Source organism: Klebsiella sp. F11 (assembly GCF_056712265.1).
This window is the reverse complement of sequence record NZ_CM160060.1, coordinates 2,102,569-2,328,885: the sequence shown is the minus strand read 5'-3', so window position 1 is coordinate 2,328,885 and position 226,317 is coordinate 2,102,569. Positions and strand designations below refer to the sequence as shown.

Sequence of the window (226,317 nt, the reverse complement as noted above, 5' to 3'; positions counted from 1 at the left end):
CGCCGGCCGCCATACCGCCAGCGACGGCCGGGCGATATGGCTCAGCGCGCCGCGCGTCGACAACCGCACGGCGCCGCCAGGGCCGCCGCCCCCCGGAGGCGTCTCTGGCCATAAAGGCAGCGTTTCTTCAGCGCTGTCGCCGGCTTGCGTACGGTGGGTTATCAGCAGCGCCGCCGCGCTGAACAGCAGAAAATGACGTCGATTCACCGGCAGCTCCGGTCAGTTTGAGTTGCGCTTATTGCAGCACATTATTGTGGCCCAAATGTGGCGACTGGCGTTTTATTTCTTACCCGCGCCGCCGAATAATGCAGGTAAATTATCTGTTTTCAGCCAAAATGTTAGCTGCGACACGCGTAGCGGCGGATATTCGTCTAAGGTTTTCTGATAGTAATCGCAGTGGCAAAATCGTCTGTAATGATAAGGAGAACACCCATGACGAGATCCGTTTCACGTCGCCCGGCAGCGCTGCCCTACGCGTTGCGTCTGGCGCTGGGAGGCGCCTTCTTCGCGCTGTCGGCGCTGGCGGCCCAGGCCGATGAGACAAAACCCGCCCCGCCGCAGTCGCCGGATATTCTGTTAGGCCCGCTGTTCAACGATGTGCAAAGCGCCAAACTCTTCCCCGACCAGAAAACCTTCGCCGACGCGGTGCCGAACGGCGATCCGCTGATGATCCTCGCCGATTATCGGATGCAGAAAAATCAGGCCAGCTTCGACCTGCGCCACTTCGTCGAGCTCAACTTCGCGCTACCGAAAGATAACGACGCGTACGTGCCGCCCAAGGGCCAGACCCTGCGCCAGCATATCGACGGCCTGTGGCCGGTACTGACCCGCAGCACCGTCGAGGTCGAGAAGTGGGATTCGCTGCTGCCGCTGCCGAAGCCTTACGTCGTCCCGGGCGGCCGTTTTCGCGAGGTTTACTACTGGGATAGCTACTTCACCATGCTGGGCCTCGCCGAGAGCGGGCACTGGGACAAAGTGGCCGATATGGTGGCCAACTTCGGCCATGAAATCGACACCTGGGGACATATCCCCAACGGCAACCGCAGCTACTATCTGAGCCGCTCGCAGCCGCCGTTCTTCCCGTTTATGGTGGAGCTGCTGGCGACCCACGACGGCGACCAGGCGCTGAAAGCCTGGCTGCCGCAGATGGAAAAAGAGTACCAATACTGGATGGAGGGCGCCGACGCGCTGTCGCCGGGTAAAGCCAACAAGCGTGCGGTGCGCATGGAGGACGGCGCGCTGCTGAACCGCTACTGGGACGACAGCGACACGCCGCGACCGGAGTCCTGGCTCGATGATGTGACCACCGCCAAAAACAACCCCAACCGTCCGGCGACCGAGATCTACCGCGATCTGCGCTCCGCCGCGGCCTCCGGCTGGGACTTCAGCTCCCGCTGGATGGATAACCCGCAGCAGCTGGGCACCATTCGCACCACCAGCATCATTCCGGTCGATCTTAACTCGCTGATGTTCCGCATGGAGAAAACCCTCGCCCGCGCCAGCAAGGCCGCCGGCGATAGCGCGAAGGCGGCGCAGTACGACGCGCTGGCTAACGCCCGCCAGAAGGCGCTGGAGAAATACCTGTGGAATGATAAAGAGGGCTGGTACGCCGATTACGATCTCAAAAGCCACAAGGTGCGCAATCAGCTCACCGCCGCGGCCCTGTTCCCGCTGTACGTCAACGCCGCCTCCAGCGAACGGGCGGCTAAAGTTGCCGCCGCGACGCAGTCTCGCCTGCTGAAACCGGGCGGTTTAACCACCACCACCGTCAACAGCGGCCAGCAGTGGGATGCGCCGAACGGCTGGGCGCCGCTGCAGTGGGTAGCCGCCGAAGGGCTGCAGAACTACGGCCAGCAGAAAATCGCGATGGAGGTGAGCTGGCGCTTCCTCAGCAACGTCCAGCACACCTATGACAGCCAGCAGAAGCTGGTGGAAAAGTATGACGTCAGCTCAACCGGCACCGGCGGCGGCGGCGGCGAGTACCCGCTGCAGGACGGCTTCGGCTGGACCAACGGCGTGACCCTGAAAATGCTTGATTTGCTGTGCCCGAAAGAGAAACCCTGCGATTCGCTCCCGGCCGCGCGCCCGGCGGCGAACGACAGGACTGGCGGCACGGATAACGCGGCGCCAGCCGCTAAGCCGGCGGCAAATGATAGTACCGGCGACACGGATAACGTGGCGCCTGCCGCTAAGCCGGCGGCAAATGATAGTACCGGCGGCACGGATAACGCGGCGCCCGCCGCCGCGCATTAACCGCTCACCGCCCCTGCCTACGCCCGGCGGCTCAGCCACGCCGGGCGTTTTCCTTCCTCAATAACCGGCACAATGACTCTCCGACGCCACCTCACCCTTACGGGGTAAGCCGGGAACTAATCTGTCGATTTTTGATCTCCGGCAATTTCATCAACGTTATATATGTAAATATATAGCGATTTCTTCATCACTTTGTTTCAGGATCGAAACATATGCCTTTTTCGCGCCGTACGTTCCTGCAGGCTTTAGGCCTCATGCTGTGCTTTCCCGGCCAGCAGAGTCGCGCCGCCACGTCTTTGGCTCTGAGCATTGGCGAACGCCCTGCGCCCGCCGCTATCCGGCGAATCGTCAGCGCGGGCGGGCCCGCCGACATGCTGCTGCTCGCCGCCGCGCCGGAAAAGCTGCTGGGATTTTCCTCGTTTGATTTTGCCCGCTTCCCGGACGCGCCGCTGCCCGAGCGCATCGCCCGGCTGCCGAAAACGGGCCGCCTCGCCGGACGCGCCAGCACCCTGTCGCTGGAGGGGCTGCTGGCGCTGGATCCCGATCTGGTGGTGGACTGCGGGAATGCGGACGACACCTGGATCTCGCAGGCGCGCCGGGTCCACGCCCGCAGCCATATTCCGTGGGTGCTGATTACCGGCACCCTGGCCTCCTCGGCGCAGCAGCTGCTAACGATCGGCGACATCGTCGGCAGCGTTGAACGCACCCGCCGGCAGGCGGCGCTGGCTCAAACCTTTATCGCCGAGGCGCTGGCCTTCTCCTCCGGCGCCGGGGCGCGCACGCGGTTTTACGCCGCGCGGGGCGCCAGAGGGCTGGAAACGGGCCTCGCCGGCTCGCTGCACACTGAAGCGGCGGAGCTGCTGGGATTAGACAACGTCGCCCGGGTGAGCGGGCGCAGCGGGCTGGCCCAGGTCTCGCTGGAAAACCTGCTGGAGTGGCAGCCGGACATCATCCTCACCCAGCAGGCCACGACGCGAAACGCGATTTTACAGGACCCCGCCTGGCAGGGGGTTGCCGCCGTGGCGAACGGGCGGGTTCTGCTGCTCGACGGCCTGCCGTTTGGCTGGCTGGACGCGCCGCCGGGGATCAACCGCCTCGCCGGGATGCGTCGCCTGCACGCCTGGCTCGATCCGCGAATCCGCGCCACGCTGCAGCGGGATCTGACCCGCTACAGCGCGCTGTTCTGGCACGCGGCGTTAGCCCCCGACCGCTATACGAGGCTGATGACGCGCCCATGAAGCCTGCAACCCTGAGCGCCGCCCTGCTGCTTGCCGCCCTGCTGGTCCTCTCGGCAGCCCTGCTAACCGGCCCGTGGAACCTGACCCTCGGGCGGCTGCTGGATTTGCTGTTCGATCCGCACAGCGCCTCCCTTCCGCCGCAGGCCGGCATCGTCTTCTGGCAAATACGCCTGCCGCGCATCGGCGCCGCGCTGGCCATCGGCGCATCGCTCTCCGCCGCGGGAGCCGCCTACCAGGGAATGTTTCGCAACCCGCTGGTCTCGCCGGATATCCTTGGCGTCGCCGGCGGCGCCGGTCTCGGCGCCTGCCTGGCGCTGGTATGCGGAATGTCGACGCTTTATATTCAGCTGTTTGCCTTTTGCGGCGGCCTGCTGGTGGTGGCCGGCGTCGGCGTCGTCTCCCGCGCCATCGTCCGCCACGATCCGGCGCTGACGCTGGTGCTGGTGGGGATCTGCCTCGGCACGCTGTGCGGGGCGGGGATTTCGCTGATCAAAATCCTCGCTGACCCTTATACCCAACTGCCCTCGATTACCTTCTGGCTGATGGGTGGGCTCTCCGACGTTACCCCCGGCGATCTGGCCCTCGCCGCTCCGCTGATGCTCGCCGGGTGCCTGCCGCTGTGGCTGCTGCGCTGGCGCATCAATCTGCTGACCCTGTCCGATGATGAAGCGCAATCGCTGGGGATCAACGTCGCCCGCCTGCGGCTAATTGTGGTGGTTTGCGCGACCCTCGCCACCGCCAGCGCGGTCGCTATTGCCGGCATTATCGGCTGGGTCGGGCTGATCGTCCCCCATATCGGCCGCCTGCTCACCGGCAGCAATCATCAGCGCCTTCTGCCCGTCGCCATGGGTCTTGGCGCCGTGCTGCTGCTGTTTACCGACACCCTGGCGCGCGGGCTGAGCGCCAGCGAAATCCCGCTCGGGATCCTGACCTCCTTCATCGGCGCGCCCTTCTTTCTGGCGCTGCTGCTGCGCAGGAGCCGCCCATGACGCTGCTGACGGTTCGCCACGCCGATATCGGCTATCGCCAACGCGCCGTGCTGCGCGACGTGTCGTTTTCGCTGCGGCCGGGCACGCTGTGCTGCCTGCTCGGCGCCAACGGCAGCGGGAAAACCACCCTGATGCGCAGCATACTCGGCCTCCTGCCTTTGCAAGCCGGCCAGATTCTGATTGACGGCCTGCCGGTAAGCCAGCTCAGCTCCCGGGACCGCGCCCGGGCGATTGCCTGGGTGCCGCAGGCGCACGACGGCGCCTTCGCCTTCAGCGTCCTCGATATGGTGCTGATGGGCCTCAGCCCATACCTCGGCACCTTTGCCCGGCCCGCCAGAAGCGAGCGCAGCAGCGCGCTGACCCAGCTGGAGGCGCTGGGGATCGGGCATCTTGCCGAGCGGAAATGGGCCACGCTGAGCGGCGGCGAACGCCAGCTGACCTTAATTGCCCGCGCGCTGGTCCAGCGCCCGCGCCTGCTGCTGCTGGATGAGCCGGCCTCAAGCCTCGACTTCGGCCACCAGATCCGCCTGCTCGATACCCTGCGCCAGCTGCGACACACCGGGATGACGCTGCTTATGGCCACCCACCACCCGCTGCACGCTCTCGCCGTCGCCGACAGCGTGATCGCGGTCGAGCCGAACGGCGGCGTCACCCAGGGAACGCCGGACGCGCAGCTCGCCGCAGGCAATCTCGCCGCCCTGTACGGCGTGACGCCGTCACAAATCCGCCACCATCTGGGTCACCCCAACCTTCAGGAATAATGATGCTTATTGATAACATTGATTTTGCCGAGCTTTACCAACAGCAGTTGAGGCTCGCCGGCCGCAGCGAGAAATCCCCCGCCCACTGGGACGCGCGGGCGGAGAAAATGGCCGACAGCTGCGCCCGGCCCACGGATGACTACCTCCTGCAGCTGCTGGCGAAAATAGACTTAACCGATGCGCAAAGCCTGTTTGATATGGGCTGCGGGCCGGGAACCGTCGCCCTGGCGCTGGCGGATAGGCTCGATACGGTGCACGGGGTGGATTACAGCCGGGGCATGCTGGAGGTCGCCGAAAAGCGCGCGGCGCAAATGCGCATCGCCAACGCCCGCTGGCATTGCCGGGCGTGGGAGGAGTCGTGGCACGATATTCCGCGCTGCGATATTGCCGTGGCCTCGCGCTCAACGCTGGTCGGCAATATGCGCCAGGCGATGGATAAGCTCAACCGCCAGGCGCGGCTGCGCGTCTATACCACCCACCTCGTCCAGCCAACGTTTATGCCGCCGGCCATCCAGCGCGCGCTGGGGCGCGAAGTGGTCGAACTGCCGAACTACATCTACGCGCTGAACGTGCTGTATCAAATGGGCATTCACGCGCGGGTCGATTTTATCCGCGGCCCCAGCTGCCAGCGGGATAACACCACCTTTGAGCGTTTTGAAGAAAACGTTAAATGGACCCTTGGCGTCCTCAGCGAAGAGGACCGCGCGCGGCTGCGCCACTGGTACCAGCGGCAGGATCCGCAGGCCATCGCGCCGCCCAGCCGCGACTGGGCGCTGCTCTCCTGGGAGTGTGGGGAAAACGTATGATTTATTTTCCCCAGGCGCTCACCGACGCGTGGCTGATGGAAGATATTCAGGGCGGCGATCTGACCACCCGGGCGCTGGCAATCGGCGCCCGCCCCGGCGTCATGACCTTCAGCCACCGCCAGGGCGGCTGCGTCAGCGGCATCTCCCCGGCGGGACAGATGCTGCGCAGCCTGGGATTATCCGTCACCGCGCTGAAGGAGGACGGCGCCCGCGCGGCGCCGGGCGAGCCGCTGCTGCGCGCGACCGGCAGCGCTGAAGCCCTGCATCAGGGCTGGAAGGCGGCGCAGAACGTGCTGGAGTGGAGCTGCGGCGTATCGGCCTACGTCGCGGAGATGCTGGCGCTGCTGCGCGCCCGCCTCCCGGCGGCCCATATCGCCTGCACCCGCAAAGCCATTCCCGGCACCCGGCTGCTCGGAACCCAGGCCATCGTCGCCGCCGGGGGGCTGATCCACCGCGCCGGCTGCGCGGAAACCCTGCTGCTGTTCGCCAACCACCGCCGGTTCCTCGCCGGCGACGGCGACTGGCGGCACGCCGTTCAGCTTCTGCGCCAGGCAGCGCCGGAGAAAAAGGTTGCCGTTGAGGCCGACACGCTCGAAGAAGCGCTGGCCTCGCTGCGGGCGGAACCCGACGTCCTGCAGCTGGATAAATTCACCCCGCCGCAGGCGCGCCAGGTTGCCGACCAGGCGCAGCGCATTGCCCCGCGCTGCACGCTGGCGCTGACGGGCGGAATTACCTTAACCACCTTAACCAACTACCTCGATTGTGGGATTGAACTGTTTATTACTTCGGCGCCGTGGTATGCGCCGCCGGCGGATATTCAGGTGCGCCTGGAGCCGGACGGTTCAAAATAAAAAAACGAAAACGGGAACAATAAAAATGAGAATCAGGAAACGTCATCTTTGCACCTTAATTAGCCTTAGCTTAGGTCAGGCCGCCTGGGCGGAGCCGGCGGAGGAGTCAATGACCGTCTGGTCAAGCCCCGTTCCCGCCGCAACCACCAATATCCTCGGCCAGGAGACCATCAGGCGTCTGGATAAGCAGGACGTCGCGCACGCGCTCTCGGCGGTGCCCGGCGTGGTGTTACAAAAATCAGGTAGCCGCAACGAGCTGCAGGTAAAGGTCCGCGGCTTCGATGGCCGTCAGGTGCCGGTCTTTTTTGACGGCGTACCGATCTACGTCCCCTACGACGGCAACCTCGACCTGGGGCGGTTTCTCACTGCGGATATCGCCTCGGTGGAGGTCTCAAAAGGCTACTCTTCCCTGCTGCAGGGCCCCAACCAAATGGGCGGCGCGATCAATATCACCACCCCGCGCCCCACTAAACCGCTGGAAGCCAGCATCGGCTATCGTCAAGGCTGGAGCCGCAGCGAAACGAACGCCTATGATACCCATGCCTCCCTTGGGGCAAGCGGCGATCTGGGCTACATCCAGCTCAGCGGCAGCCGCCTGAAGCAGGATTTCCTCGGCCTGCCTCACGGCACGAATAACCCCGTCGCCGGGGAAGACGGCAAGCTGGTGAACTCGGCAAGCGATGATAAGCGCGGCATGATTAAGCTCGGCTTCACGCCGCGCGCTAACGACGAGTACGCGCTGACCTATATCAAGCAGGATGGCGAGAAGCAGAACCCGCCTTACGCCGGCACCAGCAGCCAGAAATCCCGCTACTGGCAGTGGCCGGAGTACGATAAGGAGAGCTATTACTATCAGGGAACGACGCACCTCGGCGACAGCCTCACCCTGAAAAGCCGCCTCTATCACGACACCTTCAAAAATACCCTGCTGATGTATAACTCGCTGGCGGACCTGCACAGCAAGAACGGCAGCTACAGCCACTATAGCGACTACAGCACCGGCGCGGGGCTGCAGCTCGCCGCCGACGTCCGCCAGAACGACCAGCTCTCTTTTGCCGTCAACTGGAAAGATGACGTCCATCGCGAGAAGAGCGCCGTCAACGGTCCCTACGATCGCTATAAGGATCGCACCTGGTCCCTCGCCAGCGAATACCAGTGGGCGGCGGCGGATAATCTCGATCTCGTCGCCGGGATGAGCTACGACTGGCGCAACAGCCTTGAGGGAATGAAGCACGAGAAGAACGGCAGCGTGACCCGCTACGACGCCAACCGGCAGAACGCCTTTAACTGGCAAACGATGGCTCGTTACCACTTTAGCAACGAAGACACGCTGTCGCTCTCCTGGTCCGACCGCACCCGTTTCCCGACGCTCAAAGAGCGCTATACCACCTCGAAGCCGGCGAAAGACCAGATTGCGCTGGTTAATCCGCAGCTCAAGCCCGAGCGTGCCCGCGGCGTCGACCTGACCTGGAATGGACACCTCAACGAGCGCTGGGCCTACGAAATAAGCACCTACTATAACCGGGTCAGCGACGCCATTCTGGCGATCAATATCGATGCTGATACGGTGCAGAACCAAAACAGCGGCCGGGTTGACTATACCGGCCTGGATGTGGGGATCAAAGGCTCGCCGTTCGACCTGCTCGACGTCGGGATGAGCTACGGCCTGATTCATGCAGATGCCAAACGCGAAGAGGCCGGCAAGGTCACCGACCTGCCGGTGCAGACGCTGACCGCCTGGCTAACGCTCAAGCCCGTCGAGCCGCTGCAAATCACGCTCTCTGAGGAAGCGCGATCCTCCAGCTACAGCAATAGCGACGGTTCGCAAAAGGCGCCGGGATTTGCCATCACCCATCTGCGGGCGGATTACGCCATCGGCCGCGGTTTTAGCGTCAACGCCTCGGTGAATAACCTCTTCGATACCCGGTATTACTACGGCGAAGGATTTATCGAGGAAGGGCGTAACTTCTGGGCCGGCGTGGAGTATAAATTCTGAGACCTTCTCCACCGCGGCGGAGAACAAGGAAAACATCATGATCGCAAATTTTCCGGTAATGCTGCGCAGCATTCTCGGCAACCGGCGCCAGGCGGACGGTTCCCTGTGTAAAACGGCGCTTAGCGGACGCGTGTTTCTCAACACCCACGGTCTGCAGGCAGAAAACGGTATTGAGGAGCATTTTGCCGATCCCGACTGCGCCTTGATGCACTACGCCCAGGAGCATTACGACTACTGGCGGGAACGCTACCCGGCGCTGGGGGGCCAGCAGCTGTATACCGGCCTGTTCGGTGAGAACTTTTCCACCCGCGGAATGACCGAAGCCTGCGTCTGCCCGGGGGATGTTTTCCGCCTCGGCGGCGCTGAAATCCAGATCTCCTGGGGACGCGTCGCCTGCCAGACGATGGCCGCGCGGCTGCAGGCCCCTCATGCGCCGGAACTGATGCACCAGCAGTCGCGCAACGGCTGGTTTTACCGGGTACTCACCCCCGGCGAGACCGGCTGCGGCGACGGCTTTGTGCTGCTCGATCGGCCGGCGGAGGGCTGGCCGCTGAGCCGGGTGCAGGCCATCGTCTTTAGCGACGGCGGTACGTCTGAAGAGCTGCTGGCGCTCTCGGCCATGCCGTTCCTTGCCGACCGCTGGAGAGCGCTGGCGCTGCTGCGTCTGCAAAGCCGCGCTTAGCCCCCGCAGTTCCTTAGCGCCGGGCTACTAAATCTGGTAGCCCGGCGCGGCGGCGTACAGGAGTACCAGGCTGCGTCACTTCAGTGATTATGCCATGATCGCTCGCGTCACCTGCAAACGCTCCGCCTTACTGTGCACCCTCGCCGGCGCTTTCCCTCTCGCCGGTCTTGCGGAGGAGACTGTCGTCATCACCGCCCAGCCCGTCGACTCTGCCAGCGCGCCAACCGTGGGCTATCAAGCAAAGACCTCCGCCGGGGCCAGCAAAACCGACCGCTGATTACGACCGTCCAGTCGGTGTCTCCGACGGCGTTCCTCCGCCAGTCGGGGGAACGCCGCGATGATTACATCGCGTCCAGCGCTTTCTGCAGCTTCCAGATATAGCGCGGCGCCTGCGGGGCCGGATGCTTTTTCGCGACGTGCTCGAAGAAGTCGTCGGCATCCATATCATTGATCTCGTCAATCGCGTCCTGCCGGTTCGATGAGAAGGTGCGCAGCAGCGCGCCGGCGCCGTTGGCGTAGGAGACCACCACCGCGTAGCGCATCACCTGCGGGTCCTTAATCCCGGCCAGCGGGCCGTTCTCAAGAATGCTCAGGTAGGCCGCGCCCATCGAAATATTGCGCTCAGGATTTTTCAGCTCGCTAATCGACGGTTCGCCGCGCCAGCCCATGCGCTGATAGACATCGCGCCCGGAGGTCGAGGGCTTCAGCTGCATCAGTCCGACCGCGCCGGATTTACTCACCACCGAGGGATTACCGCCGGACTCAATGGCGATAATCGCCGTCACCAGCTGCGGGTCAACGCCCCACGCCGCGCCGGCTTTTTCACTGATCGGCATCCACTGCATCGCCCGTTTCACCGGAACCTCGGCGTTCCACGGCGGATTGCGGTAATCGTGTTTTGAGCTACAGCCGGCCAGGAACACAAATAAAAAAACGCACCATCTCAATTTCACACATCTATCCTTATTGGCTGAAGTTTGCCGCCTGGAGATGACAATAATCGCTCCAGGCGGCATGATAACCCTTTCATTCTTAGCAAGGAATTGTCATGTCTCAGTTTTATCTGGTGGCCCCCTCAGGCTACTGCACCAATCAGCAGGCGGCGGCCCGCGGCGTTAGCCGTCTGCAGGAGGCCGGACACCATGTGATGCACCAGCAGGTGATTACCCGCCGGGAGCAGCGCTTTGCCGGGACTGAACAACAGCGCCTGAACGATATCAACGAGCTCGCGACCCTCAGCGGCGCCAACCGCATCGTGATGCCGGTGCGCGGCGGCTACGGCGCCAGCCGCCTGCTGCCGCACGTCGACTGGCAGGGCTTAGCCGCGCGCCAGCGGCACGACCCGCTGCTGATCTGCGGCCACAGCGATTTCACGGCGATCCAGCTGGGTCTGCTGGCAAAGGGTAGCATAATCACCTTCAGCGGGCCGATGCTGGCCGGTAACTTTGGTGCAGAAACGCTGGACCCGTTCACGGAATTTCACTTCTGGCAGGCGCTGAGCAGCCCACAGTTTACCCTCGAATGGGACGGCGACGGCCCGGAATGCCGCGCCCAGGGCACGCTATGGGGCGGCAACCTGGCGATGCTCACCTCGCTTATCGGCACGCCGTGGCTGCCGCAGATTACCGACGGCATACTGGTGCTGGAAGATATCAACGAGCATCCGTTCCGCGTCGAGCGCATGCTGCTGCAGCTGCTGCATAGCGGCATTCTTGCGCGCCAGCGGGCGATTATCCTCGGCAGCTTCAGCGGGGCCGCGCCCAACGATTACGACGCCGGGTACGATTTAGCGGCGGTCTACGCGTACCTGCGCGCGCAGCTCACCATTCCGCTGATCGACGGTCTGGATTTCGGCCACGAGCAGCGTACCGTCACCCTGCCGCTTGGCGCGAAGGCGCTGCTGGTGAACAATGCGGCCACCACAACCCTAACGCTGAGCGGCCATCCGGTGCTGACGGAATAAAATTTTCCGTGACACATTTCCGGACCCCCCGCAGATGGTTAATATGATGTAAATTTCTCAAAATCTTCATACGCGTAAGGAGTGCATGAACATTGGATGCCGGGGCAGTTATTAGTCTGTTTATTCTGGGTTCTGTATTAGTAACCTGTAGTATTTTATTGAGTTCTTTTTCCTCACGTCTCGGCATTCCGATTCTGGTCATCTTCCTGGCGATCGGCATGCTGGCGGGCGTTGACGGTATCGGCGGCATCCCTTTTGACAACTACCCTTTCGCCTATATGGTGAGTAACCTGGCGCTGGCGGTGATCCTGCTGGACGGCGGGATGCGCACCCAGGCCAGCTCCTTTCGCGTGGCGCTGTGGCCGGCGCTTTCGCTGGCCACCGTCGGGGTGCTGATCACCTCCTGCCTGACCGGGCTGATGGCGGCGTGGCTGTTTCACCTCAACCTGATTGAAGGGCTGCTGATCGGCGCGATTGTCGGCTCAACCGACGCCGCGGCGGTGTTCTCCCTGCTCGGCGGCAAGGGGCTCAACGAGCGCGTCGGCTCGACGCTGGAGATTGAATCCGGCAGCAACGATCCGATGGCGGTCTTTCTGACCATCACCCTTATCGAGATGATTCAGCAGCACGAATCCGGCCTGAGCTGGCTGTTTGCCGTGCACATCATCCAGCAGTTCGGCCTGGGCATTGCCATCGGCCTCGGCGGCGGCTATCTGCTGCTGCAGATGATTAACCGCATCGTGCTGCCCGCCGGCCTCTATCCGCTGCTGGCGCTGAGCGGCGGGATTATGATTTTCGCCGTCACCACCTCGCTGGACGGCAGCGGCATTCTGGCGGTTTATCTGTGCGGCTTTCTGCTCGGCAACCGGCCGATCCGCAACCGTCACGGTATTCTGCAAAACTTCGACGGCCTGGCGTGGCTGGCGCAAATCGCCATGTTCCTGGTGCTCGGCCTGCTGGTGACGCCGTCGGATCTATGGGCGATCGCCATCCCGGCGCTGCTGCTGTCCATGTGGATGATTTTTGTGGCTCGCCCGCTGTCGGTCTTCGCCGGCCTGCTGCCGTTTCGCGGGTTTAACCTGCGCGAGCGGATCTTCATCAGCTGGGTGGGACTACGCGGCGCGGTGCCGATTATTCTCGCCGTATTCCCGATGATGGCCGGCCTTGAGAACGCGCGTCTGTTCTTCAACGTCGCCTTCTTCGTGGTGCTGGTCTCGCTGCTGCTGCAGGGCACCTCCCTGTCGTGGGCGGCGAAAAAGGCCAAAGTGGTGGTCCCGCCGGTGGGCTGGCCCATTTCCCGGGTCGGGCTGGATATTCATCCGGAGAATCCGTGGGAGCAGTTCGTCTATCAGCTTAGCGCGGACAAATGGTGCGTCGGCGCGGCGCTGCGCGATCTACATATGCCGCCGGAAACGCGCATTGCCGCCCTGTTTCGCGATAACGCGCTGCTGCACCCCACCGGCAGCACCCGCCTGCTGGAGGGCGATATCCTCTGCGTTATCGGCCGCGAGCGCGACCTGCCGGCGCTGGGTAAAATGTTCAGCCAGTCGCCGCCGGTGGCGCTCGATCAGCGCTTCTTCGGCGACTTTATTCTTGACGCCAGCGCTAAGTTTGCCGACATCGCGCAAATTTACGGCCTCGAGGGCGGGGAAGAGTATCGCGATCGTCAGCAGTCGCTGGGCGACGTGGTGCAGCACCAGCTCGGGGCGGCGCCGGTAGTGGGCGACTACGTCGAGTTTGCCGGTATGATATGGACCGTTGCGGAAAAAGAAGAGGACCACGTTCTGAAGGTCGGGGTGCGCGTGGCGGAAGATGAGGCGGAGTGATCCGCCTCACTAAAAGTTACACGGTCACAACAGGCACGCGCGGCGCCAGGGCGCACATCAGCTCATAGCCAACGGTACCGCTGGCGGCGGCAACGTCGTCGATTTTAACCTCTTTGCCCCACAGTTCGACCGGCGCGCCGATCCCGGCCTGCGGGCAGGGCGTTAAGTCTACCGCCAGCATATCCATCGAGACGCGCCCCACCAGCGTGGTGCGCACGCCGTCAACCAGCACCGGCGTTCCCGCCGGCGCGATGCGCGGATAGCCGTCGGCGTAGCCGCAGGCCACGATGCCAATCCGCTGCTCTTCTGACGCCCGATAGAGGCCGCCGTAGCCCACCGCCTCGCCCGGCTTGAGGTTCTGCACGGCGATAATCTCGCTGCTGAGGGTCATAACCGGCTTGAGGCCGCTGTTGGCGATATCCTGCCACTGGCCGGACGGCGACGCGCCGTACAGCACGATCCCCGGCCTTACCCAGTCAAAATGCGCTTCCGGGTGCCAGAGGGTCGCCGCCGAGTTCGCCAGCGAGCGCGAGCACGCCAGCCCTTCTGCCGCCTGCTCGATGCGGCGCATCGGCTCAACGATCCCCTGCGGGTTTTCCGCGTCGGCGAAGTGCGACATCAGCGTCATCTCGCTGACGTTGCCCAGCGCCCGCAGCTGCTGCCAGACGGTATGGACGCGCTCCGGCATAAAGCCCAGCCGGTTCATTCCGCTGTTGACCTTAACGTAGATATCCAGCGGCGCGTGCAGCTTCGCCTGCTGCAGCGCCTTGATTTGCCAGTTGCTGTGCACGCTGGTGGTCAGGCGATACTTATCAAACAGCGCCAGCTCGTCGGCGTGGAAAAAACCCTCAAGCAGCAGAATCGGCCCTTTCCAGCCCTGCTCGCGCAGGAGGATCGCCTCTTCAAGATTCAGCAGCGCAAAACCGTCTGCGCCGCTCAGCGCGTTCCAGACCCGCGCCAGGCCGTGACCGTAGGCGTTGGCTTTCACCACCGCCCACAGCCGCGAGCCCGGAGCCGCGCGCCGGACAATCTGTAAATTTTGCCGCAGGGCCGACAAATCGATGCTGGCCAGTACCGGACGGGACATGAAGACTCCTTAGTTGTGAACGCCGTGCAGGTGCTGAGCACGCGCCGGAGTGAAGCCCGGGCTATAGCGGGCGACGGCAAGATCGTCGTACGGAATAGCCGGAGTGCGACCCGAAATTAAATCGCTCAAAAGCTGCCCCGAGCCGCAGGCCATGGTCCAGCCGAGGGTGCCGTGCCCGGTGTTCAGCCACAGGTTTTTATACGGCGTGCGGCCGACAACCGGCGTGCCGTCCGGGGTCATCGGACGTAGGCCGGTCCAGAAGGTGGCCTGCTCGACGTGGCCGCCGCGCGGGAACAGATCGCGCACCACCATCTCCAGCGTTTCGCGACGCGGCTGCAGCAGCTCTTTATTAAAGCCGACGATCTCCGCCATCCCCCCGACGCGGATCCGCTGGTCAAAGCGGGTAATCGCAATTTTGTATGTCTCATCAAGGATAGTCGATACCGGCGCCCCGTCCTCCTCGGCGATCGGAATCGTCAGCGAGTAGCCCTTCAGCGGGTAGACCGGGATGTCCACCAGCCCTTTCAGCATCGCCGTCGAGTAGGAGCCGAAGGCCATGACGTAGGCATCGGCTTTGACAATTTCATCGCCGCACTTCACGCCGGCGATCTGCTCGCCTTCGTACAGCAGGGCGTCAACCGAGGTATTAAAGCGGAAGGTGACGCCCGCCTGCTCCGCCATCGCCGCCAGGCGTGTGGTAAACAGCTGGCAGTCGCCGGTTTCATCGTTCGGCAAACGCAGGCCGCCGGTCAGCTTGTGGCTCACCTCGGCTAATGCCGGTTCGACTTCCAGCAGGCGCTTTGCCTCCAGCAGCTGATAGGGCACGCCGGCATCCTGCAGCACCGCGATATCGCGGGTGGCGTTCTCATACTGTTTTTCGGTACGGAAGAGCTGCAGCGTCCCGCCCTGGCGTCCCTCATACTGGATGCCGGTGCTTTCGCGCAGCGCCTTCAGGCAGTCGCGGCTGTACTCCGCCAGACGCACCATGCGGCCTTTGTTTTCCATATAGTGGCGGGTGTCGCAGTTGCGCAGCATCTGCCACATCCATTTGAGCTGGAACTGCGTGCCGTCAAGACCGATCGCCAGCGGCGCGTGGCGCTGGAACATCCACTTGATGGCCTTCAGCGGCACGCCGGGCGCGGCCCAGGGGGCGGCATAGCCCGGAGAAATTTGTCCGGCGTTGGCGGCGCTGGTCTCTTCCGCTGGCCCCGGCTGACGATCGATAACCGTCACCTCATGCCCTGCCTGACTCAAATACCACGCACTAGCTACCCCAACCACCCCACTTCCCAGTATGACGACTCGCATAGCGACTCCGTAATAGTTAAAGAACAATCATCTGATTACAAATTGATAACTCAGTTGAAAATATTATTCAACATACGCTTTATTTATGGTGACTTATCTCACAGCAAACCGTACCAGCACTGACCCGGTAGATTTACTATCTCCTGCTGCGCTTCATTTTTCCTCAGAATAAAATTCCACAATAAAGGACAAATCAGGCCTTTAAGATTGCTAAATCGCGAAGAAAAGAAATTGTCCGCAGGCGCAGTTTGCGAGGTCGTGTTCTATGCTTATTGGGAGGCTCTCCGTATAGAGAGAGTCACCGACAATGAGGGCGCGCTAATGGCTACGATTGATTCCATGAACAGGGACACGACTCGTTTAAGCGATGGACCCGACTGGACTTTTGAACTGCTGGAAACCTACCTCGCCGAGGTTGACCGGGTAGCTAAGCTGTATCGTCTCGACACCTATCCGCATCAGATCGAAGTCATTACTTCCGAGCAGATGATGGATGCCTACTCCAGCGTCGGTATGCCTATCAACTACCCGCACTGGTCGTTTGGTAAGAAATTTATCGAGACCGAACAGGCGTATAAGCACGGCCAGCAGGGACTGGCCTATGAAATTGTTATCAACTCGAACCCCTGCATCGCCTATCTGATGGAGGAGAATACCATTACCATGCAGGCGCTGGTGATGGCCCACGCCTGCTACGGGCACAACTCCTTTTTCAAGAATAACTACCTGTTCCGCAGCTGGACCGATGCCAGCTCGATCATCGACTACCTGATCTTCGCCCGCAAATACATCACCGAGTGCGAGGAACGCTACGGCGTTGATGAGGTGGAGAAGCTGCTCGACTCCTGTCACGCGCTGATGAATTACGGCGTCGACCGCTATAAGCGTCCGCAGAAAATTTCCCTGCAGGAGGAGAAGGCGCGGCAGAAAAGCCGGGAAGAGTATCTGCAAAGCCAGGTGAATATGCTGTGGCGCACCCTGCCCAAGCGGGAAGAGGAGAAAGCGATCGAAACCGCGCGCCGCTACCCTTCTGAGCCGCAGGAGAACCTGCTCTACTTTATGGAGAAGAATGCCCCGTTGCTGGAGCCATGGCAGCGCGAAATCCTGCGCATCGTGCGTAAGGTGAGCCAGTATTTCTATCCGCAGAAGCAGACCCAGGTAATGAACGAGGGCTGGGCGACGTTCTGGCACTATACGATCCTCAACCACCTGTACGATGAAGGGAAAGTGACGGAACGCTTTATGCTGGAGTTTCTGCACAGCCACACCAACGTCATCTACCAGCCGCCCTACAACAGCCAGTGGTACAACGGGATCAACCCCTACGCGCTGGGCTTTGCCATGTTCCAGGATATTAAGCGCATTTGTCAGTCGCCGACCGAAGAGGACAAATACTGGTTCCCGGACATCGCCGGCTCTGACTGGCTGGAGACGCTGCATTTTGCCATGCGCGACTTCAAGGATGAGAGCTTTATCAGCCAGTTCCTGTCGCCGAAAATTATGCGTGATTTCCGCTTCTTTACGGTGCTCGATGACGACCATCATAACTACCTGGAGATTTCCGCCATCCATAACGAAGAGGGGTATCGGGAGATTCGCGCCAGGCTTTCCGCCCAGTACAACCTGAGCAACCTGGAGCCGAATATTCAGGTGTGGAACGTCGACCTGCGCGGCGACCGCTCGCTGACGCTGCGCTACGTGCCGCATAACCGCGTGCCGCTGGATAAGGGGCGTCGCGAGGTGCTTAAGCACGTGCACCGCCTGTGGGGATTCGACATCCTGCTCGAGCAGCAGAACGCCGATGGCAGCATCGAACTGCTGGAGCGCAGCCCGCCGCGGCAAAACGCGCTGTAAATCGCGCGACGGTGAAGTGTACAAAGCAAAACGCCCGGCACGATAGCCGGGCGTTTTTGATCTTAGCGCGGGACTTAGCGCATACCGATGACTAAATCACCCGGCAGGGTTTTCTGCATACGATGCCAGATTTCACCGCTCTCATGCCCGTAGCGGCGGACGATCTCATAAACCTGCTCGTGCTGCCCCTCTTCACAGACTTTGGCCAGCTGGTGATAGAAGCCCAGCGCCAGGCTGCGCGCTTCCGGATTGGCAAAATAGTGGCGGCCGATGCGGGTATAGAGGCCCTTCATGCCGTTGAGGATCAGGCCGTAGATCGGGTTGCCGGAGGCAAACGCCAGGCCGCGGAAAATACCGTAGTCGAGATCGGCGAACGCATCGGCGTGATCTTCCACCTCGCGCGCCGCGGCGAGAACCTGCAGGGCGTTTTCAGGATGCTGGCGAAAGGCCGTGCGGATAAAGATCGTGGAGATATTGGTGCGCACCGACAGCAGGTTATCGATCAGCTGCGGGACGCTGTCGTGATCGAGGCGCGCCAGCGTTTCGAGAATATTCAGACCCGACGTTTCCCAGAAGTTGTTCACCTTCGTCGGTTTGCCGTGCTGTATGGTTAACCAGCCGTCACGGGCCAGACGCTGCAGAACTTCGCGTAAGGTCGTACGGGTCACACCAATAAGTTCAGAAAGCTCACGTTCGGCGGGGAGAATAGTGCCTGGGGGAAAGCGGCTATTCCATATACTTTCAATAATGTACTCTTCCGCGAAACCCGCAGGGCTCTGCGCCTTAATGACCATAGTAAGATTTCCATTACACAGCGTTGCAAATTCTACTCATCATACCAGAGCCGCCATAGGGCAGATAGCGCCAGGAGGCAATTAAAAGGGGATCGCCGTTTCATTTTCTGATTTTGCTCATCCTGCTTCAGGCTGCCGGGCGGGCGCGAAGTCGGTTGCTTCCCTTTTTACTCAACTGGTAGGCTTGCCCATCGTTATACGTAAAATCATATCAATATTTGACGGGGAAGGTTGTCTGTCGTGGAAATCTCTTATGCCCGCGCCCTGTGGCGCAATTTTCTTGGCCAGTCTGCGGACTGGTATAAGCTCACCTTAATCGCCTTCTTAATCATTAACCCGCTGGTATTTTTCCTCAATCCGTTTATCGCCGGCTGGCTGCTGGTTGTTGAGTTTATTTTTACCCTGGGGATGGCGCTCAAATGCTATCCGCTGCTGCCCGGCGGCCTGCTGGCCATGGAGGCGGTATTTATCGGCATGACCAGCGCGGAGCATATTCGCGATGAGATCGCCGGCAACCTCGAAGTGCTCCTGCTGCTGATATTTATGGTGGCCGGGATCTCCTTTATGAAGCAGCTGCTGCTGTTTATCTTTACCCGCCTGCTGCTGGGTATCCGCAGCAAAACGCTGCTGTCGCTGGCCTTCTGCCTGGCGGCGGGGTTCCTCTCCGCCTTCCTCGATGCGCTTACCGTGGTGGCCGTAGTGATTAGCGTCGCGGTAGGATTCTACGGTATTTATCATCGCGCGGCCTCCGCGCGCCCCGAGGATGCCGATCTGCTGGACGATAGCCGTATCGACCAGCATTATCGCGACGTGCTGGAGCAGTTCCGCAGCTTTTTGCGTAGCCTGATGATGCATGCGGGCGTGGGTACCGCGCTGGGCGGGGTGATGACCATGGTCGGCGAACCGCAAAACCTGATTATCGCCAAAGCCGCCGGATGGCACTTTGGCGAGTTCTTCTTGCGCATGGCGCCGGTAACGCTGCCGGTTATCGTTTGCGGCCTGCTCACCTGCCTGCTGGTGGAGAAGTTCAGGCTGTTCGGCTTTGGCGCCCCGCTGCCGCCCGAGGTGCGTAAGGTTTTACAGGATTATGACGATCGCAGCCGGCAGCAGCGCAGCCGTCAGGATCGCCTGCGGCTTATCGCGCAGGGGATTATCGGCATCTGGCTGATTACCGCGCTGGCGCTGCATCTTGCGGAAGTCGGCCTGATCGGTTTATCGGTGATCGTCCTGGCGACAACCTTCTCCGGCGTGACCGACGAACACGCGATTGGTAAAGCCTTTACCGAGGCGCTGCCGTTCGCCGCCCTGCTGACGGTCTTTTTCGCCGTGGTCGCGGTAATTATCGACCAGCACCTGTTCTCCCCGCTGATCCGGTTCGTGCTGCAGTCGTCGCCGCACGCCCAGCTGTCGCTGTTCTATTTGTTTAACGGCCTGCTGTCATCCATTTCCGATAACGTCTTCGTCGGTACGGTCTATATCAACGAGGCCAAAACGGCGCTCCAGCAGGGCACCATCAGCCTGCCGCAGTTTGAGCTGCTGGCGGTCGCAATCAATACTGGCACCAACCTGCCTTCGGTCGCCACGCCTAACGGGCAGGCGGCGTTCCTGTTCCTGCTGACCTCCGCGCTGGCGCCGCTGATTCGCCTCTCCTACGGCCGGATGGTGTGGATGGCGCTGCCTTACACCATCGTGATGACCCTCGTCGGGCTGCTGTGCGTTGAGTTCACGCTGATACCGGCGACGCAGTGGATGCTCGAACACGGCTGGCTTGTGACGCCGCAGCTTCCCTCATCCTGACGCATCCGGGATCCGCCGCCGAATGTGCAATATTTTTACGTAATATTTTCGGACTAGCTGCTGGCGTCAGTTCGGTTTTCGTTTACACTGCCATGATTTAGCATATTTCAGGGAAAAGACTATGTTGCGATATTTAAACCAGTGCTCGAGAGGACGCGGAGCCTGGCTCCTGATGGCCTTCACCGCTTTCGCTCTTGAGCTGGTTGCGCTGTGGTTCCAGCACGTTATGTTGCTGCAGCCCTGCGTCATGTGTATTTACGAACGCTGCGCGCTCCTGGGCATTATGGCGGCCGGTATTGTCGGCGCCATCGCCCCGAAAACGCCGCTGCGCTACGTGGCGCTGGTTATCTGGCTCTACAGCGCGCTGCGGGGGCTACAGCTGGCATGGGAACATACCATGATTCAGCTTCACCCTTCTCCGTTCCAGACCTGCGATTTTGCCGCCCGTTTTCCAACGTGGCTGCCGCTGGATAAGTGGTTGCCGCAGATGTTCGTGGCCAGCGGCGACTGTTCCGTGCGCCAGTGGGAGTTCCTGACGCTGGAGATGCCGCAGTGGCTGGTGGGGATCTTTGCCGCCTATCTGGTTGTGGCGCTGCTGGTTCTGATTGCGCAGCCGTTCAAACCGAAAAAACGCGATCTGTTCGGCCGCTAAGCCCGTCGCGCTAAACCCGCGGCGCTAGAGTAAAACCTGTCAGAGAAACCGCTGGCAGGTTTTTTTTGCCTCATCTCCTATCGTTCTCCACGATGCCGAAGATTCGGCGATGAAAAGGTCCGGCGAGGCCGCTGCTTCTGCCCGACGTTCGGTGAGCGCAGCGGTCGCCGGTACAGCGCCTTTGGGGCGTTTTTTCTCTCCCGCGAGTTGACGTCAGACCCCATAAGTTTCATATTAAATACATCTTATTTTTGTCCGCTAAGGAGCTCAAGATGTCCCACCTGCGTATTCCGGCTAACTGGAAAGTTAAGCGCTCCACCCCCTTCTTCACCAAAGAGAACGTCCCTGCCGCCCTGCTCACCCACCACAACACCGCCGCCGCCGTTTTCGGCCAGCTCTGCGTGATGGAAGGTACCGTGACTTATTACGGCTTTGCCGACGAGCAGGCGACGGAGCCGGAGGTCAAAGTGGTGATTAACGCCGGGCAGTTTGCAACCAGCCCGCCTCAGTACTGGCATCGCATCGAATTGAGCGACGATGCCCAGTTCAATATCAACTTCTGGGTTGAGGATGACGCCGACGGCGAAAATGGGCTATTCCACAGCAAAAAGTCGTAATCCCGCCTACCGATGGCCGATAACAGAAAACCCGCCGATGGCGGGTTTTCTGTTTTAGCGGTTGTGCTTAGCTCCGCGGGCCGGGAGCGCTACTGCGCCCAGTCAGGCTTGTTGAGGATATGGTCCTGCCAGTCGTTAACGGTGGACTCTTTCACCGCAATATGACGTACGGAAATACGCTCCCCGTGCATCGCCGCCTTCGACCCGGTCAGCAGCGGATGCCAGTGCGGCAGCGGCTTGCCCTCCGCCAGCAGACGATAGGCGCAGGTTGGCGGCAGCCACTCAAAGGTCGGCAGGTTGTCTCGCGTCAGCTTAATGCAGTCCGGCTCATACTCGAAGCGCCGTTCATAGTTGCGACACTGGCAGGTTTTAATATTTAACTGACGGCAGGCGACGTTAGTAAAATAGATTTCGTCAGTATCCTCATCCATCAGCTTATGCAGGCAGCACTGTCCGCAGCCGTCGCACAGTGATTCCCACTCCGCATCGGCCATTTGCTCCAGCGTTTTGTGTTGCCAGAAGGGTTGTTCGCTCATAGGGATGTCCGTCATTGCAATTCAGGGTGCACCTTATAACCAGTCTGGCACGCCGATGCAAGTTTTGCCGCCTCTGAAGGCGGCAATAGGACGTTACAGCACGCGGGTCGACAGGGAGAAACCGTTAAAGCCAACTTCCAGCTCGTCGCCGCTGTTCAGCGGGCCGACGCCTTCCGGAGTGCCGGTCAGCACTACGTCGCCGGCCTTCAGGGTAAAGAAGCGCGACATATAGGCAATCAGCGGCACGATTTTATGGATCATATCGGCGGTGGTGCCCTGCTGGCGGACGGCGCCGTTCACCTTCAGGCTCAGCGCGGTGTTCTGCGGGTCGCCGTGGAACTCGGCTGCGGGGATAAAACCGGAGATCGGGCAGGAGTTGTCGAACCCCTTAGCTTTCTCCCACGGCTGGCCGGCTTTTTTCATTTTGCCCTGCAGGTCGCGCAGGGTCAGATCCAGCGCCACGCCGTAGCCCGCGATCGCCTTAAGCACGTGCTCTTCGGTCGCCTGGCGCAGCGTGCTGCCAATCAGCACCGCCAGTTCCACTTCGTGATGCACCGATCCCAGCCCCTCGGGAAACACCAACGGCTGACGGATATCGCATAACGCCGTCTCAGGTTTAATAAACAGCACCGGTTCTTCCGGCGTCGCACTGCCCATTTCCTTGATGTGGTTTGCATAGTTGCTGCCCACGCAAACGACCTTGCTTACCGGAAAATCCAGTAATGCTCCCTGCCAGTTATGATGTTGGTACATTATTTCCCCTTAGTGGGTGAATCACAGTGATACCCTTTTCCTTCAGGCCGCCCCGGCGCGAACGACGTTCCCCTGCCGGCAGTCTGAATTTTTTAAGGATTATTCCCCTGTTCCGCCAGGTGTTTCTTGAGTAAATTCTCAGACGGTGGCGGAAGCTGCAGATAATAGCCCTGATCGCTCAATGCCTGTTTGACTTTTTCCAGGTCAGCGCCGACCAGTTTTTTACGCCCGTCGAGCGGCAGCAGCATGGTCATTTTCGGCGTGCCGAAGCTGCTCATTAATTCAGGGGGCACGCGTGAGAAATCGTCCTTTTTTTCGACATATAAATAGGTTTGCTCACGTTTAGTACTTCGATAGATCACACAAAACATAGTTTTACCCGGAATTAAACTCGTGGTCACTTGCCTCAATATATGAGTGACTATAACATGCCTTTTAGTCTTCGGAATATCACCGCACTTCGGCGGGTGATAAACAGCAAATTGAGTAAGGCCAGGATGTCAAATACGCCAATCGAACTTAAGGGCAGTAGCTTCACCTTATCTGTCGTTCATTTGCACGACGCAAATCCCGAGGTTATTCGTCAGGCGTTAGAAGACAAAATCGCCCAGGCTCCCGCTTTTTTACGTCACGCTCCGGTGGTTGTGAATATTAGCAGCATCGAGAACGTCGTCGACTGGCGCGCCATGCAGGAGGCTATCGCCGCCACCGGTTTACGCGTTATCGGCGTAAGCGGCTGCAAAGCCCCGCGGCTGAAAACGGAAATCGACCGCACCGGGATCCCTTTACTGACGGAAGGGAAAGAAAAAATGCCCCGTCAGGCGCCGCCGGAACCGGTCGTCGCCCCGCCAGTTGTTAATCAGATCACAAAAACGCGTTTGATTGACCAGCCGGTACGTTCCGGTCAGCGCATTTATGCGCCAAACTGTGATCTAATTGTTACAAATCATGTGAGTGCCGGCGCGGAACTTATCGCCGACGGTAATATCCATGTATATGGCATGATGCGCGGTCGCGCACTCGCGGGCGCAGGCGGCGACAGGGAAGCGCAAATATTTTGTTCGCACCTCACGGCGGAGCTGGTGTCCATCGCTGGGGAATACTGGCTGAGTGATAATATCCCGGCCGAATTTTATGGCAAAGCGGCGCGTCTGCGTCTGGGCGATAACGCTTTGACTATTCAACCGTTGAGTTAGTCCCTTTTTAACAAGGAATTTCTATGGCACGCATTATTGTTGTGACTTCGGGTAAAGGGGGCGTTGGCAAGACCACCTCCAGCGCGGCCATCGCTACTGGCTTGGCCCAGAAGGGGAAGAAGACCGTCGTTATCGACTTCGACATTGGCCTGCGTAACCTCGATCTGATCATGGGCTGCGAGCGCCGGGTGGTTTATGACTTCGTTAACGTTATTCAGGGTGACGCCACGCTGAATCAGGCGCTAATCAAAGATAAGCGCACCGAAAACCTCTACATCCTCCCCGCTTCCCAGACGCGTGATAAAGACGCGCTGACCCGCGAAGGCGTAGACAAGGTTCTTGAAGAACTGAAAAAAATGGATTTCGATTTTGTTGTCTGCGATTCACCTGCGGGCATCGAAACCGGTGCGCTGATGGCGCTGTACTTCGCTGACGAAGCCATCATCACCACTAACCCGGAAGTCTCCTCCGTTCGTGACTCCGACCGCATCCTCGGTATTCTTGCGTCCAAATCCCGCCGCGCGGAAAATGGCGAAGAGCCGATTAAAGAGCATCTGCTGCTGACCCGCTACAACCCAGGTCGCGTCAATAAAGGCGACATGCTGAGTATGGAAGACGTGCTGGAAATCCTGCGTATCAATCTGGTAGGCGTGATCCCGGAAGATCAGTCCGTGCTGCGCGCGTCGAACCAGGGTGAACCGGTTATTCTGGATGACTCATCGGACGCCGGTAAGGCCTATGCCGATACCGTCGAACGTCTGCTCGGAGAAGAACGTCCTTTCCGCTTCATTGAAGAAGAGAAGAAAGGTTTCCTCAAACGCCTGTTCGGAGGATAAATTATGGCATTACTCGACTTTTTTCTCTCGCGGAAAAAGAACACGGCCAACATTGCGAAAGAGCGCCTGCAAATCATCGTTGCGGAGCGACGTCGCGGCGATGCTGAACCGCATTACCTGCCGCAGCTACGAAAAGATATTCTGGAAGTGATCTGTAAGTATGTGCAGATCGACCCGGAAATGGTCAGCGTGCAGCTGGAGCAGCGAGACGGTGATATTTCGATTCTGGAGTTGAACGTGACTTTACCAGAAACGGAAGAGTCGAAATCCTGACGCAGCCTCCTCCCGATAGCCTTGCGCTATCGGGCCAGTTTGCGGCATAGCCCGGAGATGCCCTCCGGGCTATTTGCCGTTGCCTAGCGCGGATATTCGCTTAACAGCGCCCGCAGGCGATCGGCCATCAGCTCGCTACGCCAGCCGGAAATCAGCTCCGGCAGCGCATTTCCGCTCTTCAGCTGCCAGTGCCAGTTCAGCAGCTGGTTAATCTGCCTTCTCGACGCCAGCAGCTCGGCGCTCAGCCCCGTTTCGCTGCTCACCTCCTGCACCAGCGCTTTAATCTCTTTAAACACCTTGCGGTATCCCGGCATATCGATCAGGTTTTGCAGCGGTTCAGGCAACGCCTCTTCCGGCAGCTCCTGCGCTTTCGCCACCAGGCTTATCAGCGTCTTGCCGTGGAAGCGAATTTCGCTGCCCGACAGCCCGAGGCTATCGAGCTCGCCGAGGCTGCCGGGCATATAGCGCGCCACGCTCCACAGATGCTCTTCACGCACGACAAAATTGACCGCCATGTCGCGATCGCGCGCTTTGCGCAGGCGCCACTCCGCCAGCAGCTGCAGGCAGCCGAGCTGGCGGGTACGCAGTTGCCAGGCGTTGCCGATATCGCGCCACGCCTGCGCAGGATCCTGCACCTCCTGGCGGCGCTGCTGCATCAGGCGGCACTCGTCCAGCGCCGCGGGCAGCCAGCCGGCCGCCTCCGTTTCGGCCATCAGCCTGCTGGCGATGGGCAGCAGATACCAGACGTCCGCCGCGGCGTAGTCGCACTGACGCTCGGTCAGCGGACGGGCCAGCCAGTCGGTACGCGATTCGCTCTTATCCAGCGCCACTCCGGAGTACTCCTCGACCATCGAGGCAAAGCCCCATGACATCGGGCGACCGCAGAAGGCCGCCAGAATTTGGGTATCAATCAGCGGCTGCGGCATCAGGCTAAAGGTGTTGAGGAACACTTCCAGATCTTCGCTGCCGGCATGCAGGTATTTGGTGACGCTGTGATTCAGCAGCAGTTCACGCATCGGTGCCCAATCGGTGATTTCCAGCGGATCGATGAGCGAAACCTGCTCGCCGTCAAACAGCTGCAGCAGTCCCAGCTGCGGATAATAGGTGCGGGTGCGGACAAATTCCGTATCCAGCGCAACCGCCGCTGCCGCGCTTGCCGCTTCACAGACGGCGCGAAGACCGTCGTTGGTGGTAATCATCTGATAGTTCAAATCATGCTCTCTTAACTGGCGCCCATAAAAAACGCCGGCTTGGCCGGCGTCTGGCGATTCACTCTTAGCTCAGGCTTTATTGTCTACTTTAGCACGAGCTTCGTCACGAAGTTCTCGCCGTAAAATTTTTCCGACGTTCGATTTTGGCAGCTCATCACGAAACTCAACCAGCTTGGGAACCTTATAGCCCGTCAGCTGGCGACGGCAGAAGGCGATCAGCGCCTCTTCGGTCAGCGAGGCCTCTTTCTTGACGACAAAAATCTTCACCGCTTCGCCGCTGCTGCCGGACGGTACGCCGACCGCCGCTACTTCCTGAACCCCGGAGTGCTGCATCACCACGTCTTCAATTTCGTTGGGGTAGACGTTAAACCCGGAGACCAGAATCATATCTTTTTTACGATCGACAATCCGCAGGAAGCCATCGTCGTCCATCACCGCAATATCGCCGGTGTGCAGCCAGCCGTCTTTGATGATCTCCGCGGTGGCGTCCGGGCGCTGCCAGTAGCCGAGCATCACCTGCGGGCCTTTCACGCACAGCTCGCCCGGTTGGCCCGGCGCGACTTCGTTATCATCATCGTCCACCAGCTTCGCCTCGGTCGACGGCACGGGCAGCCCGATGCTTCCGCTGTGGTAGTCAATATCGTGGGGGTTAACGCTAACCAGCGGCGCGCACTCGGTCAGGCCGTAGCCCTCCAGCAGATACTGTCCGGTGAGCTTCACCCAGCGCTCGGCCACAACCTGCTGGACCGGCATCCCGCCGCCGGCAGAGAGGTGCAGCGTGGAGAAGTCGAGCTGCTGAAACTCTTTGTTATTTAGCAGCGCGTTAAACAGGGTATTGACCCCGGTCATCGCGGTAAACGGATATTTAGCCAGCTCCTTCACCAGCCCCGGAATATCCCGCGGATTAGTAATCAGCAGGTTCTGTCCGCCAAGTTCAATAAACAGCAGGCAGTTCATGGTCAGCGCAAAAATGTGGTACAGCGGTAAAGCCGTCACCACCAGCTCTTTGCCCCGGTGCAGCAGCGGCCCGTAGGTAGCGTTGACCTGTTCAAGGTTGGCCAGCATATTGCGATGGGTCAGCATGGCCCCTTTCGCCACGCCGGTGGTACCGCCGGTGTACTGCAGGAACGCCAGATCTTCACAGACGATTTCCGGCTTGACGTACTGCATCCGGTAGCCTTGCTGCAGCGCGCTGCGAAACGAGAGGGCGTCGGGCAGATGATATTTTGGCACCAGCCGCTTGATATATTTGACGACGAAGTTAACCAGGGTGCCTTTCGCCGTCGACAGCTGATCGCCCATGCGCGTCAGGATAACGTGACGGACCTGGGTTTTATCGACCACCTTCTCCAGGGTATGGGCAAAGTTTGAGACGATCACAATCGCCGCGGCGCCGCTGTCGTTGAGCTGATGCTCGAGCTCGCGCGGCGTATACAGCGGGTTGACGTTAACGACGATCATCCCGGCGCGCAGAATCCCGAACAGCGCAATGGGGTACTGCAGCAGGTTGGGCATCATCAGCGCCACGCGGTCGCCCTTTTGCAGCCCCAGGCCCTGCTGAAGGTAAGCGGCAAAGGCGCGGCTGCGCTCCTCCAGCTTACGGTAGGTCATCACCTCGCCCATGTTGATAAACGCCGGCTGGTCGGCATAGCGCGCGGCGGCGTGTTCAAACAGTTCCACCAGGGATTGATAGCGGTCAGGGTTTATCTCCGCAGGAACATCGGCGGGATAACGGTTTAGCCAAACCTTTTTCACTGCATCACCTCTGAAATAGTTATTCGTCGTCATCACAGCCCCTGATCAACAAACATTTTGTTAACATTATATTAACTCAGCGTACCAGTTTATTAATTAGGCGTTTTGCAGGTTGCGAAGCGCGTCACTATTTATTTTTCTTATCAGACCAAAAATGAAGAAACAGCGGACTGGCCGCTGTTTCTTTTAGCTTACAAATAGCTTATAAAAACCGCAAAATCATTCGGTTACCACGCTCCTGACTTCCGCCGGGCCCGGGTTATACCAACCCCAGCCGCCGTAGCCCCACGGGGATGGGCCATAGCCCCAGCGACGCGGGCCGTAAATCCACGGGTCAATCGGCTGCGGCGGCATAACCACCTGCTGCACAACGTTCCAGCGCTTGTAGCCGATGACGTTCATCTGCATAAACTTGTACGGCGTGCCGCCGACCTTACCGTCGACGGTGCCGGTAATCGGGCCAACCACCGTCACCAGCTGGCCGCGGAAGTCGACCGGTTCGAGGAAGCCGTTAACGTCGGCGAAGATACGCCCGCGCGAGGGCTCGCCCAGTTCCGGCCGGGCGGCGCTATCCAGCGGCACCGTGGCGATTTCTAAGCGGGTTTTGCCCTGCTGATTCATGATGTTGACTACTTTGCCGCCAAAGCGAGCTTCCTGGCCAACGTACAGCTGCGGTGCGGCCATCACCTGCACTAAATCCTGCTGCGGCGTCGGGGTTGAGCCCTTGATGGCATCCGGCACCGAAACACAGCCGCTTAACGCGGCGGCAACGGCCCCCGCCAACAGCCAACGCACTACTTTTTTAGTTTGACCCGCCATGATGCGACTCCTTCTCTCAGTCTTATGCTTACTGAGATTCATCCTCGGCCAGGAAGTTTCTTCCAGGCCACTTCGTTACGCAAATAAACCGGCTCGGCGTGCTCTACGGCCACGGTTTTACCAGCTGCAAGCAGGTGACAGGCCAGCGGCAGCATATCTTCCGCCGTCGGCAGCGCAATTTCGCCGTCGCTTAAGGTCAGCGCGGAATCCTTCGCCAGATCGGGCCACGCCGCCCAGCCGGTACCCACGGTTGCCCAGCTTCCCGCCAGCTGCTGCAGGCGTTCGCTGACGGCCTCCGGCTTGAGGACCGCTTCGCTCTCTTCGCCGTGCCACACGCCCTGCTCGTCGCGCTGATACTCCGCCCAGTAAACCTCGCCCATGCGGGCGTCAATGGCGGCCAGCACGCGGGTGGCGCCGGTTTTACGCCATGCGCCCTGCGCCATAGCGGCCAGCGTAGAAACGCCGATCATCGGCAGTTCGGCGCCGAGCGCCAGGCCCTGGGCAATGCCGATGCCGATGCGCACGCCGGTAAAGCTGCCCGGCCCGCGGCCGAACACCAGCGCATCCAGGTCGGTCAGCAGGACGTTGCTTTCGTTAAGGACATCCTGCACCAGGGGCAGAATACGTTGCGTATGTTCGCGGGGGCAGATTTCGAAATGTGCACAAAGGGTGCCATCATTCCACAGCGCCGCGGAGCAGGCCTCCGTGGCGGTATCGATAGCCAAAATTCGCATGAGTTGTCGCGCTCTCGCTCTAGCAGATTGACAAAATGGCGCGCAGTTTATCACATTTTACGCCGGATCACCGCCCCGGCGGCACGGCGAGGAAGCGCACCGCCCGGCGGATATCGCGGGTTCGCGGCGCCGGGGGCAGGCTGGCGAGAAATACCGCGCCGTAGGGGCGCATCACTAGCCGGTTATCGCAAATGACCAGCACGCCGCGGTCGTCAATATCGCGGATCAGGCGCCCCACACCCTGCTTGAGGGTAATCACCGCATCCGGCAGCTGCACCTCGTCGAACGGATCGCCGCCGCGCAGCCGGCAGTCTTCCATGCGCGCCTTCAGCAGCGGATCGTCGGGAGAGGTAAAGGGAAGCTTATCGATAATCACCAGCGATAGCGCATCGCCGCGCACGTCAACCCCTTCCCAGAAGCTGCTGGTCGCCACCAGCAGCGCGTTGCCGGCGCTGACGAACTGCTGCAGCAGCTGCCCTTTGCTGGTCTCTCCCTGCAGGAGAACCGGCAGCGTCATAGTGGCGCGGAACTGCTCCGCCAGATCGCGCATCATGGCGTGGGAGGTGCACAGCATAAAGCAGCGCCCGTCGTTAGCCTCAATCAACGGCTTGAGCATCGCCGCCAGATGGCGCGCCGCGCCGGGCTGATTCGGCAGCGGCAGATTGCGCGGCACGCAGAGCAGCGCCTGGTGAGCGTAGTCGAACGGGCTGGGCAGCAGCAGCGCCTCGGCCTCTTCAATACCAAGACGAGAGGTAAAGTGGCGCAGATCGTCATTAACCGACAGCGTTGCGGAGGTGAAAATCCAGCTGCCGGGCTTCTGCGCCATCACTTCTTTAAACTTTTCGGCGACGGTGAGCGGAGTCAGGGCCAGCGTAAAGTGGCGCGAGGTGCACTCATACCAGTAGCTGAAGCCCGGCTGGTTAATCTCCTTCAGCCGCTTGAGCCGCGCGCGGTAGACCGTCGCCCGCTCAAAGGCGGCATCCAGCAGCGCGGAGCGGCCAAGCGAGAGCTTCGCCACGTCGTAACAGAGTTCCAGGGCGTCATCGAGCAACAGCAGCGCGCGCTGGATATGGCTCTCGGCCAGCAGGTCGCGCAGGTTGCCGCGGTAGCCCGGCTCCCCGAGCTGCAGGCGAAAATCCTGCGCGCTCTGGGCCAGACGGTCGGCGCACTTTTGCAGCTGCTGGGTATCTTTCAGTTCGGTGCGATAGGCAATGGTGATGTCTTTCGCCAGGTCCTGCAGCTGGCGGCTGGAGAGCGACTGGCCAAAATACTGGCTGGCGATATCCGGCAGCTGGTGCGCTTCATCGAAGATCATCACCTCCGCTTCGGGAATGAGCTCCGCAAAGCCGCTCTCTTTCACCACCATATCGGCGAGGAACAGGTGATGGTTGACCACCACCACGTCGGCATCCATCGCCTTTTTGCGCGCCTTGACCACGAAACAGTCTTTATACAGCGGGCAGTCGCTGCCAAGGCAGTTGTCGTTGGTGCTGGTGACCAGCGGCCAGGCCTGGGAGTCCTCCGCCACGCTGACGCAGGTGCTGACGTCGCCGTCGATGGTTTGATTCGACCACGATCGCAGCAGGATAACGTCGCTCAGAATCTGCACCGGCAGATCGCCCCCGGCCAGCGCCTGCTGCTCGAGGCGTTCCAGGCACAGGTAGTTCGATCGCCCCTTCAGCAGCGCCAGCTTGCCGCTAAATTTCAGCGCTTTGGCGACGGTGGGCAGGTCGCGGCTGTAGAGCTGATCCTGCAGCGCCTTCGAGCCGGTGGAGATAATCACCTTTTTGTTGGCCCGCAGCGCGGGCGCCAGGTAGGCGTAGGTTTTACCGGTTCCGGTCCCTGCTTCAACCACCAGAGGCCGCGTTTCCTCAATAGCCTGCGTCACAGCCAGCGCCATCTGGCGCTGCGGCTCGCGCGGTTTGAATCCCGGAATCGCGTTGGCCAACTGGCCGTCTGCTGCAAAATCGTCGATCACAATGCCCCCTGGTTATTTGGACAGTGATTATGTCAGGGAGGCGCTCTTTTCACCAGCCCGGGTAGTGACGCGGGCGGAACATTATGGCAGTCTTGCCCCGTCAAATGGATATACCCGTCGTCTTTCGGGCGCTTTCCGCGCCGGTTCCGCCGGCAAAGCCGCCTGAAATTCATTGGATAGAGAGGAAACTGAAATGACTATTACGCGTATCGATGCCGAAGCCCGCTGGTCTGATGTGGTGATCCACAACCAGACGCTTTACTACACCGGCGTGCCGGCAAATCTCGACGCGGGCGCTGAAGAGCAAACCGCCAATACTCTGGCGCAGATTGATGCGGTGCTTGAGAAACAGGGTAGCAACAAATCGCGTATTCTCGACGCCACCATTTTCCTTGCGGACAAAAGCGATTTTGCCGCGATGAACAGAGCCTGGGACGCCTGGGTTATTGCCGGTCACGCGCCGGTTCGCTGCACCGTGCAGGCCGCGCTGATGAAAGCAGAATACAAGGTCGAAATTAAAATTATCGCCGCCGTCTGATTACGCGTCTTCGCTTTCGTCTTCGTCGTCATCATCTTCAAAGCGCGCTACGATCCGGTCGCCGGTATGCGTGGCGCGCAGTTCGTTGGCCACCAGGCTAATTGCCTCGCCGCTGCTCATCCCCTGCGACATCAGCTCCTGGATACGCTCAACCGCTTTTTGCTGCTGCTCGTGGCTCAGCGAAGGTAAACCTGCAAACATAACTTACTCCTGCTACATTGTGGGGCGTAATTATTTCACGCCGTCCCCTTATTAGCCAGCGGGCGGTAACGATCAGGATCGAGGTAGATGTTGTCCCCCGCTATTATTACCCTGCCCTGGCATCCGGATGCCGCCGAGCGCTACTTTGCGCCGCTAAGCGCAGCGCCCTGGGCGATGCTGCTGCATTCAGGCTTTGCCGATCATCCGCATAACCGTTTTGATATTATGGTGGCCGAGCCGCTTGCAACGCTGACTACCCGCGGCGGCATCACCACGGTGAGCGACGGCCACGCGCTGACGACCTCCGCCGACGACCCGCTAAAAATAGTGGCGCAGCGGCTGGCGCAGTGCGGATTAGCGCCGCAGGCCCATCCGCACCTGCCGTTCCTTGGCGGCGCGCTGGGGCTGTTCGGCTACGATCTGGGGCGCCGCTTCGAAAACCTGCCGTCGCAGGCCGAGGCGGATATTGCGCTGCCGGATATGGCGATCGGCATTTACGACTGGGCGCTGATCGTCGATCACCAGCGTTGTGAAGTCTCGCTGCTGAGCTACGGCGATCCCCATGCGCGGCTGCAGTGGCTGACGGCACAATCGGCCCCAGCGGCGGCCCCTTTTAGCCTGACCTCGGCCTGGCGCTCGAATATGAGCCGCGAGCAGTACGGCGAGAAATTTCGCCAGGTGCAGGCGTGGCTGCAGAGCGGCGATTGCTACCAGGTCAATCTGGCCCAGCGCTTCCAGGCCCGCTATCAGGGCGACGAGTGGCAGGCATTTTGCCAGCTTAATCGCGCCAACAGGGCCCCGTTTAGCGCCTTTATCCGCCTCGAGGAGGGCGCGGTGCTGAGCCTCTCTCCGGAGCGTTTTATCCAGCTTCATCAGGGTGAAATCCAGACCCGGCCGATTAAAGGCACCCTGCCGCGGCTGGCCGATCCGCAGCAGGACGCCCGCCAGGCGGAAAAGCTGGCTCACTCGCCGAAGGATCGCGCTGAAAACTTGATGATCGTCGACCTGATGCGCAACGATATAGGCCGGGTTGCCGAGCCCGGCAGCGTACGCGTGCCGGAGCTCTTCGTCGTCGAACCCTTCCCGGCGGTCCATCACCTGGTAAGTACCATTACCGCAAGGCTACCGTCCCATCTTCACGCCAGCGACCTGCTGCGCGCGGCGTTTCCCGGCGGTTCCATTACCGGCGCCCCCAAGGTTCGCGCGATGCAAATTATCGACCAGCTGGAGCCGCAGCGGCGCAACGCGTGGTGCGGCAGCATCGGCTATCTCAGCCTGTGCGGCAATATGGACACCAGCATTACGATCCGCACCCTGACGGCATGGCAGGGACAGCTATACTGCTCTGCGGGCGGCGGGATTGTCGCGGATAGCGAAGAAGACGCCGAATACCAGGAAACGTTTGATAAAGTTAACCGTATTCTGCAACAACTGGAGAGCTAGGATATGGCGGATAGCGCCCTTGAGCTGGACGACTTTCTTTCACGCTTTCAATTACTGCGCCCGCAGCCTTCGCAAAGCGCCCTGAATCAGCGCCAGGCCGCGGTGCTGGTGCCGATCGTCCGTCGCCCGCAGCCGGGGCTGCTGCTCACCCAGCGCTCGCCGCGACTGCGCAAGCACGCCGGCCAGGTGGCCTTCCCGGGCGGCGCGGTCGATAACAGCGACGCGACGCTGATTGCCGCCGCGCTCCGGGAGGCGCAGGAAGAGGTGGCTATTCCTCCTGAACAGGTGGAGATCATCGGCGTCCTGCCGCCGGTGGATAGCGTGACCGGCTTTCAGGTGACCCCGGTAGTGGGGATTATTCCGCCAAATCTGCGCTATCACGCCAGCCAGGATGAAGTGGCGGCGGTCTTTGAAATGCCGCTGGCCGAAGCGCTGCGCCTGGGCCGCTATCATCCGCTGGACGTCCATCGCCGCGGGAACTCACATCGGGTCTGGCTTTCGTGGTACCAGCATTATTTTGTCTGGGGAATGACCGCGGGGATTATCCGCGAGCTGGCCCTGCAAATCGGCGTCAAACCCTGACGCCTTAGCCAACTTTGCGCAGCCGCCCTGCGAGCTGCGCTGCCCCGTCAGACTCCCCCGCGACGCGCTTTACCTGCCTTCTCCTGACGACCTCATCGGCCGCATTATTTCGGGTATATACTTAACTATGACGGCGCTCGCAGCATTAGTAAATTCATGGTTATCCATTAGTTTAATTCATGTGAATAGTTAAGCTGATGCTACGGTTCCCTCTTACACTATGCGCAGTTATCACATCGTTGCCGCAGCCGCGGCAACCCTGTACTGGAGTGTTATGGTGATTAGTATATTCGACATGTTCAAGGTGGGGATTGGTCCCTCATCTTCCCATACTGTAGGGCCGATGAAGGCCGGTAAACAGTTCGTCGATGACCTGGTCGAAAAGGGACTACTTAATGACGTAACGCGCGTGGCGGTTGACGTCTACGGCTCGCTGTCATTAACCGGCAAAGGCCACCACACGGACATCGCCATTATCATGGGGCTGGCGGGCAATCAGCCCGATACGGTCGACATTGACGCGATTCCGGCATTTATTCGCGACGTAGAAGCGCGCGGACGCCTGCTGCTGGCGCAAGGGCAGCAGGAAGTCGACTTCCCGCAGGATGACGGCATGCGTTTTCGCAGCGACAACCTGCCGCTGCACGAAAACGGGATGACGATCCATGCCTGGGCCGGTGACAAAGAGATCTACAGCAAAACCTACTACTCCATCGGCGGCGGTTTTATCGTCGACGAAGAGCATTTCGGCAAAGAGAATGCGGGCGAGCTCAGCGTTCCCTACCCGTTTAAATCGGCGCAGGAGATGCTCGGCTACTGCAAAGAGAGCGGGCTGTCGATCTCCGGGATGGTGATGCAGAACGAACTGGCCCTGCACGACAAAAAAGAGATCGAAGACTATTTCGCCAACGTCTGGCAGACCATGCGCGCCTGTATCGACCGCGGTATGAATACCGAAGGCGTACTCCCCGGGCGGCTGCGCGTACCGCGCCGCGCCTCCGCGCTGCGCCGCCTGCTGGTGGCCAGCGATAAGCTCTCCAGCGACCCGATGAACGTCATTGATTGGGTGAACATGTTTGCCCTCGCCGTCAACGAAGAGAACGCCGCCGGCGGCCGCGTCGTCACCGCCCCGACCAACGGCGCCTGCGGGATTGTGCCCGCAGTGCTGGCCTACTATGACCACTTTATTGAATCGGTCAGTCCTGATATCTATATCCGCTACTTTATGGCGTCTGGCGCCGTGGGTGCGCTGTACAAGATGAACGCCTCTATTTCCGGCGCTGAAGTGGGCTGCCAGGGCGAGGTTGGCGTGGCGTGCTCGATGGCCGCCGCCGGTCTTGCAGAGCTGCTCGGCGCCAGCCCGGAGCAGGTGTGCGTGGCGGCCGAGATCGGCATGGAGCACAACCTTGGCCTTACCTGCGATCCGGTCGCCGGCCAGGTTCAGGTGCCGTGCATCGAACGCAACGCTATCGCGTCGGTTAAAGCGATTAACTCCGCGCGCATGGCGATGCGCCGCACCAGCGAACCGCGCGTCTCCCTCGATAAAGTTATCGAGACGATGTACGAAACCGGCAAGGATATGAACGCCAAGTATCGCGAGACCTCCCGCGGCGGTCTGGCCATTAAAGTACAGTGTGACTAAACCATCGCAAACGAAATGCGCCCTGACCGGCGCATTTTTCTTCTGCAATTCATTTACATCCACTACACTTACCCTCTGACGATTGATATTCTGAAGGTTACTCAGAGTCGACAGGGTGTCGCGCATGCAGACTGCACATAAAGTCATCACGACATACCGCCGCAAACGTATTGCCGTATGTTTAATTGTTGCGTTGTTAACGCTAACCACCACGCTGGTTATCCGATTTATTTCACAGCGTAGCCTAAATCAGCAGCGGATCCAGACGGTCACCGACCAGATGGTGACGGCCATGGATAAAATTCTTCTCCCGCTGGAAAACCAGCACCAGCCGATGCTCAATTTCGTCGGCCAGCCGTGCCGGGATGTTCACCTGCCCTTACGCAAACTCGTGGCCACGCTACAAACGGTGCGGACCATCGCGCTGGTGAAGTCCGGTATTCTTTACTGCTCCAGTATTTATGGCGAACGTAATATTAACCTTCATCAGCGCCAGCCGATGCTGCCGAGCAATCGTCCTCTTCTGGCATTCTCCACCGATGGTTCGCTTCTGGTCGGCTCGCCGGTACTAATTCGCTGGTATCCTGCCTCCCTTCGCGGCGCCGACGGCGTGATGTTGATGATTAATATTGAGCTGCTGGGGGAGTTAATTCTCAACGCGAAATCACCGCTGATTACCGGTATTGGGCTGCAGGTGGGAGATAAAAGCTTTATTTACGGCCTTGGACTGGTGGACCGCGACGCCATTCCGGGCGAGCGTATCATTTATCGCCAGAGCTCTTCTCAGTTCCCCTTTACCATCAACGTCAGCGGTCCAGGAGCCACGGCTATCACCCTCAACGACCTGCCCGCCGAGCTGCCGCTGGCGCTGATCCTCAGCCTGTTGATGACCGGCATTGCCTGGCTAACCACCGCCGGCAGGCTCAGCTTCTCCCGGGAAATCAGCTTCGGCATCGCTTCACGTGAGTTCGAGCTTTGGTGCCAGCCGCTGGAGGATCTGCGCAGCCAAAGATGCTGCGGAGTCGAGATACTGCTGCGCTGGAACAATCCGCGTCGGGGCAACATTTCCCCCGATGTCTTTATTCCCATCGCCGAGGGCTACAACCTTATTGTTCCCCTCACCCGCTACGTGATCTCGGAAACCGCGCGCCAGCTCAACCTCTTCCCACAGGAAAAAAACTTCCATATTTCGATCAACGTCGCGGCCCGCCATTTTGCCAACGGCGAGCTGCTGCGCGATCTGCATCACTACTGGTTTAGCGCCCATCCCGTTCAGCAGCTGGTGGTGGAGCTGACGGAACGCGACGTGCTGCAGGATGGCGATAGTCATATGTCCGAACATCTGCATTTCAAAGGCGTCCAGCTGGCGATCGACGATTTCGGTACCGGCAACAGCTCGCTGTCCTGGCTGAAAAAACTGCGCCCCGATATCTTAAAAATTGATAAGTCCTTCACCAGCGCTATCGGCATCGACAGCGTCAATTCGACGGTAACGGATATGATTATTGCCCTCGCGCGTCGCCTGGACATCGTTACCATCGCGGAAGGGGTTGAGACCGAGGAGCAGGCGGAGTATCTGCGCAGCCACGGCGTCGATATCCTGCAGGGGTTTCGCTACGCCCGGCCGATGCCGGTAAACGAATTCCCGCAGTGGCTGGCGGCGCAGGATCGCACGGCAGGTGCGCGGAAGGAATAGCCAGTAGCCTGCCGGCCCCTTGCGGAGGCCGGCAGGTGGCGGGATTACTCTTCTTCTTCGTCGTGCTCGTGGCGCGTTTTGACGACGCGGACCAGATCGACGCGGTAGCTGTTGGCCTCAACGATTGTGAACCGCAGCGGCTCCAGTTCAACCACGTCGCCGGTGCGCGGGATATGGCCGTTGACGGCAATCACCAGCCCGGCCACCGTCGCAATATCCTCTTCTTCGTTGACGATATCATCCAGCCCCAGCGTCTGCTGCAGCGCGTGGAGATCGGTCGAGCCTTTGATCAGCCAGCCATCGCCATCAGCAACGATCTCTGGCGTCTCATCGGCGTCCGGGAACTCGCCGGCAATCGCCTCCAGCACGTCCAGAGGCGTCACCAGTCCCTGCACCACGCCGAACTCGTTGGTCACCATGACGAAGCTGCCGCGGGCCCTGCGCAGGACGCCCAGCAGATTGATCGGATCCAGGGTTTCCGGAACCACAATCGCCGGCGACGCCGAGGCGAGCGCCGCCACGTTCTCACCGGCCTCCAGGGCCACCAGCATCTCTTTGGCGCGCACGATACCGATGATCTCATCCAGCTCGCCCCGGCACACCGGGAACAGGCTATGCGGGGAGGAGAGCAGCTGGCGGCGAATCTCATCTTCGCTCTGCTCGGCGTCCACCCAGCTGATTTCACCGCGCGGCGTCATGATGCCGCGCAGCGAGCGCTGCGCGAGGGTCAGCACGCCGTTAATCATATAGCGCTCTTCTTCGGCAAACGCGCCTTCCGGCACCGGTACCGCAGAAGGCATGTCGCCATCGTGGGTCGCCGGATTTTGCTTACGGCTTCCCATCAGGCGCAGGATCGCATCGGCGGTACGCGCGCGCAGCGGCAGCGTCGACTGATGGCGGATAAAGTTGCGCCGCGCCACCTGGTTGAAGAACTCAATGATGATGGAGAAACCGATCGCGGCGTACAGGTAGCCTTTCGGGATATGGAAACCAAAGCCTTCAGCCACCAGGCTCAGGCCAATCATCAGCAGGAAGCTCAGGCACAGCACCACCACCGTGGGATGTTGGTTAACGAAGTGGGTCAGCGGCTTCGACGCCAGCAGCATCATCATCATCGCAATCACCACCGCAGCCATCATCACCGGGAGGTGATTCACCATCCCCACGGCGGTAATCACGGCATCCAGCGAGAACACGGCATCCAGCACGACGATCTGCAGCACCACCACCCAGAAGCTGGCGTACCCTTTACCATGACCGGCATCGTGCTGGCGGTTTTCCAGCCGCTCGTGCAGTTCGGTCGTCGCCTTGAACAGCAGGAATATCCCTCCCAGCAGCATAATAAGATCGCGCCCGGAGAAGGAGAAATCAGCGATGCTGAACAGCGGTTTGGTTAGGGTCACCATCCATGAAATAACCGACAGTAGCCCCAGACGCATGAACAGTGCCAGCGACAGGCCAATCAGACGCGCTTTATCACGCTGCTTTGGCGGCAGCTTATCCGCAAGGATGGCGATAAATACCAGGTTGTCGATACCGAGCACGATCTCAAGAACGACCAGCGTCAACAGGCCGATCCAAATAGAGGGATCCATTAAGAATTCCATGAGTTGCTCCAGTTAACGACGGGCGCAGTCATCGCGATGTCATGCACAGGCGAGACTATTATTGTTGGTAAAAAAGCGTAGCAGGTAGCGGTGGCAGCGAGGTGCCCAAAGGTGAAAAGACGTCGATGAGGGTCCATACGGCGGGCTATGCCCTATACTCCAGAGTAGTTAAATGGAAGCTAAACATAGCAAAAAATGGAGCCAGATTGGAAAAAAATTTACCTGTTTTTGCAATAGCTAAGGCTATTTTTTGCGCCGCGAATTTATTATTCGTCGATGCGTGATTTACGGATCTTCATCACATTAATTATTTTTTCACTATCTAAAATAATTCGCTGTAGTGATTATTTTAGATCTTACACCCTAACTGAATCGATTTTGTCCGCAAGAGTGATTCAGGATGTATCACAACAGATGATGCATTCACCATAATAAAGGAGGTAGCAAGTGACGATTGCTATTGTAATAGGCACACATGGTTGGGCTGCAGAACAGCTGCTGAAGACGGCGGAAATGCTGTTGGGCGAGCAGGAAAACGTTGGCTGGATTGATTTCGTTCCCGGTGAAAACGCCGAAACGCTGATCGAGAAGTACAACGCACAGCTGGCGAAGCTGGACACGACTAAAGGCGTGTTGTTTCTCGTCGATACATGGGGAGGCAGCCCGTTCAACGCAGCGAGCCGCATTGTCGTCGATAAAGAGCGCTACGAAGTCATCGCCGGCGTTAACATTCCCATGCTGGTTGAAACGCTGATGGCCCGTGACGACGATCCGTCGTTCGACGAGCTGGTGGCGTTAGCGGTGGAAACCGGTCGCGAAGGCGTCAAGGCGCTGAAAGCGAAAGCGGTTGAAAAAGCGGCTCCGGCTCCCGTTCAGGCGGCAGCGCCGCGCGCGGCAACCCCAGCTAAACCAATGGGTCCAAACGATTACATGGTTATCGGCCTGGCGCGTATCGACGATCGTCTGATTCACGGTCAGGTAGCGACCCGCTGGACCAAAGAAACCAACGTCACCCGTATTATTGTCGTCAGCGATGAAGTCGCCGCCGACACCGTACGTAAAACGTTGCTCACCCAGGTTGCACCTCCGGGCGTCACCGCCCACGTCGTTGATGTGGCTAAAATGATCCGCGTCTACAACAACCCAAAATACGCCGGCGAGCGCATTATGCTGCTGTTCACTAACCCAACTGACGTTGAGCGCGTTGTTGACGGTGGCGTGAAGATCACCACCGTTAACATCGGCGGCATGGCTTTCCGCCAGGGTAAAACGCAGGTGAACAACGCGATTTCGGTCGATGAGAAAGATATTGAAGCGTTCAACAAGCTGAACGCCCGCGGTATCGAACTGGAAGCACGCAAAGTGTCCACCGACCAGAAACTGAAAATGATGGACCTGATCGCTAAGGTTAATAAATAACCCTGCGCTCACGCCTGACTTTTCAACTTAAGACTTAATCAACAGGAGAAGTACAATGGAGATTACCCTTCTTCAGATTGTGCTGGTGTTCATCGTCGCGTGTATTGCGGGTATGGAGTCGGTACTTGATGAATTTCAGTTTCACCGTCCTCTGGTGGCCTGTACGCTGATTGGCGCCGTTCTCGGGGATATGAAAACCGGTATTATCATCGGTGGTACCCTGGAAATGATCGCCCTGGGCTGGATGAACATCGGCGCCGCCGTTGCGCCGGATGCCGCCCTCGCGTCCATCATCTCGACCGTGCTGGTTATCGCGGGCCACCAGAGCATTGGTGCCGGTATCGCGCTGGCTATCCCGCTGGCAGCAGCAGGCCAGGTTCTGACCATTATCGTTCGTACGATCACCGTTGCCTTCCAGCACGCTGCGGATAAAGCGGCGGAGAGCGGTAACCTGACGGCCATTTCCTGGCTCCACGTTTCGTCTCTGTTCCTGCAGGCGATGCGTATCGCTATCCCGGCGGTAATCGTCGCTATCTCCGTCGGTACCAGTGAAGTCCAGGGCCTGCTGAACGCCATTCCGGAAGTGGTAACCGGCGGTCTGAACATCGCGGGCGGCATGATCGTGGTCGTTGGTTACGCGATGGTCATCAACATGATGCGCGCAGGCTATCTGATGCCGTTCTTCTACCTCGGCTTCGTTACCGCTGCGTTCACCAACTTCAACCTGGTTGCTCTGGGCGTAATTGGTACCGTAATGGCAATCCTCTACATCCAGCTGAGCCCGAAATACAACCGCGTAGCGGGTGCGCCAGCGCAGGCTGCTGGTAATAACGATCTCGATAACGAACTGGACTAACAGGTGAGCGAAATGGTTGATATGACTAAAAATACCACCGAGAAAAAACTCACTCAGAGTGATATTCGTGGCGTGTTCATTCGTTCTAACCTGTTCCAGGGTTCATGGAACTTCGAACGTATGCAGGCGCTGGGCTTCTGCTTCTCTATGGTGCCGGCAATTCGTCGCCTGTACCCGGAGAATAACGATGCGCGTAAACAGGCGATTAAGCGTCACCTTGAGTTCTTTAACACTCACCCTTACGTTGCGGCGCCGGTTCTCGGCGTAACGCTGGCGATGGAAGAGCAGCGTGCTAACGGCGCGGAGATCGACGATGGTGCCATCAACGGTATCAAAGTCGGCCTGATGGGTCCGCTGGCAGGCGTCGGCGACCCGATCTTCTGGGGCACCGTGCGTCCGGTATTCGCGGCGCTGGGCGCCGGTATCGCGATGAGCGGCAGCCTGCTTGGTCCTCTGCTGTTCTTTATCCTCTTTAACGCGGTACGCTTGCTGACCCGTTACTACGGCGTCGCGTACGGTTACCGTAAAGGTATCGACATTGTTAAAGATATGGGCGGCGGCTTCCTGCAGAAACTGACCGAGGGGGCATCGATTCTCGGCCTGTTCGTCATGGGGGCGTTGGTTAACAAGTGGACGCACGTCAACATCCCGCTGGTGGTGTCCACCATCACCGGTCAGGATGGCCAGACTCGCGTGACCACCGTGCAGACGATCCTCGACCAGCTGATGCCGGGTCTGGTGCCTCTGCTGCTGACCTTCGCCTGTATGTGGCTGCTGCGTAAGAAAGTTAACGCCCTGTGGATCATCGTTGGCTTCTTCATCATCGGTATCGTTGGCTACGCCATCGGCCTGCTGGGACTGTAATTATCCTGCTGTACGCCGGGGGCTTGCCCCCGGCTTTTTTTTAGCTTTTGTTCGGAGGATCGATGACACTCACGGATCTGGTGCTGGTGCTGTTTATTTTGCTTCTGCTGGCATTTGCGATTTATGACCAGTTTATTATGCCGCGCCGTAACGGCCCGCAGCTGCTTATCGTTTCCCTGCTCCGTCGCAGCCGCGTGGATGGGATTATCTTCGTCGGTCTCATCGCCATACTGATTTATAACAACATTATCAGCCACGGCACGCCTATCACCACCTGGTTATTATCTGCTCTGGCGTTAATGGGGTTCTACCTGTTCTGGATCCGCACGCCGAAGATCATCTTCAAAGAGTCTGGTTTTTTCTTCGCCAATATCTGGATTGAATATAACCGTATTAAAGAGATGAATTTATCGGAAGACGCCGTGCTGGTGATGCAATTAGAGCAACGGCGCCTGCTTGTTCGCGTACGAAATATCGACGATCTGGAGAAGATATACAAACTTCTTGTTTCTACTCAATAAGTTAAAAATATAGCCTGCGCTATATTTCAGCCCATTATGGCAGCGGGATATATAGCCCTTGCTATATTCCATCTGCCAGTTCACCTCATATTTATTAACCAATTCTTGACACCTAAAATCAAATGAAAATCGTTATCATTTGGTTATGGAAATATCTAAATGGTGTTATTGTTTTATATTCTAAAAATATGTTAAGGTTGCGCCCGTCGTTGGGGAGTAGCCAATCTTCTGTCCGCCAGGCCAGAAGGTGTACGTGTCAACATACTCGTTGCAAAACGTGGCACGTACGGGTTGAAGAACGCATTCAATCAGGCGAGACCATAGACATATCGCTGCGGTACGCAATATATAATCATTAGTCTTATTGCGTATATTTACTGGGGGCAGCGATGTGTCATATGGAATATCCCCGGTCAGGACGCACTGATGAACTTATCCGCAATGATTCTTCTGGCTTTTGGCATGTCCATGGATGCCTTCGCCGCCTCTATCGGTAAGGGTGCAACTCTTCACAAACCTAAATTTTCCGAAGCGTTACGCACCGGGCTTATCTTCGGCGCGATTGAAACGCTGACCCCGCTTGTCGGCTGGGGGATGGGGATGCTTGCCAGCCAGTTCGTCCTCGAGTGGAATCACTGGATTGCCTTTGTGCTGCTGGTCTTCCTCGGAGGCCGAATGGTAATTGAAGGCCTTCGCGGCGGCGCCGACGATGAGTGTGAAACGCCCCATCGCCACGGCTTTTGGCTGCTGGTCACCACCGCGGTTGCCACCAGCCTTGACGCGATGGCGGTTGGCGTCGGTCTGGCATTCCTGCAGGTGAACATCATCGCTACCGCGCTGGCGATTGGCTGCGCGACGCTGGTGATGTCAACGCTGGGTATCATGCTGGGACGCTTTATCGGCCCGCTGCTCGGCAAACGGGCTGAAATTCTCGGGGGGATTGTGCTGATCGGTATCGGTGCCGAAATTCTCTGGAGCCACTTCGCCGGTTAGCGGTCAGGCATCACGCTGCCAGCAGTGGATCATAAAGTCGGTCTGGCAGCTGAATAACGCCTGCTCGCGCAGAGCCTCCCGAACCGGCGGCTTCGCCCGCCATGCAAACGGCGTCATCTGCAGCAGCGCCTCGGCCTCACTTCCGCTTAGCGTCATTGGATAAGCCAGCTGCTGCTCATGGCGCAGGGTGAAGCCGGCCATCTCTTCCATATTCTGCTCGTGCAGATGCACCTCGTCGTAAATCAGGCCTTTCAGTTCAAGCAGATGCTTCGGCCCCGGCGTCGCGGTAATCACCCAGCCGCCGGCCCTGACAACCCGCGCCAGCTCGCGAGCGTTACAGGGAGCATAGATCCGCACTACCGCATCAAAGCTGGCATCAGCAAACGGCAGACGCTGGCTGGAAGCGACGCAGAAATTAACCTGCGGATAGCGTTTGGCCGCCGCGCGTACCGCGGATTTCGATACGTCGAGCCCCCAGCAGTTGGCTGAAATAGCGGCAAATGCGTGAGTGTAGTAGCCTTCGCCGCAGCCGATATCCAGCAGGTCGGCTGGCGCATGGCTGTGCAGAAACTCGCCGATCGCATCGCGCAGAGGCCGGTAGTGGCCGGCATCAAGAAAGGCGCGTCGCGCCTGCATCATCTCGGCACTATCGCCCGGATCGCGCGAACGTTTGAACTGCACCGGCAGCAGGTTAACGTACCCCTCCTTCGCTAAATCAAACTGATGCCGCTGCGGGCAGATATAGCTATTTTCACGGCGCTCAAGCGGCGCGTGGCAAAGGGGGCAACTGTAAGACATGACAACTCCGGTGTCGCTGAAAGAGCGAAAGTGTAGCGTTATTCGCTCTTTCAGACCACTGTTACAGCGCCGGCGGCGCGGCATCGCCATTATGCATCACGATCAGATTTTCCGAACCCTGCGGCATCCCGTCCGGCATCACATTTTCGAGGCGTAAAACATCGCCCATGATCTGGCTAAACACCGGCGCCGATATGGCCCCGCCGTAGTAGGCCCCGTTGCTGGGATCGTTAATCATCACCACCAGCGCAAACTGCGGGTTGCTGGCCGGCGCCACGCCTGCGGTATACGCAACATATTTATCGATATACTTGCCATCCGGACCGATTTTTTTCGCGGTCCCGGTTTTCACCGCAATACGGTAATCGCGCACGGCGGCTTTCGTTCCGCCGCCGCCCGGCAGCGCCACGCTCTCCATCATATGTTCCACCTCATGAACAATCGGCTCCGGCATCACCCGGGTACCAATCACCGGCGGGTCGATGCGGGTAATGGATAGCGGGCGCTCAATACCAAAACCGCCGATAGTGGCATAGACATGCGCCAGCTGCAGCGGGGTAACCATCAGACCGTAGCCGAAGGCAAAGGTCGCGCGATCCAGCTGGCCCCAGTAGCGGCGCTGGGGCATCAGCCCCGCACTTTCGCCGGTGAGCCCCAGCCCGGTGGGATCGCCGAAACCGAAGGCTTTATAGGTATCGATAAGATGCTGTACCGGCATGGCCAGCGACAGATGCGAAACCCCGGTATCGCTGGATTTTTGCAGGATCCCGGTCAAGGTCAGCTCCGGGTAGTAGCCAACATCGCGAATACGGTGACCATCCAGCACAAAGGGATGGGTATCCACCACGCTGTCCGGCTGCACAATCCCCTGCTGCAGCGCCGTCATCACCACCAGCGGTTTGACCGTGGAGCCTGGCTCAAAGATATCGCTGATGGCGCGATTACGGAAATCATCCAGTTTAGCGTCATCCCGGTTATTGGGGTTGAAATCCGGATAGCTGGCCATCGACAGAATTTCACCGGTGTCGATCTTAATCAACACCGCTGCGCCCGACTCCGCTTTATTCCAGTTTACGGCGTTATCCAGCGCATCTTCGGTGACCGTCTGCAGGCGTTCATCGATACTCAGCTGAATATTGTGTGCCGGAACCGACGCCTCCTCGGTAATATTCTCAATCACCTGGCCATGACGGTCTTTGCGCACCAGCCGGCGCCCCGGTTTGCCGGTAAGCTGGGCATTAAAGCTTTTCTCAATCCCTTCAATGCCGTGGTTATCGATATTGGTAAATCCCAGCAGGTTAGCCGCCACGTGCCCCGCGGGATAAAAGCGGCGCGACTCATCGCGCAGGTTGATTCCCGGCAGATGCAGTTTGTCGATCCATTCAGCCTGCTCCGGGTTAACCTGGCGAGCCAGGTAGATAAAGCGCATATGCGGATGGCTCGCCACCCGTTTGGCCAGCTCGCTCAGGTTGAGGTGCAGCGCCTCGGCCATCGCCTGCCAGCGCGGGCCGTAGCCGACGCCCCCTTTTTCCACTATCGTTTGCGGGTCGGCCCAGATGGCGCTAACCGGTACGCTGACCGCCAGCGGGCGGTTCTCGCGGTCGCTTATCATTCCGCGCTGAACGTCGATAGGCTCTTCGCGCAGAGAACGCATATCCTCTTGTTTCACCAGATTATCGGGGGAGACAATCTGCAGCCACCCTACCCGGCCCAATAACAGCCCAAGGCAGCTGAGGATCGCCGCACACAGTAGCCCAAAGCGAATCGGGGTGAAATTCGCGCCTGACTTAGATTTGTTCTTTTGCACCGTAGCTCCAGCATTATTTTGCAACCCTCTGATTTAACAGTAAATCGACAAAACAGGATGCGAAACAGTGCTAATAAAGGTGTTGTTTTGCAACAAAGCGCAACGAAGGGGGGGGGAATCGGAAATGTCTTGCAATAAATGCTAAAAAGCCCCGCGAAGGCGAGGCTTTCTTTACAAGATGAGTGGTCTTGAATCAGATAGCAGTTACGTTAACTGCTGCCGGACCTTTCTGGCCGTCCTGAATTTCGAACTCAACGTTCTGGCCTTCAGCCAGAGTTTTGAAGCCATTACCCTGGATAGCGGAGAAGTGTACGAACACGTCTTTGCTGCCATCAGCCGGAGTAATAAAGCCAAAACCTTTAGACTCGTTGAACCACTTAACTTGACCTTTAATCTTTGCCATTTGCAAAATTCCTTAGACTGTTTTCTTCGCCCGCAGGCGCTTACATAGATAAAACTGACACACTACTGCATGAGGCACTAATATAAGGTTCGGCAGAGAAGCGGTATTCAACGACAACGTGTTTACTCAGGACTTCTTTACTGAAAATGCCACACATAAACAGAACTGTACCTCGTTTAACCCGAAAGGTGTTATCACATACAACGTTAATAATGGCAAGCCATTTTTAAACGGCTCTCGATCCTTCGCACAAAATATAAGAGGATCATTTGACCAACTGCACGTTTATGCGCCTTTTGCGACCCACGGTTAATCTCTGCCGGTGCGGAAAACATCCGATTACGCATGGATGATATCGGCAACATTTTCACCGTAGCTCAACAACTTCGCGGCGTCCAGCCCGCGGGGCATGCGCCCCGCCAATTTTAAGGGGTTCGCGGCAGAGTACCTGCATAACGATGCGCGCAAACGCGCATATTGATAGCTAAAAATTCGCTTAGACCGAAAATATGCAGGGTTAATTAAACGTCGTTCACCACACGATAAATAGTGTTTACATTACGCATTAATAATGAAATTTCGATGACACTTTCTTTCATCATGCAATTAAATCACGAGGTTATTATTTTATTTGATTAGCTCAAAAATCCATAGCTTATTGGATAAAAGTGCGATCGCTAACACATTAAGTAGTATAAGAAATGTGGCAACAGGAGATGAAAGATAAGGATACGTTATTGCGCAAGGCGATAAGGCAGGCGTACACCAGCGCGGTGTACACCCGTTTATCAGTTAGCGTTCAGCGACGAGACGGATAAAGTCGTCGTCATCCTTGCCCTTCTCAACGGCTGAAGGTTCGGCAACCTCTTCCTTCTCCGGCTTATTGGCTTCGCAGAGACGACGCAGCAGCGCGTTTTGGCGCTTTTGCTGATCCAGCAGAGCCTGCAGCAGCGCAATCTGCTCGTTGGCGCGCGAACTTGCGCGGTTAACAAAAAACCATAACAACAGGCCGACAAGCAACAGCGCAATGGAAAGCGCCAGCGATGCCAGATTTACGATCCCAGGACTTAGTAACTCACTCATTTCACCACCTCAAAGAGAAGGCGTTTATTCTACCACCCGCGCAGCAGAAGAAAATCAGTCGTAATAAAAATCTCTTACCAGGGGATAAATTTGTTGATGGTGCAGATGCCGCTGAAAAACTGCACGTCCTGATCGCACATTACGTTAAGCATCTGCGTCCATAGCAATAAACATCCCGCTATGACAACAATCAGCAAAACCCAGCGTAATTTTTTCACTCCACACTCCGCATCAATACCAGATGTTACCAGGATAGCACGCTCATCTTAAACCGCGGCTAACTGTAATACGAAAGGCAAGTTTAAGAATCATAGACTTGTTTCAACTCGTGTACCTGTCAGAATAAACGCCGAGGATAATACAAATTATGAGGCAACAATGCGATTGATCATTCGTACGATTGTAGTACTGGCCATCTTATGGATTGGCGTATTATTAAGCGGCTACGGCATGTTGATTGGTAGCAATGAGAACGCGGCGGGGCTGGGCCTCCAGTGTAAATATCTGACCGCCCGCGGTACCAGCACCGTGCAGTACGTTCACTCTGATAGCGGCATTATTGGTCTGACCGACTGTCCGGTTCTGCGTAAAAGCGAAACCGTAATCGACAAAGGTTAATCCGGCCCGGGCTACGGCAGGAAGCCTCTTCCCGCCGTAGCCGACGCGGCTGCGCCCGTTGCAATCAGAACGGATAGTCGTTATAGCCCATCTGTTCAGAAATTTTACGCGCCGCGGTGTGCAGCATGGCAACGTATTCGTGCAGCCTCTCCTCAGAGAAGCGCAGCGTTGGGAAAGAGATACTCAGACCGGCAATCACTACGCCAAAGCGGTCGAAGACCGGTACCCCAATGCAGCGAAGCCCCTCTTCCTGTTCTTCGTTATCTTCGCCATATCCCTGCTGACGAACGCTATCCAGAACCGCCAGCAGCTCTTCGGTGCTGGCGATCGTCCGCTCGGTGCTACGCTTATATTCAACGCCTTCGAGGATCTGCTCCACTTCGGCGCGGTCGCGCCACGCCAGCAGCACTTTGCCGATTGCGGTGCTGTACAGCGGGTTGCGGCGCCCGATGCGCGAATACATGCGCAGGTTATACATCGAATCGATTTTATGGATGTAGACGATACTGTCTTCATCCAGCGCGCCGAGATGGATTGTCTCTTTGGTCAGACGCGACAGTTCGCGCATCTGAATATCCGCACTGCGCACCAGATCGACATTCTGCAGCGCGCGCGCGCCCAGCTCGAACAGCTTCAGCGTCAGGGAGTACTTCTCCGACTCACCTTCCTGGGCGACGTAGCCCAGCGACTTCATGGTTTGCAAAAAGCGATAGACGGTGCTTTTTGACATCATAACGCGCTGGGATAGTTCGGTAATACCAATTTCACGCTCTTCGCCAAGCGCCTGCAGGATGCCAAAAACCTTCAATACTGAAGAGACAGAATCTGGCTGTTTATCCAAATCTGCAACTGCCATTTATCACCTCATCGCAACTGTTTTATAAAAATTAGAACCGGTTTTTATTATAAATTCGCATCCTGATGCCCGCAATCGTTCTTCTGCTCATTCGTTACAAATCTGCGACATACAGCCGAATAATCAATGCTAAAATCATTAACCTGAGAATAGTTACGATAAAGTCATAACCTTAATATGGATAATAACACTCCCGATGGTCTGCCCCTGCCGCAGCGCTACGGCGCCATTCTGACCATCATTTTAGGCATCGCGATGGCCGTACTCGACGGCGCCATCGCCAACGTGGCCCTGCCGACCATCGCCACGGATCTTAACGCTTCACCCGCAGCCTCAATCTGGATAGTCAACGCTTACCAAATCGCCATCGTGATTGCGCTTCTGCCGCTCTCCTTTTTGGGCGATATGTTTGGCTATCGGCGCATCTACAAAATCGGCTTGCTGGTTTTTACTTTTACCTCGCTGGCCTGCGCCCTCTCCCACTCGCTTGAGATGCTGACGCTCGCCCGCGTCGCCCAGGGCCTCGGCGGCGCCGCGCTGATGAGCGTCAATACCGCGCTCATCCGTCTTATCTTCCCGAAGCGCTTCCTGGGGCGGGGAATGGGGATCAACTCGTTTGTGGTCGCCGTCTCATCCGCGGCCGGTCCGACGATCGCCGCCGCGATCCTCTCCATCGCCTCCTGGCAGTGGCTGTTTTTAATCAATATTCCGCTGGGAATTATTTCGCTGACGCTCGCCATACGCTACCTGCCGGCCAACAGCGGCCGCAGCAGGATCGCCCGCTTCGATCTTCCCAGCGCCATCATGAACGCGCTGACCTTCGGCCTGCTGATCGTCGCACTCGGCGGCTTTGCCCAGGGGCAATCCGGCCGACTGGTGCTGGCTGAAGCGGCCGCAACGCTGGTTATTGGGTTCTTCTTTATTCGCCGCCAGCTGCGAATGCCGGTGCCGCTGCTGCCGGTTGATCTGCTGCGCATCCCGCTGTTTTCGCTCTCTATTTGCACGTCAGTCTGCTCCTTCTGCGCACAGATGCTGGCGCTGGTTTCGCTGCCCTTTTTCCTGCAGGCTACGATCGGACGCAGCGAGGTTGAGACCGGGCTGCTGCTGACCCCCTGGCCGTTAGCGACGATGGTGATGGCGCCGCTGGCGGGTTACCTGATTGAGAAAATTCACGCGGGGCTGCTGGGTGCGGTAGGTCTGGCGGTAATGGCTTGCGGCCTGTTTGGCCTGGCGCTGCTGCCCTCATCGCCGTCCGATCTCGATATTATCTGGCGCATGGCGCTCTGCGGCGCGGGTTTCGGTCTGTTCCAGTCGCCGAATAACCACACTATCGTCTCATCGGCCCCGAGCCACCGCAGCGGCGGGGCCAGCGGAATGCTCGGTACCGCCCGACTGCTGGGGCAAAGCACCGGCGCGGCGCTGGTCGCCCTGCTATTCAACCTGCAGGGTAACGGCGGCACCCATACCGCGCTGCTGCTGGCCGGAGGGCTGGCGGTCGTGGCGGCCACCGTCAGCGGGCTGCGCGTTACCCAGCCGCGCCCCGGACAGTAGCCCGGCGCGATTTAGGCACAAAAAAACCGCAGCCCGGTTAAGGCTGCGGTTTTTATTTCCGTGCTCTGAAGCAGATGACTACTTCAGATATTCGCCGCTACGCAGCGCTTCGATACGCTTATCCAGCGGCGGGTGCGTCATAAACAGCTCGCTCATCGATTTCGCTTTGCCGTTTATGCACAGCGCCATCATGCTGCTGGCTTCCTGCGGCTCGTAGCTGGTTTTCAACCGCTGCAGGGCGGCGATCATTTTCTCACGGCCGACCAGGCGGGCAGAGCCTGCATCCGCATGGAACTCACGGTAGCGCGAGAACCACATGGTGATGATGCTGGCCAGGATCCCAAATACCAGCTCCAGGACGGTGGCGACGGCAAAGTAAATCAGCGGGTTGCCGTTGCTGCTTTCACCTTCATCGCGGTTGCCGCCGAGGAATCCAGCGGCAATTTGCGCGATAACGCGCGAAATAAAGATGACGAAGGTGTTCACCACCCCCTGAATCAGGGTCATGGTCACCATATCGCCGTTGGCAATGTGGCTGATTTCATGGGCAATAACGGCTTCTGCTTCGTCACGGCTCATGTTTTGCAGCAGCCCGGTGCTGACGGCCACCAGCGAAGCGTCGCGGCGCGCCCCGGTGGCAAACGCGTTAATATCCGGCGCATGGTAGATGGCAACCTGCGGCATGCCGATCCCCGCCTGCTGCGCCTGCTGCGCGACGGTATTCATCAGCCAGCGTTCGGTTTCGTTGCGCGGCTGCTCAATGACTTCCCCACCCACCGATTTTAGCGCCATCCATTTCGACATCATCAGCGAAACGATCGAGCCACCAAAACCAAAAAGCAGCGCCATGATCAGTAGCCCGGTCATGCTGCTTGACTGTATTCCCGTCAGGCTTAGCACCAGCCCAAACACCGCCATAACGGCCAGGTTCGTCAACAGGAAGAGCGCGATTCGCATCATAATTTTCTTCTAACCTCGATTTAACAAAACGCACTATGCGATTCCCCATATCGTATGGGTACAACGTTAATTTTCAACCATCCTCCCCCGCTAAGTCACGAGAAAGACACAACTTTACATTTTGTAGCATATTGCTGACATCTGCGTAATAGATTGACATCGGCGTGGGAGAATCGAGGTTTTTGGCGGGAGGAACGGATAAAAAAACGGGCACAACATGTGTGCCCGTTGGATGCTTATTTGCTAACCGGTGGTTCCACCGCCGGCTGGTCTTTCTCCAGATGGGCCAGGTCGAGCGCGATATGCACCGTTTCATCAAGATACGGATCCGGCTCCTGGTAATCCTTCGGCAGATCGTCCAGCTTCTTAAGCTGCGGCTTACCTTCACGCTTCAGGCGGTCGTTAATCCGCGCCAGACGAGTCGCATCATCCTCTTCGTTCTCTTTTTCACGCTGGGCGTAGTTCAAGGAAACGATATTGCGCTTGTCTTTCATCGCGTTATAGCGGGCAATGTCCTTCATGATGTACTGGAATTCCGGATCTTTGGCAATCCGCTCATCATGCAGCTTCAGCAAACCGGGGCCAAACGGCGTCAGGTCGCCGGACTTGACGTAGGTCGCGGCATTAACGCTATCCCACGGCAGGGCGTTATCTTCATACTGCTCGCCGGTCTCGCGATCTTCGCTGCCGGTTGGCATCATGATGTCCGGCGTTACGCCCTTACGCTGAGTGCTGCCGCCGTTAATGCGGTAGAACTTCTGGATGGTGTACTGCACGGAACCCAGCGCCGGCCAGTCCGGGCGCAGCATCTGATCGTAAATGCGGTTCAGCGAGCGATACTGCTGTACGGTGCCTTTCCCGAAGGTTGGCTCACCAACGATCAGCGCGCGACCGTAGTCCTGCATCGCCGCGGCGAAGATTTCAGAAGCCGAAGCGCTGAAACGGTCAACCAGCACGACCAGCGGGCCTTTGTAGTAAACGACGCCGTCGGTATCGCTGTCTTCACGCACTTTACCGTTGTTATCGCGAACCTGCACCACCGGACCGGACGGGATAAACAGACCGGAGAGCGATACCGCCTCGGTCAGCGCGCCGCCGCCGTTGCTGCGCAGGTCAATAACGATGCTGCTGACGTTCTGTTTTTCCAGCTTCTGCAGCTGGACTTTGACGTCATCCGTCAGGCCAACGTAGAAACCGGGGATATCCAGTACGCCGATTTTTTCTTTACCAACGGTTTTCACCGACATTTTAACCGCGCGATCTTCGAGACGAATTCGCTCGCGGGTTAGCGTGACGATGCGCGTTTTCGCGCCCTTGCCCGCCGGCAGCACTTCCAGACGAACCTTACTGCCCTTCGGCCCTTTAATCAGCGCCACCACGTCGTCAAGGCGCCAGCCGATAACGTCAACCATGCCCTTACCGGACTGGCCGACGCCAACGATACGGTCGCCAACGCTAATTGACTTGCTCTTCGCCGCCGGGCCGCCGGCCACCAGGGAGTTGATCACCGTATAGTCGTCATCCATCTGCAGCACCGCGCCGATCCCTTCTAACGAAAGGCTCATTTCGGTATTGAACTGCTCGGTATTGCGCGGCGACAGGTAGTTGGTATGCGGGTCGATTTCGCGGGCGAAGGCGGTCATCACCAGCGAGAACACATCTTCGCTCTTGGTTTGCGTCAGGCGACGAATAGCAAACTTATAGCGGCGGGTGAGCGTTTCGCGGATCTCTTTGTCGTCTTTACCCGTAAGCTTCAGGCTCAGCTGGTCAAACTTGACCTTTGCGTCCCACAGCGCGTTCAGCTCGGCCTCATCTTTCGGCCAAGGAGACTTGCTGCGGTCAAGGTTGAAGCTATCGTTGCCGGTAAAGTCCATCGGTCGCTCAAGCACCTTCAACGCGTACTGATAACGTTCGAAGCGGCGCTGCTGCCCCAGGTTATACAGGTCGTAAAAAACGTCCAGCTTTCCACTGCGCAGCTCGTCGCCGATTTGATTTTTCTTCGCGGCAAACTGAGCGACGTCGCTGGCCAGCAGCACGTTGTGGCTGTAGTCCAGCAGGTTCAGATAGCGGTCAAAAATTTTTGCCGAGAAGGCGTTATCGAGATCGAACTGTCGATAGTGCGAACGAGTAAAGCGCGAGGTTACGCGCTCACTCACCGTCGCGTGCTGCGGCTCTTCTTTCAGCACGGGGATTTGATCGGCTCGGGTAATATCATCCACGGCGAACGCGTGGCCTGCTATTGCCAGCAGGCCCGCAAGCGCGGTGAGCTTAAAGAATGTGTTCATGCCTGGCCCGGCCTCCGTTTCAGAACACCAGGTGTTCTGCGCGTACAATCATTGACATACCAGAAGTCAGCTGTACACGAACGCCATCTTTGGTGATTTCCAGAACGGTGGCGTCCATTGCGTTATTGCCTGCTTTCACCTTCAGAGCCTGGCCGACGGACAGCGCGGTCAGATCTGATACAGGAGTATGACGCTCTTCGCGCAGTGCTTTCGCAACGGCGGGACGCGGCTTACGCTGTTCTGTGCCTTCTTTGCGGCGAACCTGAGGACGCGGCTTACGCTCGCGGCGGGCGCCTTCTTCCTGCTGACCAGCAGCGGCAGCGGCTTCGCGTTTTTTAGCCTGCTGGGCGGCACGCTGTGCCTGGACGCGAGCTTTTGCTTCTTCGAGCTGCTGACGGGCATGAGCAACGTGCTGCTCTTCCAGTTCGCCGCACGGGTTGCCGTCGAGATCGACGCGAATCGCCCCAGGCTTAACGCCGTACAGATAGCGCCAGCTCGAAGTATAAAGACGTAACGCGGCGCGAAGCTGGGTTTTGCTGAGATTCATCTCCCCCCCAACGCGCTCAACGAGATCCTGAAAAATACCGACTTTCAGGGGGCGAGCTTCACCTTCAGCGCTGAAGCACTGTGGGAAACGTTCGGCCAGAAATGCGATAACTTCTTTACTGCTATTCAACTTAGGTTGATTTTCCATGAAATTTCCTGATTACAACGGACGTAGCCAACAAGCCGCAGGCATGAACAGGCGCCATTATAATGACGCCATCGCTAAATGCTACGTTATCCGTTGATTATCCTGCGACGTGGGTGAATATTTTTTGATAGTCGGTCGCAGAAATGAGTTTTTCCAGCTGCGCTACCAGTTGCGTAAGCCCCAGTTCATCCTCAGCGGTAAAGCGGGCGTACGCGGTGCTGTCGATATCCAGGACACCGATAATCCGATCGTTCACCCGCAGCGGGAAGACAATCTCCGAATTGCTGGCGGCGTCACATGCAATATGCCCGTCGAAGGCGTGAACATCCTCCACCCGCTGCACGCGATTCTGCGAAACGGCGGTACCGCAAACGCCCCGCCCAACCGGGATACGCACGCAGGCCAGTTTGCCCTGGAAGGGGCCCAGCACCAGCGTATCGCCTTCGAGTAGGTAGAACCCGGCCCAGTTAACCTCGGTCAACCGCTCAAACAGCAGCGCGCTGGTATTAGAGATCGTGGCCAGAAAACTGGTTTCTCCTGCCATTAATGCCTGAAAATCACGGTTCAGATCCGCGTAAAACTCTGTTTTGCTCATTATATGATCACTTAGTTGTCTTACTGCCTTACACTGACTGCCTAATAAAATAAGCATTAAATGCGTTCAGGCTCAAGATGAATTCATTCCTGGGTTAATATAGTGAAATACATTCATAGCCGTACGTAATAAATGCCACTAAAAACACCCCAGATTACGCCAGCGAAAAAGATGACCGTACATGCGGTCGGTTTGCCGTTGCCTCAGGCCCACTATCACCGCTGTCCGCAGTGCGACCTTCTGTTTCGCCTGCCGGTGCTCAAGCGTAATCAGAGCGCCTGGTGCCCGCGCTGCAGCGCCAAAATTCGCGACGGCCGCGACTGGTCGCTTTCGCGCCTTGGCAGTATGGCTATCGCCATGCTGCTGCTGATGCCCTTCGCCTGGCTTGAGCCTTTGTTGCGTTTGCATCTGCTCGGCGTGCGTATCGACGCTAACGTATTACAGGGCATCTGGCAAATGACCGACCAGGGCGATCCGCTGACGGCGGCGATGGTGCTATTTTGCGCCGTCGGTGCGCCGGCCCTGCTGGTGATTTCCATCGCCTATCTTTGGCTGGGCAACGTGCTGGGGATGAACCTGCGCCCGGTGCTGCTGATGCTGGAGCGGCTTAAGGAGTGGGTGATGCTCGATATCTACCTGGTGGGTATCGGCGTGGCCTCGATCAAGGTGCAGGATTACGCCTTCCTGCAGCCCGGCGTCGGCTTAATCGCCTTTGTCTCATTAACGCTGCTCAGCATCCTCACCCTCATTCACATGAACGTCGAAGAGCTGTGGGAGCGATTTTACCCCGAGCGCCCGGCGCTGCGCCCGGACCCGAATTTACAGGTGTGCACCGGCTGCCACTACACCGGCCATCGCGACTCTCGCGGACGCTGCCGCCGCTGTCATACGCCGCTGCACCACCGTCGGCCGCAAAGCCTGCAGAAAAGCTGGGCGGCGCTGATTGCCTCGGTGATGTTCCTGCTCCCCGCCAACCTGCTGCCGATCTCCATTATCTACGTCAACGGTGCGCGCCAGGACGATACGATCCTCTCCGGGATTTTGTCGCTGGCCAACAGCAACATCGCCATTGCCGGGGTGGTGTTTATCGCCAGTATTCTGGTGCCGTTTACCAAAGTTATTGTGTTGTTTACTCTGCTGGTCAGCATACAATTCAGGTGCGAACAGGGGCTGCGCACCCGCATCCTGCTGCTGCGGCTGATTACCTGGATTGGCCGCTGGTCGATGCTGGATCTTTTTGTTATCTCCTTAACCATGTCGCTGATAAACCGCGATCAACTCCTCGCTTTTACGATGGGGCCTGCTGCGGTATATTTCGGCGCCGCGGTAATATTAACTATCCTTGCTGTTGAATGGCTGGACAGCCGCTTACTTTGGGACGCACATGAGTCAGGAAACGCCCGCTTCGCCGACTGAAGCCAAAATTAAAACCAAACGTCGCATATCGCCATTCTGGCTGCTGCCGGTCATCGCGCTGATGATCGCCAGCTGGCTGATCTGGACCAGCTATAGCGATCGCGGGACGACGATCACCATCGACTTTGAGTCGGCTAACGGGATTGTCCCCGGGCGCACGCCTATCCGCTATCAAGGGGTAGAAGTGGGCACGGTGCAGAATATCTCACTAAGCAAAGACCTGAGTAAGATAGAGGTTTCGGCCAGCGTCAAAGGCGATATGAAAGACGCCCTGCGCAAGGATACCCAGTTCTGGCTGGTCACGCCGAAAGCTTCATTGGCAGGCGTTTCCGGCCTTGATGCGCTGGTCGGCGGCAACTATATCGGCATGATGCCGGGCCGGGGCGAGCCCGAGGACCACTTTGTCGCCCTCGATACCCAGCCGAAGTACCGTATCAACAACGGCGAGCTGATGATTCATCTGCACGCCGCGGATCTCGGCTCGCTGACCAGCGGGTCGCTGGTCTATTTCCGCAAGATCCCCGTTGGCCGGGTTTACGACTATTCGCTCAACGATAACAACCAGGGCGTCACCATTGACGTGCTGATCGAGCGCCGCTTTACCAATCTGGTCAAAAAAGGCACCCGCTTCTGGAACGTTTCCGGCGTTAAAGCCGACGTTGGGATTAGCGGGGCGAAGGTTGAGCTGGAAAGCCTGTCGGCGCTGGTGAACGGGGCGATTGCCTTTGACTCTCCAGCGGATTCGGCAGCCGCCCAGCAAAACGACGAGTACGGGCTGTACGAAGATTTAGCCCACAGCCAGCGCGGCGTGCTGGTGACGCTCGATTTACCCGACGGCGCGGGGCTGAAAGCCGGCTCTACGCCGCTGATGTACCAGGGCCTCGAGGTCGGACAGCTCACTAAGCTCAATCTCCAGCCAGGGAGTCAAGTCACCGGTGAAATGACCGTCGATCCCAGCGTCGTCTCCCTGCTGCGTGATAAGACGCTTATTCAGATGAAAAAGCCGAAGGTGTCGCTGGATAACCCGAGCCTCAGCGCCCTGCTGACCGGAAATACCTTTGAACTGGTGCCGGGAGAGGGAGAAGCGCGTAGCCACTTCGTGGTGCTGCCGGCGGATAAATCGCTGCTGGAAGAGCCGAACGTCGCCGCCATCACGCTGACGGCATCGGCGAGTTTCGGCATCGACGCCGGGCAGCCGCTGGTGCTGCACGGCGTGAAAATCGGCCAGGTGCTGGAGCGCAAGCTGACGGCGAAGGGCGTCATCTTCCAGGTGGCCATCGCGCCGGAATACCGCGATCTGGTGCACGGCGACAGCAAATTTGTGGTTAACAGCCGCCTCGATGTTAAGGTTGGCCTCGACGGTCTCAAGATTCTCGGCGCCAGCGCCAGCGAATGGGTTGACGGCGGCATCCGCATTATTCCAGGCGCCAAAGGAGCGATTCAGGCCAACTACCCGCTGTACGCCAATATGGAAAAAGCGCAGGAGAATAGCCTGAGCGACGTCCCGACTACCACCCTGAGCCTCTCCGCGGAAACGCTGCCGGATGTACAGCAAGGCTCGGTGGTGCTGTACCGCAAGTTTGCCGTGGGCGAAGTCACCGCCGTCAAGCCGCGCAGCGACGCGTTTGATATCGATCTGCATATTAAGCCGGAGTATCGCCACCTGCTCACCAGCAATAGCGTGTTCTGGGCGGAAGGCGGGGCGAAGGTCCAGCTCGACGGCAACGGCCTGACCGTCCAGGCTTCGCCGCTGGCTCGCGCCCTCAAAGGGGCGATCAGCTTCGACGACCTGAGCGGCATCAGCGCCCGAGTCCGCAGCGGCAATAAGCGTATTCTGTATGCTTCAGAGACCGCCGCCCGCGCGGTGGGCGGGCAGATAACCCTCCACGCCTTCGATGCGGGAAAACTCTCTTCCGGAATGCCTATTCGCTATCTGGGAATTAACATCGGCCAGATCCAATCGCTGAACCTGATCACCGCCAGGAACGAAGTGCAAGCGAAAGCCGTGCTCTACCCGGAGTACGTGGAGACCTTCGCCCGTGTAGGCACCCGATTCTCGGTGATCACCCCGCAAATTTCCGCGGCAGGCGTTGAGCATCTGGATACCCTCTTCCAGCCGTATATCAACGTTGAGCCGGGCCGGGGAACGCCGCGCCGCGACTTCGAGATTCAGGAAACGACCATCAGCGACTCACGCTATATCGACGGCCTGAGCATCGTGGTTGAGGTTCCGGAAGCCGGTTCGCTGGATATCGGCACGCCGGTGCTGTTCCGCGGCCTCGAGGTGGGAACCGTCACCGGGCTGACGCTCGGCTCGCTGTCGGACCGCGTGATGGTCAAACTGCGTATCAGCAAGCGTTACCAGTATCTGGTGCGTAACAACTCGGTGTTCTGGCTCTCTTCCGGCTACAACCTCGACTTTGGCCTGATTGGCGGAGTGGTGAAAACCGGGACCTTCAATCAGTTCATTCGCGGCGGCATCTCCTTCGCCACGCCGCCGGGCACGCCGCTGGCGCCGAAAGCGCAGGACGATAAACACTTCCTGCTGCTGGAGAGCGAACCGAAAGAGTGGCGCGACTGGGGCACCGCCCTGCCGCGTTAGGCCGCTGGCTAAACGCTCCGGTGTCCGATGCCGGAGCGTTTATGGTAAACTGCGCACCCTTTTTTCTTGTGGTGCGCTCCAGTGGCTCAAAACGCTGTCTTTCTTCCTGACGAATTCCTCGCTCAAATGCGTGCGGCACTGCCGGCGCATCTCTCTTTCGACGATTTTATTGCCGCCTGCCAACGTCCGCTACGCCGCAGCATCCGCGTTAACACGCTGAAAACCAGCGTGGCCGACTTTCTGCAGCTGGTCGCCCCCTACGGCTGGCAGCTGACGCCGGTGCCGTGGTGCGCAGAGGGATTTTGGATCGAGCGCGAGGATGAGGAGTCCCTGCCGCTGGGCAGCACCGCCGAGCATCTCAGCGGGCTCTTCTATATTCAGGAAGCCAGCTCGATGCTGCCGGTTGCCGCCCTGTTTGCCGATGGCGATATGCCGCAGCGGGTGATGGACGTCGCCGCCGCGCCGGGGTCAAAAACCACGAAAATCGCCGCCCGGATGGGTAACAAAGGCGGGATCCTCGCCAACGAATATTCCGCCAGTCGGGTCAAGGTTCTGCACGCCAATATCAGCCGCTGCGGAATCAGCAACGTCGCGCTGACGCATTTCGACGGCCGGGTATTTGGCGCCGCGCTGCCGGAGAGCTTCGATGCCATCCTGCTCGACGCCCCCTGCTCCGGGGAAGGCGTGGTGCGCAAAGATCCCGATGCCTTGAAAAACTGGTCCCCGGAAAGCAACCGGCAGATCGCGGCAACCCAGCGCGAACTTATCGATAGCGCCTTTCACGCCCTGCAACCGGGCGGTACGCTGGTGTACTCCACCTGTACCCTGAACCGCGAAGAGAACGAGGAGGTGGTGCAGTGGCTGCTGGCCCGCTATCCGCAGGCGGTGGAGATCCTGCCTCTCGGTTCGCTCTTCCCCGAAGCCGGCGAGGCCCTGACGGCGGAGGGCTTCCTTCACGTCTTCCCGCAGATTTATGACTGCGAAGGATTCTTCGTTGCCCGTCTGCGCAAAACCGCCGCCGTGGAACCTCTGCCGGCGCCGGGCTACAAGGTCGGGCAATTTCCGTTTGTCCCGCTGAAACGCCGGGAAAGCGCCGCCGTGTCGGACGCCGCGGCGGTCGTGGGGCTGCGCTGGGATGAAAGCCACAGCCTCTGGCAACGCGACAAGGAAATTTGGCTGTTCCCGCAGGCCCTGGAGGCGTTTATCGGCAAGATCCGCTTTTCGCGCATTGGCATCCGGCTGGCGGAAACGCACAACAAGGGCTTCCGCTGGCAGCACGAGGCGGTTATCGCCCTTGCCGCATCCGGGACGCCTTTTGCGCTGACGCAGAGCGAAGCCGAAGAGTGGTATCGCGGCCGCGATATTTACCCGCAAACCCCGCCGCCGCAGGACGAAGCGATCGTCACTTACCAGGGAGCGCCCCTGGGGCTGGCGAAAAAAGTTGGTTCGCGCCTGAAGAACAGCTATCCGCGCGAGCTGGTGCGTGACGGAAAGCTCTTTGCCGGCAAGATGTGACTAAGCGCAGAAAAAGAGCATTTTTTCACTGGCGCTTTGCGCCCCATTGTCTACGCTGAAAAATGGCGGCCTTAACTGGTCGTACCACAATTCAGCAGACCAACGGGGTGAATTTATGAGTAAAACAAATATACGCATCGGCGCGTTTGAGATAGACGATGCCGAACTGCACGGTGAGCAGCAGGGAGAGCGAACGTTGAGCATTCCCTGCAAATCCGACCCGGATTTGTGTATGCAGCTCGACGGTTGGGATGCTGACACCAGCGTTCCCGCTATTCTCGATGGCCAACATTCCGTTCTCTACCGTAAGCACTACGATCAACAATCCGACGCCTGGGTCATGCGCGTAGCCTGACTCAAAAAGAACCCGTCGCCTGAGACGGGTTATTTACCCCCGTTCTCATTAAACTCCCCTACACTTATTAACATGTTAACCTGAACATGTGGCCAGGATGTTTGCCTTAGTTTTGTTCATTTGTTACCTGGACGGCGGCTGCGAGGATATTGTCGTGGATGTTTATGACGACGAACGACGCTGCATGGTCGCGATGGACGATCAGCGGATCCGCCAGGGCGGCTGCTTTCCGGTAGAAGATTTTATCGACGGCTTCTGGCGCCCCGCCAGCGAGTATAGCGATTTCTAACCGGCCTGCTGCAGCTGCACGAGGGTCAGCTCGCCGCCAAAGACGGCCCCGGTATCAATATAGTGCTGGTTATCGCCGTCGTAGCGCTGCCTGAGCGGAGTATGGCCAAACCAGAAGTGGTCGGCGCCGCCGATAGCCCCGTGTCGCCCGGCCAGATGGTCCGTCAGGCGTTGACGGTTCCACAGGACCTGGGATACGTCCACCGACTGCTGCCAGCGATAGAACGCCGCCGGGTAATCCGCATGGGCAATAACGTGCGTCTGCGATCCGGCGCGCAGCTCAATAATCAACGGCAGCTGACGGCAGCGGGCAAACAGCGGCGCCATCTGCCGCCGCGCGTTTGGCGAGCTCTCCTGATACCAGCGCCCGCCGTTGAGCATCCACAGCGCCGGCTTCCCGCTCTCCTGCGCCTCCAGCGCCATCTGCTCGTGATTGCCCCGCACCCCGCGAAACCAGCGACGGTCGAGCAGTCCCAGACATGCGGCGCTTTGCGGCCCGCGATCGATCAGATCGCCCACGGAGATAAGCAGATCCTGGTACGGGTCAAACCTCAGCTGCCGCAGTTTTGCCGTCAGCAGCGCAAGGCAGCCGTGCAGGTCGCCGACGAGCCAAATATTACGCCAGCCTGAGCCATCAAGGTGCTGATACATATAGAACCTCCGGATATAATTATAGCGAATTATTTCTCCTGTAACTCTCCTCGAAACACACTTCAATAAAATTTAAACGAAACGGAAATATAGTCCGCCGGGACATTAATCTCGCGTTCGACTCTCACTAAAATAGAGGCTAAATAACGCCGAGGTATTCATCGTGACGGACAATAGCCTGCATTCAGCCTACGTACTACAGCCACGTACAAATCTAATTACCGATCTGGTGATCGGCCGACTTATTCCCGCGCCAATCTGGCAAAAGCGTAATTACCGGCTGAAGTTTCTGCTGCGCACAGCGTTATTTTATACGCCAACCCGGCTGATGCTGGATGCCCTCGCGGCGCGGCCTAACTTCGATCAACTGCTCGCCGCCCAGGTGACCCTGCCGGGAAAAGTCCATCGCCAGTACCTGAGGCGCGGGCTCAGCGCCGGCCAGCGCGCCGCGGCGATCGTCAGCCACTACCAATATATCGATACCTTACCCGCCGGTCGGCTGAGCGCCGCCATGACCGCGCTACAGGAGGTGCCGCTGCTGGAACTGCAGGGCAAAGATGAAGCCCGGTTTACGCTCTCGGCCTCCTCTGCTGGCAAGGCCGAGCGCGAAGGCGAGACCACGCTTTGGCTGCGCGACGGCACCCGGACGCTGCTGGCCAGCGCGACGTTCAGCGTGGTGCGTGACCAGCAGCAGTGGCAGTTGACCATCGGTGGGCTGCAGGGGCCCCGGCGCAACGTCCCCCACGAGGTGATAAAGCAGGCTACCCGCGCCTGCTACGGCCTGTTTCCTAAGCGCCTGCTGCTGGAGTTTATCTGGGCGCTGGCGGCGCAAAGCAATATCCAGGCAATTTACGGTGTGAGCGATAACGGCCACGTTTTCAGAGCATTACGCTATCGCTTAAGTAAAGGACGCCACTTCCACGCCAGCTATGACGAGTTCTGGAAGTCGATTGAGGGCGAGGCCGACGGCGCGTGGCGCTGGCGCTTACCGCTGAGCCTTGCGCGCAAGTCCCTGGAGGAGATTGCCAGCAAAAAGCGGGCAGAATATCGCCGCCGCTTCCAGCTGCTCGATGAGCTGAATGCGCAGGTTATCGCACTCACCGCCGGCGCCGCGTAGAGATAGCCGGCCAACAGAATAAACGCCGTTTTAACAACGGCGTTTGCATCTTATCCTGCGCTTTCGTTACTATCATCACTTCTTCGTTTCCTTTCAGGCAGCCATTGAAGTTATGAGTAAAGCAGAAGCAGTGCTGTTGGCTATCGTCTTGATTATTTTGACGGGCTCCCTGTGGTTTATTTTCAGCGGCGAAATCTGGTCCCTGGTCAGTTATCTGGAGACGCAGCTATATCCCTCTTTAGTCGCGCCGGAATAAATCCGTTTGTTTATTTACAAATTCGGTTTGTCCTTCCTTTTTTTACTCCCACGCCCGTTTTTACGGCATAAAAAGAGCCCTCAGGGTTGCGCTGAACCACGCCCTTACTCCATTTTTTATACAAAAATGTATGCGCCTTACCTTCCGCTATTGCGCTATCAATCGGTGTAGATCGCTAAGCCTGCGGACGACAATCTTTTTCACTAAACCTGCAGTTTTCAATCTTCGACATCTCTGAAGCTTCCTCTGCCGCAACGGATGGACAGCATAGCCAGCGCGCTGTTTTTCTGTAAAGGAAATGTGCATGCGTTTTTTGTTGTGGTATAAGGGGAAAAGGTCACGTCGGGAAATGAGAGAACGCTTCGGACCTTGCAATATAACAATTTGAAACATATAGATAAAAAGAGACCGAACACGATTCCTGTATTCGGTCCAGGGAAATGGCTCTTGGGAGAGAGCCGTGCGCTAAAAGTTGGCATTAATGCAGGCTAAGTCGCCTTGCCTTATAAGAATAGTTTACCGCGTCAGGTTTTCCAGTCCGCAACAAAAGTGGGCCAATAATTCCTAGAAAAATCGCGGATACGCATAAAAAAACCGCCGTTCCTGTCGCTGGGAGACGGCGGTTTTTCTATTCTAATACAGCCAGATAGTTCTAAAAATCAGCAAAGCTTTTGCGCGCGATCGATAAACGGCGCCAGACTCATTTTTTGCCCCGGATGCTGAGGATCATCCACCTGGATCACCGAAATCGGCTGGCCGCTGGTTTTACCGGCCTTAACCTGCTCTATAGCGATATCATTTAGCGGATACTGCACCAGCGTACTGGGATTGATGGCAAACAGCGCATTTCCCGGACGACAGGTCAGCATCACCTCCTCCCGATTAAACGCCCAGCTATCCTTACCGACTTCAAAGCGGCTAACGGTGATAACCTGCGGGGCCGCCAGCGCGGCACCGGAGCTTGCCAGTAACATCAGTGTCAGAACTTTTTTTTTCATGATTTAACCAGTTAATTCAATAAGGTTCCCAGGTTGCAAACAGGCTGACGGCCAGCAGCGCCAGCGCCCCCAGCGCCATCTCCACCTGCGTGGTACGCAAAATGAGCTGCTCTGCCCGCGCCTCGTTCAGCGACATTCGAGGTACCAGAACATAGCGGTTAACCAGCGCGATTGCCACCATCCCCGTCACCAGAGCGCACTTGAGCAGCAGCATCCTTCCCCACGGCGAATCGCTAAACAATCCGCCCTGAATCAGCAGGGCATTCACCACGCCGCTGGCAATGGTGCCGGCCACCGCCAGATGTCCGTAGCGCGAAAAGCGCATCATGGCGCCAATCGCCGCCTGCCGCCAGCGCCCCTGGAGCAAACGCAGGCAGTATATAAACGGCAGCAATCCGCCAAACCAGCCGGCGACGCAGAACAGGTGCACCGCATGATTGGCGCGCTGCAGCGCCCCCAGCCCGCCTTCGCTCATCGCCGCATGGCCCACGCCCGCCAGCAAAAGCAGCTGCGCGCAGAGCAGCACCAGCAGCAGCCGCGCCGGATGGCGCGGCTTAAGCCAGGCGACGATCAGCGTCACCCAGGCCAGCAGAATTTGCCACACCCAGACGCCGCCAAACTGCGTGCCGGCGACGGCCTGCCAGATAGCGGGCTGCCAGACATCCGGCCAGCCCTCGCCCATCAGGCCGCCCTGCGCCATCAGCATCAGCAGCGCTGAAAGCGCGCTAAGCAACAACAGGTGGCGCAGCAGCGGAAAAAAACGCTGCATCAGCAGGCGACGAAGCGCCGATGGCGCCAGCCATGCGCCGTACAGCACGCAGCCGAAAGCCGCCATCAGAGAGCCGAAGTGGACAAAACGTAAGATGGTATAGAGTGCCGCGAGCATGGTTTATTTCACGGTAAAGTGGTACTGCCCTTTGGTTTTATGACCATCGACGGAGACCACGTGCCAGTCAACGGTATATTCACCCGGCGTTAAGGGCTGCGCCAGCGGGACGATCAGCTGCGCTTTGTTATCATCGCTAAGCGCCAGCTTGCCGGTCGCTACCGCTTGTTGCTGAGGACCGCTCAGCGTCACGCCGCTGAAGCGAGTTTCGATGCCTTCGGAAAAGCTCAACGTCAGCGCCTGCGGCGAAGCGCTCACCGTCGAGTCTGCTATGGGAGTTTGCTGCTGCAGATGCGCGTGGGCAAAAGCACCAGCGCTGACCACGAAACCGGCGAGAAGAACGGCAGCGCGCAGCGTGTTACCGACGAGAATACGCATAATCGTCATTCCTTTTTGTTATGTATGTAGCACAGAGAATAACCCTGTATAATGCCGCAGTCGAGACATGCGTTGAAGTCTTAGCCGGCACCCGGCCGGCTTTCGGCATCACCCAGGAGAAACCCAATGGAAAATAATCTGGCAAAAATCTCGCAGGAAGAGATGGACAAGGTGAACGTCGATCTTGCGGCAGCCGGCGTTGCCTTTAAAGAACGTTATAATATGCCGGTGGTCGCCGATTTGGTCGAACGAGAGCAGCCTGCCCATCTTCGGGACTGGTTTCGCGAACGCCTCATCGCCCATCGTCTGGCATCCGTTTCGCTCTCACGCCTGCCCTATGAACCCAAAACAAAATAATTCAGCCGCCCCGCGGAGACCCGGGTTGGCAAGAGCGGCGCATTCTATTACGCTGATCCCTTTGACCTGGAGCGCGCTATGCTACGCGTAATCGATACAGAAACCTGCGGACTGCAGGGAGGCATCGTCGAGATCGCCTCTGTCGATATTGTCGATGGCCAGATAACCAATCCGATGAGCCATCTGGTCCGCCCCGATCGCCCTATCAGCCCGCAGGCGATGGCCATTCATCACATCACCGAAGAGATGGTCGCCGACCAGCCGTGGATTGAAGAGATTGTCCCGCACTATTTGGGCAGCCCCTGGTACGTCGCCCACAACGCCAGCTTTGATCGGCGGGTGCTGCCGGAGATGCACGGCGAATGGATTTGCACCATGAAGCTGGCGCGCCGCCTGTGGCCGGGGATTAAGTACAGCAACATGGGGCTCTATAAATCGCGTAAGCTGAACGTCACCACGCCTGCCGGCCTGCACCACCACCGCGCGCTCTATGACTGCTATATCACCGCCGCGCTGCTGCTTGATATTATCAACGTCTCCGGCTGGTCTCCTGACGATATGGCGACTATCACCGGCCGTCCGGCACTGTTGACCACCTTCACCTTTGGTAAGTATCGCGGCAAGCCGGTGGCGGAAGTGGCGGAAAACGATCCCGGCTATCTGCGCTGGCTATTCAACAATTTGGATCGGATGAGCCCCGAGCTGCGCTTAACCCTCAAACACTATCTCGGGGATTAAGCGCCTGCCCCATCCGGCCCTATACCTCGGCCTGGCCTGGCAGCGTTCCCTGCGCCAGGCCGATCAGAAACGCGTACTCGAGCGCCACGCCCTCATAGCTTTTAAAACGTCCCGATTTCCCGCCGTGACCTGAATCCATATCGGTACACAGCAGCAGCAGATTATCGTTGGTTTTCAGCTCGCGCAGCTTCGCCACCCATTTTGCCGGCTCCCAGTACTGTACCTGGGAGTCGTGTAGGCCGGTGGTTACCAGCATATGCGGATAGGCCTGAGCCGTAACGTTATCGTAGGGGCTGTAGCCCTTCATATAGCGATAGTACGTTTCATCCTGCGGGTTGCCCCACTCTTCAAACTCCCCGGTAGTTAGGGGAATCGACTCATCGAGCATGGTGGTGAGCACGTCAACAAACGGCACCTGCGCCACCACGCCGTGAAACAGATCCGGGCGCTGATTGATAGCCACGCCCATCAGCATCCCACCGGCGCTGCCGCCCATGCCGTAGCACAGCTGCGGATCGCCGTAGCCCTGCTTCAGCAGCGCATCGCAGACGTCGAGATAGTCGTTGAAGGTGTTGTTCTTACAAAGAAACTTTCCGTCCTCATACCACTGCTGCCCCAGCTCGCCGCCGCCGCGCACGTGGGCGATGGCGAAAACGAAGCCGCGATCGAGCAGGCTCAGGCGGCTGGCGCTGAAGTCCGCGTCCTCGCTGGCGCCGTAGGAACCGTAGGCGTAGACCAGCAGCGGGCTGGCGCCTCGGCGGAAGAATTCGTGCCGGTAGACCAGCGAGACCGGGACCTCAACGCCGTCGCGGGCCTGAATCCACAGATGCTCGCTGCGGTAGTGGCTGGCATCGAAACCTTTAACCTCCTGCTGCTTAAGCACCCGCCGTTCACCGGTATCCATATCGAGCTCAAACAGCGTATCCGGGGTGGTCATCGAGGAGTAGCCGTAGCGTAAGCGCGAGGTTTCCGGCTCGGGATTATAGGCAAGCCAGGTGACGTAGGCCGGGTCATCAAAGGCAATGCCCACCGCTTCCCGGGTCTTACGGTTGATCTGCCGCAGGCTGGTCAGTCCATGCTGCCGCTCCTCCACCACCAGCCAGTCGGTAAATAGCGTAAAGCCTTCCAGCATCACGTCATCGCGCGGCGGGATCAGGGCCTGCCACTGCTGCTCGTCGCGCTGATGCGTGCGATAGAGGCCGAAGTTTTTACCTTCGCGATTAGAGCGCAGGTAGAACGCGTGCTGATAGTGATCGAGCCTGTATTCATGATCCTTGCGCCGCGGCAGGAAGCACACCGGCTCGGCGTCGGGCATTTCAGCATTCAGCAGCCGCACTTCGCTGGTGGTCGCGCTCGCAAGGTAGATAACCACAAACTGCTGCGAGGTGGTCTTGTGCACGCTGACGTAAAAGGTTTCGTCCTGCTCTTCGTACACCAGCACGTCATCTTGCGTCGAGGTGCCGACGGTATGCCGCCAGACCTGGTACGGCAGCAGCGTGGTAGGGTGTTTGCGCACGTACCACAAGGTCCGTGAATCGTTGCTCCAGGCAAATCCCGGGGAGACGTTTTCCAGCACTTCGGGATACCAGCTACCGTCGGAGAGATTGCACAAACGCAGGCTGTACTGCCGGCGGGAGAGATAATCCTCCGCCAGCGCCATCAGAGCGTTGTCCGGGGAGATCCCCAGCCCGCCGAGGGTGTAGAACTCGCTTTGCGCCGCGCGCTGGTTGCTATCGAGCAGAAGCTCCCACGGGTCCCACTCCTCTTTCAGCACCGACTGGCGCTGATAAATCGCGTATTCGCAGCCCGGCTCATAGACCTGACGATAGCGATAGCCATTTTTACTGTAAGGTGCCGAGACTTCGCGCTGGGGGATACGATCGATAATCTCTTTCAGCACCCGCTCCTGCAGGCTGCGCTGGGTCTCCATCACCGCTTTGCCGTAGGTATTCTCCTCGCGCAGATAATCCAGAACTTCCGGCTGCGCGCGGTCATCGTCACGTAGCCAGAAGTAGTTATCAATACGCGTATCGCCATGCAGGGTCATAGCGTGGGGGATCCGTTTCGCTTTTGGTAGCATCTCTTTGTTCTTCTTCGGCTTAATTTATGCGCACAACGTTAATCGACGCGCGTCCGGACGGCAAGACAAGAAATCTCAACGGCATAAATCGCCCTGCCCTAGAGTTTGAAAACGGCCACAGCGAAGTGACGCCCGACCGCGGGTGAGACGGTGCCGGAATAAGGGTCCTCCCCGGCCTGCGCGGCGTCAGGCTGAGAGATGACCCGTCTATAAGGGTGGCAAAAGTCGCTGGCGATGCAAGCGGAACGTGATGATTTAAGAGGAAAGAGTCTGCTTTTGCGCCTGAATATCCTGTTCGATCTCAGCGCGCACATCCGCAGGGATCTTCAGCGCTTCGCCCAGCGCGTTGAGGTAGCTACGCTCCATAAAGTGGTCAATATCAATCACCGCGCAGCTCAGATAGTAGATTTCCAGCGCCTCCTGCTCGCTGCTGATGCCCTGCGCCAGGCGCTGCGGGTCGAGGGGCTGAGTTAACGCGCGATCGATAAGCACCCGCCCCTGTACGTCGATATTTGCCGCGCGCAGCTGCTCTTCGATGCTCGCGCGTTCGTTTTCATCAATATGCCCGTCGCTTTTGGCCGCAAAAACCAGCGCCTGGATCAGCCGCTCGCTGCGGGCATCAGGCTCTGGTGACGCCGGAACCTGCCCGGCCGGCTCCGGCTGCGGCTGCGGCGAAGCGGCGCGCATTTTCTGCTGATACTTGTTCCACAGCATGCTTCCGGCCACCGCGCCGCCGCCAACCAGCAGCGCGCTGGTGCCGTATTTCGCCAGCAGCTTACGCGAAGATTTGCTGGCGACCAGCAGCCCCGCCAGGCCGCCCAGCGCGCCGGGCAGCAGCAAATTGTTACCACCTGAGCGATCGTCAGATGAAGAAGTTTGCCCCTGCTGGCCCAGCAGAGACTGAAGTTGGTTAAGCCAGTTAGCCATGGTTTCCTCGGTGTATGACAGACGATGTCATCAGCCTAAACGAGGCGACGTCAGGAAATGTTATCCGTGGCTAAAGATGCGCAAATTCCGCGGCTCAGGCCGCTTTCACCCTGCGCGCTTTGGGCGCTGCTTTTTCCGCCGCGCCGTCGTCCGCGCCGGAGCTGATGGCGTCATCGCCGACGTCAGCGGACTCCTGCCCTTCGTTTTCGCCCTGTTCGACGGCGTTCTCTTCCGCCTCAGGAAGTTTTCCGGACTTCATAATGTGATGTAAGGCGTCTTTGCGCTCCGCCAGCCACAGCGCCATCTCATCACGCTGGGCTTCATCAAGCGTCAGCGGGCAATCTACCAGCCAGTCGTTAAGGATTTCGGCAAGATCGAGCATTTTGTCGTAAGCATCGGCCTCTTTTTTGCTGGTAAAAGACATCTTTTCCTCACCTTCGCGAATCACCACATATTTGATTGCAACCGCCATTGTACAGCCCCTTTTATACTGTATTTATATACAGTATAACAAATTTAGGACCATGACTCAACTCACGCGCATAAAGACAGACGCAAACGTTTTCGTTTATACTGCGGCACATGTTTTTTTACTGCGGAAGAGAGTCATGACTGTACTAGGCACAGCGCTGCGCCCTGCGGCGACGCGAGTTATGCTGTTAGGTTCCGGCGAGCTGGGTAAGGAAGTCGCCATCGAGTGTCAACGTCTGGGCATTGAGACCATCGCCGTCGATCGCTACCCTGACGCGCCGGCGATGCAGGTCGCCCACCGTTCGCATGTTATTAACATGCTGCACGGCGACGCCCTGCGCGCCTTAATTGAGCAAGAAAAGCCCGATTTTATCGTGCCGGAAATTGAAGCCATCGCCACCGATACCCTGGTCGAACTGGAGCTGAGTGGACAAAAAGTGGTCCCCACCGCGCTCGCCGCAAAGCTGACCATGAATCGGGAAGGCATTCGCCGCCTGGCCGCCAAAGAGCTGCGGCTCCCAACCTCGACCTATCGTTTTGCCGACAGTGAAGCCGCCTTTAACGACGCGGTGAACGAGATTGGCCTGCCGTGCATCGTTAAGCCGGTGATGAGCTCCTCCGGGAAAGGACAAAGCTTTATCCGCCGTCATGAACAGCTGGCCGAAGCGTGGCAGTACGCCCAGCAGGGCGGCCGCGCCGGCGCCGGCCGCGTAATCGTCGAGGGCGTGGTGAACTTCGATTTTGAAATCACCCTGCTCACCGTCAGCGCGGTCGACGGCGTGCACTTCTGCGCCCCGGTCGGCCACCGGCAGGAAGACGGCGACTATCGAGAATCCTGGCAACCTCAGCAGATGAGCGAGCTGGCGCTGGCCCGCGCGCAGGAAATTGCCCGCAACGTGGTGCTGGCGCTCGGCGGTTACGGCCTGTTCGGCGTCGAGCTGTTCGTGTGCGGCGATGAGGTGATTTTTAGCGAAGTCTCGCCGCGTCCGCACGATACCGGAATGGTGACGCTCATTTCGCAGGATCTGTCGGAGTTCGCCCTGCACGTCCGCGCCTTCCTTGGGCTGCCGGTGGGCGCGATTCGCCAGTATGGCCCGGCGGCTTCGGCGGTGATTCTGCCGCAGCTTACCAGCCGCAACGTCACCTTCGGCAACCTGCAGGCCGCCGTCGGCGCGGGCCTGCAGGTGCGTCTGTTCGCTAAGCCGGAAATTGACGGCTCCCGTCGTCTGGGCGTTACGCTGGCGGTGGCGGAGAGCGTTGATGAGGCGGTGGCGCGCGCCAAAGCCGCGGCGTCAGCGGTGGTGGTTGAGGGATAAAAAAACCCGGTAGCGTTGCCGCTTACCGGGTCAGAACTGAGGTGCGGAAATTACTTCGCGCCTTCTACCGCTTCACGAGCCAGAGTGGTGATACGGTCGTAATCGCCTGCTTCCAGCGCATCCGCCGGTACCAGCCATGAACCGCCGATACACAGAACGCTGTTCAGCGCCAGGTAGTCGCGGTAGTTAGCCGGAGAGATCCCGCCGGTCGGGCAGAAACGAATGTGGGCGAACGGACCGCCAATTGCCTGCAGCGCCTTCACGCCGCCGTTGGCTTCGGCCGGGAAGAATTTAAACTCTTTCAGGCCATACTGCATGCCCAGCATCAGCTCGGATACGGTGCTGATACCCGGGATCAGCGGAATTGTCCCTTCTTCCGTCGCCGCCTTGAGCAGAGAATCGGTCAGGCCCGGGCTGATTGCGAACTGCGCTCCCGCCTCGGTTACTTCTTTCAGCTGCGCCGCGTTAGTCACGGTGCCGGCGCCGACAATCGCCTCCGGGACTTCTTTAGCTATTGCGCGGATGGCATCCAGCGCGCATTCGGTACGCAGGGTCACTTCCAGTACACGTACGCCGCCTGCAACCAGCGCTTTGGCCATCGGCACGGCGTGTTCCAGCTTTTTCACCACGATCACCGGGACAACCGGGCCGGAGGTGAGGATTGCTTCTGCAGTTGTTTTCCAGTTTTTCATCAGAGTTTTTCTCTCGCCAGATCTACAAATTGTATGGTCTTAAAAAGTGATGCAGGTTGCGCCCTGTTCGGCTCCGGAGAGCTTCTCACGCAGCGCAGAGAACATTTCACGACCGGTCCCGACTCGCGAACCGCTCAGGTCAGGAATATGTGGCTGCCGCGCGGCCAGTTCGGCATCGTCCACCAGCAGCGTCAGCTCGCCGGTCTGGCCGTTGACGCGGATGATATCGCCATCGCGGACCTTCGCCAGCAGCCCGCCGTCGTAGGCTTCAGGCGTGACGTGGATCGCTGACGGAACTTTGCCGGATGCGCCAGAGAGTCGCCCATCGGTGACTAGCGCTATTTTGAAACGGCGGTCCAATAATACACCAAGTGGCGGCATAAGTTTATGTAATTCTGGCATGCCGTTCGCTTTTGGCCCCTGATGCCGCACCACCACCACGCAATCCTTATCCAGCATCCCGGCTTCAAACGCCGGCAGCACGTCGTGCTGGCTTTCAAAAATAACCGCCGGCGCTTCGATAAACTGGTTTTCCGCCGGCACCGCCGAGGTTTTCATCACCGCGCGGCCAAGGTTGCCGCTGAGGACTTTGGTGCCGCCGTGGCGAGAGAACGGCTTGTCGAAAGTCGCGATAACCTGGTCGTCGAGCGGCGCGCTTGCCCCATCCCGCCAGTCCAGCTGGCCGTTGTTCAACCACGGCTCCATGGTGTAATGCGCAAGCCCAAAGCCGGCTACGGTGTTGACATCTTCGTGCAGCAGCCCGCCTTTCAGCAGTTCGCGGATCAGCACCGGCACGCCGCCAGCCGCCTGGAAGTGGTTGATATCCGCCGGACCGTTCGGATAGAGACGCGCCAGCAGCGGCACCACGTCCGAGAGATCGGAGAAATCATCCCAGTTGATGATGATGCCCGCGGCGCGCGCCATGGCCACCAGATGCATCGTATGGTTAGTCGAACCGCCGGTCGCCAGCAGCGCCACGATGCCGTTAACCACGACTTTCTCATCGAACATCTTGCCCAGCGGCATCCACTCGTTGCCGTTGCCGGTCATGCGGGTCACCTGACGCGCGGCGGCAACGGTCAGAGCCTGGCGCAGCTCGGCGTCCGGATGTACGAATGAGGAGCCCGGGAGCTGCATGCCCATAAACTCCACCACCATCTGGTTGGTGTTAGCCGTGCCGTAGAACGTGCAGGTGCCCGGCGCGTGGTAAGAGGCGGCTTCCGACTCCAGCAGCGCCATGCGATCGACCTTACCTTCGGCGTACAGCTGGCGAATGCGCACTTTCTCTTTATTCGCCAGGCCGCTGGCCATCGGGCCGGAGGGAATGAATACGGACGGCAGATGGCCAAAGGAGAGCGCGGCCATCGTCAGGCCGGGGACGATTTTATCGCAGACGCCAAGGTACAGCGCGCCGTCGAACATATTGTGCGACAGGCCGATGGCCGCAGACATGGCAATGACCTCGCGGCTCAGCAGCGAGAGCTCCATCCCGTCCTGCCCCTGGGTGACCCCGTCGCACATCGCCGGCACGCCGCCGGCAACCTGCCCTACCGCGTTCACCGAATTCAGCGCCTTGCGGATGATGTCCGGATAGGATTCGTAGGGCTGGTGCGCGGACAGCATATCGTTATAGGAGGTGATGATGCCGATGTTGTTACGCAGCATGCTTTTCAGCGAGGCTTTATCGTCCGACTGACAGGCCGCAAAACCGTGGGCCAGGTTACCGCACGCCAGCTGGGCGCGATGAACGGTATCGGTTTTGGCTTGATTAATCCGTGCGAGGTAGGCAGTACGGGCGTCACGCGACCGTTCGATAATGCGATTTGTTACCCGTAACATTGTCGAATTCATAAAGGCTCCTAAAAATTTATCTGTCCGGCCGCGGCATTTTTACGATGTCAAAAGAGGTAAAAGGCACCAGCACTGCAGCTCAGAGGCAAAATATCTGCCGGCAGTGTAATAAAAAAAGCTCCGGGGGTGAATCCTCCCGGAGCTTAAAAGATTAAAAATTATGCGGCTTTCTGCGCCAGATCATGTTACCGGTAAAATAACTCCTCCGGATGACGAACGCTTACTCGAATTCGTTCCATGAACGGCCGTCGCGGGTGATCATCGCCACGGAGGCAACCGGTCCCCAGGTCCCCGCCTGATAGGGCTTCGGCGCGTCGCGGTCGGCGGCCCAGGCTTCGGTAATGGAGTCAACCCACTTCCACGCCTCTTCCACCTCATCGCGGCGCACGAACAGCGCCTGGATTCCGCGCATGGTTTCCAGCAGCAGGCGCTCGTAGGCGTCGGCGAGGTGCGTTTGATTGAAGGTTTCCGAGTAGCTCAGATCCAGCTTGGTGATCTGCAGATTATGCTTATGGTCGAGGCCCGGCACTTTATTCAGCACCTGGATATCGACGCCCTCATCCGGCTGCAGGCGAATGGTCAGCTTGTTCTGCGGCAGCTCCTGCCAGTTCTCCTTGAACAGGTTCAGCTCCGGCGTCTTGAAGTACACCACGACTTCGGAGCATTTAGTCGGCAGACGTTTACCGGTGCGCAGGTAGAACGGCACGCCGGCCCAGCGCCAGTTGTCGATATCCACACGGATCGCCACGAAGGTTTCGGTATTGCTGGATTTGTTAGCCCCCTCTTCTTCGAGGTAGCCCGGCACCTTTTTACCTTGCGCAAAGCCCGCGGTGTACTGGCCGCGTACCGTTTTCTCACGCACGTTGGCGCGATCGATACGACGCAGAGACTTCAGAACCTTAACTTTCTCATCGCGGATGCTGTCGGCGCTGAGGTCCGACGGCGGGGACATGGCTATCATGCACAGAATCTGCAGCAGGTGGTTCTGGATCATGTCGCGCATCTGCCCGGCCTGATCGAAGTAGCCCCAGCGACCTTCAATGCCCACCTCTTCCGCGACGGTGATCTCCACGTGGTCGATGGTGCGGCAGTCCCAGTTGTTGACGAACAGGGAGTTGGCAAAGCGCAGCGCCAGCAGGTTGAGGACCGTTTCTTTACCGAGGTAGTGGTCGATACGATAGACCTGGCACTCTTCAAAGAACTCGCCAACCTGGTCGTTGATCTCGCGGGAGGTGTCGAGCGAAGTTCCCAGGGGTTTCTCCATCACCACGCGCGCCGGCTTGGCGTTCAGCTTCGCTTCGCCAAGGCCTTTGCAGATAGCGCCGAAGGTGCTGGGCGGCATGGCAAAGTAGTTGATGGTGACGCGGTTTTTCTGATCGAGCATTTTGCCCAGACGGGTAAAAGCCTTGGTGTCGTTAACGTCCAGATTGCAGAACTCCAGGCGCCCGCTCAGGGTGTCCCACAGCGCTTCATCAATCTTTTCCTTCATGAAGGTTTCCAGCGCTTCACGAACTACCCTGGTGTAAGCATCTTTATCCCAGTCAGCGCGTCCGACCCCGATAATGCGGGTATCCGGGCTGATCTGGCCAGCCTTCTCAAGCTGATACAGGGAAGGCAACAATTTACGACGCGCCAGGTCACCCTTCGCGCCGAAGATGACCAGATCGCATGCCTGAGCCGTTTGCGTTACCGCCATGTCATTCTCCTCGGTTGATAGTCTGGTGCTTATGCCAGGCTATAATTTGTAATTTTCTTACACTGCACTGTACTGTGTTTACGATTTTCCCGAAAGCCTCGGCCCGCTTTCCACGCGCTAAACCGCACGAGGAGAAAACTTCAGGCGACAATTTGGGCAGACGGCTAATATTGTTGGTTGTTTCGACCGGTTATCAGTCAGTAAAATACGACTCTGATCATGTAATGAAAAAAAACAACATTTTTTTAGGTTATTCCTCCCCGCTGACGATGGCGGAGAGGTATATTCTTGCTAAAACGCCTGATGATTTCACCCATTAATGAAATCGCTTCCATTGATGAGCGCCTTGTTACCATGAATATGCTGGAAAAAATTCAGTCCCGGCTGGAAAACCTTAGCAAATCCGAACGCAAAGTGGCCGAGATCATTCTTGCAGAGCCCGCGCAGGCCATCCACTCAAGCATTGCCGCACTCGCCCTGGAAGCCGGCGTCAGCGAACCCACCGTCAACCGCTTTTGCCGGAGTCTTGAAACCCGCGGCTTCCCTGATTTTAAACTGCATCTGGCGCAAAGTCTGGCCCACGGCACCCTCTATGTTAACCGCAATGTCGATGAAGACGACAGCGTAGAGGCCTACACCGGGAAAATTTTCGAGTCCGCGATGGCCAGTTTAGATCAGGTCCACCATTCTCTCGACATGTCCGCGGTTAATCGTGCCGTCGATCTTCTAACCCAGGCGAAAAAAATCGCCTTCTTTGGCCTCGGTTCCTCGGCCGCCGTTGCCCACGATGCGATGAATAAATTTTTTCGCTTCAACGTGCCGGTTATCTACTCCGATGACATTGTTCTGCAACGCATGAGCTGTATGAACTGCAATGATGATGACGTGGTGGTGATCATCTCCCACACCGGCAGAACGAAAAGTCAGGTCGAACTGGCGCAGCTGGCCCGTGAAAACGATGCCATGGTTATCGCGATCACCTCGGCGGGAACGCCGCTGGCTCGCGAAGCAACGCTCTCCATTACGCTTGATGTTCCCGAAGATACCGATATTTATATGCCGATGGTTTCGCGCCTCGCCCAGTTGACCCTCATCGACGTGCTGGCTACCGGCTTTACCCTGCGCCGCGGCGCAAAATTCAGAGATAACTTGAAGAGGGTCAAGGAAGCGTTGAAAGAATCGCGTTTTGATAAAGAACTGCCCGTACACAGCGATAACCTATAAAACCTGATAATAAGTAGCGACCCATTACACCTTCGGTTACGTTTCAGCATAGCAACTTTAGCGGCCGAAACGACCGATTCCATGTTCACGCAACACCAAAGTTGTTTTAGTCAACGGAGTATTACATGTCCAGAAGGCTTCGCAGAACCAAAATCGTTACCACCTTAGGCCCGGCAACCGACCGCGATAACAACCTGGAAAAGGTTATCGCTGCAGGCGCTAACGTCGTACGTATGAACTTCTCTCACGGTACCCCGGAAGATCATCAGATTCGCGCGGATAAGGTCCGCGTAATCGCGGCCAGGCTGGGCCGTCACGTGGCTATCCTCGGCGATCTGCAGGGGCCGAAAATTCGCGTTTCGACCTTCAAAGAAGGCAAAATTTTCCTCAATATCGGCGATAAATTCCTGCTGGACGCGGAGCTGAGCAAAGGCGAAGGCGATAAAGAAAAAGTCGGTATTGACTATAAAGGGCTGCCGGCGGACGTGGTGCCTGGCGATATCCTGCTGCTTGATGATGGCCGCGTTCAGCTAAAAGTGCTGGAAGTTCAGGGCATGAAAGTGTTCACCGAAGTCACCGTCGGCGGACCGCTGTCCAACAATAAGGGCATCAACAAGCTGGGCGGCGGCCTCTCCGCCGAAGCGCTGACCGAAAAAGACAAAGCCGATATCATCACCGCGGCCAAAATTGGCGTCGACTATCTGGCCGTCTCCTTCCCGCGCTGCGGGGAAGATCTGAACTACGCTCGCCGCCTGGCGCGTGAAGCGGGCTGCGACGCGAAGATCGTAGCGAAAGTGGAACGCGCGGAAGCCGTTTGCGATCAGGACGCGATGGACGACGTCATTCTCGCCTCCGACGTGGTGATGGTTGCCCGTGGCGATCTGGGCGTCGAGATCGGCGATCCGGAGCTGGTGGGTATTCAGAAGGCCCTGATCCGCCGCGCCCGTCAGCTCAACCGCTCGGTTATCACCGCCACCCAGATGATGGAGTCGATGATCACCAACCCGATGCCGACCCGTGCGGAAGTGATGGACGTGGCCAACGCCGTGCTGGACGGCACCGATGCGGTGATGCTTTCGGCTGAAACCGCAGCCGGCCAGTATCCGTCTGAAACCGTTGCCGCCATGGCCCGCGTATGCCTCGGCGCGGAAAAAATCCCAAGCCTCAACGTTTCTAAACACCGGCTGGACATCCAGTTCGACAACGTGGAAGAAGCGATTGCCATGTCGGCGATGTATGCCGCGAACCACCTGAAAGGTGTCACCGCTATCATCACCATGACCGAGTCCGGCCGCACGGCGCTGATGACCTCGCGTATCAGCTCGGGCCTGCCGATTTTTGCCCTCTCTCGCCATGAGCGCACCCTTAACCTGACCGCGCTGTACCGCGGCGTAACGCCGGTTTATTTTGACAGCACCAACGATGGCGTTGCCGCCGCTCACGATGCGGTAAACCTGCTGCGCGACAAAGGCTATCTGGTCTCCGGCGACCTCGTTATCGTCACCCAGGGCGACGTTATGAGCACCATCGGTAGCACCAACACCACGCGTATCCTGACCGTCGAATAAGCCATCGCGCAACGGACCCCGCGTATCACCTACCTGCCGACGTAAAATCGGCAGGTATTTTTTTATCCCGGCCCCGCGGCTGGCGCTCGCCGGCAGGGGCATCACACCACCCAGTTCATCAGCAGCGCGGCGGCAATCACCGTCGACGCCCCGCCGATACGGGTCGCAATCTGCGCAAAAGGCATCAGCGACATGCGATTGGAGGCCGACAGAATCGCAACGTCTCCGGTACCGCCAAGGCCGCTATGGCAGCTGGTAACGATCGCCGCTTCCACCGGATACATATTGAGACGCGAAGCGATAAAGAATCCGCTCAGCGCCATGGCGATAACAATCGACCCGCAGACCACGACGTAGCCGACGGAGAATACCGCCACCACGCTTTCCAGCGGCACGTACAGCATCCCAAGCCCGATCATCAGCGGCCATACCAGCGCCGCGGAGACAAATTTGTAGCAGCTGTAGGCCCCCACTTCCATCGCCGCCGGGATCGCTTTAGTGTATTTGCAGATGACGGCGGCGAGGATCATCAGTACCGGACCGGGAATATGGACCACCTTCTCCAACAGCCCGCCGACGATGAAAAAGGCGCAAATCATCAGCAGCCCTCCGCCCATCAGCTGAAAGTCCGTTTGCTGCGGGCCCTGAGTTTGCGTGAAGACGCTGTTATCTTCACGGCTGCGGATCAGCATTCCGTTTCCGGACAGCGCGGGGCGACGAGCGCCAATTCTCGCCAGCACCCCAGCGCAGATAATCGCAAAGATATTGCCAACGACCGCCGCCGGAGCCAGCTGCGCAACGTAGACGTCGGGGGTTTGCCCGAGGATCGCGGAATAGGCCAGCGAAAGCGGGAGAATGCCCTCGCCGATCCCTCCGCCAATAATCGGAACGATAATAAAGAAGAAGGTGTGGTACAGGCTGTAGCCAAACAGCGTGCCCACCAGCAGGCCGGTGAGGATGGCGGCAAAGGTCCCGACAACCAGCGGGACAAACATTCTGACCATTCCCTGAATCAGGATCACCCGATTCATCCCGAGGATGCTGCCCACCACCAGACAGGCAATAACGAAATACAGCAGATTGGCTTCTTTCATCAGCAGATGCACCGTCGCCAGGGTATGCGGGGCAAACATTTCAAAGTAGACCAGCGCGGAGGGCACCATCAGGCACAGTATCGCCGGGCCGCCGATATCCTTCAGTACCGGGACCATACGGCCAATTTTGGCAAATGCAAAGCCCAGGGTCATAATCACCGCCAGGCCGCCGATCATATTTTTTGGCAATACGCTGGCGTAGGCAGCAACGGCCACAACGATCGCAATACCGACAAACAGCACCAGCGGAACGGATCCCACTTCCGCACTCCCCAGCATTCTGAGCGCGGGTCGGGCAGGCAGTGAATTATCAACAGGATGATTTAGTGAATTATTTTCCATCTTGCACCTTATTTTTTATAAATAGCCAGGTAGGGGCATAAATAACAATAATGTTATTCAACCAGAGTAAAATCGAGAATAAAATAGTACATCGAGCACATTGAACCTGAAAAAAAGTAGCACAGCCGTCGGGCATAAAAAAGCCATGCGCCATTTCTAATGATGCTTTTGTGATTGACCTTGAATCTCAAATTTAAGTAATTTAAGTCGGCGTTTTGTAATTAAAATTATCGACTCAGGGATTTTCAATCGCCCTCAATGAAAAAATCAGGTTACCTTCCGCCTATATTTGTAAGTAAAGTCCTCGGCGTAAAAGTATTTAAACAAAACAGACTGTGATTTCTATCACCCTGCGGCACGCGCGGGATTGTTAGATTTAAAAAACAGTAGTCGCAGACCATACTTTATCAGGATACCCTATGCCCTCACTATTATTAGAATCACTGTTCCCGCTGGTATTTATCATGCTGCTCGGATGGATCAGCGGTAAGCTTGGCTATACTCGTCGTGAAGATGCCACGGTTTTAGCTACCGTGGTTATTCGGGTAATGCCTCCAATCAGTAGAACATGTACTTTTCGATGAAGGCACCGATGACCTTTTCGTGCAATTCGATGGAACGTGAAAAACATATTGTTTTGCGTGCCAGCCGCTTGATACGGGTTCGCAGCGTCAGATTGTTTCGCTCAATGCGCTGTGTGAAAATTTTACCAGTCAGATGTATCTCCTTCGGCACCTCTCTGGCATAACTGCCCCAGTTATCGCTGGTAATCATGCCGATGCTAAAGGGCGTCAACAGGGCCAACAGTTCCCGACATGTCTCATCGGTACGTGGGCCGAAAGTATAAGCCAGTACGCCACCCGTTTTGGTATTGTAAGCATACCAGAGCCAGTGCTGCCGGGCTTTACTGCCAACAAAGCCCCACTGCTCATCAAGCTCGCAGATGAGTGCCACATCGGCATGAGCGACAGGAGAAGCGGTTATCCGGGACGGCGAGAGCTTTTTAATGTCCGTATGACGGTATTGATACCGACCTTAAGAACTCTGGCGGTATCGCGGACGCCGGCACCGTTGTGTGCCAGTTCAACTATCTGTTCTTTTACACCGGGTTTTCTGGCTTCATAGGTATAAGCCAGCTGAAAAACGCGGCGACATGACCGGCAACGAAAGCGCTCGTGCCCGGAACAGCTGTGCCCATGGCGATAAACAGAATCGGAATGGCAACGAGGACAATGAACAGTAACGGTAGCCATAGAAAGCCCTAAATACCAGTAGCATATCATGGTTTTCTATCGATTGAAGGCATTACCGGTTATTATTATCGGCGCCACGCCGTCCGCTATTGCCGCCGGAATGTTTGCCCTGCGCAGCGATACGTATATTGAATCAGCATCCTCATCGATTTTAATCGGCACCGCACTCGGCGTGCTGACGGAAGGCTTAATGATCTATTTTATTTCATAAATTATGCCCCGACGGCAGCGCGCTATTAATTAGTTATACTCAATAAACTTCAAAGTGCAGATTGTTTCAGGGAGCCACATTAAGTCCTGCAGATGAAAATATTTATTTTTGACTTTATTGAGTATTTTAACCTTGGTCTTTATTATCAGCAGCCATTAACTCCAGCAGATTTCCATCAGGATCCCGAAAGAAAACAGATTGTGATGGCTGACCTGAACTCGTTTCACGGGGCACCGGGCCATGGATTATTTCGATATCGTTTTTCTCAAGTAGCTCTAACACGCTGAGAATTGTCCCTCCCCACCGGAAGCATAAATCAGCACTCCCTGGCATTGGCCTTTTAGCTACAAGTTCCACGCCATTCTCAACCTGATGTAAACTCAGGACAATATCACCCAGCGATACCTGCCTTACAAGCAGTTTCCCAAAGGGGGCGTACTCTGCATGAATTTTTGCACCAAACAATTTATCGTAAAAACAGTAAGATACTTCAAGGTCGGCAACAGTTATTGCAACATGATCAATGAGAGTTATTTTGTTCACAGGTGAACACCTTACGCTATACGTCGTTATGTCTCTGACACGGAACTGAGCACCTGAAAATTTTCGTTGATACGACAGCCCAGTTTCTGCCCCAGTTCCGGCAGGGTTCGTTCAAAAAATCCTCTTATCGCGTCCCTGAAGGCTTTCGCTGACGCAAAATACCGGTTATTCCGCACATGCTCATTCATCACCTTCCACAACCGTTCTGTCGGGTTCAGGTTCGGGCTGTACGGCGGCAGATAATGCAGTTCAATATTCATCACGAAGGCCCAGTCCTTAACCAGCGATGCCCGGTGATAAGGCGCACCGTCCAGTATCAGATGCACTTTCTGCGACACCGGATAAGTCTGGCGAACTGCAATAAAAAAACGGCAGATAGCATCCGCATTAATCTGCGGATAATCACGGGTCACCGTCCGGGCCAGGTCGTTCACGCTGAGGGCGCTGATGATGTTCAGGCGGGTCCGGCTCCCGGTGGTTTTCACCGCTTTCAGTTCCCCCTTTCTTATCCAGCCACAGCTCAGCTTCGTTGACTGCGTCGGATGTACCGCATCCATAAACAGAATGGGTTCGCTGTCACCGGCAGCCTGCTTCAGCGCTTCATAATGCGTCATGAACTGCTGCTGTTGTGCCGGGCAGAACTTATGGGGAATACCTGACGGTTTTTTCCAGGTGAACCCGTTGCGGTGAAGCCACTTATTCATACCCGGAATGCTGTAGCGCACACCGAAGCGGTCACGGACAAGCGACACGATACTGGCCGTCGTGATGTGAACAGTGTCAGTCAGAAGCTGACGAAGTTCGGCAGACTCCCCGGGAGTCAGATGCTCCTGCGAACCGCCGTTATCAGAGGTGAGCTTACCGTCGCTGAGATAATCCGATAGATGACGCAGAACCGTGGTCTCATGAATGAGCTGAGACTGCGCAATCATGGCAGGAGACCAGCCCTGAGCAGAAAGCAGCACGCAGCGTATCCGGTCGCAGACACGGCGGTCACGACTCTGCCGGTGCTGAGCCTCAAGGGCGGCAATCTGTGCGGAGGTCAGTTTTACGTTCATGGCCTGAGCATGATCCTCAGCACCGACGAAATCAAGCAGTTTCAATGATCACGGGTATAGCAATATTGCACGGTATTTTTGCATCATACATATTCAGGAGTTACCCATGTTAAACCAGGACACGATTTACACTCCCTATAACGGTTCCGTATTACTGGAAAACCCGTTACTCAATAAAGGGCTGGCATTTACCGACGGCGAGCGTGATGCCTTTGGCCTGCACGGCTTACTGCCGCAAAAGGTGGAAACGATTGCGGAGCAAACGGCAAGAGCCTGGGAACAGTTTTGCCAGTTTAAACGCGATATTTCTCGCCATATTTATTTACGCAATATCCAGGATACTAACGAGACCTTATTTTATAACGTTCTGCGCACGCATATGACTGAAACCCTGCCTATCGTCTATACGCCGACGGTTGGCGAGGCCTGCGAACACTTTTCGGAAATTTATCGTCGCGCCAGGGGCCTGTTTATCTCATGGCCGGACCGCCACCAAATTGATGAGATGCTGCAGAGCTTCTCGCGCAACGATATCCGGGTCATCGTGGTCACCGACGGCGAGCGCATTCTCGGTCTCGGCGACCAGGGCGTCGGCGGGATGGGGATCCCGATTGGCAAACTCTCGCTCTATACCGCCTGCGGCGGCATTCATCCGGCCTCTACCCTGCCGATCATGCTTGACGTCGGCACCAACAACGCGCAGCTGCTCGATAATCCGCTGTATATGGGCTGGCGCCATCCGCGCATCGACGACGATAGCTACCTTGAGTTTATGGATATGTTTATTGAGGCGGTGAAGCGCCGCTGGCCTGACGTGCTGCTGCAGTTCGAAGATTTTGCCCAAAAGAACGCCACCCGCCTCCTGCAGCGCTATCGCGATCGGCTGTGCTGCTTTAACGATGATATTCAGGGCACTGCCGCCGTGACGACGGGTACCATCATCGCCGCCGCTCAGGCGGCCGGCAGCCGCTTATGCGATCAGCGCGTAGTGTTCTTAGGCAGCGGCTCCGCCGGCTGCGGGATTGCGGAAAAGATCGTCGCGATGATGGTCGATGATGGACTGTCCGAGCACGAGGCCCGCGGTCGGGTGTTTATGGTCGACCGCTGCGGCCTGCTGACGGACGCGCTCCCCGACCTGCTCGATTTCCAGCAAAAGCTGGTCACCTCCCGGCACAACATTGCCCACTGGGACGTCGGCACCGGACCCGTCTCGCTACTCGACGTTGTACGTCACGCGCATCCGACGGTAATGATCGGCGTTTCAGGGCAGCCCGGTCTGTTCAGCGAAGAGATTGTCAAAGAGATGCATCAGCACTGCGCCCGCCCGATTATCATGCCGCTTTCGAACCCAACCTCTCGCGCCGAGGCCCAGCCTGCGGATCTGATCGCCTGGACCCAGGGGGCGGCGCTGGTCGCCACCGGCAGCCCTTTCGCCCCGGTGGTTTACGCCGGAAAAACCTACGATATTGCCCAGTGCAATAACGCCTATATCTTCCCCGGCCTCGGGCTCGGCGTGCTGGCCGGCAGGGTCGAGCGGATAACGGAAAAGATGCTCACCGCCGCCAGCCGCACCCTGGCCGCCCACTCCCCGCTGGCTGCGGCGGAAAGCGGCGGACTGCTACCGCCGGTGGCGGAGATCGAAACGATATCGCGCGCCATTGCCCTGGCTATCGCGAAGGTCGCGCAGCAGGAGGGCGTGGCACCGCAGCTAAGCGAAGAGCAGCTGCTTGCCCGCATCGAACAAACCTACTGGCAGTCGCGCTACACCGCCTGTAAGCGCTCATCGTTCTGAAAAAACGGCTCCGGCTGGTAATGTGATATCCGGGAAGCAGATGGCTTCCCGGCCTTAGAGGAGGCCTGGGTGATAAATGTCCTGATTATCGATGACGATCCGATGGTCGCTGAACTAAACCGCCTGTTTCTCAGCCGGCTTACCGGCTTTTGCTGCTGCGGCATCGCCCCGACCCTCGGCGAAGCGCGGCGTATCATCAGCGAACGGCCGCAGGGCATTGACCTGATCCTGCTCGATGTTTACATGCATAAGGAAAACGGCCTGGACCTTCTGCCGACGCTGCGCCGGGAGGCGCACGATATCGACGTCATTATGATCACCTCCGCCGCCGACGCCGCCACCGTGCAGAGCGCTTTAGGCTACGGAGTGGTAGATTACCTGATCAAGCCCTTTCAGTTTTCCCGCTTTGAAGAAGCGCTGACCGCCTGGAGCCACAAGCGCAGCCTGCGCCGCGCCATCTCCTGCTACCAACAGTCGGATATTGACGACCTGCTTAATCACGCCGCGCGACAGCACGCGGAGAGCCGCCGATTGCCAAAGGGGCTGACCGCCGAAACGCTGCGCACGGTGTGCCGCTGGATAGGCGATCATCCAGACGCCGAGTTTTCAACCAATGAGCTGGCGGCGCAGCTGGATATCTCCCGGGTATCCTGTCGCAAATATCTGCTCTGGCTGGCGCAGATCGATATTTTGCACATGAGCAACCACTACGGCGCCACGGGGAGGCCGGAGTACCGCTATCGGCTGATTGTGGAACATGACTCGCTGCTCAAACAATTTAGCCACTGACGCGCCGGCGTGCAGTGGCTAAATAATCGTTACCTTGAGCGCCAGGCGACGCTATTTCTTCTTCGGAAAGAGCTCTTTGCGCTTATAGGGTTCGATTTCCCCGGGTTTGCGGGTCTTCAGCAGCTTGAGGAGCCAGGTGTACTGCTCGGCGTGCGGCTTGACGAAAATTTCCACCTCTTCGTTCATCCGCCGGGCAATAGTATTGTCATCGGCCTCCAGCAGGTCGTCCATCGGCGGGCGTACCAGCACCGTCAGACGATGGGTTGCGCCATCATAGACCGGGAACAGCGGCACCACCCGCGCCCGGCAGACCTTCATCAGGCGGCCGATCGCCGGCAGCGTGGCTTTATAGGTGGCGAAGAAATCGACGAATTCGCTGTGCTCCGCGCCGTGATCCTGATCGGGCAGGTAGTAGCCCCAGTAGCCCTGACGCACCGACTGAATAAACGGCTTGATGCCATCATTGCGCGCGTGCATGCGCCCGCCAAAGCGGCGACGAACGGTATTCCACACGTAGTCAAATACCGGATTGCCCTGATTATGAAACATCGCTGCCATTTTTTGGCCGCCGGAAGCCATCAGCATGGCCGGGATATCCACGCCCCAGGCGTGCGGCACCAGGAAGATCACCTTTTCGTTATTACGCTGCATCTCGTCGATGATCTCTTTTCCCTGCCAGTCAACGCGGGAAAGAATGCGCTGCGGATCGCGCAGGCCAAGTTCCGCCATCATCACCATCGCCTGCGGCGCAGAGGCGTACATCTCATCAATAATCGCTTTGCGCTCCTGCTCGCTCTTTTCCGGGAAACAGTACAGCAGGTTGATCTGCGCGCGGCGGCGCGAGCTTTTGGCCAGCCTGCCGACAAAACGTCCCAGCTTGCCGAGAAGCGGATCGCGAAACGACGGGGGCGTCAGCGCAATCCCCGCAAAGGCAACAACGCCCAGCCACGCGCCCCAGTAGCGCGGGTGTAAGAAGGATTTCTCAAATTTTGGAATAAACTCAATATTATTTTTTTTCGTTTCCATGCCCGATCCGCAAAAATGGTGCTGAATAAAGAGAAAGAGAGACTCAAGGCTATAGTTTAGCGACCCCCAGGGGGGGGGACAAAAGAAAAAGCCGGCGCGCGCGGGCACCGGCTTTAATTAACAGTGCGTTAGTCGAATCGCAGCTGCGGCATTACTTCTTTCACCTGCGCCAGATAATCCGTGCGGTCGGAACCGCTCAGCCCTTCCGTACGCGGCAGTTTCGCCGTCAGCGGGTTTACCGCCTGCTGGTTAATCCATACTTCATAATGCAAATGCGGCCCGGTAGAACGGCCGGTATTGCCCGACAGCGCAATGCGGTCGCCGCGCTTCACCTTCTGGCCCGGTTTCACCAGCAGCTTGCGCAGGTGCATATAGCGGGTGGTGTAGGTACGACCGTGGCGGACCGCAACGTAATACCCCGCCGCGCCGCTGCGTTTGGCCACCACCACCTCGCCGTCGCCGACGGAAAGCACCGGCGTGCCCTGCGGCATCGCAAAGTCGACGCCGCGGTGTGGCGCAACGCGCCCGGTCACCGGATTGAGGCGGCGCGGGTTAAAGTTGGACGACACGCGGAACTGGCGCGCGGTCGGGAAGCGCATAAAGCCCTTCGCCAGACCGGTACCGTTACGATCGTAGAACTTGCCGTCTTCGGCACGGATCGCATAGTAATCCTTGCCGTCCGAACGTAAACGCACGCCCAGCAGCTGGCTCTGCTCGCGCTTGCCGTCAAGCATTTCGCGCGACATCAGCACCGAGAACTCATCGCCCTTTTTCAGCTTGCGGAAGTCCATCTGCCACTGCATGGCCTTAATCACCGCGCTAACCTCGGCGCTGGTGAGGCCGGCGTTACGCGCGCTGGAGACGAAGCTGGCGCCAACGGTACCTTTCAGCACGTTGTTAACCCAGTCCCCTTTCTGCAGCTCGCTGCTCATCTTGAAGCCGTTGCCTACGCGGTTATAGGTCCGGGTTTCGCGACGGGACATTTCCCAGGTCAGGCTCTGCAGATCGCCGTCCGCCGTGAGGGTCCAAGACAGCTGTTGGCCAATCTTGAGGTTGCGCAGCTCCTTATCAGCGGTCGATAAAAGGGAGATATCACCCATTTCGATACCGTACTGATTGAGGATGCTGCTGAGGGTATCGCCGGTGGATACGACGTACTCGTGACCGCCTGAATCGTCGTCCGCCTTATCGTCCAGTTCGTCCTGGGGGATGGCTTCTTCCTCCTGCGCGGCCTGATCGATAGGTTCAGAGGCTTCCGGCAGCAGGGAACGGATTTCGCTTTTCTCCAGCTCAATCGTTCTGACGATAGGGGCTGATTCGTGGTGGTAGATGTACGGTCGCCAGACGGCGACCGCTAAGGTTAGAACGCTCAGCGACCCCAGCATAACGCGGTGAGGTCGTGGCAAATTGTTAAATGCCTGAGTGACAGCGCGGGCTATCTGTTGCACGTATTCACTTCCTCGTTAATCTCCTTTCAGGCAGCTCGAATACTGGTTCGCCAATTGGGTCAGGAACTGAGGGTAGCTTTCTTTACCCAGCTTAATTCCAATACCCAGCGGATCGAGGGTTCCCATGCGCACGGAGGTCCCCCTGGCAACAGCTTCTATAACGGCTGGCCTGAACTGTGGCTCAGCAAAAACGCAGGTCGCTTTTTGCTCAACCAGCTGTGTTCTGATTTCGTGTAAACGCTGCGCACCAGGCTGAATTTCAGGATTGACGGTGAAATGACCAAGCGATGTCAGACCGTAGTGTTTTTCAAAGTAGCCGTAGGCATCATGAAAAACGAAGTACCCTTTCCCTTGCAGCGGTGCCAGCTCGTGGCTTACCTGTTTATCGGTCGAGGCTAATTTTGCCTCAAACTCCTTCAGGTTGGCGTCAAGCCTGGCTCGACTCTGCGGCATAAGTTCCAATAATTTATCGTGGATTGCAACCGCCGAAAGCCGCGCTATCTCTGGGGATAACCACAGATGCATGTTGTATTCGCCGTGATGGTGATCGTCGTCACTTTTTCCACCCGCAGCGTGGTCGTGGTCGTGATGGTCATCGTCGTCATCGGCGCCTTTCATGAGCAGCGGTTTCACGCCGTCAAGCTCGGCAATAGTCACCTTTTTGTTTGGCGCAATGCTTTGCGTTGACTTATCCATAAAGGCCTCCATCTCAGGGCCGATCCACACCACTAAGTCTGCGTTCTGTAAGCGTTTTGCATCAGACGGACGCAGAGAATAGTCGTGCTCGGAGGCGCCATCGGGCAGCAGTACCTGGGTGTCGGTGACCCCGTCAGCGATGGCGGAAGCGATAAAGCCAAGAGGTTTCATTGAGGTCACCACGGCGGCATTCGCCGCAGGCGCCAGGGTGAACAAAAAAGCGGCGCTAAGTCCAGCGCAAAGAAGCGTATTTTTATGTAACATAATGCGTCTAATCATCGTAATGAATGAGAAAGATGTGATATTATAACATTCACTAGCTTGTGCAACCCTTAATTTGACATGACAAATCTTGTAACTTTGGAAAACGTCTCGGTGGCCTTCGGCCAGCGCCGCGTGCTGTCTGACATTTCGCTCACGCTTAAACCAGGCAAAATTTTAACCCTGCTCGGCCCGAACGGCGCCGGTAAATCGACGCTGGTGCGGGTCGTTCTCGGGCTGGTAGCACCAACTGATGGCGTTATCAAACGCGAGGGAAAGCTGCGCATTGGCTATGTCCCACAAAAACTACACCTCGATGCCACGCTGCCGCTCACCGTCAGCCGCTTTTTGCGCCTGCGTCCGGATACGCGTAAGCAGGATATCCTGCCCGCGCTGAAGCGCGTCCAGGCCGGGCACCTCATCGATGCCCCGATGCAGAAACTCTCCGGGGGCGAAACGCAGCGCGTGCTGCTCGCCCGCGCGCTGTTAAATCAGCCGCAGCTGCTGGTGCTTGATGAGCCGACGCAGGGCGTCGACGTCAACGGCCAGGTGGCGCTGTATGACCTGATAAACCAGCTGCGTCAGGAGCTTAACTGCTCGGTGCTGATGGTCTCCCACGACCTGCATCTGGTGATGGCGAAAACCGACGAAGTCCTGTGCCTGAACCAGCATATCTGCTGCTCCGGCACGCCGGAGGTGGTCTCCATGCACCCGCAGTTTATCTCGATGTTCGGCCCGCGCGGCGCGGAACAGCTGGGCATTTATCGCCACCATCATAATCACCGCCACGACCTGCAGGGGCGGATTGTACTGCGTCGGGGAAATGAGCGCTGATGATTGAACTACTGTTACCCGGCTGGCTGGCCGGGGTGATGCTCGCCTGCGCCGCCGGCCCGCTGGGCTCGTTTGTGGTCTGGCGCCGGATGTCCTATTTTGGCGATACTTTGGCCCACGCCTCGCTGCTCGGCGTCGCTTTTGGCCTGCTGCTCAACGTCAATCCTTTCTACGCCGTTATCGCCATCACCCTGCTGCTGGCCGGCGGGCTGGTATGGCTGGAGAAGCGCCCTCACCTGGCCATCGATACGCTGCTGGGGATTATGGCCCACAGCGCGCTGTCGCTGGGGCTGGTGGTGGTCAGCCTGATGTCGAACGTCCGCGTCGACCTGATGGCCTATCTGTTCGGCGATCTGCTGGCGGTGACGCCGACGGACCTGATCTCGATTGCCATCGGGGTGGCGATCGTGCTGGCCATTTTACTCTGGCAGTGGCGCAACCTGCTGTCGATGACGATCAGCCCGGATCTGGCGTTCGTTGACGGCGTGAAGCTGCAGCGGGTGAAGCTGCTGCTGATGCTGGTCACCGCCCTGACCATCGGCGTGGCGATGAAGTTTGTCGGGGCGCTGATCATCACCTCGCTGCTGATTATCCCCGCCGCCACGGCGCGCCGCTTTGCGCGTACGCCGGAGCAAATGGCGGCTATCGCCGTTGGCATCGGCGCTATCGCGGTAACCGGGGGATTGACCTTTTCGGCGCTGTACGACACCCCGGCCGGCCCGTCGGTGGTGCTGTGCGCTGCGCTGCTGTTTGTCTTCAGCATGATGAAGAAAGCGGCCGCCTGAATCCTCTTTCGCCGGTAGCCCTTCCCGGGGCCACCGGCTAGGGAGTCCGGCTAGGGCATTTCCGGCGGCTGGATGCCAAAGTGGTTCCAGGCGCGGACCGTCGCCATACGTCCCCGCGGCGTGCGCTGCAGGAACCCCTGCTGGATTAGATACGGCTCCAGCACGTCCTCAATGGTTTCGCGCTCTTCGCCGATCGCCGCCGCCAGGTTATCCAGGCCCACCGGGCCGCCGAAGAATTTATCGATCACCGCCAGCAGCAGCTTGCGGTCCATATAGTCAAAGCCTTCGGCATCAACGTTAAGCATATCCAGCGCCTGGGCGGCAATGTCGAGGGAGATGCTGCCGTCATGACGCACCTCCGCGAAGTCGCGCACCCGCCGAAGCAGGCGGTTGGCAATACGCGGGGTACCCCGCGCGCGACGCGCCACTTCCAGCGCGCCCTCCTCGCTCATCTCCAGCCCCATGTAGCGGGCGCTGCGGCTCACAATGTGCTGCAGATCGGCAATCTGGTAAAACTCCAGCCGCTGGACGATGCCGAAACGGTCGCGCAGCGGCGAGGTCAGCGAGCCGGCGCGCGTGGTCGCGCCAATCAGGGTGAACGGCGGCAGGTCGATTTTTATCGAGCGCGCCGCGGGTCCTTCACCAATCATAATATCCAGCTGATAGTCCTCCATCGCCGGATAGAGCACCTCTTCCACCACCGGCGAAAGGCGGTGAATTTCATCGATAAACAGCACGTCGTGGGGCTCAAGATTGGTCAGCATCGCCGCCAGATCGCCCGCTTTTTCCAGCACCGGCCCGGAGGTGGTACGCAGGTTGACGCCCATCTCATTGGCGACGATGTTGGCCAGCGTGGTTTTCCCCAGCCCCGGAGGGCCGAAGATCAGCAGGTGATCGAGCGCGTCCCCGCGCAGCTTAGCCGCTTGGATAAAAATCTCCATCTGCGAGCGCACCTGCGGCTGGCCCACGTACTCTGCCAGTAGTTTAGGGCGGATTGCGCGATCGGCCGACTCTTCAAACCCGGTGCTGTCCGCCGATACCAGCCTGTCTGCTTCAATCATCCCTTACCTCACAACGCGGCGCGCAGCGCTTCGCGGATTAGCGTTTCACTGTTGGCGTCCGGACGGGCGATTTTACTCACCATCCGGCTGGCCTCCTGAGGTTTATAGCCCAGCGCCACCAGGGCGGCAACCGCTTCCTGCTCGGCGTCGTCATCGGACGGGCCGGCCGGCGAGGTCAGCACCAGATCCGCCGCCGGGGTAAACAGGTCGCCGTGCAGCCCTTTGAAACGATCTTTCATTTCAACGATCAGCCGCTCTGCGGTTTTCTTACCGATGCCCGGCAGCTTCACCAGCGCGGCAAGCTCCTCGCGCTCAACGGCGTTGACGAACTGCTGCGCCGACATCCCGGAGAGGATCGCCAGCGCCAGCTTCGGCCCGACGCCGTTGGTCTTAACCAGCTCGCGGAACAGCGTGCGCTCCTGCTTGTTATTAAAGCCATACAGCAGCTGCGCATCCTCACGGACGACAAAATGGGTGAAAACGACGGCTTCATGACCCACCTCCGGCAGCTCGTAAAAACAGGTCATAGGCATATGCACTTCATAGCCAACGCCTCCCGTTTCCAGCAATACCAGCGGGGGTTGTTTTTCGAGAACGATGCCTCTGAGTCTGCCTATCACATGCTGCTCCTGCGTTAAGGGCTAAAATATCTGCCGGTATCATAAAAAAAGGCTGGATAAATATCCAGCCTGATTTGACGCTATCGCAGCCGTCCGCGCGCCAGATTTAGCCGGCTGTCGCCTATCTGTGCCGCGTTCTGGCTCACGTGGCAGTGGGTGATGGCAATGGCCAGCGCATCTGCCGCATCCGCCTGCGGGTTCGCCGCCAGCTTCAGCAGGGTGCGAACCATATGCTGCACCTGGCTTTTTTCCGCGCTGCCGATGCCGACCACGGTTTGCTTGACCTGCCTCGCGGCGTACTCAAAAACCGGAATATCCTGATTGGTCGCCGCGACGATAGCCACCCCGCGCGCCTGCCCGAGCTTCAGCGCCGAGTCGGCGTTTTTCGCCATAAACACCTGTTCAATCGCGAAATAGTCCGGCTGGAACTGGGTAATGATTTCCGTGACGCCCGCGTAAATCAGCTTCAGGCGCGACGGCAGATCGTCCACCTTAGTGCGAATGCATCCGCTGCCAAGATAGCTTAGCTGCCGTCCGACCTGGCGGATAACGCCATAGCCGGTGATGCGCGAGCCCGGGTCAATACCGAGAATAATAGCCATCACGCATCTCCGGTCATCGCTAACCCCTGAGACCCCAAATATTTCAGTTCACAGCCAGGCGGCCACGCAGCGCATCCCCGGGAGCGTAGATTTACTACCTGACCGGGGTAAGCGAGGTGAGCCAACGCCGCTGCGGGCTGAAAGATTACGGGCATCACAGCGTTGCTGCGACCTCATCAGAGATCTCGCCGTTATGATAAACTTCCTGCACGTCGTCGCAGTCTTCCAGCATATCGATCAGGCGCAGCAGTTTCGGCGCGGTTTCCGCGTCCATGTCGGCTTTGGTCGACGGGATCATCGAAACTTCCGCCGCGTCGGCCTTCAGGCCGGCCGCTTCCAGCGCGTCGCGTACGGCGCCCATCTCTTCCCACGCGGTGTAGACGTCAATGGCGCCGTCGTCGTAGGTCACAACGTCTTCCGCACCGGCTTCGAGAGCCGCTTCCATGATCACGTCTTCGTCGCCGGCTTCGAAGGAAATGACCCCTTTTTTGCTGAACAGATAGGCGACTGAGCCGTCGGTGCCGAGGTTGCCGCCGGTTTTGCTGAAGGCGTGACGCACTTCGGCAACGGTACGGTTGCGGTTGTCGCTCAGGCATTCAACCATCACCGCCGTGCCGCCCGGGCCGTAGCCTTCATAAATGATGGTTTCCATGTTCGCGTCGTCATCGCCGCCTACGCCACGGGCGATAGCGCGGTTCAGGGTATCGCGGGTCATGTTGTTGGACAGCGCTTTATCAATCGCTGCGCGCAGACGCGGGTTAGAACCCGCATCGCCGCCGCCTAAACGCGCGGCGGTGACCAGTTCGCGAATAATTTTAGTGAAGATCTTACCGCGCTTGGCATCCTGTGCCGCTTTGCGGTGCTTGGTGTTGGCCCACTTACTATGACCTGCCATAAAAAACTCTCCAAAAATGCCGTTGTCCCGAAGCCTTCTGACCCGCAAAAGGCCGGGAATATTAGTTGGCGTTAATTACAAATTCTTCAATCGCCTGCCGGTTACTCCACGACTTGGTCAACGCGGCGGCTTCCGTCGCATCGACCCAGCGGTAATCCAGATGTTCGGTAAAAACAATCCGGCGTTCACGAGGGAGCGCAAGGCGGAACCAAAATTCCGTATTGCGCTCAACGCCCGGCGCATAGCGATGACGTAAATGAGAAAAAATCTCGAAATCCACCGTGCGCTGACAGTCAATTAAGGCCAGATGCTCATCGGCAACATCTATTGCGACCTCTTCCTTTACTTCGCGCGCGGCGGCTTGCAGCGCGGTTTCCCCCTCTTCCAGGCTGCCGGTCACCGACTGCCAGAAAGAGGAATCATCGCGCCGCTGCAGCATCAGCACCCGCTTCGTATCTTCGGCATAAATCACCACCAGTACAGAAACGGGGAGCTTGAATGACATCTTACTTATTCTCCAGAGACTCTTTTGCCTCTTTGACCACAACCTGAATACCTAATTCGCCCAGCGAAACCGGATTGGCGAAGCTCGGCGCTTCGGTCATCAGGCAGGCGGCGGCGGTGGTTTTCGGGAAAGCGATAACGTCGCGGATGTTATCGGTGCCGGTCAGCAGCATCGTCAGACGGTCGAGACCGAACGCCAGACCGGCATGCGGCGGCGTACCGTATTTCAACGCATCCAGCAGGAAGCCGAACTTCTCGCGCTGCTCCTGCTCGTTGATCCCGAGGATAGCGAATACGGTCTGCTGCATTTCACCGCTGTGAATACGCACCGAACCACCGCCGACTTCGTAGCCGTTAATGACCATATCGTAGGCGTTGGCAATCGCCGTTTCCGGCGCGGTCTTCAGCTCTTCCGCGGTCATATCGCGCGGGGAGGTGAACGGGTGGTGCATCGCGGTCAGGCCGCCTTCGCCGTCGTCTTCAAACATCGGGAAGTCGATAACCCACAGCGGCGCCCATTTGTCTTCGTCGGTGAGGCTAAGGTCTTTACCCAGCTTCAGGCGCAGCGCGCCCAGGGCATCGGCAACCACTTTCTTATTATCGGCGCCGAAGAAAATCATATCGCCGTCCTGCGCGGCGGTGCGCTCGAGAATGGCGTCGACGATTTCCGCGTTGAGGAATTTAGCCACCGGGCTGTTGATGCCTTCGAGGCCTTTCGCACGCTCGTTGACCTTCATGTACGCCAGGCCTTTGGCGCCGTAAATCTGCACGAACTTGCCGTACTCATCGATTTGCTTACGGGTCAGCGCCGCGCCGCCCGGCACGCGCAGTGCGGCAACGCGACCTTTGGCATCATTTGCCGGGCCGGAGAAGACGGCAAATTCAACCGCTTTCACCAGGTCAGCAATATCCACCAGCTCCAGCGGGTTGCGCAGGTCCGGCTTATCGGAACCGTAGCGACGCTCGGCCTCGGCGAAGGTCATGATCGGGAACGCGCCCAGATCCACGCCCTTCACGTTCAGCCACAGCTCGTGCACCAGCGCTTCCATCACTTCGCGCACCTGCGGGGCGGTCATGAAGGAGGTCTCCACGTCGATCTGGGTGAATTCCGGCTGGCGGTCAGCGCGCAGGTCTTCGTCGCGGAAGCATTTGACGATCTGATAGTAGCGATCGAAGCCGGACATCATCAGCAGCTGTTTGAACAGCTGTGGAGACTGCGGCAGCGCGTAGAACTTGCCTTTATGTACGCGGCTCGGAACCAGGTAGTCGCGCGCGCCTTCCGGCGTGGCCTTGGTCAGCATCGGGGTTTCGATATCGAGGAAGCCGTGCTCGTCCATAAAACGGCGGACCAGGCTGGTGATTTTCGCCCGCGTTTTCAGGCGCTGGGCCATTTCCGGACGACGCAGATCCAGATAGCGGTATTTCAGTCGCGCTTCTTCGGTGTTGACGTGGTTGGAATCCAGCGGCAGCGCTTCCGAGCGGTTGATGATGGTCAGATCGGAAGCCAGCACTTCGATGGCGCCGGTGGCCATATCGCCGTTGACGTTTTTATCGTCACGCGCACGCACGGTGCCCGTCACCTGGATACAGAACTCATTACGCAGTTCGGAGGCCAACTTTAATGCATCCGCACGTTCCGGATCGAAAAACACCTGCACGATGCCTTCGCGGTCACGCATATCGATGAAGATAAGGCTACCAAGATCACGGCGACGGTTGACCCAACCACACAGAGTCACCTGCTGCCCCACGTGGGACAGACGCAGCTGCCCGCAATATTCTGTACGCATGAGATATCCCTTAACTTAGCCGCTGGCGGATTGTTGCCTGCTCTGCAGGCCACGGAGTCGCGGCTTTAGCTGAATGTCACAACTGAATGAAAAAAGGCGGCTATTATACTGGAAATTCTGCCGCACGATAAGCCCGACGCAGTTTGTACGTTGCTTTGCTGCGCGCATATTGGCTACGCTCACAAAAATTAACAAAATTTGTTACCCTGGCGCGGGAATGGCAACGGTATTGTAACGGCCAAACTACAGAGGATACGAGGATACTATGCCAGAACTTAATGCGAAAAAAACGGCGCTTGTAGTCATCGACCTGCAGGAAGGCATTCTGCCGTTCGCCGGCGGCCCGCACCGTGCCGATGAGGTGGTCGCTCGCGCCGCTCGTCTGGCGGAGAAATGCCGCCAGCAGGGCTCGCCGGTTATTCTGGTCCGCGTCGGCTGGTCTGCCGATTTCGGCGAAGCGTTAAAACAGCCGGTTGACGCGCAGACGGGCGCGCATGCGCTGCCGGACAACTGGTGGACCTGGCCGCCTGCGCTGGGCAAACAGGATGGCGATATCGTAGTCACCAAACGCCAGTGGGGCGCGTTTTACGGCACCGATCTCGAGCTACAGCTGCGCCGCCGCGGCATAGACACCATTATTCTGTGCGGTATCTCAACCAATATCGGCGTTGAATCCACCGCGCGCAACGCCTGGGAGCTGGGCTTTAATCTGCTGGTCGCCGAAGACGCCTGCAGCGCCGCTGCCGCCGAGCAGCACCAGAGCAGCGTGACGCACATCTTCCCGCGCATTGCCCGCGTGCGCAGCACTGAGGACATTCTCGCCGCGCTATGATCTATATTGGGCTCCCGCAATGGTCGCATCCGAAATGGGTGCGCCTTGGCATAACCAGTCTGGAACAGTACGCTCGCCACTTTAACTGCGTAGAGGGCAATACAACCCTCTACGCGTTACCTAAGGCTGAGATCGTGGCCCGCTGGTTCGAGCAAACCCACGACGACTTTCGCTTCTGCTTTAAGTTTCCGGCAACCATTTCGCATCAGGCGGCGCTGCGCAACTGCGACGACCTAAGCCGCGAGTTTTTTACCCGCCTCGCGCCGCTGGAGACGCGTATCGGTCAGTACTGGCTGCAGTTGCCGGCGACGTTCGGGCCCCGCGATCTCCCTGCCCTGTGGCAGTTTCTCGATACGCTGCCGGCCGGCTTCACCTACGGCGTCGAGGTGCGGCATCCGGAGTTTTTCGCCAAGGGAGAAGCCGAGCAGCAGCTCAACCGCGGGCTGCACCAGCGCGCCGTTAACCGGGCGATCCTCGATAGCCGCCCGGTACACAGCGTTATCGCCCGCAGCCCGGCCGCGCTCGACGCACAGCGTAAAAAGCCGAAGCTTCCGGTCCACGCGGTGGTCACCGCGCAGCATCCGCTGGTGCGCTTCATCGGCAGCGATGATATGGCGCAGAACCATGAGATGTTTCGCGTCTGGCTGCAGACGCTGCCGAAGTGGAGCCTCTCGACGACGCCCTATCTGTTCCTGCATACGCCGGATATCGCCCATGCGCCGGCGCTGGTCGACACCCTGTGGGCAGATTTACGCGCGGTGCTGCCGGACGTGGGCGCGGCGCCGTCAATTCCGCAGCAGACCTCTCTTTTCTGATATCCTGCTATGATAGTCGGAGCCATCTGACGTAAGTGAAAGGGAGTTTTTGGTATGGTCAGCGCGCTGTATGCCGTCCTGGGTGCGTTATTGTTAATCAAGTTTTCTTTTGACGTCGTACGCCTGCGTACGCAGTATCACGTTGGCTACGGCGACGGCGGCTTTAGCGAGCTGCAGGTCGCGATCCGCGTGCACGGCAATGCGGTTGAGTACCTGCCGATCGGGCTTATCCTGCTGCTGTTTGTCGAGATGGACGGCGCGCAGAACTGGATGGTGCATCTTTGCGGTATTTTGCTGATCGCCGGTCGGCTGATGCACTCTTACGGCTTCCACCACCGGCTCTACAGCTGGCGCCGTTCCGGCATGAGCGCCACCTGGTGCGCGCTGGTGCTGATGGTGCTCGCCAACCTGTGGTATATGCCCTGGGAGTTGGTTTTCTCCTTACATTAGCGCACAATACGCCGTTTTCGTTTTTTCGGGCTTAACCTTATGTCTCACCGCGATACCCTTTTTTCCGCGCCGATCGCCAGCCTCGGCGACTGGACCTTTGATGAACGGGTTGCTGAAGTCTTCCCGGATATGATCCAGCGCTCCGTTCCTGGCTACTCCAATATTATTTCGATGATCGGCATGCTGGCCGAGCGTTTTGTGCAGCCCAATACCCAGGTCTACGATCTCGGCTGCTCGCTTGGCGCAGCCACGCTATCGATACGACGTAATATTTCCCACGCCGGCTGCCGGATCGTGGCCGTCGACAACTCCCCGGCGATGATCGAGCGCTGCCGTCGCCATATCGACGCCTACAAGGCGCCGACGCCGGTAGACGTCGTGGAAGGCGATATTCGCCACGTCGCCATCGAAAACGCCTCGATGGTGGTGCTCAATTTCACTATCCAGTTCCTTGAGCCCGCTGAGCGCCAGGCCATTCTGGACAAAGTCTATCAGGGGCTGAACCCGGGCGGCGCGCTGGTGCTGTCGGAAAAATTCAGCTTCGAAGACGCCAGCGTCGGCGAGCTGCTGTTCAACATGCATCACGACTTTAAGCGCGCCAACGGCTACAGCGAGCTGGAAATCAGCCAGAAGCGCAGCATGCTGGAAAACGTCATGCTTACCGATTCGGTGGAAACCCATAAGGCGCGGCTGCGTAAGGCCGGATTCGAGCACGCCGAGCTGTGGTTCCAGTGCTTTAACTTTGGCTCGCTGGTGGCGGTGAAGTCCGGGGAAACGGCATGATCGATTTCAGCAATTTTTATCAGCGGATCGCCAAAGGTCCGCTCTCCCACTGGCTGGAGACGCTGCCCGCTCAGGTTGCCGCCTGGCAGCGCGAGGCCCTGCACGGCAAGTTCCGCGAATGGGAGCGGGCGGTGGAGTTTCTCCCCGAGCTCTCGCCCTACCGTCTGGACCTGCTGCACAGCGTGACCGCGGAAAGCGAAGTTCCGTTGAGCGAAGGCCATCGGCTGCGGATTGAAAACCTGCTGCGCAACCTGATGCCGTGGCGCAAAGGCCCGTGGTCGCTCTATGGCGTGAATATCGACACCGAATGGCGTTCGGACTGGAAGTGGGATCGCGTTCTGCCGCATCTTTCCGATCTGACCGGCCGGACGATCCTCGACGTCGGCTGCGGCAGCGGCTATCACCTGTGGCGGATGATCGGCGCCGGCGCCCATCTGGCGGTGGGTATCGACCCGACGCAGCTGTTTTTATGCCAGTTCGAAGCGGTGCGCAAGCTGCTGGGCAACGATCAGCGCGCCCATCTGCTGCCGCTGGGTATTGAGCAGCTGCCGGCGCTAAACGCCTTTGACACCGTATTCTCAATGGGCGTGCTGTATCATCGCCGCTCCCCGCTCGACCATCTGTGTCAGCTCAAAGATCAGCTGGTTGAAGGCGGCGAACTGGTGCTGGAAACGCTGGTGGTGGAAGGTGACGAAAATACCGTGCTGGTACCGGGCGATCGCTACGCGCAGATGCGCAACGTCTACTTTATTCCTTCGGCGGCGGCGCTGAAAATGTGGCTGGAAAAATGCGGTTTTGTCGACGTGCGTATCGTTGACGTCTGCGTGACCAGTACCGAAGAGCAGCGTCGCACCGAATGGATGACCACCGAATCGCTGGCGGATTTCCTCGACCCCAACGACAGCAGCAAAACCCTCGAAGGCTATCCCGCCCCGCTGCGCGCGGTAATTATCGCCACCCGGCCCGAAACCCAGCAGTCGCTGGCCAAAAAAGCGCGCTAGCCCCCGGCCTTCTGCCGCAAAAATGGCATAAAAAAAGGCCCCTGTTGAAATTGCAGGGGCCTGGTACGGGCAATCATCATATTGGGCGACATGATGTGCAGTAAAAAACGGTTTTCTTTCTCTGCGCACCGGGTTTGAGCTCACCAGCCGGCAGGCTGCGCGCAAACAACGCGGGGCACTCAGGCGGAAATAATGCTCTTCATTTCCGCCACCGCTGCGCCGTTAACGGCATAGCGGGAATATTCATCTGCGTCCGGGTCCGTGGACATCGACAGCCGCGGATTACGAAAGCGCATCGGCGAAGGCAGCCACTGGCCGGCAGAGCTATGCACTTCCTTCACGCCGGCTTCCAGGAACAGCGGCAGGTTTGCTGCCCGCACGCCTGCTCCGGCCATAATGATTGGAGTATCGCCCAGGGCGATAAGTTCCATAATTAATGAAATACCTTTTTCTGCGCTCGCCTGCTGGCCGGAGGTCAGGATCCGCGCGACGCCCAGCTCGGCCAGCTCGGCGCAGGCCTGATGCGGATTTACGCACATATCGAAAGCCCGGTGGAAGGTGACCGCCAGCGTTCCCGCCGCGGCCATAACTTTACGCATGCGCGCAGTATCAACCCGGCCATCGGCGTCCAGCACGCCAATCACGAGACCCGGGAAGCCCAGCTCCCTCACCGTTGTCACGTCATCGAGCATCGCCGCAAACTCACCCTCGGTATAGCAAAAATCACCGCCGCGCGGGCGAATAATCGGATGCACCGGGATAGTCAGCGCCCTACGGGCCGCTTTGAGCACGCCCGACGACGGCGTTAGCCCTCCCTCCTGCGGCGCGGCGCATAGTTCGATGCGGTCAGCGCCGCGTCGCTGCGCCTCCTCGGCGCACTCCGTGCTATAACAGCACACTTCCAGTAGCGTCATTCCCTTCTCCACTCATGCCGCGGGCAACACAGCATGTCACGATTTTTCGGTTCAGAAGCCGCGTGGCTTCACACTGTTACGCATCCGTTGTTTCACTGGCGATAATTTGCTCGATGGACCATGGATGAAATTTGATCGTCACGCTCCCGTCCGTCACCGCCAGCGTCGGATTAGCCAGCCGTTCGCGCTCCCCTTTCGGCGAGCTGGTTTTGACGAAGATCCCCGGCTGGCTGAGGCCGTCGTCGGAGAGCAGCGCCAGCGCGCGGGCGTTAAGCGTTTCCGGGTCGCCGGCGAGCACAATTTCAACATGCTCCCAGCCCTCGTGCGGGTAGCGCTTTTCTCCGGGCCACGGCAGCTCAACCACGCTAAAGCGCCAGTGCGCCACGCTGACAGGCTCATCCAGCTTAAACAGGCAGATGGGCCGACCGTTAATGATGTTTTCTGAGAGCAGCGTGCCACACTGCTCAAGCCCGCTGCGCCAGCGCGCGGCCGTCGCGTTCTGATGACAGCGCAGCGAGATATGGTCCGCGGCCAGGGGCGCAATATCCAGCCCGAGCCGCGCCGCCAGCTGGCCTAGCGCCTCGCTGAAGCGCGGCAGATCCGCGGAAATATCCTGAAGTTCATCAATTTGCTGCCAGTTCGCCATTCTTGACCTCGGTGCTCGCTAAAGGGGCTAATTTATCGCGTTTCCCGGCGGCGACCAACCGGCAATCTGCTTTATCCCGCCCGAGCTGGTTATTCGTTAAGCACGCCGCCCGGCAACGCGCGCGCAGGGCTGACGCAGGGGTGCAAATGCAGTATACTCCTGCCCTAATTTGTCCACATTCCGGCGCCACCCTGCAGGGGTTACGGCGCCTTAAAAGTAAGGTATTCCGGTGAATATTCAGGCTCTTCTCTCAGAAAAAGTCAGCCACGCCCTGATCGCGGCAGGCGCCCCTGCCGATTGCGAACCCCAGGTCCGCCAGTCAGCAAAAATCCAGTTCGGCGACTATCAGGCCAACGGCGTGATGGCAGTCGCTAAAAAACTGGGTATGGCGCCGCGACAGCTGGCAGAGCAGGTGCTGTCTCATCTCGATCTGAACGGCATTGCCAATAAGGTCGAAATCGCCGGGCCTGGCTTTATCAATATTTTCCTCGACCCGGCGTTTTTAGCGGAAAACGTCAGCAGCGCGCTGGCCTCCGAACGCCTGGGCATCGCGCAGCCGCAGGCGCAGACGGTAGTTATCGATTACTCTGCCCCGAACGTAGCGAAAGAGATGCACGTTGGCCACCTGCGCTCCACCATCATCGGCGATGCCGCGGTTCGCACCCTCGAGTTCCTCGGCCACAAGGTGATTCGCGCCAACCACGTCGGCGACTGGGGCACCCAGTTTGGGATGCTGATTGCGTATCTTGAAAAGCAGCAGCAGGAAAACGCCGGTGAAATGGCGCTTGCGGACCTCGAAGGCTTTTACCGTGAAGCGAAAAAGCACTACGACGAAGACGAAGCCTTCGCCGAGCGCGCGCGCAGCTACGTGGTTAAGCTGCAGGGCGGCGACGAGTACTTCCGCCAGATGTGGCGCCAGCTGGTCGACATCACCATGTCGCAAAACCAGATTACCTATAACCGCCTGAACGTAACCCTGACCCGCGACGACGTGATGGGCGAAAGCCTGTATAACCCGATGCTGCCGGGTATCGTTGCCGATCTGAAAGCCAAAGGTCTGGCCGTGGAGAGCGAAGGAGCCACCGTCGTATTCCTTGATGAGTACAAAAACAAGGAAGGCGAACCGATGGGCGTGATCATCCAGAAAAAGGATGGCGGCTATCTCTACACCACCACCGATATCGCCTGCGCCAAATACCGCTACGAAACCCTGCACGCCGATCGCGTGCTCTACTACATCGACTCCCGCCAGCATCAGCACCTGATGCAGGCGTGGACCATCGTGCGCAAAGCCGGCTACGTGCCGGATTCCGTCCCGCTGGAGCACCATATGTTCGGCATGATGCTCGGTAAAGACGGTAAGCCGTTTAAAACCCGCTCCGGCGGTACCGTGAAGCTTGCCGACCTGCTGGACGAAGCGCTGGAGCGCGCGCGTCGCCTGGTTGCCGAGAAAAACCCGGATATGCCTGCCGACGAGCTGGAGAAGCTGGCCAACGCGGTCGGTATCGGCGCGGTCAAATATGCGGATCTGTCCAAGAACCGCACCACCGACTACATCTTCGACTGGGACAACATGCTGGCGTTTGAAGGCAACACCGCGCCTTACATGCAGTATGCCTACACCCGCGTGCTGTCGGTGTTCCGTAAAGCGGAAATCGACGAAAGCGTGCTGGCCGCAGCGCAGGTCATCATAACCGAAGATCGCGAAGCGCAGCTGGCCGCTCGCCTGCTGCAGTTCGAAGAGACGCTGACCGTCGTGGCGCGTGAAGGGACTCCGCACGTCATGTGCGCCTACCTGTACGATCTGGCCGGCCTGTTCTCCGGCTTCTACGAGCACTGCCCGATCCTCTCCGCAGAAAGCGAAGAGACGCGCAACAGCCGCCTGAAGCTGGCGCAGCTGACCGCCAAAACGCTCAAGACCGGTCTGGATACCTTAGGTATTGAAACCGTCGAGCGGATGTAATAGCGCTGACGCGAGTGATAACGAAATAAAGAAACCGGCTCAGGCCGGTTTCTTTTTGGACCGCATCGCGCCAAGCCGGGCGGCGCTCCGCCGTCAGAAATAGCGGCGCAGATATTCCGTCATGCACAGGATCGCCATCGCCTGGCCGTACGGCATCGAGGTAAGCGGAATCTGGCGATAGAAATCGAGATCTGAACCCATGCCGGTGCCGAATGAGGTTTGCAGCAGCTCCCCCTGCGGAGAGATATTTTGCACAATCCCGCGCATGGCCTTCTCCGCGACGCCCGCGAACTCCCCGCTCACGTAGCGCTTACGTACCGCCTTCAGAATGCCGTAGGCAAAACCGGCGGTTGCCGACGCTTCAAGGTATGAATTCGGGTCGTCCAGCAGCGTATGCCACAGACCGCTCTCGTCCTGGCATTGCGCCAGCGCCGCAATTTGCGCATTCAGTACCTGAAGCAGATAGCGCCGCACGGCGCTGTGCTCGGGAAGCTCCAGCAGCTCGAGGAAGTCCGGGATCGCCATCGTCAGCCAGCTGTTGCCGCGCGCCCAGCGGGCGCGGGCGAAATTATGCCGCCCTTCATAGCTCCAGCCGTGAAACCACAGCCCGGTCTCCCGGTCCATCAGGTTCTGCACGTGGAGTAAAAACTGGTATATCGCCTCCTCCACGTACTGCGGCCGGTTGAGTAATTTACCGATCTTCGCCAGCGGCAGCACGGTCATCATCAGGGTGTCATCCCACATCTGCTGATGATTCTCCTCCGCCAGGGTGATGTGCTGCATCCCGCCGTGGCGGGTACGCGGCATCTCGTTCATCGCCCACTCGCCCCAGCTATCGAGCCACGGCAGATACGCCTGCCTGCCGGTCTCCTCATAGCGCCAGGCCAGGGTCAGGAACGGCGCCATGGTGTTGACGTTTTTGGTGGTCGCACCCTCGGCGAAGCGATCCGCGAACCAGCTATCGATAATATCGCGCATCGCGGTATCGCCGGTCTGCTGATAGTACTGATAGATCCCGTATAAGCCGACGCCGTGGGTCCACTCCCAGCCGGCCCAGCCTTTGGTATCGATAACCCGCCCATCGTCCAGCCGTAGCAGAAACGCTCCCGTTTCGTCCTTAATATTAACCAGATTGTCGGTCACCTTTTGGACCAGCGCCTGCAGCTCGTTGCGCGCAATAAAGTGCTCCGGCTGACGCAGTAAGGGACTATGTTTGACAGGCCAAACCTTCATATTATTAACCTCTGTTCAATGTCGAATTCATTTCTGCCCCCTGCCCGAGCGACGGCGCGGCGGGTTTATTACGATTCAGATAGCCAATGTTGTTATTTCCCCACAGGCACGCGTAGGGCATCCCGGCGAGCATCTCCACCACCGCCCGATCCTCGGCGCGGGTCAGCTCCGGCTGCACCCGGCCCGATTCGCGCATTTTGCACGTTTCGGCGTGCAGCACGCCGTGCGTCTCGAGGTTGAGCTTAAAGCGCAGGGAGACGAGGAAGCCGCAGGCCAGCACCAGCAGCGTGCCGACGCTCAGAATTAGCAGAATGGTGTGGCTAACCTCAGCGGGCTGCGTTTTCTGCCCGGAGACAAAGCCGGAGAGCTGCATGATGATGCCCACCAGCATCACCGCCCCCGCCTGGGACGCCTTGCGGGTCAGCGTCATAATGCCGGCGAAAATGCCCTCCCGGCGCTGGCCGGTGATCACCTCATCGACGTCGGCAATATAGGTGTAGGTGTTCCACGGAACATAGTTGATCCCGCCGCGGCCGAGGCCGGCAACGGCGGAAACCAGCAGCAGCAGCGAATAAACGTCGCTCAGCCCGGCGTAATACAGCATCGCATAGGAGAGCGAGCCGAGGCCGAACAGGATTACCACCATCCGGTAGGACGGCGCCGGCCCAAAGCGAATGCACAGCGGGATCATGGCGATGACCGCAATGAACTGGAAGATGGCCATGGTGCCGAGCAGGTTGGACGCCACCGCGGCCTCCTGCATCAGCACAAAGACCACGTAGTAGGTGAAGACGGCGTTAAATACGTCCTGAGCAATATAGCCGCCAAGATACATGCCCAGATGCTGGCGGAAGATCTTAATGCGCAGCGTCGACGCGAGCTCGATAAACAGACGATTGAGGCTCTGCGCCAGCGTCAGATTGCGTTTCTCCTCCTCGGCCCGCAGCGCCGTCTCCGACCACTCCTCGCGCGGACGCTCCCAGGTAAAGAGCCAGACAAACGTCAGCATCATGGCGCACAGAACCGAGAACACCAGGCTTGCGTAAAAAAAGGAGACCACGTTGTCCTTGCCGAAGTGGGTAAGCAGCATGCCCGGCAGGAATGATGCCAGAATGGCCGACATCTGCGCCATCGAGATGCGCGCGCCGGAAAATTTCGTTTTCTTTTTAAAATCATCGGTCATTTCCGGAACCAGCGTTTCGTACGGCACCAGAATCATGGTGTAGACCATATCAAACAGCAGATAGGTCAGCAGGTAGTACCAGAACCCCATATCGCCGACCCACATCATCGAATAGCTGAATACGCAGGGAATCCCCAGCAGGATAAAGAACTTTCGTCTGCCGAAGCGTCTGCCGAGCCAGGTGGTGCCGAAGTTATCGGTGAGGAAGCCCATCAGCGGGCTAATCACCGCATCCAGCACCCTGGCGGTGGCAAAAATAAGCGTCGCCTGAATAGGCGAGAGGCCGCAAAAGGTGGTGTAAAAATAGAGCAACCATGCCGCGGTGAGCGCCGTGGTTCCCGCGCCGAGGAAATCGCCCGATCCATAGGCAAGATAGTTAGCCAAACCGATTTTACGTGTTTTCATCGCCGTAAATCCTGTGTCGTTTTTTTTAGAGAACTCCGACAATCTTTCTGGCCAGGCCAAAAGGGAGTTGATACCTGGCTACAGTAAAAGCATGGCAAGGGGGTTACCTTTTTATATTTGCCAGCCCTGGCCCGGCAATGGCAAAAACGCAAAGAGAGAGTGAACGCGCATCACTTATTTATAAAACAGCATTTCTTTTATAGCAAAACCAGGGGCCATTTTAATAAATGGTCGTCAAAACCGCGGCCGCGCGGCCGGCGAAATAGCCTGCGTCGAGGCGGATAATAGCCCTTGCGGGATCGGGTAAATCGGAGTAAAGAAAAGAAGAAGGGTTATTTTGCGTATCTTAAGGAGGCTTGATGCCCTACTCACATCTGCTCGTCGCCGTTGCCCCAACGCCAGAAAGCCGGACGCTTATCAACAAGGCGGTCTCTATCGCCCGTCCGCTTGACGCTAAAATTAGCCTGATCACGCTGGCAACCGACCCGGAAATGTATAACCAGTTTGCGGCGCCGATGCTGGAGAACCTGCGGGACCTGATGTATGAAGAGACCCGCGGCTTTCTCAACGGCCTGGCGCAGGATGCCGGCTACCCGATTGAGAAAATCACCATCGCCAGCGGCGAGCTTGGCCATCACGTGAAGGATTTTTGCCAGCAGCATAAGGTGGACCTGGTGATTTGCGGCAACCACAATCACAGCCTGTTTTCCCGCGCGACCTGCTCGGCAAAAAATATCGTCGGCAGCAGCGGCGTTGACGTGCTGCTGGTATCGCTGGAGAAAGGCTAGCGCCGAAGCGCCAGCCCTATGCGCTGGCTAGGCCAGTTTGGGGAAGGTTGCCACCTTATGCTGCAGGTGGCTCTGCTCATTTCTCGGTTCTATCCGCTTTAGGTCGGCGATAAACCGCTCCTGCCAGCGGTGGATATCATTATCCTTAACCACCGCCAGCATCGCCGAGTGGCGCGCGATACGTTCGGCCAGCGGCATGGTGAGCGCGCAGTCCAGCGCCGCGGCGACCTCGTCGCGATCGTAGGGGTTGACGATGAGCGCGGTCGGCAGTTCGTTTGCCGCGCCGGCAAACTGCGACAGCACCAGAACCCCGGGGTTCTGCGGGTCCTGGGCGGCAACAAACTCCTTCGCCACCAGATTCATCCCGTCGCGCAGCGGCGTCACCAGCCCGACGTCGGAGTAGCGGAAGATTTTCATCAGCAGTTTGCGTTCAAAATGCTGATTCAGGTAGTAGAGCGGCGTCCAGCCCAGCTGGCCATACTGGCCATTAATGCGCCCGGCGGCGGTCTCCAGCTGGTGGCGGATATCCTGATAGGCCTGCACATCGCCGCGCGAGGTCGGGGCAATCTGGGTATAGCGAATCTTGCCGTGATGCTGGGGATATTTCTCCAGCAGTGCCTCATAGGCCAGGAAGCGCTCCGGCAACCCTTTCGAGTAGTCCAGTCGCTCAACGGAAAAGATATTCTGCACGCTCTTGAGCTCGCTTTTGAGCTGCGCCAGCTTCGGCGGCAGCGGCCCTTTTGCGCTGCGCGCGATCTCATCGGGATCGATGCCAATCGGGTAGACCGCGGTCTGGAACGGTTTGCCCCAGGCGACGTGAGCGTTTCCGCTGCGGGTGGTCAGGCGGGTCTGCACCGCGATGCAGTCGAGAAACGCCTGCCGGTCGCTCTCGGTCTGGAAGCCCAGCAGATCGTATTCGCAGAGCTGTTCAAGCAGCTCGGCGTGCGGCGGCAGCGCGTTAAATATTTCCGGCGTCGGGAAGGGAATATGTAAAAAGAAGCCGACCCGATTATTGACCCCGCGCTGGCGCAGCTCGTGCGCCAGCGGCAGCAGATGATAATCGTGGATCCACAGGATGTCGTCCGGCTCAATCAGCGGCAGCAGCTTGTCCGCCAGCGTGGCGTTGACGCGCTGATAGCCCTCCCAGGCGTCGCGCTGAAAATCGACCAGATCGAGGCGATAGTGAAACGCGGGCCACAGCACCGCATTGGAAAAGCGGTTGTAGTACTCCTCATGGTCCTGCTCGCTAAGGTTAAAGGAGGCCCAGGTGATGTTCCCCTGAGTGACCTTTTTCAACGGCTGGCTATCGTCGCCAATCTCCCCGCTCCAGCCGAACCACAGCCCGCCGGCCGCTTTTAAGGCTCCCATAATCCCCACCGCCAGGCCGCCGGCGCTGGCCTTTTTATCATCCGGTGGGGCAATACGATTAGATACTACGACTAAGCGACTCATAGCCATCTCTCCTGTCGGTTAGCGCGTCTGGTTGCAGCCCATTATTCGCAATATTATTTAGCCACAGGTGCACCGCCGCGACGTCCGGCAAACGCCAGCTCGCCTGGGTTTCGCCGCCGCCGACTTTTACCGAAACGCCGCCCAGCTGGTTAACGACGCCAAAGCCCGCCTCATCGGTTAAGTCATCGCCGACAAATACCGGCCTGCGCCCCTCGAACGGCGCCTCCTGCATAAAGGCGGCGATCGCCTCGCCTTTGTTCACTCCGCGCGGCTTTATCTCGACCACGCACTTGCCCAGCTGCAGCGCCAGCAGCGGATAGCTCTTCACCACCTCCTGGGCCAGCGCCAGCACCGCGCTTTGGTGCTGCGGCGCCTGGCGATAGTGCAGCGCAAAAGCCATCCCTTTGTGCTCCAGCTCGCAGCCCGGCAGCGCCGCAAGCGCCTGCGCCAGCCGCGCGTGAAGCTCCTCCTGTAGCGCATCCGGAAGGGAAACGATATGCGTATTCCCATTGATATCGCGGCGCTCAGCCCCGTGGACGCCGGCCAGTGGCAGCCGGTGAGGACGGGTAAGCTCATCGAGCTCGACCATTGAGCGCCCTGAAATCAATGCCACCGCCCCACTTTGCTGCTGCGCGAGCTGCCGCAGCGCCTGAAGCGCGTTAACCGGGATAACAACCTGATCGGGATGAGGTTTGATATCGGCAAGAGTACCGTCGAGGTCAAAGAAAAATGCGCAATTTCCGGTTGGTACAGGCGGTACAGATATCTGGTCAGCCACCCTGAACTCCTCCTTTCATGGCCAGCGTTTCGCTGGCTGTTAACGAATTGTTAGCCATGTAAGTATAGACAGTGTGACGGAGCTCGCCATTTTTGATAGTTATCACCAGCGCAGCGGGCGCCGGTGATATTCCAGGATTAAACTGAAAGGTTGGGATGTTTACACGCTGCGCTTTGCTTTTTGTTTATAGCGATCGAAGATAACCGCCGCCAGCAGGATCGCGCCGCGCACCACGTACTGCGAGAAGGGAGAGATATTGAGCAGGTTCATCGCATTCTCGACGGTGCCGAGGATCAGGATCCCGGCGATCACGTACGAAATCTTGCCGATCCCGCCCTTTAGCGACACCCCGCCCAGTACGCAGGCGGAGATCACAATCAGCTCATAGCCAATCGAGGTCATCGGCTGGCCGCTGGTCATCCGCGACGCCAGAATAATCCCCGCCGCGGCCGAAACCAGGCCGGAGATAACGAAGATAATAATCCTGGTACGCACTACCGGCACCCCGGCCAGGCGCGCAGCCTCTTCGTTGCCGCCAATTGCCAGGGTATTACGCCCGAAGGTGGTTTTATTCAGCAGCAGGCCAAAGATTATCAGGCAGCCCACGGTCAGCCAAATCGGCGCCGGCAGACCGAACCAGCTGGCGTAGCCGAGGGTGAAGAAGCGCTCGTCTTCAATGCCCACCGCTTTGCCGTCGGAGATAATATAGGCCAGCCCGCGAACAATCTGCATGGTCGCGAGGGTGGTGATCAGGGCGTTGATTTTCAGCCGGGCGATAACAAAGCCGTTGACCAGACCGCTTAGCGCCCCCAGCAGCAGGCCGGCGGCCACGCCAATCCACATGCTTTCGGTGAGGTTGATGACTACGGCGGTCGTCACGCCCGCGCAGGCGATAACCGACGCCACCGACAGATCGAAATCACCGGATGCCAGGCAAAACAGCATCCCGCAGGCCACCATGCCGGACATCGAAATCGCCAGCCCGAGCCCTTTCATATTGATGAACGAGGCAAAGTTCGGCACAAAAATCACGCAGCCGATAAACAGCACGGCAAAGACGACCAGCATCCCAAACTGATCCCAGATACGGGCCAGGCTGAAGGCGGATCGACGGGTATTTGAGGTGGTAACAGAGGACATCATAGGCTCCTTTACTCAGGCGACCGCCTGGCTCACTTTGGGCATCGCAAGGCTTAACGCCTGCTGTTCATTGGCATCTTCATGCAGCAGCTCACCCGCCACTTCCCCTTCGCGCATCACGACGATACGGTCCGCAACGCCAAGCACTTCGGGTAAATCGCTGGAGGCAAAGACCACGGCCACGCCGGATGCCGCCAGCGCGTAGATGACGCTGTAGATTTCATGCCTGGCGCCGACGTCGATACCGCGGGTCGGCTCGTCGAGCAGGATCACCTTCATCTCCTCGGAGAGCCAGCGCCCCAAAATCGCCTTCTGCTGATTACCGCCGGAGAGGTTCATAATCAGCTGTTCGGGTTCCGGCGTTTTAATATTCAGGGACCGAATATGCCGGTCGGCGTTCTGCGCCTCCCAGCCGTTGTTAATCAGGCAGCCGGCGCGAACATGCTTACGTCGGGCGCTGATGTTGATATTGTCGCGCACCGAATGCACCGGAATAATGCCTTCGGCTTTACGATCCTCCGGACACAGCATCATTCCGGCCTGAATGGCCTGCGCCGGTTTACGAATATCGATGGCTTCCCCGTCGATGTACACCTGACCGCCGGTAATCCGCGTGCCGCCAAACAGCCCCTTCAGCAGCTCGCTGCGCCCGGCCCCCACCAGGCCAAAGAGGCCGACGATCTCTCCGCTGCGCACCGCCAGGCTAACCGGCGTTCTCACGCCCGGCGCTTTTACCTGCTCCAGACGCAGGCGCTCATTGCCGTACTCGCGCGGCTTCCAGCCGTAGATATCGCCCAAATCGCGCCCCACCATCGCCTGTACCAGCGCGTCGTGGCTCACCGCTTGCATATCGTCGAAGGTGCGCACGTAGCGGCCATCCTTGAAGACGGTGATCGCGTCGCTTAGGGCAAAGATCTCCGCCATGCGGTGCGAGACGTAAATAATGACCCGCCCTTCCTGGCGCAGCTCGCGAATCACCCGAAACAGGTTGTCGATTTCGCGGGCGGAAAGGGAGCTGGTCGGCTCATCAAAAGCGATAACCTTGGCGTTGCGCGTCAGCGCTTTGGCGATCTCCACCATTTGCCACTGGCCGATAGAGAGATACTTCAGCGGCGTTTGCGGATCGATATCCAGGCCCAGATGCTCTAGCTGCAGCCGCGCTTCGTAGTTAAGCAGGCTGCGGTCCACCATGCCGTATTTACGCGGAAGCTGGCCGAGGTAGATATTTTCCGCGACGGTCATTTCCGGTACCAGATGCAGCTCCTGGTAAATAATGGCGATCCCGGCGTTAAGCGCCTCGGTGGCGTTGCTGAACGCCAGCTGCTGGCCGCGGATATGTAGACTGCCCGCGGTCGGTATATAGTTGCCGCTGAGGATCTTCAGCAGCGTGGATTTTCCGGCACCGTTTTCTCCCATCAGGGCGTGAACCTGGCCGGCATAGCAGTCAAAGCTAATATCGGACAGCGCTTTAACGCCCGGGAAAGTCATGGTGATGCCGCGAAATGAGAGATAAGGGGTAGACTGTTGCATAACGACTCCGCTCTACTGCGCTCAGCCTCCCGCCGCTGCGGGAGACATGGTTAGCAGGCCTTACAGCCCTTTTTTCGCCAGCTCTTCTTTGAAGTTATCGCGAGTAATCAGGACGACATCGGTAACCGCGGTGAATTTCGGCGGCTCGGTGCCCTTGGTCACCCAGTTGTAGAGCATCTCGCTGGTTTTGTAGCCGTGGATATCCGGGCTCGGCAGCAGGGAGCCGTAGAAGCCGGTGGCCTGCGCCTTGGAGAGCTCGTTGACCGCATCAACGCCGTTAATGCCGATGCCAATCACGTCCGGCGCCTTGAAGCCCTGCCCTTCGGTGGCGCGAACGCCGCCCAGGACGGTGTTATCGTTCATGCCGACGATCAGCCAGTGTTTTACCTGCGGATGCTGAACCAGCATCGAGTTGCCGGCATCGAAGGCGCCGGGAATATCGTTGGATTTCGTCGGCACGCGGTAGATCTGCTGCTCCGGGAAGCCGGCGGCTTTCAGCGCGTCCATCGAACCGGTCGTGCGGCGGCGCGCGGTATCGAGTTCGTCGGCGGTAATCGCCATCACTGCGGTATCCTTCACCTCCCAGCCGCGTTTTTGCATCTCTTTATACAGCTCCTGGCCCTGACGAGCACCGATCTCGCTGGCGGCCATCATCACCAGCGGCACGCTCTCCATCGGTTGACCTTTGGCGTTAACGAACCGATCGTCGACGGTGATCACCTTCATGTCATAGCCGCGCGCTTTGGCGACAATCGCCGACCCGAGCTTCGGGTCCGGGGTACAAATGACAAAGCCTTTTGCGCCGCTGGCGGCCAGGCTGTCGATCGCGTTGAGCGTTTTTTCGCCGTCCGGCACCGCGATTTTAATGACTTCAAAACCTAAATCTTTGCCGGCCTTATCGGCGAATTTCCATTCAGTTTGAAACCACGGTTCTTCCGGCTGCTTGACCAGAAAACCGAGCTTCAGCGTTTCCGCCATAGCTGATTGTGACATAACCGCAGCGAGACCGATCGCCGCCAGGGCTTTAGTAAATTTGTGCATGGTAAACTCCAGCTTAAATTCGCTTTCATGTAGGGAAATATCGGATCTAAAATTTTTTTATCAGACTTAAAACAAGGTATTAGGAAAAACCCATCCAACGATGTCGTTGTAGAAATAGTAATAGCCGGGAATCAATTCTCCATACGAGAGCGTTATCACATCACGGAATTACAGTAATTGAGTGCATAAATTCAGCGAAAAATGACATAAAAAATGCGCTAATTGTCAGACAATTAGCGCAGGCATCAGCAGTATTATCCATATCATCAGCAGAGTTATCCCTGTGATACGCCGCAGCGAAACGCGCGGTATTCGCCCCGCGCTGGCGGAGCATTTTTCGCCCGGCACCCCGCCCTTGCGGCGGCGGTGGAAGAATTCAGCAGACCAACCGTCACCTGATGGCTCCGGTCGTCCGGCTGTGAGACTAGTGGCGCTCCGGCGGGCACCACATCAGCCGTTCCTTCAGGCTCGCTGACGCTGGAGGGAAGCGCTGTAGGGCATCGCTGTACCCTCCGCCCTGGCTGCCATAGCCGCGTAGGGACTGCAAAAGCACCCGCAGGGCGCTGTCCCAGACAATGCCCTGCAAATCGCTGTAGGGCCACAGATCGGGTTCACGAATAAACGGCACCAGATAATCAACCCCCTGCTTGACGCCGCGCCCGTCGCAGATCGCGTTCCAGCGCTCGATATCAACGTGTTCGGCATAGCGGTTAAGCAGCAGATGCGCTTCAAGATTGAATAGCGAATAGTGGAACGGCATCGTGCGTTCCAGCTCCATCGTCTGCCTGCCGTCGCGATCGATTTGCGCTGCCATACGCTGAGTAATCCCCTGCTCGACAATCCGCGCGGCCAGCCCTTTGTCACCATAGAACAGAGCGTTCACCACTCTCTGCGCGTCATACCAGGTGCCGTGGTTGTTATGCCAGACGTATTCAGAATGGCCGATTTCGCTGTAGTACATCCAGTGGTTAAAATCGCGAAACCACTGGTGGAGGCCAATAATATCATCGGTATCGAGCACCTTTGCCGGGGAGATCAGGCCGATGGAATCAATAACCATCCACAGCAGGCGCGTATCAATCAGGCCGGTCCCGCGGCCGGACACGATGCCAGGGATCGCCTGGCCATAGTTGAGATGCGGATTCATCCGCGTATCCGCGTCAAGAAACCAGCAGCGGATCTGGAGCGCCGCCGCCTGGGCGTACTGCCTCTTGCCGCTAAAATACCACGCCAGCCCCAGGGTCATGCAGCGCTCGCACATCCGGATCACGCGGGCCGTATCCGTGTCGTTGTTTTCACACTGCGGATTGGTATGCCCATCCCGGCGGATGTAGGGGAGCCCATTGGGCCGCCGCGGGTTGGGCCACCAGTAGGTGCCCAGGCTGTAATAATCATGCGGATCGCCGCTGACCGGCCGCAGCTTTTTATGGACCACGCTCTCCGGCTGTTCGCGACACAGCTTGTCCGCCTCCGCCAGCAGGCTGCTCAGCGCAGGCTGCAGCGGTGAAAAAGGCTGCTTCAGGCTGGCCTGCGCATTCTCCAGATAGCGTTGGTCGAGGGCATACAGCTTCATCGTCACTTTATTCACTCTCCTCGTCGCCAATGCGTAAACCGCTGCGGGCGTCAAAAAGGTGAACCCCGGAGAGCCTCGGCTGCAGCCACAGCTCCTCGCCTTCCCGTACTTCCAGACGCTGCTTGAACACCGACGTAAACGCGCCGCCTCCGGTTTCGCAGAATAGCTGGACGTCCGAGCCGGTATTTTCGATAGCCGTGATTCGCGCGGCGATGGCGTCCTCCCTGGCCTCCTTCACCACGTTGACCTGTTCAGGACGGATGGCGTAAATCACCTGCTGCCCGTGCTTAACCGCGAGGCCAGACGGCAGCATGAGCGTTGAGCCATCCTTAAGCCGCAGGCTTGCCCGGTCGCCATCGCGCTCGACTTCCCCCGACAGCTGATTAATTTCCGGTGAGCCGATAAACCCTGCCACAAAGAGATTCGCCGGCCTGTCATACAGCTCCAGCGGCGTTCCCGCCTGCTCAATGCGCCCGTCGCGCAGGACAACAATCATCTGCCCCATCGTCATCGCTTCTATCTGATCGTGGGTCACGTAGACCGAGGTTGTTTTCAGCCGGCGGTGGAGCTCGCGAATTTCGCCTCTGACCTGGGTACGAAGCTTGGCGTCGAGGTTGGATAGCGGCTCATCAAACAAAAAGACCTGCGGCTTGCGTACGATAGCACGCCCCATCGCCACCCGCTGGCGCTGGCCGCCGGAAAGATCCTTCGGCAGGCGCTCCAGCAGGGGCTCAAGGCCCAGCAGCGCGGCGGCCTCGTTGACCTTTCGATTCACCTCCGTCTTAGCCAGTTTGGCCATTTTCAGGGCAAACCCCATATTTTCTCGTACCGTCATCTGCGGATAGAGCGCATAGCTTTGAAACACCATCGCAATATCTCGCAGCTTCGGCTCAACGTCGGTCACGTTCTTACTGTTGATATGCACTTCCCCGGCGGAAATCTCCTCAAGCCCGGCAATCATCCGCAGCAGCGTTGATTTACCGCAGCCGCTTGGGCCCACCAGCACGCAAAATTCACCATCCGGAATGGTCAATGAGACGTCTTTAATGACGTTCACCTCGCCGTACGATTTACGGACATTATTCAGAACAACGGCACCCATCACACTCTCCTTATCCTTTGACCGCGCCGGACATAATCCCGCGATTGAAATGTTTTTGTAGACCGAGGTAAACGATGATGCTGGGCAGCATTGCCAGCAGGGTAATGGCGATAAAAATATTCGGCGTAATGCTCTCGTCGGTACGCAGCGTGCCGAGGATCACCGGTATGGTATTCAGGCTATCCTGGTTGATGACGATCAGCGGCAGCAGGTACTGATCCCAAATCATAATAAAGCCGAACGTAACGACAGTTCCGAGCGCCGGTTTAACTAACGGCAGAATGACGTGGAAAAAAATCTGCCATTCGTTGGCACCGTCGATTCGCGCCGCCTCCTCAAGCTCTTTTGGAATCGCTGACATAAATTCGGTCAGCACAAAAATGGAGAACGCCCAGCCGACAACCGGCAGAATCATGCCGGGATAGCTGTTGTACAGCGAGGCATCGATCAGCGGCAGGCGCCAGTTGATAATCATATACAGCGGAATGGCGATAACCTCTTCTGGCAGCATCATGGTCGACAAAATAACCAGGCTCACCAGCGCCACGCCGCGAAACTTCTTCCGCGCCAGGGCATAAGCGGCCAGCGCGCTTACCGCCACCTGCAGAATGGTGCCAAAAAACACCACCAGAATGGAGTTCAGCAGATATTGCCAGACGCCAATGTCCTGCCAGGCAAAGATAAAGTTATCCAGCGAGAACGCCTGCGGCCAGGCCAGCAGCTCTCCGGGCTTCACCGGGGCACCGCTGAATGCGGTGGCGACGATCCCCCAGAACGGCCCGACGAAGACCACCAGCAATAGCGCGTAAATACACCAGCGGCCGGCGCTCTCCCAGCGTTTATTTAACATGAAGGCTCCTTAATAACGGGCAATACGTTTTTTGAGAGTGAGATGGGTAATGGTCAGCACGACGGTAAAGGCGAACAGCAGGAACGACACCGCCGAGGCGTACCCATAATCGAACTGCTCAAATCCCAGCTTATAGATGTGGGTCATGATCATCTCGGTCGCATTTGACGGCCCGCCGCCGGTCGTGGCGTAAACTTCAGCAAACACGCGAAAACCGCGAATAAATGAAAGCATCAGCACAACGGATAGCGCGGGGATCATGCCGGGTAAGGTGACGTAGCGCAGGCGGTTCCACCAGCTGGCGCCATCGACGTTCGCGGCGTCGTACAGATCGCGACTAATGCCGGCTAATCCGGCGATAAAAATCACCATGTTGTACGGTACGGCCTTCCAGATATGCAGCAGCATGATGACGCCAAGCGCCTGGTCGGAGCTGGCCAGAAAGCCCTGTTCATCAATGCCGAACCAGCTCAGCACGTGGTTAATCACGCCGTTTGCCGTAGGGTTAAACAGGATGCGCCACATCTCGGCGACAATCGCCGCGCTGGTCACCGCCGGCAGAAAGATCGCCGTACGGATAAAGCGCAGATGGCGGGCGGGTCCCTCCAGCAGCATCGCCAGGAAAAAAGCTAAAATCGCGGCGGCAAACATCGTTACCACAACGTAAAGCAGGGTATTGATCACCGCCGAATGCAGTTCAGCATCGGCAAACGCGCGGGTGAAGTTAGCAAAGCCAACCCATTCATCGGGCTGGTTAAAGTTCACCTTATAGAAGCTCATGATCAGCCCCTGAATCATGGGGATAAACTTAAACCAGGTAAAAATAATCAACGCCGGAGCTAAAAACAGCCATGGGATCAGCTTTCGTTTGCACCTGGCGGTGAGCCAACGGCTTGTCGCCGGTGATGCTGCCGGCGTCAGAGCCGACGCTTTAGTCTCTTGCACGCTCATCCGTCAATGCCTCACTTAGCCAGCACGTTTTGTTTTGCCAGCTCAGCGTCAACTTTAGCGTTCAGATCGTTGAGTTCAGCGGAAATATCGCTCTGGCAGTCGGCAAGGATCCGGTTGAAGCCATCTGCGGTGATCTGCCGGATTGGCGTCCAGTTCGGGACCTGCGGCACATAGCGACCGTGCTGGTTATACAAACGGGAGAAGGTCGCCCAGCGCGTATCCTGGTAGACGCTTTGCACATCCACATTTTTGTTGACCGCCAGACGAACCACCGGAATATGCTTACTGCCTTTCCCCATACCGATTTCCTGGCCCTGCGGGGAAATCATAAATTCGATAAATTTGCGCGCCGCCTCTTTTTGCTTGCTGCTTTTCATCAGGAATACCGTCGTACCTTCGGCAAGGTTCGCTTCCCCCTGCGGTCCCTGCAGCGGAATAACCTCAAATTTATCTTTTCCGGGATCTTTATCGACCAGGTTGATGTGGTAAGGCCCGCTGAAGAACATTCCGCTTTGCCCGGAGCGGAATGAGGGGATCACATCCGCAGTGGTGGCATTAATCGCCCCCGGCTGGGCCACTTTTTCACACAACATGGTGCGGATAAACGATACCGCCTGCGCAACCTGGGGGGTATTCAGCGTTGCGCTAAACCGCCCCTCTTTCATTGCAACGTAGTCCCCTCCCGCCTGCCAGATAAAGGTGCTTAAAAACCAGCTGGCATAGCCGCGGGTGCTGGATGCCGGGACAATAAAACCGTAGGTATCATTTTTGCCGTTGCCGTCAGGGTCCTGGGTGGTAAATGCCCGGGCGAGAGTCATGATATCGTCCCAGCTTTTCGGCTGCGGTAGCCCCAGCTTTTCCCGCCAGTCTTTACGCACAAACAGCGCGAAGGTTTGCGCTGAAGTCGGTACGCCATAATATTTGCCGTCCGCATAGCGCGTGCTCTCCCAGGCCGTCGGGTAGAGCTGGTCGCCGCCGGCAATAGTGGCAGGGTCGATTTCGTCGGCAATGCCAAGCTGGATAAACTGTCCAAGAGACACCGCGTCGTTAAAAATCAGGTCCGGCAGCGCGTTTCCCGCCGCCGCGCGCGCCAGGCGCTGCTCAAAATCGGTGGTCGCATTAAAATATTCTATTTTGATGCCGCTCTGCTTCTCAAAGGTCTGCGCCTCCTGTTGATAAATGTTTTTCGAGTCGTTGCTCGCGCGGATCCAAACGTTTAGCGTGGTTGCGGCATAGCTTTGCCCCATCCCCAGCCCCAAAGCAGAAAGGAGTAACAGGGAACGTAATTTGGTAATGCCTCCAATTAGTAGAACATGTATTTCTCGATGAATGAGCCGATGACTTTTTCGTGCAATTCGATGGAACGTGAAAAACATATTGTTTTGCGTGCCAGCCGCTTGATACGGGTTCGCAGCGTCAGATTGTTTCGCTCAATGCGCTGTGTGAAAATTTTACCAGTCAGATGTATCTCCTTCGGCACCTCTCTGGCGTAGCTTCCCCAATCGTCGCTCGTTATCATGCCAATGCTGAAGGGGGTCAATAACGCCAGCAGCGCCTGACATGTCTCATCATTACGGGGGCCGAACGTATAAGCCAGAACGCCCCCTGTTTTGGTGTTGTAGGCATACCAGAGCCAGTGCTGCCGGGCTTTACTGCCGACAAAGCCCCATTGCTCATCGAGTTCACAGATAAGAGCCACATCTGCATGGGCAACCGGAGAGGATGTTATTCGCTTCGGCGCGAGTTTTTTAAAGTGCGGATGACGGTGTTAATGCCGATTTTTAGCGTTCTTGCCGTATCCCGGACACCGGCACCGTTGAAGGCCATTTCGGTAATTTTCTCTTTGACACCCGGCTTACGGGCTTCATAGGTATAGGTGAGTAAAAACACGCGGTGGCAGTCACGACAGCGAAATCTGTCACGGCCTTTAGGGTTCTGACCATGGCGATAAACCTGAGCAGACTGACAACGGGGACAATGAACGTTAACGCTGGCCATGAGAAAACCTCAAAAGCGGGCATTATACATCATTCAACTAATTAGAGGCATTACCCGCAATTTGTACGGGCGCAGAGCGCGCTGCTGGCCCGGGCCGATGCCGCACTCAAGCATCCACTGTTTTCGGTGATGGATAAGAGCCTGGTTTCCGCCAGCGGCGATAAGCACGATTACTACAGCTTCCCTCCCTACTGGTGGCCAGATCCGCAGACGAAAGACGGGCTGCCGTATATCCGTAAAGACGGGCAAACCAACCCCGATGCCAACAGCGACGCGACCGATAAAAACCGCCTCGTTAAGATGAGCAATGATGTTTACACCCTCGCCCTCGGCTGGTATTTCTCTCGCGATGCGCGCTATGCCGAAAAGGCCGCGGCGCAGATACGCGGCTGGTTTCTCTCTCCCGGCACGCGGATGAATCCAAACCTTGAATACGCCCAGGCGATTCCCGGTATTAATACCGGCCGCGGCATCGGAATTATTGATAGCCGGGCGCTGGTTAGCGTCGTGGATGCTATCGAACTGTTGCGCCCATCCGGGCAGCTCAGCGAAGATGACTACCATCATCTGCAGCGGTGGTTTGGCGATTTCTACTCCTGGATGACCACCAGCAAAAACGGCTTTGAAGAGGATAACTGGCACAACAATCACGGTACGTGGTTTGATCTACAGGCGGCCACCTTCGCGCTGTTTAGCGGCAAAAGCGACGAGGCGAAAAAGCGCCTGCAAATCACGCAGCTGCGCCGAATCGCCGGGCAATTTGACGGTGAAGGCCGCCAGATGGCGGAGATCGAGCGTACCCGTCCCTGGCACTACAGTAATTTTAACCTCGAAGCCTACAGCCAGCTTGGCCGACTGGGCGAAAAGACCGGGGTCGATATCTGGAACTTTTCTCTTGACGACCATAGCCTGCGCAAGGGCTATCAGTACATTGCCGGCTTTATCAATAGCGATAAAACCTGGCCGTGGAAAGACCTGGATAAACCTGAAGATAAAAAGGCGCTATTTAACCTCGCCTCCGCCGCGCACGCGTGGCCACAGGATAATGAATTTGTGCAGAAAGCCCGCTGGCTGAAGGAGAAATATCCGAATGATATTACGACCCTGATCGCGCCGTTACCTCTGCAGTCCAGGGATGGAGAGAGCAAATAATGATCCAATTTTCCGGGCTGTGGCCGGCGATTGCGGCCCGAGCAGCCAACGCAACGCAGGTGGCGAAACTGGCATCTGAACATGCGGACGAACTAGCGATGCCGGTGCAGATCCCGCAGACGGGCATCGCCAGCTGGAATCTGTACTATTTTTGTCCGCATCATAGCGTACGCCTGATTTGGCAAGCGGATTCACCCACGCCCCACCGCTGCCCGGTGGATAATGAAATCTTCAGCGGCGAGCCTTACGACGGCGCGTGGTGGCGCGAACTGAACGGCCGAAATGCCGGCGCCTGCTATCATCTGGGATTACTGTGGCGCCTGACCGGAGAGCAGCGTTACGCCAGTAAAGTCGCCGAGCTGCTCATCGGCTATGCCGACGTCTATCCCGATTATGAAGTGCATGGCGATATTCCCCACAACGGACCGGGCAAAATGAACGCCCAGACGCTCTGTGAAGCCAACTGTATTCTTGAGATGGCTCTGGGGTACGACTTTATCGCGCAGACGCTATCCGCCGAACAGCAGCAGCATATTCGCAGCCGCCTGCTGCGCTGCGCGGCTCTTTTTCTGCGCCAGCACCGCAGCCCGCAGATTCATAACCATGAAGTTAAAATCAGCGCCGCCCTCGCGGTACTCGGCTTCGTGCTGCAGGACGAAGAGCTGCTTGATTTTGCCGTTAACCAAACCTACGGGCTGCGCTGGCAGCTAGCGAACGGCCTGCTTAGCGAAGGGCTGTGGTTCGAAGGGTCAATTCATTACCACTACTACGCGCTGGAGGGCTTTTTTGCCTTCGAAAAGCTGGCACGCGGCACGCGCTGGAGCCTGATTGATGGGCCATGGTACAAAAAAATGCTCAGCTTTCCGCTCTCGCTGTTACTCCCGGACGGAACCTTCCCCCGGCTCAACGATTGCCTCCCGGGACAGGAAAAGCTGTACCACAACGATATCTATGAATTTGCGTGGCATATTTGGGGCGATCCGCGCTATGCCGCCGTGCTCAGGCACACGGTGGGCGACGACCTGACTCTCGATGCGCTACTGTGGCGCGATGTGCCGCTTCCCGACGACGTACCGCCGCTGATTCCGACCAACTCTTTATATGCTCCCGGCGCCGGGCTAACGCTCTGGCGACGGCCCGCAGAGCAGCGGGCGGTGATGATAAAACACAGCCCCTACGGCGGCGAGCACGATCATTATGACCGGCTGAGCCTGCTCATCTGGCACCGGGATCGCGCGCTGCTTCCCGACCTCGGTACGACCGGATACGGCGCGCGTATGCATTACGACTACTACAAGCAAAGCGCTACCCACAACACGTTATCCATTAATCAGGGCAACCAGCCGCCGGCCAACGCCAACATTATTGGCTGGCATCAGGGAGAGGATTTTCAGTGGCTGGATGGCGAAGTTGACTGGCGTTCCCCCCCGCCGGTTTTAAACAGCCATACGCGGATAGAGTGGGACAGCGCCGCCTGGCGGGACGTGCAGTTTCGCCGGCAGCTATTGTGGGCGGGTGATGTCCTGATCGATCTTGCGACGATCGAGAACCCGCACCGACAGCAGCTGGACTTCACGCTACACCTGGCGGCACGGACGCTGGATCAAAGCGGCCTGCCGCTGCCGTTCGCGCTGAGCGGGCCGCTGCAAAAGATGCGGGGTGCCACGATGGTGCCGCTGCAGAACTGCCAACCGCGCCACTTTGCCGCCGGAAGCGAAACCTTCGCACTGTGGCTAGCCGGCGACGGGGAGCTGTGGCAGGGCTATGCGCCCGATAACCCTGCACTGGGCGAACTCAGCTATCTGGTGATGCGCAGCCATCAACCTCAGACGCACTTCCTCTGTATCTGGGATTTTGCCAGCCAAATGCCGCTGACGGACGTGAGCGTCCATCATGACGATTGCGGCACCCGGCTTACGCTATGGCGAGCCGACGGAGCGACGCGGATCGCCATTAGCGGCGATCGCGGCGCGCTCCCCACCGTGTCGGCCCCCTTTCGGCACGCCCCTCACTCCCCGCTATCGTGATTTTTTGGCGCTCCGGCGCCATTTTTTATTTCCTGAATAGGGTTAAAAACGTTTAACCCGATCGCCTTACTGCGCGGCTAAATCGCCAGGCCAATGATGAGCGACGGGGTAAAACGCATTAGTGCGCTTCGCTTTGCGGGGTGAACTTCAGCTCAATCAGGGCAATCGCCTTTTGCACCGCGCGCATCGTAACCGGGTCGGACGATGAAGGATGGCTTGAAAAATCAATCGCTTTAAGCTGAGTAGCCATCTTTTCGCGCACCTCTACAGGGGCGATAACGTCAATGACATCGAGGATCTGTTTGATAACCAGCTGACAGGCAACCACGTCGGAAACCAGCTCGTCTTGTTCGGTAAGGTGTTGAGACATTTTTTACTCCTTTTTGCAGGAGCGTAATAGTACCCTAAATCGGTCGAGATAAAAAAACCTGCCGTAGCAGGTTTTTTTATCAGAACATGCCGGCCGGCGGCACATCTTTGAAGGTCTTACAGTAGGTGTCAAAAATGCTTTTCAGGATCTTGCGCAGCTTCATGGCCTCACTCCGTTTTTGTTATGCAGGTGTTAATTTTTGTACGTATATAATATGACCAGCATCACAAAAATCAATTTAAATGTGCGCCAAATCACAAATAAAATTGCAGACTGCATTTTAAATTTAACAAGAAAGCGGGCGAAGCCGGAGCGTTCCCCCCTCTCCTACTCACCATCTCAGCGGGCTATGGCGACAACACAATGACAACAAACATCTCTGCCCGGGAAGACCGGGCGTTCTCGGCGCCGGCGCTGCTGGTTGCCGGGGCTTTTTTCATGGAGTTTCTCGACGGTACGGTGATCGCCACCGCGCTACCGGACATGGCGAAAGATTTTGGCGTGGCGGCGGTGGATCTCAATATCGGGATCAGCGCCTACCTGATTACGCTGGCGGTTTTGATCCCGGCCAGCGGCTGGATAGCCGATCGTTTCGGCGCGCGCAGGGTATTTACCCTCGCGCTGGCGATTTTTACCCTTGCCTCGGTGTTCTGCGGCCTTTCAACCAGCGTCGATACCTTCGTCGCCATGCGTATCCTGCAGGGGATGGGCGGCGCGCTGATGGTCCCGGTCGGCCGGCTGGCGGTGCTGCGCACCACCCCGAAACACCAGCTGATTAAGGCTATTGCGACGCTGACCTGGCCCGCGCTGGTGGCGCCGATTATTGGCCCGCCGCTGGGCGGCTTTATTACCAGCTACGCCAGCTGGCACTGGATTTTCTTTGTTAACGTCCCGCTAGGCCTCGCGGCGATAGCTCTGTCGCTGCGCATTATTCCCGATATCCGCGAGGAGGAGCGGCGACCGTTCGACCTTCCCGGCTTCCTGGCCACCTCGGTGGCGATGGTCAGCCTGGTCAGCGCCATGGAGATCCTCGGCGACAACCGGCCCGAGGGCTGGAAGACCCTGGCGCTGCTCGGGCTTGGGATCGGCTGCATGCTGTTCTCGCTGCGCCACTTCCGCCGCGCCGCCTGGCCCATGGTGCGCCTCGATGCGCTGCAGGTCCCCACGTTCCGGGTCACCATGTACGGCGGCTCGCTGTTTCGCGCCTCCATCAGCGCCGTACCTTTCCTGCTGCCGCTGCTGTTCCAGGTGGGATTCGGCATGGATCCGTTCCACTCGGGACTGCTGGTGCTCGCCGTGTTCGTCGGTAACTTCACGATTAAACCCGCGACCACGCCGCTTATCCGCTGGCTCGGTTTTCGCCGCCTGCTGTTGATAAACGGCGCGCTTAACGTTCTGTCGCTGCTGGCCTGCGCATTTTTGACCCCGCAAACGCCGGTGTGGTTAATCCTGTCGATCCTGTTCCTCGGCGGCGTTTTCCGATCGATTCAGTTCACCGGCATCAGCACTCTGGCCTTTGCCGATGTGCCCTCTGCGCAAATGAGCTACGCCAACACCTTATTCAGCACCGCGTCGCAGCTGGCGGTCGGCCTCGGGATAACCCTTGGCGCGATCGGTATTCGCATCGGGGAGAAGTTGAGCGAATGGCTAAGCCTGTCGACCCTGCCCGGCATCAGCTTTCGCCTGTCGTTCGCGTTTATTGCGTTGATTTGTCTGGTGGGAATGGTGGATAGCCTGAAGCTGGCCGCGGATGCCGGAAGCAGCGTATCGAACAAAAAAGCATAAGCGCAATCAGGGCCAGCCGCGGCTGGCCCTGATTGCGATTAACCGACGATCTGGCGAACGAACGCTTCGATCTCTTTATCCTGGCAATTCTCGAAGAAGCACTGCTGAAAGCGCGGACCGGAAACGGCGGTTTTAACCAGCTCCGGATCGATAGCGCGCAGCGTGTCGAGGTAATTCTCTTTCACCACCGCCGCTTTCACCGTATTCAGAATACCGGCATTACGTACCTGCGGCTCTTTACGCTCCGGCGGATAGCCTTCCCCGTTGCGGCCGGTGAACGCTTTTTCGAAAATAAAGCGTACGTTCAGCTCTGCTCCCCAGCCGAAACCTTTCGCAAACGGCAGAGAAAGCGCGTTGCCGTTGTTGATCTGGGCAAACAGGAAGGCGTCGGCCGGGTCGATACAGTAGCCGCACACCACGCCCGGATGGATGTTCAAGGACATCAGCGCGCCCTGGCCGGTGCCGCAGCCGGTGACCACGAAGTCCACCGCTTGCGAATTCAGCAGAATGCTGGCCATGATGCCCAGATGAATATAGGTCAGATGATGATCGTGCTCATCGCTCATCCCCACGTTGTACACCGGGAAGCCTTTCTCATCGGCAACGGCGTTGAGCTCGTTGAGGATGATGGCATTTTTGTTTGCCTGGCTGTTTTCCATCATCAGTGCAATTTTCATGCTTTACTCTCCTGGATGCTTTGCGGGTGCTTCCGCGATAGGTCGTTAACGTTGCTATGACATTACTACTTAACAAACGAACTTTCAAATTTTATGAAAAGTTGTTTTATAAATCACGTAGCGCTTCACACTTTTGTCCTAACCTCTCGCCCTTCCCACATCCGCCTCCCTGCCGCTCCGCAATCGGCAAGATTCAAGCCAGGCCCCCGGTCTCCGATCTCCGGTTATGCGGTTTCTCATATTTATCCGCCGCGATCGCTTAGCGTTATTTATTAAATATAAATTAAAACCATTCTCATTAATTATTAAATTGCCAATGCGTTTTATTCCCATTTTCATTTTTAATAAATATTTTTTTAATTTACTTTTTGCAAATAAATAAATAACAAATTATAGTGAGCGCACAATAATCTTTATGCCTATATTTTGGAGTACGCGCTATGCTGAAAACAGAAATGATCGATAAGCTCAATGAGCAGATGAACCTTGAACTCTATTCCTCTTTGCTTTATCAGCAAATGAGCGCCTGGTGCAGCTATCATAGCTTCGAAGGGGCGGCGGCGTTTCTCCGTCGCCACGCTCAGGAAGAGATGACCCATATGCAGCGCCTGTTCGACTACCTGACCGACTCCGGCAGCCTGCCCTGCATCAACGCTATTGCCTCTCCGTTTGCCGAGTACGCATCGCTGGATGATCTGTTCCGCGTCACCTACGAACACGAGCAGTTGATTACGCAGCAGATTAACGCCCTGGCCCACGCCGCTATGTCCACGCAGGATTATCCGACCTTTAATTTCCTGCAGTGGTATGTTGCCGAGCAGCACGAAGAAGAGAAACTGTTTAAATCCGTTATCGATAAACTGAGCCTCGCCGGCAAAAGCGGCGAAGGTCTGTACTTTATTGATAAAGAGCTGGCAACGCTCGATACGCAGAAATAATTATAGCGGCGACGATGCTTCGGCATTGTCGCCCAATTAATGCTGACAGATTTTACTTTCGCTGGTATTAAATCCGGCGTCTGCGGCAATAAACTTTCCCTTCTTTTGTAAAAATATCACCAGCTCTCCGGCGGTGAGATTTTCCGCCGAACAGGTATGAAAACGAGCCTTCTCGCCAAAGCGGGCGACTATCGCCGCTTCAAGGCTGGCAACGCTGTAGGCTTCGCCCGAAGCGATCATCATCTGCAGAACTTCATGACCGTGAATAGATTGCATAACTCCTCCTGTAAAACGCCCACGATAAACCACCTTATCGCTTCAGGCTTTGCGCCAGCGCAGCATTAGCGCGGGTTCCCGGAGTGTAAACTTTTAATGACAAGAGCTGTAACCCTCATTTGACGAACCAGTCGATTTCACATACTCTGCGCGACATATTTTATTGTTAATTCCTCCATGGATAGAGAGAAACGTGAAGAATCGCACTCTTGGTAGTATTTTAATCGTGGCAGGGACCACTATTGGCGCAGGGATGCTGGCAATGCCCCTGGCATCCGCTGGCGTTGGTTTCGGCGTCACGCTCGGGCTGCTGATCGCCCTGTGGGCATTGATGTGCTATACCGCGCTGCTGCTACTGGAGGTCTATCAGCACGTGCCGGCGGATATGGGGCTCGGCTCTCTCGCCGCCCGCTACCTCGGGCGCTACGGGCAGTGGGTCACCGGATTTTGCATGCTGTTTCTGATGTACGCCCTGACGGCCGCCTATATCAGCGGCGCAGGAGAGCTGCTGGCCTCCAGCCTGAACCAGTGGCTGCAGTGGAATCTTCCGCCGGCAGGCGGGGTGCTGCTGTTTACCGGCATTGGCGGGGCGGTGGTCTGCCTCGGGACCTCGCTGGTCGATCTGTGCAACCGCTTTTTATTCAGCGCCAAGATTATTTTTCTCGCTATTATGCTGGCCCTGCTACTGCCGCATATCCATCGAATAAACCTGCTGACCCTGCCGCTTCAGCAGGGGCTGGCGCTGTCGGCGATCCCGGTTATTTTTACCTCTTTCGGTTTTCACGGCAGCGTACCGAGCATCGTCAGCTACCTTAACGGCGATATTCGTAAACTGCGGCGGGTATTTATCATCGGCAGCTTTATTCCGCTGGTGGCCTATATTTTCTGGCAACTGGCGACGCTGGGCAGCATTAGCTCACCGACCTTTGCCGCCCTGCTCGGACAGCATGCCGGCCTGAACGGCCTGCTCGAGGCTATCAGAGAGGTCGTTGCCTCACCGCACGTCGAACTGGCGGTTCATCTGTTTGCCGATCTGGCGCTGGCCACGTCGTTCCTCGGCGTCGCGCTGGGCTTGTTCGATTACCTGGCCGACCTGTTCCAGCGTAAAAATACGCCGGGCGGGCGGGTGCAAAGCGGCGTCATCACCTTTGTACCGCCGCTGGCCTTCTCCCTGTTCTATCCGCGGGGTTTCGTGATGGCGCTGGGCTACGCCGGCGTTGCCCTGGCCGTGCTGGCGCTGATGCTACCCGCGCTGCTGGTGATGAAGAGCCGCCAGCAGCATCCGCAGGCGGCATGGCGCGTTGTCGGCGGAACGCCGGCTCTGTGGCTGGTCCTGCTGGGCGGGATCGCTATCGTGCTGATTCAGTTTTGTATCGCGATCGGCGTTTTACCCGCCGTCGGATAAAAGAGTAAGGGGCCCTGGCGGCCCCTTATTTTATTTCGCTAAGCAGCACTGCTTATATTTCTTACCGCTGCCGCACGGACAGGGATCGTTACGGCCAATTTTGGCATCATTTCTGATCGGCTGCTGCACTTCCGCCGGCTGCGCATGCTCCGTCCAGTATTGATAAAGCGCCAGCGCCGCCGGTTTAATACGCTCCACGCTGGCGAGGAAATCATCGACAGAGAGCGCTTCAACCGCCGGGAACTGCGCTTCCGTCCCGTGCAAAGCGATGATATCCAGCTCGGCCTGCAGCTCCGCCGGTAAAGCGCCCCAGCGGCCCAGACCGACGCCGCGCATATAGCCAAAGCACCACTCGCCTACGATAGTCAGCTCCTGACCTTCCTCTTCACGCGTGCCAAACAGCGGCTCGAACTGCTCCGGATAGTCCTCCAGGCGCTCGGCGACATCGCTCATATGCTGCAGAGTAAGGTTGACGAAGCGGTCGCGCTCGCGATCGTTGGCCCAGCGCGGCACGCTGTCGGCGCCGCCCCAGATAGCCAGCAGCCACTGGGCGGGTTCAATCTCGGCTGGCCCGGAGAGGATCGCCGTCAGCAGGCCATCGAGCTCGGAGACATCAAGGATGGCGCCGTCGGTGGCGTATTTCGACAGGATATCGTCCAGCCATTCAAGTTCGCTTTCGTTCAGGGGTCCGGTTTTCATAAACAGGCTCGTCGTCATAGAAAAATGGCGCATACAGTAGCGGAAATGCCGGGAGAAAACCACCCGGCGCGGGCATTCTACGCGGGTTAAATATCTTTAATAATGCTCGAGCGCATCGTTTCATATTCGCTTTCGCTGATCGTCCCGTCATCGCGCATTTTTGTGGCCTGAGCCAGGCGCTCTCTGACGTCGTCGGCGGAAGAGACGGAGGCGCTCTGCGCGTCGGCGGCGTTATTATCCTGCTGAACGTCGCCAAAGCGGTTAACCCCGGCGGTGCCCCGGGCGAACAGCAGCCAGATTGACATCAGCAGCGAGATGATTCCGCCGGCCACCATCAGCCATACCCATGCCGCCGCCCCGCCTTCTTCAACGGTGCCGGCAACGCCAATCAGGCCGATGATCAGCAGCAGGAAAGGCGCCAGCAGCCACCAGCCGGAGCGATTCAGATCGTGGAGGCGGCGTACCGCCACCGCGATCCCCGGGATAATGATAATCAGGCTAAACAGCCCGCCGATAACCGGGATCAGCCCCAGAATCGCCGACAGTATAAAGTTAGCGACGGTAAATACCGCGTACTCTTTGCGCGCCGAGCGGCCGCGGAAGGTGGCATATTTCCGGAAACAGTTACCGTAGCTTTCAAGCAACGTAGCCATAAAATCCCTCATTAAAAATAATTTATTATTGCCGTAACGGCATATGGTCCCAAAGGCAGTTTATCCGGCCCGCAGGCGCGTGCCGGAGCGCTATTTTAGCGCAGTTTGCCAGAAATGTGCCGGAGAAAACTGAGGGCTTGACCGCCGGAGGCCTGGAGCGCACATCGAAACTTCTTGTTATTTTTACCCCGTGGATAGTAGCAGGATTGTCGGGCGAAGCTCCGCACCGGCGAAGGGACAGGAAGATAATAGATGAAGGGGTATTATGAATACGGCGGATTTCAGGCACAAAAAAACCACCCGTAGGTGGTTTCACGACACTGCTTATCATTGATTTTATTCTATAATCCCAATGGTACCCGGAACGAGACTTGAACTCGTACAGCCTATGGCCGAGGGATTTTAAATCCCTTGTGTCTACCGATTCCACCATCCGGGCTCGGGATGTAAATTGGAGGCGCGTTCCGGAGTCGAACCGGACTAGACGGATTTGCAATCCGCTACATAACCGCTTTGCTAACGCGCCCTTAATGCTGTAACACCCGCAACTGCCGATGTTTTTAAACTGGAGCGGGAAACGAGACTCGAACTCGCGACCCCGACCTTGGCAAGGTCGTGCTCTACCAACTGAGCTATTCCCGCATTAGCAAGGCAATCTGCTAATCATTTGATTTTGTTATCGTCTGGCGAACCGCGCTGCCGTTCGATGCGTTGCATTCTACTTACCTGGCGCAATGAGTCAACGATATTTTTTAAAACCTTGCGTCGTTTGCTGAAAATTACGCCGAAACGATCACTGATCAAGCAAATCGCCGCGCGCCGCGTTCAAATATTGCAGCATTGACCACAGAGTCAGCACCGCCGCCACGAGGAACAGCGCGATCCCTGCCCCTTCAACCCACTCATTTGGCCGCCACAGCATCCACACCAGCGCCGTCATCTGCGCCGTCGTTTTTACTTTGCCGATCCAGGAAACCGCCACGCTGCTGCGTTTACCCAGCTCGGCCATCCATTCGCGCAGGGCAGAAATAATGATTTCACGGGCGATCATCGTCGCCGCCGGCAGGGTGACCCACCAGGTGTGGTAGTGCTCGGCGACCAGCACCATCGCAATGGCCACCATGACCTTATCCGCTACCGGGTCGAGAAATGCGCCAAAACGGGTGCTCTGATTCCAGCGGCGCGCCAGATAGCCATCAAACCAGTCGGTTACCGCGGCAACAAAAAAGATCAGCGCGCAGGCGAACGGCGCCCATACCACGGGAAGGTAAAACGCCAGCACAAAAAACGGTATCAGGATGACGCGAAACAGAGTAAGCAATGTAGGGATGTTAAATTGCATAGTGACGGGTAACTATCTGTTAGAAGTAAAAATTAGCCCTATGTTGCTACAGAGCCCCTAATGTTTCAACGAGTAGAAGATCTTTTCTGCCAGACCGTGAGATATACCCGGTACTTGAGCTATCTCTTCGACGCTGGCCTTCTGGAGCCCCTGCAGACCGCCCATATATTTCAGCAGCATCTGCCGACGTTTTGGCCCTACTCCTTCGATAGTCTCCAGCGTGCTGGTACTTTTCACTTTTGCCCGTTTTTTACGATGCCCGGCGATGGCATGATCGTGCGACTCATCGCGAATATGCTGAATGACGTGCAGCGCGGGAGAGTCCGGCGGCAGGCTAAACCCTTCGCCCTCAGGTTCAAAGAATAGCGTTTCCAGGCCCGCCTTGCGATCGCTGCCTTTTGCTACCCCTAATAGTAGAGGATGATGTTTATCCCAGTTCACATCCAGCTCAGCAAACACGCTTTTCGCCTGCCCGAGCTGCCCTTTACCGCCGTCTATCAGAATAACGTCCGGGATCTTGTTCTCTTCGAGCGCTTTACCGTAGCGTCGGCGCAGAACCTGATTCATCGCCGCATAGTCATCCCCCGGAGTGATCCCGACGATATTATAGCGTCGATACTCGGCGCGCAGCGGCCCGTTGCTATCAAACACCACGCACGAGGCGACGGTCTGTTCGCCCATAGTGTGGCTGATATCAAAACACTCCATGCGCTTCACCGCCGGCAGCTTGAGCAGCGTCGCCAGCGCCTGCAGGCGCTGATGGATGGTTGACTGCTGGGAGAGTTTGGTCGTCAGCGCCGTCGCGGCATTGGTGCGCGCCAGCTTCAGGTAGCGCGCGCGATCGCCGCGGGGTTTCGTCTGAACATTCACCCGCCGCCCCGCCAGCTCGGAGAGCGAGTCCGCGAGCAGGGTTTTATCGCCAAGGTTAAAGTCGAGCAGAATCTCCCCGGGCAGGGTACGCATCTGGCTGCCCTGCAGGTAGAACTGACCGACGAAGGTCTCCACCACTTCCCCGAGCTCGGTGCCGCCGGGGACCTTCGGAAAATAGCTGCGGCTGCCCAGCACTTTCCCCTGACGAATAAACAGCACGTGGACGCAGGCCATGCCTGAATCAAAGGCGACGCCGATAACGTCCAGATCATCGCCATTATTTGAGACAAACTGTTTCTCGGTCACCCGGCGTACGGCCTGGATCTGATCGCGAATGCGCGCCGCCTCTTCAAACTCCAGCGCCTGGCTGGCCTTCTCCATGCGGGCGATAAGCTGCGTCAGGACCTGATCGTCCTTGCCGGCTAGAAACAGCCGCACGTATTCAACCTGCTGCGCATACTCTTCCTCGCTAACCAGCCCCGCCACGCAGGGGCCCAGACAGCGGCCAATCTGGTACTGCAGGCACGGACGCGAGCGGTTGCGGTAGACGCTATTTTCGCACTGGCGAACGGGAAAGATTTTTTGCAGCAGCGCCAGCGTTTCGCGCACCGCATAGCCGTTCGGGAAAGGACCGAAATATTCGCCCTTCGCATGCTTTGCACCGCGATGGGTCGCCAGCCGCGGATGGGCATCGGCGCTGAGGAAAATAAAGGGATAAGATTTGTCATCGCGCAACAGCACGTTATAGCGCGGCTGATACAGCTTGATATAGTTATGTTCAAGCAGCAGGGCTTCCGTTTCGGTATGGGTTACCGTTACGTCTATTTGCGCGATCAGGGCCACCAGGGCTTCGGTTTTACGCGAAGCCAAATTGCTGCGAAAATAGCTGCTTAGCCGCTTTTTCAGATCTTTTGCTTTACCCACGTAGATAACGGTACCGCCAGCATCGTACATCCGATAGACGCCCGGCTGGCTGGTAACTGTCTTCAGGAAAGCTTTGGCATCAAAAACATCACTCACAGACTTGCTAACGACTCCGCATTACACAGGCCATGGCGGATTGCCAGGTGAGTCAGCTCAACGTCGCCGTGAATGTTTAATTTACTGAACATCCGATAGCGGTAGCTGTTCACCGTCTTGGGGCTCAGATTCAGCTGCTCTGAGATCTCGTTGACCTTCTGACCCTTAGTGATCATCAGCATAATCTGCAATTCTCGTTCAGACAAACTGGCAAACGGCGATTCCGTTTTTTCCGGCTCGATCTGGCTGAGCGCCATCTGCTGGGCGATATCCGAGGCGATATAGCGCTGTCCGGACGCCACGCAGCGAATCGCATTGACCACTTCCTGCGGCGCGGCGCCTTTACTCAGGTAGCCCGCGGCCCCTGCCTGCATCACCTTGGCCGGCAGCGGGTTTTCGGTATGTACGGTGAGCATAATGACTTTGGTATCGACAATTGAGCGCGCAATTTTACGCGTCGCCTCAAGACCGCCGATTCCCGGCATATTCATGTCCATCAGGACAACGTCAACGGGATTCGCCCGACACCATTTAACGGCATCCTCGCCGCAGCAAGATTCGCCAACGACGTTAATCCCTTTTATATCTTCCAGAATGCGTCGTATCCCTGCGCGCACCAGTTCGTGGTCATCAACAAGAAGGACGTTGATCAAAGGAATAATCTCCAGAATTAGGGATAACACAGCTGATAGTTTATCGAACCCATATTACCGGGTTTTGGCGTAATTTTAAAAGCCAAAAGTGTTCTTCAGAGGATTTATCCGCCATTTATGGCAAGTTGTTTGCACACCTGGTGGAAACCTATACATAACAGAGAGTTGTATAAGGTCCTATTTTTAACATTCGACATACAGAAAACGGGTAATGCCTCCAATCAGTAGAACATGTACTTTTCGATGAAGGCACCGATGACCTTTTCGTGCAATTCGATGGAACGTGAAAAACATATTGTTTTGCGTGCCAGCCGCTTGATACGGGTTCGCAGCGTCAGATTGTTTCGCTCAATGCGCTGTGTGAAAATTTTACCAGTCAGATGTATCTCCTTCGGCACCTCTCTGGCATAACTGCCCCAGTTATCGCTGGTAATCATGCCGATGCTAAAGGGCGTCAACAGGGCCAACAGTTCCCGACATGTCTCATCGGTACGTGGGCCGAAAGTATAAGCCAGTACGCCACCCGTTTTGGTATTGTAAGCATACCAGAGCCAGTGCTGCCGGGCTTTACTGCCAACAAAGCCCCACTGCTCATCAAGCTCGCAGATGAGTGCCACATCGGCATGAGCGACAGGAGAAGCGGTTATCCGGGACGGCGAGAGCTTTTTAATGTCCGTATGACGGTATTGATACCGACCTTAAGAACTCTGGCGGTATCGCGGACGCCGGCACCGTTGTGTGCCAGTTCAACTATCTGTTCTTTTACACCGGGTTTTCTGGCTTCATAGGTATAAGCCAGCTGAAAAACGCGGCGACATGACCGGCAACGAAAGCGCTCGTGCCCGGAACAGCTGTGCCCATGGCGATAAACAGAATCGGAATGGCAACGAGGACAATGAACAGTAACGGTAGCCATAGAAAGCCCTAAATACCAGTAGCATATCATGGTTTTCTATCGATTGAAGGCATTACCAGAAAACGTAATAAACACAACATAATACCTCGTTGATAAATACGAAAGAAAATATGTAACAATAATTAACGTTAAAAATCACACTAAAAATTAACAATTTGCGGACGCCAGGGCGGGCTTTATTCAGCCAATTAACCGCTTCACAGCTCCGATCAGAGAACGTAAATTACGCGCTCCTATTTTTTCTCTCGCTTGTGGTATACTGCGCCGCTTTGAGATTGAGTATTGCGCAAAAGCGCCGATAGCAAACGAGGATATCGATGAGCACACCAGATTTTTCCACTGCAGAAAATAATCAAGAGCTGGCGCAGGAAGTGACCTGCCTGAAAACGCTGCTGACGCTGATGCTCCAGGCAATGGGCCAGGCCGATGCGGGTCGGGTGATTATTAAGATGGAAAAGCAAATTACGCAGATGGAAGATGAGGCTCAGGCTGCCGTATTCTCCAGCACCGTTAAGCAAATTAAACAGGCTTACCGTCAGTAACAATAAACCGGCTGGCAGTTATACTTTCAGCCGGTTTCACGCCTGGCACGCAGAACAATGGGCTAGCTCAAATTAAGCCGGTGGCAACCGCATAGCAGGCTATTTGCGTTTTATTCGGCGCGTTGAATTTCCGTTGCATATTTTTCTGATGAAAATTGACGGTATTTTCTGAGATAGAGAGAATTATCGCGACCTCGGCCGAGGTTTTCCCTTCCGCAGTCCATTTCAAAATCTCCAGCTCACGCCGGCTGAACTTCATTTCCGGCGGCATCACCATCGCGTCCTGCAGGCGTAATAGCGTTAACAGGCTTAGCTCAATCAGCATTCTCAGGCGCATTTCCAGCTCGTCTGCCGGATAAGGGCCTGCGCTACGTTGCTGCCCCGAGACCGAAAGAAACCCCTGCGCATGGTTGGGTAAGGTGAGGCATTGGGTGATCCCCTTCACCAGCCCGTGATCGCGCGCGCCGTCCCATAGCTCCTGAGCATCGCGAAACAGCCCGTCATTCCACGGCAGGTGACCTTGAAGAAAATTTTCCGATCGCAGCACCGGATCGATGGCAAAATAGTTCTCGGCTTGATAGTGCGCCATCCACGCCTGCGGATAGGTCGTCTGCAGCGTCACCTTAGGGCGCGTAAAGGGCACGGGATGACGCACGCAGAGAGCAAAATAGTCATATTCCAGCCCTTCCGCCTGCTGCTGCAGGAGATTATAAACCTCCGCTCCCGCCGAAATTGACTGAAATTGTTGCAGCATTTCCCGCCGCCAGCTGAAAAAATCATTGTCCCTCATAACCGACCAAATAACTCCTGAGTAATTATCATTATTACAAATACAAAAACTAACACATAAATCTTATTTACATGTATAAAATATCGTGTATAGCGCACATATTAGATCGCTGCCGGCGCTATTCCGCGGCGGCGACAGAAGAGAATGTTGTCTCATTTATCTCAGCCGTGGATATATTCTCAATGGCGGGAGGTGCTTAGCGCGCATCCTGCTGCAGATATTTCCTCCTCTTACCCCTGCGGTTTTACCTTCAGCGATAAGGAGCGGCGCATCGTTCCGTTTGGCCAGTACGCGGCTGAATATACAAAAACCAATCGATAAGCAGCATTTAATCGTTCCGCTCTTTCAGAGCGGCGCTATCGTCCTGCGCTTGGGGAGGATTTTTATTCCGCAGGCCGGGCGAGCGCATTTCCTGCGGCTGGCGGGAACGCCGGTTATCCGGTCGTCCCCGCCCTTTTGCCGGGCTCGGCAGCCGCAGGCCGTTACTGCATCAGGAATTTTTCGAGGAACTGACGGGTGCGCGGCTGCTGCGGATTGGCAAATAGCGCCTTAGCCTCACCCTGCTCGACGATACGTCCTTGATCCATAAAAATAGCCCGGTCGGCCACGTCGCGGGCAAAGCTCATTTCATGGGTCACGATCACCATAGTGCGCTTCTCCTGCGCCAGCTGACGGATCGTATTCAGCACTTCGCCTACCAGCTCAGGGTCGAGAGCCGACGTGGGTTCATCAAACAGGATCACGTCCGGACGCATCGCCAGCGCGCGGGCAATCGCCACGCGCTGCTGCTGGCCGCCGGAAAGCCGGCGCGGATAGCTATTCTCCTTCCCGCTCAGCCCAACCTTCGCCAGCAGTTCGCGCGCCCGAATAATGGATTCATTTTTATCTTCCCCCTTAACGATAACCGGCCCTTCGATGATGTTCTCCAGCACCGTGCGATGCGGGAACAGGTTGAAGTTCTGGAAGACAAAGCCAACGTGCTGGCGCAGACGGCGAATCAGCCCCTTCTGCTGGCTGAGGCTGCGGGCGGTATCGATAGTGACCTCCCCCACCCGAATGGTGCCGCTTTCCGGCTGTTCCAGCAGATTGATGCTGCGCAGCAGGGTCGTTTTACCGGAGCCGCTGGGGCCGATAATCGCCACCACTTCGCCCTCCGCCACCTCCAGGTCAATACCGTACAGCACCGTCTGTCCGTGGAACTTTTTCACCAGGTTTTTGACTTCAATGGCACTCATTTTGGATCACGCTCCTGGCGGTTCAGCTGATTTTCAAAATAGTTTTGCAGCGTCGACAGCACCGTCGCCATCACCCAGTAAATCAGCGATGCCGCCAGATACATGGTGAAAACTTCCAGCGTACGGGAGGTAATAAGCTGCGCCTGGCGGAACAGTTCCGGTACCTGGATAGTCGCCGCCAGCGACGTATCTTTCACCAGGCTGATAAAGCTGTTAGAGAGCGGCGGTAGCGCCACGCGCGCGGCCTGCGGCAGAACCGCACGACGCAGGGTTTGCCACGGCGTCATACCGATACTTGCCGCCGCTTCCCACTGCCCTTTATCAATCGAAGCAATCGCCGCGCGCAGCGTTTCGGCGGCATACGCCGCGGTATTGAGCGACAGGCCAATCATCGCCGCCGGAATGGGATCCAGCTCAATACCAAACTGCGGCAGGCCGTAGTAAATCATAAATAGCTGGGCGATCAGCGGCGTGCCGCGGAAAATAGAGATGTAGACCCGCGCCAGCCACCTTACCGGCCAGAAGGGCGACATTCGCATCAGCGCAAGGATAAAGCCCAGCACCAGGCCAAAGAACATGCCGCCGATGCTCAGCTGTAGCGTAAATACCGCGCCCTCGAGGAGATAAGGTGCGGAATCGAAAACCAGTTGGATACTCTCTTGCATTCTGTTTATTCTGCTTTAGACATGGGGATGATAGGCAAACAGCGCCGGCGCGCCGCCGGTGTGAATAAATAAGATCGGCCCTTCATCCTTAAAGCGCTTCTGCTGAATACCGTCAATCAGCCCGGCCATCGCCTTCCCGGTATAGACCGGATCCAGCAGGATGCCTTCAAGCTGCGCCAACAGTTTTACCGCTTCCATTCCTTCGTCATTCGGCGTGCCGTAGCCTGGTGCGAAATAGTCGTCCCACAGCGTAATCTCGGCTTTTGCCTGCAGTTCGAGGCTATTTGCGACCGCCTGCTGTAGGGCTACGACTTTCGGCAACTGGTCCGCCACCTTGCGCGACACGGTGACGCCAATCAGCTCGGCTTCCGGCATCAGCTGTTCCAGGCCCACCGCCAGGCCGGCATGGGTACCGGCGCTGCCGGATGCGACCACCACGGATGACAGCGCTACCGCGCCTTCGCACTGCTGGGCGATTTCCAACGCGCTTTCAACGTAGCCCAGCGCGCCCAGCGCATTGGAGCCGCCGACCGGGATCACGTACGGCCGATAGCCCTGAGCCTCAATACGCGTCGCCAGCTCTTCCAGCTGCGCATTGGGGTCGCTCAGCGCATCGCACATCTCAACCTGAGTATTGAACAGATCCAGCAGCAGGCGATTGCCGTTGGTCAGGTAGTTCTCCGCGCGGGTGCCAATCGGGTTTTCCAGCAAGGCCACGCAGTGCAGGCCAAGCTTAGCCGCCACCGCCGCCGTCTGGCGCACGTGGTTAGATTGAATCGCGCCGGCGGTGATCAGCGTATCGGCTCCTTCCCGCAGCGCATCGGCCGCCAGGAACTCCAGCTTGCGCAGCTTATTGCCGCCCATAGCAAGCGGGGTTACGTCGTCACGTTTGATAAAAATTTCGCGACCGAGGTGATCGGACAGACGCGGCAGGTATTCCAGCGGCGTCGGGGCGCCAATCAGCTCCAGGCGCGGGAAACGCGTTAAATTTTGCAGTGACATGATATCTCCTGACTGAGAGCCAATCCCTCAGGCGTTATTATTCCGGGCAAACCGGCCCATAAAATAGCCTGATGAAACAGGCCCTTTGTCTTTATTATGCACGTAGTCGCGGATGAAATAAAAAAAGGCGCTACTATGAGCGCCTTTTTTCACCGCCGGCCGTTATTTGGTCACGTCAGCGCCAAACCATTTTTCCGACAGCGCTTTCAGGCTACCGTCTTTCTGCATGTCGGCAATGGCATCATCCACCGCTTTCAGCAGGTCTTCATTACCCTTACGCAGCGCCACGCCGGACTCCTGGCGCGAGAACGCTTCGCCGGTCACCGCCAGGGTATTGCCGGTTTTCTTCACCAGATCCAGCGCCGCCAGACGATCGACCAGAATGGCATCGATGCGGCCTACGCGCAGATCCTGATATTTAGTCGGGTCGTCGTCATAGGTGCGAATATCCACACCCTGCACGTTTTGACGCAGCCACTCTTCGTAGTTGGTGCCCAGGCCCACGCCGACTTTCTTGCCTTTCAGGTCGGCCGCCGTTTTGATAACGCCTTCATTGCCCTTTTTCACCAGCGCCTGAACGCCGGAGACGGTGTACGGCGTGGAGAAATCATATTTTTTCTTACGCTGGTCGGAAATGGTCACCTGGTTAATAACCACGTCAATGCGTTTAGAATCCAGCGAAGCCAGCATCCCATCCCATTTGGTCGGTTTCAGATCGGCCTTCACTCCCAGATGCTTCGCCAGCTCGTTAGCGAAGTCGACCTCAAAACCGGCCAGCTTGCCGTCATCACCCTGAAAGCTGAACGGAGGATAGGTGCCTTCCAGACCCACGCGCAGCGTGCCGCGCTCTTTAATTTGGTTAAACAGGTTTTCCGCGGCAAACGTTTTTACGCTAACGCCAGTCATCAGAACCACAGCCATTGCGCCCAGCAGCGCCTGGCGGCCCAAAAATGCTAATTTCATAGAAGACTCCACAGAGTGATTTTTTTTGTAGTGTAAGGCGTTAATCCAGATCGACCAACATCTATCCGCTACATCTTATTCCAATTTATTATATATGATGCCGTTTATGGCATAGTGAAAAACGCGAACAAAATTAATCGTATTTGCTGGAGATCTCTCATACTGCAAGAGTCAGATTGATGACGTCTGGAGCACGGAAGATGAAAAACCCCACGTTATTGCAGTGCTTTCACTGGTATTACCCCACCGGCGGCGAGTTATGGCGTGAAGTTGAGGCGCTGGCGCCTAACCTGAATGAAATCGGCGTCAATATGATTTGGCTGCCTCCCGCTTATAAAGGCGCTTCCGGCGGCTACTCCGTCGGCTATGACAGCTACGACCTTTTTGACCTTGGCGAGTTCGATCAAAAGGGCTCGATTGCCACTAAATACGGCGATAAGGCGCAGCTGCTGGCGGCCATCGCCGCGCTACAGCAGCACGATATTGCCGTCCTGCTCGATGTGGTGGTCAACCACAAAATGGGCGCCGATAAAAAAGAGCGCGTCCGCGTTCAGCGCGTGGACGAGCAGGATCGGACGCAAATAGCCGAAGAGATCGTGGAGTGCGAGGCCTGGACCCGCTACGAATTCCCCGCCCGCGGCGGTAAATATTCGCAGTTCGTCTGGGATTATAAGTGCTTTAGCGGTATCGATCATATTGAGAACCCGGACGAAGACGGCGTTTTTAAAATCGTTAACGACTATACCGGCGAAGGCTGGAACGATCAGGTCGACGATGAGATGGGCAACTTCGACTACCTGATGGGCGAGAATATCGACTTCCGCAATCATGCGGTTACCGAGGAGCTCAAGTACTGGGCGCGCTGGGCGATGGAGCAGACCGGATGCGACGGTTTTCGCCTCGACGCGGTGAAGCATATTCCAGCCTGGTTTTATAAGGAGTGGATCGATCACGTCCAGGAAGTGGCGACAAAGCCGCTGTTTATCGTGGCGGAATACTGGTCGCACGAAGTCGAAAAGCTGCAGCACTATATTGCGATGGTGGATGGCCAAACGCTGCTGTTCGACGCCCCTCTGCAGATGAAGTTTCACGAAGCCTCCCGCCAGGGCCGCGATTACGATATGAGCCAGATCTTTAGCGGTACGCTGGTGGAAGCCGATCCGTTCCACGCCGTCACCCTGGTGACCAACCACGACACGCAGCCGCTGCAGGCGCTGGAGGCGCCGGTGGAGCCGTGGTTTAAGCCGCTGGCCTATGCGCTCATTCTGCTGCGCGAGAACGGCGTGCCGTCGGTCTTTTACGCCGATCTCTTCGGCGCCAGCTATGAGGATACCGGCGGAGATGGTCAGACTTACGCTATCGAGATGCCGGTTATCGAACAGCTGCACGAGCTGATTGATGCCCGCCAGCGCTTTGCCCACGGCGTGCAGACGCTGTGGTTCGATCATCCGAACTGCATCGCTTTCAGCCGCAGCGGTACCGATGACGATCCGGGATGCGTCGTGGTGCTGTCGAACGGTGATGACGGTGAAAAATCACTGACCCTTGGCGCCAATTACGGCAATAAGCGCTGGAAGGATTTTCTCGGCAACCGAGAGGAACAGATAGAAACCGACGACGAAGGCTGCGCAACCTTTACCTGCCGCGGCGGGAGCGTCAGCGTGTGGGTTATCGAAGAGACGTTGTAAATCCGCTGAGTATCGCGGGCTGGGCGCGCAGCCAGCCCGCAGATGTCTTAGCGCGCGCTTTTTGCCGCGGCGGCGGCTTTACTCCACACCTGCTCGCACTCGGGAGTCAGGCGGTCAACGCGGGTCAGGGTCATGCGGTCGTACTGCAGGGTATTGCCCGTGCGCTCAACAGAATAGACATCCAGACCTGAGGTGACGTTGTAAACCTGCTCGTCACGCTGCATTAATTTACCCGGCGTGGCGATGACCCGCTGCCACTGACGACAATCGAGGGTATCGCCATCATTGGTCACAATCAGGCTGGCAATCGCCTCCGGGCTCATCATTTCGCTCTGCGGACCTTTTGATTGCCAGTATCCCGCTAACCCGGCGGGCGCTGGCGCTTTGACAACCTCGTTATAATTATCCACCTGAACGCATCCGGCGAGAGTCAACAGGGCACCAGCAATTACTATCTTTTTCATCATTCATCCCACACACCGATAAAAAAGTATTGTGGCATTAAAGCGTTAAGCCTGCCAGCACTCTTACAGCGGGCGAAAAACGGCGCCCGACGGCGGTCTATCCGGACCAATCTCCCGTGCGCTAAATGGCGGAATAGTTTATTCAGGCATTAATTAATATTCTTGATGAAATGACATATTGGTGAGGTGAGAATTTATCCAGTCAGCATAAGGATAATCCGAAAAAAGAATAACTCCGGGCCAGCAAGCATATCTGTAACTGGAAGTTTTTGCTTTTAATTCCCCAACGTAACATGATGCACGCCTGTACTTTGAGAGTATTCCTGGCAAATTATAGGCAATATTACGGAATAGTTCAGGTTACTTAATGGTTTCAACACGGTACCTTGTTTTATTACCCACTTAAATGGACTTCATCGCGCTTACCGGCGAAGGATGAATTATCGTTACGTGTTGATTGAGGATGGGTCATGTCAACGATTATCATGGATTTGTGCAGCTATACGCGACTGGGATTAACCGGGTATCTGACAAGCCGAGGAATAAGAAAGCGTGACATCAGCGAAGTGCAAACGGCGGCGAGCCTGAAGGAGAGCTGTGAATCATCCCGCCCGGCGGTGGTGTTTCTCAACGAAGATTGTTTTATTCATAACGAAGAAAGTAATCAGCTTATCCGGCAAATCATTACGGACTATCCCGGCACGCTATTTATCATCTTTATGGCGCTGGCTAACGTTCATTTTGACCACTATCTGCTGGTGCGTAAAAACTTACTTATTAGCTCGAAGTCGCTTACGCCGAAAGACCTTGATGGCATTCTGGGTAATCATCTGAAATACGACGGCTTCAGCGCTGAACGCATCAATATACCCACGCTGTCATTGAGCAGGGCCGAATCAAATATGCTGCAAATGTGGATGGCCGGGCACGGGACATCGCAAATATCGACGCAGATGAACATCAAGGCTAAGACCGTATCGTCGCATAAAGGCAATATTAAAAAGAAAATCCAGACCCACAATAAACAGGTGATTTACCATATTGTCCGTCTGACGGAAAACATTACCTCCGGGATTTACGTCAACATGCGATGAAAGAACTGGCGGCAGCAACCGCCAGTTCTGCTGTCAGACAGACTCGTCGATTTTCTCCACAAAGACGCCGTCCGGATGCCCTTTCTCGTTGAAAAACCAGATCCCCAGCGGATAGTCTTCCAGCGAAACCAGATACATTGTTCCTTCGCTAAACGACTCTATTGCCAGTACTACCCCCGATCGACGTGGGCCACCGTCGGTCTTCACCGTGACACGATCGTTCACCTGCATAACTCGTCTCCTCTATTTTTGAGCCAGTGTAGAACAAAACCGCCGAATGCGCAGCGTCCCGCCCGATGAGCGCCGTTTTTATAGACCGTCTATACTTGAAAAGGCACTGTTGGAGCCAAGCGAGGTAGCGATGATGAAATCCGCCAAAGAGAGCAGTTTGGCTAGCGGCGGGGGTGGCGTCAATGTTGACGCCCTGCTGGCGGCAATTAATGAGATTAGCGAAAGCGAAGTGCAGCGCGCTCGCGACGATCCCCATCACGTAAGCATTGATGGTCGCGATTACCATACCTGGTGTGAGCTAGCGGAAGCCTTTGAGCTCGATATCCATGACTTTAGCGTCACCGAAGTCAACCGCTAGGCGCAGGCGAAAAAAAATCCCGACTCGCAGGAGTCGGGATGAAACTTGCTAATGCAAGAAGCACTTGAAAAATTCGTTACACCGGGAGATCCGATGCGTGGAAAACATTATCCTCAATTATTTTGCATGACAAGAGCTATTGATGCAGAAAATAATTGAGAAATGCGTCTAATGATTTCAAGGTGTTGAATAACCCAGGCGGCATAAGGCTTCGTCGATAGCGCTGCGCCATAAGTCACGTTTAATCCCCCCCTTATTTAAGAAAAATCTCATATCAGAGGATGACCGTGCCGCCGCAACGGATGATGACGGCCAGCTCCGACGCTCATCCGGCAGAACAGACCTGGTTTCGGCCATTCGTTGCCGGCGAGGGTGTTGTCGCGGGACAGAATATTCGCGCTATCGACAAAAGTATCGGACACGCCGTAGACCGGCAGCGTACGGCGGTTGTGCAGCGCCACCGACCATATCGCTTCATGGCGCCTGCTCATATACTCCTGCTCGGCGTCACGCAGGATCGTAAAATCCAGCGGCATTTCCAGCGCCGACTGCATGCCGTTGCGGAAAAAAATCATCCGGTCGATATTAAACTGCAGCAGGCCGTCCATTTCGTGGGCGACGTTTGCAAGATTATTGCGCTGGTTATCGACATACGCCGCCTCCAGCACCAGTATTTCCCGCCATATCAGCAGCGTAGAAAAAAAGAACACCACGACAAAACAAAAATTAACCACATGTCCCGGGCTCAAAAGTCGGCGTAGTTTTCTCCCCCACAGCGGCTTATTCATCGCTCTCTCGCAGTACCATCATAGACACAAACGCCCGGTATAAACCGGGCGTTATTGGGATCAGGAGACCCGTTCTGCGCCCCCTCCCCCACGAACCAATTCATCTTCACGGAACGCCTCACGCTTAACGGCATAACCGTCATACCAGCGGCATTCAACCATGCCGTTAGCAAAACCGGTGACAACCATGCGCGGCCCGCCGCTTTTCCGCCTCACTTCATCGCTGATGGACCAGACCATTTTTCGCTCCGTAATCCGGGAGAAACTGTTTCACCTTAGACGAAGCTGCGACATTTTGCATAACCGCTGGCGGATTTACTTTGCCGCGCGACGAAGTCCGGAAATGGCCTTCACGCCCGTCAGCACCACGGCGCCAATGATGAACCCCAACACCAGGTTTACGCCGGTCGGCAGCAGCGAAGCGGCGAGGCCGGACATGCCGCTGGCCAGATTTTCCACCGCGTGGTGCAGCGGAGTTATGCCGTGGACCACGATGCCGCCGCCGACGAGGAACATCGCCAGCGTCCCGACAATCGACAGCACTTTCATCAGACGAGGCGCCACCGCCAGCAGACCTTTACCGAGCCACCGGGCCAGCACGCCGCCTTTTTCCACCAGCCAGTAGCCCATATCATCCAGCTTCACGATAATTCCCACCAGGCCGTATACGCCAACGGTCACCAGAATGGCGATCCCGGAAAGGATTAGAATCTGGTTTAACAGCGGCGCGTCCGCCACGATGCCGAGGGTGATAGCGACAATTTCGGCGGAGAGGATAAAGTCCGTACGAATGGCGCCTTTAACCTTATCGCGTTCAAAGGCCAGCGGGTCGCGTTCAGCCAGCGCCTCCAGGCGCTGCTGTCGGGCCTGCGGGTCCTCTTTATGCTTGCGGGCCTGCACGCTATGCAGCACCTTTTCAACGCCTTCAAAGCAGAGGAAGGCCCCGCCAAGCATCAGCAGCGGCGTAATCGCCCACGGAATAAAGGCGCTGATTAATAGCGCCAGCGGCACCAGGATCACTTTATTGACCAGGGACCCCTTCGCCACCCCCCAGACCACCGGCAGCTCGCGGTTCGCCCGCACGCCGGTCACCTGCTGGGCGTTGAGGGAAAGATCGTCCCCGAGCACGCCTGCCGTTTTCTTCGCCGCCAGCTTACCCATAACGGAAATATCGTCGAGCAGTGTGGCAATATCGTCCAGTAAGGTTAAAAGACTACTTCCCGCCAAAATATCATTCCTTCATTTTATGGTTATTAAACATAGAGTATGGGGCAAAATCAGCCTCTCGCCCAGCAAAGCAAATAGTCAACAAAAAATTAACAATCATCGGGTAATTAAAGCGCTCGCCAGCGAGGTAGTTTTCACGTTTACTATATGCCCCCTTCCTATTTTTGTACCGTCGTGAGGACGTATGTCTACCCGTCAGTTATTACCGCTTATCGGGGCGCTGTTTGCGCTATATATCATCTGGGGCTCCACCTACTTTGCCATCGCCATTGGCGTTGCCAGCTGGCCCCCGCTGATGATGGCCGGTATTCGCTTCCTTTCTGCCGGAGGGTTGCTGATCGCCTACCTGCTGGCTACCGGACACAGGCTCCCGGCGTGCAGACCGCTGCTCAACGCGGCGCTGATCGGTATTTTGCTGCTTGCCGTTGGCAACGGCTTCGTCACTCTGGCAGAGCACCAGCACGTGCCTTCCGGTATTGCCGCGGTGATGGTCGCCACCGTCCCACTGTTTACTCTATGCTTTAGCCGCTTTTTCGGCATCGCCACGCGCAAAATCGAGTGGCTGGGCATCGCCATCGGCCTGGCGGGCATTATCCTGCTCAATAGCGGCGGCAATTTAAGCGGCAACCCCTGGGGCGCGCTGCTGATTCTGATCGGCTCCATGAGCTGGGCGTTTGGCTCGGTCTATGGTTCAAGAATTGAGCTTCCGACCGGCATGATGGCCGGCGCGATTGAGATGCTCGCGGCGGGAATTGTGCTGCTGCTCGCCTCCGCCCTGACCGGCGAAAAGCTCACCCAGATGCCCTCATGGTCGGGGATTCTTGCCGTCGCCTACCTGGCCATATTCGGCTCGCTGATTGCCATTAACGCCTACATGTACCTGATCCGTAACGTTACCCCCGCCGTTGCCACCAGCTATGCCTACGTTAACCCGGTGGTCGCCGTGTTATTAGGCACCGGGTTCGCCGGGGAGAGCCTGTCGCTGACCGAGTGGACGGCGCTCGGCATCATTATTTTTGCGGTGGTGCTGGTGACGCTCGGCAAGTATCTGTTTCCCGCCCGCAGCGAAGTAACGCCCTGTAAGGTTGAAAAGTAGGCTACGGCCCGATTCCCTGCGTATCAATCTGCGCGCGGCTTCCGCCGCCGCAGATCCACTCCTCCAGGCGTTCGCTAAGCGCTTCGTCGCTGAGCTTTTTCCGCCCGCGCAGCGCGCACTCCCAGACGATCAGTACCCGCCATCCCTGCTCGAGCAGCAGCGCCTCATCCCGCCGGTCCCGCGCCACGTTGCCGTCGATTTTTTTCAGCCAGAACGCCGTGCGGGTTGCCGGGACCTTAAACAGGTAGCAGTCATGATGATGCCAGAAGCAGCCGTGGGCAAAGATAGCGCAGCGGTAATCGTTCACCACAAAATCCGGGCGCCCCGGCAGCGCGGCCTCCTGCGCGGTAAAAGAAAAACCGGCCTGCGTGAGCAGCCCGGCCAGGCGTTTTTCTATCGCTGTATCGAACGTACCGATGGCGCGCATATTTTTACTGCGGGTGGCTTTATCGTGAACGTCCATCATCATCCTCGGGATCGCGGCGGGCCACCGCCTGCGCAATTCGCGGCTGCAGCAGCCTGGCGACGGCGGCAAACACCGGCACCACCACCGAGTTGCCGAACTGGCGATAGGCCTGAGTATCGGAAACGGGAATGCGGAAACGGTATCCCTGCGGGGCCTCAAAGCCCATCAGCCGCGCGCATTCACGGGGCGTGAGCCGACGCGGGCGCCGCTGCTGGTTTTGCGGGTCGTCAAAGTCCTTTTCGCCAAGCGAGCGATCCCAGCCGCGGTCGATAAGAATTTCGGCGCCATCCTTGTAGTAGCGAGCCGACAGCGTGCGCGCCACGCTATGCGGATTGCGCGGGTCAACTAACCCATAGCCAAAACCGTTGCCCAGCGCCTGATGCTTACGCGCGTAGCGATAGAGGTACTTCCACAGCACCGGAGTAAGAATAAATTTAGCATCCACCGTCGGCTCAAGCAGATCGCCAAACGTCGGGCGCTGGGGCGGGTAAAGCGCGGAGATATCGCGCAGGGTAAACCCATCGTGCAGCTGCAGGTCGCGACGAAAGCCAACCAGCACGATGCGTTCCCGGTGCTGCGGCAGGAAGTTGCGGCCATCGATAACCTTGGGATCGTCCGCCCCGCTGTGCCCGGCATCAGAGACCTCATAGCCCAGCTCGTCAAGGGTTTGCATAATGATGCTAAACGTTCGCCCCTTATCGTGGCTCTTCAGGTTTTTGACGTTCTCCAGCACAAAGATGGGCGGCCGCCGCGCGGCGATAATCCTGACGACGTCGAAAAACAACGTGCCCTGCGTCTCACAGGCAAAGCCGTGGGCGCGCCCGAGGGCGTTCTTCTTCGACACCCCGGCGAGGGAGAAAGGCTGGCAGGGAAAGCCGGCCAGCAGCACATCGTGCTGAGGAATGGCGTCACGAATGTGCCACGCGGCCTCATCGTCGCTGATATCGAGACGATGGCTGAGGGTGATATCCCGGATATCGGCATTGAAGCGATGCTGCCCGGGGTCGCAATACCAGTTCGCCTTGTAGGTGCGCACCGCGTGCTTGTTCCATTCGCTGGTGAAAACGCACTGCCCGTTGATGGCTTCAAAGCCGCTGCGAATGCCGCCGATCCCGGCGAACAGATCGACAAAGCGAAAAGCATAATTCGGATGGTGAGCCGGCGGCTGCGGCAGCAGCGATGCCAGATGCGCGAGCTCCCGCTGGCCCAGCCTGCCGACCGCCCGGGGCACCGTCGCGACGCGCTTGAGTATTGCCGGGCTCCAGTGCTGTTCGCCGACGGCAACCAGCTGCGCCACCAGCGTTTTCACATCATATATTGCCATCAGCTGGCGCAATAGCGCCTGTGCATCTTCCCCGGTCTGCGTGACCGGCAGAGACGGGGGATTTTCCTTAGATAAATTTTGCGGCATAACCTCAACCAGCTGGACACTTTTCGCAGAGATTACCACAAATAGCGCAGGCAGTTTTAAGCCTGTGGATCAAAGCGGCGCAAAACCGCCTCATCCAGCGCGGTGGGGTCACCCTGCAGCTCTGAGCTGAGCTTCGCCATAAACTGCACCAGGAAGCGGGCGTTGTGTTCCGCCATCGCTTTTCCTTCATCGGTTTGCATCGTTTTTGGCAGACTCAGCAGCTTGCACTGGAAATGGTCCAGCGCATAGGTGCGATCGTCCAGCCTGCGCCGGTCGGCAAAAGGATCGTCAGCGTCAAACAGGGTATTATTCAGCGCGCCGGAAACCGCGAAAACGCGCGCCAGGCCAATCGCGCCCAGGGACTCGAGCCTGTCGGCATCCTGGACAATCTTCGCCTCTTCGCTGAGGGGAGGAATACCGGCGCTGAAGCTATGCGCCTCAATGGCGTGCAGCACGGCAGGATAGCGGTCGACGGGAAAATCGGCAAAAGACGACTGCAGAATGCTTTGCGTCTTTTTCGCCGCCATCACCGATGAGCGGCTGCGGTCGGGGTGGTTTTTGGGCAGGCTGACAATGTCATGAAAGTAACAGGCGGTGAGAATCGCCAGGCGGTCAACCTGCCGATCGGCGGCCAACCGCTGGGCGGTGCCCCACACGCGACGAAAATGCGAAATGTCGTGCGCGGAGTCGCCCTGCGAATGATGCGCTATCAGCCAGGTTTCAAATCGTTGCTGCCAGTCAACCAGTTCCATACGCGTTCCTTTGAGAGAAGGTAGGCTGCGAGCATAGCAACTTTAATCCTGATGTTCATATCTCCGGCTATCAGGTCGCGTATACCAGGCGATGGCCCCAAGGGCTAACCCAACGATGCCGAGGACAAGAAAACCCAGCAGCGCGCCCAGCCATTTACCCGCGGTCGAACCCAGCTCCCCGTCAACGCCCGCGCCTGGCAGGCTTTGAATATGCCCGACAACCCACCAGTAGCGCGCCATCGCCCACAGGAAATAGCCGCAGAAGGCGTAAAACGCCCATAGCGCCAGCTTGCCGCCGGGACTCCGTTTCGCATTCTCTTCCATTCAACTGCTCTCCTTTCTTCAGTAACGAAACGTCACCTTAAAATGAAAAATGTGACTCTAATCACATTATACAGCGAAGTTTGCCATCAGGCACCCGCAACCTCGCGCTCGACGAATCAAGGTCGTCCGCAGCGCCTTTTATCTGCTGCCGATCGATAATATGGCTCATCACACTGAAATATTATTCCCGACAACGGTCGGTTTAATCTCTTTTCAATGCCGACCATTCTCCCACGAAATAATCCAGCATCCGCAACAGGTAATTATCACCCGGACTTGCATGAGGCGATTAAACATAAACACTATAATTTTTATAGCGAACGCCAACCCATCAAAAAAAAACAAATAACACACTGTTATAAAAGACAATAAACAAGGTCAATAACTCAACTTCGAATGATAAATAATTAATATAAAGAATTAAAATGAAACATTTTGTAATATTAGATATAAATTACTTACATTTTTAATTTAAATAAAAATGAACCTTCGCAGATAGTATCTATTTTGCATTTAGCACGACTCGTTGACATTCACATTAATTATAAATAAAAGGGAAAATATAATGAAAAGAAAAGCACTGGCAATTCTGGTGTCGTCCTTATTAATCTCCGGGGCCACTAGCGCAGCGGAAATCTATAATAAGAGCGGTAATAAAGTCGATTTGTACGGCAAAATGGTCGGCGAGCATATTATGACCGATACCGACGAAGGCAACCGCAACTCTGAAGACACCTCCTACGCGCGGTTCGGCGTTAAGGGTGAAACGCAGATCAACAGCGACCTGACCGGCTACGGTCGGTTTGAGTACAATATGAAAGCTAACCGGCCAGAAGGCGACCAGGGCAGTGCGACCCGTCTGGCCTTTGCCGGTTTAAAATACGCCAGCTACGGCTCATTTGATTATGGCCGCAACTACGGGGCGGTATACGACGCCGCAGGCTACACGGATATGCTGGTTGAGTGGGGCGGCGACGGTCTGGTGCATACCGATAACTTTATGACCGGCCGCGCCAACGGCGTCGCCACCTATCGCAATACTGACTTTTTTGGCCTGTCCGATGGGCTGAACTTTGCTCTCCAGTACCAGGGTAAAAATACCAACCGCGATCGTCTGAAAGCAAACGGCGACGGCTACAGCGCGTCCGTTGACTACAGCCTCGACGGATTTGGCTTTGCCGCCGCCTACGGTAATTCCGACCGTACAGACGAACAGACCGCCGACGGCAAAGGCGAAACGGCGGAAGTCTGGAGCGTCGCGGCGAAGTATGACGCCAATAGCCTGTATGCGGCCGTTATGTATGCCGAATCACGTAACATGCTGCCGATGGAAAATGGCCTCATCGCCAATAAAACGCAGAACGTTGAAGCCATCGTGCAATACCAGTTCGACTTCGGTCTGCGCCCTTCTCTGGGCTACGTCTACGCGAAAGGTCAGGATCTCGGCAGCAACGGGCGCGGCAACGCAGAGATCATGAACTACGTTGAGCTGGGCACCTGGTACTACTTCAACAAAAACTTCAACGTCTACACCGCCTATAAGTTCAATCTTCTCGATGAGAAAGACCGCGTTGTCACCGGCGCGGCGACTGATAATCAGTTTGCGCTCGGCGTCACCTATCAGTTCTGATGCTGCCTCACCTACCTAAGCCCGCCTCGTGCGGGCTTTTTTTGTTGGCCGCCGCCCGACAGCAAATTCAGAGATGACCTAATGCGCAATTGCCGACGGTGGCACATTTTTAAATGAGCGCGACCGTGGACTACGTCACACGACTTAGCTCACAAAATGAAGGAGATACTGGCAAACTTCTACCTTGAACAATCGCTAAGTGATAGCTTATGAGGCGTGAGAAGCGTTCAATCCCGTCCAGCAGGAGCCGGCATCAGATGGCACAGGTAACGGAATTCTGAACAACAGGAATTTGATTAAAGGATTTTTGAATCAGATAGATAGAAAGTTGAAGTGGCGGAGAGAGGGGGATTTGAACCCCCGGTAGAGTTGCCCCTACTCTAGTTTTCGAGACTAGTCCGTTCAGCCGCTCCGGCATCTCTCCGCTGTAGAGGTTGCTATAATGCCAGGTTATTTGGCATTTTAATAGCTCCTGTCTCTTTAATTACGTTCAAGTGACGACTTTGCGAGCAATATGATGTTTAAATGGCCCTGGAAAGCAAATGAAGAGTCCGGCAGCGCGCAAATACCGTGGGAGCAAGCGCTTGCCATCCCCGTTTTAGCCAACCTGTCCACGCAGGAGCAGCAGCAGCTTGTACAGATGGCGGCGCGCTTTTTACAGCAAAAACGCCTGGTTGCCCTGCAAGGGCTGGAACTCACTCCGCTACAAAGCGCGCGCATCGCGATGCTGTTTTGCCTGCCGGTTCTCGAGCTCGGCATTGAGTGGCTGGATGGATTCCACGAGGTGCTGATCTACCCTGCCCCGTTCGTCGTCGATGATGAGTGGGAAGATGACATTGGACTGGTGCATAACCAACGGGTTGTGCAATCGGGACAAAGCTGGCAGCAGGGGCCCATTATTCTTAACTGGCTGGATATTCAGGACTCCTTCGACGCATCTGGTTTTAACCTCGTAGTACACGAAGTGGCGCATAAGCTTGATACCCGCAACGGCGATCGCGCCAGCGGCGTGCCGCTCATACCGTTACGCGAGGTTGCCGGCTGGGAACACGATCTCCACGCGGCCATGAACAATATTCAGGATGAGATTGACCTGGTCGGCGAGAGCGCCGCCAGTATTGATGCCTACGCCGCAACCGACCCGGCGGAATGTTTTGCCGTGCTGTCAGAATATTTCTTTAGCGCCCCCGAGCTGTTCGCCCCGCGTTTTCCGGCGCTTTGGCAGCGTTTTTGCCATTTTTACCGTCAGGACCCGCTGCAAAGATTACGTGATAATGAAGAGCAGGACGCGGACGACGCGCGAATTGTGCACTAAAACAACGAGTTGAGCTAAATTTAGCCATCTGAATCAGCTGGTTAAGTTTAGTATTGACACAAAAATGCAAGGCCAGTAGTATGCGCCTCGTTCACACGATTCCTCTGTAGTTCAGTCGGTAGAACGGCGGACTGTTAATCCGTATGTCACTGGTTCGAGTCCAGTCAGAGGAGCCAATTCCCTGCTTTCATGCATCCTTGCGAATTCTTATGTTATTTTGATTCAACAGGTTAGTGTGAAAACTCTTCCCGGTGCATTTTGATTTTACCCTCTGCATCGGGAAAAATTGGTGGTCAAATCTGGGGTCAGGTTAGTTCGATAATGGAGTGACCCCCATATGTCTCTTACCGACGCGAAAATCCGTAGTCTCAAGCCTTCTGACAAACCCTTTAAAGTTTCCGATTCTCACGGTCTGTATCTGTTGGTCAAATCAGGTGGCTCCCGTCACTGGTATCTCAAATACCGTATTAACGGTAAAGAATCCCGCATTGCACTGGGTGCCTATCCTGCCGTCTCCCTGTCTGATGCCCGCCAGCAGCGTGAAGGTATCCGTAAAATGCTGGCGCTTAATATCAATCCGGCACAGCAACGTGCCGCTGAACGCGAAACCTGCACACCGGAGAAGTTGTTTAAAACCGTGGCGCTGGCGTGGCATAAAAGCAATACAAAATGGTCGCAGAACACCGCCGACCGCCTGCTTGCCAGCCTGAACAATCATGTCTTTCCGGTAATCGGTCACCTGTCAGTCTCAGAGCTTAAACCCCGTCATTTCATTGACCTGCTGAAAGGGATTGAGGAAAAAGGCCTGCTGGAAGTCGCGTCCCGCACGCGGCAACACCTTTGCAGCGTCATGCGTCATGCGGTTCACCAGGGATTAATCGACAGTAACCCGGCGGCAAACCTTGAAGGCGTGACGACACCTCCCGTCAGACGGCATTATCCCGCCCTGCCACTGGAGCGCCTTCCTGAACTGCTTGAACGGATTGACGGTTATCGGCAGGGACGGGAACTCACCCGGCTTGCAGTCCTGCTGACGTTGCATGTGTTCATTCGCTCCAGTGAACTGCGCTTTGCCCGCTGGTCAGAGATTGATTTCAGAAACCGGGTCTGGACGATACCCGGGACACGCGAAGCCATTGCAGGTGTGCGTTATTCCGGGCGCGGTGCAAAAATGCGCACACCGCATATCGTGCCCCTCTCAGAACAGGCTGTCGCCATTCTGAAACGGATTAAGGAAATATCAGGAGACCATGAACTGGTGTTCCCCGGCGACCATAACTCGTACAGGCCGATGTGTGAAAACACGGTCAATAAGGCGCTTCGCCTGATGGGTTATGCCACGAAACAGGATATCTGCGGACACGGCTTCCGTGCGATGGCGTGTAGCGCCCTGATGGAATCCGGTTTATGGTCACAAGATGCGGTGGAGCGCCAGATGAGCCATCAGGAGCGAAACACCGTGCGTCTGGCTTACATTCATAAGGCGGAACATCTGGAAGCCCGTAAGGCGATGATGCAGTGGTGGTCGGATTATCTGGATACCTGCCGGGAAGCATATGTGCCGCCGTATATCCAGGGTCAGGAAGACAGCCACAAAACGGCATAACGCATCGGGCATAATTAGATCATTAGAAAAGCCGTATCAGCCTGTGCTGGCACGGCATTTTTCATTTAACCGGTATGTAGAAACGCGGCCACTTTCCCGGTTTCATACTGTTCAGTGAGTACAGCATGGCCGCGCATTCTCACGCTGCTGTCTGAACCTGCGAACAACCCCGTTTCTGTAATTGGCAGAACGCGTTAACAGAATTTGCCACTGTCAGCTCTCTGGGCAATTTTGGAGGGGCTTCCCTGGCTGAACCTGACACATCAGACAGGCCAGATGAGAAACAGGGCCGCGTTTCTGGCACAATTATCTGCTCTGATGTTACGATGTTCATCCCGGACAAAATCAGCCTCCGATAATCCAGGGGTGGATTTGTTGCTGGTTTCTGTCCGGGCTCAGGACAGACGAAATCGTATCCCTGTCACAGGCGTGGTGAAATATATCAAGAGAAACAATGGATATTTACCGTTATACAGAAAACCTTTCTTTGTTTGTTGAAATAGCAAGATGTGGTTCATTTTCAGCGGTTGCACGCCGCCACGGCGTAAACCCGTCGTCCATCATGCGAAAAATTGATATGCTTGAAGCGGTAATGAAAGCCCCCCTCTTCACACGAAGCACCCGTGGCATTCATTTAACAGAAATCGGCGATGCATTGTTCACCCGTGCAGTGGGGGTACTTGAAGCGCTCAATGATATGCGTGATGAGATCGTTTCTTTAAATGAAGAAATGACAGGGACATTGCGCATCAGTTGTTTGCCGACTTTTGCAAAACTCCATATTTTCCCCTGGCTACCAGAATTTAAATCTCATTATCCTGATGTGGATCTTGTTCTGGATCTTACAGAGCAACTTGAAATCCCATCAATAGAACGCCTTGATGCAGCGGTTCGCATTGGTAAACTAAAAAACAGCTCACTGTATGCGACAAAAATAGCGCACCAGACCTGGATTGCCTGTGCAAGCCCTCGTTATATTGAGCAATATGGGTTCCCCGGTGGACCGACTGAACTCCCCGGCCACCATATTTTGGACAAATATCATGATCCACACTCCATTTCATGGAGTCGTATTATCGACACTCAGGGAGGAGAGTATCGCTTGTATATGCGTTGCAATGATTTCGAAGCTCTGCTAAAAGCAGCCATTTCAGGATTAGGAATCGTATTTCTGCCCAACTGGGTTGTGGGACAGGATATTAAAGCTGGCAGGCTGGTCAATATATTTGATGACCCGCAGCAGAAAGTTGACGATATCCATTTTTTGCGTGCGCTTCCCAGAATGACACCCAAACTGGCTGCTTTTTTACAATTTTTGCGTGATAATCTTACGGCTGTAATTTAGTGACTAAATTCGTTCGATGATAACGGCAATCCCCTGACCGACACCAATACACATTGTACAAAGTGCATAGCGCCCCTTTGTTCTTTGCAGTTGATAACAGGCCGTCATAACAAGCCTTGCACCGCTTGCCCCCAGCGGATGTCCGAGCGCTATTGCTCCGCCGTTGGGATTAATCCGTTCATCATTAACGTCAATATCCAGTTGTTTCATCACTGCCAGCGCCTGAGCTGCAAACGCTTCATTAATCTCTATCACATCCATCTGGTCGAGGGTGAGCCCTGCCAGTTCAAGAACTTTCCTGACGGCTGAAACCGGACCAACTCCCATGATCCTTGGCTCTACTCCCGCAACTGCCGATGCCAGAATCCTCGCTTTTGGCGAAAGAGAATATTCGGACAATCCGGTTTCGCTGCTGATTAATAACGCTCCCGCGCCATCGTTGATCCCTGATGCGTTACCCGCAGTGATCGTACCATCTGCTGTCACAACCCCTCTGAGACGGGATAATGCCTCTGGCGTGGTTTCCCGTGGATGTTCATCCTTATTGAAGATAATATTCTCTTTATTTTTCTGAGGTAAGGTGACGGGAATAATCTCATCGTTAAAAATCCCGTTACGATAAGCATCTGATACCCGCCTCTGGCTGGCCAGAGCAAACAAATCCTGTTCTTCCCGGGAAATGCCAAACTGGCGGGCAACATTCTCAGCCGTTTCAGGCATGGTATCCACGCCATAACGAGCTTTCATTTCAGGATTAATGAATCGCCATCCCATTGTTGTATCTTCGATGTTCAAACTTCGGGAGAAAGCTTTGTCTGACTTACCTAAAACATACGGCGCACGACTCATATTTTCCACTCCCCCGGCAATAATAAGATTGACTTCACCGGATTTGATTGCCCGTGCCGCTACCGCAATGGCATCAAGACTGGAACCGCATAACCGGTTTATTGTTGTACCCGGAACACTGGCAGGCAGGCCAGCCAGCAGAAGAGCCATCCGGGCGACATTCCGGTTATCTTCACCGGCCTGATTCGCGCAACCTAAAATAACATCATCAATATTGCTGAAATTGATGGCTGGATTTCTTTCCATAAGGGCAGAAATCGTCAGCGCAGCAAGGTCATCGGCCCGTACAGAGGAAAGGGCTCCACCATAACGCCCAAAAGGGGTACGAACGGCATCACAAATATAGGCATTCATCATATTATTTCCTCTTAAATTCACTCAGGCCAGAGCATCAGTATTTTTATTCGTATTCGCTTGTCTTATATTCAGCAACAGGACAAAACAGGAAAGAATAAATCCCATTACAGTGATCCCGGTCCATCCGTACCGGACACTGATTTCAGCCCCCGCACGGGTTCCGACAGCACCACCGATAAAATAAGAGCACATAAATACTGTATTTAAACGACTCCTTCCTTCTGCGGATAATGCCAGCGCTCTCAGCTGGTTACCGACAAGCCCTGCCCGTCCCCCGATATCGAGAAGAACAAGAGCAACAATTAACGCAAACAGATAATGAGGAGAAAAGAAGACAGAGATAAAACCCAGTAATGCAATAACACTTCCCACTAATACAACAATACGTGGGCTGTAACGGTCAGCCATTTTCCCTATATAAGGTGTGGCAAGAATCCCGGCAATTCCTGCAAATCCGAAACTGCCGACAATATCACTGCCATAATGGTAAGGTGCTCGCGCAAGTAAAAATGCAAGCCCACCCCATAATGCGCTGAACCCGCCAAACATCATTGCCCCACAAAAACAGGATAATCTGAGATCACCTTCTTTTATAAAAAAGGTGATAAGTGATTTCAGCAGTAAATGATAGGGGAGCTGTGATGCCGCCGTTTTACTGTGTGGTAGAAGTCTGGGAACCATAATAAGCAAAAAAAGGTCCAGAGCAGTAGCCACAAGATACATCGACCGCCATCCAAAATAATTGCCAACAAATCCGGACAGGATCCTGCCAAACAGGACACCAGCCATTAATCCGCTCATCACGGTTCCAACTGCACGTCCTCTTTGTTCCGCAGGAGCTATCAGGGATACCATCGGAATAACAATCTGTGCACCAACAGATGTCATGCCAATGACAATATTGACAGTAAGTAGCTGTCCAATCGTTTGCGTGAAAGAGGCCACTGCCGAAGCAGCAGCATTAATGCCCAATAAAATAATAAGCAGTTTCCTGCGTTCAAACCGGTCGCCCAGTGGCACGAAGAAAACAAGACCTGCTGCATAAGACAGTTGTACAAACATCGCAACAGAACCGGCATGTTTTTCATCAACCGCGAAATCTTTTGCAAAGAGTTCAAGCAGGGGCTGATTATAATAAATATTGGCAACAGCAAAAGCACACAGACAAGCCAGTGCAAAATAACTACTTTGTGTTCTTTCCATAAATATCAGGCCTGTTTAAGCAGCATTTACAGCGTGCGGTACTGGTAAAAAATCAACTGACTGTAAATATCTTAAATATGTATCCAGTAATTCGTATCTCAAAGCAGGTAATTTATAGGCCAGGCGCTCAGTCGCTGCCATCGTATTATGAAAATCAAACTTATCAATTTCACGACCAAACCTGAGAATCTTATCATGAGAGCCGTCAACGCCATAAAGTGGAAGAAAACGGAACAGTGCATTAGTTTCATTATCCACCAAAAGTTTTTTCTGCCAGTCATAAAACTCCGTAGTCTCAATTTTATAACCACGTAAGTTCAGCCATGAAACAATCTCTTCCCAGCTGATAAGTCCGGAATAGTTAAACAGATTGAGAACATCACCCCCTTCTGACATATACCTGGGTTGAGCCATGATGGCTGTGGTGTAATCGACAGGAGTGAAATTAATCATTCTGGGGAGAACCGGGGCGTAGCCCAGTTGAATGCAGCTTTTGATAAACAGCATAAACTGGTTATCGGTAAAAAGCGAAGCACCTGTATGGCTGTGACCTGAAATATAACCGAGCCGGAAAAGATTAACTTTTCCACCCTGATCCTGAAATTTCTCCAGAAGACGCTCAGATTCCCATTTCGAAAGCAAATACCCCATGTCAGAGTTAAGAACGGCATTACCCGGAAAGGCCTCAACATAACGACCATCCTTATCCTTTTTAGCCGCAGACCCTAACGTTGAAACAAAATTAACGATTTTATCCCGACCTTTCTGAGCGATGCTGATGATATCTGCGACACTATCCACATTGGGCGCTTTGAGCACTTCATATGGTCGGATGTGATTGACACGTGCCGCAATATGGTGAATAACATCCACCTCTGAACAGAGTTCTTCAAAAGCGGCATCGGATATACCCAGGCGGGGCTGCGTAATATCGCCTTGAATGACTGATATATTGGTTGCCGCTGCCAGTCGTTCATGGCCTGGCACCGAAAATTTTTCAAATGCAGTGAACAATCTTTCCTTTTTATTATTTTCATCCACTTTCCGGGAAAGAATATAAATCCTCCCGATATCTTTATTCTCCAGAAGGTCAGCCAGCAGATATGAACCAATGAAACCCGTCGCACCTGTTAATAATACATTTTTCTTGCTGTGCATATCAGAATCCTCAAAACAATTGGGAAGGCACATTTACTCTATGTAACAGTCACTCATTGAGGAATACACAAAACAGGCATAATTGTTTTGCACAGAAAGCAAAACTGAAGTTATTGCTATAAGTACAGGGCATAAGTGAAGAACAAAAAAACCTCACATTAAGGGGGTTGTATTTTTGATTTACATCAGTATTTAATTGACAATAGAAATGTTAATGAAACACAAAAAAGCGAATATGAACATGCCTTGCGATTTATGACGAAAAAATAATGCACTGAGATTTCAGACGATGGTGTTAAGGCTTGCTTATTTTATGGCTTCAATTTCAAAGAAATTGTTAAGCCATAAAATAAGCAAGTGGAGCGTGGACAGAAAATTCAATTCCGGAGGAATTGTTAATTTTCAGGCTCCGCGCCCACCTGCGAACATTCGCCCGGAGCGAATTGAGCAGGCCGGGGGGAGCCGCAAAAATTTTGCCGCCCCGGCGAGCAAAAAGGCACGCCCACGTGCCGGTTTTTGTGGGGGGCCAGCCCCGCACACCGTCAAGCCAGGCAATATTTCCCGCCCACGGGGAATATTACCGATCAGGCGCGACCAACCCCTTTAAAGCAGCGTTCCCGTTTTTTCGCTCCGAGCTCGCGAGGAAAAGAAAAAACAGGCGAAACGCGCGTCTTAAAGGGGTTGGTCGCGCGTAGCGGGCGACGGTGTGCCGCCTTTGACCCTGGGGGTTTTGACGCAGCGTTCAGCGAAGTCATTACCCCCATGTGACAGGCAGTGAGGGCGTTCAGCCCGAACGTAATGACACACGCCGTTGCCCGCCATTCGGGAGTTTCAGGTGGCAGACGACCACGGGTCGGCTGATATCTGAAAGCACGGATAACGGGCATGCCCGCAGGATGCGGGCAACCGGTTCATGGGCGTCATCTGTGGGCGTTACCGATGGGCGTGGGGTCTGACGTCCATCGGTAACGCCCATAGTCAACGCCTGTGTCAGCATGGGAACAGGTCCCAGGGCGTGTCCGTTTTCATGGAAAAAACAACACCGAGATTTTATACGGTTCGCCCTGTCCATTCGCCCCATATCATGGCCCGAATGAGCGGGGCAATGTCATGGAGCGAACTGCCACGGGAGAGATTTACGGGATGCGCGGGCTCTTTACCGCCCGCACCCGCAGACTGCGAATTTATTCGGGTATAAGATGCCCGGATAAATTCGCAGGGAAATAAATATCGGCTGGAATATATCTCATCCTTTTGCCCCGGATATAAAGCGAAAGCTGCATTCCCTTGCAGCACCTTATTTTACACTCATTGCTTATCCATCAGATAACGGTGCGCTTTTGAGGCCGCGCTGGCTGCCCTGAAAATATAACGTTTGTCGTTTTTAAGTGCTTTTAGCCACGACGCAATATAGCTTTCGTGCTGAACCTCGCCCTTAATCCCCAAATCGGCCATCAGAAAAGCGCTGCCAAGTTCCGCGATGATTTCTTCCTGAGCGTAGTTCTCACTGCCAAATTTCCCTTTCATTTCACGGTTAAGGCGAGCTTTTGCCCCAGTCCAGTGAACCAGCTCATGCAGGCCGGTGGCGTAGAAGTCAGCCGCGTCGTTAAACAGATGGCGCTCAGGCAGCCAGATTTCATCCGTGGTGGGCATGAAGAATGCATTCTGCCCTTTCTCGATGATTTTCGCACCGCTGCGGCGGAAAAGCACTTCTGCCTGCGGTAACGTGTCAAAGGTGGCGACAGGTGCTTCTGCTCCGGTTATCCCCTCTGTGCCCAGACCGTCAATCTGGTCAAGATTAAACACCGTGAAGGTTTTCAGCATCGGGATATGCTCAATATCTCCGGCGTCGTTTTCCTTCTCCAGCGTGGTGTAGAAAATAGCTGTAGTGCCATGCTCACCCTTGCGAACCTGTCCACCTGCTACCTGTGCCTGTTTGTAGGTCATCCAGCGTGAATCGCTGAATCCCTGTTTAGATGCGCTGCACCACAGCAACATGATGTTCATACCGCTGTAGGCTACGCCGGTAGCGTAATTGGATGGCAGACCAGACATACCCGGTACGCGCTGCCACGGGCAGGACCACGGTTTTACACCCGCTTCCAGCGCTTCAATGATGCTGTCTGTCACGGTCTGGTAAATATCAGTCCGGCTTTTTAACCCATTCGTTTTTGAGGAGCCTGAGCGCTCCAGCGACGATACGCTGGTCGCCGCTGCGGGGTTAGTGCAAAATGGCATCTGAATCGATCAATGTTTGGCATTCGAATCGATCATGATTTGGCATGCATCTCCGATCGTGGTTTGGCATCACAATCGATCACGATTTGGCACGCATCCGATCACTGATTGGCATCCTGTCGAGCACTCCGGGAATTAACTCTTTCCATTACAGTCTTCATTGCTGTTTTTTAATCCAATGGAGACATCGATGTCCAAAAAGAGAAAAGCCAGGAGTTCCATGGAAACCTGTTTTAAGATCCTTCAGCTCAAGTTCGACCAGAAGCTGACCAACCGCTGTATCGGGCTGACAATGAAAATCAGCTCCTCGACGGTTTTTGAAGTCCTCGCCCGCTTTAAAGCCACCTCTCTGTCATGGCCCCTCCCCGCAGGGATGTCCCACGACGCCCTTGAAAAACTCATCTTCCCGGCTAAAGGCACATCCGCATCAGAACTGGTGATGCCTGACCTGCTTCACTTCGATACCGAGATGAGAAAGCCTGGCGTGACACGGCAACTGCTGTGGATGGAATACAAGGCTCAGGCGGGGGAACTGGCGATGGGGTACTCCCACTTCTGCCGCTGCTACCGGGAGTGGAAAAAAACACGCCGTCTCTCCATGCGCCAGGAGCACCGGGCCGGGGAAAAGCTCTTTATCGACTTCTGTGGTCCGACGGTCCCCGTTATCAATCCGGATACCGGAGAAATACGCCGGGTGGCCATCTTCGTGGCCGTGATGGGGGCATCCAGCTACACCTATGTCGAGGCGTGTGAAGGTCAGGACATGATGTCCTGGCTGAACGCCAACAGCCGCTGCCTGACCTTCCTGGGCGGCGTGCCGAAGCTGCTTATCCCCGATAACCTCAAAAGCGCGGTGAAAAAGGCCGATCGCTATGAGCCTGTCATCAACGACAGCTATCAGGCGCTGGCGGAGCACTACGGCACCGTTATTATCCCGACCCGCCCCTATAAGCCGAAAGACAAACCGAAAGCAGAAAACGGCGTCCTCATTGTCGAAAGATGGCTGCTTGCCCGCATCCGCAATGAAACCTTCTATACGCTCAGGGCGCTGAATACCCGCCTGCGGGAGCTGCTGACGGATATGAATAACCGGCCAATGAAAGGGTACGGCAACCAGACCCGTGCAGAGCGCTTCCGCATGCTGGATGCACCGGCACTCTCACCGCTGCCTCTGGTGACGTATGAATACAGAGAATACAAGGCGGTGAAGGTCGGTCCTGACTACCACGTTGAATATGCCCGCCACTGGTACTCGGTCCCGCACGAACTGGTTGGTCAGCGTCTGTCGCTGAAGGCGGGTCAGTCGGTGGTTCAGGTCTGGCACAAGGGGCAGTGCGTGGCGCAGCATCCGCGCAGCTCGCATGAGTATAAGCACTCCACCAATCCGCTTCACATGCCGGCTCAGCACCGGGGGCACGGTACCTGGACACCGGAACGTCTGCTCGAGATGGGGTGCAGCATCGGCCCGTTCACCGGCAGAGTGGTTGACGCCATGCTGAAAGCAAAGGCCCATCCGGAGCAGGCCTACCGCGCAGTCCTTGGCCTGACTGCGCTGCAGAAAAAATATGGCAAAGAGCGGCTGGAAAAAGCCAGTTGCGTCGCCTGGCACTATAACGCGCCGGACAGACGGTTCATCGACAACCTGCTGCGTCACCACCGGGAGAACCAGGAGCTGCCGTTATCCCGTCATAGCGAGCAACACTCAGCAACGTCACCTGAGCATGAAAACCTGCGCGGCCCGGGCTACTACCATTAACTGCCAACCAAAGGAACCTGTTGTATGAGCGATAACCTGTTGAATAAACTGACCCAACTGAAGCTTCCGGCGATGGCCGGTAGTCTGATACGCCAGCGAGAAACGCCCCAGACCTACGACGAGCTGTCGTTCGAGGAACGGCTGACCCTGCTGGCCGATGATGAGTTGCTGAACAGAGAAAACGGTCGTGTTGCGCGGCTGAGAAAAAGCGCCAACCTGAAGTACCAGGCAGCCCCGGAGGGGCTGCATTACCCGGTCTCACGGGGGTTGCGGGCCGAACAGATGCGGGAGCTGCTGAACGGCCACTACATCACCCACAAGAAAAGCCTGTTGATCACCGGTCCGACGGGGTGCGGAAAAAGCTGGATAGCCAATGCGCTGGGTGAGCAGGCATGCCGACAGAAACACAGCGTGCAGTACTGGCGTACGGGGCGGCTGCTGGAGATGCTGGCGCAGGGTCGTGTTGACGGCAGCTGGCTGAAGCATCTTAAACAGTTGCAGAAAACGCAGGTGCTGATACTGGACGATCTGGGTCTGGAGCCGCTGACCAACGCGCAATGTAACGACCTGCTGGAGATAATCGAAGACCGCTACGGACAAAGCAGCACCATCGTGGTAAGCCAGTTCCCGGTAGACAAGTGGCACGGTCTGATGGAGAACCCGACAACGGCCGATGCGATCCTGGACAGGCTGGTGCATAACGCGCACAGGCTGATACTCCAGGGTGAGTCAATGAGGAAAAATAAACCGGCAGTGGAAAGCGACGAAAAAACAGGTTAAAAAGCAGCAGGAAAAGTTAAGTTCCCGGTTGATCGAATAGATGCGAATCGCTGATCGAACTTCGATGCCAATCCGTGATCGAATAGAGCGGAATACGCAGTTAGGGGCGGTAGTCTGGTTGTGCAGGGAAATGGACATGTTTTTTCTCCGTCAGTGGTGTGATTTTCGTCTTCGTATCGCCTGACGGTTCGCTTTCCCGGCGTCGTTCTGTCCTGCAAGGGCGCAGCATGCGTGCACTTCACCCTTGCGGGGCGGGTTGCAACGGGAAACGAATAACCGGAAGCGAATACGGGGAACGAAAAGCACACGGGAGAAAAAATCGGCCCCTGCATTACCGGGCGTAGCGGCCCTTACTCTGTAGCGGTGAAATGGGGTTGGGTGGGGCTGGTCGGCGGTGCTGGCGGGGGAGACTGAGCTTATGAAACAGACCGGTTATCGCTGAACAGAATATGTTCAGACGAAGAGGTCAACGCCGTCGCGCTTATCCGGAGAAGTCTCTCTCGCTACAGGCACGTATTTTGTAGATGGCGGATTAACGAAACGCTGAATGAACAGTGCAGCACTTTATAAATCTTGAAATGCATGACTGATTACCGCGATGACGGCCTGAATGCGCTCCGCTGACCAGACATCCGGACTGGCGACCAGCCAGACATCGGCTGGTTCGCTGCGTGCAGGCATAACATTGACCAGTTCAGGACAGCATCGCTGCACTATTTCTCCGGCCATCATCCCCACGCCCAGCCCCTGGCGCAGCGCTTCAATAAACAACCACTGGGACGTTGCCTCCAGTACAATCTGTCCGTTTGTCAGCGGCTCCCCGCACAGCCGCTGCCAGTACTGCGGAACGGACGTCTCGGGAAACATCACCAGGTCATGGCCGGAAAACGCACTCCCGGGTACAGGCAGACCGCGTCGGGCAACATATTCCTGAGAGGCGTATAAACCCGTATGGAAGGTTCCCAGACGGCGGATGATTAAACTGCCGTCTGACGGACGGGCGCTGCGTACTGCCAGGTCGGCGGCCCCCCGCCGGATATCCACAATATCAGGAGAGGTGGAAAGTGTTACCTGAATGTCGGGGTGCCGTTGCCTGAGGGCTGACAGTGCGGGCAGAAGAAAACATCTGCCAAGCGAATCGGTGGAAGCAATATGGACTTTTCCTGCCAGGGATGTGTTCATTCCAGCGCTCTTACGTTCAATTGTTGCCGCCGTGGCTTCCATCTGTTCCAGGTCCGGCAACAGCCGTTCTCCGTATTCCGTCAGATGATAGCCTTCCGGATACCGGTTGAATAACGTGGTGTTGAGTTCTTCTTCCATATGGCGCAGGCGGCGGGCCACCGTGGCCTGGTCCACATTCAGGCTGACAGCAGCAGCCCGTAAACTTCCCGTCCGGGCGACCGCCAGCAGGTAACGGATATTATCCCAGTTCATAATGCCCCCGGCATTTTTGCAGCGGGGGTGCCTGTTTCCGCTGCGTTTTCAGGTATCCCTTTCTTTTTTACACTTCATACCCGGGTTCGCCAACAGGAAAAAAGAATGAAAGGTCCGGTCACCGTCCCGCATGAACGACATCAGTTCGTTGTCCTGGTCACGCTCTGTGTCGGGATGTTTATGGCCATTCTGGATGTGAATGTGATGAATATCGCCACCATCAGCATCCGCTCTGAATTCCATGCCCCGGTATCCGCCATCACCTGGGCGGTGGATGCGTATAACCTGTCGCTTTGTGGCCTGATGTTGTCGGGAGGCACGCTGGCTGACCGCTATGGCTCCCGCCGCATCTGGTTATCCGGGCTTGTCCTGTTTACCTGCGCTTCACTCGGGTGCGGTATGAGTGTGGCGATGTGGCAGTTAATTCTCTTCCGCCTTCTCCAGGGGGCCGGCGCGGCGCTGTTTATTCCGGCCTCGTTCTCTCTTTTAGCAGCGGGCTGGCCCGACAGGCACGCGCGACAACAGGCTATCGGCATGTTTGGCGGTCTGGTGTCCGTTGCGGCGGCGGCAGGCCCGGTACTTGGCGGTGTTCTGGTGGGGGATTTTGGCTGGCGCAGTATCTTTCTTATCAATCTGCCCGTTGGCCTGTACGGTATCTGTTCCGGTTACCGGCTGTTGCCCGCTGCCCTGCCATCGCGTTTACGGGCACTGGATTTCACCGGCCAGATGCTGGCGATGGCCACGCTGGGTTGTCTGAGCTGGGTGCTGATACAGCTTCAGGAACAACAATGGGGCCAGAGTGCGCTGCCGTTAATGACGCTGGCATCACTGTTGTGCGCGGGAGGTTTTGTCATGGTGGAGCGCAGGAGTGCGTCGCCCATGCTGCCGTTAGTGTTTTTTCGCAGTCCGGCATTTAATCTCGCCAATCTCAGCGGCTTTTTTATCAACGTCTGTTATTTCGGCAGCCTGTATGCGCTCAGCCTTATTCTGCAACAGTACTGGCATTACACGCCTTTTCAGTCCGGTATGGCGCTGCTGCCGCTGGCATTTTTTCTCTTTGTCGGCAATCTGTCCGCAGGGCGACTGATGCGGCGCTGGGGAATAAAAAAACAGATGGTCACAGGGCTTCTCGCAGGCAGTGTGGGTTACGCAGGAATGATATCGTTACACGGGCAGATAACCCTGCTGGCCTTTCTCTCAATGGCCCTGCTCGCAGGCGGTGTGGCGTTTGCCGTACCGCCAATGACCGCAGCCGTGCTGGCAGGCAGAACGCAGGACACAGCGGGTACCGCCTCAGCAATCCACACCACTTTCCGGCAGACAGGCTCCCTGGTGGGCATTGCGCTGGCCGGGCTGATATTTTCATGCACACAACACCCCATCACCGTACTGATGGGGTTGTCAGCACTGGTCCACCTGTTGCTGGCGCTGATGAATGCCGTGATGCATCCAGAGGTTACTTAACTCGCACTTTACCGGTTTTGAAAACCAGTGTAGCGAGACGTTACAGGAAGTGTCCCTGTAGCAGTCAGATGCAGCCGATGCTCACTGTCAGTACATAATAAACCCGCAACTTTGGCAGAGAATAAAGTTTTGATATGCTCTTCCTGCAGTCAAGCCTTTGGGTTATCAGCGTGAATCCTCACTGGCGGGTGATGGGTATCTCTGGGTTGCCGTGCATTCCTGCAACGGTTCCACCAGTGTTCGGGGAGCTTTATGAGTACAGCAAAAGCCAGCAGCCTGGAACAGGCCAAACATCTTCTGGAATCAGGAAGCGTCCGGAAGGTTGAACTTGAGTTCGAACTCGACTCTGATGCATTTTTTGCTTTAACGACAAAGTATTGTTTGGATGGTGCCAGACTGACAAGAAAGGATAATCACTTTGTTATCACGAAACAAAAGACAAAGATCCCCCCGAATGATAATTGTTAAGGCAGTCCTAAACGCACCAGCAGTCAGGTGACTAATCTCTGCCCCGGACCAGTGCCGAAGCTTTGTTTCTGTGTATGAAAACCTCTCGTTGTGCCTGGCCGTTTCTGATGCTATGTATTGAGGGACAGTTGGTTCAACGGGCACAGGACACAAGCTAACCGGTATTTCGGTGGCACGGGTCTACTCAGGGCTGAATTCGTCTGATTACAGTCTGCTCCATCAGGCCCTGATATCAAATGCAGCCACCCTGACTCCCGTTACAGGCAAATGCAGAATTACGAGGACAGGTATAATGATTAATCAGCTTCGTCTTTATACAATAAACCCTGATTTACGTGATGAATTTCTGGCAAGATTTGAAAAACACGCAGCCAGAATCATGAGGGATAAGTATGGTTTTAATATACTGGCTATGTGGTTATCCGGTGAAAGTGCCAGACTCCGGTTTATATACCTGCTTTCATGGACAGACAAAACAGCCATGAACAACTCATGGGCAGAATTTATGGCAGATGAAGAATGGCGCACGATTAAAAAACAATTCCAGGAAACCACTCCTGAACCAGTATTATCTGTAGAGGATATTGTGCTGGAAGAGGCTGGGTTTTCATCTCCATTATAAATTTTAATCAAAAAAACTGTTCAGTCTGAAAATTTACTTTCAGACTGATTCAGAGAATGGAAAGCCCCATTCTTCCGATGAGAAACAGTAATAGTATCAGGAAAAAAACCCTGATAAACCCACTGCCATACCGCAAGGCTAAAAATACGCCCGTAATCGCCCCTGCAACATTACAAATACCGACTATACCTCCGGTTATCCACAACACATTCCCTGACGGTACAAAAAAAAGCAGTGCAGCTGTAAAAGTCCCAAGATTTATTAATTTGGCTGATGCAGAAGCATTCAGAAAATCAAAACCAAAACATTTAACAAAGGCAAACAATAAAAGACTTCCGCTGCCTGCTCCGAATATGCCATCATAGAATCCGATACAAGCGCCTAACACTATCCCCAACAGTATCTCTTTCAGACCAATCCTGATATCAGCATGTAGTCGTCCCAGATCTTTTTTTATGAACGTATAGACTGCCATAATAATAAGGACGACAAAAACCAGATATTCCATGAACTCTCTTGGTATAAGAGAGACAGTGTATGCGCCAGCGAATGAAAAAATAAATGCAGCGCCCATTACTGGAATAATGAGCTTCCATATAATCTTTACCCGGCGGAGATACCCTGAGACAGAAAATGCGTTCCCGAGCAGAACTGCCAGTTTGTTGGTGCCAAATATCGTTGCCAGACTGGATCCAGGTAGAGCATGAATAAGAGCAGGAATTTGAACAAGCCCTCCGCCACCAACAGCAGCATCGATCAGACCACCACAGAAAGCGAAGCCTCCCAGTGCAAAAAGAGAAATATCAATATTCATAACTTATTACAGTCCCCCACAAAAGCAATAAAGACATATTTTAAACTTATTTCTCTTGTAACACCTGAGGCATCATTACCTACCCCATTACAGGCAACGAACAATACGATAGCCAGTTCCGTATTTCAGTGAGTCAGAACGTTTTGTAATGCAGAAAAAGCGACGCCCACTCTCCTGTTATAATCAAGCATGACATGTTTAAGCCGTTCTGTATCGAATGACAGCCCCGCAATACGGCCAAAGGCCTGTAACGCGGCCAGCGCATGCAAGCCATGCCTGTTTTCCACCTCCCCGGCATGGCCCATGACGTAACCTTTGGCGTTACGCAGCGTTTTAGTGTCCTCATTTAACGACGCATTGAAGGACAATAATTTCCCCTCTATAAACTGGGCAAGAAAATTGTATTCTCGTCCATTCCAGAGTTCAGAAGCGACAGAGACCATCATGGCATCCATGACAGACTGCAGATGTTCAGGAGAACGCATTGCAGACTTATATTTTGCAATGCCAGTATTGTAGAGGAAATCAGAGAATTCATTACACTCATTGATTTTATATTGATCATCAACCCAGGCTGCAGCCCTGAAAGCATTTGTCATATATTTATACATACCGTCATGCCCCTTCTGACCAAGTCCAAAGTCATCTTTTGTTACTTCATGCATATGAGCCAGAACGTTATGATAGATAGCAAGATCTTCCTGTGAAATATAAAGTGCATCAGCGGACAGGCGCATGATTATTTTTCCGGATACCAGGCTTGTCGTTTTGTGCGTTTCATTCCAGCCGTTAAAGAAGCTGAGGACACTGGGATCAACTTTATCCTTTTTCAGAAAGGCAAGAAAAGTCCCCTCCGCATAAGCCTGTGCCTCCTGGGTTATCTCATGACAAAGAACTTCGTACATCATTAGACTGGCCCCCTGAATCTCCAGACAACTGATATCACTTAAATAAGTGATAGTCTTAATACTAGTTTTTAGACTAGTCGTTGGAGTCAGAATGATTGACGTTTTAGGTCCGGAGAAGCGCAGACGGCGTACCGCCCAGGAAAAAATCGCCATTGTTCAGCAGAGTCTTGAACCCGGTATGACCGTCTCGGTTGTCGCCCGCCATCATGGGGTGGCAGCCAGTCAGCTATTTCTCTGGCGCAAGCAGTATCAGGAGGGCAGCCTGACTGCCGTAGCCACTGGTGAGCAGGTTGTCCCGGCATCCGAACTGGCCTCGGCAATGAAGCAGATCAAAGAGCTTCAGCGCCTGCTGGGCAAGAAAACAATGGAAGTTGAGCTACTAAAAGAAGCTGTCGATATTGGCCGCCAAAAAAAGTGGATAGCGCATGTACCCTTGTTGCCAGAGGATGGCGAATAAGCTTCGTCAGCCGCTGCCTTCGGGTCTCACGTGCGCAGCTTCATACCCGGTTAAAACGCCCGGAAAGCTGGCAGGATCGCCGACGAAAACGCCTGCCGGATGATACTGATGCTCTGTTGCGGATACATGCCGTCATCGGTGAGCTACCCACGTACGGCTATCGGCGGGTATGGGCTCTGCTGCGTCGTCAGTCAGAAGCCGAAGACCTTGCAGCCGTGAATGCCAAACGTGTTTACCGCATCATGCGCCAGCACGCATTGCTGCTAGAACGAAAGCCGTCCTTACCCCCTTCAAAACGGGCGCATACAGGGAAAGTGGCCGTTGGGGAAAGTAATCAGCGATGGTGTTCTGACGGGTTCGAGTTCCGCTGTGATAACGGTGAAAAACTGCGTGTGACGTTCGCACTGGACTGTTGTGATCGCGAAGCGCTTCACTGGGCGGCCAGCACCGGTGGGTTCGACAGTGAAACCGTACAGGACGTCATGCTGGGTGCGGTGGAACGTCGGTTCGGCAGTGGTCTTCCGGGTTCGCCGGTGGAGTGGCTGACGGATAACGGTTCGTGCTACCGGGCGCATGACACACGGAAGTTCGCCCGAATGGTAGGACTTGAACCGAGAAACACGGCAGTGCGTAGCCCTGAAAGCAATGGAATGGCAGAGAGCTTCGTGAAAACGATGAAGCGCGACTATATCAGTATCATGCCGAAACCTGACGGGTTGACGGCAGTGAAGAACCTTGCGGAAGCGTTCGAACACTATAACGAATGGCATCCGCACAGTGCGCTGGGATACCGCTCGCCGCGTGAATACCTGCGACGTCGGACCAGTAATGGGTTAAGTGATAAAAGGTGTCTGGAAATATAGGGGCCAATCCAATCATATTCTGAATGTCTTTGACATAATCAATATGCGCGGGCACGGGTGACCTGCGAACATCTCCGGCTATCCAGCGACCAGGAATTTTTAACATTGCGATATGCTCAGGCAAACCATCGATGAATATCTCACCCAGTTCCTGCACAGAATAAGATTTTTTCGATATGTCATCACAGCATTGCAAAGATAAGGAAGTCATATATTCACCTCTGTTATTCACGGACTGAAAGTATTTAAAGACTCCTGATCCATTCATTGGTAAATGGATGAAACATTAACTATTTTCGGTTTTCATTGCGGCGTTTAAAAAATAATGTCTGACGCCACCTGCTCCAGGCATTGTAGGATGATTGATTAACACACTACAACTGACTTATAGTGAGTTAATTATTCACTTTTAGTGAGGTGTGAAGAGATGGATTTATCTCAGCTGAAAATGTTTAAAACCGTCGCCGAGCAGGGTAGCATTGCCAGAGCATCGGAAAGACTGCACTGCGTTCCCTCAAATATCACAAACAGAATCAAGCTCCTGGAAACAGAACTGGGTGTTTCTCTTTTCATCCGCAAGGGGCGTGGCCTGGTCATCACACCTTCGGGAGAAATACTGCTTGAGTACGCCAGCAAAATACTGACTTACTGCCAGGAAGCCCGCCGGGCACTTGAGCCCTCATCAGAACCTGGCGGGATCCTGCGGATCGGAGCGATTGAATCTGCCGCAACAGGACGACTACCGATGGTTCTCTCAAAATTCCACCAGAACTATCCTGCAGTCCAGGTGCAGTTCAGTACAGGGACATGGCAACAGTTAGTCAGTGATGTCGCCGGGCATAAACTTGATTGCGCTGTTATCGCGACAAAAGATGACCATCCGGATATCACTTATGTGAATGCTCACCAGGAATCACTGGTATTGATTGCCTCTCCTTTTACGGGAAAGATCTCTGTCCCTCAGGACCTGAAAGGTAAACGGATTTATATGTGGCCACACGGGTGTCCTTACCGACAGGCCCTTGAGCGTTGGGTCAATCAGCATCAGGTCACGGTAGATATCACCAGCATTGCAAGTTACGGAACGATTCTTGGATGTGTCAGCTCCGGAGCAGGTGTCTCGCTGGTACCTGCCGGCTTTTTTGAGCAGTTCAAAAGAACAGGTAATATCAGGGGGTATACATTTAGCGAGTTATTTCCCGTACAAAATTACTTTATAAAAAATAGCAGAATAGACCTTCATCACGCACGTAATGCGTTTGAAACGTTATTGCGTGCTGAATTAAACGATGTGTGACATTCTTACTGTCATTATTATTATGCCAGTTCAGGTATCAGACCTGCTGTTTCCATCAAGCAATGAGTCATCCGACGCATGCAGCTGGCAACAACACTTGTTGGTGATGCCTCTAATTAGTTGAATTGATGTATAATACCCGCTTTTGAGGTTTTCTCATGGCCAGCGTTAACGTTCATTGTCCCCGTTGTCAGTCTGCTCAGGTTTATCGCCATGGTCAGAACCCTAAAGGCCGTGACAGATTTCGCTGTCGTGACTGCCACCGCGTGTTTTTACTCACCTATACCTATGAAGCCCGTAAGCCGGGTGTCAAAGAGAAAATTACCGAAATGGCCTTCAACGGTGCCGGTGTCCGGGATACGGCAAGAACGCTAAAAATCGGCATTAACACCGTCATCCGCACTTTAAAAAACTCGCGCCGAAGCGAATAACATCCTCTCCGGTTGCCCATGCAGATGTGGCTCTTATCTGTGAACTCGATGAGCAATGGGGCTTTGTCGGCAGTAAAGCCCGGCAGCACTGGCTCTGGTATGCCTACAACACCAAAACAGGGGGCGTTCTGGCTTATACGTTCGGCCCCCGTAATGATGAGACATGTCAGGCGCTGCTGGCGTTATTGACCCCCTTCAGCATTGGCATGATAACGAGCGACGATTGGGGAAGCTACGCCAGAGAGGTGCCGAAGGAGATACATCTGACTGGTAAAATTTTCACACAGCGCATTGAGCGAAACAATCTGACGCTGCGAACCCGTATCAAGCGGCTGGCACGCAAAACAATATGTTTTTCACGTTCCATCGAATTGCACGAAAAAGTCATCGGCGCATTCATCGAGAAATACATGTTCTACTAATTGGATGCATTACCAAATATACTTACGTATTTGCAAAACAGCTTTACCTCAATAGATTTACACATGGGGCACAGAACCTGCCGATAATGCATTCTCATTATCAGTTTTCCCAGGGAGGGAACCTCCATCGGATTGCGAGGAATTCGACGAAGGCTGAAACGCGGCGTGGGACCGGTGAACGCTGGACGCGTACTGCCTGTATCGGCACCGCAGGCTCTGCCCAGTCAGAAAGGACTCTCACCAGATCACCATTGCGAAGTTCCTCCGCCACATCCCAGGTCTCACGCAATGCAATACCCAGTCCTGCCCGGCTCCATGTACGAAGAGCCTCGCCATTATCACTTCGCATAGCACCAGAAAGCACCACATGTTCTGCAACGCCGTCCTGATTATTTTGGATAAGTGACCATCGGTGCGGGCGCAACCCGGGATAGGCAAACAGCAGACACTGATAACGAACCAGTTCGCGTGGATGAGTCGGGGCCCCCATCTGACGAATATAGCCGGGCGAAGCCACCAGAATACGGCGGTTCTCTGTCAACCGCTGGCTGATAAGACGTGAATCTGCCAGCTGGCCTGCCCTCACAGCCAAATCCAGATCACTGTTATATAAATCAGTAATGTGATCGCTCAGGCGTAAATCGAACCCGAGCTGTGGATGTTGTTCGCGAAAAGCAGCGATCTCTGATGCCAGATATCGTGCACCCAGCGTCACCGGTGCCGTAATACGCAGTGTACCTGACAGCGTCTGAATGCCCCGGCTGGCGACATCAGCAGCTTCATCCAGGAGATTCAGCGCGGGTCGGGCCCGTTCGGCGACAGCCCGCCCCTCATCAGTAATACGCAGTTGCCGGGTGCTACGCTCGAAGAGTCTGGCTCCCACGGCTTTCTCCAGACGTGCGATCTGCTTACTCACAGTGGCGGGAGCCAAATCGAGCGTCCGTGCAGCCGCTGAAAATCCACCGCAATCGACCACTTTCACAAACACGGCCAGATCATCCAGGTTACGTATTGCCATTTATTCCATTCCGTCACAGGTATTAACCCAATCTAATCCTTTTTGTCTTCTTTTAGTAGTCACAGAATAAAAGCCAAATCATTGGATCAGGCACTGGCAACAACGCCTGATAACACTCTGGAGTGATCTATGCCTGTAGTGATATATATCTTTGCTCTGTGCGCCTTTGCTATCGGGTTTACTGAGTTCATCAGCATTGGACTGTCAGTTGCTCTGTCCGAAAGTTTTCATGTCAGTACGGCGCAAACCGGACTTGTCGTCACACTCTACGCAACCGGAGTAGTAGCAGGAGCACCAGTACTGACAGCACTGGCATCGGGATGGTCACGCAAGCGGCTGCTTCTGACCGCCATGGTGGTATTCACCGCTGGAAACGTACTGGCGATTCTGTCTACGCATCTACCGCTTTTACTGGCCGCTCGTCTGTTGTCGGGACTTGCACATGGCGTATTCTTTGCTGTGGCATCAAGTGTTGCGACGCGATTAGTGGCACCGGAAAGATCCGGTGTTGCACTCTCTATGGTATTCGGTGGAGTAACGATAGCAATGGCTATGGGCGTACCTGCTGGTACCTGGCTGGGCAGTGTACTTGCCTGGCAATGGGTCTTCGGACTGATCGCTCTTTGTGGGATTCTCGGAACGATCGGTATGATCAGATTTATGCCAGCAGGTGCGGGAGACATCACAAGTGATACTCCCGCCAGGTACCAGTTAGCCTCACTACTCAATCGACATCTGCTGGCAGCGGCCAGCCTGCCACTACTGTCTTATACTGGCTCCTTCGCTCTCTATTCCTTCATTACACCAATACTGATACAGGTGACTCATACCAGCATTCGCGGAGCGAGTATTGTCCTGGTTGCATATGGTATTGGCGCAGCCGCAGGAAACATTGCAGGTGGGCGGATGACTGACCGTATTGGAATAGACAGAGCCTCACTCTGGATGCTGACAGGTATCGCGCTGGTATTGACACTGATAGCTATTGCACAAGACAATTTCCGGTTCATGATCCCGCTGGTTATGCTCCTGGGACTTACCACATACGGATCCATCCCGCCCCTTCAATCACGTATACTCGGGATGGCACGTCGCCACAGGCCGGATGCACTTGATGCCGCTTCCGGTCTGAACATAGCAGCCTTCAATGCCGGAGTGGTGTTCGGCTCAATGCTGGGAGCAGTAAGTCTCAAACTCTGGGGTTTGACTTGTCTGGCCGGGGTGGGTCTGATAGTCGCCTTGCTGGCGATTATGACTCTGAGCTGGCAGCGTCGTCAGCCGTTGTTAAGATTAGATGCGACAGAAGTGTCCAAAGAGTGATTTAAACACTGCCGTGGTCTGCAATGCAGTTGATAACCAGGAGCGGATGTTTTAGAGGTGAAATTTCAACCGTGGTGTAGTAGTCCAGTGATCACTTTGCCAAGCCATAGTTATGTCGCCGCACACACCATGCCCCTCGAATTAGTTTGATACAACCAATGCAGATTGGTGGTCACTCTGGTGGTCTTGACAGAGTAGGAATTCAGGTTTAGCTTACTTATTAGCCACTTGTTGGCAAAGGCGATCCCAGTCAGAGGAGCCAGATTCCTGTTTTCATGCTTCTGTATGAGTCCTTATCTGTTGGTGATTCAATAAGTTAGCGTGAAAATTGTTCCCGGTGCGTATTCAGTTATCCCTCTGCATCGGAAGAATTTGGTGGTCAGATTTGGGGTCAGTTTGGTTCGATATTGGAGTGACCTCCAAATATCTCTTAATGATTCTAAAATCCGCAACTTAAAACCCGCTTCCCGTCCCGTAAAATTGTCTGATTCACACGGTCTGTATCTGCTCGTCAATCCCGGTGGTTCACGTATCTGGTATCTCAAGTATCGCTTCAGTGGCAAAGAATCCCGGGTTAGTCTGGGCGCATATCCGCAAGCTTCTGGCGCAAAATATCAATCCGGCGCGGCAGCGCATGGCAGAGAAAGCAGCTTCCTCACCTGAAAAGTGTTTCAAAGCGCTGGCGCTGGCGTGGCATAAAGCCAACAAAAAATGGTCGGCTGATTATGCCGCACGGATCCTCGCCAGCATGGAAAATCACATCTTTCCGGCGATTGGTCATCTGCCCGTTACCACGCTGAAAACACAGCATTTCACGGCGTTACTTAAAGTTATCGAGGATAAAGGCTTTCTCGAAGTCGCGTCCCGTACCCGGCAGCAGCTCTGCAACATCATGCGTTACGCCGTACAGCAGGGACTCACTGAAAACAATCCGGCGCAGCATCTGGAAGGTGTCACTGCTCCTCCGGTTAAAAATCACTATCCCGCCCTTCCGCTGGAACGGTTGCCTGAACTGCTGGCGCGGATCGGCGATTATCAACAGGGCCGGGAGTTAACAAGGCTGGCGGTGATGCTGACTTTGCATCTGTTTATCCGTTCCAGCGAACTGCGCTTCGCACGCTGGAACGAGATCGATTTCAGACACAAAATCTGGATCATTCCCGCCACCCGCGAAACCATCACTAAAGTGCGTTTTTCAGGTCGTGGAGCAAAAATGCGCACCCCGCATATTGTGCCGCTCTCCCGGCAGGCTGTCGCCATTCTGAAACAGATACAGGAAATCTCCAGTCATCCTGAACTGGTATTCCCCGGCGACCATAACCCGTATAAACCGATGAGTGAAAACACCACCAACCGGGCGCTGCGATTAATGGGTTATGACACCAAAACCGATGTGTGCGGGCATGGATTCCGGACAATGGCCTGCAGCGCGCTGGTGGAGTCTGAACTCTGGTCACGGGATGCCGTGGAGCGGCAAATGAGCCATCAGGAACGCAACAGCGTGCGGGCGGCATACATCCACCGCGCTGAGCATCTTGACGCCCGCAAAGCGATGATGCAGTGGTGGTCGGATTATCTGGACGTAAGCCGCGAAGGGTATGTTGCGCCCTATATTTATGCGCAACAGCATAAGACGGCCTGAGTCAGCGGCAATATAATTCGCTTAAGATGAAAAAGCAGGTCCTGATGGAGTCGGATCTGCTTTTTTACATTAAAGGTGTTGCCTTCGTTTTTTGGTTACTTAGCGCGGCGGGGTTGACGATAACGCATCCTACATCGTTTCTGACGGTGAATTATACGGTCCGTATAACGCCCGCTTGTTCGAATAAAATCAGCACGAGAAATATTTTCATATTAACTAGCAAAACCCTGAATAACTATTAAAAATCAATGAGTAAATCCACTATCAATCTTACAATCCTTACCAACATCTCTTGCAAGGAGGTTGACAAAGATACAGGGTTTAGCATGATCATACTAAACCCTGTATCAATAAGCTTTTCGTTGAGTTTTTAATAAAGTAAAACTCATGAAAGCAGGCGGAAAAATATTTATACATACACTTCAACCTCAAAATAATTAACAATAACCATGAAAAAATTCAAATTAAAACCTTACTTATCAATATGCCTTGCCATTATCTTCTGCAGCATGCTAATAATGTTATTTTCGTTCTTTCTTTCAGGATTGACAGAGTATTTGCTATTTAATTATTTATTTGGATTCAGCTTTATTGGTGTTGTTTTATGGTTGGAGATCATAAACATGACCTGTATGTTATTTACAGGTTGTCTCATTTACCTTTTGTTTAGACACAATACATAATCTTTTAAAAAATAATATGAGACATATGATTTTTAAAAAACAGATAATTGTATTTTAGATTCTCTTATTTTTAAACCAACCAGTCATCATTCGGGAACAAGTGAAAACGTCTATTAAACTTTCATAAAAAACCAGCATCTCTTTATCATTGATTTTTCGTGAATTTCTTTTCATAGTAGTATCAATGATAAAAAACTCAACAATTTCCGCCATTTTACTAGCCTCTTTCAAATTTATTGAGTTATTGTGATTTATTATATTGGTGAGATGACTTTCCAAGAGCTGATAGGTTTCATGGTCAAAAACTCGCGCCAAATCTTTATAGTACATTTTTTCAACACAAAAAACAGTTTTCACGTCATAGGTAAAATGGAGTGAATCATTTGAACCAATGAAATTAGCTTTCACTATATAATCCAGTGGATTATCCAAAGCGTATATATCTGGAAGCAACATAATTTGCCGGGAGAAATTAAGCTTGAGTGATGCATGAACCATGTCCATTTTACCATTAAAATAACGATATATATTTCCCGGGCTCATATTTGAACGATTACTAATGTCAGATATGGAAGTTCCACTGATTCCTTTTTCCCTAATGCAAGCAGTAGCCACCTCAGTTAAAAAAAACCTTTTCAATTCAGATGAAGAGTTAACATTATTTTCTGATTTCATTATGGTGCCTAAAACTGAATGTTTAGTGAGAAATTAAATGACGGAAAAATTCCGTCATTCCCTTCTTTGGGAGCTATGCTTTCCAGCCACCGCCGAGAACTTTATAAAGTGTAACCTGCTGTGTTATTTCACTTAAACGAGTCGAAATTTCAGTTTTCCTTGCCTGAAATAAAGTACGTTCAGCGACAAGAACATTGAGATACCCATCCACACCTTCCTGATATCGGCTATTCGCAAGAATGTAGTAACGTTGATTTGCCGCGGTGTCTTGTACCCGAGCAGCCAGTTCATGTTTATAGGTCGCTTGACCCGCCAGAGCATCCGAAACCTCCTTAAATGCCTGCTGTATAGCTTTTTCATAATTTGCTATTTCAATTCTTTTGGAAATTTCCGCAACGTCAAGATTGGCTTTGTTTTTTCCCCCATCAAATATTGGTACGCTTATGCTGGGAACGAATGACCAGGCAGCCGTGCCCCCTTCAAGCAAATGTCCAAGACTATCTGAAGCCGATCCTCCGGAAGCAGTAAGGCTGATGGTAGGAAAGAAAGCGGCTCTGGCCGCGCCAATATTCGCATTAGCTGCCTTAAGGGTATGTTCGGCAGCAATAATATCCGGCCTGTTTGTCAGGACTTCTGATGATATTCCATCAGGCAACGCCGGGAAATTCCATGCTTTAAGTAAAGTCGCATTTTCTACAATATTGGCCGGTATGTTCGTACCCAGTAATAGCTGTAAAGCATTTGTATCCTGTTTAACCTGACGGGTGTATTGGTAAACTTCAGCCTCAGCGCTTCTTAATGACGTTTCCGCCTGAACAACATCCTGTTCGTTTGCGATGTCCATCGCATACCGTTGTTTAGTCAGATCATACGTTTTACGCTGACTTTTAGCAGTATCTGTCGCCACATTAAGTAAATCCTTATCTGCGCAAAGGGTCAAATAGCCCGATACGACCTCTGATACAAGACTAATTTGTGTGGCGTGAGCAGTAGCCTCAGTCGAAAGATAATTTTCAAGCGCCTGTGCTTTCAAACTTCTAAGCCTGCCAAAGAAGTCAATTTCCCAGGATGTTACACCAAGATTCGCTTCATATTGCTGGTATGACACAGGCCCGGAAGTCTGGGTAGAATAGAGATTGCCAGGCAGATGAGCCGAAGTCTGGCTACCATTAGCCTCGATGGTTGGTAATAAAGCAGCTCTTTCAATCCTGTACTGTGCTCTGGCTGACTCTATATTTAAAGCAGCAACTCTGAGATCTCTATTATTTCTAAGGGATAATCCTATCAGGAGTTTTAACGTGTCATCATCGAAAAACTTTTGCCATGCAAGATCTGAAGTTTTATTCCTGTACGCATTACTCTCCCATTTCCCGGGAACAGGTACCGATGGCCGTTCATACTTAGGCTGTAAGTTGCAGGCCGTCAGAGTTAAGAGTACCGGTATAACAATAAATAGATGTTTCTTCATAACCTATCCTTCTGAGGATAATCATATTGCAATGTCTGAATTCTAAGCCCGGTGACCATCTTAGAAGTGCACCTGACTGTTTGAAACGGTCGCTTTATACACGCATCACATAAATCTGCCTGAAACAGATTTATGTAATACATCAGCACATGGCACTAAATAGCTACAAGTTATAAAACTTGAATGTAATGCATGTTTCTTCGACCCAGAAAGAAAATAACGCTCTATATCATTACCCTTTCTTCTTGTGATATCTAATCTGGGCAAATGATAACGGTTCACGTCCATGATAAATTGCTGAAACCCGGATTTTGTACCCGAATAATTAAATTGTGCATAATGACCTTCAGGTATTATTATTATTTTTTGTACTTTACTCTTCATAGAAGATAAATTCTGGTAATCTGTTGCTGTAAAGTACTTGATAACAATGCCTGAATTTACTGCGATATTGGGTTCAAAATGGCTGATGCCATAGACGTAAGAAGGTAGCTCCTGGTAGTCCCTGAGATACCTGTTAAAAAAATTCATTCTCACATCTATATTGAACTTACCGAGATCTTCAAAAGCACAAAGAAAAGAGTGCTCTGTACCGAGAAAAATTTGTTCCGGCAATGAAATTATGTCCGGCTCGGGTACCGGATGTATTATCCTCTGGTATGGCGGGTAGAGTTGTGAACAGTCCCATTCAGTATTATTTCTGTATTTGGCAGGTGTCTGATGAAAGTAATCTTTGAATGAACGGGTGAAAGCCTGCTGCGTAGTAAAACCATATTTCAAAGAAATATCGAGAATATGTGTTTTAGTTATCTGTAATTCAGCAGCCGCGGTGGATAATTTTCTTAGCCGGATATACCTGCTTAGAGTAACTCCCGTTAATGCATGATAAACTCGCTGTAAATAAAATTTCGAATATCCTGACTTAGCCGCCACAATATCCAGGGATAATTTTGATGCGAGTTGAGATTCTATCCATTCTGTAAGATCATAAATAAAATCATTTTTCATTACACACCGCCTTATTCCCGGTTGCCATATCAAAAGCAAAATCCAGCGCTGATTGAGAGTAACGATAAAGCAAAGTATCGTCTGGCATCATTACTATCGACCTGAGCGCTCCCATAAAAATATAGAAAATCATCGAGCTGAGTATTGTTGTCGAAACATCAGTATGAATCATTCCATTTTTTTTGGCTTCGGATAAAACAGAATCTATCATGACGAATAATTTATCCATCTTTCCCCCCACCAGCATATCATGATCATTGACTTCGTCAGGATATTCACAGCGGAAGACAGTCATCTCGATAACATTTCGAAGATGTTTATTTCTCTTAACGCATTCAATTTCCCTTAATAAACAGTGGCGTAATGCCATAACAGATTCTGCACGAATTACAAGCTCTTCAACTTCAGTAAAAAGTAAGAGCGGCGTGCGCTCAATAACTTGTTTAAAAAGATCATTCTTTTCTCTGAAATGCCAGTAAATAGCCCCGCGTGTACAGCCAGCTTTCATGGCTATCATCTGTAACGTTGTGCGATAAATACCCGAATCCCGAAAGCATTGCTCAGCCGCATCCAGAATATGCTCGCGGGTTTCTTCAGCATCTTGCTTGGTTCGCCTGGCCATTTTCAAGCCTCCAGAATAAATTAAAATTTATCGTATAACTATTACTGAGCAGATTGAGGATTTTAGTATTGGTATCCCTGATGGATACCAATACCTGACGTACAGCTATTTTTTTTCAGCTATAGTTAATGCTTCTTTTTTGCTTTTGTTCCTGGTAAAAAAACCAGCGACAAGAACATAAAAAAGCGGGATATAAAAAATAGCTAATACAGTCGCTGTAAGCATCCCTCCCACCACGCCAGTACCAATGGCATGCTTGCTTCCGGAACTTGCTCCTGAGGCAATAGCGAGAGGAATAACACCAACAATAAATGCCAGTGATGTCATAATAATGGGTCGTAAACGGACTCTGGCTGCCTCAATGGCTGCCTGAGAAAATGACATTCCACTTTTTTCATGAAGATCGCGCGCGAATTCAACAATTAATATCGCATTCTTTGCAGAGAGACCAATCGTCGTTAATAACCCAACCTGGAAGAAAACATCGTTCCCCAGTCCACGTAAAAGCGTCGCACTGACAGCACCAATAACACCCAGCGGTATGACTAGCATTACTGAGAAAGGAATACTCCAGCTTTCATAAAGACCTGCCAGACAGAGGAATACGATTATTAGCGACAGAGCATAAAGCGCCGGCGCTTGCGAGCCTGAAAGACGCTCTTCAAATGAAAGACCTGTCCAGGCAACATTTAAACCTGGTGGCAATTTTGCCGCGATCTCCTCTACCGCCTTCATCGCATCCCCGGAGCTATAACCCGGTGCCGGTTCGCCAAGAAGTTCAACTGCGGGTAAACCGTTATAACGCTCCAGTTTCGGGGAACCATAAGTCCATTTCCCACTGGCGAACGATGAGAATGAGACCATCTCTCCGTCACTATTACGTACGTACCATTTATCGAAATCCTCCGGAGAAATACGTGAACTGGCTTCGCCCTGGATATAAACTTTTTTAACACGTCCGCGATCATTGAAGTCATTAACATACGTTGACCCCCAGGCGGCGGACATCGTGTTATTTACATCAGAGAGACTGAGTTTCAGAGCCTGGACTTTCTCGTCATCAATCAGAATTTGATATTGTGGCTCATCATTCATACCGTTGGGTCGAACCATTTGCAGTGCGGGATTTTGGGCAGCCATCCCAAGAAACATATTCCGCGCCTGCATTAATTTTTCATGGCCGCCTCCGGTTGTATCCTGGAGAAACAGGTTAAAACCAGTGGCATTCCCCAATTCCATCACCGCCGGAGGCGCGAAGGAAATAACCGTTCCCTCTTTTATTGTGCTGAAATACCCCATTGACCTGCCAGCCAGTTCAAATACCGAACCTTTCCTTTCATTCCATGGCTTAAGTCCCACAAATACCATAGCGGAACCCTGACCACGCCCTGCAAAGTTAAATCCATTGACCAGCATTGTCGTGGCAACCATGTCTTTTTCCTGCGTCAGAAAATATTCCGATATTTTGGTTAATACTTTCTGGGTCTGCTCCGCACTGCTGTTTGGCGGCATCTGAACCTGCACAAAGAGATTGCCCTGATCTTCATCAGGCAGGAATGATGTCGGTATCTGCGGGAATAACGCCACAAGTAAAGCGATGATTGCCAGAAAGAAAAGCATCGCTCGTTTTCTGGCCCTTAATGTACGTTCGACGCCATTACGATAAAGCGAGGTGCCGTGTTCAAATTTACGGTTAAACCAGCCGAAAAATCCCTTTTTGGCCTGCGCACCATGATGCGTTTGTTTCAGGATCGTTGCACATAATGCCGGAGTAAAAATTAGCGCAACGAGCACCGACAACGCCATCGCAGAAACAATGGTGATAGAGAACTGGCGATAAATCACACCCGTTGAACCACCGAAAAACGCCATCGGAAGAAATACAGCAGAAAGAACCAGACCGATACCAACCAGAGCACCCGAAATCTGTTCCATCGACTTTCGGGTCGCTTCAAGCGGCGGAAGCTTTTCTTCTTCCATCAGTCGCTCGACATTCTCCACAACCACTATGGCATCATCGACGAGAAGCCCGATAGCCAGTACCAGGCCAAACATGGTTAATATGTTAATTGTAAAACCAAATGCGGCCATAATGCCGAATGTGCCCAGCAAAACGACCGGAATGGCGAGTGTAGGAATAAGTGTTGCTCTCCAGTTTTGCAAAAAAATCAGCATCACGACAAAAACGAGGACTATCGCTTCAATAAGGGTATGTACCACTCCCTCTATTGAGGCACTTATAACTGGAGACGTATCGTAAGGATAAATAATCTCCACGCCTTCCGGTAAACCAGGTTTAAGCTCATCCAGCTTTGCTTTGACAGCTTTAATGGTGTCCAGCGCATTGGCACCGGTTGCCAGACGTAACGCAATAGCTGTACTCGGAAGATCTTTGCCATATTTTGATTGTATTGAGAAATTCTCGGATCCCAGTTTTACTTTGGCCACATCCTTAAGTAACACGCGGGATCCATCAGGCTGAACCTTCAGGAGTATATTTTCAAATTGTTCAGGAGTTGTGAATCTGGTCTTGCCAATGACAGTAGCACTCAGTTCAATATTTTCATTGGTTGGTAAACCGGCTAGCTGGCCCGCGGATACCTGTACGTTTTGCGCCTGAATAGCAGAGCTGACATCCAAAGGGGTAAGTTTATATCCATTCAGCTTATTCGGATCCATCCAGATACGCATAGCATACTGGGACCCCAGCATAGTGAAATCCCCCACACCGGTAATACGGGTTAAAGGATCCTGGATGTTAGAAACCAGATAGTCACCGAGGTCAAAGCTGCTCATACGACCATCGGTTGAAACAAGTCCGGCAAGAATTAAAAAGTTAATCTGGTATTTAGCAACGCGGATCCCCTGATTCTGAACTTCATCCGGTATTAAAGGGGTTGCCAGCGATAGCTTATTTTGTACCTGTACCTGGGCAATATCCGGATCTGTTCCCTGATCAAAGGTGACGGTAATTGTGAATGAGCCATCCGAATTACTCTCAGATTTTAGATAGCGCAAATTATCAAGCCCATTCAGTTGCTGTTCGATAACCTGCACGACAGTATCCTGAACGGTATCTGCCGATGCGCCTGGATAAGATCCGGTCACGGCAATCGCAGGAGCAGCGATATTAGGGTACTGGTTAATAGGTAACTTGATGATAGAAAGCGCGCCAGCCAGCATAATAATGATGGCTACAACCCATGCAAGTACGGGGCGGTCAATAAAAAAACGTGACATTACGGCTCCTTACTCAGGCTGATTAGCGACTTCAGGCGAAGGAGGAACCGCCTGAGCAATCCTGACTTCGCTACCTGGCTGGGCTTTTTGTGTCCCATCGACAATAACCCGATCGCCACTTTGTAACCCGTCTCGTATTAGCCACTGATTACCTACAACGCGATCGGTTACAACCATTTTGCGGATCACCTTGCTATCTTTGCCAACGACAAGAGCCGAGGCCTGTCCAGTCGGATCACGGCTTATTGCTCTTTGTGGAACAAGCAGGGCATTCTCGCTCACCCCTTCCTGTAATTTGGCGCGGACGAACATACCTGGCAGCAACCGCCCATCCGGATTAGGAAACTCGGCACGTATAATTACAGAGTCCGTACTTTCATCTACTGTTACTTCTGAAAGTTTTATACGGCCCGGATGCGAATATTCAGTGCCATTGTCGAGGGTGAGTTTGACTTCAGCCTGCTGGTCGCCATTTCGTTTCAGGCGACCTGCGGCAAATTCATCCTGCAATTTAAGAAGAGCCGTTGAAGATTGCGGAATATCGACATAGATAGGATCAAGCTGCTGGATGGTTGCAAGAGCAGTGGTCTGATTGGCGGTCAGCAACGCTCCCTGAGTAACGGAAGATCGCCCGATGCGCCCAGATATTGGCGCGGTTATCTGTGTATAATCTAAATCAATGCGAGCAGAGTCAACATCAGCCTGCGCCTGTAGCCAGGTTGACCGTGCATCATCCCGATCCTGATGGCTTATTGCTCCCGTTTTCACCAGGCGATCATATCGTTGAGCCAAAAGTTTTGATGATTCAAGGTTAGCTTCTGCTTTGGCAAGCGTTGCCCGGTAAGGAGCCGGATCAATCTGATACAATGCCTGACCGGCTTCAACAATTGTTCCTTCATCGAACAGCCTTTTCTGAAGGATGCCGCCAACCTGGGGACGCACTTCAGCCGTCCTGAAAGACGAGGTACGGCCAGGAAGTTCAGTCGTCAACGTGACGTTTGCTGCGGTTACCGTCACAACTCCCACTTCAGGAACCGAATTTTGTACTGGCCGCTGTGGCTTATCACATCCGAGGAGTGCAAGCGACAAAAGTACTGACAGCGCCGGGTATGCAGGACGAAAAAGCACAAACATTGTAAGTGTTCTCTCTGTGGTTTGAATGTTCATTCTAGTATATTCATACTAAAATAAGACTTGCAAGAGATATTAAAGAGGTTAACAAATGAGCAATATGCAGGACGAAGAAATCGGCGTGAAAAGCAAAGACAGGAGAAAGCAAGTACTTGATGCAGCGGCTAAATGTTTCCGTGACCTGGGGTTTCATGGATGCAGTATTGCTAAAATTTCAAAAGAGTCCGGTATGAGTCCTGGACACATTTATTATCATTTTGCTAACAAAGAAGCCATCGTGGAAGCCCTGGTCGCGCAACAAGAAAGCACCATGTTTGAACTGATTAATGATGTTGCGTCATCTCCAGCCGATGAGAAATTAGCCGTGGCGCTTAAAAGGCAAACGGTACGCATGGTTGAGCTTCATACCTCTCCAGAGTTTATTAGTTTATGGCTTGAAATTGCTGCCGAAGCGGTGCGAAACCCTAACGTTTCACAAGTACTGCAGGTGTCCCATAACGCCATTAACAACAGGTTCAATGCGCAATTACTTAAAAGAAGTAAAAAAAATGATGAGAATGAAATCAGGCAGCTTCGCGCAAAGATGGATATTATTGCATCCATCTTTGCGGGATTATCGCAGCGCACTGCATTACAATCTCATGATGAGAAAGGAGATAAAGAAATGCTTATTGATATGATAAATAAAGTTATCGATCTCTTTTTTAAAGAATATTAGACCTCACTCATTCGTTGGGCGATATTGTCTAAAATACCCTGCCCTCGGTTTTGAGGGCAAAATTTAACGCATTAATGCTATTCAAGAATAGATATACCAATTTAGTCATAAAAAAACCGTCATTAAATAATAGCAATGGCGGAATGATTCAGTGAGAGAATGAAAATGCACCTATTTTCACCCACCTCGCTACGGATGTGTACACTGTCTCTCAATAGTGATTCTTTTACACGTTTTGCTACATTTCACAAGAACCGAACGGAGTAAAGCTGGGTAATCTCTCTAAACCTGTATAAGCTTGTATTCGATTTCTTGAGCGATAATGACCTATCTACGGCTGAACACCCTAGTGGTGTTAAACATATACTCATCTAGCATCTTAATCAGAAAACACGACCTACATAAAACTGCTTTCATTTAAGGTGGTCAGTTTGGTGGTCTTGACAGAACGGCAATTCAGGTTGAGCTTACTTATTAGCCAGTTACTGGCAAAGGCGATCCCAGTCAGAGGAGCCAATTTCCGGCTTTCATGCATCCTTGCGAATCCTTATATGATGTTGATTCAACAGGTTAGTGTGAAAACTCTTCCCGGTGTATTTTGATTTTACCCTCCGCATCGGGAAAAATTGGTGGTCAAATCTGGGGTCAGGTTAGTTCGATAATGGAGTGCCCCCCATACGACCCTTAGCGACGCGAAAATCCTCACTCTCAACCCCCCTGCTCCTCTATAAAGCCTCTGATTCCCACAATCTGTGCTTACGCGCTCTCGTTACTGGTATCTCAGCGCCATATTAACGGTAAAGAATTCCGTATCGCGCCCGGCGCCAATCCTGCCATCTCCCTCTCTGCCTACCGGTAGCAGCGCGAATATAACCAACGGTTTCGAAGTATCGAAACAACACCCCACACTCTAACACATTGAAATAATTAACATAACAGGCAGTAAATAGAGTGAATGTCGGTAATATCAAGTCAGCACCGTCTTTCAGCGGAGATCTCTCTGGCCTATAAAGTGGGCAATTTCAGCAGGAAGCTGATGCATCGAATTAATAATGCCCCTGGCGCCGGCTAACCGCAGCTTTTCACCATGTAAAAGATAAGTATGCGCGCCGCCAATATAGCCAATAACCGTCATCCCCGCCCTGCTGGCAGCCATTACCCCATGGACTGAATCTTCAATCACTAGCGTATTTTCTGGCGCAACATTAAGAACTCTTGCGGCGTGCAGGAATATATCAGGCTGCGGCTTGGCGCGTCCCGGCCCCAGATCGACGGCGGAAAAAACGCGCTCAGTGAATAACTGATCCAGACCGACCAGCGATAGCGAATAGTCAAGCTGGCTGCTGGAGGAGTTGGAGCAGATGCATTTGGGAAAATTTAGTGAACGAAGAACTTCCAGCGTGCCGTCGGTACGCTTCAGTTTTTTCGCAAACTCTTCGCGCAGCGATGTATAGAAGGTGTGGTTGATCGACGTGGGCAATACTACGCCCTTCTGTTCCCGAATCTTATCGATCAGCTCGTCCCAGGAAAGTCCGCTGAACTCACTGCTAAATTCATTAAAATCTATCAGCACGCCGTAACTTTCCAGCAGCCGAAGCGTCAGGTTAATACCAATAATCTCTGAATCAATCAGCACACCATCACAGTCAAATATCACCAGGTCAAGCGCTCTGCCCATCTTTATTCCTCCGAATAGCGTCTGGCCGCGATCCGTACGTATGCGGCCAGACAGACTCAGATTTAAGCGGCCTGTTCCGGACGCTTTCTGTACTTAGTCAGCAGCTGCTGAATATCGTGCAAGCGGGAAACCGCGACCGACGACAGTTTCTCTTTTGAAACATTGCGGTCAAGAGATATGCAGTCTTTCCACAGTGAGCGGCCTGCAATCACCCCGGAAGCGCCATTGCGCAGAGAGATCTCTACCTGGGTCAGGAAAGTGGCATGATCGACCCCGGCAGACAGCACGGCCCACGGAATATCACCACAAATTTCAGTCACGGCAGCGCAGGCGTCTTCCGTTCCCGGATAAGGGATTTTAAGTACCTTTGAGCCACATTCAATGCACAGCTTACAGCCATCCTGAATGAGTTCCGGGATCTTACGCTGGTACTCTTCCTTGCTTTCATTTTCCAGCGAATAGGTCAGGAACTCTACCACCAGGAACAGATCTTCACGGGCGAAATCAGCAATGACTTCCCGCAGGGTGGCAAGGTTAGCGGTGTTGGCATCCGGCGTATCGGAACGCAGGTAAATCATAATTTTTCCGCCGGTTGCGCCCAGCTCGCGAACTTTGCGGGCATTAATTCCTTCGACCATCGTAGAGATACGATACCCCTGCGGCGACGTTTCCCAACCGGAAGCATCCAGGCCAACCAGCAGACCGGTATTACGCGGCAGTACGCCTTCATCAACAATTCCCGGCACGGCGCAAATAGGGTCAACTAATACGCAACCCGCTTCAGAGGCCAGATAGCGGGTAATGTCATATTTCGTTTTACCCAGCGTTTCGTTGCTGATCTCTTTTTGTTCTTCCGGTGTTGCTGCTAATAACGTTCTCATTCCTCCGCGCTGATCGCAGGCTACAACCATCATTGAACCTGTGGCATCGCAAATCATTTGATATCCGCGACGTTCAGCGGTAGTCATTGTATTCATCAGATATTTCCTCTTGCAGGAGATTGACAGTATAAAATTAAATGCAGTTCAGGCGCTGGCTAATCCAGGTCATCAAATTGTGATCGTTCACAGTATTATCCTGGTCAACTGTATAAACATCGCTTAATGCCATCGGCCGGGCATTTTCAGCCAACATAATTAACTCAGGAATGTATTCCTCCCCCGGATGCCCTTTAACCCGGCAGGTACAACGTGATTTATAACGTTTGGACACATTTTCCGCAGAGATCTTATTCCACACTTCAATAACATTGTGGCATCCTGCCATAGCAAGATATTCCTGCAAAACTGACCTGTCGCGGAAACCAAACCAGGCATCTAATACAAACAGCGTATTTTCCGGCGATGTTCTGACAATCCTGAACATCGTTTCATATGCTGCGTAGCCCAGTTTACGATTTAATGGCCGGTCGATAATATCGGCGAACTGGACCATAAACGGTTCTTTAATTTCATCGATACTTAAAACCGGTGCATTAAAATAGTCTGCAATCTTTTTTGCTACGGAGCTTTTCCCTGATGCGGGAATACCGTTCACTAAAATCAGCTTTCTCATAATAACCTCAGTACTTCATCTACAGAGGTAGCCTTTCTGATTTGCGCCAGAGTCGTCTCGTCTTCCAGTAGTCCCACTATCGACGCAATCCCTTCGGTAATGTGGACATTACTGTCCACCCCACCAAACATCACAATGATATCGACCGGTTCGCTGCCGTGAATCGATACCGGCTTTTTCAATGTTGCCAGACTAAAACAGTTCTTTCTTACCCCACACTCTGGTCTGGCGTGAGGAATAGCAATACCTTCATCAAAGACATAATAGGCGCCATACTCCTTTGTATTATTAATTACTGCTTTAGGATAATCGCTAGTGACAAATCCGCCGACAATTAATGGCTGCGCCACTATTTCGATTATCTCATCCCATGAATCGACATTAATGCCGACCTGAATACACTGGTTCTCAGAGAGAAAATCCTTAATACCCATACCACCTCATATATTTTTGCGAATAGTGTTCCTTAACTCATCAATTTTAACAAAAACCTCATCAACACAATTTCTGTAACGCTTACTGGCAGCGTAAGCTTTAACGGCCTGGTTATATTTCACCATAAGCATTTTTTGCGTCGCGTTATCCGTCGGGTTTTCCGCCAAAGCGGCTTCTAACTGTGATAGCTCCTGCATAATTCCCTCAGCCTCGGCGTCATGATTATCCCCCTGCGGCTCTGCGGAATTAAATAATTTTTTTAATGATGAAAACATATTGCCTCCTGATTATTTATTACGTTTTTGCCTGGGGAGATCAGCTAGTTTAATTAAGAATTATTTGCCCAGTTTTCTGTTAGCGAACCAGACAATTACTACCACAAAGACAATAAAGCCGATTACGAATGACCAGTCATTCTGGAAAGCGTGGCCTAATACCAGCCCGGTACTGATGACATCAGAGTCGCTAAAGGTCACGCCTTTAAAGCCAAAAGTTTCAAGCAGCGGTACCAGAATCGCAGGCAGCAGGGTGATAAATATTCCGTGAATGACCCCACCGATAATAGCCCCTTTTCTACCGCCCATTGCGTTACCAAACACCCCTGCGGCACCACCGGCAAAGAAGTTGGTCAGCAGGCCAGGCAGGATCATCGCCAGACCGAACATCGGGAAGATGATCATGCCGATAATGGAGCCCACGGTGGTTGCGAGGAAGCCAACGATGACCGCGTTTGGCGCATAGGGGAACAGCACCGGGCAGTCCAGCGCCGGTTTGGCGTTTGGCACCAGACGCATAGCAATGCCACGGAAGGCGGGCACCAACTCGTTTAGCAATAAACGCACGCCGCTGTACAGCACAAATACCCCGGCAACAAACTGCATCGACTGCATAAAGGAGTACATGATGTAGTTCGTATCCCCGGCAAATTGAGCGATATACCCTGAGCCGGCGAAGATCGCGGGAATGATATACATCGGCACCATAATCACCGCCATCGACAGGTAGGTGTCCTGCAGAAACTTGAAGTTATCAGGCAGTTCCAGATCTTCGGTTGAACGGGAGTTTTTGCCGACCACTTTTGCCACCGCCGCCTGTACCAGATAGCCGATAGTGCAGAAGTGCCCCAGAGCAATATCATCCGAATCGGTGATTTTACGTACGATGGGCTGCGCGATAGCCGGCATCAGCACCGCCATAATCCCGCCAAAGATACCGCCGGTTAGAATCAACGTAGCGCCGGTCAACCCGGCCTTATAGCCAATCACGGTACCGATAGTTGCCATCCACAGCAGCGCCTGGCCGGTCAGGAAGATATATTTAAACGGCGTAATCCGGGCAATAAGAATATTGACGGCAAAAATCACTAACAGGGTTAACGCGACTTCTGAGCCCAGCTCACGGTTAGCCACCCCGGCAATCGCAGCAACATCGGTGATATACCCCTTCATGCCAAAGCCCTGGGTAAAGATATCATTAAGGAAGGTCAGCGCCTCGACAATGATATTAATCCCGGCCATCATAATCAGGAAACCAAGCAGGGTTTTGAATGTTCCTTCAACCGTTTTCCCGAGCGATTTTTTCTGCAAGATCAGGCCAAGCATTGCAATAAGTGCAATGAGTATTGAAGCCTGTCCTAAAAAATCTTTAACAATAAAATGAATAATAGCGTCCACTTAACACCTCACGGTTATTTGTTCTTCATATAGGCAAGGATTTTTTCTTCTATCTCATTTTTATCCGTCAATTTATTTAATATGATAACCTTTTTCTTTTGCTCCTCGCTGGCGTCGGCGTTTAAGATATCGGCAAACATTTTTTGGGTAAGAATAAAATCATATTTAAAGGATGACGCTTCGGAAACCGTGGTGTGATCGATGTTGGCATCAATCTGTAGCTTCTTTAATACTGCTTTAGCGCTCATCTCAATAGCAAAACTTGAGCCAAGGCCACAGCCACATACGCAAAGTACTTTAAGCATTTTAGATACCTCAGATAAGTTGAGTTAGTTTAGCCAGTTTGTAGATCTCGCTTTCTTTATCTACTAAACGTCTTTCAGAATCTTCAAGATCGATCGGAATCGCTCGATTATTATTATTAATGACAATGATTTTATTAGTCAGACCGCTGTTAATACACCTCACAACTTCTTCAGCCAATATTGCCCCTTCGATAATTTCCTCTCCCGTTGGCATGCCACTTCTCAATCCATATCCTAAAATCGTTTTTCTGATGCGGATCCCAATCTTGTGCTCTATCTTGCCAATCATGGTATCAATCGCCCCCTGGAAACCGGGGGTATATTCTTTGGTGTACCCCTCGGAGCAGAGAATTATCACGCTATTCTGCTGTTTTATTTTGCATTTTATACGAGCAGCCAGTTCGTCAATATCCCATATAGCTTCGGGAATTAAGGCAATATCCGCATTACTTTTCAGCGCAGCCTGGAGCGTCAGTTCGCCACAGTAGCCCCCCAGCAGCTCAATCATAAATACCCGTCCCGGTAATCCCCGACCGGTATTACGCAATTTAGCGACTTCAGTAATCACCTGTTCACAGGCGGTAGAAAAGCCCACCGTATAACTGTTGCCGGCAATATCATTATCAATAGTCATACCGATGCCGTAACAATTTATACCATATCGACTCAGGATCTTGAGAAACTGAAATGACCCATCGCCGCCTCCCATAATCAAACAATCGAGTTTTTTACTACGAATATTTTTGACTATTTTTTCATAATCAGACTTTTTGCATTTATCCTCTTTCCTGCCGGAAGAAACTAAGGGAACAGGAGAAATTGAGAAATCGACTAAATCTCTGGTAGATATTTTCCTGGCACAGTTGTCAATCAGGCCATTAATTCCACCATTAAAAATAACAATCTCTGTTTCAGTCATTCGATTGATCTGAAAAAGAAAGTTATTCATACCGCTGACATCGCCACCACTAATTACCAGTCCAATTTTCATGGTGCCCTCATATTATTTATCTCAGCGTTTAATGTGAAATTGATTCTAATGGCGGGGGAATACTTTTTTTTGAAGTTTGTCACATGTTTGTAAGGTTTCATGCTTGATACAGCTATTGACAGGTTAAAAAAAGACGAAAAAATGTGACGCAAATCACTTATAAAACAGGGGTATTTGAGGTAAAAATCCACAACACTATGTTTTAATTGAATTTTATTTTATCTTTCTTTTTTTCAGGATATGGCTATGTTTTCCAAAAAACGGCGTGTTGATTTTGTGATAAGTTTCACATTAAATGAGAATATAAGGAGAAAAAACGCCAAAAATATCGGTATCTGTACGCTGACAAGCCTGGTGAGAGACCGCTATCGGGGGAATGGACTATTTTATCGCCGCGGATATAGCGGGATGACGCGGAGTGAGCGGGAAGGGGTAAGTCGCAGGGAACAACTCCCCGCGGCTTATTACAGCGGCATGAGATAATCGGGTATTTGCAACTCAGGCTGAAGCGCACTGCTGAAACGCTTTAACCAGCGTTCATCCGCCTGTTGCAAATGCGAGCGTAACGCTTCGGCTGCCGCTTGCGGCTGATGACTCAATAACAGATCGTAAATGCACAGATGCTCTTTCAGCGCATCTTCAATTAAAGAAACAGGAATATGCAGCACCGGATCGAAGAGATAGCGGGTGGGCACAAACAGAATTCTCGTGCGCGCCAGCACCTGTAAAATCTCGACGTTCGGACAATAGGATAGCAGCGTAACGTGCAGATCGTTTTCGACGATATCGGTATCAAAGCCTTCTCGCGGAAACCCGTCCAGCGATTGGATGACCGTCTCTCTGGCCTGGCGCAGATAACTTTCCGGCACCCTCGGCGCGGCCTGGAGCAAAGCCTGCGGCTCCAGCAGCCAGCGGATTTCATAGAGGTGATGCGTTTTTTCCGGCGTCACCTGCGGCGCTATCCAGCGGCCCGGCGTCTCTTTACTCACCAGCCCCACGCTATGCATGCGGGCGAGCACATCGCGCACCACGGTACGGCTGACGTGAAAATGCTCCGCCACCCTTTCTTCGATAATGCGCACGGAGTTGAAAATCACGCTGGTACAAATGGTTTGCTCCAGCTGATTATACATGCCCTCCCAGCGCGCCACCGCCGGGATTTTGATTTCATCCAGCGTCGCATGCTGCGGGGCGCCTTGCTGGTCGCGTTTACCGGCAACCTCATAGCCCCTCCCCTGTACTTCCTGAATCAGCTGCTGCTCGCAAAGCTTGCGCAACGCGTAGCGCGCCGGGGAACGACTGATGCCGAACGCTTTCGACACATGCGCTTCCAGCAGTTTTTCACCGGGCGAGAGGCGACCATCATCAATCATTGTTTTCAGCAACTGAAAGGCGCGATCTTGTAAAGAATGTCTATCCGTCGATCCTGACATAGTGAATGTTTTCAAGCCCTGTTAGACGGTTATCGGGAAAAGCGCCGGGCGCTTCGCTGTTCATTATTGTAACGGCGGCAAGGGCTGTCCAGTGATTCCCGTTACGTACGGGCCTTTCCTCGGCTTCTGATTGTGACTTCCGTCACGTCTCATACCCAAATAGTGACCAATTTATCGTTTCATTAACTTTTTTTTGACACATTCAGTACTTTTTCATTAACTAAACGTACATTGAATGCAAAGTACGTTTTATGACAATCCACGACACGTTGAGGATAAGAGAACGATGAAACTAGTTCGCTGGGGAGAAGCAGGTAAAGAGAAACCGGGGATTGTTGACCAGCATCAGCAGATACGTGATGCCAGCCAGCTGGTGAGCGACTGGCGCACTGAAACCCTTTCTGCAGAAAATCTACGGCGTCTGGAGGCAATATCTCTCGATTTACTGCCGGTGGTACCGGTGGAAACGCGCCTTGGCCCCTGCGTCGCCCAGCCGGGAAAGATCGTTTGCGTCGGGCTGAATTATCGTGACCATGCCGCAGAGGCCGGTATGGATTTACCCTCAGAACCCATTCTGTTTTTGAAAGTCACCAGCGCCATCACCGGGCCGAACGATCCCATTGCCATCCCGCCGCTGGCCGGCAAAGTCGACTGGGAAGTGGAGCTCGGCGTGGTAATTGGGCAGCACGGCCGCAACCTGACGCAGCGCGAAGCGTTACAGCACGTCGCCGGGTATTGCGTGTTCAACGATGTTTCCGAACGGGCCTGGCAGATTGAGCGCGGCGGACAGTGGGATAAAGGGAAAAATGCCGATACCTTTGCGCCGCTGGGGCCGTACCTGGTCACGCGCGATGAGATTGAGGACGTACAGAATCTGGCGCTGTGGCTGGAGGTCGACGGCGTGCGCCGCCAGGACAGCAACACGCGGGAAATGGTATTTGGCGTCGCCGAGCTTGTCGCCTACATCAGCCAGTTTATGAGCCTGCATCCCGGCGATATTATCGCCACCGGCACGCCTGCCGGGGTCGGCATGGGGCTTAAGCCGCCGGTTTATCTCAAGCCGGGTCAGCAGATCCGCCTGGGTATCAGCGGGCTGGGCGAACAACGTAACCTTCTGGTCGCTGCCGCCGGGACCGCGCGATGAAATACCCTATCACCTGCCTGGACGACTTACAAAAGCTGGCGCGTCGGCGCGTGCCGAAGCTGTTTTATGACTATGTCGATAGCGGCTCGTGGACCGAATCCACCTACCGCGAAAATAACGACGATTTGACCCGTCTGCACTTTCGCCAGCGGGTGGGCTGCAACGTGGAAAATATCACCACCCATACCGCCATTCTCGGCGAGGCTGCTTCGCTGCCGCTGATCCTGGCGCCGACCGGGCTTGCCGGGATGGTGCATCCCGACGGCGAAATCCTCGCCGCTCGCGCCGCCGCGGCCGCCGGCGTGCCCTACACCCTATCCACCGTCAGTATTTGCAGCATCGAAGATGTCGCGAATCAGCTGGCGCAGCCGTTCTGGTTCCAGCTGTACATGATGAAAGATCGGATCTTTATCGCCGATCTGATCGATCGCGCCAGCGCCGCAGGCTGTTCCGCGCTGGTATTGACCCTGGATTTACCGATTCAGGGGCAGCGTCACAAAGATATCCGCAACGGGCTGTCGGTGCCGCCGAAGCTGGGGCTGGCCGGGATGCTGTCGATGCTCGCCCATCCCCGCTGGTGCGCGGCGATGCTGAAAACGCCGCGCCGGACGTTCGGCAACATCGTCGGCCACGCCAGCGGGGTGACCAATACGCAGGGGTTTGCCGACTGGGTGAGCCGCCAGTTCGACCGGAGCTTCTGCTGGGAAGATATCGACTGGGTGAAACAACGCTGGAGCGGCAAGCTGGTGGTGAAAGGCGTGATGGACGGCGAAGATGCCCGCCGGGCGTTCCAGGCCGGCGCCGACGCGATTGTGGTATCTAACCACGGCGGGCGCCAACTTGACGGCGCCCCGTCCACTATCAGCGTTCTGGCGGCCATTGCCGATAGCGTCGCCGGGGAGGGTGAAATCATCATGGATAGCGGCATCCGCAGCGGCCAGGATATCGCGCGCGCGCTGGCGATGGGCGCCGACAGCGTGATGATTGGCCGCGCGTTTCTTTACGGCCTCGGCGCGCTGGGCGGTAACGGGGTCACGCTGTGCCTCGACATATTACGCAAAGAGTTAGAATCGACGATGGCGCTGTGCGGCGCCACCAGCCTCGGCCAGCTCAGCCCTGAAACGATCGTCGATTATCCCTGGCCTTTAACGTCCGGCCATTCGTCACCTCATCCTGTTCGCCTCAGCACATCGCTGCGGCGCCCTTAACCCTGAAGCTGAATATTAAAAGGAGCGTTATCTATGTTTGGTGATTATAAGATGCACCCCAACAGCGGCGTTAACCCGCCGTACTCCCCGGCCTACCCGGTTGAGTGGGAGTGCCCGCTGCGTACCCTGGAGGTGGTGACAAGAGTTGAGGTTAGCAAAATAGAAGCCTTACTGCAGGATACGCCCTTCGAACGGGTCAACGATCGGGTCGCATTCCGCTTTATGCTCTCACCGGGCCACACGCTGGCCGTCCACAGCGGCGAGATGTTTGATCTGATGGTGACCGTGCCGGTACGCTACCAGTCGCTGTTTACCCAGACGCATATCTTTATGTATTGCAGCGATCCGATGGGAATTTGCGCCGGACGCGAGCTGTTTGGCTACACCAAAAAAGATACCCACTACGCCTTTAATGAAACGGCGGATGGCAAAATCGAAGGCTGGGTTCGGCGGCGCAATGTCCCGCTGGCGGACTTCAGCTTTACTCCCGACCCGTCGGCGCCGCTGCTCATGCTGACCGATGACGTCGAACAGCCGGGTGGAGAAATCCACGTTCGCCGTCTGCCCGATCCGGAGAAACTGGCGACCGCCTATGCCGACGTGGTGTACCGCCGCACGCCGTTACGGTATTCCGCGCCGGTACGTGGCCACATCGACTGGAAACTGTATGCCAGCGAGTTCGATCCCATCGCCGCGCTGGAGCCGGAAGTCCTCAGCGCGCATTTTATGACCTCGGACGTTTACGGCGGCGGTTTTGCCGTGGAAGACCGTCGGTTGCTGGCCCGCCTGCATCCCTGAAACCGGAGACTGCGATCGTGAATAATCCTGTAGCTATTATTACCGGCGCCGGAGGGGGGATCGGGTGCGCCGTCGCCGTTAAACTGGCCGGCAGCGGATGGCGGCTGGTGCTGGCAGACAGAACCCTGCCGGCGCTGGAAAATTGCCGCCAACGGTGTGAAGCGCTTGGCGCGTCGCTGCACTACGCGGCGGGCGATATGCGCCGCGAGCAGGACGTCGCCGCGCTGGTTGAGCTGGCGGCGGCGAAGTACGGTAGCTGTCAGGGCTTTGTCAGCAACGCGGGCGTGGCTGGTTTAGTTGAGCCAATTGAGGATTACCCGTCGGAGGTTTTCCGCCCGGTGCTGGAAATCAATACCCTCGGCACCTTCTATTGCCTCAAATACGCCCTGCCTCTACTGAGGTGCGGCGGCGGCAGCTTTGTCGCCATCGCATCCACCTCCGCGATCCGCGGCCGGGCCAACATGTCCGCCTATGTCGCCAGCAAACATGCGGTACTCGGTCTGGTCAGAAGCAGCGCCCTGGAGTGCGTCGGAAGTCCTGTCCGGGTCAACGCCGTCCTGCCGGGGCCGACGCAGACGCCGATGATCGATGAGATCAATCTTATGGCGGCGCGGCGCTCGCCGGGAGAACGTATTGCGCGAGCGGTGGCAGCGCCCTACGGGAAACCGGAAGACGTAGCCAATACGGTGGCTTTCTTACTGTCAAACGAATCCAGCCATATGAACGGTGCCGCGCTGGTGACGGACGCAGGCAGCACCGTGGCCTGATATCCCACAACCACAAGGGACACACCATGAACTCAAAAGCCATCACGGCGCAGCTTGCGTCGCGGATTACTGCGCAACATAAACGGGCGCTTGTCGCCGCCTGCATCGGCAACTTTATTGAGTATTTTGACTTTGTGATTTACGGCTATTTCGCTTCGGTTATCGCCAGGCTGTTCTTCCCGGCCGAGAGCCAGGCGGCCAGTCTGCTGTTAACTTTCGCGGTGTTCGCCATCAGCTACGCTTCGCGGCCGCTCGGCGGAATTATCTTTGGTCATCTGGGAGATCGCTACGGGCGCAAAACGCCGCTGGCGGTAGCGATTATGCTTATCGCTGCGTCCACAACGCTGATTGGCTTAATGCCGACCTACGAGTCGATTGGCATGGCGGCGCCCGTCATCCTGACCCTGGCACGGCTGGTACAGGGGATTTCAGTCGGCGGCGAATACGGCGGCGCGACGTCGTTTATCTCTGAATATGCCCCGGCGAACCGTCGCGGCCTTTATACCGGCTGGCAGACCTTTACCATCGGCCTGGCGCTGCTGGTCGGCGGCGGCGTGGCTTCGCTGCTGACCGCTCTGCTTTCGACGGAGGATTTACATAGCTGGGGATGGCGATTGCCTTTCCTTGCCGGGCTTCCGCTGGGATTCGTCGGGCTTTATCTGCGGCTGAAACTGGAAGAGACTCCGCATTTCACCAGCGTGAAGAAAACCGCCGAGGTGGTTCACGCCCCGCTGCTGACGGGACTACGCCAGGAATGGCGCGCGGTATTGATCGGCATGGGGCTGATTGCCGCGCCCTCTGCCTGCATCTATATCTACTATATTTACTCGCCGACCTACCTTTCGGTGGTGCGGGGATTCCCGCTGGCGGAGGCGCAGCGCGCCAATTTATACAGCCTGATATTTTATTGCTGCCTGCTGCCCGGTTTCGCCTGGCTGAGCGATATCGTTGGCCGCCGTCCGCTGATGATCATCAGCACCCTGGCGATAGCTCTGATCACCTACCCGGCGTTTCACCTGCTTGATGCGAACCATTTCAACCAAACCGTGCTGGGCCTGTGCCTGATGAGTCTGGCTTTCGCGCCCCATTCGGCGACGGCGCTATGCGCGATGGCTGAAATTATGCCAACCCGGCTGCGCTATACCTGCCTGTCGGTCAGCCTGAATATTCCGGTAACGCTGCTGGGCGGCACCGCGCCGTTTATCGCCACCTGGCTGGTGAGCAGCACCGGCGACCTGCAATCTCCCGCGTGGTTTGTTATCGCGGCAGCCGTTGCCAGCATGGCAGCGGCGCTGGCCTACCGCGAAACGTTACATAGCGGATTACGTCACAATTAACATTGATAGTCTTCGCAGAGCACAACGCGGCGCAAACGTACTTACCACTCTTCTGTGCCGCCTTTTATTGACTATCGCAGCGCCGTCTTGTTGACTCGATCGGACGCTGTAATTTAGGCTGCCGCTTATTTTGCCTGTGGACACCTTTCCCCCGCCGGCAAAATCGCCGGGCCGGCCTGCGGACACGGCGCCGAGTCTGTCCACAAAGTGGCTACTTAACTCTGTGGATAACCTGGAGTCAGATTGCTGCAAAGGCCGTGAGGCCGACCATGACGGCAAATGCGCAAATTTTAACCACCCGCCTCATGCGCGCTTCGCTCCCCCCTGCCCGTCCGCTTTTAGGCGGCATAAAAAAGCCTGCCCAGATATCCCGGCAGGCTTTTGTTTTCTCAAATCTGATACCTGTAAATACTCTAGCCGCCGAACGTGGACTGTATCGCGGAATAGCCGATATTGACCGGCATTCCGGAACGGCGCAGCATGGCCTCGCTGGCCCGGTTCGCCTCAACGCCCTCTCCCTGAACAAACGCCTGAATCCCCGCGGTCATAGGCAGCGGCACTTTTCTGTCCGATTCGTATTCCGCGCGATTTCGCGAAAGCGGCTCGTGCACTTCAAGCCAGCGGCTACCGTCCGGCTCGAGGGTATATTTCACCGGCCGATCGATAATCTGCACCCGCGTCCCCAGCGGAACGTTATCGAAGAGATACTTGATATCATCGTTACGCAAACGGATACAGCCCTGGCTTACGCGCAGCCCGATACCGAAGTTAGCATTAGTACCATGAATGGCGTACAGCCTGCCGATATAGATGGCATACAGCCCCATCGGGTTTTCCGGGCCGGCGGGCACGAATGCGGGCAGGCTTTCGCCTCTTTTGGCATATTCGCGGCGGGTATTCGCCGTTGGCGTCCAGGTCGGCGCCTCCTGCTTGCGTTGCACCGCGGTCACCCAGTTGCGCGGCGTTTCGCGGCCCGCCTCGCCGATGCCGATCGGCAGAACCTCAACCGTCGTCCCCTCCGGCGGGTAGTAGTAAAGGCGCATTTCCGCGACGTTAACCACAATCCCCTCCCGCACCGTATCGGGCAGAATAAGCTGCTGCGGTACGGTCAGCGTCGACCCCGACTTCGGTAAATAGACATCAACCCCCGGATTGGCTTCGAGCATATTGCTCAGCCCCTGCCCGTACTGCGCGGCAAACGCCTCCAGCGGGAGCGTATTACCGTCCGGGACGGTGATGGTTTGCGGGCTACCCACAAGGCGGCTTCCTTCCGGCGGCAACGGGTAGCTAACGGCCAGAACGCTCTGGCTTGACAGGATAAATAACAGAGAGCAAAGCAGTTTCACACGCCGCACCATTTCCCTTCCTCAGTCGCGACAATCGTGAATGAATTATAGCTTTATTATCGAAATGTTATATACCAACGCGCGGCGGCGGAGCCCCTTCTCTTCCCCACTGCCGGTATTCCGCTAGATCTGGTAATCAATCGCCGCCTCTTCCGGCTCCATCGCCTGGCGTTTAATCTCATCCAGCGACAGCCCGGCGTTGCACAGCTCGATAAAGCGCCAGACGTAGTTACGCTGCAGCTGTCCGCGCTTTAGGCCTAGCCAGACGGTATTGGCATCGAACAGGTGGCGGGTTTCAAGACGCGTGAAGGTGTCTGACTCTCTGGCATCGCCCGACTGTTCGGCAACCAGCCCTACTCCGAGTCCAAGTTCAACGTAGGTTTTAATGACGTCGGAATCCTGGGCGCTGAGCACGATATCCGGCATCAGCCCTTTGCGATTGAAGGCCTCATCGATACGCGAGCGCCCGGTGATGCCCTGACGATAGGTAATCAGCGGCCAGCGGGAAATGGCTTCCAGGGTGAGCGGCGTCACCTGCACCAGCGGATGATCTTTTGGTACCAGCAGGCTGTGGTGCCAGCGGAACCAGGGAAAAGCCACCAGCGTCGGGTCGTTGCTCAGCCGCTCGCTGGCGATGCCGATATCGGCGCCGCCGTTGTGCAGCAGCGCTTCGATCTCCTGCGGCGTCCCCTGTACCAGCTCCAGGCGAACGTCGGCAAAAAGCTCGCGAAACGCTTTAATCACCGGCGGCAGGCTATAGCGTGCCTGGGTATGCGTCGTGGCGATGGTCAAGACGCCCGAGGCGTCGTTGGTAAACAGGTCCGCAAGACGGCGGACGTTGCTGGCTTCATTAAGAATGCGCTCAGCAATCGAGAGCAGCGCTTTACCCGGTTCCGTCATCCCCAGCAGACGCTTGCCGCGTCGGATAAAGATTTCAATCCCCAGCTCTTCTTCGAGTTCACGAATATGGCGGCTGACGCCCGATTGCGATGTGTAGAGCATATTGGCGACTTCCGTCAGGTTGTAGTCCTGACGGGCCGCTTCACGAATTATTTTTAGCTGCTGGAAATTCACCCTTGCCTCCGGGCTATCAGACATAACATATGCTCTATTGTTAAAGTCTGTTGTCCCTGCTAACAAATAATAAAAACCAGCAACTTATTCCATTCAGGAATATACGTTAACTCACCAACAGCAGTTCACGGTTCTCCAGCGAAGGGCGACTCACCAGCGACAGTAGGATCTCCTTCACCGCCTGCGCCTGCGGCGACAGGCTTCCCTTGGCGGACATATTCAACGATAGCGACAGGCTCATTGACGGCGTGCTGATGCGCGCCATCCAGCCGTTGGCGGCGCTGCACAGCGAGCGGGCGGCGGATTCCGGCAGCACGGTAGCCCCCATTCCGCTGGCTATCGCCGCGGTTAAGGTGGTAATAGACTCGATCTCGCCGATGATTTTTGCCGACAGCCGCCGCAGGGTGAAGGCCTCGGTCACCCTCGCCCGCACCGCGCTGTAATCGCGGGGCAGGAACAGATTCATCTCGGCAACCGCCGTCAGGTCGACGCTTTGCCCCGGGCAGTCCCGGGTGCCGACGAGGTACAGGTCCTCTTTCAGCAGCGGCTGGCTGACGATACCGGCAACCGGCGAGCGCTCGTACAGCACCGCCATATCCAGCTGCCCGCTGAGCAGCTTATCGTTAAGGATGGATCCGCTGCTTTCCTGCAGATAGACCATCACTTCAGGAAGTTCGTTACGTACCGTTTGCAGCAGCGGCATCGTAATGGCGGACGCCGCCGTTCCCGGCGCGAGCCCAATAGAGACCTGGCCGCTGAGGATATGTCCCACGTTATTGACCGCCAGCTGCGCCTGCTCGCACTGGCGCAGAATGGTCCGGGCATGGGTATAGAGAATTTTCCCTGCTTCCGTCGGCGTTACGCCTCGTTTAGTACGAATCAGCAGCTGCTGGTCCAGTTCGCCTTCCAGGGTCGCAACCTGCTGGCTCAGCGCGGGCTGCGCGATATGCAGGACTTCGGCTGCCTGAGTCAGGCTGCCAATATCGACGATTTTCACAAAATATTTCAGTCGTCTTAAGTTCATGTTGCCTCCGGTAAGGAACGCCAGTACCCACGCTGGCAATTGAGATACGGAGGTTTTGCAATTTACTTGCCACTTTTATTATCCCCGGCGTAAAAGCCGCAGAACGCGGCGTAATAAGCGATTCCGATTGCTGCAGGGAATTTTTTTGCCCGGTAAGCGGATTACGATATGCCCCATTAGGGGTACTTTTGCACCATAGCGGTGCGCAGCGGCGCAAAACTGCGCGAATATCACCCGACTGCTGAAATTGTCAGCAGTCAAACTCATTCCGATGATTCAGCCTTTGACAAGGTGGAGCGGCGCCGTTAATATGCGCCCCGTTCACACGATTCCTCTGTAGTTCAGTCGGTAGAACGGCGGACTGTTAATCCGTATGTCACTGGTTCGAGTCCAGTCAGAGGAGCCAATTTCCTGTTTTTATGCCTCCCTACGAATCCTCATCTGATGTTGATTCAACAGGTTAGCGTGAAAATTCTTCCCGGTGCATTTTGATTTTACCCTCCGCATCGGAAAAAATTGGTGGTCAAATCTGGGGTCAGGTTAGTTCGATAATGGAGTGACCCCCGTATGTCCCTTACCGACGCGAAAATCCGCACTCTCAAGCCTTCTGATAAACCCTTTAAAGTCTCCGATTCCCACGGTCTGTATCTTCTTATCAAACCCGGCGGCTCACGTCACTGGTATCTCAAGTACCGTATCAGTGGCAAAGAGTCCCGCATTGCACTGGGTGCCTATCCTGCTGTCTCCCTGTCTGATGCCCGCCAGCAGCGTGAAGGTATCCGTAAAATGCTGGCGCTGAACATCAACCCGGCACAGCAACGTGCCGCTGAACGCGGAGCCTGCACACCGGAGAAGTTGTTTAAAACCGTGGCGCTGGCGTGGCATAAAAGCAATAAGAAATGGTCGCAGAACACCGCCGACCGCCTGCTTGCCAGCCTGAACAATCATGTATTTCCGGTTATCGGTCACCTGTCAGTCTCAGAGCTTAAACCCCGTCATTTCATTGACCTGCTGAAAGGCATTGAGGAAAAAGGCCTGCTTGAAGTTGCGTCCCGCACGCGGCAGCACCTCAGTAACATCATGCGTCATGCAGTTCATCAGGGGTTAATCGACAGCAACCCGGCGGCAAACCTTGACGGTGTGACGGCTCCTCCCGTCAGACGGCATTATCCTGCCCTGCCCCTGGAGCGGCTGCCTGAACTGATTGAACGCATTGAGGCATATCACCAGGGACGGGAACTCACCCGGCTGGCTGTCCTGCTGACGCTGCATCTGTTCATCCGTTCCAGTGAACTGCGCTTTGCCCGCTGGTCAGAGATTGATTTCAGACACCGGCTCTGGACCATACCCGCCACACGTGAAGCTATTACCGGTGTGCGTTATTCCGGACGGGGTGCCAAAATGCGCACGCCGCATATTGTGCCCCTCTCAGAACAGGCCAGCGCCATTCTGAAACGGATTAAGGAAATATCAGGAGACCATGAACTGGTGTTTCCCGGCGACCATAACCCGTATAAACCGATGTGCGAAAACACCGTGAACAAGGCACTGCGCCTGATGGGATACAACACGAAACAGGATATCTGCGGTCATGGCTTTCGGGCGATGGCATGCAGTGCCCTGATGGAATCCGGTCTATGGTCGCAGGATGTGGTGGAACGCCAGATGAGCCATCAGGAGCGCAATACAGTGCGTCTGGCATACATTCATAAGGCTGAGCATCTGGAAGCCCGTAAGGCGATGATGCAGTGGTGGTCGGATTATCTGGATACGTGCCGTGAATATTACGTGCCCCCATATATCTTGGTCCGGCAAAAAAGTGACACCGCCGCCTGACCTGTTAATTACCCGTTCAGAAACCTCAACGCCGTATCAGCCTGTGCTGTTACGGCTATTGTATCCGTCAATGCCAGGGGGATGACTGAGGCCCGTTGCAGCAATACTGGCACCGTACCGGCATTTCATTTCCGGGAAAAAAAATTCGCCTGTACCGGGTATCAGAGCATGATGCTCAGGTATTTATTTCTCTTTTAAGCTGTTCGCGGCATCGTGTTTCTTCAATAAATCCTCAATGGCTTCATCCAGTAACCGGCTCTTGGGAATTCGCGTCTTTTGTGCTAACGCGTTGAAAAGCGGCACAAGATGATTGTCAAGAGAAGACGTAAACCGCGTCCTGTTTTTCAAAAATGGCTCTGCCATAAACCTACCGTAGTTATAAAGATGCAATAAGGTAGTGTAATTAACCATTAAAGAGTTTAAACTGGTTTAAGATAGTGCCTATGTAGTGACTATTTTATATAAAAGTACCTTATTAACAGTCAGTTATTTTTTGCGTCATTACACCAGGGAAATTCATTTTCCCACCTGCAGGACAACACCCTGCAGGCGGCTTGTCAGCATCAGGCAGGGTCATAACCTGCGTTCTCGCCCTGGTGGTAAGGCAAATTTTACAATACCGGTTCCGGGGAGTAGTTATTAGCACACAAACAAACCGTACCGGCTTCTGCAGAGATCTGACTTAACACCAGCATCCGTTCTTTTTGTATGAGATCGCCGCAAACAGGAGGATATGTATGATGGAAAATTTTGTCCCGCTTTCTGTCGAAGAGCAGCAACGTATCACCGCAGACATGGCCGCTTTTTCATGCCATGTGCCTCAGTCGTGATGGCACACCGGAGCATAAAATCAGCGAACTGGAACAGGAACAGCCCGTTGCGATGCGTCAGTATTTCTGGCAACGGCTTCATTACTGGCAGCATCTCTACCGTAATGCTTTTTCCCTGAACTGAAAAAAGGAGGGGCCCCACGATGTCTCATGAGAGTGATATCACGCTCATCCGCCACATGGTACATGACATCATTACCCGCGAGAATGAGCACCATAAAACCAGAATCACCGTTAGCCGGCCGTGCCTGATGTGGTTCCTGCTTGTTTGGGCCGCCAGTATCGGTTTCATCATCGTCAGTGCGCGTGAACTGCGACCGGAGTCCGGTGCAGTACTGCTGGCAGTCACGGGAATACTGTTACTGCTGGTGGTGACAGGCATCTTTTACCTGGCAGGCTCACCGGTCGTCAGGATCCCTAAACGATACCATTTCCCGGATAATATTCCCTCAGTACCGGTAAGCGGCACGGACCTTGTTGCGCTCAGCCAAACCGGCGATACATTGCAGCAAAAGGTCAAAGACTGGATCGTGGCGCACAAGGATATTTGTTACGATGAACTGTACCGTCTGGCACAGGACTGTCATCGTCAGGGACTGTACCGTAGGGTGGTACGTCGCCGCCTCATTGCACGCTATCAGAAAACGGAATTCAGAAATAGGGACGGGACGTCTCAATGCAGGTGATACGGGCACAGGACTTCTGCGCCATTTCCGTTGAAAAAAGCTTGCCGCTTCCTGGCCTCAGAACCTGCAAACCCGCAGCATATATTCTGCAACACAATCCCCGGAGAGCAGACAGATATTTTGACCTTCCGTTATGCCATGCTACCCGTTTGTTTTCCACGGTTGTTGCAGGACGTCCCGGTGCCCGCATTGCTGCGCTCAGACTCACTCCTGCAACAACTGCATTTTGTGAGCCTTTCCTCGCACGTCAAAAATTTTCGCCGCCAGTTATGCCAGAGATAAACATGTAACCAGCCATCAGAACATCGGCCCACGGGTAACAGAATCTTTCTACCCGACTACCAGAGATAGTAAGCAGGGTCGTCCTTCTGGCATCATTATCTCCTCCGGTGTTACGATGTTGACCCCGGACAAAATCAGCCTCCGATAATCCAGGGGTGGATTTGTTGCTGCTAGTTTTGTCCGGGGACTTGCTTCCTCGATAAACAGGATGTCATTGAGGGAACCAAGATAATAAAAATATACTGGCCGTCAAACCAGTACAGATAACACCTTGTTGCTATGAATATTTTCACCTGCTGATACAGGCCGCATTTGCGGCCTTCTCTATGAGTTTCTGGCTTCTATCCTCAGGTAAGGTTTACTGTACCTCCTGATATTAGGTTCAGTATTTTCGGATAAGTTTAAAACTCCGCCACGGTACCGTTATATCTATACCAGACTCTGATCGCTGTGACGGGATACTGAATGTATAAGTTTACGTTGTTTGCCCAGTACTTTGACACCAACCAGCGTAATAATCCACGCAATAACTCCCATGACCAGATAGGTATCAGCAAAACCATGCTTATCATAAAAATAACCGGCTACAGGATTGATCGCTGTGATCCCTAAATAGTTAAAGCATCCCAGTACCATATAGATGGTGCCCGTCAGTCTTTTATCGAAATGTGAGGCCAGGTATTTGAAAATCGAGACCAGCAGCAGCGACATTTCCAGACCATAAATCGGTTTGATCACAATAATCATCCAGGGTTGCGTCGCAAACGCAGACAACACAAGACGTAACCCGATGATAAAGCCAGCAAGCAGAAGGCCATTACGCGCGCCAATACGATTAATAAGGAAAGGTACCGTGCACATTAAGGCAAACTCACAGGCAGACTGCACGAACCCCATATATCCCAGGGCTGCATTGCCTGTCTGGTGGTCGGCAAAAAAAGTGACAAAATAGCGTGGAAACTGCTGTTCTGCACTCTGCATCATCCAGATAATGCCACCATAAAAAAGCATCAGTACCCAGAAACCAGCATCACGAAAAAGTAAGCCGAGATCCTGTTTATTAACCTTTTCTTTTTTGGCCGCATTGACGGCTTGCCAGTCAATTCCCTCACCGTGGGTTTTCAGGGAAAGTAAAACCAGAAAGACCAGTACCGTTCCCGCTGACGTCACGATAAAGTTGATGTGCGGATTAATATTAAATAACTGACCGGCAAAAACAGAGGCCACTGCCCAGCCTGCAGATCCCCACATACGCACCCGGCCAAACTCAAATCCCCAGGCCCGGCTGTAGCGGTCAGCATACGATTCAAAAACTAACACACCCGCCAGATAAGCTGTCCCCAGGTAAAGCCCGCCAATGAGCATGCCAGCGATCAAATTTGTCTGTAAAAGCGTCTGATAAACAAAAATGAAAAAAGGAGCAGCAAAAATGGAGGATACAGCCACACAGATAAGTAAATTTTTCTTAAGTCCCAGTTTATCCATAATATAACCAAAAACGGGCTTTATAATCAGGGCAAAAAGAGCATTGACGGAGAGGACATATCCTATTTTAATGCTACTAAGACCTATGCTGTCACCTAACCAGATAGCTAAAAATGACCAGGTAGCAGACCAGGAAAAGTAAAACAAAAAAAAGCACAGGCTGATGCGCAAATACGCATTTCTGTTAGACAAGGGCATCGTCATAATTTACTCCTGAATGCTGATAAGGCAAAGGGCAGAAGCCGGGATACTTTCTCCTGATGCAATATCCCGCTGAATGGGGAGAGCTTCCCATCTGAGAAAATGAGTCGGTTGAGCCTGATATAACTCCGGCAGAATCTGGACTTCTGCAGAGGGATGAAGGCGTTGCTCTGCCACGTAATATTTATTAGGAAGCGGTGTTACATCACAATAACAGGTGTCAATGATGGTAAGATCGTTTTTATCTACCCACCACTCACCGCTGATTCCATTGTGCAGGGAAAATGTCACAACAATATGGCGGCCATCATATCGTGGTGCAGAAATAATCACATCAGGTGGAATAGATCCCGTCCCTTTGAAATCCCAGCGAAAATTCCAGTCACTCAGTTGTTTTATCAACCATCTGTCGTTCTCAGGACGCGCTATCCAGGCCTGCGAATTGCCGTGTCGATCATAGCGATGCCAGGTTATTAATACATTCCCTGCATTGTCGAAGCCAATATTCTGGCTCATATTGATTAATCCATTTTCCACTGGTGCGGGGTCAATAATATTACCGAGGTCCCGTGTGACTGGCAGTGCTATGGGTTTTCCATCGTGTGTGAACCAGTGCAACAAATCCGGGCTACGCGCATAGGACAGGTCATGGCATGTCTCACAGTGTGGTGTGTCACGCCACATCCAGACCATATGCCACAGATTATCCGGACCAAATACAGGCAGACGAGAATAAGCATTCATCAACCCCTGTCCACTTAACAGCGGTTGCTCAATGAGTCGTTCCCAGAAATGGCCTGACTCATTCCAGCGGTTATAAATATCATCACCATTACCACTTTCCCCGTCGCGATAGCGAAACAGTAATTCACCATTACGCCCGTTAAAAAACAGCGGATAAGTGGTGCTTTCTTCCCGAAAACCTGTCATTGTTTGTTGGACGAGTGTATGAATGTCATGACTCTTTTCTGAACGGAACCATACCAGTTTGTCCTTGTGCATGTTCCCCGACAGATGAATATATCCTTCTTTGTCCATTGCCAGCGTCAGATAATTATGGCTGTCAAATTCTGTCTGGTGCATAAAACGGTTTTTATCCGGGAGCCATTCTCCCTGAGGTTTACTGTGCGTCCATTCACTGCCTTCCAGCACCCGACTGGCAACTGTGATAAAATGTTCCGGATCATAGTAAGCGACATAAATTTTATCTTTAACCAGAAGAGCGTACTCCACTGTAAAATCTGAACAACACAGCCCTATCTCTGAATGTGTTATATACTCATTTTTGCTGTTCACGTATCGGACTCCTGAATTTAAATTTTCAAGTTATCTCTGATTAAATTTATCATTCCTGATACTTTAAAAACCTGTAGCGATATTTATTCTTCACATTTTTTACGAAAAACATATCCTTTGAAACGGAAACCATCATGCTCATATACACGGCTATCGGGACATGAAAATAGTGCATAATCCCACTGTCCATGAACGTTATGGCAAGAACGCCTTCTTCACTGATATAGTCGACAGCCTTGATACGGTTTCTGTCAGGTACGCCAGTTTCCAGTGTAAACATGGCTTACTCCGTCAGTTGGCCGCCGTCGGGATGAAATAAATATGTTCAGCCTGCTCCCTGGTCCTATCGGAGGTCCCGGTCATCATCTCTGCAATGGCAAAAGCGAATTCAAAGGACACTCCCAGTCCTTTACCTGTAATAAGATTACCGTCAATCACAACATTCTCTCCGGTATATATTCCGTCAGTACAGCTTTCCCACAAGCTACCGGAGCAGGTATATTTTCGCCCTTTCAGAAGATGATTCGTACCCAGTACCCGTACCGGCGCAGAACACAATGCACATATCCATCGTCCGAATACGTCATGTTGCCGGATAAAACGAATCACATGCGGGTTCCCTGATATCGATACCGTGGAGTCAGGCCCACCCGGTATAATAACAGCGTCATAAACCAACTCCATAATATCTTCAATACGTTTATCCGTATTTACCGACAGAGAAAAATACGCGCTGGTCGTTATCGATCCGGTACAGGATATGATATCCACATCGATACCCAGCCTTCGCAAAATATCATAAACAATGACAACTTGGTAATGCCTCCAATCAGTAGAACATGTACTTTTCGATGAAGGCACCGATGACCTTTTCGTGCAATTCGATGGAACGTGAAAAACATATTGTTTTGCGTGCCAGCCGCTTGATACGGGTTCGCAGCGTCAGATTGTTTCGCTCAATGCGCTGTGTGAAAATTTTACCAGTCAGATGTATCTCCTTCGGCACCTCTCTGGCATAACTGCCCCAGTTATCGCTGGTAATCATGCCGATGCTAAAGGGCGTCAACAGGGCCAACAGTTCCCGACATGTCTCATCGGTACGTGGGCCGAAAGTATAAGCCAGTACGCCACCCGTTTTGGTATTGTAAGCATACCAGAGCCAGTGCTGCCGGGCTTTACTGCCAACAAAGCCCCACTGCTCATCAAGCTCGCAGATGAGTGCCACATCGGCATGAGCGACAGGAGAAGCGGTTATCCGGGACGGCGAGAGCTTTTTAATGTCCGTATGACGGTATTGATACCGACCTTAAGAACTCTGGCGGTATCGCGGACGCCGGCACCGTTGTGTGCCAGTTCAACTATCTGTTCTTTTACACCGGGTTTTCTGGCTTCACAGGTATAAGCCAGCTGAAAAACGCGGCGACATGACCGGCAACGAAAGCGCTCGTGCCCGGAACAGCTGTGCCCATGGCGATAAACAGAATCGGAATGGCAACGAGGACAATGAACAGTAACGGTAGCCATAGAAAGCCCTAAATACCAGTAGCATATCATGGTTTTCTATCGATTGAAGGCATTACCGACAACTTCGGCTTCTTCAAAACCAGTGTCAATCAGTAAAGCGGCTTTCATGCATCCTCCGCAGCAGGCGCTACTGCTGTATGATAAACTTCAGATAGTTATTCATTTGTGGGCAATACCTGGAGATACAGCCCACAAGATTATTTGTAATAGATTACATCAAAAATAGTAGCGGATCCCGACGCGGAACGATACTGCTCTTTATCATATTGAACCGAACGATCTAACCATGAAGCCTCAACATAAGGCTTCCAGTGTTGGTTATACGTATAGACTAATTTATTATTGAGTTCCCAGCTATGGTCTTTCCCGTTTGCTCTGTGATAGTCATTAATATTCATATAATAATCAGGCTCAAACGTATATGCCCAGGTGTCATTGATTTTATAGTTCCAGTACATGACAAGCTGGTGCGTACTGTCTTTGTCATTATTGCCATTGAGGTCTGGCGTTTCATAGTTTTTATGGTTGTAACGGTAGCGGAATGTGACATTAAAATCCGGTGTAATTTTGTAATTCATATCAACGTAAGGTGATACCGTGGAGCCATCAGTGTTATCAGTGATAATCAGCGCCGGAGAAACAGTAAATTCCTGTGTGGGTTTAAAAAACGGATACCACCCTTCGATTTCATTATAACTGTGCTTTAGCTCATCATACTTGTTTGTATTATACGCATTAGTCAGCATAATCCCGGCACCATTGGCAAAGTTATATGCGCCGCGTAAGACAAACTCATGTTTTTTAGATGCAGTATTATAGGCCTCCCTGACTTCAATCCAGGGCCCTGCAGAAAAAGAATGAACAGAATAAAGGGCACTCAGAGATAAAACCACTGCTTTTATGGCTTTCATATTTATACCTTCTAGATTCACGTTTAGCAGAAAAGGAACTGTATGGCTATATATTTATATGTAACCAGCACAGTTTCAAATTTCAGACACAACATTATTTTTATATCAGCGTATTATGTATCACTCCTCCAGTTGTACTGTAAAAAAGACATATACCCGTGATCATTGAAACTGCTTGATTTCGTCGGTGCTGAGGATCATGCTCAGGCCATGAACGTAAAACTGACCTCCGCACAGATTGCCGCCCTTGAGGCTCAGCACCGGCAGAGTCGTGACCGCCGTGTCTGCGACCGGATACGCTGCGTGCTGCTTTCTGCTCAGGGCTGGTCTCCTGCCATGATTGCGCAGTCTCAGCTCATTCATGAGACCACGGTTCTGCGTCATCTATCGGATTATCTCAGCGACGGTAAGCTCACCTCTGATAACGGCGGTTCGCAGGAGCATCTGACTCCCGGGGAGTCTGCCGAACTTCGTCAGCTTCTGACTGACACTGTTCACATCACGACGGCCAGTATCGTGTCGCTTGTCCGTGACCGCTTCGGTGTGCGCTACAGCATTCCGGGTATGAATAAGTGGCTTCACCGCAACGGGTTCACCTGGAAAAAACCGTCAGGTATTCCCCATAAGTTCTGCCCGGCACAACAGCAGCAGTTCATGACGCATTATGAAGCGCTGAAGCAGGCTGCCGGTGACAGCGAACCCATTCTGTTTATGGATGCGGTACATCCGACGCAGTCAACGAAGCTGAGCTGTGGCTGGATAAGAAAGGGGGAACTGAAAGCGGTGAAAACCACCGGGAGCCGGACCCGCCTGAACATCATCAGCGCCCTCAGCGTGAACGACCTGGCCCGGACGGTGACCCGTGATTATCCGCAGATTAATGCGGATGCTATCTGCCGTTTTTTTATTGCAGTTCGCCAGACTTATCCGGTGTCGCAGAAAGTGCATCTGATACTGGACGGTGCGCCTTATCACCGGGCATCGCTGGTTAAGGACTGGGCCTTCGTGATGAATATTGAACTGCATTATCTGCCGCCGTACAGCCCGAACCTGAACCCGACAGAACGGTTGTGGAAGGTGATGAATGAGCATGTGCGGAATAACCGGTATTTTGCGTCAGCGAAAGCCTTCAGGGACGCGATAAGAGGATTTTTTGAACGAACCCTGCCGGAACTGGGGCAGAAACTGGGCTGTCGTATCAACGACAATTTTCAGGTGCTCAGTTCCGTGTCAGAGACATAACGACGTATAGCGTAAGGTGTTCACCTGTGAACAAAATAACTCTCATTGATCATGTTGCAATAACTGTTGCCGACCTTGAAGTATCTTACTGTTTTTACGATAAATTGTTTGGTGCAAAAATTCATGCAGAGTACGCCCCCTTTGGGAAACTGCTTGTAAGGCAGGTATCGCTGGGTGATATTGTCCTGAGTTTACATCAGGTTGAGAATGGCGTGGAACTTGTAGCTAAAAGGCCAATGCCAGGGAGTGCTGATTTATGCTTCCGGTGGGGAGGGACAATTCTCAGCGTGTTAGAGCTACTTGAGAAAAACGATATCGAAATAATCCATGGCCCGGTGCCCCGTGAAACGAGTTCAGGTCAGCCATCACAATCTGTTTTCTTTCGGGATCCTGATGGAAATCTGCTGGAGTTAATGGCTGCTGATAATAAAGACCAAGGTTAAAATACTCAATAAAGTCAAAAATAAATATTTTCATCTGCAGGACTTAATGTGGCTCCCTGAAACAATCTGCACTTTGAAGTTTATTGAGTATACTTTACTGCTTTCCCTGTTCAGTATGCTTCCATCACAAGAACGAGATATTCAGGTGGATGAATACAAGCTTTCTGCTCAGGTGATGTTATGGGTGGAGGAAAATTATATGAAAAAAATTAGTCTGGATAATATGACTTCAGATTTGAAAAAGTCAAAAAGCTATATCTCCCGACGATTTCATGCTGAAACAGGAGAGAAATTAAGTGAATATATTACCACCTACAGATTAAGAAAGGCTTGCGAATTTCTGTTACGAAGCCAGAAAAGCATCAATGATATAGGAAATATGGTTGGATATTCAGATACAACATATTTTATCACTGCCTTTAAAAAAGGGATAGGGGAATCACCTCTACAATACCGTAAACATCACCAGAAATGAGTGTAGGTTAACTATTATCGACCCGATATTTACTGTAATGAACCGGTATTCGGGGAATCGGAGATCGATTCAGGCACCACTTTGCCCCTTGCATCGAAATAACGGATATCACCTTTATTTCAAAGGCGAATAAATGCGTAAACTGGTGCAAATCGATCAGGCGAGTTAAAACCTAAAGTAAGAAATAACCAGCGCGAGAAGCATGTTCGAAATCGCCGGAATCTCTGACTGGAATAATCGGAATATGCAGTATGTACGGAAAAATGATGGGGGGCAACGGAGGGAGTGAATCAAATTCTGTCCATATTCTCCTGGGGCATATTGATTTATTTCGGCATCATCTTTCACGCTCAATGATCCGGATGCAGGTAAACCCAGGTGATATGTGCAAGCCAGAGAACTAAAGGTGATGATAAAATATACCGTGAGACATTAAACTGAACGGGAATGCCGAACTGAAGTATTTCGAGAGCAAATGTAAACCACAGACAATGAAAATGTATCGTACACCGGCACAGACCGACAGACAACAGGGTTTCAGGCTTGCTTATTTTGTGGTTCAATTTCGAAGAAATTGTTAAGCTTTAAAATAAACAAGTGGAGCGCGGACAGAAAATTCAATTCCGGAGGAATTGTTAATTTTCAGGCACCGCGCCTCACCTGCAAACAGCCGCGCCCACGCGGATTTTGCAGGCCGGGGGGAGCCAAATAAATTTCGCCGCCCCAGCGAGCGAAAAGCTGTCGCCCACGACAGCGGTTTATTTGGGGGGGCCTGCCCCGCACACCGTCAAGCCAGGTAATATTTCCCGCCCACGGAGAATATTACCGATCAGGCGCGACCAACCCCTTTAAAGCGGCGTTCCCGTTTTTTCGCTCCGAGCTCGCGAGGAAAAGAAAAAACAGGCGAAACGCGCGTCTTAAAGGGGTTGGTCGCGCGTAGCGCGTGACGGTGTGCCGCTTTTGACTCTGGGGGTTTTGACGTAGCGTTCAGCGGAGTCATTACCCCATGTGACATGCAGTGAGGGCGTCCAGCCCGAGCGTAATGACACACGCCGTTGCCCGCTATTCGGGCGTTTCAGGTGGCGGACGACCACGGGTCGGCTGTCATCTGAAAGCGCGGATAACGGGCATGCCCGCAGGATACGGGCAACCGCTTCATGGACGTCATCTGTGGGCGTCGACAGTGGGCGTGGGGTCTGACGTCCATCCGCGACGCCCATAGTCAACGCCTGCGTCAGCATGAAAACAGGTACCCGTTACGCGTCCGTTTTCATGAAAAAAACTGAGCCTGAAATGCTTACTGTTTGCCCCACTCAGTCGCCCAATACCGGAGGGCGGATAAACGGGGCGATGTCACGGGTCGTACTTCGACGGGGGACACCTGCCGGAGATGCTCATGGGTGAAGGGGTCTGTCTCTCATGGGTGCTCCCGAAACGTCTCCCGTCAATGTCAGTGATGCGGTATACGCAGGCTCTTTGCCGCCCGCACCCGCAGCCTGCGAATATTCCGGATACCTCATATTCGGAATATTCGCAGGGGGAAAATAATATCTCCTGTAATATCTATTATTCCGCCAGCCCTGACATAAGGCTAAAGCCACATTCCCTTGCCGTGATGTAGCCCCCTGAAACACCGGACAGTAGCTGTATCTCCAGATAAGAGATAGGCTTAAATATATGTCTAACAACCATGTTAATTTTGAGATGACCGGGATCCTGTTAGGGCAAGAAGCCCGTAAGCGTAAGACTCCGCAAGAGAAAATTGCCATCATCCAGCAAACAATGGAGCCGGGTATGAATGTCTCCCACGTTGCTCGTCTGCACGGTATTCAGCCCAGTCTGCTGTTTAAATGGAAGAAGCAATATCAGGAAGGTAGCCTCACCGCCGTTGCGGCCGGAGAGGAAGTGGTTCCGGCTTCGGAGCTGGCGACTGCACTCAAACAGGTCCGGGAACTACAGCGTCTCCTGGGTAAGAAGACGATGGAAGTTGAGATCCTCAAAGAAGCGGTGGAGTACGGCCAGTCGCGAAAATGGATAGCGCACGCGCCCTTGTTGCCAAAGGACGGGGAATAGCTCTGGTTAGTCGCACCATGAGCGTGTCGCGTGCGCAGTTATCACTGCGGGTGAGCCGCTCTGCCGACTGGCAGGACAGGCGCAGCAACCGGCGTAATGACGAAGCTGATGCAGAGATACTGTCGGAGATCCTCGGCATCATCAGCGACATGCCCAGCTACGGTTACCGGCGGGTGTGGGGTATCCTGCGTAAGCAACGCCGTGTAGAGGGACTTCCACCGGTGAACGCCAAACGGCTTTACAGGATAATGAGCGAGCATAACCTGCTGTTGTTGCGTGATAAACCAGAGCGTCCGAAGCGGGAGCATAAAGGCAAAATCGCGGTAGCGGAAAGCGATATGCGCTGGTGTTCAGACGGCTTCGAGTTCGGTTGTGACAACGGCGAGAAGCTTCGGGTGACGTTCGCACTGGACTGTTGCGACCGGGAGGCCATAGACTGGGCAGCGAGCACGGGAGGCTACGACAGTTCAACGGTACAGGATGTGATGCTGAGGTCAGTGGAAAGGCGCTTCGGTAGCACGCTGCCGGGTAAACCAGTGCAGTGGCTGACAGATAACGGTTCAGCGTACACCGCGCATGAAACGAAGAAGTTCGCGCGAGAACTGAATCTGGAGCCGTGTACAACAGCGGTGAGCAGCCCACAAAGTAACGGCATGGCCGAACGGTTCGTGAAAACGATGAAGGAAGATTACATCGCGTTCATGCCAAAACCAGATGTGGGAACAGCGCTACAGAACCTTGCAGCGGCGTTCAATCACTACAATGAAAATCACCCGCACAGTGCGCTGGGATATCACTCTCCGAGAGAGTACCGGCGGCAGCGGGCATCGTTAACTTAAGATACAAAAGCTGTCCGGAGATGGCGGGTCAAGATCACACATTCCCTTGCCGCTTACTCTGTTCAGACTTTATCCATCAGATATCGGTGGGCTTTTGACGCTGCACTGGCCGCCCTGAAAATATAACGTTTATCGTTTTTCAGTGCTTTCAGCCAGGATGCAATATAGCTTTCGTGCTGAACCTCACCTTCAATGCTTAAATCTGCCATCAGAAACGCGCTACCGAGTTCCGCGCACAGCTCCTCGAAAGCGTAACACTCACTGCCAAATCTGCCTTTCATTTCGCGGTTAAGGCGGGCTTTTGCCCCGGTCCAGTGAACCAGCTCATGCAGGCCGGTGGCATAGAAGTTCGCCGCATCGTTAAACAGATGGCGCTCAGGCAGCCAGATTTCATCCGTAGCGGGCATGAAGAATGCATTCTGCCCTTTCTCGATGATTTTCGCACCGCTGCGGCTGAAAAGTGCTTCCGCCTGCGGTAGCGGGTCAAACGTGGCTGCCGGTGCTTCTGCACCGGTTTCGTCCGTCGCAGGCAGGCCGTCAATCTGGTCAACATTAAACACGGTGAAGGTTTTCAGCATCGGGATATGCTCCGTCTCGCCCTCGTCGTTTTCTTTCTCCAGCGTGGTGTAGAAAATGGCGGTTGTCCCGCGCTCTCCCTTACGTACCTGACCGCCAGCGGCCTGCGACTGTTTGTACGTCATCCACCGTGAATCACTGAATCCCTGTTTCGAAGCACTACACCACAGCAGCATAATATTCATCCCGCTGTAAGCCACGTCGGTAGCATAATTAACAGGCAGACCGGACATTCCCGGAACACGCTGCCAGGATCATGAGGGATAAGTATGGTTTTAATATACTGGCTATGTGGTTATCCGGTGAAAGTGCCAGACTCCGGTTTATATACCTGCTTTCATGGACAGACAAAACAGCCATGAACAATTCATGGGCAGAATTTATGGCAGATGAAGAATGGCGCACGATTAAAAAACAATTCTGGGAAACCACTCCTGAACCAGTATTATCTATAGAGGATATTGTGTTGGAAGCGGCTGATTTTTCATCTCCATTATAAATTTTAATCAAAAAAGTTGCACAGTCTGAAACTTACTTTCAGACTGATTCAGAGAATGGAAATCCCCATCCGTCCGATGAGGAAAATTAATAGTATCAGAAAAAAAACTCTGATAAACCCACTGCCATACCGCAAAGCTAAAAATACGCCCGTAATTGCCCCTGCAACATTACAAATACCGACTATACCTCCGGTTATCCACAACACATTCCCTGACGGCACAAAAAAAAGCAGTGCAGCAGTAAAAGTCCCAAGGTTTATTAATTTGGCTGATGCAGAAGCATTCAGAAAATCAAAACCAAAATATTTAACAAAGGCAAACAATAAAAGACTTCCGCTGCCTGCTCCGAATATGCCATCATAGAATCCGATAAAAGCGCCTAACACTATCCCCAACAGTATCTCTTTCAGACCAATCCTGATATCAGTATGTAGTCGTCCCAGATCTTTTTTTATGAACGTATAGACTGCCATAATAATAAGGACTACAAAAACCAGATATTCCATAAACTCTCGTGGTATAAGAGAGACAGTGTATGCGCCAGCGAATGAAAAAACAAATGCAGCGCCCATTGTCGGAATAATAAGCTTCCATATAATCTTTACCCTGCGGAGATAACCTGAGACAGAAAATGCGTTCCCGAGCAGAACTGCCAGTTTGTTGGTGCCAAAAATCGTTGCCAGACTGGAGCCAGGTAGAGCATGAATAAGCGCAGGAATTTGAACAAGCCCTCCGCCACCAACAGCAGCATCGATCAGACCACCACAGAAAGCGAAGCCTCCCAGTGCAAAAAGAGAAATATCAATATTCATAACTTATTACAATCCCCACAAAAGCCATAAAGACATATTTTAAACTTATTTCTCTTGTAACACCTGAGGCATTATTGCCTGCCCCATAAAAGGCAACGAACAATACGATAGGCAGTCCCGTATTTCAGTGAGTCAGAACGTTTTGTAATGCAGAAAAAGCGACGCCAACTCTCCTGTTATAATCAAGCATGGCATGTTTAAGTCGTTCTGTATCGAATGACATCCCCGCAATACGGCCAAAGGCCTGTAACGCGGCCAGCGCATGCAAGCCATGCCTGTTTTCCACCTCCCCGGCATGGCCCATGACGTAACCTTTGGCATTACGCAGAGTTTTAGTGTCCTCATTTAACGACGCATTGAAGGATAATAACTTCCCCTCAATAAACTGGGCAAGAAAATTGTATTCGCGTCCGTTCCAGAGTTCAGAAGCTACAGAGACCATCATGGCATCCATAACAGACTGCAGATGTTCAGGAGAACGCATTGCAGACTTATGTTTTGCAATGCCAGTATTGTAGAGGAAATCAGAGAATTCATTACACTCATTGATTTTATATTGATCATCAACCCAGGCTGCGGCCCTGAAAGCATTTGTCATATATTTATACATTCCGTCATGCCCCTTCTGGCCAAGTCCAAAGTCATCTTTTGTTACTTCATGCATATGAGCCAGAACGTTATGATAGATAGCCTGATCTTCATGTGAAATATAAAGTGCATCAGCGGACAGGCGCATGATTATTTTTCCGGATACCAGGCTTGTCGTTTTGTGCGTTTCATTCCAGCCGTTAAAGAAGCTGAGGACACCGGGATCAACTTTATCCTTTTTCAAAAAGGCAAGAAAAGTCCCTTCCGCATAAGCCTGCGCCTCCTGAGTTATCTCATGACAAAGAACGTCGTACATCATATTCTGAATGTCTTTGACATGATCAATACGCGCGGGCACGGGTGACCTGCGAACATCTCCGGCTATCCAGCGACCAGGGATTTTTAACATTGCGATATGTTCAGGCAAACCATCGATGAATATCTCACCCAGTTCCTGCACAGAATAAGATTTTTTCGATTTGTCATCACAACTTTGCAAAGATAAAGAAGTCATATATTCACCTCTGTTATTCACGGACTGAAAGTATTTAAAGACTCCTGATCCATTCATTGGTAAATGGATGAAAAATTGACTATTTTCTGTTTTCATTGCGGCGTTTAAAAAATAATGTCTGATTCCACCTGCTTCAGGCATTGTAGGATGATTGATTAACACACTACAACTGACTTATAGTGAGTTAATTATTCACTTTTAGTGAGGTGTTAAGGGATGGATTTATCTCAGTTGAAAATGTTTAAAACCGTCGCCGAGCAGGGTAGCATTGCCAGAGCATCCGAAATACTGCACTGCGTTCCCTCAAATATCACAAACAGAATCAAGCTCCTGGAAACGGAACTGGGTGTTTCTCTTTTCATCCGCAAGGGGCGCGGCCTAATCATCACACCTTCGGGAGAAATACTGCTTGAGTACGCCAGCAAAATACTGACTTACTGCCAGGAAGCCCGCCGGGCACTTGAGCCCTCATCAGAACCTGGCGGGATCCTGCGGATCGGAGCGATTGAATCTGCCGCAACAGGACGGCTACCGATGGTTCTCTCAAAATTCCACCAGAACTATCCTGCAGTCCAGGTGCAGTTCAGTACAGGGACATGGCAACAGTTAGTCAGTGACGTCGCCGGGCATAAACTTGATTGCGCTGTTATCGCGACAAAGGATGACCATCCGGATATCACTTATGTGAATGCTCACCAGGAATCACTGGTATTGATTGCCTCTCCTTTTACGGGAAAGATCTCTGTCCCTCAGGATCTAAAAGGTAAACGGATTTATATGTGGCCACACGGGTGTCCTTACCGACAGGCCCTTGAGCGTTGGGCCAATCAGCATCAGGTCACGGTCGATATCACCAGCATTGCAAGCTACGGAACGATTCTTGGATGTGTCAGCTCCGGAGCAGGTGTCTCGCTGGTACCTGCCGGCTTTTTTGAACAGTTCAAAAGAACAGGTAATATCAGGGGATATACATTTAACGAGTTATTCCCCGTACAAAATTACTTTATAAAAAATAGCAGAATAGACCTTCATCACGCACGTAATGCGTTTGAAACGTTATTACGTGCTGAATTATGATGTAGCCCCCTGAAACACCGGACAGTAGCTGTATCTCCAGATAAGAGATAGGCTTAAATATATGTCTAACAACCATGTTAATTTTGAGATGACCGGGATCCTGTTAGGGCAAGAAGCCCGTAAGCGTAAGACTCCGCAAGAGAAAATTGCCATCATCCAGCAAACAATGGAGCCGGGTATGAATGTCTCCCACGTTGCTCGTCTGCACGGTATTCAGCCCAGTCTGCTGTTTAAATGGAAGAAGCAATATCAGGAAGGTAGCCTCACCGCCGTTGCGGCCGGAGAGGAAGTGGTTCCGGCTTCGGAGCTGGCGACTGCACTCAAACAGGTCCGGGAACTACAGCGTCTCCTGGGTAAGAAGACGATGGAAGTTGAGATCCTCAAAGAAGCGGTGGAGTACGGCCAGTCGCGAAAATGGATAGCGCACGCGCCCTTGTTGCCAAAGGACGGGGAATAGCTCTGGTTAGTCGCACCATGAGCGTGTCGCGTGCGCAGTTATCACTGCGGGTGAGCCGCTCTGCCGACTGGCAGGACAGGCGCAGCAACCAGCGTAATGACGAAGCTGATGCAGAGATACTGTCGGAGATCCTCGGCATCATCAGCGACATGCCCAGCTACGGTTACCGGCGGGTGTGGGGTATCCTGCGTAAGCAACGCCGTGTAGAGGGACTTCCACCGGTGAACGCCAAACGGCTTTACAGGATAATGAGCGAGCATAACCTGCTGTTGTTGCGTGATAAACCAGAGCGTCCGAAGCGGGAGCATAAAGGCAAAATCGCGGTAGCGGAAAGCGATATGCGCTGGTGTTCAGACGGCTTCGAGTTCGGTTGTGACAACGGCGAGAAGCTTCGGGTGACGTTCGCACTGGACTGTTGCGACCGGGAGGCCATAGACTGGGCAGCGAGCACGGGAGGCTACGACAGTTCAACGGTACAGGATGTGATGCTGAGGTCAGTGGAAAGGCGCTTCGGTAGCACGCTGCCGGGTAAACCAGTGCAGTGGCTGACAGATAACGGTTCAGCGTACACCGCGCATGAAACGAAGAAGTTCGCGCGAGAACTGAATCTGGAGCCGTGTACAACAGCGGTGAGCAGCGCACAAAGTAACGGCATGGCCGAACGGTTCGTGAAAACGATGAAGGAAGATTACATCGCGTTCATGCCAAAACCAGATGTGGGAACAGCGCTACAGAACCTTGCAGCGGCGTTCAATCACTAGAATGAAAATCACCCGCACAGTGCGCTGGGATATCACTCTCCGAGAGAGTACCGGCGGCAGCGGGCATCGTTAACTTAAGATACAAAAGCTGTCCGGAGATGGCGGGTCAAGATCAAAAGCAGTTGCATTCTGATGCAACGCAATCTGCAACTTGAAGTATCACGGGTATAATAATTTAACGTCTAATTCTCGCATATCATATATCCTATATTAATAACATTACATTAAATCGCAAGAATGCTTTATAATTCCGGATAGTTTCTCTTTAAAACTAACCCTCCTTAGTAAGTCGTCAGTTAAAACCACAACATCTTTATCCCGAGATTGATTAAATTGTTCATTAATCCATCTAAAGTTGTTCTTGCAAGCATTATATGTTAATAGTTCTGTTAACTGTTCTAAGCGTAGTTTCTCTATGGGCTATAATAACTCGGGTTATATTGAGCTTTTTGATGGCTACATTTACATAACGTTCACTCTCTGTATCGAGAGAACTCGTTGCTTCATCCATAAATAATATACCTGGTTTTCGATAAAGTGCTCGGGCAATAAAAATTCGTTGCTTTTGTCCTCCTGAAAGCCCTTCACCCAGCTCACCGATAAGTGTTTCGTAGCCCATTGGCATTTTCATTATCACATCATGAATATAACTGGCCCTGGCACACTCTGTCATCCAGGCTTCATCCATCTCTTCTGCGAACCCACAAATATTTTCCCTGATTGAACCTGAGAATAGCCGGTCATCCTGCATCACACAGGCAATCATCCTGTAAGCATCCCGGTAAAACGAACCATTAACTTTTAGAGATCTTCCGACATACTGATTATGTCCTCTGAGGAGATCGCCATGCGTAAAGCCCGATTCACCGAACACCAGATCATTGCCGTTCTGAAGTCCGTCGAAGCCGGACGTACCGTTAAGGATGTCTGCCGTGAAGCCGGTATTTCTGAAGCCAGCTATTACAACTGGAAAGCGAAGTTTGGCGGTATGGAAGCTTCTGATATCAAGAAGATGAAAGACCTGGAGGATGAAAACCGCCGCCTCAAACTGATGTTTGCCGACCTGAGTCTGGAAAATCGCGCACTAAAAGACGTCATCGAAAAAAAGCTTTAAAACCAGCGATAAAGCGTGAACTCATCAGCTATCTGAAAGCCGTGTTTTCGATGAGTGTACGTCAGGCATGCAGGATGTTATCGCTGAGCAGGACGGTCTATTTTTATCAGCCCGATACCCGGCGCAATGAACGGGTGATCCAGGCACTGACTGAGCTGGCGGAGCGCTATCCGCGATACGGTTTTAAGAAGCTGTTCCAGCTTCTGCGCAGGCAGGGGCACACCTGGAACCATAAACGCGTTCACCGGATTTACTGCCTGCTGAAACTGAATTTTCGTCGCAGGGGAAAGCAGCGTCTGCCAGTGCGTAACCCGGCACCACTGGCCACGCCGGAGGCGTTAAACCAGAGCTGGTCCATCGATTTTATGCATGATGCGCTGATATGCGGCAGACGCTTCCGGACCTTCAATGTGGTGGAGGACTTTAACCGCGAAGCACTGGCGATAGAAATCGACCTGAATATCCCAGCGCAGCGGGTGATCAGAGTGCTGGACAGAATAGTGGCAAACCGCGGTTATCCACTGAAGATGCGGATGGATAACGGACCAGAACTGGTCTCTCTGGCGCTGGCACAGTGGGCAGAGGAGCATGGCGTGATGCTGGAATTTATCAAGCCGGGAAAGCCAACGCAGAATGCCTTTATCGAGCGTTTTAACCGGACGTACCGGACAGAAATCCTGGATTTTTATCTGTTCAGGACACTGAATGAAGCACGGGAAATTACTGAGCGCTGGTTGATGGAATATAACAGCGAGCGACCTCACGAGTCTCTGAATAACCTGACGCCGGAAGAGTACCGACTGATGGCTGATAAACCGGAACTCTCAAAAAGTGCGTGGAACTAAAGTGGGTGTGCTTACAAGCCCAGCGCCACCGCTTTAAAACCCTTTTCCGGCGAAGAGTCGGCTTTATCAGCCATACGCTGTTGGGCCGGGTTGATACTCTGTGCCAGCAGTTTGCGGATATCGTCACGTTTCTGTCTTGCCTCAGAAAGCAAAACGAGAGGATAAGCGCCAAGACTGACGCGGGACTCTTTACCCCTGAAACGATATTTGAGATACCAGATACGCGAGCCGCCCGGATTGACCAGCAGATACAGACCGTGTGAATCGGAGAGTTTTACAGAACGAGAAGAGGGTTTTAAATTGCGGATTTTAGAATCGTTTAAAGACATTTGAGGGTCACTCCAGAATCGAACCAATCTGACCCCAAATCTGACCACCAAATTAACCGGATGCGGAGGGAAAACCAGATACGCATCGGGAAAGATTTTTACGCTAACTTATTGAGTTGTAATCGAATAAGGACTTATAAGAGAGCGTAAGAATCGGAATTTGGCTCCTCTGACTGGACTCGAACCAGTGACATACGGATTAACAGTCCGCCGTTCTACCGACTGAACTACAGAGGAATCGTGTGAACGGGGCGAATATTAACGGTGACGCCCGGCCTTGTCAAAGGCTGTTTCGCACATTGCAAACCGTTTGCCGATTTATTCTCCACTTTGCGCGAAATTCGTCGTTTCGCCTGGAAAAGGGTTACGTTTCGCGCACCTGGCTTTTGCTGCGCGGGTATTTCCACAGCCAGCGTCCGCTCACCATTCGGCAGTAAAACAGCACGCCGCGCACCGCCCAGTCGAGCACCATTCCCAGCCACACGCCAATGACGCCCATGCCGAGCACGATGCCCAGCGTATAGCCCGCCACCACGCGGCAGCCCCACATCCCCAGCATCGACACCCACATGGTGTAGCGCACGTCGCGAGCGCCTTTAAACGCGCACGGCAGGGTCCAGGACATCGCCCAAATCGGCATAAAGAAGGCGTTCAACCACAGCAGCTCTTTAACCACCACTTTGACATCCTCTTCGCTGGTATAGAACGAGGCGATCAGGTTGGCAAACGGCGCGGTTCCCCACGCAATCACCGTCAGGACGATGGTCGATAGCCAAAAGACGTGCCACGCCTGGCGCTCCGCCTGCCCAATCTGGCCTTTTCCCAGCCGGGTACCGGTAATGATGGTTGAGGCAGAGCCGAGCGCGTTTCCCGGCAGGTTAATCAACGCGGCGAAGGAGAAAGCGATAAAGTTGCCGGCAATCACGTTGGTTCCCATGCCGGCGACAAACATCTGCGTCAGCAGCTTGCCGCCGTTGAACAGCACCGACTCGATGCTCGCCGGGATACCAATGCCCATCACTTCCCAGATAATGGCAAAGTT

General features: G+C 55.0%; 210 protein-coding genes, 7 tRNA genes and 14 pseudogenes (2 of these 231 cut by a window edge). 98 read left to right on the top strand and 133 right to left on the bottom strand.

What is annotated here, in order from left to right; translation table 11 throughout:
- Window positions 1-207, bottom strand: partial view of an alpha/beta hydrolase gene (locus AC1M2H_RS11520; RefSeq protein ID WP_480151443.1) — the start only. 693 nt of this gene lie to the left of the window's left edge; only the first 207 of its 900 coding nucleotides appear in the window; the start codon lies at window positions 205-207; its stop codon lies off the left edge, out of view.
- 225 nt (window positions 208-432) lie between these two features.
- On the opposite strand from AC1M2H_RS11520, the gene AC1M2H_RS11515 reads away from it, so the two are divergent.
- The 9 genes from AC1M2H_RS11515 (at window position 433) to AC1M2H_RS11475 (ending at window position 9,853) form a co-directional block, all read left to right on the top strand.
- Window positions 433-2,253 carry an alpha,alpha-trehalase gene (locus tag AC1M2H_RS11515; protein WP_480151442.1) on the top strand — a complete coding sequence of 607 codons (1,821 nt, stop codon included), beginning with the start codon at window positions 433-435 and terminating at the stop codon, window positions 2,251-2,253.
- 212 nt (window positions 2,254-2,465) lie between these two features.
- A complete protein-coding gene (locus AC1M2H_RS11510; RefSeq protein ID WP_480151441.1) occupies window positions 2,466-3,491 on the top strand; it encodes an ABC transporter substrate-binding protein in 1,026 nt (341 codons plus the stop codon).
- Window positions 3,488-4,480, top strand: a complete 993-nt coding sequence (locus tag AC1M2H_RS11505) for a FecCD family ABC transporter permease (RefSeq protein WP_480151440.1) — start codon at window positions 3,488-3,490, stop codon at window positions 4,478-4,480. Before AC1M2H_RS11510 ends, AC1M2H_RS11505 begins: the two co-directional genes overlap by 4 nt.
- Window positions 4,477-5,241, top strand: a complete 765-nt coding sequence (locus AC1M2H_RS11500) for an ABC transporter ATP-binding protein (RefSeq protein ID WP_480151439.1) — start codon at window positions 4,477-4,479, stop codon at window positions 5,239-5,241. The genes AC1M2H_RS11505 and AC1M2H_RS11500 overlap by 4 nt, the downstream gene beginning before the upstream one ends.
- 2 nt (window positions 5,242-5,243) lie before the next feature.
- The gene (locus tag AC1M2H_RS11495) at window positions 5,244-6,047 is read left to right on the top strand and encodes a class I SAM-dependent methyltransferase (protein ID WP_480151913.1); all 804 of its coding nucleotides are present in this window, start codon (window positions 5,244-5,246) and stop codon (window positions 6,045-6,047) included.
- Window positions 6,044-6,898: a ModD protein gene (gene modD, locus AC1M2H_RS11490; protein ID WP_480151438.1), complete on the top strand. Its 855-nt coding sequence runs from the start codon at window positions 6,044-6,046 to the stop codon at window positions 6,896-6,898. The genes AC1M2H_RS11495 and modD overlap by 4 nt, the downstream gene beginning before the upstream one ends.
- A 25-nt stretch (window positions 6,899-6,923) precedes the next feature.
- On the top strand, window positions 6,924-8,894 hold the full coding sequence (locus AC1M2H_RS11485; RefSeq protein WP_480151437.1) for a TonB-dependent receptor plug domain-containing protein: 1,971 nt from the start codon (window positions 6,924-6,926) through the stop codon (window positions 8,892-8,894).
- Window positions 8,895-8,931: 37 nt separating this feature from the next.
- Complete coding sequence (locus tag AC1M2H_RS11480; RefSeq protein WP_480151436.1) at window positions 8,932-9,576, top strand: MOSC domain-containing protein; 645 nt, start codon at window positions 8,932-8,934, stop codon at window positions 9,574-9,576.
- A 94-nt stretch (window positions 9,577-9,670) separates the two neighbouring features.
- The gene (locus tag AC1M2H_RS11475) at window positions 9,671-9,853 is read left to right on the top strand and encodes a hypothetical protein (protein WP_480151435.1); all 183 of its coding nucleotides are present in this window, start codon (window positions 9,671-9,673) and stop codon (window positions 9,851-9,853) included.
- A 64-nt stretch (window positions 9,854-9,917) separates the two neighbouring features.
- On the opposite strand, the gene emtA is transcribed toward AC1M2H_RS11475, so the two are convergent.
- Window positions 9,918-10,529: a membrane-bound lytic murein transglycosylase EmtA gene (gene emtA, locus AC1M2H_RS11470; RefSeq protein ID WP_480151434.1), complete on the bottom strand. Its 612-nt coding sequence runs from the start codon at window positions 10,527-10,529 to the stop codon at window positions 9,918-9,920.
- Between the two features lie 95 nt (window positions 10,530-10,624).
- On the opposite strand from emtA, the gene ldcA reads away from it, so the two are divergent.
- Together ldcA and AC1M2H_RS11460 are read left to right on the top strand one after the other, a co-directional pair.
- Complete coding sequence (gene ldcA, locus AC1M2H_RS11465) at window positions 10,625-11,539, top strand: muramoyltetrapeptide carboxypeptidase (protein ID WP_480151433.1); 915 nt, start codon at window positions 10,625-10,627, stop codon at window positions 11,537-11,539.
- Between the two features lie 92 nt (window positions 11,540-11,631).
- Window positions 11,632-13,299: pseudogene (locus AC1M2H_RS11460) on the top strand (potassium/proton antiporter); the annotation flags it as partial.
- Between the two features lie 82 nt (window positions 13,300-13,381).
- Here AC1M2H_RS11460 and dadX read toward each other — a convergent pair.
- Window positions 13,382-14,452, bottom strand: coding sequence for a catabolic alanine racemase DadX (gene dadX, locus AC1M2H_RS11455; protein ID WP_480151432.1), 1,071 nt, complete (start codon window positions 14,450-14,452; stop codon window positions 13,382-13,384).
- A gap of 9 nt (window positions 14,453-14,461) precedes the next feature.
- Window positions 14,462-15,760, bottom strand: a complete 1,299-nt coding sequence (locus AC1M2H_RS11450) for a D-amino acid dehydrogenase (RefSeq protein WP_480151431.1) — start codon at window positions 15,758-15,760, stop codon at window positions 14,462-14,464.
- A 321-nt stretch (window positions 15,761-16,081) separates the two neighbouring features.
- Between AC1M2H_RS11450 and AC1M2H_RS11445 the strand changes: the two genes are divergently transcribed.
- Window positions 16,082-17,614 (top strand): SpoVR family protein, encoded by a 1,533-nt coding sequence (locus tag AC1M2H_RS11445; protein WP_464415330.1) that lies wholly within the window; start codon window positions 16,082-16,084, stop codon window positions 17,612-17,614.
- A gap of 74 nt (window positions 17,615-17,688) precedes the next feature.
- On the opposite strand, the gene fadR is transcribed toward AC1M2H_RS11445, so the two are convergent.
- Window positions 17,689-18,408 carry a fatty acid metabolism transcriptional regulator FadR gene (fadR, locus tag AC1M2H_RS11440; protein ID WP_480151430.1) on the bottom strand — a complete coding sequence of 240 codons (720 nt, stop codon included), beginning with the start codon at window positions 18,406-18,408 and terminating at the stop codon, window positions 17,689-17,691.
- 240 nt (window positions 18,409-18,648) lie between these two features.
- Here fadR and nhaB point away from each other — a divergent pair, with 240 nt between their 5' ends.
- From nhaB to AC1M2H_RS11425, 3 genes are all read left to right on the top strand, one after another.
- Window positions 18,649-20,205 (top strand): sodium/proton antiporter NhaB, encoded by a 1,557-nt coding sequence (gene nhaB, locus AC1M2H_RS11435; protein WP_480151429.1) that lies wholly within the window; start codon window positions 18,649-18,651, stop codon window positions 20,203-20,205.
- Window positions 20,206-20,326: 121 nt separating this feature from the next.
- Window positions 20,327-20,857 (top strand): disulfide bond formation protein DsbB, encoded by a 531-nt coding sequence (gene dsbB / locus AC1M2H_RS11430; RefSeq protein WP_480151428.1) that lies wholly within the window; start codon window positions 20,327-20,329, stop codon window positions 20,855-20,857.
- A gap of 272 nt (window positions 20,858-21,129) precedes the next feature.
- Entirely contained in the window at window positions 21,130-21,474 is a 345-nt protein-coding gene (locus AC1M2H_RS11425; RefSeq protein WP_041146175.1) for a TehB family protein, read from the top strand.
- An 89-nt stretch (window positions 21,475-21,563) separates the two neighbouring features.
- Here AC1M2H_RS11425 and AC1M2H_RS11420 read toward each other — a convergent pair whose 3' ends face one another.
- The 3 genes from AC1M2H_RS11420 to AC1M2H_RS11410 form a co-directional block, all read right to left on the bottom strand.
- Window positions 21,564-22,010 (bottom strand): YcgN family cysteine cluster protein, encoded by a 447-nt coding sequence (locus AC1M2H_RS11420; RefSeq protein ID WP_426814369.1) that lies wholly within the window; start codon window positions 22,008-22,010, stop codon window positions 21,564-21,566.
- Window positions 22,011-22,103: 93 nt separating this feature from the next.
- Window positions 22,104-22,763: a fumarylacetoacetate hydrolase family protein gene (locus tag AC1M2H_RS11415; RefSeq protein ID WP_480151427.1), complete on the bottom strand. Its 660-nt coding sequence runs from the start codon at window positions 22,761-22,763 to the stop codon at window positions 22,104-22,106.
- Window positions 22,764-22,855: 92 nt separating this feature from the next.
- Window positions 22,856-23,134 (bottom strand): YcgL domain-containing protein, encoded by a 279-nt coding sequence (locus AC1M2H_RS11410; protein WP_480151426.1) that lies wholly within the window; start codon window positions 23,132-23,134, stop codon window positions 22,856-22,858.
- Between the two features lie 126 nt (window positions 23,135-23,260).
- Between AC1M2H_RS11410 and minC the strand changes: the two genes are divergently transcribed.
- The 3 genes from minC to minE are packed head-to-tail and all read left to right on the top strand — an operon-like array spanning window position 23,261 to window position 25,068.
- Window positions 23,261-23,959, top strand: coding sequence for a septum site-determining protein MinC (gene minC / locus AC1M2H_RS11405; RefSeq protein WP_480151912.1), 699 nt, complete (start codon window positions 23,261-23,263; stop codon window positions 23,957-23,959).
- Window positions 23,960-23,982: 23 nt separating this feature from the next.
- Complete coding sequence (gene minD, locus AC1M2H_RS11400; RefSeq protein ID WP_480151425.1) at window positions 23,983-24,795, top strand: septum site-determining protein MinD; 813 nt, start codon at window positions 23,983-23,985, stop codon at window positions 24,793-24,795.
- Window positions 24,796-24,798: 3 nt separating this feature from the next.
- Complete coding sequence (gene minE, locus AC1M2H_RS11395) at window positions 24,799-25,068, top strand: cell division topological specificity factor MinE (RefSeq protein WP_002910902.1); 270 nt, start codon at window positions 24,799-24,801, stop codon at window positions 25,066-25,068.
- Window positions 25,069-25,151: 83 nt separating this feature from the next.
- Here the strand turns inward: minE and rnd are convergent, their stop codons facing one another.
- The 5 genes from rnd to yoaA form a co-directional block, all read right to left on the bottom strand.
- Window positions 25,152-26,267, bottom strand: coding sequence for a ribonuclease D (rnd, locus tag AC1M2H_RS11390; protein WP_480151911.1), 1,116 nt, complete (start codon window positions 26,265-26,267; stop codon window positions 25,152-25,154).
- 81 nt (window positions 26,268-26,348) lie between these two features.
- A complete protein-coding gene (fadD, locus tag AC1M2H_RS11385) occupies window positions 26,349-28,034 on the bottom strand; it encodes a long-chain-fatty-acid--CoA ligase FadD (RefSeq protein WP_480151424.1) in 1,686 nt (561 codons plus the stop codon).
- Window positions 28,035-28,253: 219 nt separating this feature from the next.
- The gene (locus tag AC1M2H_RS11380) at window positions 28,254-28,853 is read right to left on the bottom strand and encodes a Slp family lipoprotein (RefSeq protein WP_480151423.1); all 600 of its coding nucleotides are present in this window, start codon (window positions 28,851-28,853) and stop codon (window positions 28,254-28,256) included.
- Window positions 28,854-28,891: 38 nt separating this feature from the next.
- Window positions 28,892-29,587: a tRNA (adenosine(37)-N6)-threonylcarbamoyltransferase complex dimerization subunit type 1 TsaB gene (tsaB, locus tag AC1M2H_RS11375; RefSeq protein WP_480151422.1), complete on the bottom strand. Its 696-nt coding sequence runs from the start codon at window positions 29,585-29,587 to the stop codon at window positions 28,892-28,894.
- 67 nt (window positions 29,588-29,654) lie between these two features.
- Window positions 29,655-31,565 (bottom strand): DNA repair helicase YoaA, encoded by a 1,911-nt coding sequence (gene yoaA / locus AC1M2H_RS11370; RefSeq protein WP_480151421.1) that lies wholly within the window; start codon window positions 31,563-31,565, stop codon window positions 29,655-29,657.
- Window positions 31,566-31,758: 193 nt separating this feature from the next.
- Between yoaA and AC1M2H_RS11365 the strand changes: the two genes are divergently transcribed.
- Complete coding sequence (locus tag AC1M2H_RS11365) at window positions 31,759-32,103, top strand: RidA family protein (protein ID WP_480151420.1); 345 nt, start codon at window positions 31,759-31,761, stop codon at window positions 32,101-32,103.
- Here the strand turns inward: AC1M2H_RS11365 and AC1M2H_RS11360 are convergent, their stop codons facing one another.
- Entirely contained in the window at window positions 32,104-32,304 is a 201-nt protein-coding gene (locus AC1M2H_RS11360) for a YoaH family protein (RefSeq protein ID WP_480151419.1), read from the bottom strand.
- Window positions 32,305-32,391: 87 nt separating this feature from the next.
- On the opposite strand from AC1M2H_RS11360, the gene pabB reads away from it, so the two are divergent.
- From pabB to AC1M2H_RS11340, 4 genes are all read left to right on the top strand, one after another.
- Window positions 32,392-33,747 (top strand): aminodeoxychorismate synthase component 1, encoded by a 1,356-nt coding sequence (pabB, locus tag AC1M2H_RS11355; protein ID WP_480151418.1) that lies wholly within the window; start codon window positions 32,392-32,394, stop codon window positions 33,745-33,747.
- 3 nt (window positions 33,748-33,750) lie between these two features.
- Window positions 33,751-34,329 carry a CoA pyrophosphatase gene (locus AC1M2H_RS11350; RefSeq protein WP_480151417.1) on the top strand — a complete coding sequence of 193 codons (579 nt, stop codon included), beginning with the start codon at window positions 33,751-33,753 and terminating at the stop codon, window positions 34,327-34,329.
- A 277-nt stretch (window positions 34,330-34,606) separates the two neighbouring features.
- Window positions 34,607-35,971, top strand: a complete 1,365-nt coding sequence (sdaA, locus tag AC1M2H_RS11345; protein WP_480151910.1) for an L-serine ammonia-lyase — start codon at window positions 34,607-34,609, stop codon at window positions 35,969-35,971.
- Between the two features lie 124 nt (window positions 35,972-36,095).
- Window positions 36,096-37,667 (top strand): EAL domain-containing protein, encoded by a 1,572-nt coding sequence (locus AC1M2H_RS11340; RefSeq protein WP_480151416.1) that lies wholly within the window; start codon window positions 36,096-36,098, stop codon window positions 37,665-37,667.
- A gap of 44 nt (window positions 37,668-37,711) precedes the next feature.
- Here AC1M2H_RS11340 and yoaE read toward each other — a convergent pair whose 3' ends face one another.
- Window positions 37,712-39,274 (bottom strand): CNNM family cation transport protein YoaE, encoded by a 1,563-nt coding sequence (gene yoaE / locus AC1M2H_RS11335; protein ID WP_480151415.1) that lies wholly within the window; start codon window positions 39,272-39,274, stop codon window positions 37,712-37,714.
- 447 nt (window positions 39,275-39,721) lie between these two features.
- Between yoaE and manX the strand changes: the two genes are divergently transcribed.
- The 5 genes from manX to mntP all read left to right on the top strand — a co-directional run bounded on the left by manX (window position 39,722) and on the right by mntP (window position 43,927).
- Window positions 39,722-40,693 carry a PTS mannose transporter subunit IIAB gene (gene manX / locus AC1M2H_RS11330; RefSeq protein ID WP_464415323.1) on the top strand — a complete coding sequence of 324 codons (972 nt, stop codon included), beginning with the start codon at window positions 39,722-39,724 and terminating at the stop codon, window positions 40,691-40,693.
- Window positions 40,694-40,748: 55 nt separating this feature from the next.
- The gene (locus AC1M2H_RS11325; RefSeq protein WP_045859157.1) at window positions 40,749-41,549 is read left to right on the top strand and encodes a PTS mannose/fructose/sorbose transporter subunit IIC; all 801 of its coding nucleotides are present in this window, start codon (window positions 40,749-40,751) and stop codon (window positions 41,547-41,549) included.
- A 12-nt stretch (window positions 41,550-41,561) separates the two neighbouring features.
- On the top strand, window positions 41,562-42,413 hold the full coding sequence (locus AC1M2H_RS11320; protein WP_426814362.1) for a PTS mannose transporter subunit IID: 852 nt from the start codon (window positions 41,562-41,564) through the stop codon (window positions 42,411-42,413).
- Between the two features lie 62 nt (window positions 42,414-42,475).
- Window positions 42,476-42,934 carry a DUF986 family protein gene (locus tag AC1M2H_RS11315; RefSeq protein WP_480151414.1) on the top strand — a complete coding sequence of 153 codons (459 nt, stop codon included), beginning with the start codon at window positions 42,476-42,478 and terminating at the stop codon, window positions 42,932-42,934.
- A 426-nt stretch (window positions 42,935-43,360) separates the two neighbouring features.
- Entirely contained in the window at window positions 43,361-43,927 is a 567-nt protein-coding gene (gene mntP / locus AC1M2H_RS11310; RefSeq protein ID WP_480151413.1) for a manganese efflux pump MntP, read from the top strand.
- 3 nt (window positions 43,928-43,930) lie between these two features.
- On the opposite strand, the gene rlmA is transcribed toward mntP, so the two are convergent.
- From rlmA to mgrB, 6 genes and pseudogenes are all read right to left on the bottom strand, one after another.
- A complete protein-coding gene (rlmA, locus tag AC1M2H_RS11305) occupies window positions 43,931-44,725 on the bottom strand; it encodes a 23S rRNA (guanine(745)-N(1))-methyltransferase (protein ID WP_480151412.1) in 795 nt (264 codons plus the stop codon).
- Between the two features lie 61 nt (window positions 44,726-44,786).
- Window positions 44,787-46,532, bottom strand: coding sequence for a peptidoglycan glycosyltransferase FtsI (gene ftsI / locus AC1M2H_RS11300; protein WP_480151411.1), 1,746 nt, complete (start codon window positions 46,530-46,532; stop codon window positions 44,787-44,789).
- Between the two features lie 193 nt (window positions 46,533-46,725).
- The gene (gene cspE / locus AC1M2H_RS11295) at window positions 46,726-46,935 is read right to left on the bottom strand and encodes a transcription antiterminator/RNA stability regulator CspE (protein WP_001062678.1); all 210 of its coding nucleotides are present in this window, start codon (window positions 46,933-46,935) and stop codon (window positions 46,726-46,728) included.
- A 12-nt stretch (window positions 46,936-46,947) separates the two neighbouring features.
- Window positions 46,948-47,092, bottom strand: a pseudogene (locus AC1M2H_RS11290) (DUF2627 domain-containing protein).
- 635 nt (window positions 47,093-47,727) lie between these two features.
- Window positions 47,728-48,018 (bottom strand): YebO family protein, encoded by a 291-nt coding sequence (locus AC1M2H_RS11285; protein WP_480151410.1) that lies wholly within the window; start codon window positions 48,016-48,018, stop codon window positions 47,728-47,730.
- Between the two features lie 74 nt (window positions 48,019-48,092).
- The gene (gene mgrB, locus AC1M2H_RS11280) at window positions 48,093-48,236 is read right to left on the bottom strand and encodes a PhoP/PhoQ regulatory lipoprotein MgrB (RefSeq protein WP_041146201.1); all 144 of its coding nucleotides are present in this window, start codon (window positions 48,234-48,236) and stop codon (window positions 48,093-48,095) included.
- Between the two features lie 160 nt (window positions 48,237-48,396).
- On the opposite strand from mgrB, the gene AC1M2H_RS11275 reads away from it, so the two are divergent.
- Complete coding sequence (locus AC1M2H_RS11275; RefSeq protein ID WP_095101742.1) at window positions 48,397-48,636, top strand: YobH family protein; 240 nt, start codon at window positions 48,397-48,399, stop codon at window positions 48,634-48,636.
- Window positions 48,637-48,700: 64 nt separating this feature from the next.
- Here the strand turns inward: AC1M2H_RS11275 and kdgR are convergent, their stop codons facing one another.
- The gene (gene kdgR / locus AC1M2H_RS11270) at window positions 48,701-49,492 is read right to left on the bottom strand and encodes a DNA-binding transcriptional regulator KdgR (RefSeq protein ID WP_426814357.1); all 792 of its coding nucleotides are present in this window, start codon (window positions 49,490-49,492) and stop codon (window positions 48,701-48,703) included.
- Between the two features lie 177 nt (window positions 49,493-49,669).
- Between kdgR and AC1M2H_RS11265 the strand changes: the two genes are divergently transcribed.
- Complete coding sequence (locus tag AC1M2H_RS11265) at window positions 49,670-51,043, top strand: MFS transporter (protein WP_480151409.1); 1,374 nt, start codon at window positions 49,670-49,672, stop codon at window positions 51,041-51,043.
- 78 nt (window positions 51,044-51,121) lie between these two features.
- On the opposite strand, the gene htpX is transcribed toward AC1M2H_RS11265, so the two are convergent.
- The 4 genes from htpX to AC1M2H_RS11245 all read right to left on the bottom strand — a co-directional run bounded on the left by htpX (window position 51,122) and on the right by AC1M2H_RS11245 (window position 55,577).
- Window positions 51,122-52,003 carry a protease HtpX gene (gene htpX / locus AC1M2H_RS11260; RefSeq protein WP_480151408.1) on the bottom strand — a complete coding sequence of 294 codons (882 nt, stop codon included), beginning with the start codon at window positions 52,001-52,003 and terminating at the stop codon, window positions 51,122-51,124.
- A 236-nt stretch (window positions 52,004-52,239) separates the two neighbouring features.
- Window positions 52,240-54,288, bottom strand: coding sequence for a carboxy terminal-processing peptidase (gene prc, locus AC1M2H_RS11255; protein ID WP_480151407.1), 2,049 nt, complete (start codon window positions 54,286-54,288; stop codon window positions 52,240-52,242).
- A gap of 19 nt (window positions 54,289-54,307) precedes the next feature.
- The gene (gene proQ / locus AC1M2H_RS11250; protein WP_480151406.1) at window positions 54,308-54,982 is read right to left on the bottom strand and encodes an RNA chaperone ProQ; all 675 of its coding nucleotides are present in this window, start codon (window positions 54,980-54,982) and stop codon (window positions 54,308-54,310) included.
- A gap of 97 nt (window positions 54,983-55,079) precedes the next feature.
- Entirely contained in the window at window positions 55,080-55,577 is a 498-nt protein-coding gene (locus AC1M2H_RS11245; RefSeq protein WP_480151405.1) for a GAF domain-containing protein, read from the bottom strand.
- Between the two features lie 132 nt (window positions 55,578-55,709).
- Between AC1M2H_RS11245 and yebS the strand changes: the two genes are divergently transcribed.
- The 5 genes from yebS to AC1M2H_RS11220 all read left to right on the top strand — a co-directional run bounded on the left by yebS (window position 55,710) and on the right by AC1M2H_RS11220 (window position 61,754).
- Window positions 55,710-56,993, top strand: a complete 1,284-nt coding sequence (yebS, locus tag AC1M2H_RS11240) for a membrane integrity lipid transport subunit YebS (RefSeq protein WP_480151404.1) — start codon at window positions 55,710-55,712, stop codon at window positions 56,991-56,993.
- Complete coding sequence (locus AC1M2H_RS11235; protein WP_480151403.1) at window positions 56,962-59,595, top strand: PqiB family protein; 2,634 nt, start codon at window positions 56,962-56,964, stop codon at window positions 59,593-59,595. The genes yebS and AC1M2H_RS11235 overlap by 32 nt, the downstream gene beginning before the upstream one ends.
- An 81-nt stretch (window positions 59,596-59,676) precedes the next feature.
- Window positions 59,677-61,110: a 16S rRNA (cytosine(1407)-C(5))-methyltransferase RsmF gene (gene rsmF, locus AC1M2H_RS11230; protein WP_480151402.1), complete on the top strand. Its 1,434-nt coding sequence runs from the start codon at window positions 59,677-59,679 to the stop codon at window positions 61,108-61,110.
- A gap of 115 nt (window positions 61,111-61,225) precedes the next feature.
- Window positions 61,226-61,465 (top strand): YebV family protein, encoded by a 240-nt coding sequence (locus AC1M2H_RS11225; protein WP_128877840.1) that lies wholly within the window; start codon window positions 61,226-61,228, stop codon window positions 61,463-61,465.
- 97 nt (window positions 61,466-61,562) lie between these two features.
- A complete protein-coding gene (locus AC1M2H_RS11220) occupies window positions 61,563-61,754 on the top strand; it encodes a YdfD/YebW family protein (RefSeq protein ID WP_480151401.1) in 192 nt (63 codons plus the stop codon).
- Here the strand turns inward: AC1M2H_RS11220 and pphA are convergent.
- Window positions 61,751-62,404: a protein-serine/threonine phosphatase gene (pphA, locus tag AC1M2H_RS11215; protein ID WP_480151400.1), complete on the bottom strand. Its 654-nt coding sequence runs from the start codon at window positions 62,402-62,404 to the stop codon at window positions 61,751-61,753. The genes AC1M2H_RS11220 and pphA overlap by 4 nt on opposite strands.
- Window positions 62,405-62,567: 163 nt before the next feature.
- Here pphA and AC1M2H_RS11210 point away from each other — a divergent pair, with 163 nt between their 5' ends.
- Together AC1M2H_RS11210 and AC1M2H_RS11205 are read left to right on the top strand one after the other, a co-directional pair.
- Complete coding sequence (locus AC1M2H_RS11210; RefSeq protein WP_480151399.1) at window positions 62,568-63,521, top strand: VirK/YbjX family protein; 954 nt, start codon at window positions 62,568-62,570, stop codon at window positions 63,519-63,521.
- A 112-nt stretch (window positions 63,522-63,633) separates the two neighbouring features.
- The gene (locus tag AC1M2H_RS11205; protein WP_480151398.1) at window positions 63,634-63,777 is read left to right on the top strand and encodes an Ecr family regulatory small membrane protein; all 144 of its coding nucleotides are present in this window, start codon (window positions 63,634-63,636) and stop codon (window positions 63,775-63,777) included.
- A gap of 659 nt (window positions 63,778-64,436) precedes the next feature.
- Here AC1M2H_RS11205 and AC1M2H_RS11200 read toward each other — a convergent pair.
- From AC1M2H_RS11200 to yobA, 3 genes are read right to left on the bottom strand one after another with little or no spacing between them, the layout of a single operon-like run.
- Window positions 64,437-64,775, bottom strand: a complete 339-nt coding sequence (locus tag AC1M2H_RS11200; RefSeq protein WP_426814347.1) for a YebY family protein — start codon at window positions 64,773-64,775, stop codon at window positions 64,437-64,439.
- Window positions 64,776-64,791: 16 nt separating this feature from the next.
- Window positions 64,792-65,661 carry a copper homeostasis membrane protein CopD gene (copD, locus tag AC1M2H_RS11195; RefSeq protein ID WP_480151397.1) on the bottom strand — a complete coding sequence of 290 codons (870 nt, stop codon included), beginning with the start codon at window positions 65,659-65,661 and terminating at the stop codon, window positions 64,792-64,794.
- A 3-nt stretch (window positions 65,662-65,664) separates the two neighbouring features.
- Window positions 65,665-66,039 (bottom strand): CopC domain-containing protein YobA, encoded by a 375-nt coding sequence (yobA, locus tag AC1M2H_RS11190; protein ID WP_480151396.1) that lies wholly within the window; start codon window positions 66,037-66,039, stop codon window positions 65,665-65,667.
- A 126-nt stretch (window positions 66,040-66,165) separates the two neighbouring features.
- Between yobA and AC1M2H_RS11185 the strand changes: the two genes are divergently transcribed.
- Both AC1M2H_RS11185 and exoX read left to right on the top strand, forming a co-directional pair.
- A complete protein-coding gene (locus AC1M2H_RS11185; RefSeq protein WP_426814344.1) occupies window positions 66,166-66,396 on the top strand; it encodes a DNA polymerase III subunit theta in 231 nt (76 codons plus the stop codon).
- 78 nt (window positions 66,397-66,474) lie between these two features.
- Window positions 66,475-67,134, top strand: a complete 660-nt coding sequence (exoX, locus tag AC1M2H_RS11180; RefSeq protein ID WP_480151395.1) for an exodeoxyribonuclease X — start codon at window positions 66,475-66,477, stop codon at window positions 67,132-67,134.
- 19 nt (window positions 67,135-67,153) lie between these two features.
- Here the strand turns inward: exoX and ptrB are convergent, their stop codons facing one another.
- The 3 genes from ptrB to AC1M2H_RS11165 form a co-directional block, all read right to left on the bottom strand.
- On the bottom strand, window positions 67,154-69,214 hold the full coding sequence (gene ptrB, locus AC1M2H_RS11175; RefSeq protein WP_480151394.1) for an oligopeptidase B: 2,061 nt from the start codon (window positions 69,212-69,214) through the stop codon (window positions 67,154-67,156).
- A 255-nt stretch (window positions 69,215-69,469) separates the two neighbouring features.
- Window positions 69,470-70,141 carry a tellurite resistance TerB family protein gene (locus tag AC1M2H_RS11170; RefSeq protein WP_480151393.1) on the bottom strand — a complete coding sequence of 224 codons (672 nt, stop codon included), beginning with the start codon at window positions 70,139-70,141 and terminating at the stop codon, window positions 69,470-69,472.
- Window positions 70,142-70,235: 94 nt separating this feature from the next.
- Complete coding sequence (locus AC1M2H_RS11165; protein ID WP_480151392.1) at window positions 70,236-70,613, bottom strand: YebG family protein; 378 nt, start codon at window positions 70,611-70,613, stop codon at window positions 70,236-70,238.
- A gap of 136 nt (window positions 70,614-70,749) precedes the next feature.
- On the opposite strand from AC1M2H_RS11165, the gene purT reads away from it, so the two are divergent.
- Window positions 70,750-71,928: a formate-dependent phosphoribosylglycinamide formyltransferase gene (gene purT, locus AC1M2H_RS11160; protein WP_480151391.1), complete on the top strand. Its 1,179-nt coding sequence runs from the start codon at window positions 70,750-70,752 to the stop codon at window positions 71,926-71,928.
- Window positions 71,929-71,978: 50 nt separating this feature from the next.
- Here purT and AC1M2H_RS11155 read toward each other — a convergent pair whose 3' ends face one another.
- From AC1M2H_RS11155 to AC1M2H_RS11140, 4 genes and pseudogenes are all read right to left on the bottom strand, one after another.
- A complete protein-coding gene (locus AC1M2H_RS11155) occupies window positions 71,979-72,620 on the bottom strand; it encodes a bifunctional 4-hydroxy-2-oxoglutarate aldolase/2-dehydro-3-deoxy-phosphogluconate aldolase (protein WP_095101698.1) in 642 nt (213 codons plus the stop codon).
- Window positions 72,621-72,659: 39 nt separating this feature from the next.
- Window positions 72,660-74,471, bottom strand: a complete 1,812-nt coding sequence (edd, locus tag AC1M2H_RS11150; RefSeq protein ID WP_480151390.1) for a phosphogluconate dehydratase — start codon at window positions 74,469-74,471, stop codon at window positions 72,660-72,662.
- 220 nt (window positions 74,472-74,691) lie between these two features.
- A complete protein-coding gene (gene zwf / locus AC1M2H_RS11145; RefSeq protein ID WP_426814337.1) occupies window positions 74,692-76,167 on the bottom strand; it encodes a glucose-6-phosphate dehydrogenase in 1,476 nt (491 codons plus the stop codon).
- Window position 76,168: 1 nt separating this feature from the next.
- Window positions 76,169-76,327 (bottom strand): annotated as a pseudogene (locus AC1M2H_RS11140) (formate--tetrahydrofolate ligase).
- A 159-nt stretch (window positions 76,328-76,486) separates the two neighbouring features.
- Between AC1M2H_RS11140 and AC1M2H_RS11135 the strand changes: the two are divergent.
- Window positions 76,487-77,391: pseudogene (locus AC1M2H_RS11135) on the top strand (MurR/RpiR family transcriptional regulator).
- Between the two features lie 125 nt (window positions 77,392-77,516).
- Complete coding sequence (pyk, locus tag AC1M2H_RS11130; protein WP_480151389.1) at window positions 77,517-78,959, top strand: pyruvate kinase; 1,443 nt, start codon at window positions 77,517-77,519, stop codon at window positions 78,957-78,959.
- A 101-nt stretch (window positions 78,960-79,060) separates the two neighbouring features.
- On the opposite strand, the gene AC1M2H_RS11125 is transcribed toward pyk, so the two are convergent.
- Window positions 79,061-80,395: a 2-hydroxycarboxylate transporter family protein gene (locus tag AC1M2H_RS11125; protein WP_480151388.1), complete on the bottom strand. Its 1,335-nt coding sequence runs from the start codon at window positions 80,393-80,395 to the stop codon at window positions 79,061-79,063.
- A 419-nt stretch (window positions 80,396-80,814) separates the two neighbouring features.
- On the opposite strand from AC1M2H_RS11125, the pseudogene AC1M2H_RS11120 reads away from it, so the two are divergent.
- A pseudogene (locus AC1M2H_RS11120) lies at window positions 80,815-80,952 on the top strand (AEC family transporter); the annotation flags it as partial.
- Between the two features lies 1 nt (window position 80,953).
- Here the strand turns inward: AC1M2H_RS11120 and AC1M2H_RS11115 are convergent.
- A protein-coding gene (locus AC1M2H_RS11115) for an IS1 family transposase (RefSeq protein ID WP_480147781.1) occupies window positions 80,954-81,648 on the bottom strand; the annotation gives its coding sequence in 2 pieces (ribosomal slippage) (window positions 80,954-81,402 and window positions 81,402-81,648; 696 coding nt in all).
- 58 nt (window positions 81,649-81,706) lie between these two features.
- Here AC1M2H_RS11115 and AC1M2H_RS11110 point away from each other — a divergent pair.
- A pseudogene (locus AC1M2H_RS11110) lies at window positions 81,707-81,859 on the top strand (AEC family transporter); the annotation flags it as partial.
- 126 nt (window positions 81,860-81,985) lie between these two features.
- Here the strand turns inward: AC1M2H_RS11110 and AC1M2H_RS11105 are convergent.
- Both AC1M2H_RS11105 and AC1M2H_RS11100 read right to left on the bottom strand, forming a co-directional pair.
- A complete protein-coding gene (locus tag AC1M2H_RS11105) occupies window positions 81,986-82,402 on the bottom strand; it encodes a VOC family protein (protein WP_480147914.1) in 417 nt (138 codons plus the stop codon).
- A gap of 26 nt (window positions 82,403-82,428) precedes the next feature.
- Complete coding sequence (locus AC1M2H_RS11100; protein WP_480151909.1) at window positions 82,429-83,460, bottom strand: IS630 family transposase; 1,032 nt, start codon at window positions 83,458-83,460, stop codon at window positions 82,429-82,431.
- A 106-nt stretch (window positions 83,461-83,566) separates the two neighbouring features.
- On the opposite strand from AC1M2H_RS11100, the gene AC1M2H_RS11095 reads away from it, so the two are divergent.
- Window positions 83,567-85,252: an NAD-dependent malic enzyme gene (locus AC1M2H_RS11095; protein WP_480151387.1), complete on the top strand. Its 1,686-nt coding sequence runs from the start codon at window positions 83,567-83,569 to the stop codon at window positions 85,250-85,252.
- Window positions 85,253-85,321: 69 nt separating this feature from the next.
- Window positions 85,322-86,041, top strand: coding sequence for a two-component system response regulator DcuR (gene dcuR, locus AC1M2H_RS11090; RefSeq protein WP_480151386.1), 720 nt, complete (start codon window positions 85,322-85,324; stop codon window positions 86,039-86,041).
- A gap of 51 nt (window positions 86,042-86,092) precedes the next feature.
- Here the strand turns inward: dcuR and lpxM are convergent, their stop codons facing one another.
- The 3 genes from lpxM to znuA form a co-directional block, all read right to left on the bottom strand.
- Window positions 86,093-87,067, bottom strand: a complete 975-nt coding sequence (gene lpxM / locus AC1M2H_RS11085) for a lauroyl-Kdo(2)-lipid IV(A) myristoyltransferase (RefSeq protein WP_480151385.1) — start codon at window positions 87,065-87,067, stop codon at window positions 86,093-86,095.
- Between the two features lie 128 nt (window positions 87,068-87,195).
- Window positions 87,196-88,515: a murein DD-endopeptidase MepM gene (gene mepM / locus AC1M2H_RS11080; protein ID WP_464415315.1), complete on the bottom strand. Its 1,320-nt coding sequence runs from the start codon at window positions 88,513-88,515 to the stop codon at window positions 87,196-87,198.
- Window positions 88,516-88,530: 15 nt separating this feature from the next.
- Complete coding sequence (znuA, locus tag AC1M2H_RS11075) at window positions 88,531-89,475, bottom strand: zinc ABC transporter substrate-binding protein ZnuA (protein ID WP_426814334.1); 945 nt, start codon at window positions 89,473-89,475, stop codon at window positions 88,531-88,533.
- Window positions 89,476-89,553: 78 nt separating this feature from the next.
- Between znuA and znuC the strand changes: the two genes are divergently transcribed.
- Together znuC and znuB are read left to right on the top strand one after the other, a co-directional pair.
- Entirely contained in the window at window positions 89,554-90,306 is a 753-nt protein-coding gene (znuC, locus tag AC1M2H_RS11070; protein ID WP_464415314.1) for a zinc ABC transporter ATP-binding protein ZnuC, read from the top strand.
- On the top strand, window positions 90,306-91,091 hold the full coding sequence (gene znuB / locus AC1M2H_RS11065) for a zinc ABC transporter permease subunit ZnuB (protein ID WP_480151384.1): 786 nt from the start codon (window positions 90,306-90,308) through the stop codon (window positions 91,089-91,091). Before znuC ends, znuB begins: the two co-directional genes overlap by 1 nt.
- A 50-nt stretch (window positions 91,092-91,141) precedes the next feature.
- Here znuB and ruvB read toward each other — a convergent pair whose 3' ends face one another.
- The 6 genes from ruvB to aspS all read right to left on the bottom strand — a co-directional run bounded on the left by ruvB (window position 91,142) and on the right by aspS (window position 96,563).
- The gene (gene ruvB / locus AC1M2H_RS11060) at window positions 91,142-92,152 is read right to left on the bottom strand and encodes a Holliday junction branch migration DNA helicase RuvB (protein WP_480151383.1); all 1,011 of its coding nucleotides are present in this window, start codon (window positions 92,150-92,152) and stop codon (window positions 91,142-91,144) included.
- 8 nt (window positions 92,153-92,160) lie between these two features.
- Window positions 92,161-92,772 carry a Holliday junction branch migration protein RuvA gene (ruvA, locus tag AC1M2H_RS11055; RefSeq protein ID WP_480151382.1) on the bottom strand — a complete coding sequence of 204 codons (612 nt, stop codon included), beginning with the start codon at window positions 92,770-92,772 and terminating at the stop codon, window positions 92,161-92,163.
- 80 nt (window positions 92,773-92,852) lie between these two features.
- Window positions 92,853-93,374, bottom strand: a complete 522-nt coding sequence (ruvC, locus tag AC1M2H_RS11050; RefSeq protein ID WP_480151381.1) for a crossover junction endodeoxyribonuclease RuvC — start codon at window positions 93,372-93,374, stop codon at window positions 92,853-92,855.
- 154 nt (window positions 93,375-93,528) lie between these two features.
- Window positions 93,529-94,269, bottom strand: a complete 741-nt coding sequence (locus AC1M2H_RS11045; protein ID WP_480151380.1) for a YebC/PmpR family DNA-binding transcriptional regulator — start codon at window positions 94,267-94,269, stop codon at window positions 93,529-93,531.
- Between the two features lie 61 nt (window positions 94,270-94,330).
- Window positions 94,331-94,774 (bottom strand): dihydroneopterin triphosphate diphosphatase, encoded by a 444-nt coding sequence (gene nudB / locus AC1M2H_RS11040; RefSeq protein WP_480151379.1) that lies wholly within the window; start codon window positions 94,772-94,774, stop codon window positions 94,331-94,333.
- A 1-nt stretch (window position 94,775) separates the two neighbouring features.
- Complete coding sequence (aspS, locus tag AC1M2H_RS11035) at window positions 94,776-96,563, bottom strand: aspartate--tRNA ligase (protein WP_480151378.1); 1,788 nt, start codon at window positions 96,561-96,563, stop codon at window positions 94,776-94,778.
- 265 nt (window positions 96,564-96,828) lie between these two features.
- On the opposite strand from aspS, the gene AC1M2H_RS11030 reads away from it, so the two are divergent.
- Genes AC1M2H_RS11030 through cmoB form a run of 5 tightly spaced genes read left to right on the top strand, consistent with a single transcriptional unit; the run spans window position 96,829 to window position 100,444 of the window.
- Window positions 96,829-97,395: a hydrolase gene (locus tag AC1M2H_RS11030; protein ID WP_480151377.1), complete on the top strand. Its 567-nt coding sequence runs from the start codon at window positions 96,829-96,831 to the stop codon at window positions 97,393-97,395.
- Window positions 97,392-98,210, top strand: coding sequence for a DUF72 domain-containing protein (locus AC1M2H_RS11025; protein WP_480151376.1), 819 nt, complete (start codon window positions 97,392-97,394; stop codon window positions 98,208-98,210). Before AC1M2H_RS11030 ends, AC1M2H_RS11025 begins: the two co-directional genes overlap by 4 nt.
- Window positions 98,211-98,264: 54 nt before the next feature.
- A complete protein-coding gene (locus tag AC1M2H_RS11020) occupies window positions 98,265-98,660 on the top strand; it encodes an MAPEG family protein (RefSeq protein ID WP_045859239.1) in 396 nt (131 codons plus the stop codon).
- A gap of 39 nt (window positions 98,661-98,699) precedes the next feature.
- Window positions 98,700-99,443, top strand: coding sequence for a carboxy-S-adenosyl-L-methionine synthase CmoA (gene cmoA / locus AC1M2H_RS11015; protein WP_426814323.1), 744 nt, complete (start codon window positions 98,700-98,702; stop codon window positions 99,441-99,443).
- Window positions 99,440-100,444 (top strand): tRNA 5-methoxyuridine(34)/uridine 5-oxyacetic acid(34) synthase CmoB, encoded by a 1,005-nt coding sequence (gene cmoB, locus AC1M2H_RS11010; RefSeq protein ID WP_480151375.1) that lies wholly within the window; start codon window positions 99,440-99,442, stop codon window positions 100,442-100,444. The genes cmoA and cmoB overlap by 4 nt, the downstream gene beginning before the upstream one ends.
- 179 nt (window positions 100,445-100,623) lie before the next feature.
- Here cmoB and cutC read toward each other — a convergent pair whose 3' ends face one another.
- Both cutC and AC1M2H_RS11000 read right to left on the bottom strand, forming a co-directional pair.
- Entirely contained in the window at window positions 100,624-101,358 is a 735-nt protein-coding gene (gene cutC, locus AC1M2H_RS11005; protein ID WP_480151374.1) for a copper homeostasis protein CutC, read from the bottom strand.
- A gap of 76 nt (window positions 101,359-101,434) precedes the next feature.
- Entirely contained in the window at window positions 101,435-102,004 is a 570-nt protein-coding gene (locus AC1M2H_RS11000) for a VOC family protein (RefSeq protein WP_480151373.1), read from the bottom strand.
- A gap of 229 nt (window positions 102,005-102,233) precedes the next feature.
- Between AC1M2H_RS11000 and argS the strand changes: the two genes are divergently transcribed.
- The gene (gene argS, locus AC1M2H_RS10995; RefSeq protein ID WP_480151372.1) at window positions 102,234-103,967 is read left to right on the top strand and encodes an arginine--tRNA ligase; all 1,734 of its coding nucleotides are present in this window, start codon (window positions 102,234-102,236) and stop codon (window positions 103,965-103,967) included.
- 93 nt (window positions 103,968-104,060) lie between these two features.
- Here the strand turns inward: argS and bglB are convergent, their stop codons facing one another.
- The gene (bglB, locus tag AC1M2H_RS10990; protein ID WP_480151371.1) at window positions 104,061-105,200 is read right to left on the bottom strand and encodes a beta-galactosidase BglB; all 1,140 of its coding nucleotides are present in this window, start codon (window positions 105,198-105,200) and stop codon (window positions 104,061-104,063) included.
- A gap of 4 nt (window positions 105,201-105,204) precedes the next feature.
- Window positions 105,205-106,788 (bottom strand): MFS transporter, encoded by a 1,584-nt coding sequence (locus tag AC1M2H_RS10985; RefSeq protein WP_480151370.1) that lies wholly within the window; start codon window positions 106,786-106,788, stop codon window positions 105,205-105,207.
- A gap of 359 nt (window positions 106,789-107,147) precedes the next feature.
- Between AC1M2H_RS10985 and uspC the strand changes: the two genes are divergently transcribed.
- Window positions 107,148-107,576, top strand: a complete 429-nt coding sequence (gene uspC, locus AC1M2H_RS10980; RefSeq protein ID WP_480151369.1) for a universal stress protein UspC — start codon at window positions 107,148-107,150, stop codon at window positions 107,574-107,576.
- Between the two features lie 27 nt (window positions 107,577-107,603).
- On the opposite strand, the gene otsA is transcribed toward uspC, so the two are convergent.
- From otsA to AC1M2H_RS10925, 11 genes are all read right to left on the bottom strand, one after another.
- Complete coding sequence (gene otsA, locus AC1M2H_RS10975; protein WP_480151368.1) at window positions 107,604-109,028, bottom strand: alpha,alpha-trehalose-phosphate synthase; 1,425 nt, start codon at window positions 109,026-109,028, stop codon at window positions 107,604-107,606.
- Window positions 109,003-109,806: a trehalose-phosphatase gene (otsB, locus tag AC1M2H_RS10970; protein WP_480151367.1), complete on the bottom strand. Its 804-nt coding sequence runs from the start codon at window positions 109,804-109,806 to the stop codon at window positions 109,003-109,005. Before otsB ends, otsA begins: the two co-directional genes overlap by 26 nt.
- A gap of 159 nt (window positions 109,807-109,965) precedes the next feature.
- A complete protein-coding gene (araH, locus tag AC1M2H_RS10965; RefSeq protein WP_480151908.1) occupies window positions 109,966-110,946 on the bottom strand; it encodes an L-arabinose ABC transporter permease AraH in 981 nt (326 codons plus the stop codon).
- A gap of 15 nt (window positions 110,947-110,961) precedes the next feature.
- Window positions 110,962-112,476, bottom strand: coding sequence for an L-arabinose ABC transporter ATP-binding protein AraG (gene araG, locus AC1M2H_RS10960; protein ID WP_480151366.1), 1,515 nt, complete (start codon window positions 112,474-112,476; stop codon window positions 110,962-110,964).
- Window positions 112,477-112,536: 60 nt separating this feature from the next.
- Complete coding sequence (locus AC1M2H_RS10955) at window positions 112,537-113,517, bottom strand: arabinose ABC transporter substrate-binding protein (RefSeq protein WP_480151365.1); 981 nt, start codon at window positions 113,515-113,517, stop codon at window positions 112,537-112,539.
- Between the two features lie 424 nt (window positions 113,518-113,941).
- The gene (locus AC1M2H_RS10950) at window positions 113,942-115,090 is read right to left on the bottom strand and encodes an alginate lyase family protein (protein WP_480151907.1); all 1,149 of its coding nucleotides are present in this window, start codon (window positions 115,088-115,090) and stop codon (window positions 113,942-113,944) included.
- Window positions 115,091-115,097: 7 nt separating this feature from the next.
- The gene (locus AC1M2H_RS10945; RefSeq protein WP_480151364.1) at window positions 115,098-116,192 is read right to left on the bottom strand and encodes an ABC transporter ATP-binding protein; all 1,095 of its coding nucleotides are present in this window, start codon (window positions 116,190-116,192) and stop codon (window positions 115,098-115,100) included.
- A 10-nt stretch (window positions 116,193-116,202) separates the two neighbouring features.
- Entirely contained in the window at window positions 116,203-117,042 is an 840-nt protein-coding gene (locus AC1M2H_RS10940) for a carbohydrate ABC transporter permease (RefSeq protein ID WP_480151363.1), read from the bottom strand.
- A 9-nt stretch (window positions 117,043-117,051) separates the two neighbouring features.
- On the bottom strand, window positions 117,052-117,993 hold the full coding sequence (locus tag AC1M2H_RS10935) for a carbohydrate ABC transporter permease (RefSeq protein ID WP_480151362.1): 942 nt from the start codon (window positions 117,991-117,993) through the stop codon (window positions 117,052-117,054).
- 11 nt (window positions 117,994-118,004) lie between these two features.
- Window positions 118,005-119,240, bottom strand: coding sequence for an ABC transporter substrate-binding protein (locus tag AC1M2H_RS10930; RefSeq protein ID WP_480151361.1), 1,236 nt, complete (start codon window positions 119,238-119,240; stop codon window positions 118,005-118,007).
- Window positions 119,241-119,296: 56 nt separating this feature from the next.
- Window positions 119,297-119,991 (bottom strand): IS1 family transposase gene (locus AC1M2H_RS10925; protein WP_480148365.1). Its coding sequence is split into 2 segments (ribosomal slippage): window positions 119,297-119,745 and window positions 119,745-119,991, totalling 696 coding nucleotides; the frame shifts between segments, so codons are not numbered across the junction.
- A gap of 54 nt (window positions 119,992-120,045) precedes the next feature.
- Between AC1M2H_RS10925 and AC1M2H_RS10920 the strand changes: the two are divergent.
- A pseudogene (locus tag AC1M2H_RS10920) lies at window positions 120,046-121,143 on the top strand (alginate lyase family protein); the annotation flags it as partial.
- Window positions 121,143-123,170 (top strand): heparinase II/III domain-containing protein, encoded by a 2,028-nt coding sequence (locus AC1M2H_RS10915; RefSeq protein ID WP_480151360.1) that lies wholly within the window; start codon window positions 121,143-121,145, stop codon window positions 123,168-123,170. The pseudogene AC1M2H_RS10920 and the gene AC1M2H_RS10915, both read left to right, overlap by 1 nt.
- A gap of 118 nt (window positions 123,171-123,288) precedes the next feature.
- Here AC1M2H_RS10915 and AC1M2H_RS10910 read toward each other — a convergent pair whose 3' ends face one another.
- Window positions 123,289-123,540 (bottom strand): DUF2766 family protein, encoded by a 252-nt coding sequence (locus AC1M2H_RS10910; protein ID WP_041146262.1) that lies wholly within the window; start codon window positions 123,538-123,540, stop codon window positions 123,289-123,291.
- Window positions 123,541-123,619: 79 nt separating this feature from the next.
- Entirely contained in the window at window positions 123,620-123,703 is an 84-nt protein-coding gene (azuC, locus tag AC1M2H_RS10905) for a stress response protein AzuC (RefSeq protein ID WP_113771133.1), read from the bottom strand.
- A 200-nt stretch (window positions 123,704-123,903) separates the two neighbouring features.
- Between azuC and AC1M2H_RS10900 the strand changes: the two genes are divergently transcribed.
- Window positions 123,904-125,325 carry an MFS transporter gene (locus AC1M2H_RS10900; RefSeq protein ID WP_480151359.1) on the top strand — a complete coding sequence of 474 codons (1,422 nt, stop codon included), beginning with the start codon at window positions 123,904-123,906 and terminating at the stop codon, window positions 125,323-125,325.
- A 38-nt stretch (window positions 125,326-125,363) separates the two neighbouring features.
- Here the strand turns inward: AC1M2H_RS10900 and AC1M2H_RS10895 are convergent, their stop codons facing one another.
- On the bottom strand, window positions 125,364-126,002 hold the full coding sequence (locus tag AC1M2H_RS10895) for an RpiB/LacA/LacB family sugar-phosphate isomerase (RefSeq protein WP_426814309.1): 639 nt from the start codon (window positions 126,000-126,002) through the stop codon (window positions 125,364-125,366).
- A 440-nt stretch (window positions 126,003-126,442) separates the two neighbouring features.
- On the opposite strand from AC1M2H_RS10895, the gene ftnA reads away from it, so the two are divergent.
- On the top strand, window positions 126,443-126,940 hold the full coding sequence (gene ftnA / locus AC1M2H_RS10890) for a non-heme ferritin (protein ID WP_480151358.1): 498 nt from the start codon (window positions 126,443-126,445) through the stop codon (window positions 126,938-126,940).
- 36 nt (window positions 126,941-126,976) lie between these two features.
- Here the strand turns inward: ftnA and AC1M2H_RS10885 are convergent, their stop codons facing one another.
- Entirely contained in the window at window positions 126,977-127,216 is a 240-nt protein-coding gene (locus AC1M2H_RS10885; RefSeq protein WP_480151357.1) for a YecH family metal-binding protein, read from the bottom strand.
- Between the two features lie 193 nt (window positions 127,217-127,409).
- On the opposite strand from AC1M2H_RS10885, the gene tyrP reads away from it, so the two are divergent.
- Window positions 127,410-128,621 carry a tyrosine transporter TyrP gene (tyrP, locus tag AC1M2H_RS10880; protein ID WP_480151356.1) on the top strand — a complete coding sequence of 404 codons (1,212 nt, stop codon included), beginning with the start codon at window positions 127,410-127,412 and terminating at the stop codon, window positions 128,619-128,621.
- Window positions 128,622-128,651: 30 nt separating this feature from the next.
- Here the strand turns inward: tyrP and AC1M2H_RS10875 are convergent, their stop codons facing one another.
- The 9 genes from AC1M2H_RS10875 to AC1M2H_RS10835 all read right to left on the bottom strand — a co-directional run bounded on the left by AC1M2H_RS10875 (window position 128,652) and on the right by AC1M2H_RS10835 (window position 134,774).
- A complete protein-coding gene (locus AC1M2H_RS10875; protein WP_480151355.1) occupies window positions 128,652-129,320 on the bottom strand; it encodes a YecA/YgfB family protein in 669 nt (222 codons plus the stop codon).
- An 86-nt stretch (window positions 129,321-129,406) separates the two neighbouring features.
- Window positions 129,407-129,973 (bottom strand): DUF805 domain-containing protein, encoded by a 567-nt coding sequence (locus tag AC1M2H_RS10870; protein ID WP_480151354.1) that lies wholly within the window; start codon window positions 129,971-129,973, stop codon window positions 129,407-129,409.
- A 353-nt stretch (window positions 129,974-130,326) separates the two neighbouring features.
- Window positions 130,327-130,412: transfer RNA gene (locus AC1M2H_RS10865), tRNA-Leu, on the bottom strand.
- Between the two features lie 13 nt (window positions 130,413-130,425).
- Window positions 130,426-130,499, bottom strand: a tRNA-Cys gene (locus AC1M2H_RS10860).
- A gap of 40 nt (window positions 130,500-130,539) precedes the next feature.
- Window positions 130,540-130,615 (bottom strand) — tRNA-Gly (locus AC1M2H_RS10855).
- Between the two features lie 151 nt (window positions 130,616-130,766).
- Window positions 130,767-131,315, bottom strand: coding sequence for a CDP-diacylglycerol--glycerol-3-phosphate 3-phosphatidyltransferase (pgsA, locus tag AC1M2H_RS10850; protein ID WP_045859282.1), 549 nt, complete (start codon window positions 131,313-131,315; stop codon window positions 130,767-130,769).
- 57 nt (window positions 131,316-131,372) lie between these two features.
- On the bottom strand, window positions 131,373-133,205 hold the full coding sequence (gene uvrC, locus AC1M2H_RS10845; protein WP_480151353.1) for an excinuclease ABC subunit UvrC: 1,833 nt from the start codon (window positions 133,203-133,205) through the stop codon (window positions 131,373-131,375).
- On the bottom strand, window positions 133,202-133,858 hold the full coding sequence (gene uvrY / locus AC1M2H_RS10840; protein ID WP_095101610.1) for a UvrY/SirA/GacA family response regulator transcription factor: 657 nt from the start codon (window positions 133,856-133,858) through the stop codon (window positions 133,202-133,204). The genes uvrC and uvrY overlap by 4 nt, the downstream gene beginning before the upstream one ends.
- Before the next feature lie 221 nt (window positions 133,859-134,079).
- Window positions 134,080-134,774, bottom strand: a protein-coding gene (locus tag AC1M2H_RS10835) for an IS1 family transposase (protein ID WP_480147781.1) whose coding sequence is annotated in 2 segments (ribosomal slippage) — window positions 134,080-134,528 and window positions 134,528-134,774 — 696 coding nt in all. Because the reading frame shifts where the segments join, the coding sequence is not laid out codon by codon here.
- Between the two features lie 317 nt (window positions 134,775-135,091).
- Between AC1M2H_RS10835 and AC1M2H_RS10830 the strand changes: the two genes are divergently transcribed.
- Window positions 135,092-135,316, top strand: a complete 225-nt coding sequence (locus tag AC1M2H_RS10830) for a DUF2594 family protein (protein ID WP_004864152.1) — start codon at window positions 135,092-135,094, stop codon at window positions 135,314-135,316.
- A gap of 67 nt (window positions 135,317-135,383) precedes the next feature.
- On the opposite strand, the gene sdiA is transcribed toward AC1M2H_RS10830, so the two are convergent.
- The 5 genes from sdiA to tcyJ form a co-directional block, all read right to left on the bottom strand.
- On the bottom strand, window positions 135,384-136,106 hold the full coding sequence (sdiA, locus tag AC1M2H_RS10825) for a quorum-sensing transcriptional regulator SdiA (RefSeq protein WP_480151352.1): 723 nt from the start codon (window positions 136,104-136,106) through the stop codon (window positions 135,384-135,386).
- A 482-nt stretch (window positions 136,107-136,588) separates the two neighbouring features.
- Window positions 136,589-137,341, bottom strand: coding sequence for an L-cystine ABC transporter ATP-binding protein TcyN (tcyN, locus tag AC1M2H_RS10820; protein WP_480151351.1), 753 nt, complete (start codon window positions 137,339-137,341; stop codon window positions 136,589-136,591).
- Window positions 137,338-138,006, bottom strand: a complete 669-nt coding sequence (gene tcyL, locus AC1M2H_RS10815; protein WP_480151350.1) for a cystine ABC transporter permease — start codon at window positions 138,004-138,006, stop codon at window positions 137,338-137,340. Before tcyL ends, tcyN begins: the two co-directional genes overlap by 4 nt.
- A 15-nt stretch (window positions 138,007-138,021) precedes the next feature.
- Window positions 138,022-139,008, bottom strand: a complete 987-nt coding sequence (gene dcyD, locus AC1M2H_RS10810; protein ID WP_480151349.1) for a D-cysteine desulfhydrase — start codon at window positions 139,006-139,008, stop codon at window positions 138,022-138,024.
- 162 nt (window positions 139,009-139,170) lie between these two features.
- Window positions 139,171-139,971 carry a cystine ABC transporter substrate-binding protein gene (gene tcyJ / locus AC1M2H_RS10805; RefSeq protein WP_480151348.1) on the bottom strand — a complete coding sequence of 267 codons (801 nt, stop codon included), beginning with the start codon at window positions 139,969-139,971 and terminating at the stop codon, window positions 139,171-139,173.
- Between the two features lie 200 nt (window positions 139,972-140,171).
- Between tcyJ and amyA the strand changes: the two genes are divergently transcribed.
- Window positions 140,172-141,659 carry an alpha-amylase gene (amyA, locus tag AC1M2H_RS10800; protein ID WP_480151347.1) on the top strand — a complete coding sequence of 496 codons (1,488 nt, stop codon included), beginning with the start codon at window positions 140,172-140,174 and terminating at the stop codon, window positions 141,657-141,659.
- 47 nt (window positions 141,660-141,706) lie between these two features.
- Here the strand turns inward: amyA and yedD are convergent, their stop codons facing one another.
- Window positions 141,707-142,126, bottom strand: coding sequence for a lipoprotein YedD (gene yedD / locus AC1M2H_RS10795; RefSeq protein ID WP_480151346.1), 420 nt, complete (start codon window positions 142,124-142,126; stop codon window positions 141,707-141,709).
- Window positions 142,127-142,593: 467 nt separating this feature from the next.
- On the opposite strand from yedD, the gene rcsA reads away from it, so the two are divergent.
- Window positions 142,594-143,217, top strand: coding sequence for a transcriptional regulator RcsA (rcsA, locus tag AC1M2H_RS10790; protein WP_426814294.1), 624 nt, complete (start codon window positions 142,594-142,596; stop codon window positions 143,215-143,217).
- A 33-nt stretch (window positions 143,218-143,250) separates the two neighbouring features.
- On the opposite strand, the gene dsrB is transcribed toward rcsA, so the two are convergent.
- Window positions 143,251-143,448, bottom strand: coding sequence for a protein DsrB (gene dsrB / locus AC1M2H_RS10785; protein WP_426814293.1), 198 nt, complete (start codon window positions 143,446-143,448; stop codon window positions 143,251-143,253).
- Window positions 143,449-143,581: 133 nt separating this feature from the next.
- Between dsrB and yodD the strand changes: the two genes are divergently transcribed.
- Window positions 143,582-143,806 carry a YodD family peroxide/acid resistance protein gene (yodD, locus tag AC1M2H_RS10780; RefSeq protein ID WP_480151906.1) on the top strand — a complete coding sequence of 75 codons (225 nt, stop codon included), beginning with the start codon at window positions 143,582-143,584 and terminating at the stop codon, window positions 143,804-143,806.
- Between the two features lie 356 nt (window positions 143,807-144,162).
- On the opposite strand, the pseudogene AC1M2H_RS10775 reads toward yodD, so the two are convergent.
- From AC1M2H_RS10775 to AC1M2H_RS10765, 3 genes and pseudogenes are all read right to left on the bottom strand, one after another.
- A pseudogene (locus tag AC1M2H_RS10775) lies at window positions 144,163-144,594 on the bottom strand (cellulose biosynthesis regulator diguanylate cyclase DgcQ); the annotation flags it as partial.
- 60 nt (window positions 144,595-144,654) lie between these two features.
- Window positions 144,655-144,834, bottom strand: a complete 180-nt coding sequence (locus tag AC1M2H_RS10770) for a YodC family protein (RefSeq protein WP_480151345.1) — start codon at window positions 144,832-144,834, stop codon at window positions 144,655-144,657.
- Between the two features lie 75 nt (window positions 144,835-144,909).
- Entirely contained in the window at window positions 144,910-145,821 is a 912-nt protein-coding gene (locus AC1M2H_RS10765) for a DUF808 domain-containing protein (RefSeq protein WP_480151344.1), read from the bottom strand.
- A gap of 184 nt (window positions 145,822-146,005) precedes the next feature.
- On the opposite strand from AC1M2H_RS10765, the gene yedA reads away from it, so the two are divergent.
- The gene (gene yedA, locus AC1M2H_RS10760) at window positions 146,006-146,917 is read left to right on the top strand and encodes a drug/metabolite exporter YedA (RefSeq protein ID WP_480151343.1); all 912 of its coding nucleotides are present in this window, start codon (window positions 146,006-146,008) and stop codon (window positions 146,915-146,917) included.
- Between the two features lies 1 nt (window position 146,918).
- Here yedA and AC1M2H_RS10755 read toward each other — a convergent pair whose 3' ends face one another.
- Genes AC1M2H_RS10755 through drpB form a run of 4 tightly spaced genes read right to left on the bottom strand, consistent with a single transcriptional unit; the run spans window position 146,919 to window position 149,870 of the window.
- On the bottom strand, window positions 146,919-147,383 hold the full coding sequence (locus AC1M2H_RS10755; RefSeq protein ID WP_480151905.1) for a very short patch repair endonuclease: 465 nt from the start codon (window positions 147,381-147,383) through the stop codon (window positions 146,919-146,921).
- Complete coding sequence (locus AC1M2H_RS10750; protein WP_480151342.1) at window positions 147,364-148,794, bottom strand: DNA cytosine methyltransferase; 1,431 nt, start codon at window positions 148,792-148,794, stop codon at window positions 147,364-147,366. Before AC1M2H_RS10750 ends, AC1M2H_RS10755 begins: the two co-directional genes overlap by 20 nt.
- A 56-nt stretch (window positions 148,795-148,850) precedes the next feature.
- Complete coding sequence (locus tag AC1M2H_RS10745; protein ID WP_480151341.1) at window positions 148,851-149,546, bottom strand: phosphohydrolase; 696 nt, start codon at window positions 149,544-149,546, stop codon at window positions 148,851-148,853.
- A gap of 42 nt (window positions 149,547-149,588) precedes the next feature.
- Window positions 149,589-149,870, bottom strand: coding sequence for a cell division protein DrpB (gene drpB / locus AC1M2H_RS10740; protein WP_480151340.1), 282 nt, complete (start codon window positions 149,868-149,870; stop codon window positions 149,589-149,591).
- A 565-nt stretch (window positions 149,871-150,435) separates the two neighbouring features.
- On the opposite strand from drpB, the gene AC1M2H_RS10735 reads away from it, so the two are divergent.
- Entirely contained in the window at window positions 150,436-151,500 is a 1,065-nt protein-coding gene (locus AC1M2H_RS10735; protein WP_480151339.1) for a porin, read from the top strand.
- Window positions 151,501-151,834: 334 nt separating this feature from the next.
- Here AC1M2H_RS10735 and AC1M2H_RS10730 read toward each other — a convergent pair.
- A tRNA-Ser gene (locus tag AC1M2H_RS10730) sits at window positions 151,835-151,924 on the bottom strand.
- A gap of 90 nt (window positions 151,925-152,014) precedes the next feature.
- Between AC1M2H_RS10730 and mtfA the strand changes: the two genes are divergently transcribed.
- From mtfA to AC1M2H_RS10710, 4 genes are all read left to right on the top strand, one after another.
- Complete coding sequence (mtfA, locus tag AC1M2H_RS10725; RefSeq protein WP_426814285.1) at window positions 152,015-152,815, top strand: DgsA anti-repressor MtfA; 801 nt, start codon at window positions 152,015-152,017, stop codon at window positions 152,813-152,815.
- A 100-nt stretch (window positions 152,816-152,915) separates the two neighbouring features.
- Window positions 152,916-152,991: transfer RNA gene (locus AC1M2H_RS10720), tRNA-Asn, on the top strand.
- Between the two features lie 161 nt (window positions 152,992-153,152).
- The gene (locus tag AC1M2H_RS10715; RefSeq protein ID WP_480151338.1) at window positions 153,153-154,421 is read left to right on the top strand and encodes a tyrosine-type recombinase/integrase; all 1,269 of its coding nucleotides are present in this window, start codon (window positions 153,153-153,155) and stop codon (window positions 154,419-154,421) included.
- Between the two features lie 454 nt (window positions 154,422-154,875).
- On the top strand, window positions 154,876-155,766 hold the full coding sequence (locus AC1M2H_RS10710; protein WP_480151337.1) for a LysR family transcriptional regulator: 891 nt from the start codon (window positions 154,876-154,878) through the stop codon (window positions 155,764-155,766).
- Window positions 155,767-155,769: 3 nt separating this feature from the next.
- Here the strand turns inward: AC1M2H_RS10710 and pcaF are convergent, their stop codons facing one another.
- From pcaF to AC1M2H_RS10690, 4 genes are all read right to left on the bottom strand, one after another.
- The gene (gene pcaF, locus AC1M2H_RS10705; RefSeq protein ID WP_368757605.1) at window positions 155,770-156,972 is read right to left on the bottom strand and encodes a 3-oxoadipyl-CoA thiolase; all 1,203 of its coding nucleotides are present in this window, start codon (window positions 156,970-156,972) and stop codon (window positions 155,770-155,772) included.
- Window positions 156,973-156,993: 21 nt separating this feature from the next.
- Window positions 156,994-158,175, bottom strand: a complete 1,182-nt coding sequence (locus AC1M2H_RS10700; RefSeq protein WP_480151336.1) for an MFS transporter — start codon at window positions 158,173-158,175, stop codon at window positions 156,994-156,996.
- A gap of 15 nt (window positions 158,176-158,190) precedes the next feature.
- The gene (locus AC1M2H_RS10695) at window positions 158,191-159,333 is read right to left on the bottom strand and encodes a thioester reductase domain-containing protein (RefSeq protein WP_480151335.1); all 1,143 of its coding nucleotides are present in this window, start codon (window positions 159,331-159,333) and stop codon (window positions 158,191-158,193) included.
- Between the two features lie 1,308 nt (window positions 159,334-160,641).
- Window positions 160,642-161,571 (bottom strand): ArdC family protein, encoded by a 930-nt coding sequence (locus AC1M2H_RS10690; RefSeq protein WP_480151334.1) that lies wholly within the window; start codon window positions 161,569-161,571, stop codon window positions 160,642-160,644.
- 220 nt (window positions 161,572-161,791) lie between these two features.
- Here AC1M2H_RS10690 and istA point away from each other — a divergent pair, with 220 nt between their 5' ends.
- Complete coding sequence (gene istA / locus AC1M2H_RS10685; protein ID WP_480149779.1) at window positions 161,792-163,327, top strand: IS21 family transposase; 1,536 nt, start codon at window positions 161,792-161,794, stop codon at window positions 163,325-163,327.
- Between the two features lie 24 nt (window positions 163,328-163,351).
- Entirely contained in the window at window positions 163,352-164,107 is a 756-nt protein-coding gene (istB, locus tag AC1M2H_RS10680) for an IS21-like element helper ATPase IstB (protein WP_480149780.1), read from the top strand.
- Window positions 164,108-164,671: 564 nt separating this feature from the next.
- Here istB and AC1M2H_RS10675 read toward each other — a convergent pair.
- The gene (locus AC1M2H_RS10675; RefSeq protein WP_480151333.1) at window positions 164,672-165,541 is read right to left on the bottom strand and encodes a LysR family transcriptional regulator; all 870 of its coding nucleotides are present in this window, start codon (window positions 165,539-165,541) and stop codon (window positions 164,672-164,674) included.
- A 105-nt stretch (window positions 165,542-165,646) separates the two neighbouring features.
- Here AC1M2H_RS10675 and AC1M2H_RS10670 point away from each other — a divergent pair, with 105 nt between their 5' ends.
- From AC1M2H_RS10670 to AC1M2H_RS10660, 3 genes are all read left to right on the top strand, one after another.
- A complete protein-coding gene (locus AC1M2H_RS10670; protein ID WP_480151332.1) occupies window positions 165,647-167,005 on the top strand; it encodes an MFS transporter in 1,359 nt (452 codons plus the stop codon).
- 252 nt (window positions 167,006-167,257) lie between these two features.
- The gene (locus AC1M2H_RS10665; RefSeq protein ID WP_071822035.1) at window positions 167,258-167,473 is read left to right on the top strand and encodes a hypothetical protein; all 216 of its coding nucleotides are present in this window, start codon (window positions 167,258-167,260) and stop codon (window positions 167,471-167,473) included.
- Between the two features lie 292 nt (window positions 167,474-167,765).
- Window positions 167,766-168,095: an NIPSNAP family protein gene (locus tag AC1M2H_RS10660; RefSeq protein ID WP_480151331.1), complete on the top strand. Its 330-nt coding sequence runs from the start codon at window positions 167,766-167,768 to the stop codon at window positions 168,093-168,095.
- A 49-nt stretch (window positions 168,096-168,144) separates the two neighbouring features.
- Here the strand turns inward: AC1M2H_RS10660 and AC1M2H_RS10655 are convergent, their stop codons facing one another.
- Together AC1M2H_RS10655 and AC1M2H_RS10650 are read right to left on the bottom strand one after the other, a co-directional pair.
- Window positions 168,145-168,909 carry a sulfite exporter TauE/SafE family protein gene (locus AC1M2H_RS10655; protein ID WP_480151330.1) on the bottom strand — a complete coding sequence of 255 codons (765 nt, stop codon included), beginning with the start codon at window positions 168,907-168,909 and terminating at the stop codon, window positions 168,145-168,147.
- A 125-nt stretch (window positions 168,910-169,034) separates the two neighbouring features.
- On the bottom strand, window positions 169,035-169,817 hold the full coding sequence (locus tag AC1M2H_RS10650) for a hypothetical protein (protein ID WP_480151329.1): 783 nt from the start codon (window positions 169,815-169,817) through the stop codon (window positions 169,035-169,037).
- A gap of 91 nt (window positions 169,818-169,908) precedes the next feature.
- Between AC1M2H_RS10650 and AC1M2H_RS10645 the strand changes: the two genes are divergently transcribed.
- The 3 genes from AC1M2H_RS10645 to AC1M2H_RS10635 all read left to right on the top strand — a co-directional run bounded on the left by AC1M2H_RS10645 (window position 169,909) and on the right by AC1M2H_RS10635 (window position 173,287).
- A protein-coding gene (locus AC1M2H_RS10645; RefSeq protein ID WP_480151328.1) for an IS3 family transposase occupies window positions 169,909-171,137 on the top strand; the annotation gives its coding sequence in 2 pieces (ribosomal slippage) (window positions 169,909-170,224 and window positions 170,224-171,137; 1,230 coding nt in all).
- A 427-nt stretch (window positions 171,138-171,564) separates the two neighbouring features.
- Window positions 171,565-172,434 (top strand): LysR family transcriptional regulator, encoded by an 870-nt coding sequence (locus tag AC1M2H_RS10640; protein ID WP_480151327.1) that lies wholly within the window; start codon window positions 171,565-171,567, stop codon window positions 172,432-172,434.
- 158 nt (window positions 172,435-172,592) lie between these two features.
- Window positions 172,593-173,287, top strand: a protein-coding gene (locus AC1M2H_RS10635; protein ID WP_480147915.1) for an IS1 family transposase whose coding sequence is annotated in 2 segments (ribosomal slippage) — window positions 172,593-172,839 and window positions 172,839-173,287 — 696 coding nt in all. Because the reading frame shifts where the segments join, the coding sequence is not laid out codon by codon here.
- Between the two features lie 100 nt (window positions 173,288-173,387).
- Here AC1M2H_RS10635 and AC1M2H_RS10630 read toward each other — a convergent pair.
- Window positions 173,388-174,305, bottom strand: coding sequence for a LysR family transcriptional regulator (locus AC1M2H_RS10630; RefSeq protein ID WP_480151326.1), 918 nt, complete (start codon window positions 174,303-174,305; stop codon window positions 173,388-173,390).
- 129 nt (window positions 174,306-174,434) lie between these two features.
- Here AC1M2H_RS10630 and AC1M2H_RS10625 point away from each other — a divergent pair, with 129 nt between their 5' ends.
- Entirely contained in the window at window positions 174,435-175,625 is a 1,191-nt protein-coding gene (locus tag AC1M2H_RS10625; protein ID WP_480151325.1) for an MFS transporter, read from the top strand.
- 423 nt (window positions 175,626-176,048) lie between these two features.
- Window positions 176,049-177,267: pseudogene (locus AC1M2H_RS10620) on the top strand (tyrosine-type recombinase/integrase).
- A gap of 737 nt (window positions 177,268-178,004) precedes the next feature.
- On the opposite strand, the gene AC1M2H_RS10615 reads toward AC1M2H_RS10620, so the two are convergent.
- The 6 genes from AC1M2H_RS10615 to AC1M2H_RS10590 form a co-directional block, all read right to left on the bottom strand.
- Window positions 178,005-178,625, bottom strand: coding sequence for a TetR/AcrR family transcriptional regulator (locus AC1M2H_RS10615; RefSeq protein WP_480151324.1), 621 nt, complete (start codon window positions 178,623-178,625; stop codon window positions 178,005-178,007).
- A 73-nt stretch (window positions 178,626-178,698) separates the two neighbouring features.
- A complete protein-coding gene (locus tag AC1M2H_RS10610) occupies window positions 178,699-180,093 on the bottom strand; it encodes an efflux transporter outer membrane subunit (protein ID WP_480151323.1) in 1,395 nt (464 codons plus the stop codon).
- A gap of 105 nt (window positions 180,094-180,198) precedes the next feature.
- Window positions 180,199-181,101, bottom strand: coding sequence for a helix-turn-helix domain-containing protein (locus AC1M2H_RS10605; protein ID WP_480151322.1), 903 nt, complete (start codon window positions 181,099-181,101; stop codon window positions 180,199-180,201).
- Window positions 181,091-181,723, bottom strand: a complete 633-nt coding sequence (locus tag AC1M2H_RS10600; protein ID WP_480151321.1) for a TetR family transcriptional regulator — start codon at window positions 181,721-181,723, stop codon at window positions 181,091-181,093. The genes AC1M2H_RS10605 and AC1M2H_RS10600 overlap by 11 nt, the downstream gene beginning before the upstream one ends.
- Window positions 181,724-181,828: 105 nt before the next feature.
- Entirely contained in the window at window positions 181,829-184,963 is a 3,135-nt protein-coding gene (locus tag AC1M2H_RS10595) for an efflux RND transporter permease subunit (protein ID WP_480151320.1), read from the bottom strand.
- 9 nt (window positions 184,964-184,972) lie between these two features.
- Window positions 184,973-186,130 (bottom strand): efflux RND transporter periplasmic adaptor subunit, encoded by a 1,158-nt coding sequence (locus AC1M2H_RS10590; RefSeq protein ID WP_480151319.1) that lies wholly within the window; start codon window positions 186,128-186,130, stop codon window positions 184,973-184,975.
- A 55-nt stretch (window positions 186,131-186,185) separates the two neighbouring features.
- Here AC1M2H_RS10590 and AC1M2H_RS10585 point away from each other — a divergent pair, with 55 nt between their 5' ends.
- Both AC1M2H_RS10585 and AC1M2H_RS10580 read left to right on the top strand, forming a co-directional pair.
- Window positions 186,186-186,812: a TetR/AcrR family transcriptional regulator gene (locus tag AC1M2H_RS10585; protein WP_480151318.1), complete on the top strand. Its 627-nt coding sequence runs from the start codon at window positions 186,186-186,188 to the stop codon at window positions 186,810-186,812.
- A 401-nt stretch (window positions 186,813-187,213) separates the two neighbouring features.
- Entirely contained in the window at window positions 187,214-187,414 is a 201-nt protein-coding gene (locus AC1M2H_RS10580; RefSeq protein WP_480151904.1) for a hypothetical protein, read from the top strand.
- Between the two features lie 383 nt (window positions 187,415-187,797).
- On the opposite strand, the gene AC1M2H_RS10575 is transcribed toward AC1M2H_RS10580, so the two are convergent.
- The 9 genes from AC1M2H_RS10575 to AC1M2H_RS10535 form a co-directional block, all read right to left on the bottom strand.
- Window positions 187,798-188,490, bottom strand: coding sequence for an HAD family hydrolase (locus AC1M2H_RS10575; protein ID WP_480151317.1), 693 nt, complete (start codon window positions 188,488-188,490; stop codon window positions 187,798-187,800).
- A 62-nt stretch (window positions 188,491-188,552) separates the two neighbouring features.
- The gene (locus AC1M2H_RS10570; protein ID WP_480151316.1) at window positions 188,553-189,467 is read right to left on the bottom strand and encodes a beta/alpha barrel domain-containing protein; all 915 of its coding nucleotides are present in this window, start codon (window positions 189,465-189,467) and stop codon (window positions 188,553-188,555) included.
- A 37-nt stretch (window positions 189,468-189,504) separates the two neighbouring features.
- A complete protein-coding gene (locus AC1M2H_RS10565; RefSeq protein ID WP_480151315.1) occupies window positions 189,505-190,044 on the bottom strand; it encodes a P-loop nucleotide/nucleoside kinase family protein in 540 nt (179 codons plus the stop codon).
- The gene (locus tag AC1M2H_RS10560; RefSeq protein WP_480151314.1) at window positions 190,041-190,478 is read right to left on the bottom strand and encodes a PTS sugar transporter subunit IIA; all 438 of its coding nucleotides are present in this window, start codon (window positions 190,476-190,478) and stop codon (window positions 190,041-190,043) included. Before AC1M2H_RS10560 ends, AC1M2H_RS10565 begins: the two co-directional genes overlap by 4 nt.
- 6 nt (window positions 190,479-190,484) lie before the next feature.
- Window positions 190,485-190,754: a hypothetical protein gene (locus AC1M2H_RS10555; RefSeq protein ID WP_480151313.1), complete on the bottom strand. Its 270-nt coding sequence runs from the start codon at window positions 190,752-190,754 to the stop codon at window positions 190,485-190,487.
- A gap of 60 nt (window positions 190,755-190,814) precedes the next feature.
- Window positions 190,815-192,152, bottom strand: a complete 1,338-nt coding sequence (locus AC1M2H_RS10550) for a PTS sugar transporter subunit IIC (RefSeq protein WP_480151312.1) — start codon at window positions 192,150-192,152, stop codon at window positions 190,815-190,817.
- A gap of 14 nt (window positions 192,153-192,166) precedes the next feature.
- Window positions 192,167-192,457 (bottom strand): PTS sugar transporter subunit IIB, encoded by a 291-nt coding sequence (locus AC1M2H_RS10545; RefSeq protein WP_128877689.1) that lies wholly within the window; start codon window positions 192,455-192,457, stop codon window positions 192,167-192,169.
- A 10-nt stretch (window positions 192,458-192,467) separates the two neighbouring features.
- Window positions 192,468-193,448 carry a 6-phosphofructokinase gene (locus AC1M2H_RS10540; protein WP_480151311.1) on the bottom strand — a complete coding sequence of 327 codons (981 nt, stop codon included), beginning with the start codon at window positions 193,446-193,448 and terminating at the stop codon, window positions 192,468-192,470.
- Between the two features lie 464 nt (window positions 193,449-193,912).
- Entirely contained in the window at window positions 193,913-194,821 is a 909-nt protein-coding gene (locus AC1M2H_RS10535) for a GntR family transcriptional regulator (protein ID WP_480151310.1), read from the bottom strand.
- 346 nt (window positions 194,822-195,167) lie between these two features.
- On the opposite strand from AC1M2H_RS10535, the gene AC1M2H_RS10530 reads away from it, so the two are divergent.
- From AC1M2H_RS10530 to AC1M2H_RS10510, 5 genes are read left to right on the top strand one after another with little or no spacing between them, the layout of a single operon-like run.
- Window positions 195,168-196,025 (top strand): fumarylacetoacetate hydrolase family protein, encoded by an 858-nt coding sequence (locus tag AC1M2H_RS10530; protein WP_480151309.1) that lies wholly within the window; start codon window positions 195,168-195,170, stop codon window positions 196,023-196,025.
- Window positions 196,022-197,233 carry an alpha-hydroxy acid oxidase gene (locus AC1M2H_RS10525; RefSeq protein WP_480151308.1) on the top strand — a complete coding sequence of 404 codons (1,212 nt, stop codon included), beginning with the start codon at window positions 196,022-196,024 and terminating at the stop codon, window positions 197,231-197,233. The genes AC1M2H_RS10530 and AC1M2H_RS10525 overlap by 4 nt, the downstream gene beginning before the upstream one ends.
- Before the next feature lie 33 nt (window positions 197,234-197,266).
- Window positions 197,267-198,031 carry an acetoacetate decarboxylase family protein gene (locus AC1M2H_RS10520; protein WP_480151307.1) on the top strand — a complete coding sequence of 255 codons (765 nt, stop codon included), beginning with the start codon at window positions 197,267-197,269 and terminating at the stop codon, window positions 198,029-198,031.
- Between the two features lie 17 nt (window positions 198,032-198,048).
- Window positions 198,049-198,798 (top strand): SDR family NAD(P)-dependent oxidoreductase, encoded by a 750-nt coding sequence (locus tag AC1M2H_RS10515; RefSeq protein ID WP_480151306.1) that lies wholly within the window; start codon window positions 198,049-198,051, stop codon window positions 198,796-198,798.
- Between the two features lie 26 nt (window positions 198,799-198,824).
- Window positions 198,825-200,135 carry an MFS transporter gene (locus AC1M2H_RS10510; RefSeq protein ID WP_480151305.1) on the top strand — a complete coding sequence of 437 codons (1,311 nt, stop codon included), beginning with the start codon at window positions 198,825-198,827 and terminating at the stop codon, window positions 200,133-200,135.
- Between the two features lie 413 nt (window positions 200,136-200,548).
- On the opposite strand, the gene ldtA is transcribed toward AC1M2H_RS10510, so the two are convergent.
- The 3 genes from ldtA to nac form a co-directional block, all read right to left on the bottom strand.
- On the bottom strand, window positions 200,549-201,493 hold the full coding sequence (gene ldtA / locus AC1M2H_RS10505) for a L,D-transpeptidase (RefSeq protein ID WP_480151304.1): 945 nt from the start codon (window positions 201,491-201,493) through the stop codon (window positions 200,549-200,551).
- Window positions 201,494-201,604: 111 nt separating this feature from the next.
- Window positions 201,605-202,555, bottom strand: a complete 951-nt coding sequence (gene cbl / locus AC1M2H_RS10500; RefSeq protein WP_480151903.1) for an HTH-type transcriptional regulator Cbl — start codon at window positions 202,553-202,555, stop codon at window positions 201,605-201,607.
- Between the two features lie 106 nt (window positions 202,556-202,661).
- A complete protein-coding gene (gene nac / locus AC1M2H_RS10495) occupies window positions 202,662-203,579 on the bottom strand; it encodes a nitrogen assimilation transcriptional regulator NAC (protein ID WP_480151303.1) in 918 nt (305 codons plus the stop codon).
- A 330-nt stretch (window positions 203,580-203,909) separates the two neighbouring features.
- On the opposite strand from nac, the gene AC1M2H_RS10490 reads away from it, so the two are divergent.
- Together AC1M2H_RS10490 and AC1M2H_RS10485 are read left to right on the top strand one after the other, a co-directional pair.
- Window positions 203,910-203,985: transfer RNA gene (locus AC1M2H_RS10490), tRNA-Asn, on the top strand.
- Window positions 203,986-204,146: 161 nt separating this feature from the next.
- On the top strand, window positions 204,147-205,415 hold the full coding sequence (locus tag AC1M2H_RS10485) for a tyrosine-type recombinase/integrase (RefSeq protein WP_480151302.1): 1,269 nt from the start codon (window positions 204,147-204,149) through the stop codon (window positions 205,413-205,415).
- Between the two features lie 183 nt (window positions 205,416-205,598).
- Here the strand turns inward: AC1M2H_RS10485 and AC1M2H_RS10480 are convergent, their stop codons facing one another.
- Window positions 205,599-205,778, bottom strand: coding sequence for a ribbon-helix-helix domain-containing protein (locus AC1M2H_RS10480; protein WP_445298144.1), 180 nt, complete (start codon window positions 205,776-205,778; stop codon window positions 205,599-205,601).
- A 610-nt stretch (window positions 205,779-206,388) separates the two neighbouring features.
- On the opposite strand from AC1M2H_RS10480, the gene AC1M2H_RS10475 reads away from it, so the two are divergent.
- Entirely contained in the window at window positions 206,389-206,931 is a 543-nt protein-coding gene (locus AC1M2H_RS10475; RefSeq protein WP_480151301.1) for a hypothetical protein, read from the top strand.
- Window positions 206,932-207,642: 711 nt separating this feature from the next.
- Here the strand turns inward: AC1M2H_RS10475 and AC1M2H_RS10470 are convergent.
- The 6 genes and pseudogenes from AC1M2H_RS10470 to ompL form a co-directional block, all read right to left on the bottom strand.
- Window positions 207,643-208,902 (bottom strand): oligosaccharide MFS transporter, encoded by a 1,260-nt coding sequence (locus AC1M2H_RS10470; RefSeq protein ID WP_480151300.1) that lies wholly within the window; start codon window positions 208,900-208,902, stop codon window positions 207,643-207,645.
- A gap of 3 nt (window positions 208,903-208,905) precedes the next feature.
- Entirely contained in the window at window positions 208,906-210,195 is a 1,290-nt protein-coding gene (locus tag AC1M2H_RS10465; protein WP_480151299.1) for a BNR repeat-containing protein, read from the bottom strand.
- Between the two features lie 49 nt (window positions 210,196-210,244).
- A complete protein-coding gene (locus tag AC1M2H_RS10460; RefSeq protein WP_480151298.1) occupies window positions 210,245-210,475 on the bottom strand; it encodes a KTSC domain-containing protein in 231 nt (76 codons plus the stop codon).
- Window positions 210,476-210,486: 11 nt separating this feature from the next.
- Window positions 210,487-210,966, bottom strand: a complete 480-nt coding sequence (locus AC1M2H_RS10455; protein ID WP_480151297.1) for a DJ-1/PfpI family protein — start codon at window positions 210,964-210,966, stop codon at window positions 210,487-210,489.
- A 58-nt stretch (window positions 210,967-211,024) separates the two neighbouring features.
- Window positions 211,025-211,719, bottom strand: a protein-coding gene (locus AC1M2H_RS10450; protein WP_480148370.1) for an IS1 family transposase whose coding sequence is annotated in 2 segments (ribosomal slippage) — window positions 211,025-211,473 and window positions 211,473-211,719 — 696 coding nt in all. Because the reading frame shifts where the segments join, the coding sequence is not laid out codon by codon here.
- Between the two features lie 216 nt (window positions 211,720-211,935).
- Window positions 211,936-212,630 (bottom strand): annotated as a pseudogene (gene ompL / locus AC1M2H_RS10445) (porin OmpL).
- Window positions 212,631-212,840: 210 nt separating this feature from the next.
- Between ompL and AC1M2H_RS10440 the strand changes: the two are divergent.
- From AC1M2H_RS10440 to AC1M2H_RS10425, 4 genes are all read left to right on the top strand, one after another.
- Window positions 212,841-213,872, top strand: a complete 1,032-nt coding sequence (locus AC1M2H_RS10440) for an IS630 family transposase (protein ID WP_480151833.1) — start codon at window positions 212,841-212,843, stop codon at window positions 213,870-213,872.
- A 26-nt stretch (window positions 213,873-213,898) separates the two neighbouring features.
- Complete coding sequence (locus tag AC1M2H_RS10435) at window positions 213,899-214,315, top strand: VOC family protein (RefSeq protein WP_480147914.1); 417 nt, start codon at window positions 213,899-213,901, stop codon at window positions 214,313-214,315.
- Between the two features lie 46 nt (window positions 214,316-214,361).
- Complete coding sequence (locus AC1M2H_RS10430; RefSeq protein WP_480151296.1) at window positions 214,362-214,790, top strand: helix-turn-helix transcriptional regulator; 429 nt, start codon at window positions 214,362-214,364, stop codon at window positions 214,788-214,790.
- Window positions 214,791-216,494: 1,704 nt separating this feature from the next.
- Window positions 216,495-217,702 (top strand): IS3 family transposase gene (locus AC1M2H_RS10425; protein ID WP_480151850.1). Its coding sequence is split into 2 segments (ribosomal slippage): window positions 216,495-216,816 and window positions 216,816-217,702, totalling 1,209 coding nucleotides; the frame shifts between segments, so codons are not numbered across the junction.
- A gap of 62 nt (window positions 217,703-217,764) precedes the next feature.
- On the opposite strand, the pseudogene AC1M2H_RS10420 reads toward AC1M2H_RS10425, so the two are convergent.
- Window positions 217,765-218,529 (bottom strand): annotated as a pseudogene (locus AC1M2H_RS10420) (ArdC family protein); the annotation flags it as partial.
- A 107-nt stretch (window positions 218,530-218,636) separates the two neighbouring features.
- On the opposite strand from AC1M2H_RS10420, the gene AC1M2H_RS10415 reads away from it, so the two are divergent.
- The gene (locus AC1M2H_RS10415) at window positions 218,637-218,777 is read left to right on the top strand and encodes a hypothetical protein (protein WP_480151295.1); all 141 of its coding nucleotides are present in this window, start codon (window positions 218,637-218,639) and stop codon (window positions 218,775-218,777) included.
- Between the two features lie 48 nt (window positions 218,778-218,825).
- Here AC1M2H_RS10415 and AC1M2H_RS10410 read toward each other — a convergent pair whose 3' ends face one another.
- On the bottom strand, window positions 218,826-219,590 hold the full coding sequence (locus tag AC1M2H_RS10410; protein ID WP_480151294.1) for a sulfite exporter TauE/SafE family protein: 765 nt from the start codon (window positions 219,588-219,590) through the stop codon (window positions 218,826-218,828).
- 124 nt (window positions 219,591-219,714) lie between these two features.
- Window positions 219,715-220,854 carry a hypothetical protein gene (locus AC1M2H_RS10405; RefSeq protein WP_480151293.1) on the bottom strand — a complete coding sequence of 380 codons (1,140 nt, stop codon included), beginning with the start codon at window positions 220,852-220,854 and terminating at the stop codon, window positions 219,715-219,717.
- A 54-nt stretch (window positions 220,855-220,908) separates the two neighbouring features.
- On the opposite strand from AC1M2H_RS10405, the gene AC1M2H_RS10400 reads away from it, so the two are divergent.
- Window positions 220,909-221,769 carry a LysR family transcriptional regulator gene (locus AC1M2H_RS10400; protein WP_480151292.1) on the top strand — a complete coding sequence of 287 codons (861 nt, stop codon included), beginning with the start codon at window positions 220,909-220,911 and terminating at the stop codon, window positions 221,767-221,769.
- 88 nt (window positions 221,770-221,857) lie between these two features.
- Window positions 221,858-223,065 (top strand): annotated as a pseudogene (locus tag AC1M2H_RS10395) (IS3 family transposase).
- 292 nt (window positions 223,066-223,357) lie between these two features.
- Here AC1M2H_RS10395 and AC1M2H_RS10390 read toward each other — a convergent pair.
- Window positions 223,358-223,759: pseudogene (locus AC1M2H_RS10390) on the bottom strand (ATP-binding cassette domain-containing protein); the annotation flags it as partial.
- Between the two features lie 75 nt (window positions 223,760-223,834).
- On the opposite strand from AC1M2H_RS10390, the gene AC1M2H_RS10385 reads away from it, so the two are divergent.
- A protein-coding gene (locus AC1M2H_RS10385) for an IS3 family transposase (protein ID WP_480151291.1) occupies window positions 223,835-224,946 on the top strand; the annotation gives its coding sequence in 2 pieces (ribosomal slippage) (window positions 223,835-224,096 and window positions 224,096-224,946; 1,113 coding nt in all).
- A gap of 20 nt (window positions 224,947-224,966) precedes the next feature.
- Here AC1M2H_RS10385 and AC1M2H_RS10380 read toward each other — a convergent pair.
- The 3 genes and pseudogenes from AC1M2H_RS10380 to AC1M2H_RS10370 all read right to left on the bottom strand — a co-directional run.
- Window positions 224,967-225,275: pseudogene (locus AC1M2H_RS10380) on the bottom strand (Arm DNA-binding domain-containing protein); the annotation flags it as partial.
- A gap of 161 nt (window positions 225,276-225,436) precedes the next feature.
- A tRNA-Asn gene (locus AC1M2H_RS10375) sits at window positions 225,437-225,512 on the bottom strand.
- Window positions 225,513-225,639: 127 nt separating this feature from the next.
- Window positions 225,640-226,317, bottom strand: the 3' portion of a protein-coding gene (locus AC1M2H_RS10370) for an EmmdR/YeeO family multidrug/toxin efflux MATE transporter (protein ID WP_480151290.1). It continues 759 nt past the right edge of the window; only the last 678 of its 1,437 coding nucleotides appear in the window; the start codon falls outside the window, past its right edge; its stop codon occupies window positions 225,640-225,642.

What these genes read in the sequence shown, in the direction of transcription:
- modD (WP_480151438.1), top strand. Translation starts at nt 6,044, where the DNA reads ATGATTTATTTTCCCCAGGCGCTCACCGACGCGTGGCTGATGGAAGAT.
- AC1M2H_RS10555 (WP_480151313.1), bottom strand. Translation starts at nt 190,754, where the DNA reads ATGTTTTCATCATTAAAAAAATTATTTAATTCCGCAGAGCCGCAGGGG.
- AC1M2H_RS10400 (WP_480151292.1), top strand. Translation starts at nt 220,909, where the DNA reads ATGGATTTATCTCAGTTGAAAATGTTTAAAACCGTCGCCGAGCAGGGT.
- AC1M2H_RS10660 (WP_480151331.1), top strand. Translation starts at nt 167,766, where the DNA reads ATGATTAATCAGCTTCGTCTTTATACAATAAACCCTGATTTACGTGAT.
- AC1M2H_RS11185 (WP_426814344.1), top strand. Translation starts at nt 66,166, where the DNA reads ATGGAAAATAATCTGGCAAAAATCTCGCAGGAAGAGATGGACAAGGTG.
- yodD (WP_480151906.1), top strand. Translation starts at nt 143,582, where the DNA reads ATGAAATCCGCCAAAGAGAGCAGTTTGGCTAGCGGCGGGGGTGGCGTC.
- yobA (WP_480151396.1), bottom strand. Translation starts at nt 66,039, where the DNA reads ATGCGTATTCTCGTCGGTAACACGCTGCGCGCTGCCGTTCTTCTCGCC.
- AC1M2H_RS10670 (WP_480151332.1), top strand. Translation starts at nt 165,647, where the DNA reads ATGAAAGGTCCGGTCACCGTCCCGCATGAACGACATCAGTTCGTTGTC.
- AC1M2H_RS10575 (WP_480151317.1), bottom strand. Translation starts at nt 188,490, where the DNA reads ATGGGCAGAGCGCTTGACCTGGTGATATTTGACTGTGATGGTGTGCTG.
- AC1M2H_RS11225 (WP_128877840.1), top strand. Translation starts at nt 61,226, where the DNA reads ATGAGTAAAACAAATATACGCATCGGCGCGTTTGAGATAGACGATGCC.
- AC1M2H_RS10535 (WP_480151310.1), bottom strand. Translation starts at nt 194,821, where the DNA reads ATGATTGATGATGGTCGCCTCTCGCCCGGTGAAAAACTGCTGGAAGCG.
- nudB (WP_480151379.1), bottom strand. Translation starts at nt 94,774, where the DNA reads ATGTCATTCAAGCTCCCCGTTTCTGTACTGGTGGTGATTTATGCCGAA.
- prc (WP_480151407.1), bottom strand. Translation starts at nt 54,288, where the DNA reads ATGAACACATTCTTTAAGCTCACCGCGCTTGCGGGCCTGCTGGCAATA.
- AC1M2H_RS11285 (WP_480151410.1), bottom strand. Translation starts at nt 48,018, where the DNA reads ATGAGTGAGTTACTAAGTCCTGGGATCGTAAATCTGGCATCGCTGGCG.
- AC1M2H_RS11030 (WP_480151377.1), top strand. Translation starts at nt 96,829, where the DNA reads ATGCCAGAACTTAATGCGAAAAAAACGGCGCTTGTAGTCATCGACCTG.
- AC1M2H_RS10590 (WP_480151319.1), bottom strand. Translation starts at nt 186,130, where the DNA reads ATGAACATTCAAACCACAGAGAGAACACTTACAATGTTTGTGCTTTTT.
- AC1M2H_RS11475 (WP_480151435.1), top strand. Translation starts at nt 9,671, where the DNA reads ATGATCGCTCGCGTCACCTGCAAACGCTCCGCCTTACTGTGCACCCTC.
- AC1M2H_RS10935 (WP_480151362.1), bottom strand. Translation starts at nt 117,993, where the DNA reads ATGAGCGTGCAAGAGACTAAAGCGTCGGCTCTGACGCCGGCAGCATCA.
- cspE (WP_001062678.1), bottom strand. Translation starts at nt 46,935, where the DNA reads ATGGCAAAGATTAAAGGTCAAGTTAAGTGGTTCAACGAGTCTAAAGGT.
- AC1M2H_RS11315 (WP_480151414.1), top strand. Translation starts at nt 42,476, where the DNA reads ATGACACTCACGGATCTGGTGCTGGTGCTGTTTATTTTGCTTCTGCTG.
- AC1M2H_RS11340 (WP_480151416.1), top strand. Translation starts at nt 36,096, where the DNA reads ATGCAGACTGCACATAAAGTCATCACGACATACCGCCGCAAACGTATT.
- AC1M2H_RS11125 (WP_480151388.1), bottom strand. Translation starts at nt 80,395, where the DNA reads ATGGAAAATAATTCACTAAATCATCCTGTTGATAATTCACTGCCTGCC.
- azuC (WP_113771133.1), bottom strand. Translation starts at nt 123,703, where the DNA reads ATGAAGCTGCGCAAGATCCTGAAAAGCATTTTTGACACCTACTGTAAG.
- AC1M2H_RS10480 (WP_445298144.1), bottom strand. Translation starts at nt 205,778, where the DNA reads ATGGCAGAGCCATTTTTGAAAAACAGGACGCGGTTTACGTCTTCTCTT.
- AC1M2H_RS11220 (WP_480151401.1), top strand. Translation starts at nt 61,563, where the DNA reads ATGTTTGCCTTAGTTTTGTTCATTTGTTACCTGGACGGCGGCTGCGAG.
- copD (WP_480151397.1), bottom strand. Translation starts at nt 65,661, where the DNA reads ATGCTCGCGGCACTCTATACCATCTTACGTTTTGTCCACTTCGGCTCT.
- AC1M2H_RS10870 (WP_480151354.1), bottom strand. Translation starts at nt 129,973, where the DNA reads ATGGCTACGTTGCTTGAAAGCTACGGTAACTGTTTCCGGAAATATGCC.
- AC1M2H_RS11380 (WP_480151423.1), bottom strand. Translation starts at nt 28,853, where the DNA reads ATGGCGGGTCAAACTAAAAAAGTAGTGCGTTGGCTGTTGGCGGGGGCC.
- ruvC (WP_480151381.1), bottom strand. Translation starts at nt 93,374, where the DNA reads ATGGCTATTATTCTCGGTATTGACCCGGGCTCGCGCATCACCGGCTAT.
- AC1M2H_RS10895 (WP_426814309.1), bottom strand. Translation starts at nt 126,002, where the DNA reads ATGAAAATTGCACTGATGATGGAAAACAGCCAGGCAAACAAAAATGCC.
- AC1M2H_RS10985 (WP_480151370.1), bottom strand. Translation starts at nt 106,788, where the DNA reads ATGAAAACACGTAAAATCGGTTTGGCTAACTATCTTGCCTATGGATCG.
- AC1M2H_RS10745 (WP_480151341.1), bottom strand. Translation starts at nt 149,546, where the DNA reads ATGGAACTGGTTGACTGGCAGCAACGATTTGAAACCTGGCTGATAGCG.
- AC1M2H_RS11275 (WP_095101742.1), top strand. Translation starts at nt 48,397, where the DNA reads ATGCGATTGATCATTCGTACGATTGTAGTACTGGCCATCTTATGGATT.
- ldcA (WP_480151433.1), top strand. Translation starts at nt 10,625, where the DNA reads ATGTCTCAGTTTTATCTGGTGGCCCCCTCAGGCTACTGCACCAATCAG.
- AC1M2H_RS10715 (WP_480151338.1), top strand. Translation starts at nt 153,153, where the DNA reads ATGTCTCTTACCGACGCGAAAATCCGTAGTCTCAAGCCTTCTGACAAA.
- nac (WP_480151303.1), bottom strand. Translation starts at nt 203,579, where the DNA reads ATGAACTTAAGACGACTGAAATATTTTGTGAAAATCGTCGATATTGGC.
- AC1M2H_RS10530 (WP_480151309.1), top strand. Translation starts at nt 195,168, where the DNA reads ATGAAACTAGTTCGCTGGGGAGAAGCAGGTAAAGAGAAACCGGGGATT.
- rlmA (WP_480151412.1), bottom strand. Translation starts at nt 44,725, where the DNA reads ATGTCTTACAGTTGCCCCCTTTGCCACGCGCCGCTTGAGCGCCGTGAA.
- AC1M2H_RS11360 (WP_480151419.1), bottom strand. Translation starts at nt 32,304, where the DNA reads ATGTTTGCAGGTTTACCTTCGCTGAGCCACGAGCAGCAGCAAAAAGCG.
- tcyL (WP_480151350.1), bottom strand. Translation starts at nt 138,006, where the DNA reads ATGCAAGAGAGTATCCAACTGGTTTTCGATTCCGCACCTTATCTCCTC.
- minE (WP_002910902.1), top strand. Translation starts at nt 24,799, where the DNA reads ATGGCATTACTCGACTTTTTTCTCTCGCGGAAAAAGAACACGGCCAAC.
- AC1M2H_RS10410 (WP_480151294.1), bottom strand. Translation starts at nt 219,590, where the DNA reads ATGAATATTGATATTTCTCTTTTTGCACTGGGAGGCTTCGCTTTCTGT.
- mtfA (WP_426814285.1), top strand. Translation starts at nt 152,015, where the DNA reads ATGATGTTTAAATGGCCCTGGAAAGCAAATGAAGAGTCCGGCAGCGCG.
- AC1M2H_RS11445 (WP_464415330.1), top strand. Translation starts at nt 16,082, where the DNA reads ATGGCTACGATTGATTCCATGAACAGGGACACGACTCGTTTAAGCGAT.
- ruvB (WP_480151383.1), bottom strand. Translation starts at nt 92,152, where the DNA reads ATGATTGAAGCAGACAGGCTGGTATCGGCGGACAGCACCGGGTTTGAA.
- yoaE (WP_480151415.1), bottom strand. Translation starts at nt 39,274, where the DNA reads ATGGAATTCTTAATGGATCCCTCTATTTGGATCGGCCTGTTGACGCTG.
- AC1M2H_RS10470 (WP_480151300.1), bottom strand. Translation starts at nt 208,902, where the DNA reads ATGACGATGCCCTTGTCTAACAGAAATGCGTATTTGCGCATCAGCCTG.
- AC1M2H_RS10665 (WP_071822035.1), top strand. Translation starts at nt 167,258, where the DNA reads ATGAGTACAGCAAAAGCCAGCAGCCTGGAACAGGCCAAACATCTTCTG.
- tcyN (WP_480151351.1), bottom strand. Translation starts at nt 137,341, where the DNA reads ATGAGTGCCATTGAAGTCAAAAACCTGGTGAAAAAGTTCCACGGACAG.
- dsrB (WP_426814293.1), bottom strand. Translation starts at nt 143,448, where the DNA reads ATGCAGGTGAACGATCGTGTCACGGTGAAGACCGACGGTGGCCCACGT.
- AC1M2H_RS10605 (WP_480151322.1), bottom strand. Translation starts at nt 181,101, where the DNA reads ATGAAAAATGATTTTATTTATGATCTTACAGAATGGATAGAATCTCAA.
- AC1M2H_RS10585 (WP_480151318.1), top strand. Translation starts at nt 186,186, where the DNA reads ATGAGCAATATGCAGGACGAAGAAATCGGCGTGAAAAGCAAAGACAGG.
- AC1M2H_RS10710 (WP_480151337.1), top strand. Translation starts at nt 154,876, where the DNA reads ATGGATATTTACCGTTATACAGAAAACCTTTCTTTGTTTGTTGAAATA.
- AC1M2H_RS11165 (WP_480151392.1), bottom strand. Translation starts at nt 70,613, where the DNA reads ATGGCGGTTGCAATCAAATATGTGGTGATTCGCGAAGGTGAGGAAAAG.
- AC1M2H_RS10570 (WP_480151316.1), bottom strand. Translation starts at nt 189,467, where the DNA reads ATGAATACAATGACTACCGCTGAACGTCGCGGATATCAAATGATTTGC.
- AC1M2H_RS11235 (WP_480151403.1), top strand. Translation starts at nt 56,962, where the DNA reads ATGAGTCAGGAAACGCCCGCTTCGCCGACTGAAGCCAAAATTAAAACC.
- AC1M2H_RS10485 (WP_480151302.1), top strand. Translation starts at nt 204,147, where the DNA reads ATGTCCCTTACCGACGCGAAAATCCGCACTCTCAAGCCTTCTGATAAA.
- AC1M2H_RS11100 (WP_480151909.1), bottom strand. Translation starts at nt 83,460, where the DNA reads ATGAACGTAAAACTGACCTCCGCACAGATTGCCGCCCTTGAGGCTCAG.
- AC1M2H_RS11510 (WP_480151441.1), top strand. Translation starts at nt 2,466, where the DNA reads ATGCCTTTTTCGCGCCGTACGTTCCTGCAGGCTTTAGGCCTCATGCTG.
- AC1M2H_RS10750 (WP_480151342.1), bottom strand. Translation starts at nt 148,794, where the DNA reads ATGCCGCAAAATTTATCTAAGGAAAATCCCCCGTCTCTGCCGGTCACG.
- AC1M2H_RS11205 (WP_480151398.1), top strand. Translation starts at nt 63,634, where the DNA reads ATGAGTAAAGCAGAAGCAGTGCTGTTGGCTATCGTCTTGATTATTTTG.
- AC1M2H_RS10475 (WP_480151301.1), top strand. Translation starts at nt 206,389, where the DNA reads ATGTCTCATGAGAGTGATATCACGCTCATCCGCCACATGGTACATGAC.
- kdgR (WP_426814357.1), bottom strand. Translation starts at nt 49,492, where the DNA reads ATGGCAGTTGCAGATTTGGATAAACAGCCAGATTCTGTCTCTTCAGTA.
- znuC (WP_464415314.1), top strand. Translation starts at nt 89,554, where the DNA reads ATGACAAATCTTGTAACTTTGGAAAACGTCTCGGTGGCCTTCGGCCAG.
- AC1M2H_RS10910 (WP_041146262.1), bottom strand. Translation starts at nt 123,540, where the DNA reads ATGTCTCAACACCTTACCGAACAAGACGAGCTGGTTTCCGACGTGGTT.
- exoX (WP_480151395.1), top strand. Translation starts at nt 66,475, where the DNA reads ATGCTACGCGTAATCGATACAGAAACCTGCGGACTGCAGGGAGGCATC.
- AC1M2H_RS10595 (WP_480151320.1), bottom strand. Translation starts at nt 184,963, where the DNA reads ATGTCACGTTTTTTTATTGACCGCCCCGTACTTGCATGGGTTGTAGCC.
- AC1M2H_RS10460 (WP_480151298.1), bottom strand. Translation starts at nt 210,475, where the DNA reads ATGTTTACACTGGAAACTGGCGTACCTGACAGAAACCGTATCAAGGCT.
- AC1M2H_RS10625 (WP_480151325.1), top strand. Translation starts at nt 174,435, where the DNA reads ATGCCTGTAGTGATATATATCTTTGCTCTGTGCGCCTTTGCTATCGGG.
- AC1M2H_RS10830 (WP_004864152.1), top strand. Translation starts at nt 135,092, where the DNA reads ATGAGCACACCAGATTTTTCCACTGCAGAAAATAATCAAGAGCTGGCG.
- otsA (WP_480151368.1), bottom strand. Translation starts at nt 109,028, where the DNA reads ATGAGTCGCTTAGTCGTAGTATCTAATCGTATTGCCCCACCGGATGAT.
- AC1M2H_RS10945 (WP_480151364.1), bottom strand. Translation starts at nt 116,192, where the DNA reads ATGGGTGCCGTTGTTCTGAATAATGTCCGTAAATCGTACGGCGAGGTG.
- AC1M2H_RS11505 (WP_480151440.1), top strand. Translation starts at nt 3,488, where the DNA reads ATGAAGCCTGCAACCCTGAGCGCCGCCCTGCTGCTTGCCGCCCTGCTG.
- AC1M2H_RS10565 (WP_480151315.1), bottom strand. Translation starts at nt 190,044, where the DNA reads ATGAGAAAGCTGATTTTAGTGAACGGTATTCCCGCATCAGGGAAAAGC.
- AC1M2H_RS10600 (WP_480151321.1), bottom strand. Translation starts at nt 181,723, where the DNA reads ATGGCCAGGCGAACCAAGCAAGATGCTGAAGAAACCCGCGAGCATATT.
- pabB (WP_480151418.1), top strand. Translation starts at nt 32,392, where the DNA reads ATGTTGTCCCCCGCTATTATTACCCTGCCCTGGCATCCGGATGCCGCC.
- AC1M2H_RS10430 (WP_480151296.1), top strand. Translation starts at nt 214,362, where the DNA reads ATGTGGCTCCCTGAAACAATCTGCACTTTGAAGTTTATTGAGTATACT.
- AC1M2H_RS11480 (WP_480151436.1), top strand. Translation starts at nt 8,932, where the DNA reads ATGATCGCAAATTTTCCGGTAATGCTGCGCAGCATTCTCGGCAACCGG.
- AC1M2H_RS11000 (WP_480151373.1), bottom strand. Translation starts at nt 102,004, where the DNA reads ATGGCGAACTGGCAGCAAATTGATGAACTTCAGGATATTTCCGCGGAT.
- dadX (WP_480151432.1), bottom strand. Translation starts at nt 14,452, where the DNA reads ATGTCCCGTCCGGTACTGGCCAGCATCGATTTGTCGGCCCTGCGGCAA.
- minC (WP_480151912.1), top strand. Translation starts at nt 23,261, where the DNA reads ATGTCAAATACGCCAATCGAACTTAAGGGCAGTAGCTTCACCTTATCT.
- lpxM (WP_480151385.1), bottom strand. Translation starts at nt 87,067, where the DNA reads ATGGAAACGAAAAAAAATAATATTGAGTTTATTCCAAAATTTGAGAAA.
- AC1M2H_RS10440 (WP_480151833.1), top strand. Translation starts at nt 212,841, where the DNA reads ATGAACGTAAAACTGACCTCCGCACAGATTGCCGCCCTTGAGGCTCAG.
- htpX (WP_480151408.1), bottom strand. Translation starts at nt 52,003, where the DNA reads ATGATGCGAATCGCGCTCTTCCTGTTGACGAACCTGGCCGTTATGGCG.
- AC1M2H_RS11020 (WP_045859239.1), top strand. Translation starts at nt 98,265, where the DNA reads ATGGTCAGCGCGCTGTATGCCGTCCTGGGTGCGTTATTGTTAATCAAG.
- AC1M2H_RS10610 (WP_480151323.1), bottom strand. Translation starts at nt 180,093, where the DNA reads ATGAAGAAACATCTATTTATTGTTATACCGGTACTCTTAACTCTGACG.
- znuB (WP_480151384.1), top strand. Translation starts at nt 90,306, where the DNA reads ATGATTGAACTACTGTTACCCGGCTGGCTGGCCGGGGTGATGCTCGCC.
- AC1M2H_RS10560 (WP_480151314.1), bottom strand. Translation starts at nt 190,478, where the DNA reads ATGGGTATTAAGGATTTTCTCTCTGAGAACCAGTGTATTCAGGTCGGC.
- AC1M2H_RS10675 (WP_480151333.1), bottom strand. Translation starts at nt 165,541, where the DNA reads ATGAACTGGGATAATATCCGTTACCTGCTGGCGGTCGCCCGGACGGGA.
- AC1M2H_RS11415 (WP_480151427.1), bottom strand. Translation starts at nt 22,763, where the DNA reads ATGTACCAACATCATAACTGGCAGGGAGCATTACTGGATTTTCCGGTA.
- AC1M2H_RS10930 (WP_480151361.1), bottom strand. Translation starts at nt 119,240, where the DNA reads ATGGGGCAAAGCTATGCCGCAACCACGCTAAACGTTTGGATCCGCGCG.
- AC1M2H_RS11325 (WP_045859157.1), top strand. Translation starts at nt 40,749, where the DNA reads ATGGAGATTACCCTTCTTCAGATTGTGCTGGTGTTCATCGTCGCGTGT.
- AC1M2H_RS11450 (WP_480151431.1), bottom strand. Translation starts at nt 15,760, where the DNA reads ATGCGAGTCGTCATACTGGGAAGTGGGGTGGTTGGGGTAGCTAGTGCG.
- sdiA (WP_480151352.1), bottom strand. Translation starts at nt 136,106, where the DNA reads ATGAGGGACAATGATTTTTTCAGCTGGCGGCGGGAAATGCTGCAACAA.
- AC1M2H_RS11365 (WP_480151420.1), top strand. Translation starts at nt 31,759, where the DNA reads ATGACTATTACGCGTATCGATGCCGAAGCCCGCTGGTCTGATGTGGTG.
- fadR (WP_480151430.1), bottom strand. Translation starts at nt 18,408, where the DNA reads ATGGTCATTAAGGCGCAGAGCCCTGCGGGTTTCGCGGAAGAGTACATT.
- AC1M2H_RS10755 (WP_480151905.1), bottom strand. Translation starts at nt 147,383, where the DNA reads ATGATGGACGTTCACGATAAAGCCACCCGCAGTAAAAATATGCGCGCC.
- cutC (WP_480151374.1), bottom strand. Translation starts at nt 101,358, where the DNA reads ATGACGCTACTGGAAGTGTGCTGTTATAGCACGGAGTGCGCCGAGGAG.
- istA (WP_480149779.1), top strand. Translation starts at nt 161,792, where the DNA reads ATGGAAACCTGTTTTAAGATCCTTCAGCTCAAGTTCGACCAGAAGCTG.
- AC1M2H_RS10915 (WP_480151360.1), top strand. Translation starts at nt 121,143, where the DNA reads ATGATCCAATTTTCCGGGCTGTGGCCGGCGATTGCGGCCCGAGCAGCC.
- AC1M2H_RS11045 (WP_480151380.1), bottom strand. Translation starts at nt 94,269, where the DNA reads ATGGCAGGTCATAGTAAGTGGGCCAACACCAAGCACCGCAAAGCGGCA.
- amyA (WP_480151347.1), top strand. Translation starts at nt 140,172, where the DNA reads ATGAAAAACCCCACGTTATTGCAGTGCTTTCACTGGTATTACCCCACC.
- AC1M2H_RS11025 (WP_480151376.1), top strand. Translation starts at nt 97,392, where the DNA reads ATGATCTATATTGGGCTCCCGCAATGGTCGCATCCGAAATGGGTGCGC.
- edd (WP_480151390.1), bottom strand. Translation starts at nt 74,471, where the DNA reads ATGAATTCGACAATGTTACGGGTAACAAATCGCATTATCGAACGGTCG.
- AC1M2H_RS11420 (WP_426814369.1), bottom strand. Translation starts at nt 22,010, where the DNA reads ATGAGCGAACAACCCTTCTGGCAACACAAAACGCTGGAGCAAATGGCC.
- AC1M2H_RS10950 (WP_480151907.1), bottom strand. Translation starts at nt 115,090, where the DNA reads ATGAAGCTGTATGCCCTCGACCAACGCTATCTGGAGAATGCGCAGGCC.
- aspS (WP_480151378.1), bottom strand. Translation starts at nt 96,563, where the DNA reads ATGCGTACAGAATATTGCGGGCAGCTGCGTCTGTCCCACGTGGGGCAG.
- istB (WP_480149780.1), top strand. Translation starts at nt 163,352, where the DNA reads ATGAGCGATAACCTGTTGAATAAACTGACCCAACTGAAGCTTCCGGCG.
- AC1M2H_RS11425 (WP_041146175.1), top strand. Translation starts at nt 21,130, where the DNA reads ATGTCCCACCTGCGTATTCCGGCTAACTGGAAAGTTAAGCGCTCCACC.
- AC1M2H_RS10885 (WP_480151357.1), bottom strand. Translation starts at nt 127,216, where the DNA reads ATGCAATCTATTCACGGTCATGAAGTTCTGCAGATGATGATCGCTTCG.
- tcyJ (WP_480151348.1), bottom strand. Translation starts at nt 139,971, where the DNA reads ATGAAATTAGCATTTTTGGGCCGCCAGGCGCTGCTGGGCGCAATGGCT.
- cmoB (WP_480151375.1), top strand. Translation starts at nt 99,440, where the DNA reads ATGATCGATTTCAGCAATTTTTATCAGCGGATCGCCAAAGGTCCGCTC.
- ptrB (WP_480151394.1), bottom strand. Translation starts at nt 69,214, where the DNA reads ATGCTACCAAAAGCGAAACGGATCCCCCACGCTATGACCCTGCATGGC.
- zwf (WP_426814337.1), bottom strand. Translation starts at nt 76,167, where the DNA reads ATGGCGGTAACGCAAACGGCTCAGGCATGCGATCTGGTCATCTTCGGC.
- AC1M2H_RS10650 (WP_480151329.1), bottom strand. Translation starts at nt 169,817, where the DNA reads ATGATGTACGAAGTTCTTTGTCATGAGATAACCCAGGAGGCACAGGCT.
- yedA (WP_480151343.1), top strand. Translation starts at nt 146,006, where the DNA reads ATGTCTACCCGTCAGTTATTACCGCTTATCGGGGCGCTGTTTGCGCTA.
- pgsA (WP_045859282.1), bottom strand. Translation starts at nt 131,315, where the DNA reads ATGCAATTTAACATCCCTACATTGCTTACTCTGTTTCGCGTCATCCTG.
- AC1M2H_RS10640 (WP_480151327.1), top strand. Translation starts at nt 171,565, where the DNA reads ATGGATTTATCTCAGCTGAAAATGTTTAAAACCGTCGCCGAGCAGGGT.
- AC1M2H_RS10415 (WP_480151295.1), top strand. Translation starts at nt 218,637, where the DNA reads ATGAACAATTCATGGGCAGAATTTATGGCAGATGAAGAATGGCGCACG.
- AC1M2H_RS10520 (WP_480151307.1), top strand. Translation starts at nt 197,267, where the DNA reads ATGTTTGGTGATTATAAGATGCACCCCAACAGCGGCGTTAACCCGCCG.
- AC1M2H_RS11245 (WP_480151405.1), bottom strand. Translation starts at nt 55,577, where the DNA reads ATGAGCAAAACAGAGTTTTACGCGGATCTGAACCGTGATTTTCAGGCA.
- AC1M2H_RS10510 (WP_480151305.1), top strand. Translation starts at nt 198,825, where the DNA reads ATGAACTCAAAAGCCATCACGGCGCAGCTTGCGTCGCGGATTACTGCG.
- ldtA (WP_480151304.1), bottom strand. Translation starts at nt 201,493, where the DNA reads ATGGTGCGGCGTGTGAAACTGCTTTGCTCTCTGTTATTTATCCTGTCA.
- AC1M2H_RS11500 (WP_480151439.1), top strand. Translation starts at nt 4,477, where the DNA reads ATGACGCTGCTGACGGTTCGCCACGCCGATATCGGCTATCGCCAACGC.
- AC1M2H_RS10955 (WP_480151365.1), bottom strand. Translation starts at nt 113,517, where the DNA reads ATGCACAAATTTACTAAAGCCCTGGCGGCGATCGGTCTCGCTGCGGTT.
- AC1M2H_RS10875 (WP_480151355.1), bottom strand. Translation starts at nt 129,320, where the DNA reads ATGAAAACCGGACCCCTGAACGAAAGCGAACTTGAATGGCTGGACGAT.
- AC1M2H_RS10695 (WP_480151335.1), bottom strand. Translation starts at nt 159,333, where the DNA reads ATGCACAGCAAGAAAAATGTATTATTAACAGGTGCGACGGGTTTCATT.
- uspC (WP_480151369.1), top strand. Translation starts at nt 107,148, where the DNA reads ATGCCCTACTCACATCTGCTCGTCGCCGTTGCCCCAACGCCAGAAAGC.
- AC1M2H_RS11200 (WP_426814347.1), bottom strand. Translation starts at nt 64,775, where the DNA reads ATGAAAAAAAAAGTTCTGACACTGATGTTACTGGCAAGCTCCGGTGCC.
- dsbB (WP_480151428.1), top strand. Translation starts at nt 20,327, where the DNA reads ATGTTGCGATATTTAAACCAGTGCTCGAGAGGACGCGGAGCCTGGCTC.
- rcsA (WP_426814294.1), top strand. Translation starts at nt 142,594, where the DNA reads ATGTCAACGATTATCATGGATTTGTGCAGCTATACGCGACTGGGATTA.
- AC1M2H_RS10615 (WP_480151324.1), bottom strand. Translation starts at nt 178,625, where the DNA reads ATGAAATCAGAAAATAATGTTAACTCTTCATCTGAATTGAAAAGGTTT.
- AC1M2H_RS11495 (WP_480151913.1), top strand. Translation starts at nt 5,244, where the DNA reads ATGCTTATTGATAACATTGATTTTGCCGAGCTTTACCAACAGCAGTTG.
- dcyD (WP_480151349.1), bottom strand. Translation starts at nt 139,008, where the DNA reads ATGTCACTGCAAAATTTAACGCGTTTCCCGCGCCTGGAGCTGATTGGC.
- AC1M2H_RS11515 (WP_480151442.1), top strand. Translation starts at nt 433, where the DNA reads ATGACGAGATCCGTTTCACGTCGCCCGGCAGCGCTGCCCTACGCGTTG.
- AC1M2H_RS11095 (WP_480151387.1), top strand. Translation starts at nt 83,567, where the DNA reads ATGTTAAACCAGGACACGATTTACACTCCCTATAACGGTTCCGTATTA.
- drpB (WP_480151340.1), bottom strand. Translation starts at nt 149,870, where the DNA reads ATGGAAGAGAATGCGAAACGGAGTCCCGGCGGCAAGCTGGCGCTATGG.
- araG (WP_480151366.1), bottom strand. Translation starts at nt 112,476, where the DNA reads ATGCAACAGTCTACCCCTTATCTCTCATTTCGCGGCATCACCATGACT.
- pyk (WP_480151389.1), top strand. Translation starts at nt 77,517, where the DNA reads ATGTCCAGAAGGCTTCGCAGAACCAAAATCGTTACCACCTTAGGCCCG.
- AC1M2H_RS10940 (WP_480151363.1), bottom strand. Translation starts at nt 117,042, where the DNA reads ATGTTAAATAAACGCTGGGAGAGCGCCGGCCGCTGGTGTATTTACGCG.
- AC1M2H_RS10630 (WP_480151326.1), bottom strand. Translation starts at nt 174,305, where the DNA reads ATGGCAATACGTAACCTGGATGATCTGGCCGTGTTTGTGAAAGTGGTC.
- proQ (WP_480151406.1), bottom strand. Translation starts at nt 54,982, where the DNA reads ATGGAAAATCAACCTAAGTTGAATAGCAGTAAAGAAGTTATCGCATTT.
- bglB (WP_480151371.1), bottom strand. Translation starts at nt 105,200, where the DNA reads ATGAAGGTTTGGCCTGTCAAACATAGTCCCTTACTGCGTCAGCCGGAG.
- AC1M2H_RS11410 (WP_480151426.1), bottom strand. Translation starts at nt 23,134, where the DNA reads ATGTTTTGTGTGATCTATCGAAGTACTAAACGTGAGCAAACCTATTTA.
- AC1M2H_RS10900 (WP_480151359.1), top strand. Translation starts at nt 123,904, where the DNA reads ATGACAACAAACATCTCTGCCCGGGAAGACCGGGCGTTCTCGGCGCCG.
- cmoA (WP_426814323.1), top strand. Translation starts at nt 98,700, where the DNA reads ATGTCTCACCGCGATACCCTTTTTTCCGCGCCGATCGCCAGCCTCGGC.
- AC1M2H_RS11265 (WP_480151409.1), top strand. Translation starts at nt 49,670, where the DNA reads ATGGATAATAACACTCCCGATGGTCTGCCCCTGCCGCAGCGCTACGGC.
- ftnA (WP_480151358.1), top strand. Translation starts at nt 126,443, where the DNA reads ATGCTGAAAACAGAAATGATCGATAAGCTCAATGAGCAGATGAACCTT.
- AC1M2H_RS11155 (WP_095101698.1), bottom strand. Translation starts at nt 72,620, where the DNA reads ATGAAAAACTGGAAAACAACTGCAGAAGCAATCCTCACCTCCGGCCCG.
- AC1M2H_RS10655 (WP_480151330.1), bottom strand. Translation starts at nt 168,909, where the DNA reads ATGAATATTGATATTTCTCTTTTTGCACTGGGAGGCTTCGCTTTCTGT.
- AC1M2H_RS10690 (WP_480151334.1), bottom strand. Translation starts at nt 161,571, where the DNA reads ATGCCATTTTGCACTAACCCCGCAGCGGCGACCAGCGTATCGTCGCTG.
- rnd (WP_480151911.1), bottom strand. Translation starts at nt 26,267, where the DNA reads ATGATTACCACCAACGACGGTCTTCGCGCCGTCTGTGAAGCGGCAAGC.
- mntP (WP_480151413.1), top strand. Translation starts at nt 43,361, where the DNA reads ATGAACTTATCCGCAATGATTCTTCTGGCTTTTGGCATGTCCATGGAT.
- yedD (WP_480151346.1), bottom strand. Translation starts at nt 142,126, where the DNA reads ATGATGAAAAAGATAGTAATTGCTGGTGCCCTGTTGACTCTCGCCGGA.
- AC1M2H_RS11485 (WP_480151437.1), top strand. Translation starts at nt 6,924, where the DNA reads ATGAGAATCAGGAAACGTCATCTTTGCACCTTAATTAGCCTTAGCTTA.
- AC1M2H_RS11170 (WP_480151393.1), bottom strand. Translation starts at nt 70,141, where the DNA reads ATGGCTAACTGGCTTAACCAACTTCAGTCTCTGCTGGGCCAGCAGGGG.
- AC1M2H_RS11350 (WP_480151417.1), top strand. Translation starts at nt 33,751, where the DNA reads ATGGCGGATAGCGCCCTTGAGCTGGACGACTTTCTTTCACGCTTTCAA.
- AC1M2H_RS10540 (WP_480151311.1), bottom strand. Translation starts at nt 193,448, where the DNA reads ATGAAAATTGGACTGGTAATTAGTGGTGGCGATGTCAGCGGTATGAAT.
- pphA (WP_480151400.1), bottom strand. Translation starts at nt 62,404, where the DNA reads ATGTATCAGCACCTTGATGGCTCAGGCTGGCGTAATATTTGGCTCGTC.
- tsaB (WP_480151422.1), bottom strand. Translation starts at nt 29,587, where the DNA reads ATGCGAATTTTGGCTATCGATACCGCCACGGAGGCCTGCTCCGCGGCG.
- AC1M2H_RS10545 (WP_128877689.1), bottom strand. Translation starts at nt 192,457, where the DNA reads ATGCTTAAAGTACTTTGCGTATGTGGCTGTGGCCTTGGCTCAAGTTTT.
- AC1M2H_RS10770 (WP_480151345.1), bottom strand. Translation starts at nt 144,834, where the DNA reads ATGGTCTGGTCCATCAGCGATGAAGTGAGGCGGAAAAGCGGCGGGCCG.
- AC1M2H_RS10700 (WP_480151336.1), bottom strand. Translation starts at nt 158,175, where the DNA reads ATGGAAAGAACACAAAGTAGTTATTTTGCACTGGCTTGTCTGTGTGCT.
- AC1M2H_RS10525 (WP_480151308.1), top strand. Translation starts at nt 196,022, where the DNA reads ATGAAATACCCTATCACCTGCCTGGACGACTTACAAAAGCTGGCGCGT.
- purT (WP_480151391.1), top strand. Translation starts at nt 70,750, where the DNA reads ATGACTGTACTAGGCACAGCGCTGCGCCCTGCGGCGACGCGAGTTATG.
- AC1M2H_RS11320 (WP_426814362.1), top strand. Translation starts at nt 41,562, where the DNA reads ATGGTTGATATGACTAAAAATACCACCGAGAAAAAACTCACTCAGAGT.
- znuA (WP_426814334.1), bottom strand. Translation starts at nt 89,475, where the DNA reads ATGTTACATAAAAATACGCTTCTTTGCGCTGGACTTAGCGCCGCTTTT.
- pcaF (WP_368757605.1), bottom strand. Translation starts at nt 156,972, where the DNA reads ATGATGAATGCCTATATTTGTGATGCCGTTCGTACCCCTTTTGGGCGT.
- minD (WP_480151425.1), top strand. Translation starts at nt 23,983, where the DNA reads ATGGCACGCATTATTGTTGTGACTTCGGGTAAAGGGGGCGTTGGCAAG.
- AC1M2H_RS10735 (WP_480151339.1), top strand. Translation starts at nt 150,436, where the DNA reads ATGAAAAGAAAAGCACTGGCAATTCTGGTGTCGTCCTTATTAATCTCC.
- araH (WP_480151908.1), bottom strand. Translation starts at nt 110,946, where the DNA reads ATGTCCTCTGTTACCACCTCAAATACCCGTCGATCCGCCTTCAGCCTG.
- yebS (WP_480151404.1), top strand. Translation starts at nt 55,710, where the DNA reads ATGCCACTAAAAACACCCCAGATTACGCCAGCGAAAAAGATGACCGTA.